The 230,686-nt window shown below is 57.0% G+C and carries 192 protein-coding genes, 1 other RNA gene and 2 pseudogenes (2 of these 195 only partly in view); 85 read left to right on the plus strand and 110 right to left on the minus strand.

What is annotated here, in order from left to right; translation table 11 throughout:
• Positions 1-683: the 3' portion of a toll/interleukin-1 receptor domain-containing protein gene (locus AC0V61_RS01165; RefSeq protein ID WP_486155427.1), read on the plus strand. Its footprint begins 355 nt before the window's first position; only the last 683 of its 1,038 coding nucleotides appear in the window; the start codon falls outside the window, past its left edge; it ends in the stop codon at positions 681-683.
• Between the two features lie 12 nt (positions 684-695).
• Here AC0V61_RS01165 and AC0V61_RS01170 read toward each other — a convergent pair whose 3' ends face one another.
• The 4 genes from AC0V61_RS01170 to AC0V61_RS01185 form a co-directional block, all read right to left on the minus strand.
• Positions 696-968: a hypothetical protein gene (locus AC0V61_RS01170; RefSeq protein WP_486155428.1), complete on the minus strand. Its 273-nt coding sequence runs from the start codon at positions 966-968 to the stop codon at positions 696-698.
• A gap of 3 nt (positions 969-971) precedes the next feature.
• Positions 972-2,810: a cobaltochelatase subunit CobT gene (cobT, locus tag AC0V61_RS01175; protein WP_486155429.1), complete on the minus strand. Its 1,839-nt coding sequence runs from the start codon at positions 2,808-2,810 to the stop codon at positions 972-974.
• A gap of 99 nt (positions 2,811-2,909) precedes the next feature.
• Positions 2,910-3,563: a fructose-6-phosphate aldolase gene (gene fsa / locus AC0V61_RS01180; RefSeq protein WP_486155430.1), complete on the minus strand. Its 654-nt coding sequence runs from the start codon at positions 3,561-3,563 to the stop codon at positions 2,910-2,912.
• A 98-nt stretch (positions 3,564-3,661) separates the two neighbouring features.
• Positions 3,662-4,357: a DUF4197 domain-containing protein gene (locus tag AC0V61_RS01185; protein ID WP_486155431.1), complete on the minus strand. Its 696-nt coding sequence runs from the start codon at positions 4,355-4,357 to the stop codon at positions 3,662-3,664.
• A 55-nt stretch (positions 4,358-4,412) separates the two neighbouring features.
• Between AC0V61_RS01185 and AC0V61_RS01190 the strand changes: the two genes are divergently transcribed.
• The 4 genes from AC0V61_RS01190 (at position 4,413) to AC0V61_RS01205 (ending at position 10,471) form a co-directional block, all read left to right on the plus strand.
• Positions 4,413-6,581 (plus strand): primosomal protein N', encoded by a 2,169-nt coding sequence (locus AC0V61_RS01190; protein WP_486159417.1) that lies wholly within the window; start codon positions 4,413-4,415, stop codon positions 6,579-6,581.
• A gap of 70 nt (positions 6,582-6,651) precedes the next feature.
• A complete protein-coding gene (locus AC0V61_RS01195) occupies positions 6,652-8,211 on the plus strand; it encodes a tetratricopeptide repeat protein (RefSeq protein ID WP_486155432.1) in 1,560 nt (519 codons plus the stop codon).
• Positions 8,212-8,275: 64 nt separating this feature from the next.
• Positions 8,276-8,857 carry a hypothetical protein gene (locus tag AC0V61_RS01200; RefSeq protein ID WP_486155433.1) on the plus strand — a complete coding sequence of 194 codons (582 nt, stop codon included), beginning with the start codon at positions 8,276-8,278 and terminating at the stop codon, positions 8,855-8,857.
• Between the two features lie 36 nt (positions 8,858-8,893).
• A complete protein-coding gene (locus AC0V61_RS01205; protein ID WP_486155434.1) occupies positions 8,894-10,471 on the plus strand; it encodes a cryptochrome/photolyase family protein in 1,578 nt (525 codons plus the stop codon).
• Here the strand turns inward: AC0V61_RS01205 and AC0V61_RS01210 are convergent.
• Positions 10,468-10,842 (minus strand): nuclear transport factor 2 family protein, encoded by a 375-nt coding sequence (locus AC0V61_RS01210; protein WP_486155435.1) that lies wholly within the window; start codon positions 10,840-10,842, stop codon positions 10,468-10,470. The two genes, AC0V61_RS01205 and AC0V61_RS01210, sit on opposite strands and share 4 nt — an antisense overlap.
• Before the next feature lie 63 nt (positions 10,843-10,905).
• The gene (locus AC0V61_RS01215) at positions 10,906-11,667 is read right to left on the minus strand and encodes a siderophore-interacting protein (protein WP_486155436.1); all 762 of its coding nucleotides are present in this window, start codon (positions 11,665-11,667) and stop codon (positions 10,906-10,908) included.
• Positions 11,668-11,784: 117 nt separating this feature from the next.
• On the opposite strand from AC0V61_RS01215, the gene AC0V61_RS01220 reads away from it, so the two are divergent.
• The gene (locus AC0V61_RS01220; RefSeq protein WP_486155437.1) at positions 11,785-12,417 is read left to right on the plus strand and encodes a glutathione S-transferase family protein; all 633 of its coding nucleotides are present in this window, start codon (positions 11,785-11,787) and stop codon (positions 12,415-12,417) included.
• Between the two features lie 12 nt (positions 12,418-12,429).
• Positions 12,430-13,215, plus strand: a complete 786-nt coding sequence (locus AC0V61_RS01225) for an SDR family NAD(P)-dependent oxidoreductase (RefSeq protein ID WP_486155438.1) — start codon at positions 12,430-12,432, stop codon at positions 13,213-13,215.
• A 19-nt stretch (positions 13,216-13,234) separates the two neighbouring features.
• Here the strand turns inward: AC0V61_RS01225 and AC0V61_RS01230 are convergent, their stop codons facing one another.
• From AC0V61_RS01230 to AC0V61_RS01250, 5 genes are all read right to left on the minus strand, one after another.
• Positions 13,235-13,522 (minus strand): hypothetical protein, encoded by a 288-nt coding sequence (locus AC0V61_RS01230; protein WP_486155439.1) that lies wholly within the window; start codon positions 13,520-13,522, stop codon positions 13,235-13,237.
• A 78-nt stretch (positions 13,523-13,600) separates the two neighbouring features.
• The gene (locus AC0V61_RS01235; protein ID WP_486155440.1) at positions 13,601-14,398 is read right to left on the minus strand and encodes a thioesterase family protein; all 798 of its coding nucleotides are present in this window, start codon (positions 14,396-14,398) and stop codon (positions 13,601-13,603) included.
• Positions 14,399-14,497: 99 nt separating this feature from the next.
• A complete protein-coding gene (locus AC0V61_RS01240) occupies positions 14,498-15,244 on the minus strand; it encodes an isocitrate lyase/PEP mutase family protein (RefSeq protein WP_486155441.1) in 747 nt (248 codons plus the stop codon).
• Positions 15,241-16,305, minus strand: coding sequence for a bifunctional transcriptional activator/DNA repair enzyme AdaA (locus AC0V61_RS01245; RefSeq protein WP_486155442.1), 1,065 nt, complete (start codon positions 16,303-16,305; stop codon positions 15,241-15,243). The genes AC0V61_RS01240 and AC0V61_RS01245 overlap by 4 nt, the downstream gene beginning before the upstream one ends.
• 49 nt (positions 16,306-16,354) lie before the next feature.
• Positions 16,355-16,762, minus strand: coding sequence for an SRPBCC family protein (locus AC0V61_RS01250; protein WP_486155443.1), 408 nt, complete (start codon positions 16,760-16,762; stop codon positions 16,355-16,357).
• 99 nt (positions 16,763-16,861) lie between these two features.
• Here AC0V61_RS01250 and AC0V61_RS01255 point away from each other — a divergent pair, with 99 nt between their 5' ends.
• Positions 16,862-18,496 carry a trypsin-like peptidase domain-containing protein gene (locus tag AC0V61_RS01255; RefSeq protein ID WP_486155444.1) on the plus strand — a complete coding sequence of 545 codons (1,635 nt, stop codon included), beginning with the start codon at positions 16,862-16,864 and terminating at the stop codon, positions 18,494-18,496.
• A gap of 127 nt (positions 18,497-18,623) precedes the next feature.
• Here the strand turns inward: AC0V61_RS01255 and AC0V61_RS01260 are convergent, their stop codons facing one another.
• On the minus strand, positions 18,624-19,451 hold the full coding sequence (locus tag AC0V61_RS01260; RefSeq protein ID WP_486155445.1) for a TauD/TfdA dioxygenase family protein: 828 nt from the start codon (positions 19,449-19,451) through the stop codon (positions 18,624-18,626).
• Between the two features lie 226 nt (positions 19,452-19,677).
• Between AC0V61_RS01260 and AC0V61_RS01265 the strand changes: the two genes are divergently transcribed.
• From AC0V61_RS01265 to AC0V61_RS01290, 6 genes are all read left to right on the plus strand, one after another.
• Positions 19,678-20,232 carry a F0F1 ATP synthase subunit delta gene (locus AC0V61_RS01265; protein ID WP_486155446.1) on the plus strand — a complete coding sequence of 185 codons (555 nt, stop codon included), beginning with the start codon at positions 19,678-19,680 and terminating at the stop codon, positions 20,230-20,232.
• Positions 20,233-20,245: 13 nt separating this feature from the next.
• Positions 20,246-21,772 (plus strand): F0F1 ATP synthase subunit alpha, encoded by a 1,527-nt coding sequence (gene atpA / locus AC0V61_RS01270; RefSeq protein WP_486155447.1) that lies wholly within the window; start codon positions 20,246-20,248, stop codon positions 21,770-21,772.
• A gap of 12 nt (positions 21,773-21,784) precedes the next feature.
• Positions 21,785-22,654, plus strand: a complete 870-nt coding sequence (locus AC0V61_RS01275) for a F0F1 ATP synthase subunit gamma (RefSeq protein WP_486155448.1) — start codon at positions 21,785-21,787, stop codon at positions 22,652-22,654.
• 20 nt (positions 22,655-22,674) lie between these two features.
• The gene (gene atpD, locus AC0V61_RS01280) at positions 22,675-24,132 is read left to right on the plus strand and encodes a F0F1 ATP synthase subunit beta (RefSeq protein ID WP_298303943.1); all 1,458 of its coding nucleotides are present in this window, start codon (positions 22,675-22,677) and stop codon (positions 24,130-24,132) included.
• 194 nt (positions 24,133-24,326) lie between these two features.
• Positions 24,327-24,584: an ATP synthase F1 subunit epsilon gene (locus AC0V61_RS01285; protein ID WP_486155449.1), complete on the plus strand. Its 258-nt coding sequence runs from the start codon at positions 24,327-24,329 to the stop codon at positions 24,582-24,584.
• A 139-nt stretch (positions 24,585-24,723) separates the two neighbouring features.
• Positions 24,724-25,740 carry a hypothetical protein gene (locus AC0V61_RS01290; RefSeq protein ID WP_486155450.1) on the plus strand — a complete coding sequence of 339 codons (1,017 nt, stop codon included), beginning with the start codon at positions 24,724-24,726 and terminating at the stop codon, positions 25,738-25,740.
• Between the two features lie 4 nt (positions 25,741-25,744).
• On the opposite strand, the gene AC0V61_RS01295 is transcribed toward AC0V61_RS01290, so the two are convergent.
• Positions 25,745-26,233, minus strand: a complete 489-nt coding sequence (locus AC0V61_RS01295) for an RrF2 family transcriptional regulator (protein ID WP_486155451.1) — start codon at positions 26,231-26,233, stop codon at positions 25,745-25,747.
• Positions 26,234-26,296: 63 nt separating this feature from the next.
• Between AC0V61_RS01295 and AC0V61_RS01300 the strand changes: the two genes are divergently transcribed.
• From AC0V61_RS01300 to AC0V61_RS01310, 3 genes are all read left to right on the plus strand, one after another.
• A complete protein-coding gene (locus AC0V61_RS01300; protein ID WP_486155452.1) occupies positions 26,297-26,926 on the plus strand; it encodes a hypothetical protein in 630 nt (209 codons plus the stop codon).
• A 70-nt stretch (positions 26,927-26,996) separates the two neighbouring features.
• Positions 26,997-29,129, plus strand: coding sequence for a prolyl oligopeptidase family serine peptidase (locus tag AC0V61_RS01305; RefSeq protein WP_486155453.1), 2,133 nt, complete (start codon positions 26,997-26,999; stop codon positions 29,127-29,129).
• Between the two features lie 229 nt (positions 29,130-29,358).
• Positions 29,359-29,604, plus strand: coding sequence for a DUF1153 domain-containing protein (locus tag AC0V61_RS01310; RefSeq protein ID WP_486155454.1), 246 nt, complete (start codon positions 29,359-29,361; stop codon positions 29,602-29,604).
• A 73-nt stretch (positions 29,605-29,677) separates the two neighbouring features.
• Here AC0V61_RS01310 and AC0V61_RS01315 read toward each other — a convergent pair whose 3' ends face one another.
• The 4 genes from AC0V61_RS01315 to glmU all read right to left on the minus strand — a co-directional run bounded on the left by AC0V61_RS01315 (position 29,678) and on the right by glmU (position 32,423).
• Positions 29,678-30,325 carry an SOUL family heme-binding protein gene (locus AC0V61_RS01315; protein ID WP_486155455.1) on the minus strand — a complete coding sequence of 216 codons (648 nt, stop codon included), beginning with the start codon at positions 30,323-30,325 and terminating at the stop codon, positions 29,678-29,680.
• Between the two features lie 68 nt (positions 30,326-30,393).
• Positions 30,394-30,705 (minus strand): HNH endonuclease, encoded by a 312-nt coding sequence (locus tag AC0V61_RS01320; RefSeq protein WP_486155456.1) that lies wholly within the window; start codon positions 30,703-30,705, stop codon positions 30,394-30,396.
• Positions 30,663-31,064, minus strand: a complete 402-nt coding sequence (locus AC0V61_RS01325) for a hypothetical protein (protein WP_486155457.1) — start codon at positions 31,062-31,064, stop codon at positions 30,663-30,665. Before AC0V61_RS01325 ends, AC0V61_RS01320 begins: the two co-directional genes overlap by 43 nt.
• Positions 31,065-31,067: 3 nt before the next feature.
• On the minus strand, positions 31,068-32,423 hold the full coding sequence (glmU, locus tag AC0V61_RS01330; protein ID WP_486155458.1) for a bifunctional UDP-N-acetylglucosamine diphosphorylase/glucosamine-1-phosphate N-acetyltransferase GlmU: 1,356 nt from the start codon (positions 32,421-32,423) through the stop codon (positions 31,068-31,070).
• A gap of 95 nt (positions 32,424-32,518) precedes the next feature.
• Between glmU and AC0V61_RS01335 the strand changes: the two genes are divergently transcribed.
• The 3 genes from AC0V61_RS01335 to AC0V61_RS01345 all read left to right on the plus strand — a co-directional run bounded on the left by AC0V61_RS01335 (position 32,519) and on the right by AC0V61_RS01345 (position 35,056).
• Positions 32,519-33,202 carry an HAD family hydrolase gene (locus AC0V61_RS01335; RefSeq protein WP_486155459.1) on the plus strand — a complete coding sequence of 228 codons (684 nt, stop codon included), beginning with the start codon at positions 32,519-32,521 and terminating at the stop codon, positions 33,200-33,202.
• A gap of 156 nt (positions 33,203-33,358) precedes the next feature.
• Positions 33,359-34,288: an SDR family NAD(P)-dependent oxidoreductase gene (locus AC0V61_RS01340; RefSeq protein ID WP_486155461.1), complete on the plus strand. Its 930-nt coding sequence runs from the start codon at positions 33,359-33,361 to the stop codon at positions 34,286-34,288.
• A gap of 126 nt (positions 34,289-34,414) precedes the next feature.
• Entirely contained in the window at positions 34,415-35,056 is a 642-nt protein-coding gene (locus tag AC0V61_RS01345) for a DUF4328 domain-containing protein (RefSeq protein WP_486155462.1), read from the plus strand.
• 43 nt (positions 35,057-35,099) lie between these two features.
• On the opposite strand, the gene AC0V61_RS01350 is transcribed toward AC0V61_RS01345, so the two are convergent.
• The 5 genes from AC0V61_RS01350 to AC0V61_RS01370 are packed head-to-tail and all read right to left on the minus strand — an operon-like array spanning position 35,100 to position 38,216.
• On the minus strand, positions 35,100-35,468 hold the full coding sequence (locus AC0V61_RS01350; protein ID WP_486155463.1) for a DUF2794 domain-containing protein: 369 nt from the start codon (positions 35,466-35,468) through the stop codon (positions 35,100-35,102).
• A complete protein-coding gene (gene epsC / locus AC0V61_RS01355) occupies positions 35,468-36,205 on the minus strand; it encodes a serine O-acetyltransferase EpsC (protein WP_486155464.1) in 738 nt (245 codons plus the stop codon). Before epsC ends, AC0V61_RS01350 begins: the two co-directional genes overlap by 1 nt.
• A 56-nt stretch (positions 36,206-36,261) precedes the next feature.
• Positions 36,262-36,903, minus strand: coding sequence for an ATPase (locus AC0V61_RS01360; RefSeq protein WP_486155465.1), 642 nt, complete (start codon positions 36,901-36,903; stop codon positions 36,262-36,264).
• Positions 36,904-36,919: 16 nt separating this feature from the next.
• Entirely contained in the window at positions 36,920-37,627 is a 708-nt protein-coding gene (locus AC0V61_RS01365) for a hypothetical protein (RefSeq protein ID WP_486155466.1), read from the minus strand.
• Entirely contained in the window at positions 37,530-38,216 is a 687-nt protein-coding gene (locus AC0V61_RS01370; protein ID WP_486155467.1) for a hypothetical protein, read from the minus strand. The genes AC0V61_RS01365 and AC0V61_RS01370 overlap by 98 nt, the downstream gene beginning before the upstream one ends.
• A 70-nt stretch (positions 38,217-38,286) precedes the next feature.
• Here AC0V61_RS01370 and purM point away from each other — a divergent pair, with 70 nt between their 5' ends.
• From purM to AC0V61_RS01390, 4 genes are read left to right on the plus strand one after another with little or no spacing between them, the layout of a single operon-like run.
• Positions 38,287-39,384 (plus strand): phosphoribosylformylglycinamidine cyclo-ligase, encoded by a 1,098-nt coding sequence (gene purM / locus AC0V61_RS01375; protein WP_486155468.1) that lies wholly within the window; start codon positions 38,287-38,289, stop codon positions 39,382-39,384.
• The gene (gene purN / locus AC0V61_RS01380) at positions 39,377-40,348 is read left to right on the plus strand and encodes a phosphoribosylglycinamide formyltransferase (protein WP_486155469.1); all 972 of its coding nucleotides are present in this window, start codon (positions 39,377-39,379) and stop codon (positions 40,346-40,348) included. The genes purM and purN overlap by 8 nt, the downstream gene beginning before the upstream one ends.
• On the plus strand, positions 40,348-41,028 hold the full coding sequence (locus AC0V61_RS01385) for a sulfotransferase (RefSeq protein ID WP_486155470.1): 681 nt from the start codon (positions 40,348-40,350) through the stop codon (positions 41,026-41,028). The genes purN and AC0V61_RS01385 overlap by 1 nt, the downstream gene beginning before the upstream one ends.
• Entirely contained in the window at positions 40,919-41,554 is a 636-nt protein-coding gene (locus AC0V61_RS01390) for a sulfotransferase (RefSeq protein ID WP_486159419.1), read from the plus strand. Before AC0V61_RS01385 ends, AC0V61_RS01390 begins: the two co-directional genes overlap by 110 nt.
• 73 nt (positions 41,555-41,627) lie before the next feature.
• Here AC0V61_RS01390 and ndk read toward each other — a convergent pair whose 3' ends face one another.
• The 5 genes from ndk to AC0V61_RS01415 form a co-directional block, all read right to left on the minus strand.
• Positions 41,628-42,050 carry a nucleoside-diphosphate kinase gene (gene ndk, locus AC0V61_RS01395; RefSeq protein WP_486155471.1) on the minus strand — a complete coding sequence of 141 codons (423 nt, stop codon included), beginning with the start codon at positions 42,048-42,050 and terminating at the stop codon, positions 41,628-41,630.
• 123 nt (positions 42,051-42,173) lie between these two features.
• Positions 42,174-42,680: a hypothetical protein gene (locus AC0V61_RS01400; protein WP_486155472.1), complete on the minus strand. Its 507-nt coding sequence runs from the start codon at positions 42,678-42,680 to the stop codon at positions 42,174-42,176.
• A 36-nt stretch (positions 42,681-42,716) separates the two neighbouring features.
• The gene (locus tag AC0V61_RS01405; RefSeq protein WP_486155473.1) at positions 42,717-43,151 is read right to left on the minus strand and encodes a DNA polymerase III subunit chi; all 435 of its coding nucleotides are present in this window, start codon (positions 43,149-43,151) and stop codon (positions 42,717-42,719) included.
• A complete protein-coding gene (locus AC0V61_RS01410; RefSeq protein ID WP_486155474.1) occupies positions 43,148-43,300 on the minus strand; it encodes a DUF2256 domain-containing protein in 153 nt (50 codons plus the stop codon). The genes AC0V61_RS01405 and AC0V61_RS01410 overlap by 4 nt, the downstream gene beginning before the upstream one ends.
• Before the next feature lie 8 nt (positions 43,301-43,308).
• Positions 43,309-44,766: a leucyl aminopeptidase gene (locus AC0V61_RS01415; protein WP_486155475.1), complete on the minus strand. Its 1,458-nt coding sequence runs from the start codon at positions 44,764-44,766 to the stop codon at positions 43,309-43,311.
• Between the two features lie 221 nt (positions 44,767-44,987).
• Between AC0V61_RS01415 and AC0V61_RS01420 the strand changes: the two genes are divergently transcribed.
• The 5 genes from AC0V61_RS01420 (at position 44,988) to AC0V61_RS01440 (ending at position 51,301) form a co-directional block, all read left to right on the plus strand.
• On the plus strand, positions 44,988-47,276 hold the full coding sequence (locus tag AC0V61_RS01420) for an LPS-assembly protein LptD (protein ID WP_486155476.1): 2,289 nt from the start codon (positions 44,988-44,990) through the stop codon (positions 47,274-47,276).
• Positions 47,277-47,523: 247 nt separating this feature from the next.
• Positions 47,524-48,945, plus strand: coding sequence for a peptidylprolyl isomerase (locus tag AC0V61_RS01425; RefSeq protein WP_486155477.1), 1,422 nt, complete (start codon positions 47,524-47,526; stop codon positions 48,943-48,945).
• 18 nt (positions 48,946-48,963) lie between these two features.
• Positions 48,964-49,980, plus strand: coding sequence for a 4-hydroxythreonine-4-phosphate dehydrogenase PdxA (gene pdxA / locus AC0V61_RS01430; protein ID WP_486155478.1), 1,017 nt, complete (start codon positions 48,964-48,966; stop codon positions 49,978-49,980).
• Positions 49,977-50,798 (plus strand): 16S rRNA (adenine(1518)-N(6)/adenine(1519)-N(6))-dimethyltransferase RsmA, encoded by an 822-nt coding sequence (gene rsmA, locus AC0V61_RS01435; protein WP_486159421.1) that lies wholly within the window; start codon positions 49,977-49,979, stop codon positions 50,796-50,798. The genes pdxA and rsmA overlap by 4 nt, the downstream gene beginning before the upstream one ends.
• A 77-nt stretch (positions 50,799-50,875) precedes the next feature.
• Positions 50,876-51,301 carry a PilZ domain-containing protein gene (locus tag AC0V61_RS01440; protein WP_486155479.1) on the plus strand — a complete coding sequence of 142 codons (426 nt, stop codon included), beginning with the start codon at positions 50,876-50,878 and terminating at the stop codon, positions 51,299-51,301.
• A gap of 178 nt (positions 51,302-51,479) precedes the next feature.
• Here AC0V61_RS01440 and AC0V61_RS01445 read toward each other — a convergent pair whose 3' ends face one another.
• Both AC0V61_RS01445 and AC0V61_RS01450 read right to left on the minus strand, forming a co-directional pair.
• The gene (locus AC0V61_RS01445) at positions 51,480-51,977 is read right to left on the minus strand and encodes a hypothetical protein (protein WP_486155480.1); all 498 of its coding nucleotides are present in this window, start codon (positions 51,975-51,977) and stop codon (positions 51,480-51,482) included.
• 103 nt (positions 51,978-52,080) lie between these two features.
• On the minus strand, positions 52,081-54,177 hold the full coding sequence (locus AC0V61_RS01450) for a malate synthase G (protein ID WP_486155481.1): 2,097 nt from the start codon (positions 54,175-54,177) through the stop codon (positions 52,081-52,083).
• Positions 54,178-54,333: 156 nt separating this feature from the next.
• Here AC0V61_RS01450 and AC0V61_RS01455 point away from each other — a divergent pair, with 156 nt between their 5' ends.
• The gene (locus AC0V61_RS01455) at positions 54,334-55,527 is read left to right on the plus strand and encodes a hydrolase (RefSeq protein WP_486155482.1); all 1,194 of its coding nucleotides are present in this window, start codon (positions 54,334-54,336) and stop codon (positions 55,525-55,527) included.
• The gene (locus AC0V61_RS01460; RefSeq protein ID WP_486155483.1) at positions 55,524-56,540 is read left to right on the plus strand and encodes an arginine N-succinyltransferase; all 1,017 of its coding nucleotides are present in this window, start codon (positions 55,524-55,526) and stop codon (positions 56,538-56,540) included. Before AC0V61_RS01455 ends, AC0V61_RS01460 begins: the two co-directional genes overlap by 4 nt.
• On the opposite strand, the gene AC0V61_RS01465 is transcribed toward AC0V61_RS01460, so the two are convergent.
• A complete protein-coding gene (locus AC0V61_RS01465; protein ID WP_486155484.1) occupies positions 56,537-57,367 on the minus strand; it encodes a class I SAM-dependent methyltransferase in 831 nt (276 codons plus the stop codon). The genes AC0V61_RS01460 and AC0V61_RS01465 overlap by 4 nt on opposite strands.
• A gap of 95 nt (positions 57,368-57,462) precedes the next feature.
• On the opposite strand from AC0V61_RS01465, the gene AC0V61_RS01470 reads away from it, so the two are divergent.
• Positions 57,463-58,737 carry an N-succinylarginine dihydrolase gene (locus AC0V61_RS01470; protein ID WP_486155485.1) on the plus strand — a complete coding sequence of 425 codons (1,275 nt, stop codon included), beginning with the start codon at positions 57,463-57,465 and terminating at the stop codon, positions 58,735-58,737.
• Positions 58,738-58,764: 27 nt separating this feature from the next.
• Positions 58,765-59,046 (plus strand): hypothetical protein, encoded by a 282-nt coding sequence (locus AC0V61_RS01475; protein ID WP_486155486.1) that lies wholly within the window; start codon positions 58,765-58,767, stop codon positions 59,044-59,046.
• Between the two features lie 112 nt (positions 59,047-59,158).
• Here the strand turns inward: AC0V61_RS01475 and AC0V61_RS01480 are convergent, their stop codons facing one another.
• From AC0V61_RS01480 to mscL, 3 genes are all read right to left on the minus strand, one after another.
• A complete protein-coding gene (locus tag AC0V61_RS01480) occupies positions 59,159-59,878 on the minus strand; it encodes a hypothetical protein (RefSeq protein WP_486155487.1) in 720 nt (239 codons plus the stop codon).
• Between the two features lie 159 nt (positions 59,879-60,037).
• Positions 60,038-60,381: a transfer-messenger RNA gene (gene ssrA, locus AC0V61_RS01485) on the minus strand.
• A 16-nt stretch (positions 60,382-60,397) separates the two neighbouring features.
• The gene (mscL, locus tag AC0V61_RS01490) at positions 60,398-60,853 is read right to left on the minus strand and encodes a large conductance mechanosensitive channel protein MscL (protein ID WP_486155488.1); all 456 of its coding nucleotides are present in this window, start codon (positions 60,851-60,853) and stop codon (positions 60,398-60,400) included.
• Positions 60,854-61,045: 192 nt separating this feature from the next.
• On the opposite strand from mscL, the gene AC0V61_RS01495 reads away from it, so the two are divergent.
• Genes AC0V61_RS01495 through AC0V61_RS01515 form a run of 5 tightly spaced genes read left to right on the plus strand, consistent with a single transcriptional unit; the run spans position 61,046 to position 64,606 of the window.
• Positions 61,046-61,660, plus strand: a complete 615-nt coding sequence (locus tag AC0V61_RS01495; protein WP_486155489.1) for a LemA family protein — start codon at positions 61,046-61,048, stop codon at positions 61,658-61,660.
• A 13-nt stretch (positions 61,661-61,673) separates the two neighbouring features.
• Positions 61,674-62,555 carry a TPM domain-containing protein gene (locus AC0V61_RS01500; RefSeq protein WP_486155490.1) on the plus strand — a complete coding sequence of 294 codons (882 nt, stop codon included), beginning with the start codon at positions 61,674-61,676 and terminating at the stop codon, positions 62,553-62,555.
• Between the two features lie 3 nt (positions 62,556-62,558).
• Positions 62,559-63,233, plus strand: a complete 675-nt coding sequence (locus tag AC0V61_RS01505) for a TPM domain-containing protein (protein WP_486155491.1) — start codon at positions 62,559-62,561, stop codon at positions 63,231-63,233.
• A 12-nt stretch (positions 63,234-63,245) separates the two neighbouring features.
• Positions 63,246-63,827, plus strand: a complete 582-nt coding sequence (locus AC0V61_RS01510; RefSeq protein ID WP_486155492.1) for an NUDIX hydrolase — start codon at positions 63,246-63,248, stop codon at positions 63,825-63,827.
• A complete protein-coding gene (locus AC0V61_RS01515; RefSeq protein ID WP_486155493.1) occupies positions 63,824-64,606 on the plus strand; it encodes an SDR family oxidoreductase in 783 nt (260 codons plus the stop codon). Before AC0V61_RS01510 ends, AC0V61_RS01515 begins: the two co-directional genes overlap by 4 nt.
• Before the next feature lie 95 nt (positions 64,607-64,701).
• Here the strand turns inward: AC0V61_RS01515 and AC0V61_RS01520 are convergent, their stop codons facing one another.
• Genes AC0V61_RS01520 through AC0V61_RS01535 form a run of 4 tightly spaced genes read right to left on the minus strand, consistent with a single transcriptional unit; the run spans position 64,702 to position 65,379 of the window.
• Positions 64,702-64,926, minus strand: a complete 225-nt coding sequence (locus AC0V61_RS01520) for a PspC domain-containing protein (protein ID WP_486155494.1) — start codon at positions 64,924-64,926, stop codon at positions 64,702-64,704.
• Positions 64,923-65,084: a hypothetical protein gene (locus AC0V61_RS01525; RefSeq protein ID WP_486155495.1), complete on the minus strand. Its 162-nt coding sequence runs from the start codon at positions 65,082-65,084 to the stop codon at positions 64,923-64,925. The genes AC0V61_RS01520 and AC0V61_RS01525 overlap by 4 nt, the downstream gene beginning before the upstream one ends.
• Positions 65,085-65,129: 45 nt before the next feature.
• Positions 65,130-65,240, minus strand: coding sequence for an enoyl-CoA hydratase (locus tag AC0V61_RS01530; RefSeq protein WP_486155497.1), 111 nt, complete (start codon positions 65,238-65,240; stop codon positions 65,130-65,132).
• 28 nt (positions 65,241-65,268) lie between these two features.
• Complete coding sequence (locus AC0V61_RS01535; RefSeq protein WP_486155498.1) at positions 65,269-65,379, minus strand: enoyl-CoA hydratase; 111 nt, start codon at positions 65,377-65,379, stop codon at positions 65,269-65,271.
• A 245-nt stretch (positions 65,380-65,624) separates the two neighbouring features.
• On the opposite strand from AC0V61_RS01535, the gene recF reads away from it, so the two are divergent.
• The gene (recF, locus tag AC0V61_RS01540) at positions 65,625-66,725 is read left to right on the plus strand and encodes a DNA replication/repair protein RecF (RefSeq protein WP_486155499.1); all 1,101 of its coding nucleotides are present in this window, start codon (positions 65,625-65,627) and stop codon (positions 66,723-66,725) included.
• On the opposite strand, the gene AC0V61_RS01545 is transcribed toward recF, so the two are convergent.
• A complete protein-coding gene (locus tag AC0V61_RS01545; protein ID WP_486155500.1) occupies positions 66,722-67,438 on the minus strand; it encodes an arylesterase in 717 nt (238 codons plus the stop codon). The genes recF and AC0V61_RS01545 overlap by 4 nt on opposite strands.
• Before the next feature lie 94 nt (positions 67,439-67,532).
• Between AC0V61_RS01545 and AC0V61_RS01550 the strand changes: the two genes are divergently transcribed.
• Both AC0V61_RS01550 and AC0V61_RS01555 read left to right on the plus strand, forming a co-directional pair.
• Positions 67,533-68,285 carry an ABC transporter ATP-binding protein gene (locus tag AC0V61_RS01550; protein ID WP_486155502.1) on the plus strand — a complete coding sequence of 251 codons (753 nt, stop codon included), beginning with the start codon at positions 67,533-67,535 and terminating at the stop codon, positions 68,283-68,285.
• A complete protein-coding gene (locus tag AC0V61_RS01555; protein WP_486155503.1) occupies positions 68,282-70,852 on the plus strand; it encodes an ABC transporter permease in 2,571 nt (856 codons plus the stop codon). The genes AC0V61_RS01550 and AC0V61_RS01555 overlap by 4 nt, the downstream gene beginning before the upstream one ends.
• A 22-nt stretch (positions 70,853-70,874) precedes the next feature.
• On the opposite strand, the gene AC0V61_RS01560 is transcribed toward AC0V61_RS01555, so the two are convergent.
• Positions 70,875-71,762 carry a hypothetical protein gene (locus AC0V61_RS01560; protein ID WP_486155504.1) on the minus strand — a complete coding sequence of 296 codons (888 nt, stop codon included), beginning with the start codon at positions 71,760-71,762 and terminating at the stop codon, positions 70,875-70,877.
• A 176-nt stretch (positions 71,763-71,938) separates the two neighbouring features.
• Positions 71,939-74,587, minus strand: a complete 2,649-nt coding sequence (locus tag AC0V61_RS01565; protein ID WP_486155505.1) for a TonB-dependent receptor — start codon at positions 74,585-74,587, stop codon at positions 71,939-71,941.
• Positions 74,588-74,970: 383 nt separating this feature from the next.
• Here AC0V61_RS01565 and typA point away from each other — a divergent pair.
• Positions 74,971-76,804, plus strand: a pseudogene (typA, locus tag AC0V61_RS01570) (translational GTPase TypA).
• Here the strand turns inward: typA and AC0V61_RS01575 are convergent.
• Positions 76,801-77,685: a LysR family transcriptional regulator gene (locus AC0V61_RS01575; protein ID WP_486155506.1), complete on the minus strand. Its 885-nt coding sequence runs from the start codon at positions 77,683-77,685 to the stop codon at positions 76,801-76,803. The pseudogene typA and the gene AC0V61_RS01575 overlap by 4 nt on opposite strands.
• Positions 77,686-77,786: 101 nt before the next feature.
• Here AC0V61_RS01575 and AC0V61_RS01580 point away from each other — a divergent pair, with 101 nt between their 5' ends.
• The gene (locus AC0V61_RS01580) at positions 77,787-78,560 is read left to right on the plus strand and encodes a DUF1330 domain-containing protein (protein ID WP_486155507.1); all 774 of its coding nucleotides are present in this window, start codon (positions 77,787-77,789) and stop codon (positions 78,558-78,560) included.
• 56 nt (positions 78,561-78,616) lie between these two features.
• Here the strand turns inward: AC0V61_RS01580 and budC are convergent, their stop codons facing one another.
• On the minus strand, positions 78,617-79,414 hold the full coding sequence (gene budC / locus AC0V61_RS01585) for a meso-2,3-butanediol dehydrogenase (RefSeq protein WP_486155508.1): 798 nt from the start codon (positions 79,412-79,414) through the stop codon (positions 78,617-78,619).
• 82 nt (positions 79,415-79,496) lie between these two features.
• The gene (locus AC0V61_RS01590) at positions 79,497-82,037 is read right to left on the minus strand and encodes a DNA/RNA non-specific endonuclease (protein ID WP_486155509.1); all 2,541 of its coding nucleotides are present in this window, start codon (positions 82,035-82,037) and stop codon (positions 79,497-79,499) included.
• A gap of 344 nt (positions 82,038-82,381) precedes the next feature.
• On the opposite strand from AC0V61_RS01590, the gene AC0V61_RS01595 reads away from it, so the two are divergent.
• From AC0V61_RS01595 to AC0V61_RS01605, 3 genes are read left to right on the plus strand one after another with little or no spacing between them, the layout of a single operon-like run.
• The gene (locus AC0V61_RS01595) at positions 82,382-82,783 is read left to right on the plus strand and encodes a thioredoxin family protein (RefSeq protein WP_486155511.1); all 402 of its coding nucleotides are present in this window, start codon (positions 82,382-82,384) and stop codon (positions 82,781-82,783) included.
• A gap of 29 nt (positions 82,784-82,812) precedes the next feature.
• Positions 82,813-83,532, plus strand: a complete 720-nt coding sequence (locus AC0V61_RS01600) for a cytochrome c biogenesis CcdA family protein (RefSeq protein WP_486155512.1) — start codon at positions 82,813-82,815, stop codon at positions 83,530-83,532.
• Positions 83,533-83,592: 60 nt separating this feature from the next.
• Positions 83,593-83,997, plus strand: coding sequence for a VOC family protein (locus AC0V61_RS01605; RefSeq protein WP_486155513.1), 405 nt, complete (start codon positions 83,593-83,595; stop codon positions 83,995-83,997).
• A gap of 234 nt (positions 83,998-84,231) precedes the next feature.
• Here the strand turns inward: AC0V61_RS01605 and AC0V61_RS01610 are convergent, their stop codons facing one another.
• The 7 genes from AC0V61_RS01610 to AC0V61_RS01640 all read right to left on the minus strand — a co-directional run bounded on the left by AC0V61_RS01610 (position 84,232) and on the right by AC0V61_RS01640 (position 90,663).
• Positions 84,232-84,864, minus strand: a complete 633-nt coding sequence (locus AC0V61_RS01610; RefSeq protein ID WP_486155514.1) for a response regulator transcription factor — start codon at positions 84,862-84,864, stop codon at positions 84,232-84,234.
• A 184-nt stretch (positions 84,865-85,048) separates the two neighbouring features.
• Complete coding sequence (locus AC0V61_RS01615; protein WP_486155515.1) at positions 85,049-85,786, minus strand: proteasome-type protease; 738 nt, start codon at positions 85,784-85,786, stop codon at positions 85,049-85,051.
• Positions 85,787-85,902: 116 nt separating this feature from the next.
• A complete protein-coding gene (locus tag AC0V61_RS01620; RefSeq protein ID WP_486155516.1) occupies positions 85,903-86,712 on the minus strand; it encodes a transglutaminase family protein in 810 nt (269 codons plus the stop codon).
• A 25-nt stretch (positions 86,713-86,737) separates the two neighbouring features.
• Positions 86,738-87,682, minus strand: coding sequence for an alpha-E domain-containing protein (locus AC0V61_RS01625; protein WP_486155517.1), 945 nt, complete (start codon positions 87,680-87,682; stop codon positions 86,738-86,740).
• A 31-nt stretch (positions 87,683-87,713) separates the two neighbouring features.
• The gene (locus AC0V61_RS01630) at positions 87,714-89,165 is read right to left on the minus strand and encodes a circularly permuted type 2 ATP-grasp protein (RefSeq protein WP_486155518.1); all 1,452 of its coding nucleotides are present in this window, start codon (positions 89,163-89,165) and stop codon (positions 87,714-87,716) included.
• An 87-nt stretch (positions 89,166-89,252) separates the two neighbouring features.
• A complete protein-coding gene (locus AC0V61_RS01635) occupies positions 89,253-90,035 on the minus strand; it encodes an esterase/lipase family protein (RefSeq protein WP_486155519.1) in 783 nt (260 codons plus the stop codon).
• Between the two features lie 70 nt (positions 90,036-90,105).
• Complete coding sequence (locus AC0V61_RS01640; protein ID WP_486155520.1) at positions 90,106-90,663, minus strand: DUF3617 domain-containing protein; 558 nt, start codon at positions 90,661-90,663, stop codon at positions 90,106-90,108.
• A gap of 90 nt (positions 90,664-90,753) precedes the next feature.
• Here AC0V61_RS01640 and uvrB point away from each other — a divergent pair, with 90 nt between their 5' ends.
• Together uvrB and AC0V61_RS01650 are read left to right on the plus strand one after the other, a co-directional pair.
• Complete coding sequence (gene uvrB / locus AC0V61_RS01645; RefSeq protein WP_486155521.1) at positions 90,754-92,949, plus strand: excinuclease ABC subunit UvrB; 2,196 nt, start codon at positions 90,754-90,756, stop codon at positions 92,947-92,949.
• Positions 92,946-93,581 carry a hypothetical protein gene (locus AC0V61_RS01650; protein ID WP_486155522.1) on the plus strand — a complete coding sequence of 212 codons (636 nt, stop codon included), beginning with the start codon at positions 92,946-92,948 and terminating at the stop codon, positions 93,579-93,581. The genes uvrB and AC0V61_RS01650 overlap by 4 nt, the downstream gene beginning before the upstream one ends.
• On the opposite strand, the gene AC0V61_RS01655 is transcribed toward AC0V61_RS01650, so the two are convergent.
• Positions 93,578-95,683, minus strand: coding sequence for a protein-disulfide reductase DsbD family protein (locus AC0V61_RS01655; protein WP_486155523.1), 2,106 nt, complete (start codon positions 95,681-95,683; stop codon positions 93,578-93,580). The two genes, AC0V61_RS01650 and AC0V61_RS01655, sit on opposite strands and share 4 nt — an antisense overlap.
• Before the next feature lie 98 nt (positions 95,684-95,781).
• Here AC0V61_RS01655 and AC0V61_RS01660 point away from each other — a divergent pair, with 98 nt between their 5' ends.
• Positions 95,782-97,011: an FAD-dependent monooxygenase gene (locus AC0V61_RS01660; RefSeq protein WP_486155524.1), complete on the plus strand. Its 1,230-nt coding sequence runs from the start codon at positions 95,782-95,784 to the stop codon at positions 97,009-97,011.
• Here the strand turns inward: AC0V61_RS01660 and AC0V61_RS01665 are convergent.
• From AC0V61_RS01665 to hemC, 4 genes are all read right to left on the minus strand, one after another.
• Positions 97,008-97,667, minus strand: coding sequence for a hypothetical protein (locus AC0V61_RS01665; RefSeq protein WP_486155525.1), 660 nt, complete (start codon positions 97,665-97,667; stop codon positions 97,008-97,010). The genes AC0V61_RS01660 and AC0V61_RS01665 overlap by 4 nt on opposite strands.
• A complete protein-coding gene (locus AC0V61_RS01670; RefSeq protein ID WP_486155526.1) occupies positions 97,606-97,959 on the minus strand; it encodes a hypothetical protein in 354 nt (117 codons plus the stop codon). The genes AC0V61_RS01665 and AC0V61_RS01670 overlap by 62 nt, the downstream gene beginning before the upstream one ends.
• Before the next feature lie 85 nt (positions 97,960-98,044).
• Positions 98,045-98,722 carry a uroporphyrinogen-III synthase gene (locus tag AC0V61_RS01675; protein WP_486155528.1) on the minus strand — a complete coding sequence of 226 codons (678 nt, stop codon included), beginning with the start codon at positions 98,720-98,722 and terminating at the stop codon, positions 98,045-98,047.
• A 9-nt stretch (positions 98,723-98,731) separates the two neighbouring features.
• Positions 98,732-99,643 (minus strand): hydroxymethylbilane synthase, encoded by a 912-nt coding sequence (gene hemC, locus AC0V61_RS01680; RefSeq protein ID WP_486159423.1) that lies wholly within the window; start codon positions 99,641-99,643, stop codon positions 98,732-98,734.
• Between the two features lie 87 nt (positions 99,644-99,730).
• On the opposite strand from hemC, the gene tsaD reads away from it, so the two are divergent.
• The 9 genes from tsaD to AC0V61_RS01725 all read left to right on the plus strand — a co-directional run bounded on the left by tsaD (position 99,731) and on the right by AC0V61_RS01725 (position 109,252).
• Positions 99,731-100,786, plus strand: coding sequence for a tRNA (adenosine(37)-N6)-threonylcarbamoyltransferase complex transferase subunit TsaD (gene tsaD / locus AC0V61_RS01685; RefSeq protein WP_486155530.1), 1,056 nt, complete (start codon positions 99,731-99,733; stop codon positions 100,784-100,786).
• A complete protein-coding gene (locus tag AC0V61_RS01690; protein ID WP_486155531.1) occupies positions 100,783-101,784 on the plus strand; it encodes an NAD(P)H-dependent glycerol-3-phosphate dehydrogenase in 1,002 nt (333 codons plus the stop codon). The genes tsaD and AC0V61_RS01690 overlap by 4 nt, the downstream gene beginning before the upstream one ends.
• Positions 101,785-101,855: 71 nt before the next feature.
• Positions 101,856-103,361, plus strand: coding sequence for a lipopolysaccharide biosynthesis protein (locus tag AC0V61_RS01695; RefSeq protein WP_486159425.1), 1,506 nt, complete (start codon positions 101,856-101,858; stop codon positions 103,359-103,361).
• Positions 103,362-103,586: 225 nt separating this feature from the next.
• Entirely contained in the window at positions 103,587-105,404 is a 1,818-nt protein-coding gene (locus AC0V61_RS01700; protein WP_486155533.1) for a vWA domain-containing protein, read from the plus strand.
• Positions 105,405-105,574: 170 nt separating this feature from the next.
• Entirely contained in the window at positions 105,575-106,171 is a 597-nt protein-coding gene (locus AC0V61_RS01705; RefSeq protein WP_486155534.1) for a helix-hairpin-helix domain-containing protein, read from the plus strand.
• A gap of 92 nt (positions 106,172-106,263) precedes the next feature.
• On the plus strand, positions 106,264-106,620 hold the full coding sequence (locus AC0V61_RS01710) for a response regulator (RefSeq protein ID WP_486155535.1): 357 nt from the start codon (positions 106,264-106,266) through the stop codon (positions 106,618-106,620).
• 264 nt (positions 106,621-106,884) lie between these two features.
• The gene (gene maiA, locus AC0V61_RS01715) at positions 106,885-107,532 is read left to right on the plus strand and encodes a maleylacetoacetate isomerase (protein WP_486155536.1); all 648 of its coding nucleotides are present in this window, start codon (positions 106,885-106,887) and stop codon (positions 107,530-107,532) included.
• Positions 107,533-107,558: 26 nt separating this feature from the next.
• The gene (locus AC0V61_RS01720) at positions 107,559-108,569 is read left to right on the plus strand and encodes a fumarylacetoacetate hydrolase family protein (RefSeq protein WP_486155537.1); all 1,011 of its coding nucleotides are present in this window, start codon (positions 107,559-107,561) and stop codon (positions 108,567-108,569) included.
• Between the two features lie 32 nt (positions 108,570-108,601).
• Complete coding sequence (locus tag AC0V61_RS01725) at positions 108,602-109,252, plus strand: hypothetical protein (protein ID WP_486155538.1); 651 nt, start codon at positions 108,602-108,604, stop codon at positions 109,250-109,252.
• On the opposite strand, the gene AC0V61_RS01730 is transcribed toward AC0V61_RS01725, so the two are convergent.
• The 4 genes from AC0V61_RS01730 to AC0V61_RS01745 all read right to left on the minus strand — a co-directional run bounded on the left by AC0V61_RS01730 (position 109,249) and on the right by AC0V61_RS01745 (position 111,947).
• Positions 109,249-109,755, minus strand: coding sequence for a prolyl-tRNA synthetase associated domain-containing protein (locus AC0V61_RS01730; protein ID WP_486155539.1), 507 nt, complete (start codon positions 109,753-109,755; stop codon positions 109,249-109,251). The two genes, AC0V61_RS01725 and AC0V61_RS01730, sit on opposite strands and share 4 nt — an antisense overlap.
• A gap of 2 nt (positions 109,756-109,757) precedes the next feature.
• Entirely contained in the window at positions 109,758-110,114 is a 357-nt protein-coding gene (locus AC0V61_RS01735) for a cupin domain-containing protein (RefSeq protein ID WP_486155540.1), read from the minus strand.
• On the minus strand, positions 110,114-111,220 hold the full coding sequence (locus AC0V61_RS01740) for an S-(hydroxymethyl)glutathione dehydrogenase/class III alcohol dehydrogenase (RefSeq protein WP_486155541.1): 1,107 nt from the start codon (positions 111,218-111,220) through the stop codon (positions 110,114-110,116). The genes AC0V61_RS01735 and AC0V61_RS01740 overlap by 1 nt, the downstream gene beginning before the upstream one ends.
• A 64-nt stretch (positions 111,221-111,284) precedes the next feature.
• The gene (locus tag AC0V61_RS01745; protein ID WP_486155542.1) at positions 111,285-111,947 is read right to left on the minus strand and encodes an alternative oxidase; all 663 of its coding nucleotides are present in this window, start codon (positions 111,945-111,947) and stop codon (positions 111,285-111,287) included.
• 326 nt (positions 111,948-112,273) lie between these two features.
• Between AC0V61_RS01745 and AC0V61_RS01750 the strand changes: the two genes are divergently transcribed.
• Positions 112,274-113,725 carry an NAD-dependent succinate-semialdehyde dehydrogenase gene (locus AC0V61_RS01750; RefSeq protein ID WP_486155543.1) on the plus strand — a complete coding sequence of 484 codons (1,452 nt, stop codon included), beginning with the start codon at positions 112,274-112,276 and terminating at the stop codon, positions 113,723-113,725.
• 65 nt (positions 113,726-113,790) lie between these two features.
• Here AC0V61_RS01750 and AC0V61_RS01755 read toward each other — a convergent pair whose 3' ends face one another.
• The 8 genes from AC0V61_RS01755 to AC0V61_RS01790 form a co-directional block, all read right to left on the minus strand.
• Positions 113,791-113,946 (minus strand): hypothetical protein, encoded by a 156-nt coding sequence (locus AC0V61_RS01755; RefSeq protein WP_486155544.1) that lies wholly within the window; start codon positions 113,944-113,946, stop codon positions 113,791-113,793.
• 168 nt (positions 113,947-114,114) lie between these two features.
• Positions 114,115-115,284 (minus strand): alpha-hydroxy-acid oxidizing protein, encoded by a 1,170-nt coding sequence (locus AC0V61_RS01760; protein WP_486155545.1) that lies wholly within the window; start codon positions 115,282-115,284, stop codon positions 114,115-114,117.
• Positions 115,285-115,364: 80 nt separating this feature from the next.
• A complete protein-coding gene (locus AC0V61_RS01765; protein WP_486159427.1) occupies positions 115,365-115,727 on the minus strand; it encodes a thiol-disulfide oxidoreductase DCC family protein in 363 nt (120 codons plus the stop codon).
• 63 nt (positions 115,728-115,790) lie between these two features.
• Positions 115,791-118,232 carry a TonB-dependent receptor gene (locus AC0V61_RS01770; RefSeq protein ID WP_486155546.1) on the minus strand — a complete coding sequence of 814 codons (2,442 nt, stop codon included), beginning with the start codon at positions 118,230-118,232 and terminating at the stop codon, positions 115,791-115,793.
• A 63-nt stretch (positions 118,233-118,295) separates the two neighbouring features.
• The gene (locus tag AC0V61_RS01775) at positions 118,296-119,258 is read right to left on the minus strand and encodes a FecR family protein (protein ID WP_486155547.1); all 963 of its coding nucleotides are present in this window, start codon (positions 119,256-119,258) and stop codon (positions 118,296-118,298) included.
• Between the two features lie 92 nt (positions 119,259-119,350).
• Positions 119,351-119,890: an RNA polymerase sigma factor gene (locus tag AC0V61_RS01780; protein ID WP_486155548.1), complete on the minus strand. Its 540-nt coding sequence runs from the start codon at positions 119,888-119,890 to the stop codon at positions 119,351-119,353.
• A gap of 62 nt (positions 119,891-119,952) precedes the next feature.
• Entirely contained in the window at positions 119,953-120,699 is a 747-nt protein-coding gene (locus AC0V61_RS01785) for a hypothetical protein (RefSeq protein ID WP_486155549.1), read from the minus strand.
• A complete protein-coding gene (locus tag AC0V61_RS01790) occupies positions 120,686-122,794 on the minus strand; it encodes a CHASE2 domain-containing protein (RefSeq protein WP_486155550.1) in 2,109 nt (702 codons plus the stop codon). The genes AC0V61_RS01785 and AC0V61_RS01790 overlap by 14 nt, the downstream gene beginning before the upstream one ends.
• A gap of 478 nt (positions 122,795-123,272) precedes the next feature.
• Between AC0V61_RS01790 and AC0V61_RS01795 the strand changes: the two genes are divergently transcribed.
• From AC0V61_RS01795 to AC0V61_RS01805, 3 genes are read left to right on the plus strand one after another with little or no spacing between them, the layout of a single operon-like run.
• On the plus strand, positions 123,273-123,617 hold the full coding sequence (locus AC0V61_RS01795; protein WP_486155551.1) for an STAS domain-containing protein: 345 nt from the start codon (positions 123,273-123,275) through the stop codon (positions 123,615-123,617).
• 19 nt (positions 123,618-123,636) lie between these two features.
• Positions 123,637-124,602, plus strand: coding sequence for an MBL fold metallo-hydrolase (locus AC0V61_RS01800; protein ID WP_486155552.1), 966 nt, complete (start codon positions 123,637-123,639; stop codon positions 124,600-124,602).
• A 21-nt stretch (positions 124,603-124,623) separates the two neighbouring features.
• The gene (locus AC0V61_RS01805) at positions 124,624-126,657 is read left to right on the plus strand and encodes a CHASE2 domain-containing protein (protein WP_486155553.1); all 2,034 of its coding nucleotides are present in this window, start codon (positions 124,624-124,626) and stop codon (positions 126,655-126,657) included.
• Positions 126,658-126,711: 54 nt separating this feature from the next.
• Here the strand turns inward: AC0V61_RS01805 and AC0V61_RS01810 are convergent, their stop codons facing one another.
• Together AC0V61_RS01810 and AC0V61_RS01815 are read right to left on the minus strand one after the other, a co-directional pair.
• Positions 126,712-127,344, minus strand: a complete 633-nt coding sequence (locus tag AC0V61_RS01810; protein ID WP_486155554.1) for an OmpA family protein — start codon at positions 127,342-127,344, stop codon at positions 126,712-126,714.
• Positions 127,341-127,775 carry a FecR domain-containing protein gene (locus tag AC0V61_RS01815; RefSeq protein WP_486155555.1) on the minus strand — a complete coding sequence of 145 codons (435 nt, stop codon included), beginning with the start codon at positions 127,773-127,775 and terminating at the stop codon, positions 127,341-127,343. The genes AC0V61_RS01810 and AC0V61_RS01815 overlap by 4 nt, the downstream gene beginning before the upstream one ends.
• Positions 127,776-127,812: 37 nt before the next feature.
• Between AC0V61_RS01815 and AC0V61_RS01820 the strand changes: the two genes are divergently transcribed.
• Positions 127,813-128,226: an ATP-binding protein gene (locus AC0V61_RS01820; protein ID WP_486155556.1), complete on the plus strand. Its 414-nt coding sequence runs from the start codon at positions 127,813-127,815 to the stop codon at positions 128,224-128,226.
• Between the two features lie 304 nt (positions 128,227-128,530).
• Here AC0V61_RS01820 and AC0V61_RS01825 read toward each other — a convergent pair whose 3' ends face one another.
• From AC0V61_RS01825 to AC0V61_RS01860, 8 genes are all read right to left on the minus strand, one after another.
• Complete coding sequence (locus AC0V61_RS01825) at positions 128,531-130,981, minus strand: glycosyltransferase family 2 protein (protein WP_486155557.1); 2,451 nt, start codon at positions 130,979-130,981, stop codon at positions 128,531-128,533.
• The gene (locus AC0V61_RS01830) at positions 130,978-131,379 is read right to left on the minus strand and encodes a GtrA family protein (protein WP_486155558.1); all 402 of its coding nucleotides are present in this window, start codon (positions 131,377-131,379) and stop codon (positions 130,978-130,980) included. Before AC0V61_RS01830 ends, AC0V61_RS01825 begins: the two co-directional genes overlap by 4 nt.
• Positions 131,376-133,478: a hypothetical protein gene (locus tag AC0V61_RS01835; RefSeq protein WP_486155559.1), complete on the minus strand. Its 2,103-nt coding sequence runs from the start codon at positions 133,476-133,478 to the stop codon at positions 131,376-131,378. Before AC0V61_RS01835 ends, AC0V61_RS01830 begins: the two co-directional genes overlap by 4 nt.
• Positions 133,471-134,631: an NAD(P)/FAD-dependent oxidoreductase gene (locus tag AC0V61_RS01840; RefSeq protein WP_486155560.1), complete on the minus strand. Its 1,161-nt coding sequence runs from the start codon at positions 134,629-134,631 to the stop codon at positions 133,471-133,473. The genes AC0V61_RS01835 and AC0V61_RS01840 overlap by 8 nt, the downstream gene beginning before the upstream one ends.
• Positions 134,628-135,668, minus strand: a complete 1,041-nt coding sequence (locus AC0V61_RS01845) for a hypothetical protein (RefSeq protein WP_486155561.1) — start codon at positions 135,666-135,668, stop codon at positions 134,628-134,630. The genes AC0V61_RS01840 and AC0V61_RS01845 overlap by 4 nt, the downstream gene beginning before the upstream one ends.
• A complete protein-coding gene (locus AC0V61_RS01850) occupies positions 135,661-136,518 on the minus strand; it encodes a sugar phosphate isomerase/epimerase family protein (protein ID WP_486155562.1) in 858 nt (285 codons plus the stop codon). Before AC0V61_RS01850 ends, AC0V61_RS01845 begins: the two co-directional genes overlap by 8 nt.
• Positions 136,515-137,495, minus strand: a complete 981-nt coding sequence (locus AC0V61_RS01855; protein ID WP_486155563.1) for a Rossmann-fold NAD(P)-binding domain-containing protein — start codon at positions 137,493-137,495, stop codon at positions 136,515-136,517. Before AC0V61_RS01855 ends, AC0V61_RS01850 begins: the two co-directional genes overlap by 4 nt.
• A gap of 146 nt (positions 137,496-137,641) precedes the next feature.
• Positions 137,642-138,988: a cytochrome P450 gene (locus AC0V61_RS01860; protein ID WP_486155564.1), complete on the minus strand. Its 1,347-nt coding sequence runs from the start codon at positions 138,986-138,988 to the stop codon at positions 137,642-137,644.
• 133 nt (positions 138,989-139,121) lie between these two features.
• Here AC0V61_RS01860 and eda point away from each other — a divergent pair, with 133 nt between their 5' ends.
• A complete protein-coding gene (gene eda / locus AC0V61_RS01865; protein WP_486155565.1) occupies positions 139,122-139,757 on the plus strand; it encodes a bifunctional 4-hydroxy-2-oxoglutarate aldolase/2-dehydro-3-deoxy-phosphogluconate aldolase in 636 nt (211 codons plus the stop codon).
• A 2-nt stretch (positions 139,758-139,759) separates the two neighbouring features.
• Here the strand turns inward: eda and AC0V61_RS01870 are convergent, their stop codons facing one another.
• Genes AC0V61_RS01870 through AC0V61_RS01885 form a run of 4 tightly spaced genes read right to left on the minus strand, consistent with a single transcriptional unit; the run spans position 139,760 to position 143,915 of the window.
• Positions 139,760-140,200, minus strand: coding sequence for a response regulator (locus AC0V61_RS01870; RefSeq protein WP_486155566.1), 441 nt, complete (start codon positions 140,198-140,200; stop codon positions 139,760-139,762).
• A gap of 10 nt (positions 140,201-140,210) precedes the next feature.
• Positions 140,211-142,139: a sensor histidine kinase gene (locus tag AC0V61_RS01875; RefSeq protein WP_486155568.1), complete on the minus strand. Its 1,929-nt coding sequence runs from the start codon at positions 142,137-142,139 to the stop codon at positions 140,211-140,213.
• Positions 142,140-142,150: 11 nt separating this feature from the next.
• Positions 142,151-142,816, minus strand: coding sequence for a response regulator (locus AC0V61_RS01880; protein ID WP_486155569.1), 666 nt, complete (start codon positions 142,814-142,816; stop codon positions 142,151-142,153).
• 10 nt (positions 142,817-142,826) lie between these two features.
• Positions 142,827-143,915: a sensor histidine kinase gene (locus AC0V61_RS01885; RefSeq protein ID WP_486155570.1), complete on the minus strand. Its 1,089-nt coding sequence runs from the start codon at positions 143,913-143,915 to the stop codon at positions 142,827-142,829.
• Positions 143,916-144,285: 370 nt separating this feature from the next.
• Between AC0V61_RS01885 and AC0V61_RS01890 the strand changes: the two genes are divergently transcribed.
• Positions 144,286-144,966, plus strand: coding sequence for a DUF2490 domain-containing protein (locus AC0V61_RS01890; RefSeq protein ID WP_486155571.1), 681 nt, complete (start codon positions 144,286-144,288; stop codon positions 144,964-144,966).
• 24 nt (positions 144,967-144,990) lie between these two features.
• Here the strand turns inward: AC0V61_RS01890 and AC0V61_RS01895 are convergent, their stop codons facing one another.
• Genes AC0V61_RS01895 through AC0V61_RS01915 form a run of 5 tightly spaced genes read right to left on the minus strand, consistent with a single transcriptional unit; the run spans position 144,991 to position 151,763 of the window.
• On the minus strand, positions 144,991-146,190 hold the full coding sequence (locus AC0V61_RS01895) for a CaiB/BaiF CoA transferase family protein (RefSeq protein ID WP_486155572.1): 1,200 nt from the start codon (positions 146,188-146,190) through the stop codon (positions 144,991-144,993).
• The gene (locus AC0V61_RS01900; RefSeq protein ID WP_486155573.1) at positions 146,183-148,066 is read right to left on the minus strand and encodes a hydantoinase B/oxoprolinase family protein; all 1,884 of its coding nucleotides are present in this window, start codon (positions 148,064-148,066) and stop codon (positions 146,183-146,185) included. Before AC0V61_RS01900 ends, AC0V61_RS01895 begins: the two co-directional genes overlap by 8 nt.
• Positions 148,067-148,069: 3 nt before the next feature.
• The gene (locus AC0V61_RS01905; protein WP_486155574.1) at positions 148,070-150,133 is read right to left on the minus strand and encodes a hydantoinase/oxoprolinase family protein; all 2,064 of its coding nucleotides are present in this window, start codon (positions 150,131-150,133) and stop codon (positions 148,070-148,072) included.
• On the minus strand, positions 150,133-151,062 hold the full coding sequence (locus AC0V61_RS01910; protein WP_486155575.1) for a hydroxymethylglutaryl-CoA lyase: 930 nt from the start codon (positions 151,060-151,062) through the stop codon (positions 150,133-150,135). The genes AC0V61_RS01905 and AC0V61_RS01910 overlap by 1 nt, the downstream gene beginning before the upstream one ends.
• Positions 151,063-151,082: 20 nt before the next feature.
• Positions 151,083-151,763, minus strand: coding sequence for a GntR family transcriptional regulator (locus AC0V61_RS01915; RefSeq protein ID WP_486155576.1), 681 nt, complete (start codon positions 151,761-151,763; stop codon positions 151,083-151,085).
• 254 nt (positions 151,764-152,017) lie between these two features.
• On the opposite strand from AC0V61_RS01915, the gene AC0V61_RS01920 reads away from it, so the two are divergent.
• Positions 152,018-154,534, plus strand: coding sequence for a TonB-dependent receptor (locus AC0V61_RS01920; protein ID WP_486155577.1), 2,517 nt, complete (start codon positions 152,018-152,020; stop codon positions 154,532-154,534).
• 184 nt (positions 154,535-154,718) lie between these two features.
• Positions 154,719-156,317 (plus strand): alkaline phosphatase D family protein, encoded by a 1,599-nt coding sequence (locus tag AC0V61_RS01925; protein WP_486155578.1) that lies wholly within the window; start codon positions 154,719-154,721, stop codon positions 156,315-156,317.
• Positions 156,318-156,393: 76 nt separating this feature from the next.
• Here AC0V61_RS01925 and AC0V61_RS01930 read toward each other — a convergent pair whose 3' ends face one another.
• Positions 156,394-159,684 carry a glycosyl hydrolase gene (locus AC0V61_RS01930; protein WP_486155579.1) on the minus strand — a complete coding sequence of 1,097 codons (3,291 nt, stop codon included), beginning with the start codon at positions 159,682-159,684 and terminating at the stop codon, positions 156,394-156,396.
• A gap of 193 nt (positions 159,685-159,877) precedes the next feature.
• On the opposite strand from AC0V61_RS01930, the gene AC0V61_RS01935 reads away from it, so the two are divergent.
• From AC0V61_RS01935 to AC0V61_RS01950, 4 genes are all read left to right on the plus strand, one after another.
• On the plus strand, positions 159,878-160,510 hold the full coding sequence (locus tag AC0V61_RS01935; RefSeq protein ID WP_486155580.1) for an isochorismatase family protein: 633 nt from the start codon (positions 159,878-159,880) through the stop codon (positions 160,508-160,510).
• Positions 160,511-160,631: 121 nt separating this feature from the next.
• Positions 160,632-160,817 (plus strand): hypothetical protein, encoded by a 186-nt coding sequence (locus AC0V61_RS01940; RefSeq protein ID WP_486155581.1) that lies wholly within the window; start codon positions 160,632-160,634, stop codon positions 160,815-160,817.
• A 270-nt stretch (positions 160,818-161,087) separates the two neighbouring features.
• Positions 161,088-161,786, plus strand: a complete 699-nt coding sequence (locus AC0V61_RS01945) for a response regulator transcription factor (RefSeq protein ID WP_486155582.1) — start codon at positions 161,088-161,090, stop codon at positions 161,784-161,786.
• A gap of 63 nt (positions 161,787-161,849) precedes the next feature.
• Positions 161,850-162,371, plus strand: a complete 522-nt coding sequence (locus tag AC0V61_RS01950) for a hypothetical protein (RefSeq protein ID WP_486155583.1) — start codon at positions 161,850-161,852, stop codon at positions 162,369-162,371.
• On the opposite strand, the gene AC0V61_RS01955 is transcribed toward AC0V61_RS01950, so the two are convergent.
• The 4 genes from AC0V61_RS01955 to AC0V61_RS01970 all read right to left on the minus strand — a co-directional run bounded on the left by AC0V61_RS01955 (position 162,372) and on the right by AC0V61_RS01970 (position 168,533).
• Positions 162,372-164,573: a CHASE2 domain-containing protein gene (locus AC0V61_RS01955; protein WP_486155584.1), complete on the minus strand. Its 2,202-nt coding sequence runs from the start codon at positions 164,571-164,573 to the stop codon at positions 162,372-162,374.
• 35 nt (positions 164,574-164,608) lie between these two features.
• Positions 164,609-165,934 carry a FecR family protein gene (locus tag AC0V61_RS01960; protein ID WP_486155585.1) on the minus strand — a complete coding sequence of 442 codons (1,326 nt, stop codon included), beginning with the start codon at positions 165,932-165,934 and terminating at the stop codon, positions 164,609-164,611.
• A gap of 169 nt (positions 165,935-166,103) precedes the next feature.
• A complete protein-coding gene (locus tag AC0V61_RS01965) occupies positions 166,104-167,147 on the minus strand; it encodes a hypothetical protein (protein WP_486155586.1) in 1,044 nt (347 codons plus the stop codon).
• A gap of 3 nt (positions 167,148-167,150) precedes the next feature.
• Complete coding sequence (locus AC0V61_RS01970; protein ID WP_486155587.1) at positions 167,151-168,533, minus strand: hypothetical protein; 1,383 nt, start codon at positions 168,531-168,533, stop codon at positions 167,151-167,153.
• A 288-nt stretch (positions 168,534-168,821) separates the two neighbouring features.
• Between AC0V61_RS01970 and AC0V61_RS01975 the strand changes: the two are divergent.
• Positions 168,822-169,957, plus strand: a pseudogene (locus tag AC0V61_RS01975) (acyl-CoA dehydrogenase family protein).
• A 33-nt stretch (positions 169,958-169,990) separates the two neighbouring features.
• Positions 169,991-170,791 carry an SDR family oxidoreductase gene (locus AC0V61_RS01980; RefSeq protein WP_486155588.1) on the plus strand — a complete coding sequence of 267 codons (801 nt, stop codon included), beginning with the start codon at positions 169,991-169,993 and terminating at the stop codon, positions 170,789-170,791.
• A 219-nt stretch (positions 170,792-171,010) separates the two neighbouring features.
• Here the strand turns inward: AC0V61_RS01980 and AC0V61_RS01985 are convergent, their stop codons facing one another.
• The 4 genes from AC0V61_RS01985 to AC0V61_RS02000 all read right to left on the minus strand — a co-directional run bounded on the left by AC0V61_RS01985 (position 171,011) and on the right by AC0V61_RS02000 (position 189,727).
• Positions 171,011-182,116: a hypothetical protein gene (locus AC0V61_RS01985; protein WP_486155589.1), complete on the minus strand. Its 11,106-nt coding sequence runs from the start codon at positions 182,114-182,116 to the stop codon at positions 171,011-171,013.
• A gap of 16 nt (positions 182,117-182,132) precedes the next feature.
• The gene (locus AC0V61_RS01990; RefSeq protein ID WP_486155590.1) at positions 182,133-183,926 is read right to left on the minus strand and encodes a ShlB/FhaC/HecB family hemolysin secretion/activation protein; all 1,794 of its coding nucleotides are present in this window, start codon (positions 183,924-183,926) and stop codon (positions 182,133-182,135) included.
• Positions 183,926-187,018 (minus strand): CHAT domain-containing protein, encoded by a 3,093-nt coding sequence (locus AC0V61_RS01995; protein WP_486155591.1) that lies wholly within the window; start codon positions 187,016-187,018, stop codon positions 183,926-183,928. Before AC0V61_RS01995 ends, AC0V61_RS01990 begins: the two co-directional genes overlap by 1 nt.
• A gap of 429 nt (positions 187,019-187,447) precedes the next feature.
• Positions 187,448-189,727 (minus strand): TonB-dependent receptor, encoded by a 2,280-nt coding sequence (locus AC0V61_RS02000; protein ID WP_486155592.1) that lies wholly within the window; start codon positions 189,725-189,727, stop codon positions 187,448-187,450.
• A 429-nt stretch (positions 189,728-190,156) separates the two neighbouring features.
• On the opposite strand from AC0V61_RS02000, the gene AC0V61_RS02005 reads away from it, so the two are divergent.
• Positions 190,157-191,926 (plus strand): methyl-accepting chemotaxis protein, encoded by a 1,770-nt coding sequence (locus AC0V61_RS02005; protein WP_486155593.1) that lies wholly within the window; start codon positions 190,157-190,159, stop codon positions 191,924-191,926.
• 10 nt (positions 191,927-191,936) lie between these two features.
• Here AC0V61_RS02005 and ald read toward each other — a convergent pair whose 3' ends face one another.
• Positions 191,937-193,055 carry an alanine dehydrogenase gene (gene ald, locus AC0V61_RS02010; protein ID WP_486155595.1) on the minus strand — a complete coding sequence of 373 codons (1,119 nt, stop codon included), beginning with the start codon at positions 193,053-193,055 and terminating at the stop codon, positions 191,937-191,939.
• A 126-nt stretch (positions 193,056-193,181) separates the two neighbouring features.
• Here ald and AC0V61_RS02015 point away from each other — a divergent pair, with 126 nt between their 5' ends.
• Positions 193,182-193,643 carry an Lrp/AsnC family transcriptional regulator gene (locus AC0V61_RS02015; protein ID WP_486155596.1) on the plus strand — a complete coding sequence of 154 codons (462 nt, stop codon included), beginning with the start codon at positions 193,182-193,184 and terminating at the stop codon, positions 193,641-193,643.
• A gap of 274 nt (positions 193,644-193,917) precedes the next feature.
• On the opposite strand, the gene AC0V61_RS02020 is transcribed toward AC0V61_RS02015, so the two are convergent.
• From AC0V61_RS02020 to phhA, 5 genes are all read right to left on the minus strand, one after another.
• The gene (locus AC0V61_RS02020; RefSeq protein ID WP_486155597.1) at positions 193,918-194,589 is read right to left on the minus strand and encodes an SDR family oxidoreductase; all 672 of its coding nucleotides are present in this window, start codon (positions 194,587-194,589) and stop codon (positions 193,918-193,920) included.
• A gap of 230 nt (positions 194,590-194,819) precedes the next feature.
• Positions 194,820-196,049, minus strand: a complete 1,230-nt coding sequence (gene kynU / locus AC0V61_RS02025; RefSeq protein ID WP_486155598.1) for a kynureninase — start codon at positions 196,047-196,049, stop codon at positions 194,820-194,822.
• Entirely contained in the window at positions 196,046-196,681 is a 636-nt protein-coding gene (gene kynB, locus AC0V61_RS02030) for an arylformamidase (RefSeq protein ID WP_486155599.1), read from the minus strand. The genes kynU and kynB overlap by 4 nt, the downstream gene beginning before the upstream one ends.
• The gene (locus tag AC0V61_RS02035; RefSeq protein ID WP_486155600.1) at positions 196,671-197,591 is read right to left on the minus strand and encodes a tryptophan 2,3-dioxygenase; all 921 of its coding nucleotides are present in this window, start codon (positions 197,589-197,591) and stop codon (positions 196,671-196,673) included. Before AC0V61_RS02035 ends, kynB begins: the two co-directional genes overlap by 11 nt.
• Positions 197,588-198,430, minus strand: a complete 843-nt coding sequence (gene phhA, locus AC0V61_RS02040; protein ID WP_486155601.1) for a phenylalanine 4-monooxygenase — start codon at positions 198,428-198,430, stop codon at positions 197,588-197,590. Before phhA ends, AC0V61_RS02035 begins: the two co-directional genes overlap by 4 nt.
• Before the next feature lie 174 nt (positions 198,431-198,604).
• Here phhA and AC0V61_RS02045 point away from each other — a divergent pair, with 174 nt between their 5' ends.
• Complete coding sequence (locus AC0V61_RS02045) at positions 198,605-200,509, plus strand: autotransporter domain-containing protein (RefSeq protein WP_486155602.1); 1,905 nt, start codon at positions 198,605-198,607, stop codon at positions 200,507-200,509.
• Here AC0V61_RS02045 and AC0V61_RS02050 read toward each other — a convergent pair.
• The 8 genes from AC0V61_RS02050 to AC0V61_RS02085 all read right to left on the minus strand — a co-directional run bounded on the left by AC0V61_RS02050 (position 200,506) and on the right by AC0V61_RS02085 (position 215,294).
• Positions 200,506-204,336 (minus strand): GMC family oxidoreductase N-terminal domain-containing protein, encoded by a 3,831-nt coding sequence (locus AC0V61_RS02050; protein ID WP_486155603.1) that lies wholly within the window; start codon positions 204,334-204,336, stop codon positions 200,506-200,508. The two genes, AC0V61_RS02045 and AC0V61_RS02050, sit on opposite strands and share 4 nt — an antisense overlap.
• Entirely contained in the window at positions 204,333-205,766 is a 1,434-nt protein-coding gene (locus AC0V61_RS02055) for a metallophosphoesterase (RefSeq protein ID WP_486155604.1), read from the minus strand. Before AC0V61_RS02055 ends, AC0V61_RS02050 begins: the two co-directional genes overlap by 4 nt.
• The gene (locus AC0V61_RS02060; RefSeq protein ID WP_486155605.1) at positions 205,763-207,013 is read right to left on the minus strand and encodes a serine hydrolase domain-containing protein; all 1,251 of its coding nucleotides are present in this window, start codon (positions 207,011-207,013) and stop codon (positions 205,763-205,765) included. The genes AC0V61_RS02055 and AC0V61_RS02060 overlap by 4 nt, the downstream gene beginning before the upstream one ends.
• Positions 207,014-207,213: 200 nt before the next feature.
• On the minus strand, positions 207,214-208,287 hold the full coding sequence (locus AC0V61_RS02065) for an NAD(P)-dependent oxidoreductase (RefSeq protein WP_486155606.1): 1,074 nt from the start codon (positions 208,285-208,287) through the stop codon (positions 207,214-207,216).
• Positions 208,284-209,546 carry an adenosylhomocysteinase gene (locus tag AC0V61_RS02070; RefSeq protein WP_486155607.1) on the minus strand — a complete coding sequence of 421 codons (1,263 nt, stop codon included), beginning with the start codon at positions 209,544-209,546 and terminating at the stop codon, positions 208,284-208,286. Before AC0V61_RS02070 ends, AC0V61_RS02065 begins: the two co-directional genes overlap by 4 nt.
• Positions 209,546-212,305, minus strand: coding sequence for a bifunctional aconitate hydratase 2/2-methylisocitrate dehydratase (locus AC0V61_RS02075; RefSeq protein ID WP_486155608.1), 2,760 nt, complete (start codon positions 212,303-212,305; stop codon positions 209,546-209,548). Before AC0V61_RS02075 ends, AC0V61_RS02070 begins: the two co-directional genes overlap by 1 nt.
• A 202-nt stretch (positions 212,306-212,507) precedes the next feature.
• Positions 212,508-213,656: a hypothetical protein gene (locus tag AC0V61_RS02080; protein ID WP_486155609.1), complete on the minus strand. Its 1,149-nt coding sequence runs from the start codon at positions 213,654-213,656 to the stop codon at positions 212,508-212,510.
• A 111-nt stretch (positions 213,657-213,767) separates the two neighbouring features.
• Positions 213,768-215,294: a tryptophan halogenase family protein gene (locus AC0V61_RS02085; protein ID WP_486155610.1), complete on the minus strand. Its 1,527-nt coding sequence runs from the start codon at positions 215,292-215,294 to the stop codon at positions 213,768-213,770.
• 199 nt (positions 215,295-215,493) lie between these two features.
• Between AC0V61_RS02085 and AC0V61_RS02090 the strand changes: the two genes are divergently transcribed.
• From AC0V61_RS02090 to AC0V61_RS02125, 8 genes are all read left to right on the plus strand, one after another.
• Positions 215,494-218,763 carry a TonB-dependent receptor gene (locus AC0V61_RS02090; RefSeq protein ID WP_486155611.1) on the plus strand — a complete coding sequence of 1,090 codons (3,270 nt, stop codon included), beginning with the start codon at positions 215,494-215,496 and terminating at the stop codon, positions 218,761-218,763.
• Positions 218,764-218,889: 126 nt separating this feature from the next.
• Positions 218,890-219,885 (plus strand): glycoside hydrolase family 16 protein, encoded by a 996-nt coding sequence (locus tag AC0V61_RS02095; protein WP_486155612.1) that lies wholly within the window; start codon positions 218,890-218,892, stop codon positions 219,883-219,885.
• Positions 219,886-219,924: 39 nt separating this feature from the next.
• Entirely contained in the window at positions 219,925-220,983 is a 1,059-nt protein-coding gene (locus tag AC0V61_RS02100; RefSeq protein WP_486155613.1) for a LacI family DNA-binding transcriptional regulator, read from the plus strand.
• Positions 220,980-222,182: an MFS transporter gene (locus AC0V61_RS02105; RefSeq protein WP_486155614.1), complete on the plus strand. Its 1,203-nt coding sequence runs from the start codon at positions 220,980-220,982 to the stop codon at positions 222,180-222,182. The genes AC0V61_RS02100 and AC0V61_RS02105 overlap by 4 nt, the downstream gene beginning before the upstream one ends.
• A gap of 100 nt (positions 222,183-222,282) precedes the next feature.
• Positions 222,283-224,706, plus strand: coding sequence for a glycoside hydrolase family 3 protein (locus tag AC0V61_RS02110; RefSeq protein ID WP_486155615.1), 2,424 nt, complete (start codon positions 222,283-222,285; stop codon positions 224,704-224,706).
• Positions 224,707-224,754: 48 nt separating this feature from the next.
• A complete protein-coding gene (locus AC0V61_RS02115; RefSeq protein WP_486155616.1) occupies positions 224,755-226,338 on the plus strand; it encodes a sodium/sugar symporter in 1,584 nt (527 codons plus the stop codon).
• A 32-nt stretch (positions 226,339-226,370) separates the two neighbouring features.
• Positions 226,371-227,168 carry an alpha/beta hydrolase gene (locus tag AC0V61_RS02120; protein ID WP_486155617.1) on the plus strand — a complete coding sequence of 266 codons (798 nt, stop codon included), beginning with the start codon at positions 226,371-226,373 and terminating at the stop codon, positions 227,166-227,168.
• Between the two features lie 7 nt (positions 227,169-227,175).
• Entirely contained in the window at positions 227,176-227,298 is a 123-nt protein-coding gene (locus tag AC0V61_RS02125) for a hypothetical protein (RefSeq protein WP_486155618.1), read from the plus strand.
• 14 nt (positions 227,299-227,312) lie between these two features.
• Here the strand turns inward: AC0V61_RS02125 and AC0V61_RS02130 are convergent, their stop codons facing one another.
• On the minus strand, positions 227,313-229,367 hold the full coding sequence (locus tag AC0V61_RS02130) for a glycoside hydrolase family 97 protein (RefSeq protein ID WP_486155619.1): 2,055 nt from the start codon (positions 229,365-229,367) through the stop codon (positions 227,313-227,315).
• A gap of 189 nt (positions 229,368-229,556) precedes the next feature.
• Between AC0V61_RS02130 and AC0V61_RS02135 the strand changes: the two genes are divergently transcribed.
• Positions 229,557-230,686: the 5' portion of a CRTAC1 family protein gene (locus AC0V61_RS02135; RefSeq protein ID WP_486155620.1), read on the plus strand. The gene runs 565 nt beyond the window's last position; 1,130 of the gene's 1,695 nt are visible here — the first part of the coding sequence; the start codon lies at positions 229,557-229,559; its stop codon lies off the right edge, out of view.

The following is a 230,686-nucleotide window of genomic DNA, read 5'->3' on the forward strand; positions in this document are numbered from 1 at the left end:
AGGTTCTGGCGAGTCTCAAAGATTTGTGCGGAGAGCGCGCTGGGGCGGCTGTTGCCGGAGCAGCGACAGCGGCAAGTGTTGCCCCACCACCTTCACCCCCGCCTCCTCCTCCACCCGAGCCGGTCGCTGAGGCCTCCACCCCATCGAAGTGGCCGCTGTTTGCAGGGATTGGGATTGCCACGCTCGCGATTGTGGGTGTTGGCGCGTTTATGCTGGGTTCCTCTGGCGGCGAGACACCTTCTGGCGAAACCCCGCCGCTTGTTGCTTCCGAAGAACCCGAAGCCCAAGCGAGTGAGACACCGGACGCCGCGCCAACCGAGGTGGTAGCTGAACCAGAGCCCGAACTCGCCCCACCGCCAAGCGTTTCCGCAGCACCGCGCGGTGGTCAATCGGGCGGCCAATCAGGCGGACGCAGGGTCGCATGCTATTTCAGCACGCCGGTGGGCGAATATGACGGGGCATGCGCCTTTAGGGCCAAATCAGGCGGAGACTTTGTCACCACCAGCCTCGACGGGCCTTATCTAGAGAACATCAACCAAATTGGTCTTGATGTAACCGGCGAAGGGATCGGCGTTCTGGAAATCTACGGCGACGCCTTTGTTACCGAGCGCTTCGACGTGCGTCGCAGCACTCGGGACCGCGCGTGTTGGGAAGGCGAAATGGTAGTGTTTTGCGCGCGATGAATTTGACCAAATTTAGGCCAGTCCAGCGAATATTGCCGCCGTACCTAACACTACCGCTAAAGCCCCCAATCGCCGAATGGTCTTATGGCTAAGATCAAATCTGGGCTGATAGGCTTCGAGTTCGCGTCTCTCTTCAAAATAGGCCTCTGGCGCACCCTCATCGAGTTCCTTTAAGCGCCGAGCATGATTGCGCTTCGATTCTGTGATGAGCGTCTGTGGAGCGATCACCGCACCCACGCCCATAACAACCATAGCGGCACCCAAACCGATGATTCCAATTGCCATGACCTAACGCCGCCTCACACCCTTCTCATCCTCAAAGAGCTCTGCAAGCTGCTCCATGATCGTACCGCCAAGTTGCTCGACGTCCATGATCGTCACTGCGCGGCGGTAGTAGCGGGTTACGTCGTGGCCGATGCCGATGGCGACGAGTTGCACAGGGCTGACATTCTCGATCCAGTCGATCACGCCGCGAAGGTGGCTTTCCAGATAGCCGGCTGAGTTCACGCTGAGCGTCGAATCGTCCACCGGTGCGCCGTCGGAAATCACCATCAGTATGCGACGTTCTTCGGGGCGATAGACCAGCCGCGAGTGCGCCCACAAAAGCGCTTCGCCGTCGATGTTCTCTTTGAGCAGCCCTTCGCGCATCATCAGGCCGAGATTGCGGCGCGCGCGGCGCCATGGCTCGTCGGCCTGCTTGTAAATGATGTGGCGAAGATCGTTGAGGCGGCCCGGACCCTGCGGCTTGCCATCGGCAAGCCACGCCTCACGGCTCTGCCCACCTTTCCACGCCTTGGTCGTAAAGCCGAGGATTTCGGTCTTCACGCCGCAGCGCTCCAACGTGCGCGCAAGGATATCGGCGCTGATCGCGGCAATCGAAATCGGCCGCCCGCGCATCGAGCCCGAATTGTCGATCAGCAAGGTCACAATCGTGTCCTTGAACTCAACATCGCGCTCGACCTTGTAAGACAGCGCGGTACCAGGCGAGACGATCACGCGGGACAGGCGCGCTGCGTCCAGAACGCCCTCTTCTTGGTCAAAGTCCCAGCTGCGGTTTTGCTGCGCCATCAGGCGGCGTTGGAGGCGGTTTGCGAGCCTTGTCACCACGCCCTGAAGCCCGGTTAGCTGGCTATCGAGATAGGCGCGCAGGCGGTCCAGTTCCTCGGCATCACAAAGCTCTGGCGCTTCGATCTCCTCGTCGAATTTCTCAGTGAAGGCCTTGTAGTCGAGACCTTCGGGAATGTCGGCTTGGGGGCGATTGGGGCGTGTGGGCGCGTTGGAGGCATCGCCATCTTCGCCGGGTTCCCCTTCCTCAAAGTCCTCATCGCCCTGCATCTCGGCCTCGGTGTCACCGTCAGCCTCGCCCTCTTGCATTTCGCCTGCAACATCGGCGGCGTCGGGTTCGGCCTCGCCCTCTTGCTGCTCGTCGCCAGCGTCCTCTTCGTCCTGACCATCGTCCTCGTCGGAATCGTCCTCGTCGGTTTCGTCAGGCGTTTCGGTAGGGCGCGTCAGATCGAGGTCGCGCAGCATATCGAGCGCGAGTTTCTGGAAGGCTTCTTGGTCTCCAAGGCTATCTGCAAGCGCGGACAAATCGCCACCCACCGCCTTCTCAATTGCCTCGCGCACAAGGCTGAGGCCCGTCACAGCGCGGTCTGGGATGGCCTCTCCGGTGAGCTCCTCACGCACCATCAGGGCTAGCGCGGTTTGCAGCGGCACTTCGGAGGCGTTTTGCGCGCGGGTGATGCCGTCGGAATTGAGGCGCATCTCGGTTGCGTCGTCGAGGTTTGCCTTGATCCCGTCGAAGCGGTTTGCGCCCAGCGCCTCGTAGCGCACCTGCTCAATCGCATCGAAGCATGCGCGCGCGACCGGCTCAGGTGGTGCGTTCACGGCGTGGAGCCCTGCATCATGGTGGCGCAGTTTCAGCGCGAAGCTATCGGCAAAGCCGCGCGCTTCACTTACTTGCTCAGACGGCAAATCGCGGCCTGGCAATGGCACTCTAAAACGGTTGCCAGACGCGCCGGGCACATCGGCGCTCCACGCAACTTCGACCTCTGCGTCTTGAGCGATGGCGCGGGAGGCTCCGGTGAGCGCTTGTTTGAATTTATCGAGGGGAGTTTCTTCAGACATCGCGTGGGTCATTAGCAACTTGTGATCTCCTGCGAAAGCAGGAGTCCATCATCGAAGCTTCAGGAGTTGGACTCCTGCTTTCGCAGGAGATCACGGAGGTCAAATAATCGACTGCCCCGTTGCTTCCCAATCCTTGAGGAAGCCTTCGATGCCTTTGTCGGTGAGCACATGGTTGAACAATGCATGGATCACCTTGGGCGGCGCGGTCATGACGTCTGCGCCGATCTTCGCGCTTTCGAGCACGTGGGTGACGTGGCGAACGCTGGCGACAAGGATTTCGGTCTCAAAGCCATAGTTGTCGTAGATCAAGCGGATATCTTCGATAAGGTCCATGCCATCAAAGCCATTGTCATCGTGACGGCCCACGAAAGGCGAGATGAACGTTGCGCCCGCTTTCGCCGCAAGCAGCGCTTGGTTCGCTGAGAAGCACAGGGTCACATTGACCATCGTGCCCTCGCCCGTCAGCGCCTTGCAGGTCTTGAGGCCGTCAACAGTCAGCGGCACTTTGATGCAGACATTGTGGGCGATTTTGCGAAGGACCTCGGCCTCTTTCATCATCGTTTCGTGATCGAGCGCCACGACTTCGGCGCTCACCGGGCCATCGGTGATGCCGCAGATCTCTTTGGTCACTTCCATAAAGTCGCGGCCCGATTTGTGGATCAGCGAAGGGTTGGTCGTGACCCCATCCAAAAGGCCCGTTGCAGCGAGGTCCTTGATCGCATCAATCTCAGCGGTGTCGGCGAAGAATTTCATCAGCTCGGCCTTTCTCAAATGTGTTTCGGTGTCCGCTTGCCCATCTCACAAAAGATTCGCAACTGAAGGAGCAAAGAGGCTCGGGGAATTCTTATCCGCTATAGAGAGCGGCCTAACCCAAACACACCGATCAGAAGCGGGTCATTGGTGGCTTGGGGGTTCGAGCGGATGAGCGCCTCCTCATAGCCAATCTCGTTCCAGATGGCATCGTCGATATTGCCCGCAAAGCCTTGGACAATGCCGCTGATATCGGCCCCGCTCACCTCGCGCAGCAGTTGCGAAACCGCAGGGTTCGACGCAATCCGAAGAGCATCGCCAAGCTCTGGCACCATCTGTTCGACCAAGCGCCCGCCAAGCTCACCGCGCAGCGCGCTCGTTGCCGCTTTAGGCCCGCCGCGCACCAATTCTACAGCGTTAGCAAAACCGATAGTGCGCACAGCCTCGGTCACGATTGGAGCGGCTTTAAAGGATGCATCGACGGCAAAGTCGGCAAAAGCGTCTTCCAATTGGTCCTTTACCAAAGTCGAGGTGAGAATGCGGGTCAGAACGCTACCGCGCGATCCCAACATATCGCCAAGGCCAAGCTGTGCGACTTGGCTATCCCAGAACCCGCCTTGCGCCGTCAGCCGAGCAAACGCATTTTCACTAGAAAGCAGGAGCAATCGGCGCACCGCCTCGGTTAGGCTAAGGCCAGGAACACTGGCGCACGCTGGCAGAGTGAGCGCGGCTGAAAGCACGAGCCCGCCGCTCAGGAATTGACGCCTTCCAAACGGACTTTGATGTTCTTTGTGCATATCTGCCTCTCCTCAAGCTGGCATATCCATCGCGCGCGGCATAGTTATGTTTGCGATGCAACGCGTTCGCCTTCTTGTCCTTAATGCAGCACTTGGGGCCCTTGATTACAAGTTGGCCAATGGAATGACTGTGGAAGCAGGCAGCGTGGTTGTCGCTCCGCTAGGCCCGCGCACGGTGACGGGGGTCGTGTGGGATGAGGGGCGATTGCCGGGCGCTGAGGTGGATGCGTCCAAGCTTCGCGCGCTTCGCGAAGTGGTGCCGGTTCCGCCGATCTCCGCCCCGCTTCGCCGCCTGATCGAGTGGACGGCTGAGTATTACTGCGCGCCTTTGGCAAGCGTTGCCCGGATGGTATTGTCGAGCGGAGGCGCCTTGGGTGGCCCGACAACGACCACCGAATATCGGCTGGTCGAAGGCGCAGTGCCTGAACGTATGACGCCCCAACGCGAGGCGGCGATTGAGCTTCTTCAAGGCGAACAAGGCATTTTGCGCGAACTTGCCGACATTTCAGGAGTGTCCACCGGGGTCTTGCGGGGCCTTGTAAACCAAGGGGTGATTGAGCCAGTGACAGTGGCGATTGATCGGCCTCATGAACCAAGCGATCCAGACTTTCATCAACCCGCCCTGTCCGACGATCAAATGCGCGTTGCCAAGACCCTCGTGCAAGCGGTTGAAAAACGAGCGTTTGAACCCTTCTTGCTCGATGGCGTCACTGGGTCGGGCAAAACCGAAACCTACTTTGAACCGGTGGCCGAGGCGCTGCGCATGGGGCGTCAGGTCTTGGTGTTGCTCCCCGAAATTGCGCTGACCGAAAACTTCCTCACCCGGTTTGAGCAGCGCTTTGGCACGCCGCCGGTGCAGTGGCACTCCTCCCTTAAGTCAACCGAACGTCGCCGCGCATGGCGCGCGATCAGCGAGGGCTCTGCGCAGGTCATCGTTGGGGCGCGGTCCGCGCTATTCCTCCCCTATGCAAACCTTGGCCTTATCGTCGTCGATGAGGCGCATGAGATCAGCTTCAAGCAGGATGACGGCGTGCGCTACAATGCCCGCGATGTCTCGGTCATGCGCGCGCGGTTTGAGAAAATCCCTGTGGTTCTGGCGAGCGCAACACCAGCGCTTGAGAGCCTCCACATGGCCAACAGCGGGACATACACCAAGCTGGAGCTCCCCAGCCGATTTGGCGGCGCGACGCTCCCCGAGATCAAACTCATCGACCTCACCGAGTATAAACCCGGCGCAGGGTGCTGGCTGGCAGAGCCGCTTGTGGAGGCGCTGCAAAAACGGCTGGAGGCAGGCGAACAATCGCTCTTGTTCCTCAACCGCCGTGGCTACGCACCGCTCACGCTTTGCCGCAATTGCGGGCACCGGTTCCAATGCCCCAATTGCAGCGCTTGGTTGGTCGAACATCGCCTGTCCCGCCGCCTCTCTTGCCACCATTGCGGGCTTGAGGGACCGGTGCCTGAGCAATGCCCCGAATGCGGTGAAAGCGATTGCCTAGTCGCCTGCGGTCCCGGTGTAGAACGCATCGCGGATGAGGTCGCAGAACGCTTCCCCGATGCGCGGGTTGCTGTCGCAACCTCCGACACCCTCGGCTCCCCCGAACGCGCCGCCGAATTCATCGCCAAGGCCGAAGCCAAAGCTATCGACGTCATCGTTGGCACGCAGCTCGTCACTAAAGGCTTCCACTTCCCAGAACTCACCCTTGTGGGTGTGGTGGACGCTGATCTAGGCCTCGAAGGCGGAGACCTGCGAGCTGCCGAACGCACGTACCAACAGGTCGCACAGGTCGCAGGGCGCGCAGGCCGGGGCTCAAAACCGGGCGAAGTCCTGATCCAAACGCGTCACCCCGAGGCAACGGTTATCGCCGCCCTAGCCGATGGCGACCGCGATGGGTTTTACGAGGCCGAAACCGAGGCGCGCCGCGAGGCAGGGGCCCCGCCCTTTGGCCGGTGGGCCGCGATCATCCTGTCAAGCGAAGACGAGCGCGAAGTGCGCGATAGCGCGACGCGCATGGGCCACGCGCGCCCTCATCTTGACGATGTGATGATTTTAGGCCCCGCGCCCGCCCCCATGGCGCTTTTGCGGAACCGCTACCGCTATCGCTTTCTCATCAATGCGCGGCGCAGCGCTAACCTTCAAGCAGCGCTCAGAGACTGGCTCGCCGCCCAAGAATTCCCGCCCGGAGTGCGCGTGGGTGTCGATATAGACCCCTACAGTTTCGTGTAAGAACACCCTTGTTTACATTGGAAGTTGTTGGCATCCTCTTCCTCCAAGATTTACTTTGGGGGCTGACGAAATGACTGCGTTTTTCCGCATGGCTTTGCCTGCGCTGCTTTTGTTGTTCTTTGTGGCAGACGCGGCTCATGCGCAAAGATGGTCGCGCGCAGATACCAAGCACTTTACCGTCTACAGCAATGGCCCCACCAAAAACCTAGAGAAAGCAGCGACTGACTTGGAGCGGCTCGATGCGCTTATGCGCCGCTTGCTTCGCATCCCGCGCGAGGACCATCCGCACAAGATCGACATCTACATCGTCGGAAGCCAAAATCAGGTCGCAGCCCTTGCTTCAAGCGATGGTGTCGCCGGTTTCTACAACCGCAACATCGATGGCTCTTACATTGTCGCCCACCGCGAACGCTCCGGGTCTAGCCGGATGGCAGGCCAAGTGGTGCTGTTCCATGAATACACCCACCATTTGATGTACCGGTATTTTCCTTCCTCTTACCCGGCATGGTACCGGGAGGGGATTGCCGAGTATCTTTCCACCACCGATTTCGATGATGACAGCTTTACCGTGGGCAGACCTGCAAACCACCGGTCCTATTCGGTCCTCAATGGCAATTATCTTCCGCTCACAGAGATCCTTGAGCCCACGGAAAGGTCACGGACAAGGGACGGTCAGTACATGTTTTATGCCCAATCGTGGGCGCTCACCCACTATTTGATATCCGATCCACAGCGAAACCGGTCGATGGTGCGATATCTTGCGATGCTGTCGAGAGGCGAGGATGCGATTGAGGCTGCAGAAGAAGCGTTTGGGGATCTTAAAGCGCTTGAAAAAGCGGTTGAGCGATATGGGCGCGGGAAAATGGTATATCGCCGGTCTCCTGAGCCCATTGCGATTGATGGAGCAATATCGGTGCGAAAGCTCGACGCGCTTGAAAGCGAGTTGGTGCAGGCGCGTTTATACAATCGTCGCCAGTATAAGCTCCAAGACGCTCGTAACGATTTGATCGGGCTTACTGCGAAACACCCGGGCAACGCGGATATTTATGTCGCGATTGCAAACACGGAGCGCAATCTCGCGCATGAGAATGAGACGCTCGATTTCACAGCTGCGATGACGGCAATCGACAAAGCGCTCGAACTCGATCCAGAGCACGAGGAGGGCCACATCCTCAAGGCGCATTTGATGCTTGAGCCTGATGATCATCCTGAAATCGCGCAAGGGGAGCTCGATTGGGAAGCGATAAGGGCCCATGCGATCAAAGCGAACACGATCAACCCGGATAACCCCCGCGCGCTGTTTACCTATATCGAGAGCTTCGCGCGTGAAGGCGGCCCAATGCCAGAGGTCGCAATCCCAGCGTTGGAGCAAGTGTTCGGCACCATCCCTGAGGTGACGAATGTGCGCGTTATGCTGGCGCAGCTTCACGCAAGATCCGGCAATTTTGACCGCGCTTTGTCCCTGGTGAGCCACCTTGTCGCCGATCCACACAACTCCGAATACGGTCGCCGAATGGTGGCGCGCATTGAAGCGATGCGCGGTGGGGACGATGCATCAACCGGCGCAATAGCTGACGATGCCGATGAAGACGCTGAATTGGTGCATTTGGGAACTGTGCACGAGCATTAAAACTTTCCTCACCCACCTCTGGCATTAGGCAAGAATACGTGTCCAAACCTTGCCAGAGGAACCAATGTTCAAGTCCGCGTCCGCCGTTTTCGCCTTAGCGCTCGCTGCATCCGCTGCGCCTGTGATTGCGCAAGAACGATCGTCCGAAGAGACCGCCAGTTGGTCATGGGATCAGGCCGATAGCCAACGCCCACGCGATTGGTATGTGATGATTGCAGTTGAACAGGCCGTCGGGCCATCAGGTTGCGACACTTATCGTTACAAAGTGAGCTCGGTGCAGCCGATCAAGATCAAAGGTCCGCCGGAAATTCGCGCCGCTCATGCAGATGAAATCGCCTCGTGGTGGATGATGTATGTGCAAAGGCGCGCTCCTCTACCTTATCGCTGGCTGACCACGTCGGCCGGGCACAATCCGCCCGAAGTGTATTTCCGCGAGACAAAGGAGGCGGTGATCGAGGCCTTCCGCGCGGATGGCCACCTTCGCAACAATCGCAGCTGTTCAGGCTCAAAGCTTGTGGGACTGCGCACTGCAAACTTTGAGTTTGTCGCGCCCCCCGGTTTCACAACGAGTGATTTCGGATTTGAGCCAACGCCCCAGAACGTCACCGTCTCGCGTAGCCTTTCACCTGTTCCGGGCAAGAAATAAGCGGCACAAATCAGGCTCGCGCGCGTTAGCGTGCACATGACTTCATGCCGAACCCTTATTCCCGTCCTTGGTGATCAACTGTCCAGCACGCTCGCGTCCCTAACAGGAGCCGCCAAAAAGGACAGCGTTGTCCTGATGATGGAGGTCTGGGACGAGGCGACTTACGTTAAGCACCACAAACAGAAGATCGCGCTGATCTTCTCCGCCATGCGTCATTTTGCAGCAGAATTGCGCGCAGATGGCTGGCAGGTCGATTACGTAAAGCTTGATGATGACGACAATTCAGGCGACTTCACTGGCGAGGTCGCGCGCGCGATTGAGCAGTATGATCCTAAGCAAATCCGCGTCGTTGAGCCGGGCGAGTGGCGAGTTAAGGAGGCCATGGACCAGTGGCCCGACAAATTCGCCTGTGACGTGGATATCCTGACCGACGACCGCTTTATCTGCGCAATACCGGAATTTCGCGACTGGGCAGAAGGGCGCAAAGCCCTCACCATGGAACACTTCTATCGCGAAATGCGCAAGAAGACCGGGCTTTTGATGGACGAGGACAACAAACCTGTCGGCGGCAAATGGAACTATGACGCGGAAAACCGCGAACCTTTGGATGGCGATGACCTGTTCCTCCCAAAAGTGCCCAAGTTTAAGCCTGATGATATCACCCGCGAGGTATTAGAGCTGGTCGAAGAGCGTTTTGGCGATCACTTCGGCAAGCTGGAACCCTTCGAATGGCCCGTTACCTCTGCCGAGGCCGAGAAGGCCGCCGATGCATTCTTTAAGGAGCGGATTGAAAACTACGGCCCCTATCAAGACGCGATGGTGTACGGGTCCGATGACCTTTACCACTCGATGCTTTCAACCAGCATCAATTGCGGGCTGCTCGATCCGATCAAGCTGTGTGAACGCGCCGAAAAAGCGTACCACGATGGCAAAGCGCCTTTGAATTCCGTTGAGGGGTTTATCCGCCAAATCATCGGCTGGCGCGAATATGTACGCGGGTTTTACTGGCACTTTATGCCGGGGCTCAAAACCGACAATGAAATGGACGCGCACCGCCCTCTTCCAGAGTTTTTCTGGACCGGGAAAACCGATATGCGGTGCCTCTCGGACTGCATCCGCTCCACCCACAACAACGCCCACGCCCACCATATTCAGCGGCTGATGGTGCTCGGCAATTTCTGCCTGCTTGCAGGGATCAACCCGGCTGATGTTCAGGACTGGTATTTGGCCGTTTACGCCGATGCCTTTGAGTGGGTGGAACTGCCCAATGTTGCTGGCATGATCCTTTATGCCGATGGCGGAAAACTGGCGACCAAGCCGTATGCAGCGTCTGGCAATTACATCAACAAAATGTCGGATTACTGCAAAGAGTGCCGGTATAAGGTGAGCCAGAAGACCGGGCCGGATGCCTGTCCATTCAACCCGCTCTATTGGCACTTTATGGACCGCCACCGCGAACGCCTTTCAAGCAATCACCGTATCGGCCGTATCTACGCAACATGGGACCGGATGGGCGATGATAAGAAGCGCGAGTACCTCGATACGGCGGACGCGTTTTTGGAAGGGCTAGAGCCTGCAAAACCCGGTTGGGCACGCGAGCCTGAGGAGGGTTAATCGGGCCGCAGCGCCTTTAACAGACCAGCAGCCGCGCCCGTATCCACATATTCGCGAAGGCGGGTGATCTTGCCGTCTGCAACCTCGCCTACAACACACAGAACCAGCTTAAACGTCGATCCATCCGGAAGCGTGCCGCACACATCATGCTCTTCAACAAAACCGCTTTGCGTTTGCCAGCGCACCGCGTTTTCATAACGGAAATCAGGCACAATCGAATGCACCGCGCCTGTGAACTGCATCAAGGTTGACTTGTCCATCGCAGGTCCGCCATTTTGGCTGCCCTCAAACGTATCAGCACACAAGGCTGACGCGCTTTCGAGGTCATTGGCTTGCAAAGCAGTGAAGAACCGGCGAGCGATTTCGATCATATCCATAGGAAGCGAGGCTAATGCGCGAATGGGTGATTGGAAAGCCCACTCTGCCGCATCGCCTTATTGGATCGGCACTTCATGCGCTTCGGCATCCTCGCGCTTCACCAACTTGTGCTGCGTTTCCGTCAGGCCGAGTTTCCAGTAGCTGGAGGTGTAGAGGTTGTGAGGGGCAACGCCCGCCTCCTCGCGAAGGAAAGAGCGCAAAAGCTTCATCCCCTCAAACTCACACGCCGCCCATCCGGCAAGCTCGCAATCCGGTAGCTCAACCTTGCGTAAAGCGTCCGCAAGAAGCGAGGGATGCAGGCCCGGTTCTGGGTTCAAAATCCAACACAATTCCATGCCCTCAGGCGCATCAATAGCAATCGCATCTTCTTCATGCTGCACCTCCAGAACCGCTACACCTGTCACATCGCGCGGCATGGCTTCTAAGTTCGCCGTAATTGCAGGAAGCGCCGACATGTCGCCGGCGATAAGGTAAAATCCGCAGGTCTCGGGCGAAGGCTTAGCAGGCCCCGGCCCGCGAATGGTCATGGGATCGCCAACTTGCGCGCCCAAAGCCCAACTTGTCGCTGGCCCCGCCGCATGCCCGCCGTGGAGCGCGAAAAGCACATCAATCTCAGTCTCACGCTGACGGCGGATGGTATAAGTGCGCATCAACGCCTTTTTGCCCTCACTACCAGGTTCAAGGATCAGCTTAAAATAGCCGCCATCCTGTCCCTTGGGAAAGTCACGCAGGGCCTCACCGCCAAGGGTGATTTGATGCATGGAAGGGGTGACACGCTTGGTCGCTGTTACGGTGAGATTATATAATGCTTGAGCCATGCGAGATCACTTAATGAGAATAATTCTCAATTCAATAGGTGCGGCACAATTTCACTCGACACAGCGTCCCCCTTCCCTCAATCAGTAAGACAAATCAGGAAAAGGACGTAAGCCCCCATGCTCACTATTCACCACCTTCGTATTTCGCAATCTGAGCGCATCGTCTGGCTGTGTGAGGAGCTTGGGATTGAGTACGACTTGAAGCTCTACAACCGCGATTCTGAGACGCGGCTGGCCCCGCCTGAATTGAAAGCATTGCACCCAATGGAGATCGCGCCCGTCATCACCGATGGCGACCTTGTGCTAGGCGAAAGCGGCGCGATCATGGACTATATCGTTGGTAAATATGCACCCGATACCAACCTTGTACCAGGGGCTGACAACCCCGATTTTGCTCGGCACTTATATTGGTATCACTTCGCCAATGCGACGCTGATGACCAATGGAATGATGAGCATTGCGGTGAATGCTGTGGGCGCACAGATGCCCCCGCCCCTCGCCAAGCGCATAACCAACGCATGGGCGCATATTGAGAAGGCTCTGGGCGAAGCGGATTACTTTGGCGGTACGAATTTCACGACCGCTGACATCATGCTCGGCTTCTCGCTAACCACCGCGCGCGCCTTCAACGATATGAGCATTGAGGGCATGCCTAACCTTCAAGCCTATTTGAAACGGATCGGCGCGCGGCCTGCGTACCAAGCGGCAATGGCAAAGGCAGAACCCGGCTTCCCGCCGAAGTTGGACTGAGGGACAGACCTAATGGAACCCTACAAACCGCTAAGCCGTTCTATCGCGGGCCACAAAGCCATCATCACCGGTGCGGCAAGTGGTATGGGCCGAGCCACTGCACATCTCTTCGCCTCGGAAGGCGCGCAGGTTGCGGTGACTGACCTTGATCAGTCCAAATGTGAGACGGTCGCAAAAGAGATCAACGAGGCAGGCTATCCTGGCACGGCCTTTCCGCTTGCAATCGATGTTAGCGATGATGCTGCGATTAAGGTCGGGGTCGCCGAGATCGCCGGGAAATTCGGCGGTGTCGATATCGTCATAAACAACGCGGGCTTTGCGAGGCACGCATTGATCGAAGATGAGCATTATCCAGGCGTTTGGGATGCGAGTGTGGCCGCTATGCTCACCGCTCACCAGCGCATCATCCGCTGCACCATGCCGCATTTGCGCGACAGCAAGTGCCCGCGCATCGTCAATATTGCCTCGACCGAGGGGCTAGGCGCGACGCCGGGCAACTCGCCTTATGTGGCGGCAAAACATGGGGTCATCGGGCTCACGCGGGGCCTCGCAGTCGATCTTGGGCGCGATGGAATCACCGTGAACTGCATCTGTCCAGGTCCCATTCGCACAGGGATCACCGAGGCTATCCCGGATGAGCACAAGGAAATCTACGCCAAGCGGCGCGTGCCACTTCGCCGATACGGTATTCCGGAAGAGGTCGCGCATATGACGCTGTCACTTGTGCTCCCCTCGGCGAGTTTCCTCACTGGGGTGGCAATCCCCGTGGATGGCGGGCTTACGATCAAGAACGCCTGAGCGAACTTATTGTACCCGTTTATTGGGGCGGATCTTCGCGCTTTTCGGGATCGTCAATTTCGTTGACTTCGATGTTTTCTTCATCGCCTAAGTCAGCAGTATTCGGTGTGTCGCCCTCTGCATCGACCGCTTCAACCCCGGGGACCGCTTCCTCGATCTCCTCATCGGTGGACGAAGCACCCGTATCGGTCTCTTCAGCGGTCATCGCCTCGTCATCTTGGGGAGCCTCGGCACCGCAAGCGGCAAGGGCGAGCACCAACACAGGGGCACTTGCCAGAAACAGCGTGTTTGAGAACGATTTACGCATTGCATTCCTCCTTTGAGATTTCCCCCTAAACCCATAAGAGGCGCTCAAGGTTCCAAATCTTATGGGAAACGCAAGGGTCTAGTAAAAAGCAATCTGGTTCGAAATCGCGAGGAGCTTTCGTGCAGGCGACCAAATGCGTGTTGTCTGTGAGAACCTGCCGCTGAAGACACGATCGGCGGTTGCCTCGATCAGAAGAAAATCTCCGCCTACTTCATCCAGATCAGCCTGCGTGCAAAAAACGTGCAGGTCGTACTGCACCGTTGCTCCAAAACGCGGAGCTGTGTCCAAGAAGAATGTGCGCGGCATTGGTGTGTCGGATACCGCAAGCAGCGCTTTGGCGTCCCATGGGCGATCCTGTGCATCCTTCACCCATAGAGCGGAATGCGGGCGCTCTTGTGCGGAGAAGGGCTCGCCCAAAGCAACGCGCTGCTCATAGCGGCTGAGGAACTTGGGTCCAGGTGAACCCGGCAGAATGTCTGAGTCCTGCGGAGCCTTCGCATCAGGAAAATCGCAGGCGTAATCGAGCGGCTTTTCCTTCATGTCTGAAAACACGTAGTTGGCAGTAAAGACGGGCTCCGCTGGCGCATCTTCGCTGGTGAATTCCGTTCGCAGGAAGGAAGTGCGTCGGCCATCACGAAGGGTGCGCACATCAATATCAATCGCCGATTGTGGCAAGGGTTTGAGGAACGACGCCGTCGTGCTCGCCAACATCGCGCCTTGCGGCTGTGCCTCTTGAATGGCGCAATAGCCCAAAGCCAAGGCCCAACCGCCAAAGGCCGATTGAAAATTCCAATAGACCTCTCCGCCGCTGGAGCGGACGCGTGTATCGGAAACGCTGGTGAGCTCAGTTGCGGTATCGAGAGCGTATTGGGTCATAGAAATGCGTCCATTTGTGCGCGCCGCGCGTCGGCAATTGCAAATAGTGAACGCATGAGTTCATTTTTGTTCCAGTGGTGACCGAAAAAAGGTGTGGACCTAGCTTGCGAAAGCTTCCTTTGCCGCCGCTTCAACACCTTCCATCGCCGCACGCCAACTGCCAGGACCGTAGCTGACCCGCGCAACGCCTAGCGCCGCAAGCTCTGTATTGCTGGCCATTCCAGGCAAGCGCATCACGTTAACGGGGCAATCGAGCGCCTGCACTATCTGTGCAATCATCTCTGGGTCGCTTAGCCCCGGAATGAAAACGCATCCTGCCCCAGCCTCGGCATAGGCCTTGCCCCGCTCAATCGCGGCCTCGACAAATTGAGGCGTGTTCGGATTGTCACCCGCCATTAGCGGCCCGAGAAAAATGTCAGTCCGGGCGTTCACAAACAAACCCGCCTTAGCGATTGCGGCGATCCGCGCGCATTGCTCGGCGGTGTCGAGCAGCCCCTCGCCACCAATAATGCGATCTTCGAAGTTACAACCAACAGCGCCCGCGTCCTTCAAAGCCGAAGCGTTTTCGGCGACGCCTTCAGCATCCCCCGCAAAGCCCGCCTCGAAATCGACAGACAGCGGCACTTCAATGGCTCCGGCGATCTGGCGTGTGGTGGTCAGCAGCGCCTCGAACGGAATGTCCTGACCATCGTCATAGCCTTGCGCACCCGCAAGCGACGCGCTGCCCGTGGCGATGGCCTTGGCACCGGCTTTCGCCACAGCCATTGCGCTGCCAGCGTCCCATACGTTGTAAAGGATCAGCGGGTCACCAGCGAAGTGCAGTTTTGCGAATGTGTCGATGCTCATGAAAACAACTCCTCTTGCGCGTCCCTGCTGTCAACGCCCTCACGCTTCAGCAATTCGGCTTTAATCTCTGGGCCATAGGCATAGCCGCCCACCCCTCCGCTTGCTGGCACCACACGATGGCATGGGATCAGCACGGCGATATTGTTCGCACCATTGGCACTCCCCACAGCGCGGCTGGCCTTGGGATTGCCAAGCATCGCGGCCTGTTCGCCATAGCTGCGGGTTTCGCCAGCCGGGATTTTGCGCAAGGCCTCCCAGCAACGCTGCTGAAACGCCGTGCCCTTCACGTCCAATGGTATGTGCGAGCTGTCTGAACCGGGCTCTTCCACAGCTGCCACGACTTGGTCGAAGAGGGCTTTAAATTCGTCGCCAGCAGCGACAATCTCTGCCTTTGGGAAACGGGCGCGCAGGTCCTCTTCGCCCTCATTAAACGACAAGCAGCACACGCCTATTTCGGTTGCCGCGACCAACATTGCGCCAAAAGATGTATCGATAACGCTCCAATGCACCCGGCGGCCTTCGCCACCGCTCGCCCAATCGCTTGCCTGCATTCCTAGCCGTCCTTTTGTATCCGCGTAAAAGCGCGATGGCGCAGAATAGCCTGCCTCGTAAAGCGCCTCGGTGACGCTAGCGCCCATTCCTAGAGCATCGCGCACCTTCTCCTCACGCAGCGCTCTTGCAAATGCAGCGGGAGACAGACCCACTGTACGTTTAAAGAGCCGCTGAAAATGCGTGGGAGAATAACCGGTGAGTTCGGAAAGCTGATCCAAAGTCATCGCACCCTGACTTCTAATTGCGGCGATAGCTGCAAGCACACAGGCTTCTTCTGCGCTTTGTGTGTTTGGTGAACACCTTTTGCACGCACGCAGCCCGGCGCTTTGCGCATCGTAGGAATTGGCGAAGAACTCCACATTTTTGCGCAAGGGCAGCCGCGCAGGGCACGACGGGCGGCAATAAATGCCGGTGGAATGGACGCCTGTCACAAACGCACCATCGAAGCGGCGGTCCTTTGCGCTTATGATTTGCCAGCGCTGGTCATCGTTGAGATCGGTTTTGGTCATGCCGCTCTTGTAAAGGCGTCAGAACGCAAGAGCATCCCGAGCCTTGCGCTCAATGTCCTGTGTCTTTTTCAAGCGTTTCTTTCAAAGCGCCCAATCCTGCCTGCACGATACCGCGAATGGTGGGCTCTTCACTATCGGGCAGGACATCTGCGATCCATTGGACCTTACAAGTGTCACCTTCGCCAGCGAAGACTTGCATCGAGGCATTGTGGTGGTCCCATGTCCCGCCCTGCGCTGTCCACGCGATCAGCATTGTCTCGTTATCATGAGCAATGATGGGCTCGATCAGGGTTACGTCATTGGTGAAGGTCACCGTCCTGATGTTCGCCTCAGCATCGTATTCACAGCGAGCAACCAATTGCGGAACGCTGGTTTCCAGACCGCCAATATCGCCAACCGCCGCCCAAACTTGCCCAGCTCCCCGCGCAATCGAAATCGTCTCTATAATTCGGGCCATTGTTTCTCTCTCGCTCAGCGGCTTTAAAGGGTTTCGTCGCTAAGCTATGCGAACATGGCCTTGTGGCCAAGCGCTACGGTCCTTTAAGGACGAGGTCCAATGCAGATGATCTTACGATTCTTGTGTGGCGCATTGTTGGCGCTGACCTTACCGATCCATGCGCTGAGCGCTGATCCCGGCGATATCGATGCAGCCGCGCGCGGCGTGGTGCGCGTGGTGTTGATCGATGAAAGCGGCGGGGATGCAGAACCGATCACCCACGGCAGCGGCTTTGCAGTGTCACCGCGCATGATTGTCACCAACGCACACGTCATTCGTGAGGCATTATTAGATGACACTCTGAAAATTGGCATTGTCCCAAGCGAAGGGGATGCGGGCACTTTTGCAAAGCCGGTCGCTGTTAGCCCGCGCAATGACTTGGCCTTGCTTGAAATCACCGATGGCAATTTGCGTTTGCCCCCGCTTACGCTGTCTGGCGGCGTGAGCGGAGACATGGGCGAGGTTTCGGCAGTCGGATATCCGATGAATGTGGACTTAGCCCAAGGGTTAGAGATCAAAGACATTTTCCGCGCTCAGCCTCCCGTTAAATCTCGCGGGTTTCTTTCAGGCGAACGTCCCAGCCGCCAATTCGACACTATCCTCCACACAGCCCCTATTGCGCGGGGCAATTCTGGTGGGCCGCTGCTTGATGGGTGTGGGCGGGTTTTGGGCGTCAACAGTTTTGGCGCTGATTCAGATGGCTCTGATGCAGAATTCTATTTTGCGGTTTCATTGCGCGAGCTTTTGCCGTTCCTGCGCGATAACAACCTTGAGCCTTCGGTGAATGCGCTTCCCTGCACCTCGATTGATGATCTCAACCAGGCTGAACGCGCGCGGTTCGAACAACAACGCGCAGAGGCCGAGGCACGGCTTGAGGCGCGCGAGGCGGAATTGCGTGAGAAGCGCGGCACTGCGCAGCTGCAGGCTCAAATTGAAATTCTTGATGCACGCGACAATGCGATGGCTCTGGCGATGATCTTGCTGCTGATCGGGATCGGTGCAGGCTATACCGCCGGGCAATTGCGCGCCTCGATGGCGGACAAGCCAGAGGACGGACAGCGGGCGCAAAAACAAGCGATGATCGCTGCAGGCGTTGCCGGAGCGGCCTTGATCGGAGCCATGCTCGTTTGGATTACCCGGCCTAGCTATGGCGATATCGAAGAGCGGGTCGCGGTTCTCATGGGCGAGATCGAAGACCCTGATGCCCCAGCGCCTGATGGAGAGCCCGCTGCCGACGGCACACTCATCTGTACGCTTGATATCGAGCGCAGTCGCGTCACCGGGGCACGCACCGATGACGTAGAATTCGATTGGCAGGCAAATGGCTGCGTCAATGAGCGCACGCAATATGGCATGACCGGCGGGGAATGGACCCGTGTGTTGGTGCCCTCCTCTGAGGCGGCTGTTTCAGTCAGCACCTATGATCCTGAGACCCGCACCTATCGCACTGACCGCTATTTGTTGGGCCAAGCCGCAATGGAAGCAGCGCGCGAGGCACGCGGTCAATATGACCCACCTGGTTGCGGCGTCACCGATGGAGCCCGCGTTCTGGGTGAGCAGCAGTCGGCGCTTATTGCGATGCTGCCCGACCGCCCGAACGAGCGGCTCGTTTACACGTGTGAGACGAAGAAAGCGGGCGGTGTTGGCGGCGCGCTAGGCGCAGCGTTTGATGAAGAGTTTGGGGCGGGTGAGTAGGCCCTAAACGTGATTGCGAGGAGCCAAAACGGACCGTCTTAGCGGTCCGCAAGGCCGACGGGCCGTCGCGGCTAATGCCGCGCCCCCTTGGAGCGGATGGCGTCAGCCATCCTGCCGTGAGAGAAAACTACGCCGCGAGCGCCTCGCCCGATAACGTAATCCGGTGCATTTCGCGGTAGTGACCTTGGTAGTCGTTGATCGCATTGTGCCAGGTCGTGCGGTTGTCCCAGATCGCAATGGTGCCGGGCTTCCATTGCAAGCGGCACTGGTTCGTTTCGGTTAGTGCAACTTCGAGGAGCTTGGTCAAAAGCGGCAGGCTTTCCTCACGGGTCTGCCCCACGAAATGGATCGTGAAGCCGCTATTTACATAGAGCATCTTGCGGCCCGTTTGAGGGTGACGGATGACCACAGGGTGGATCGCGCCGGTTTTCAGATTCTGTCCGCGAAGGTTCTTACCCATATCGGTCTGGGCATAAAGGCCGCCTTCTTCATAGACGTGGTCGGCGGTGTGATACGCCTCAAGGCCCTCGATTTGCTCTTTGAGTTCATCTGAGAGCGAATCGTAAGCCGCGCCCATATGCGCCCACATCGTGTCGCCGCCTGAAGGTGGAAGGTGCCGCGCCACCAATACCGAGCCCATCGCCGGAATTTGATCGTAGGAATGGTCAGTGTGCCAAGCGCCGCCGATATTGGTCTGTTGATCGGGCTCTTTTTTGACGATGGCAATCTCGTTGAACTCTTCCTGCAGCGGGAAATAGTTGTTCACATCGATCCCGCCCCAGCGGCGGCCGAACTTGATGTGGTCTTCGGGTGAGAACTCTTGGTCGCGAAAAACCGCGACGCCGTGCTCGTATATCGCCTGACGGATCGCTTCCATTTGGCCGTCTGTGCAGCCCGCCAGAGACACGCCAGAAACCTCAACGCCGCATTGGGGCGCCATTGGTGTGAATTCCATTTTCCCTCTCCTTATCGAGGCGTTTTCGCCTTCGTGTGGAAGCAATCTTACTCAAGACGCGCCGCCTGTCCAGACAAGTGTCCAGAGAATCCCTCTCACACCGCTTGCATCCATAAGACCCCTTTGCTAGGCGCGCGGCGACTTCGGCAGATGGGATTGGGATGTCCTTGCATCCTCGCACCTGCCGACACAACTTTTCTCATTCCTCAAAGAGGACAATCAACGCGTGGAAACTTCCGCCGGTATTCAGTCTAGCCTTCAAGGGCGTTACGCCTCGGCTCTTTTCGATCTCGCCAGCGAGGACGGGACCGTGACTGCGGTCGAAAAAGACCTTGAGACTTTGGGCGCAGCATTGAGCGAATCGGCTGATCTCGCCGCCGCCACCACCAACCCGCAATTGACCCGCGCTGAGCAAGGCGCGGCCGTGGCGGCTGTGGCCAAGAAATTGAAGCTGTCCGAGCTCACCACCAATTTCCTCGGCGTTCTCGCAGGCAATCGCCGCCTGTCGAAGCTGCCAGAGATGATTGCGGCCTTCAAAGCCATCGCAGCGAACCAACGCGGCGAGGTTTCGGCCAATGTCACGAGCGCGCATCCTCTCACCAAGGATCAGGTCAAGACGCTCAAAGACAAGCTCACCGCCCGTGTGGGCCGCACCGTTATGCTTACAACCGATACAGATGCCGATCTTCTCGGCGGTCTGGTCGTTACCATTGGATCAGAGCGCATCGACGCCTCGATCCGCACCCGTTTGAATTCACTATCGCAGGCCATGAAGGCTTAAAGGACTACAACACATGGAAATCCGCGCCGCAGAAATTTCAAAGGTCATCAAAGACCAGATCGCCAATTTCGGTAACGAAGCTGAAGTCAGCGAAGTTGGCACCGTGCTCAGCGTTGGTGACGGCATCGCCCGTATCCACGGCCTCGACAAGGTTCAGGCAGGTGAGATGGTCGAGTTCGCCAACGGCGTTCAGGGCATGGCTCTGAACCTTGAAAGCGACAATGTCGGCGTCGTGATCTTCGGCTCTGACGCTGAGATTAAAGAAGGCGACACGGTTAAGCGGACCGAGACCATTGTGGACGTTCCTGTCGGCAAGGGCCTTTTGGGCCGCGTTGTTGACGCGCTTGGCAACCCTATTGACGGCAAAGGCCCGATCACTGACGTGACCCGCCAGCGTGTTGAAGTGAAAGCGCCGGGCATTATCCCGCGCGAATCTGTGTCAGAGCCAGTGCAAACCGGCCTCAAAGCGGTGGACGCTCTGGTCCCTGTGGGCCGTGGTCAGCGCGAGCTTATCATCGGTGACCGCCAAACCGGTAAAACCGCTGTGGCGATCGACACCTTCATCAACCAGAAGGGCGTCAACGCAGGCGATGATGAGAAGAAAAAGCTCTACTGCGTCTATGTAGCCGTCGGCCAAAAGCGTTCGACCGTTGCGCAAATCGTGAAGCAACTCGAAGAGAACGGCGCGATGGAATACTCCATCGTTATCGCTGCGACCGCTTCTGAGCCTGCTCCGCTGCAATATCTCGCGCCTTACACTGGCTGTGCAATGGGTGAATTCTTCCGCGACAACGGCATGCACGCCGTGATCGTGTATGACGATCTTTCCAAGCAAGCTGTTGCCTATCGTCAAATGTCGCTTCTGCTTCGTCGTCCTCCGGGCCGTGAAGCGTATCCGGGCGACGTTTTCTATCTCCACTCACGCCTGCTTGAGCGTGCTGCGAAGATGAGCGAAAGCGAAGGCCACGGCTCATTGACCGCTCTGCCGATCATTGAAACGCAGGCTGGTGACGTTTCCGCCTACATTCCAACCAACGTGATTTCGATCACCGACGGTCAGATTTTCCTTGAAACGGACCTGTTCTACCAAGGCATCCGTCCTGCGATTAACGTCGGGTTGTCGGTGTCGCGTGTGGGCGGCGCTGCGCAAACGAAAGCGATGAAGAAGGTTTCAGGCTCGATGAAGCTCGACCTTGCGCAATACCGCGAAATGGCGGCGTTTGCTCAGTTCGGTTCGGACCTTGATGCGTCCACGCAAAAGCTGCTTAACCGCGGCGCGCGTTTGACCGAGCTGCTTAAGCAAAAGCAATTCGCGCCAATGCCGTTTGAAGAGCAAACCGTTTCGATCTTCGCTGGCACCAACGGCTATATCGACGATGTCGCTGTTGAGCGTGTGGGCGAATATGAAGAGCAAATGCTCGCTTACTTCCGCAGCGAACACGCTGACGTTCTGAAAACGATCCGCGACAGCGGCAAGTTCGACGACGCCAAAGACGCAACCGTCGCAGCGCTTCAAGCCTTCGCCAAGCAATTCGCATAAGGGAGGCCGTCAGTGCCCTCACTTAAGGAACTAAAGGATCGGATCGGGTCGGTTAAATCGACCCAGAAGATCACCAAGGCCAAGCAAATGGTTGCAGCGGCTAAGCTGCGCCGTGCTCAGGCCTCTGCTGAAGCCGGACGGCCTTATGCTGTGCGTTTGAGCGCCGTTATGGCCTCGCTCGCTGGCAAAGTGTCCGGCGACAGCGCGCCAAAGCTTCTTGCAGGCACCGGTAGCGACCAGCGCAACATTCTGGTTGTGGTCAACACCGATAAAGGCCTGTGCGGCGGTTTGAACTCGAACATCGTCAAGGCTGCCAAAGCAAAGGCGGCCGAGCTTCAAGCGGCTGGCAAGCAGGTCGAGTTTTATCTCGTCGGTAAGAAGGGCCGTGCACCGCTCAAGCGTGAGTTTGAAAAAGCGATCACGGGCGGCTTTGACACCAGCACGGTGAAAACGCCGGGCTTTGAAGAAGCCGACGAGATTTCTGCTGAACTCATCCAAATGTTTGAAGACGGCAAGTTTGACGTGGCGCACCTGATCTATCCGACCTTCCAGTCGGCTCTGGTGCAAAACCCAACGGTCAATCAGCTGATCCCGGTCCCCTCACCGGAAAGCTCGGATGAAGGCGGCGCCGTGGTTGAATATGAGCCGGGCGAAGAGGAAATCCTCGAAGCTCTCCTGCCGCGCTATGTAAAAACGCAAGTGTTCGGCGCTTTGCTTGAGCGTGAGGCATCAGAGCAAGGCGCTTCGATGACCGCGATGGACAATGCGACCCGTAACGCAGGCGACCTCATCAACAAGCTGACCATCCAGTACAACCGCAGCCGTCAGGCCGCGATTACGACTGAACTTATTGAAATTATTGCTGGCGCAGAAGCGCTGTAAACGAAGGCTAAGGAAACACCATGGCTACCGCACCCGCACTTAACCAAACAACCAACGGCACGATCAGTCAGATCATTGGCGCTGTTGTTGACGTGCAGTTCCCCGGCGAACTGCCCGCAATTCTCACCGCGCTCGAAACCAAGAACGACGGCAAAACCCTCGTTCTCGAAGTGGCACAGCACCTTGGCGAGAACACCGTTCGCACCATCGCAATGGACGCGACCGAAGGTCTCGTTCGCGGCGCTGAAGTGATCAACACCGGCGCGCAGATTTCTGTGCCTGTTGGCCCGAAAACGCTCGGCCGCATCATGAACGTCGTTGGTGAGCCAATTGACGAGCTTGGCCCGGTTGGCGCTGATAAAGCCATGCCTATCCACGCAGAAGCGCCTGCCTTCGTGGACCAGTCCACCGAAGCGGCTATTCTCGTGACCGGCATTAAAGTGATCGACCTTCTCGCCCCTTACGCAAAAGGCGGTAAGATTGGTCTGTTCGGCGGTGCCGGCGTTGGTAAAACGGTTCTTATTCAGGAACTCATCAACAACATCGCAAAAGGCCACGGCGGTGTGTCTGTGTTTGCCGGCGTTGGTGAGCGTACCCGTGAAGGTAACGATCTCTACCACGAATTCCTCGACGCAGAGGTGATCAAGAAAGACGACAACGGCGTTGCAACGCCAGAGGGTTCAAAAGTGGCCCTCGTCTTTGGTCAAATGAACGAGCCTCCCGGCGCGCGTGCCCGTGTTGCGCTTTCAGGCCTCACCATGGCGGAATATTTCCGCGACGTTGAAGGTCAGGACGTTCTGTTCTTCGTCGACAACATCTTCCGCTTTACGCAAGCCGGTTCCGAAGTGTCCGCGCTTCTTGGCCGTATTCCTTCGGCGGTGGGCTATCAGCCAACTCTGTCGACCGACATGGGTAACCTGCAAGAGCGCATCACCTCGACCAACAAAGGTTCGATCACTTCGGTGCAAGCCATCTACGTTCCCGCAGATGACTTGACCGACCCTGCGCCTGCAACATCGTTTGCTCACTTGGATGCGACCACCACGCTGAACCGCGCGATTTCAGAGCTTGGTATTTACCCAGCTGTTGACCCGCTCGATTCAACCAGCCGCGTTCTTGAGCCATCGGTTGTTGGCCAAGAGCACTATGACACCGCTCGCCGCGTTCAAGAGACGCTGCAGAAGTACAAGTCGCTGCAAGACATCATCGCCATTCTGGGAATGGACGAGCTTTCGGAAGAAGATAAGCTCACCGTTGCGCGCGCTCGTAAGATCCAGAAGTTCCTTTCGCAGCCATTCCACGTGGCAGAGGTCTTCACCAACATCCCAGGTCTGTTCGTGCAGGTCGAAGACACGGTGGCCTCGTTCAAGGCGGTTGTGGACGGTGAATACGATCACCTTCCAGAAGCAGCCTTCTACATGGTTGGCGGCATCGACATGGTGGTTGAGAAAGCCGCCAAGCTCGCTGAGGAAGGTTAAGGCGACGTGTCGGAATTGCTCGATATCAAGGACTGCGTCAACGAGACCTGTCCTTGGTCGGGCAAGCCGGTTTCGCCGGATAGCTTGACGATGTACCACGGAAAGGTCGTGGGGTTCTGCAACCCGGGCTGCCGCGATAAATTTGAAAACGCTGCGTCCCGTTTTGACGCTTGCACTGATGGATAAACACGAAAATGGCACTCCATTTTGAACTCGTAACCCCTGCTAAGCAGGTCCGCTCTGAGGAAGTCCACATGGTTGTGGTTCCCGGCTCAGAAGGCGAATTCGGCGTTCTCGAGGGCCACGCGCCGTTTATGAGCACGATTCGTGATGGCGCTGTTCAGGTGTTTAAATCAGCCGGCGGTGAGCCTGAGCTCATCAACGTCAAAGGCGGCTTTGCGGAAGTCGGCGAAAACGGCATCACAGTGCTTGCGGAACATGTTGAGGGCTGACTGCTATCAATAATTCGATATCCTATTGAAGGGCGATCAGAAGGTCGCCCTTTTTCATTTGCGCGATGCGCACCCCTTTATTGAATTCAGAATAGTGCTAGCTTTCCTCACCGTTGGTTAATCGACGAGGGGGACACCAGTGACAGAGGAACAAGCACTACCGACAAAAAATCCGGCGGGCGTTGTCAAAGGGGCCATCGAAGCGTGTGGGCGTCATCCCTTCGCGACGGGCTTGTTTGCGCTTCTTGGCTTTTTCGGTCTGATCTTCGCGTTCTACGACTTTAATGTCTCCCAAACACAAGCCGAAGAAAGTTCGGTTGCTCAGGCAGAGATCAAGGACGAGATCAAAGCAGTTGGCGAAGCAGTAGCAGAAGCCACTGTTGCGAATGAGCCTGCCGAAGCAAAGCCGAGATTTGTACCTATCGAAGCAGCATTTAGCGAAACAGATTACACCAGTGACAGAGTTACATTCGACAAGGCGTTTATAAATGATAGCAATCTCGATTTCTCCGGAATGGCCAGCTACGAAACGGCGAACTGGCTGAAGACTAATGACCCCCGCGCCGTGCAGGACTTCTTCGTCGCAGCCTTCTCTGTGACTTCGGCCGCAGACCGCGACTATGTTCAAATAGCCCCGTACATCGTCATTCAAGTCATTGAGGCCAAGCCGTTCGGAGATGATTACGCGTTTATGGATGTCGGAGAGTACGGCGGCGGCGCAAATGTCCGGGAGTTCAACGGGAATGTGAGTCCAGAACAAGGGCTGCAATTCATTCCACTCGTGGACACCTATTCTGGTGAAATTCGCAGGGATATTGACTTTTTCACTCTTGCGCCAAGAGAGCCAGAAGAGTTTGTGCTTTGGTTTTCAACGCGCCCTGGATACCGATATGTCGTTCGTGCAGGCCTTCACTACAAGTTTGACAGCGAACACAGCATTCACTGGGTCTCAAGACCATTCGTCACAGGTTCGCCTGCTGAAAATCACGTGGTGCATCAGTGGGACGGGACCTTTCAAGAACCAACTGACTGGTATTGGGATTCCGTAGCGCTCCAAAAATTTGATCGCGACACCGAAAATCAAGCCAAACTTGCGGAGAGCGGAAAGGTCTTCAGGCCATCGCAAATTCCGGATTCGGCATTACGCCTCGAATAACAAACTAAGCGACCTGCCTCTGCACCCACTGCGCGACGTCAACAAAGTGCTCTGGCTTCCCATTGGCCGCAGCCTCTTGCATGATAATGGCGAGCGTCTTTGAGGCTAAAGCATCGCGGTAGGCGGCTTCCGCCTCGGCAAAGGCGCTAGCGATTTCGCATGGGGCTTTGCAATCGGCGCGTTTTGCGGCGCACGGGCCGTTCTGGCGGATTTCGGTGCACCGGAACGCAGGCGAAGGCCCTTCAATCGCGCGCACGATATCAAGCAGGCTGATGTCGTCAGGGCCGCGCGCCAAGCGGTATCCACCGCCCTTGCCCCGCACGCTTTCCACAATCCCTGCCCGCCGCAGCAGCTGCATTTGTTTGGCGAGATAGGCCGACGGGAGCTCATAAAACTCAGCAAGTGCATCCACGCTTAGCCCCCTACCTGGCGGCAAAATCGCTACAATCGTGCAGATGTGCGTGCACCACTCCACGCCCTTACCCAATTGCATGCTTGACTCCTTAACCGGACATTATTTATCCGGATATAAATTATCTGATTAAAGGGGGATGGCATGGCTCTCACATCTAGGCAAGTTCGCGAGGCCCATGGGCGCGTTGCATTATTGCTGCTGATCTTTATCGCGGTGCATTTCGCGACGCATTTCAGCTCACTTGGCGGGGTGGAGGTTCACACCCAAACACTGGGGTGGGCGCGGCTCCTTTATCAGTTTCCTCTGATCGAGATCGCCCTTGTTACAGCGTTTGGCGCGCAGGTGGTGCTTGGGTTCAAGCTGCTTGGCATGATCCGCCAGCGGAGGACCACAGATCGCTGGCATTGGATGCAGTTTTTGAGCGGGTGCTATCTTGCCTATTTCATCATCCAGCACACGGCAGCTGCGCTGATTACGCGGCTTTATGCAGGGCTCGACACCAATTTCTATTGGGCGGGCGGGACGCTCATAATCGAGCCGATCAAGTATGGCTTTGTGGTATACTACGCGCTGGCGGTGATCGCTGTGGTGTGCCACCTCCTTGCTGCCCTGCACTTCCGAGCGCCCAAGAATTGGCATACCCCGGCCCTTGTCCTTGGCCCAGTGATCGCCGGTGCATTCTTGATTGGATATAGCGGCGTTCTCGCACCCTATGACCTGCCGCAAGAATACCGGGACTATTATACGTTCTTTCCCGGCGTAGAGAGCTAGAATTCCCCCTTCACAAGGCTCCCACAAACCTCCACATACCAAGGCAGCAATCCTGTTTAGGAGAGAAGGTTTGAAACTTGTATCCACTCTTGCTTTGGCGGCTGTCATGACCATCGGCGCTGCAACCACCGCAAATGCCGACGATCACACCGATGATGGCGTCCCCGGCCCCGATCAAGACCCCTACATCTGGCTCGAAGAAGCTCGCAGCGATGAATCGCTCGCCTGGGTCACGAAAGAGAACGAACGCACCCTTGGCGTTCTCGAGGCCGACCCGCGATTTGAGACGCTGAAGGCCGAAGCGCTTGCCATCTTCGATAGCGAAGACCGCATTCCTTTCGTGAGCTTCCGCCCCGATGGCCTCTACAATTTCTGGCAGGATAAGGAGAACCCAAAGGGCCTCCTTCGCCGCACAACGATTGAAAGCTATCAATCCGATGAGCCGGTTTGGGAAACAGTGCTCGACGTCGATGCTCTTGCCGAAGCAGAAGGCAAGGAGTGGGTCTTCAAGGGCTCAACCTGCCTGCCTACAAACATGGAAATGTGCATGGTCGCGTTATCGGATGGGGGCGAGGATGCCACCATCATGCGCGAGTTCAACACCACCACAAAACAGTTCGTCGAAGGCGGCTTTGAGCTACCTGAAAAGAGCCAAGGCGGAATTCAGTGGGTCGATGAAGACACGCTAATGGTGGGGCGCAACTTTGGCGAAGGCACCCTCACCGACAGCGAATACCCCTTCACCACCCGCGTGTGGAAGCGCGGCACTGACATCGCTGATGCGCAAGAAATTTACCGCGGTGAGGCAAGCGATGTTTGGGCAGGCGCGAGCCTTGTGCGCGATGCAGCGGGCACGGTTCACGCGACAACCGCGTTCAGAGGCGTAAGCTTCCATGAAAGCGAATACTTCTGGCTGAGCCCCACAGATGAGTGGGTGATGCTCGATATTCCAAAGAAGGCGTCCCCTTACGGTATCGTCGATGGACACATGCTGGTTTCCACCGATGTGGATTGGGAGACAGATGGTCAGACCTTCCCTGCAGACAGCCTGATTGCCGTTGACCTTGAGGAGTTCAAAAAGGATCCCAACGCGGCGGCCAAAACGCTCGTCTGGGCGCCCGGTGACCGGCAGACCAAACGCGGCGGCGCGATTACGGCTGGTGCGCTCTATGTGGGCCTCCTCGACAACGTCGTTGGCAAAGTCCTGAAGTTCAACTTTGAAGATGGCGCATGGAAGAGCGAAGAGGTCGCCCTGCCCGACAACGCCACGGTAGGCATTGCGGCAAGTTCGAATGAGAGCGAGCAGATCATGTTCACTGTCACCGACTTCCTCAATCCCACAACGCTCTATTACACAGATGGTTCGGGCGATCCTCAGCCGCTCAAGACCTCGCCAGCGCGTTTTGACGCGACCGGCATGGAGGTCGAACAGCACGAGGCGACCAGCGCTGATGGGACGAAAATCCCGTACTTTATCGTCAAGCCTGAAGGCATGGAGATGGACGGCGAGACGGCGATCCTCATGAGCGGCTACGGCGGCTTCCAAATCCCCCGTCTGCCAAGCTACCTTGGCTCAACCGGCAAGATGTGGCTGGAGCGTGGCGGCGCCTATGTGCTCGCAAACCTTCGCGGCGGCGGTGAGTTTGGCCCTGGCTGGCACCAAACCGCTATTCGCGAGAATAAACAGCGCACATGGGATGACTTTATCGCTGTGGGTCAGGATCTTGTGGACCGGGGCTTCACCGCGCCTGAGCACCTTGGCATCCAAGGTGGCTCGCAAGGCGGTCTGCTTGTCGGTACGGCGTTCACGCAGCGCCCTGATCTATTCAATGCCGCCATCGTCGCAATCCCGCTGTTCGACATGCTGCGCTATCACGTCATTGGCCGGGGCGCTTCATGGATCGGCGAATATGGCGATCCGCGCATTCCTGAGCAACGCGCATGGATTGAAGGCTATTCGCCCTATCAGATGATCAAAGAGGGCGTGGATTACCCTACCCCCTTCCTTTGGGCATCAACGGCTGACGACCGCACCCACCCAGCGCATGCGCGCAAGGGGGCCGCTCGCCTCAAAGAGCAAGGTCATGACTACTACTACTTTGAGGATATGACCGGCGGCCACTCAGGCGGCGTCGACAATGAGCAGCGCGCCAAGCTTCAAGCGTTGCAATATATCTATTTGATGCAGCAATTGATGGACTGATTTGAACCTCAATCAAGGGTCCAACGATTCTAGAAAAGGGCGGTTTCCTCGCAGGGAAATCGCCCTTTTTCTTAGAGCCTGTAAGCCAATCCGACACTTTGAACTCCATTCGTCGCAGGGGAAACACGGGAGCTTGCGTCAATGCGAAATTAACCGTCTCTGGCAGGGCCTCGTTAAGTCGAAACTCCAATTCTTGTCATCACTAGGGGCGAGAAAAGGAGTAAATCGAATGGCGTACCCACGTGACATATCCATCGCCCAAGCGATCAAGCAATATGGTCTTCCCAAGAGCCACCGCGCGCATTGGTCCCCGGCGCGCAAGGCTGGTGTTGTGCGCGCTGTGCATGAGCGTGCCATGAGTTTTCACGAGGCGCGCGAGCGGTATCTCCTGTCGCGCAGCGAGTTTGAAGAGTGGGAGCGCGACTATACCGGTGGCACCGCCGCCTTGTCTGGCTCGCGGCTCGAAGACGCTTAACAAGACACCCCCGAGGTCGCCAGCCCGTGGTCTTCGGTGCCCTACCAGCTAAACCTTCCCGCTGGCAGGTATCCTATTGGGCGGCGACCTCAACCATCACTTCATTGCGGCGCAAAGGTCCGGGCACCATTGGAGCATCATAAAAGGCATATTTGACACCACCGATGGCGGTCAGACCTTGAGCAGCAATCCATTGGCGCAGCTCCGCCTCTTTCTCCATCAAATCGCCGTCATCTGCATTGCCAGAAAAGGTTATTGCAGCTGTGCGCCGTGCCGGAACTTCTATCAGATCAATATCAGAAGGCGGGGTTGGCAAGGTCTCCATGGTGTATTTTGACGGCATTACAAACCGCATCCGCCACTCGCCCTCACCCGTCTGATCAGACATAACCGGCGAGGTCATTGCAATAGGCTCACTTTGATCCACCCGGTCTGTCATCACCGGGGAGGTCATCGCAATTTCTTCACCGCCTTCGGGCCGATCATTGGCAAAGATATAGGCAGCAAGCCGCTGAAAGCTTTTGCCGCGAACGCTATTGCGCGATCCGGAGTGGGTGACCTCAGCGACAATCATCGGCTTATAGTCGCGAACCTCAAAGTCGCCATCGGCCATGACGACCGTATAATCTGGCTTTTCAATATCGCGATACTGCGCAAAGGCGACTGCAGCACCGACCGCTGCCAAACCCGCACCTGCCGCGACCCATTTGCCGATAGCCATTGTTTCATCCTTTCAATTGCTTCGTCCCACTAAGCAATTGGCGGGTGCATTGGTTCCTTTGAGAATGTTCATCGCCTGGTTGGCGCGTGGAAATCGGGTTCTTTGCGCTCCACCCATTTAACGAATTTGGCAATCGCTGGATTGGCGCGGATGGTATCCGGATCATCCCCAATGCGGGCAAGCTCGGCATTGGTGAAATTGGTGTGGATCGCCTTGTGACAGATCGGGTGCACAGGCACGGTCGCGCGGCCCTTCTTCGATTTGGGCACAGGGTGATGCCATTGGATGAGTGTCTGGAAGGGACGGCCGCACAGCCAGCAGACGTTTGGCGGCTCGGTCACGAGCCTGGGCCGAGCACCTGATCGCGATAGTCTCGCCATTTGGCCAGGGCCTCTGGGCCAACTGCTTCTTCAAAGAACTTGCTCTCAGCGCTTTCAATCCCGCGCACGCCCAATTCATTCAACAGGCAAGCGATCACAGGGATCGAGCCGCTATCGCCTCGCACATGGAGCGCGAAACTCATACAAGGGTCTTTGTCATTGATATTGAACTCAATCGACCAGCCACCGCCCTCCAAAACGCCCCAATCGGTATCGTCGAAACTGACCTCGGGACAAACCCGGCGGATCGTCTCAATCACATAAGCACGCTGACCAATTGGCTGAGGTTGGAAGGTATCTGGTATGTCATCCACGCTGGCATAGTCGCCAAAGTCCTGAACAAATATATCCCAGCTCATGGCTCACCGATCCTTCTTCGCCGCCGCCTTCTTTTTCTTCATCGTGTCATGAAAGCGATCGGCCCAGCCCGGCTTCACGCTTTGCTCTGCGCGTACCATGCGAAGGTCGCCAGCACCCACATCGCGGCTCACCGCTGAGCCTGCGGCAACGATTGCATCATCACCGATAGTGACGGGCGCGATGAGGGCAGAGTTTGAACCGATAAAGGCACGCTCGCCGATAGTGGTCTGATATTTGAAATAGCCATCGTAATTACAGGTGATCGTACCCGCGCCGATGTTCGCGTCTTTGCCGACGGTTGCATCGCCGATGTAAGAAAGGTGGCTGGCTTTGGCGCCGGGACCAAGGGTTGCCTTCTTCATTTCGACGAAATTGCCGACAAAGCTGTTTTCTTCCATCACCGCGCCGGGGCGAAGCCGAGCGAAGGGGCCTGCCTGCGCGCCGGTTGCGAGGGTCGCGCCTTCTAGGTGGGTGTAGGCCTTGATGTAGACACCGTCTGCAACGCTTACGCCGGGCCCGAACACCACATGCGGGTCGATGGTCACATCGCGGCCAATCTTGGTGTCGTGACTGAAAAACACAGTGTCAGGAGCTTTTAGCGTCGCGCCTTCTGCCATCGCCTTTTGCCGGCGAGCGGCCTGCCAACGCTGTTCGGCTTCGGCGAGTTCGGCGCGGGAGTTGATCCCGGCAACTTCGTCCGCATCGCATTCAATCACCACGACCTTATCGCCGCGCGCAATTGCTCCGGTGGCTACATCGGGGAGGTAGTATTCGCCTTGCGCGTTATCATTGTCGACCGCGTCAAGCAGAGGCCACATATCGTCCGAATGTGCGACAATGAGCCCGGAATTGCACAAGTTCACGGCGCGCTCTTCTTCGCTCGCATCCTTGAATTCGACCATCTTGGACACCGTGCCATCGGTATCAGCAATGATCCGGCCATAGGCGAGCGCGTCGTCAGGACGAAAGCCCAGCACCGCAACCTTTGCCCCGCTTGTCAGAGCGCCCAGCAGCCGCTGAACCGTTGCAGCGCTAACCATCGGCACATCGCCAAAGGTAACCATCACATGGCCGCTAAAGCCCGAGAGTGCCTCCTTCGCCTGAAGCGCCGCATGCGCCGTCCCGTGCTGCGGGTCTTGCAGCGCCGTTTCCACCGCGCGCCCCTCAATCGCGCCATCGATCTGCTCGCGGCGGTCACCCACAACCACCACGGTCTTCTTGGGGCTAAGCGTCTCAAACTCATCGAGGATGTGCATCAGCATGGGCTTACCCGCGATCGGGTGAAGCACTTTGTGCATATCGCTTTTCATGCGAGTGCCCTTGCCCGCGGCAAGGATAATGGCGGCGAAATCTGTCATGGTTTGACCCTATACCACGGAAATTCTCAAATTCCGGTTCGCTTGCCAGCAATTGCTTGCAGTTTGAAGTCCGTTCCTTCACCCACGCCCCCGATATGAGCGATTTTCCCTTTTCAGCCGTCGGTTTTGACCTTGATGGCACTCTTGTCGACAGCTTCCGCGATCTGGGCGAAGCGGTGAACCACGCGCTTGGACATGGCGGGTTTGACCGTGTTTCGGTGGAAAGCTCTAAGGACCTCATCGGTGGCGGGGCAAAAATCATGCTGAGCCAAGCTGTCGACGCGCAAGGCGGCTTGCCTGCCGATGAGTTCAAAGTCCTCTACAAGAAAATGCTGGCGTTCTACTCTGAGAACAACGCCGTACACACCCGCCCTTACCCGTACGCACGCGAAGTGGTCGCTAAACTCAAAGAGCGCGGCGTGAAGGTCATTGTCGTCACCAACAAGTTCGAAGAGTTTGCCCGCAATATTCTGACCCAGATCGACTTTATCGATCCGTTCGAGGGCGTAATCGGCGGCAACTCGCTGGGCAAAGGCCCGGATGGGCAATATCTCGCCAAGCCCCACCCCGACCCCATTATCAAGGCGCGCGAGATCTGCGGTGGCGGCAGTTTCGCCTTTGTCGGGGACAGCACCTACGACGTGAACGCTGCCAAAGCCGCCGGCGTGCCAGTGATCGGCGCGGCTTATGGATATTGCGACAAACCTCCCCACGAGCTTGGCGCAGATGCTGTGATTGATTCGCTCGATGGCCTTATTCCCGCCCTTGAATCGCTGTAAGTCATCCATCTGACGCTACGGCAGCGCCTCTGCACAAAACCCCCTGTTGCAACGCAGCGAAAATCCTGCCACCCAGCGCCCCACAACAAGTTTACGCGCGCGTAAAGCTCGCCTCAAACCGATAAGAGAATTTTGGACGGAAAGGATACCACCCCCATGAGCATCGATTTCAAAGATAAGGTCGCCATCGTCACTGGCGCAGGCGGCGGTCTGGGCCGCGAATACGCTCTCGAACTCGCCCGTCGCGGCGCAAAAGTTGTCGTCAACGACCTTGGCGGCTCGCGCGATGGCACTGGTCACTCTGACATGGCTCTTCAAGTCGTAAAAGAGATCGAAGAAATGGGCGGCGAAGCCATATCGAACGGCGGCTCTGTCACCGAATACGACCAAATGGAAAAAATGGTCGCCGATGCCAAAGCAAAATGGGGCCGCGTCGACATCCTCATCAACAACGCTGGCGTTCTTCGCGATAAGACCTTCGCCAAAATGACGCCTGATGATTTTGAGTTCGTCCTCAAAGTCCACCTGACGGGTTCGGCCTTCGTCACCAAGGCATGCTGGGAAACCTTCCGCGAGCAAGGGTATGGCCGCATCCTGATGACCGCGTCATCCACCGGCCTGTTCGGTAACTTCGGGCAAGCCAATTACGGCGCGGCGAAACTCGGCCTTGCTGGCCTTACCAAGACGCTGCAACTCGAAGGCGCGAAATACAACATCCGCGTGAACTCACTCTCACCAGTGGCCGGTACGCGCATGACCGAAGACCTCTTCCCCGAAGAAGCTTTCAAGCTTTTCGACCCAGTGAATGTCGTCCCAGCCGCGCTCTACCTTGTGAGCGAAGATGCCCCCACCAACGCCATCGTTGGCGCTGGCGCTGGCGGTTTCCACTCCTCATGGGTTGTCATGAACGATGCAGTTTGGCTTCCCGATGGCGAGCGCACTGTGGAGGGCTTCGCGGATCGTTGGAGCGATATCAGCGATTTCTCTAACCTCATTGCTCCGCAATCGGGTTCTGAGCAATCTGGCGCTATTCTCAAGGCGATGCAGAAAGTCACCGGCACTGGCCCAGACAGCGCTCGCGGATAAATCCGCAGGCTAAGCCACACCAAGGCTTGCATTTTTTCGGCTCCCGCGCAGAAATGTGCGGGAGCCGTTTGCTTTAAGAGCATTGCCGCAGGCAATCATACGGCGATCAACAAGGGGGACCATTGGGTGCAAGCCGAAAATCTGCGCACGCCTGCGCTTATTGCAACAATTTCAGCCTGGGTGGTGTTGGGCTTTTCTGCCCTTTCGGCCCTTGCTCACGCAGCTTGGCTGCTCGCCTATTTCCAGTTTGAGACCTACGCGGGCCAGATGCTCGCTGTTCAACTGCTAGACTTGTTTGGCAACCTTGCCTTTTTATTGTCTGTCATCGCGGTTCTGGTGTGGACCTTTACCGCACACAGCAATCTCCACCGCGCGGGGCTTACCGGGCTTAACTACTCGCCAGCTTGGGCAACCTTCAGCTTTCTCGTACCGTTCGCCAATCTCATCGTGCCCATGCGCGCCATGCGCGAGCTCGCTAACCGGAGCGCAGGAGAGCCTGAGGAGTTTTCCGAAGCGGAAGTCAACGAGGTGCAGGCCTGGTGGTCGCCATGGCTGGGATCGATATTCCTTGGGCTCTTCGTCACCTACACACAGCTCGTCGACCTTATCCCATTCGTTTTTGTGACCACGCCATTTTGGGCGACCGAGGGCCTTATCATTTTGACCAATGTGTTCTTGGCGACTTCGGCCTTCTTCCTCATCAAAGTGGTCGAATTGGTTACCCAAAACCAATTGAGCGGGATAAATCCTGCCTCAACATTTGAATGAACGCATTCTGGGGGAACCCGATCTGAGCAAAAACGACGAAGGCTTAGTCGTCCACCGCTTTCATGAGCCGTCGCTCCATCGGTGCCAGAACGTTGGCGAGGTCTGAACCCCGCTTCAAGACCTGTCCATGTTCACCAAAAAGCGTGTACATACCCTGTTTATTGCGAAGCGAGGGCCGCTTTTCGATACGCGCGTTCGGGCGCTCAGCGGCTCTGCGGAAGGCTGAAAAGGTGGCGGCACGCGGGTCGAAGTCCATGGCGTAATCGCGCCATTCCCCTGCGGCGACCATTCGGCCATAGAGGTCTAAGATGCGCTGAAGTTCGTCGCGTTCAAAGCCGATCTGACCTTGAGCGGACTTGCCGGGGAACCTTACAATTTGGCCAGTCCTGACCTGACCGCTGCCAGACTTCATCAATCAGCAGTCCCGCTTTTCTTGTCCAATTCAAAGCTCGCCTGAATAGGTTCAGACGCGGCTGACGAGCTGGCTGCCTTTAAAGCGGCTAATTCTGCCTTCATCTGGCCTAGTTCGCTTTCAAGCTTTTCGATGCAGTCGACCTTATTGCCGTCCGCGTCCTCGCACTCCATCGCCAATGGGGTGCCATAGGGAATAAAGTCCTTGAGCCATTCCTCTGCGGGCACAAGCGTCGAGCGCGCTTTCATCGCAACCATGGTCGCGCCCGCTGGCACTTCTTCCATCACCACAGCATTTGCCCCGATCCGCGAACGCTCACCCACAACGATGGGACCGATGACCTGCGCGCCTGATCCGATGATGACATTGTCCTCAATCGTCGGGTGACGCTTTCCACCTTTGCCATTGGTAGGGTTGGTGCCGCCCAGAGTAACACACTGATAGATGGTGACATTGTCGCCAATATCGGCGGTCTCTCCAATCACCGTGAACCCGTGGTCGATGAAGAAATTCTTTCCAATCTTTGCGCCTGGATGAATATCGATCGCTGTCAAAAGTCGGCTTAGATGGTTCACGAAACGGGCAAGGAAAAACAACTTAGCATTGAAAAGCCAATGAGCCACGCGGTGAAGACCAAGCGCCAAAACGCCGGGATAAAGCAGCACCTCCCAACGCGAACGCGGCGCAGGATCGCGCTCCTTTACAGAGTCCAGATAGGCTTTGAGCTTTGTGAACATGACCAGATTCTCTCACCAAAGGTGCACAAATGCAAATTTTTTGCAGCTGTTCCGCCTTACAACAACTTTGCCTGCGAAGGCCCATGCAAAGCTTCCAGCGCAGCGCGCCACACTGACATGGTGGCAGGAACGGCGCGTTCAAGACTAATGCGATCAATGGTGGCGACCAGTGTTTCTATATCAGCAAAGCTTCGCCGTGTGCGCGGCACCAGATAATCGGTGGCACCTTCTGCCAAAGACAAAGAGCGCGCCTGTGCATGCGCGTTGATCAGCTCGGCTGCCATGTCGTCATCTGGTTCGCCAATGACTAGCTGAAGGGAGCCTCCGAGGCGCGATTTGAGATCGGGAAGAACCACCTCCCACGGCGTATCATTTGCGATAAGAAGCAAGGGTTGGCCTGCGTTTGAGCCACCGTCTTGAACAGAGTTCCAACGGTGGAAGACAAGAGCCTCCTCGATAACATCAGCGCCATCGAGAACATCAATCCCTTGCGCCAAGGCCCAACGCCCAAGCAGCGATTTGCCGGAGCGCTCAGGCCCCGTCAAAACGGCGGTGCGAAAGGGCCAACTTGCCGGGTTGCGAAGGGCCTCGACCACCCTTGCATTGGCGTTGCCTATCACAATGCGCTGAGGCTCGCCGCTAGACCCAATTGTAAGCGGCAGGGCAATTTGCGACGGGATATCCTTCACCTCAGCCATACACAATAATCCGAATTTATCGGCTTATGGCAAGCGCGCCTGCCCCTTCGCGAACCGCAAAACCGCGCGAGCGAAGGGCAGCGGCAAGCGCGGACAGCTCACCGGCGTAGCTTACCTGCATGACAGACGTGCCACCCATGGCCGTGCTGGTCACAGACACTGCGCGTATTCCGGAAACTTGGCGCACGCTGGAAAGGCTCGCATCAAACGCCATTGCATCAGGCGTTGCGAACTGGATCGTGATGTTCTGAACCGAAGCCTGGGCAGGCGCCGGCGTATTAGGTGTCGCGATGACTGTTTCTGGCGATATGTTCGCAGCAGCTGTTGCCTCTTCTTGCGCTTTGTTACGCGCCTCGATCGCCCGCCCAATTTGGATCAGACGCGCGATGGCAGGGTCAACTTGACCCGAGCTGCCAAGACGCAAAGTGGGATCTGGTTGCAGCTTACCTTCAACAAGTGCCTGCTCATAAATCCGGTCAATACGGTCCACAGCCTCCCCCAACATCTCAGGCAGAGCGCCCGGACCATCGGCCTCGAGGGTAAAGCTCTCGAGCAAGACGCTATCAGGCCCATAACGCGCTGTGAACGTCCCGGTGATCGGGCCGCCGGGGAATTGGTGATCCAATTTAGCGATGGGGACCAGCGCATCGGCGGCGCCATATTGGTCGAGGGTCAAACGCCACCATGCACGACTGCGACGGCCTGCTTGCCCATAATTGAGCAACAGCGAGATCGCCACCTGCGCCCGATGGCCGGACATAGTCGATCCGGCTCGTACCAGGATTGAATTCCGCCCAAGCGCGCTGCCATGGATTGCGGACCTCGAACGCTGTGTAACTTCCACCGCTTACCACCACCGGGATGAGGAGCATCGGCGCAGAAGACCGCTTGGCCGCAGCACCGCCCAAGAAGCGCCCTGCACGCTGACGATCGAAACTTACGCCAAGAGTTGCAACATAGCGTTTTGGGCCCAAGCGCTCGCGCTGAATGACGATTGCAGCCACCAAATTGTCGAGTTGGCTATCAGAAACCGCTGGGCCTCCGGCCTGTGCCCAGGCTTTTCGCGCAGCTTGTTTCCACGCTTTCGTGCGCGCGTCATTGGCATTGTCGCCGCGTACATCGACTTCGATCCCGCGCACTTCGATATCTGCGCTCGATGCCGTGGGTGCGATGCCGCGCTCACCAGAAACTTGTGCCAAGACAAAGGCGTATCCGCCAGCCAGAAACACAATCGCCAACAGGCTCGCGGCCACCCAGCGGGCGCTAAACGCGGCTCTCACAAACGGGCCAGAAGGGTGTGCTATTGCCGCCATCGGGGAAATCTCACCCGTCTTTGCCCAAACACGCGTGGAATTCCAAGCCTATTTGGGTAAAGCCCACAAAATGGACGGTAAAAACTCACCTTACACTTACGCCGATGCAGGCGTGTCGATCGAAGCGGGCAATGCTCTAGTCAAAGCCATCGCACCCTTAGCCAAGGCAACAGCACGTCCCGGCGCGACGAGCGAGCTTGGCGGATTTGGCGGATTCTTTGATCCCAAAGCGGCCGGGTATAAAGACCCTCTGCTGGTTGCTGCGAACGACGGTGTGGGCACCAAACTTAAGCTCGCGATTGAGTTCGACAAGCATGACACGGTGGGCATCGACCTTGTGGCCATGTGCGTAAACGATCTCATCGTTCAGGGCGCAGAGCCTCTGTTTTTCCTCGACTATTTTGCAACTGGCAAGCTGGAAAATGGGATCCCTGAGCGCGTAGTCGCTGGCATTGCCGATGGCTGTAAGCAGGCTGGCTGCGCGCTGATCGGCGGAGAGACCGCCGAGATGCCAGGCATGTACGGTGATGGCGACTATGACCTTGCAGGCTTTTGCGTTGGCGCGGTGGAACGCGGCGAACAGCTGACCGGAGACAGGGTCGGCGAAGGCGACGTTCTGATCGGACTTGCAAGCTCCGGCGTGCACTCAAACGGATATTCTCTGGTGCGGCGACTCGCTGAAGATAAGGCGTGGAAACTGGACCGCCCTGCCCTGTTTGATCCTGAGCGTTTGTTGATCGATGCTCTGATTGAGCCGACGAAAATCTATGTGGCGAGCCTTCTGCCACTCATTCGCGAGGGGTGGGTGCATGGCCTTGCACATATCACTGGCGGCGGGCTCTTGGAGAATATCCCGCGCATTCTGCCTGACGGCGCGCACGCTCAGGTGAACACAGACCTTTGGGAGCAACCGCGCTTGATGGCCTTCTTGCAAGCCCAAGGCGCGATTGAGCCTCAAGAAATGGCGCGCACCTTCAACTGCGGGGTCGGCATGGTGCTCGCCGTGGCGCAGGATCAGGTCGACGCGGTCACCTCGCGCCTTGAGGCTGCGGGCGAAACCGTTGTCCAAGTGGGCCGGATCGAAGCAGGCGATAAAGGCTGCACCGTTCGCGGTTCGCAAGGCACTTGGGGCGGAATGGAGGACTGGGAGGCCACACACCTTGGCTAACCGCCCGCGCGCCAAGATTGCCGTTTTTATCTCGGGCAGCGGCACCAATATGGCGGCCCTGCTTTACGCTAGCCGTTTGGAGAGTGCGCCGTTTGAAATCGTACTGGTTGCTAGCAATGTCGAAGGCGCCGCAGGGCTAGCTCTCGCTGAAACCGAAGGCGTCTCCACATTCACTCACTCGCACAAGGGCCACTCGCGCGAAGCACAAGACGCCGCAATGGAAGCCGCAGTTCTGGATGCAGGCGCGGACTACATCGTGCTGGCAGGTTATATGCGCATCCTCTCCAAAGAGTTTGTCGAGCGCTGGGAAGGCCGGATGCTCAATATCCACCCCTCGCTTTTGCCGAAATACAAGGGGTTAGACACTTTCGCACGCGCTATCGAAGCAGGCGACAGCCACGCAGGGTCAAGCGTGCATATCGTCACGCATGAACTCGATGCGGGCGAGGTGTTGGCGCAGGTTAAAGTCGCGATTGCTGCGGATGATACGCCCGAAACCCTCGCAAGCCGCGTCAAGATCGCCGAGCATCAACTCTACCCGCGCGCAGTTGCGGAATATGTGAGCCGGGGGAATGATCCCGACTATCTCTACGCCAAGGTCAGTGAGCTTGCTCTGGCGCTGCCGGAAACATACGAGAAGACCAGCCATGGCTCGCCGGGCTTCCGGGTTGGCACCGAAAAATCGGGCAAGTTCTTTGCCCATTTCAGCCAACAACACCACGGCTCGCAGCATATTGCTCTTTTGGTCAAAACCAGCGGGATGGATGAGCTGCTATCCCTCGCCGAGACGCAGCCTGAGGTCTATTACAAGCCCGACTATTACGGCGCGAGCGGATGGGTTGGACTGATCCTCAACCGCCCAAATGTCGATTGGGGTCATGTAAACGAGTGGCTTGAGCGCAGTTGGCGGACATGTGCGCCAGCGCGGCTCACCAAACTCATTGATGCAAGCGATATGTTCTGATGGCCAAACGGACACGCGAACATCTGCTTTCGCGTGGGCCTTTGGCCGACCGCGCTAACGCGTTTCTCAAGCGGGCTTGGGAGCGGGGATGGTTGCCGACGCCCTCGTTATCCCCCCAAGCGCTTTGGGATACGGTTGCACAAGGCTTCTCAAATGCGCAAGTTTGCGAGAATGGCGGGCGCACCAGCGAGGATGCCCAAGACTTCAGGCTCAGGCTCGAACGGCTTTGTTCTGCAATCAATGAGGAAGCACAGCTCAATTCCCTCGGCCAAGCGATGGCCTACGGTCAGCTTAGCCGCGTCATCCGAAACCGCCTCGCTTTCGGCTTGCTGTGGCATGGACGACCGCAGATATTAGAGACAAAGCTCGCTCCGCCGATCATTGTCATCGGCCACATGCGCAGCGGCACGACGCGCATTCATAAGCTCCTGGCCGCAGACCCTGCGCACTCGCACACGCGCTATCAGGATGCGTATCACCCCGTGCCAGCCAAGCTTGGGATGAACCGGGTGAAGTCGGCCTTTGACTTGGCGATGCTGGGCGCGCTCAATCCTTGGCTTCAGTCGATTCATCCAATGGCGGCGACAGAAGTGGAGGAGGAGCTCGCGTGGATATCAGCCGCGCTCCACCACTCGATCTACAGAATCGCAATGGCATATCCCGGCCTACAGCGCCTTTAGCGAGGCACGCGATCCCGCTCCGATTTACCGCGAGTTTGCGAGGATCCTGCGCACCGATGCGGCAACGCGCAGGAATGCGGACAAGCCAAGGGTGATGAAAGTCCCTGCCTTTGCCGAGGACCTGCCTGCCCTGCTCGCCCAGTTCCCCGACGCGCGGCTTGTGATCGCCACCCGCAACCGCGAGGCAGTTCTACGCAGCGCAGTTTCGCTGTGTGCGAACCAGATGGCCGTGCAATCAGATGCCTGCGATCTCGCCCGGATTGAGGCGCTTTGGGAGCACAAGATCACCTTGCGCGATGAGCGCATGGCCGAGGCACTCAATGGATGGAAAGGCCCAATCGCGCAGGCACATTTCGATGAGCTCAACAGCGATTGGGAAAGCGCAATCAAGCGCTGCTACGCCGACCTGGATTTGCCTCTTAGTATCGAGGCCCACAAGGCGATGCGCAAAGCCATGGCTGATAGCTCAAAAGGGACGCATCACGGGCACTCGGCTCAGCTAAAACGCTTTGCAGCCGAGGGTTAAAACGAAAAAGGGCCGCCCCAAAGGACGACCCATCTCGTTTACACGCAAGCCAAAAACACCTGCATGGTAAATGCTAGCCGACGATTTCGTCGTCGTTGAAGAAGTATGCGATTTCGATCGCAGCGTTCTCTTCGCTGTCTGAACCGTGAACCGAGTTTTCGCCGATAGAAAGCGCAAATTCCTTACGGATCGTGCCTTCGTCAGCGTCCGCCGGGTTGGTTGCGCCCATAACGTCGCGGTTGCGCTTCACAGCGTCTTCGCCTTCGAGAACTTGGACAACCACAGGCTCGCTCATCATGAACTCGACGAGTTCACCAAAGAAAGGGCGCTCTTTGTGGACGGCGTAAAAGCCCTCGGCTTGCTCTTGGCTCATGTGAATGCGCTTTGATGCAACAACGCGAAGGCCAGCTTCTTCTAGCTTGGCAGTGACAGCGCCGGTGAGGTTGCGCTTTGTGGCGTCGGGCTTGATGATCGAAAAGGTGCGGGTAACCGCCATTGGATAAGTTCCTTGTCTTGACAGAGAGGAGCGCGTGAAACCCACACGCCAAAATTCGTTGGCGCGCCCCTACCGCCGAGCGATCATAAGTTCAAGCTTTGCGTTAGAGCAGCGTTTGAGGCGTCAACCGGGGTCTTCGCTGATGGTGAGTTGGCCTGTAACTCCCCCATCATCATCTGGCGACACGCTGACAGAGAAGGTTGTGCCGTTGGCCTCGTTCTCTCCCCCTATCATCTTACTGCCGTTCATATCGGTTTCGATCTGGATCGTGATCCCAGCGTTTTGGGCTTCGGCGCGGTAATATTCGATGATTTCATCCGGGTTCATGTCCGTTTGAAAACTGATGAGCCCCCCTTTGGTGCCGCCTTGATCAACAATAGTGCTGTTCACAACTGTCGCGCCGCTAATCATGGTAAAGCCTGCTGGCAATTCATCGGGTAGCGTTTTGCCTTGGCGGAAACTCACTGGACCATCTTCGGTCTCAACGGTCATAGAGGCCTCGCCGCTATCGATGTCGATTGTGTATTCGCCCGTTTCGCCGTCCTCGGTGGTGAATTCACCCGAGGTCTCCGATCCGCAGGCGGCAAGTGCAAGCGCGCAGGATGCTGTCAAAATGTGTGAAACTCGCATGGTGTCTTCCCCCGTCTTGTTGACCGCGTATGGTTTCTAAGCGACCCTTACCCATTTGCCGCCGTCTTGGCGAAAAAATGCCCGCTCGAGCGCTTCGACGCCGTCCAAACTGCGCCAAGTCGCCCGGGCGGCGTCGACCGTACCATCATCGAATAACAGAAAGCTGCGCGCAAACCTGTCCTTGTTGCGGTACTCGCCATCGGCAAAGATCACATGGCTGGCAGAATTGGCGGGCACGGGTGCATCAGACAGCAGGATAGGTTGGTTCTGTGCACCCGACGCGCCTGCGTCACCATTGGCGAGAAAACTCTCAGGCCCTGCTTTCCAAAGTTCACGGCTGATGGCTTGGCGTTGCTCGGGCGATTTGCTCACCACGAGCAAACGCTCGCCTGCCTCCAGCACACGGCCCGCGATAAGAGCGACGACCTTTTCAACCGGGTCGCGTGAGAGTTGCCAGAAATCGACTTTCATGTGCCGCTGTTCTTAGAACGCTTACACCGCTCTGAACAATACTTCACATTGTCCCAATCGCGCTCCCATTTCTTGCGCCAGGTGAATGGGAGACCGCAGGTGAGACAGGTTTTGGAGGGAAGGTCCGACTTTTTGCGCATCCGCGCCATGAGAAACGCTACTCCGCGTTATCGGCGACAAACTGATCGATCAGCCTTGCGCCATAACCGGTCGCACCCTTCTCGTGGGTCGCACCCGGCTTATCCGACCACACCATGCCCGCGATATCACAGTGCGCCCACGGGGTGCCTTTCTTGATAAAGCGATGGAGGAATTGAGCAGCGGTAATCGAACCTGCCCAGCGCCCGCCGATGTTCTTCATATCGGCGATCGGTGAGTTGATGAGCTTATCGTAGGCAGGACCGATTGGCATGCGCCACAGTTTGTCATCAGTGGCTTTACCCGCTGCAATCATCTGATCAGCAAGCGCGTCATCATTGGCAAAGATCCCGCCATGCTCATTGCCAAGCGCAACGATCATTGCGCCCGTGAGCGTGGCAAAATCGACAATGTGCGCCGGGTCAAACTGTTCCTGTGCCCAGTGGAGCGCGTCGCACAGGACAAGGCGGCCTTCGGCATCGGTGTTGAGCACTTCGACCGTCTGGCCGCTCATCGTGGTGAGCACATCGCCGGGACGGATTGCGTTACCGTCGGGCATGTTCTCAACCAACCCCATGACGCCAATCACATTGGCTTTGGCCTTGCGCGAGACGAGCGCGAGCATTCCGCCAGCCACCGCGCCAGCGCCGCCCATGTCCCACTTCATATCTTCCATGCCGGGAGCCGGTTTGATTGAGATACCGCCAGTGTCGAACGTCACGCCCTTGCCAACGAAGACAGAAGGCTTGTCGCCCGGGTTGCCGCCATTCCACTTGATCGCAAGCAGCTGCGATTCGCGGCGCGAACCTTGCCCAACGCCCAGCAACGCGCCCATGCCAAGCTCAGTCATCTCCGCTTCGCCAAGCACAATCAGCTCAGCTCCGGTGCCTGCGAACGCTTCCTTGCATAGCGCGACGAAGCTTTCAGGATAAACGATGTTCGCAGGTTCAGTGACCAGCTTCTTCGTAAATTCGACCCCGCGCGCAATAGCAGCACCGCGTTCCCAATCAGCTTCACTGCCCTCAGGCGCGCCAATCACATGGATGGCTTCGAGGGAAATCTTCTTATCGGCGGTCAATTTGGTGCGATATTCGTCATGCGCCCAGCTGCGCAGTTTCGCGCCCAAAAGCACAGCGCCTGCATCATCGGCAGAAAGGCCCGCCTCGCCAAGGTCCAAAACAAGAGAGGTTTCGCCAGAGCGCAGATATTTGGCAATCACTGCCCCGCCAGCGCGCTCCAAATTGTGGCGACGATTGTCAGCGCTTGCCTCTCCTGCCCCGACCAATGCGGTGCGGGTGGCTTTGCCGTCCACGCTCACAAACCCCTCAAAAACCTGTCCTGCCGAACCCTTGAAGCGCGACGCGTTGGCACCTTCGGCAAGCACCGGGTCAAATCCGGCAGGCGTACTGCCTTGATTGACAAGCGTTACCAGAACGCGTGTTTCGGCAGGCGGGGTGGCGGAAAAATGGAATTGCATGAGTGCTCCAACGAGTGGGCCCAGCAGATGAGCCTAAAAAATGAACGCTTGGACCAAGCTTCTAGAACACTTGATTGTGCGCAAGGGTTCTTATGCTTGGAAACGCGATTGCGATTAGGCGCGAGCGGTGCAATAGGCAAGCCATGTCGGGAGTTTTCGGGGTCATCTTGGAGGGACTTGAGCACAGCTCTATGCGTTGTCTAAGCAGTCCGCTCGCATTCATGAGCGCCGCTTTGTTGTCGAGTGTTGCCTATACACCGGCTGCATTTGCGCAAGAAATCACCTCTGAAAAGCAATCACAATCCCCGGTCAGTGAGACAGATCGCTCGGCTGAGGCAGAATTGTCTGGCAAACAAGGGGTGGGCGAACAAGAGGCGGGCGATCAAGACGCTGGCAAACAAGAAGCACGCGAGCCAATCTCGTTCGAAGCGGACGAGGTCGCCTATGACGCGCAAGGCGAAACGGTCATCGCTCAAGGCGATGTCATCTTGCGCAACAGCCAAGCGTCGGTGCGAGCCGACACGGTCGTGTGGGACCGAAACTCCGGGATCATCACAGCAAGCGGCGCGGTGCGCTTTGTCGATAAGTCCGGCAACCAGGTTTTCACTGAGACGGTAGAACTCAACGACGCATTCGAAGCAGGTGCGATGGATGAGTTGCTGCTTGCGCTGAGGACCGGTGGCAGACTTGCCGCGCGATCAGCGGAGCGGGGAGAGGACGGCATCGTCATGCTGACCGATGCCGCGTACTCAGCCTGCCCTGTGACCACCGAAGACGGCTGTGCCAAAGACCCAAGCTGGCGCATCACAGCGAACCGCGTGAGCTTTGACCCTGAAGAAAGTCGCATCCGCTTTGACGGTGCGATGTTAGAAATTTTTGGCGCTCGCATTTTGCCGTTGCCGGGTCTTGCGTTGCGCACCGATGGAAGCGCGGAAAGCGGGTTTCTTGTCCCTAAAATCCGCGTCGATCAGGTGAATGGGCTTGAACTGTCGGGCGAATATTATTGGCGGCTTGCTGATAATAAAGATTTGACGCTGGGAACGCATGTTTTCACAAATGCCCCTCCGATGGCGCGCGCACAGTTTCGGCATTTTACAGAAAAAGGCGCGTATCAAATCACCGGCTATGCAACCAACAGCAGCCGGGTCGCCAATTTCGGAGTTGCTCCTACCACCACCAACGAGCCGCGCGGGCATGTGTTTGCCAATGGTCGGTTTATCTTCTCACCCGAATGGAGCCTAACGGGCTCTGTGCGCATCGCCTCTGACCGCACCTTCCTTCGCCGGTACGACATCAGCCGCGATGACCGTCTGCGCTCAACCATCAACCTTGAGCGTATTGATGACAATTCTTACCTGAGCGTTGCGGGCTGGGCGACACAGACACTTCGCGTCGCCGCTGATCAAGGACAGGTCCCGCTTGCCGTGCCCGCGATTGATTACCGGCACATTGTGGGCCGCGATATCTTGGGCGGGCAATTGCAGGTTCAGGCCAACACGCTGAGCCTTATCCGTGATGAAGGACAAGATACACAGCGCGCCTTTGCAGGGGCGCGTTGGGATTTGCGCAGGCTCACGCCGCTTGGGCAATTGGTGACGGTCACAGGGCTTGTGCGCGGCGACGTTTACAACACGAATGACACACTCTCCACTCTCACAGCCGTTTATCGCGGCAATGAGGGATGGACCGGACGCGGCGTTGCAACCGCGGCGGTGGATGTGGAATGGCCCTTTGTCGGCGAAGCGTTTGGCGGCACGCAAGTCTTCACCCCAAGGGTCCAATTCGTTGCAAGCCCCCCTATCCGCAATCTGGCCGTCCCCAACGAAGACGCGCGGGCGATTGACCTTGAGGATTCCAACCTCTTCGCGCTCAACCGCTTTTCGGGCTATGACCGTGTCGAAGACGGTGCCCGCATGACTTATGGCATGGATTGGGAACTCAACCGGCCCGGCTGGCGGGTCAAAAGCAACATCGGCCAATCCTATCGCCTTTCCAATGAGGAAGAGATTTTTCCAGACGGCACAGGGCTTTCTGACCGCTTTTCAGATTTCGTCGGGCGCACAGAAGTGCGCTATCGCAATTTTGTGTCCTTCACCCACCGCTTTCGCCTCGACAAAGACAATTTTGCAGTGCGCCGTAACGAGATCGATGCAACCGTCGGCTCACAGCGTAATTATGTCGAGCTGGGATATCTAAGGCTCGACCGGAATATTCAAACGGTTGAGGATTTGGCCGACCGCGAGGAAGTCCGCGCCGCTGCTCGTTTCACGATTGGTCGCAATTGGTCGGTCTTTGGCTCAGGCGTCTTCAACCTGACAGACGAGGAAGAAGATCCCGTCTTCACGCCGGATGGCTTTGAACCAATCCGCACTAGGCTTGGGATTGCCTATCGCGATGATTGCATCGAATTTGGCGCCACCTGGCGGCGCGACTTTATTACATTTGGCGACGCAGAAGAGGGCAACAGTTTTCAGGTCTTCTTTGCTTTGCGCAATCTTGGCTTTCGATAAAACCCATCCGACAAAATCGATTGCGTTGCATCGCGCCGGATTAAGCCCCGGCCAATGCACTCACGCGCGTTGGCACGATTGTAAAAACGAGCTAAGGGGCGCGAAGACGCGTCCACGGTGCACTCAGCCTGCGTTAAGAAGGCTGAATTTAGTGGGGGATGTCATTTGGTTGATACTCGATCACCAAAAGGCGGTTAGAGGATGCCAGTGGCAGCCGTTAAACGCTTAAAACAAAAACGATTGAACGATGCGAGAAACCGGGATCAAAACTGTGACCTTGAAGGCTTTTACCACTTTGCGCACATCATTTTCAGCCATTGGCGCTTTGGCTTTGGCAGGATCGGTGGCCGCGTTGGCGCCAGCCTCGGCGCAAACCCAGCCAACCCCAGCCCAGCCAACCCCAGCCCAGCCGACAATTGCCCCTGCAAACCCTTTGGGTCTGCCAAGTGATGTCGAACTGCCAAGCGCGGCCAATCCCAACAACCGCAGCGCGACTGCAAAGGTGAACGGCTATGTCATCACCGGCACCGATATTTCCCACCGCGTCGCTCTCGTCACCAATGCCTCGCAGGTCGAAGTACCCGAAGAGGAATTGGAAAGGCTGCGCGCGCAAGTGCTGCGCAATCTCATCGATGAGACTCTCAAAATTCAGGCCGCTGAAGCTCAGGAAATCGGTGTTCAGAAAGAACAGGTCGAGCAGACTTACGGTCAGCTTGCGGTCCAAAACTTTGGTCAAGAAGCCAAGGCGATGGATGTCTACCTTAAGTCAATTAACTCTTCTGCCGGCGCTCTAAAGCGTCAGATTGAAGGCGAGCTTGCTTGGGAAAACCTGATCCGCCGCAATATCAGCCCGTTTGTGAATGTCTCTGCCGAGGAAGTGAACGCTGTTCTCAAACGGCTCGAAGCGGACCGCGGTAAGGAAGAGTACCGCCTCGGCGAGATTTACATGAGCGCAACGGACGAGAACCGCGAGGCGGTGTTGGCCAACATGCAGCGTATTGTTGACCAACTTCAACAAGGCGGCAGCTTCGTTGCTTATGCGCGCCAATTCTCCGAAGCTTCAACCGCTATTCAAGGCGGCGACACCGGATTTTTGCGTCTTGGTACATTGCCTCAACCAATGGCGGAGGCCGCGCGCCAGATGCAGCCAGGGCAATTGGTCGGGCCGCTTGCAATTCCGGGCGGCTTCACAGTCATGTATCTGATCGACAAGCGCCAGGTTTTGACCGCTGATCCTCGCGATGCAGTGCTTAGCCTAAAGCAGATTTCGATCGACCTTCCCGCCGGTCTTAGTGAGGCGCAAGCGAGTGCCAAATATCAAGAGTTCGGCACCTATGTGCAAAGCTTGCAAGGCTGCGCGCAGGCTGAGAATGCAATCGAAGCGATTGGGGCATCAGTCGTCTCAAACCCTCAGATCCAGGTGCGACAGCTGCCAGAGCAATTGCAGAGCATCCTTTTGGGGCTGCAAGTCGGGCAAGCCACTCAGCCATTTGGCACACCCAATGAGGGTTTTCGTGTACTGATGCTTTGTGGACGCGATGATCCCAAAGATGCAAACGCTCCAACATTCCAATCGATCATGAATGAGATTGAGGAGGAACGCATTAACAAGCGGGCTCAGCGTTATCTGCGCGATCTTCGCAACGATGCTTACATCGAGTACAATTAGGCTTTGTTGACATAAGTGGTGTCTGATCTGCCGCCCCAAAACCCACCAATCGCTGTATCCTTGGGCGATCCTGCGGGAATTGGGCCTGAGATCATCCTCAATGCCTATGTGCAGCTTCGACAAACGGACCTGCCTTTTTTTGTAGTCGGCGGCTTTGATGTTCTTCGCGCTTGCGGCAAGACATGGGAAGACGCTTGCCGGGTCATCGCAATTGCCGACGCCAGCGAAGCGCATGAGGCATTTGAACGAGGCCTCCCGGTTCTTGCTGGCGCTGATGCCGCCTACACTCCGGGTGACCCAAGCGATGAAGGCGCAGCGCTTGCCCTTACCTCTCTTGCCGAAGCGGTGCGCACCGTTCTTACCGGTCAAGCAAGCGCGGTTGTCACAGCGCCTGTGAGCAAAGCGCAGCTGGGAAAAGTTGGGTTTGACTATCCAGGGCAGACCGAGTTTCTGGCGAGCGTTTGCGGCCTTGCGCCAGAAGACGCGGTAATGATGCTGGCAGGGCCAACTTTACGCACAGTGCCCTTAACTGTGCATGTGGCTCTTGCTGAAGTGCCGCGACTGATTTCACCAGAACTGATCCAACACAAGGCTGCGATTGTTGATGCAGCCCTTAAGCGAGATTTCGGGATCACCGCGCCGCGCCTCGCCATATCCGGGCTTAACCCGCATTCGGGCGAAGATGGCCAGTTTGGCGATGAAGAGACACGCGTGATTGAACCGGCTATCGAAGCGCTCAGGGCAGATGGCGTTAAGGCATTTGGTCCGGTGCCAGGTGATGCGCTTTTCACCCCGCTCATCCGCCCGAGCTTTGATGCAGCTCTTTGCATGTATCACGATCAAGCCCTTATCCCGATCAAGGCGCTGGAATTTGACCAAGGTGTCAATGTCACCTTGGGCCTGCCTATCATCCGGACATCGCCGGATCACGGGACCGCGTTTGATATCGCTGGCACAAGAAAGGCCGATGCAAACGCCATGATCGCCGCGCTCAAGATGGCGGCAAAGATGGCTCGCGCGCGGTCGGGTGCCTGAGTGAGCGACCTTCCCCCATCCGCGAAACTATCGCCAGGCACCGTCTCTCGGCAAGCAAAGCGCTAGGTCAAAACTTCCTACTTGATGAACAATTGCTGGGTCGGATCGCGGCGCTTCCCGGCGATCTTTCGGGTGCCAATGTCCTTGAAGTGGGGCCAGGCCCAGGCGGCCTCACGCGCGCACTTCTAAGAGCTGGCGCCAATGTGACAGCGATCGAAATGGACGCGCGCTGCTTGCCCGCTCTTGAGGAACTGGGCGATGCATTTGCGGGCCAGCTTACGGTAATTCAAGGCGATGCGATGAAGCTCGACCACGCAGACGTCATGGGTGCCAAGCCATTTCACGTGCTCTCCAACCTACCCTACAATGTCGGCACGGCCTTGTTCGTACGGTGGTTGTCAGGAGAGGCTTGGCCGCCCCTATGGCAATCGCTTACCCTGATGTTTCAACGCGAAGTGGCAGAGCGCATTGTCGCTCAAACAGGGACCAGCGCTTATGGACGCCTCGCGGTGCTTGCCCAATGGCGCGCTGAGGCGAAGCTAGCCATGAAAGTGCACCGCAGCGCCTTCACACCGCCGCCCAAGGTGATGAGCGCGATTGTCCATCTGACCCCAGCCCAAGCACCAGAAGGCGTAGACGCCAAAACCCTTGAGCGCCTCACCGAAGCCGCCTTTGGACAGCGCCGCAAAATGCTCCGCCAGAGCCTTAAGTCCGTGCCCGGCGCGCTTGACGTGTTGGATGAGGTCGGCATTGATCCGACGCGCCGCGCCGAAACGGTCAGCGTTGCGCAGTGGGTGAAACTGGCAAGCGCATTATGAACAACCAAGAAGGTAAACGCGGCGCTAAGCATATTTTCTAGGCAAAGCCGTAAGCCGGTATGGCTAATACTGCCTAAATGACGCAAATCGCTGAGCAATATCCAACAAAGGCAGGACCGGTTGCTCCGGCTCAGCCAATTGCACAAGCCCAGCGCCGTATGGTCAAGCGCGTCACTGTCGATTTTCCCGCAGCTCTGCACACCGTCTTGTGCAAGATCGAAGGCAAGATTGCGGACATCACCCCGAGGGGCGCAAAGCTAAACGTCGGCGCGCCGGTAGAGGTTGCGGGTTCTGCGCGGCTGCTTATCGAGGGCCAAGAGGTGTTTTGTGACGTCATCTGGAGCGACGGCAAAGCCTGCGGCGTTCGGTTTGAGCGGGAGCTGTCAGAAGACCTGTTGGCCACAATCATGAAAGACGCCGTGGAGCGTTTCTCGCCCGTTGCTTGCGCCGATTGGATCCCTATGGGCACCAAACGCGGCGGGAGATTGGTGTGCGAGGGGTGAGCGGTTAGCGCGTAGGCAGCGCTCTGTAGCACAAGTGCATGACGATGGGCGCTGTGCCCGCACTTGCGGCAGCACTTACAAGTCTGTGAGCTTTACCTGGTTCTTCTTTCTCCCCTTCCACTGCGGTTTGATAAAGCCACACAAGCGCGACCAGCGCGGATCATGTGTATATCCGCCATTACGCGCCCTCCAATTCTCGAACCATTTCAGCGCGTTGAAGCATCAGACCGAGAACCTCTGATCGCTTAGCCGCCCATTCTAAGATGTTCGAGAACATGAGGATTTCGATGCCTTCCACACCTTCCATGCGGATACCATACTCTTTGCTCAGCGTGTTCCACTGTGCTGGCTCAACGTTCATTTTGGAAAACGGCAGAAAGAGATCGCGGCAACCATATTTGAACGGCGGCGCAATCGAGAGGGTCAACCCGTCCTCATGCACCCCAACCGTAACCGGCGGATGGCGGTGGGATTTGAGGTCGCCTGAAAGGTGCCCCCAGCGAAAACCGGGCTGAGAAATGCGGACCATGCCCGTCAGCTTCTTTGCAATCGGTGCGCGCGGCTCAATGACGGCGTAGAGCCGTTCAAAGTCGCGCCAACGCGAGTTGCTAGCGTGGATGATATAAAACGCTATTCCACCGACAATGGCGAGACTGACCATACTGACGAACGCCATGTACGCTTGTTCTATAATGTCTCCCATCGTGCATGCTCCGGTTGCACTTGCGATCATCGACCGCGACTATGCGAAGCTTAGAGCAAACCGGTGGAAACTTCGTTTATCCCGCTTTCTTAACCTGACGCCAGCTGTGGAGCAGCGGTTCGGTGTAGCCTGAGGGTTGTTCCACGCCTTTGAAAATCAGGTCTTTGGCCGCCTGGAAGGCTGGTGCGTCCTCATTGCCGATGAGCGGCTGGTACGTCGGGTCATTGGCGTTCTGCGCATCGACCTTGGCCGCCATGCGGGTGAGACTATCCATGATCTGATCTTCAGTCACAACGCCGTGAAGCAGCCAGTTTGCAAGGTGCTGTGACGAAATGCGAAGGGTTGCGCGGTCTTCCATCAATCCCACATCGTTAATGTCGGGCACTTTGGAGCAGCCAACCCCTGCATCGACCCAGCGCACCACGTAGCCAAGCAGACCTTGGCAATTGTTGTCGAGCTCTTGGGTGAGTTCTTCATCCGACCAATTGGTGCCTTCAGCAAGCGGGATCGATAGCAGCGCATCAAGCCCAGCGGGCTCGGGAAGGTTCTTTTGAATATCGAACACATTTTCGGCGTGATAGTGCAGCGCGTGGAGCGTTGCAGCGGTGGGGGACGGCACCCAAGCGGTGTTGGCCCCTGCGCGAAGGTGGCCGATTTTCTCCACCATCATCTGACCCATAAGGTCGGGCGCTGCCCACATGCCCTTGCCGATTTGTGCTTTGCCAGAGAGGCCGTGTTTGAGGCCGATGGCGACATTGCGCGCTTCGTAAGAACCGAGCCAAGCCGCCCCCTTCATCTCGCCTTTGCGCATCATGGGGCCCGCACGCATTGAGGTGTGGATTTCATCGCCGGTACGGTCGAGGAAGCCTGTGTTGATGAAGACGATCCGGTCTTTCACCGCCTCGATACACGCGCCAAGGTTGGCAGACGTGCGGCGCTCTTCGTCCATTACACCAACTTTAATCGTGTGGCGTTTGAGGTCCAACAGGTCCTCCACCGCATCGAACAGATCGTTGGTGAAAGCGCATTCCTCGGGCCCGTGCATCTTGGGCTTCACAATATAGATGCTTCCGTGTTTCGAGTTGCCATACTCGGCATGGCCCTCAACATCCAAAGTACTGATCGCGCTGGTGAAAACGGCGTCCATAATGCCTTCGGGGATCTCGCTTCCGTCAGGGAGCAGGATCGCGGGGTTGGTCATCAAATGCCCGACATTGCGCACAAACATAAGGCTACGACCCGAGAGTGCGTGCTCGTTGCCAGAGCCGTCCTTATAAGTTTTGTCGGCGCTGAGCTTACGGGTGAGCGTCTTGCCGCCCTTGTTGAAGCTTTCTTCCAAATCGCCGCGAATAATGCCCAGCCAATTGGTGTAGGCGAGCAGCTTGTCCTCGCCGTCGACCGCCGCGACAGAGTCCTCGCAATCGGCAATTGTGGTGAGAGCGGCTTCGAGGTTGATATCGGCAATGCCAGCCTTGTCGGTCTTGCCAATGGGGCTCTCGCGGTCGAAGACAACTTCGATGTGCAGGCCGTTGTTTCGGAACAACAATCCTTTGTCGGTAAAGCCCACCCACTGACTTTCGTCCTGAAGCTTGCCATCCTTCTCGTCTTTCAGATCCGCCCAGCTCTGATCCACCAGTGGCAATGTTTCGTCCAAAAATTTACGCCCGCGCGCGATCACTGCTGCGCCGCGTTCCTCGTCATAGCCACCGGGGCGAGCCGGTGGCGCGTCCAGAGCATCAGTCCCGTAAAACGCATCATAAAGGCTCCCCCAGCGCGCATTGGCAGCGTTCAAAAGGAAACGCGCATTTAGGATTGGCACCACCAGCTGCGGCCCCGCCATGGTCGCGATCTCAGCATCGACATTCTGCGTGCCAATCTGAAAGTCAGCAGGCTCTGGCACAAGATAGCCAATCTCACGCAGGAACGCCTCGTATTCGGCTGCGTCATGCGGCTTGCCAGCGCGGTCTGTGTGATAGGCGTCGATCTTTGCCTGCAAATCTTCGCGCTTGGCCAGAAGCTGCGCGTTGCGCGGCGCTTTATCAGAAAGAAGCTCAGCGAAACCTTGCCAAAAGGCGTCCACATCGCGGCCTAGAGGAGCCAGAACCTGTGTTTCCAAAAGCTCTGCCAGTCGGGAATCGACGGAAAGGCCTGCGCGCGGAGTATAATTGTGCATATGTGTCCTCAGATGCCATATTCGGTTGGTATCCTGGGGAGGAGGACGATTGGCCTATGGCCAAGCTGCGCGCACAATGCAATCCTGCCCTTACGTAACCATCTTAAACACGGCTAGCCTTGATAGTTTAAGCGCCGCCGTTAAGACCAGTTTCCGATGAAACCAACCAGTCTAACCGATTTCGACGCTGACACTATGCTTGCTCAGGTGCAAGAATGGTGCGCCATTAACACGGGCACCGCTAATCTAAACGGGTTAGCGCGCCAAGCAGATGTCTTGGCCCAAGCGTTTTCGGCGCTTCCCGGCGAAGTCGAACTGATTGAGCCTGCACCGGTCACAGTTATTGATGCCGATGGTAATGAGGTCGAAAAAGCCCACGGCAAACACTTGGTCGTGCGCGTGCGCCCAACCGCCAATCGCCGCATCCTGTTGACCGGCCATATGGATACCGTCTTTCCCAAGGATTACCATTTCCAAGACGTCACTTGGCTTGAAGAGGGTGTTTTGGGCGGGCCCGGCGTTGCCGATATGAAGGGCGGGATTGCGGTTATGCTCCATGCGCTGATGGCGTTTGAGGAAGGGGCTGGCGCAGGGTCGCTTGGCTATGATGTGCTGCTCAATTCCGATGAGGAAACGGGCTCGCTTGCCAGCAATGAACTCATCGCCGAAATGGCGCGGGGCAAGCTCGCAGCGCTCACCTATGAGCCAGCCGCGCTTCCCGATGGCACCCTTGCCCATGCACGCGGGGGTAGCGGCAATTATTCGGTTATCATCACCGGCAAATCCGCTCACGCAGGGCGCAACCCGGATGATGGGCGCAACGCTATTGTTGCGGCGGCTGATTTAGCGGTGCGATTGAAGGCGATGCACTGCCCCGATATCTCAGTGAACCCGGCCAAGATCGAAGGCGGTGGAGCGAACAATGTCGTCCCCGATCACGCAATCTTGCGCTTCAACATCCGCCCGCAATCAACCGAAGCTGGGACAAAATTTGAACATGATCTCAGAAGCCTGCTGACAACGATTGAGACGGTACACGAAATCTCCACCCACCTCCACGGAGGTGTCAGCCGGCCGCCAAAGCCGGTGGATGAAAAGGCGCAAAAGCTGTTCGACCTGGTGCGCGAATGCGGGGCAGAACTGGGCCAAGACATAAAATGGAAGTCGACAGGCGGCGTGTGCGATGGCAACAATATCGCTGCTTGCGGTATTCCGGTCGTGGACACCATGGGCGTGCGCGGAGGGTCAATTCACTCCCCGCAAGAATTTTTGATCACCGATAGCTTGGCCGAAAGAGCCGCGTTGTCAGCACGGGTGATCCAGAGATTGGATGAAGGGGCACTTTCTTGAGTTTTCGTCTACGGGCCGCGCGCCTCTCCGATCTCGAACAGCTTTATCAAATGGCAAAGCTCACAGGTGGTGGTTTTACCAATCTGCCTGCTGATCGAAAGGCGCTCACGTCCAAACTGGAGCGCGCCACATCCGCTTTTGAGAATACGCAAGATGAGCTTGTCGATGAGCAATTCGTGCTCGTCCTCGAAGACCCCAAGTCAAGCGCGGTTCGGGGAACGTGCCAGCTGATGACTAAGGTGGGTCAGCAATGGCCGTTCTACTCCTACCGTCTCAATACGCTTACCCAATACAGCCAGGAGCTTGACCGGACGGTGCGCACCGAGATGCTCAATCTCGTCACCGACTTGGAAGGATCAAGCGAAGTGGGCGGGCTCTTCCTCCATCCCAATGAACGCGCTGGCGGCCATGGCCTCTTGCTCGCGCGCAGCCGCTATCTTTTCATCGCCATCCACCGAAAGCGTTTTGCAGACCGCATTCTCGCAGAGCTTCGCGGGATCATAGATGAGCGCGGGGATTCGCCTTTCTGGGACAATGTCGCAGGCCGGTTCTTCGGCATGAGCTTTAACGAGGCGGACTATTTCAACGCGATCAACGGCAACCAATTCATTGCCGATTTGATGCCCAAACACCCTGTCTATGTCGCCATGCTTGATGCTGAAGCGCGCAAAGTGATCGGCGTCCCTCATCTTTCTGGAAGAGCCGCCATGCGCATGCTCGAAAACGAAGGCTTCGCCTATGAAGGCTATGTCGATATTTTCGACGGTGGGCCCTCAATGACGGCACGCACGGATCAGGTCACAAGCGTCAAGAACAGTGTGGATGCGAAAGTCACTGCGATGGACATCGAAGAAGGCGAACGCGCGATTTTGGCGACCGGCAAGCTTTCCGATTTCCGCTCATGCTACGGTGCAAGGGTGCTTGATGGTGACGGCGGGATTGCCATCGATTCAGCAGCAGCAGATGCCCTTGATGTGTCGGTAGGTGACACTGTGTGGAGCGTTGCGCGTTAAGCGGGCTTTTCGAGCGCGATAACTGTGTAGCTGGTCGCATATTCACCAAGCACGGGAAGCGCCATAAGCGTGTTTCCAATCGCTTTTTTAGCGCCCGAATGTCCAAAGCCGGACTTGTCCAGCCGCTCAATCCTCAGACCAACCTTAGCCACCATCCGGCGAAAATCGGCAATATCAAGGCCGTTGACATAGCCCTGCTCAGCAAAGCTCTTCCACTGCGTCCATTTGTTGGGTTTCTTTGAGCCGTCGGGGTTCAAGTCCCAATGGCGCGGGACAAACGCTGGATCATCGTAAATCGCGGCTGCGGCCTCAAACATCGCTTTTTCGCCAAAGACCACATGCGCCCAAGGAAGCGGGATCAGCGCCTCCATATGCGGTCCCCACGGTCCCTTAAACGGGAACCACTCGATCAACACGCGGCCCCCAGGCCGCAGCACACGCATCCAATCAGAAAGAATGCTCTCAGGGTCCATGACATGCTCGAGGCAGTCAAAAGCGGTGATAAGGTCGATACTACTGTCCGATACTGGCAGACCTTCAACCGAACCTTCTACGAATTTGAGCGTTCCAGATAGTTCGGGATGAGTGTCCAAGGTCGCCTGAGCACGGGCCAACGCGGCTGTATCGATATCAACCCCGGTGATCGACTTCGCGAGCCCTTTGGCGGCAAGGAACACACTCAGCTGCCCTGCCCCACACCCAAAATCCAGAACGTCTCTTCCCGCAATCTCAGCGTCTGAAAAATGCCGCCAGCTTTGGGTCAAAGACGCATCGCGCCAATCGGCATATTCCGAGACATCCGCCATCTTCGTGTCTGGCGGGGTCATAAAGCGTCTCGAAAGCGCGGCGCAGGCTCTAGTTCTCAGGTCCATCGCGCGCGATAATAGTGGACTTGTCCTAATGCTCATTTAAGGCTCGGCTGATGGGAACAAATTATGCTGGCGCAGGCGCGCTTAAAGAGATCAATTTCGATGGGATCGTTGGTCCCAGCCACAACTATGCAGGGCTGAGCCTGGGCAATATTGCCAGCGCAAGCCACAAGGGTGATCCATCATTCCCGCGCGCCGCAGCCCTTCAGGGGATGGCCAAGATGCGGCGCAATTTGGGGGCGATTGGCGTGCAAGGGTTTTTGCTCCCGCTGCCGCGCCCCAATGCCGCTTTGCGCGATGCGCTCAACCTTGATGGCAGCGAGGCCCCTGCCTTGCGCGCAGCGCCTTGGTCAGCTTCCAGCATGTGGACCGCCAACGCCGCCACCGTCTCGCCTGCTCCCGACACCGCTGATGGCAAATGCCACCTGACGCCAGCGAACCTCATCACCATGCTTCACCGCGCTCAGGAATGGGGGGACACCAAGGCTCAATTGGACATTGCGTTCGGCGATAAAGAGCACTTCACGGTGCACGACGCCGTACCGCCAACCTTTGGCGATGAGGGCGCTGCGAACCATGGCCGCTTTTGCGAAGGTCATGGCGCACCAGGGGTCGAGTTATTCGTTTACGGCAGGCCCGGCGGCAAATTCCCCGCACGCCAACATGAACAAGCCAGCCGCCTGGTCGCGCGCTCCCACGCACTAGACCCGGACAAATGCGTCTTCATCGAACAAAATCCCGCTGCAATCGAAGCGGGTGCGTTTCACAATGACGTGGTGAGCGTTGTGAACGAGCGCGTGCTCTTTACGCACCAAGAAGCCTTTGCCGACCAGCAAAGCGCATATGAAGCGATCCGCGCCAAGTTTCCCGCATTGGAAGTGGTCGAGGTGCCCTCCAGCGCGGTCAGCATGGAAGAGGCCATCCGCACCTATTTGTTCAACGCGCAGCTTATCACTCTGCCCAACGGAACCATGAACCTCATCGTGCCAGAAGAATGCCGCGAAAGTGCCAGCGTGTGGGCGTATTGCGAGGCAATGATGGCCTCCAACGGCCCTATCCGCGAAGTCGTGCCTGTTGATGTGCGCCAATCCATGGCCAATGGCGGCGGCCCGGCTTGTCTTCGCCTTCGCGTGGTGTGCGATCCTGCGACCGTGGACCCGCGCTTTATGCTGGATGAGGCCAAGGCAGATATGATGGAAGGCATTATCGCAAAAACCTGGCCCGAGCAGATCGACCCGGCAGATTTGGGCAGTGATACACTCACCAATTGCGTGGTCAAAGCGCGTCTTGCACTGCTCGAAGCATTGGAACTTCAAAGCCTTGCTTAAGGCTCATGGCACATAGGGTTAACGCGTTTGCAAGGAATCGTCGGAAGCGTTTACACTTGGCTCAGCGTTAACCTTTTAGAGCCGCAGCAAACCGTTCTTGGCACGCTGCTTGCTCTGATAGACACGGACCAAGGAGTAACTATGCTGCGCAAGATCGGGCGTCTTTTCGTAATCAAGAACCGCTTTGAAGCGTTCGCGATTATCTATGCTCTTGCCCTTGGTGCGACGAACCGCGGTCTTGCTTATCTCAACACCTTCCCCCCTATTGGGGTGAAGCGCTGTTTCTTGCAGCCTGCTTGGCAGTGCTGATGGCGGGCGCAGCGATTTTGGACTCGCTGAAAACAAAGAACGAGCTTGCAGAATTGAAAGCAGAGCTTGCAGCCTATCGCGGCGGGCAAGCACCTTAACATCGCGCGCGAGGTTAGTCGGCTAATGGATCGATAATCTCAGGATTGCCATCGCTATCATATTCCGGAAGCAAGGCGATATCATCGGGATTGTCCACGGCCAAAGTGACCTGCTTACGCCGCCGATCAAGCCGTGCACCCACCCAGACAGGCGTGAGACGCGGCTCCCCTCGAACCACGATACGGCGATTGCGAAAGTAAGAGCGCAACCTTGAAAGCGTTGGCTTGAGCACCTCGCGGGTTGCATCACCCTCAACAATAATCGCGTCCTCGCCCTCTTGGTGCTCAAATTGCGGGGCAAGCATTGCGGTGGTGTTGATCATGTCGGCAAAAGTTTGCTCATCGATTTCGATGATGATGACGTTGGGATTGCGTCCACCGCGCCGGTTTGTGGTTAGACCACCAACACCGGTGCTAGAGCTGGTGTCGATACCGGCTGAGCCCAGCAATTCGCGCTCAAGCAATGCTGAACCTTCTATGCGAATGTTGTGCAGTTCGAACTTATCGCCCACTTTGTAAACTTCGGCCACATCCATGATAATCGCCATGTCGTCTTGTGCGCTGGCGCCGCGTTTGCGCGCGGCCACCTTGAATTGGCGGGGCTGGAGACAATCTGCAGAACAAATGTCGCGCAAGCGATCCAGATACTCCGGATAAGTCTCAGCAGACACCGAGGATGGGACAACCATCGTGACCGCGAGGCTTGCAAGCAATGGCGCAATGGCGCTTTTCATCGACCAATCCTTCCATCAACTGGTGGGGGTTTCTGTTGCTAGCTACCCACAATGCTGTTTTGGGGAGAGGAGAACCGTTACCCCTATGGCAAAGGTGGCCCTTCCAATCAAAACAAGAAAAGTAGGGAGATTCTGTTGCTAGCCTCTCCCCGGGGCCCCGGAATCCGCTTCTGTTGCCCGGTGGGTCCAACCGCGCATAGGCTTTGTAAGATCAGGCCGTTAGGCCGTCAGATTACGCAGCGATTGCGAGTGCTTCGTTATCGTTTGCACTTATAAAAATGAACAGTTTTACGGGGTTTTCAGCCCGGGCAAAAACTACGCTTTTCAGTCCACGTCGATCCTAGTTCGGCCCCGTCAAAATCCTCTGAGATCAGAGGGTTATGGTGGAGCCGCCGGGTACTGCCCCCGGGTCCGTTGTACCTATTGCACGCAGCAATTTATCGCCATAGCCCGCAAAAAACGGGCAAGACCTATATAGGCCTCGCCCGCTTAATGTGAAGTGTATTGAAGACAGAGCGCTTAAAAGCGCTGTGTCTTATTTTTTAAAGCGTCGCGGATTTCGATCAAAAGATCGATTTCGCTTGGACCAGCTGGCTCTTCGGCTGCTGCTTCGGCCTCTTTCTTTTCGGTCGCCTCTTTAATCTTATTGGCATAGCGCACGAGCAAGAAGATGATGAAGGCAAGGATGATGAAGTTGATGATCGTCGTGATCAGCGCGCCATATCCGATCATCGCTGCGCCTGCTTCTTTCAAAGCGGCATAATCAGTCATCGAGCCTTCATAGCCTTCTGGCGCCGATAACAGGATAAACTGCGATGAGAAATCCGCACCGCCAAAGACATAACCGACGATTGGCATGATGACATCGCCGGTAAGCGACGCGACGATAGTGCCGAAAGCGCCTGCGATAATGACCGCGACGGCCAGCTCCATGACATTGCCCTTGGCAATGAATTCCTTGAATTCGTTTAGCATAGTGATCCCCAACTTATCGTTTTGATTACGCTGTGTTTAGAGATGCATGCGCGCCTTGCCAAGCGCTCTGGTCAAAGGTTTACACGCCTTGAAAACGCGGCATGGTGCCCTATATTGGCAACACACACGGAATTTGCTGCGCCTGATAGCTTTCGAGCTGAATCATTGCCGCAGCCCAAAGGAGGGAAATCCATGAATCTTCGCAATTTCGGGCCCAAAATGATTAAGGGTGTCGTCGTCGCTGCCGTTTCATTGACGCTGGCCGCTTGCGGCATCAACTCGGTCCCGACGGCTGAGGAAGAAGCCAAGGCGAAATGGGCCGATGTCGAGGCGCAATTCCAACGCCGCGCCAACCTAATCCCGAACCTTGCCGAAGTCGCGCAAGGGGCAGCGGAAAACGAGCGCGGTATCCTTACCGAAGTGACCGAAGCGCGCGCACGGGCAACCTCGATCAATGTAACCGCCGATGACCTTGGTGACACAGCGAAGATGGAAGAATTTGCAGCTGCTCAAGGGCAGTTGGGTCAAGGGCTCGGACGTTTGCTCGCAAGCTTCGAAGCTTACCCGCAAATCCAATCGAACCAGAACTTCTTGGCGTTGCAAAGTCAGCTTGAGGGCACGGAAAACCGCATTGCGGTGGCGATCCGCGACTACAATGAGGCGGTGCGCAAATACAACACTACGATCCGCACCTTCCCTGACACAATTGGTGCAAACATCATCCACGGCGCAGAGCCGCTCGCGCCCTACAGCGCGGTGACCGAAGGCGCAGAGACTGCTCCGACGCTTGATCTGACATCCGACTAATCGAGGGGCACACATGCGCCTCTTGCGTAATCTTCTTCTAATCCTGGCTGGTGTGGGGGCGATCCTTGCGTCTCCCGCCTATGCTCAGCCTGAGTTCCCCGCGCTCACCGGGCGCGTGGTGGACACAGCCGATATCATCCCCGCCGATGTTGAGGCGCAGCTCACCGCCAAGCTCGAAGCTTTAGAGACCCAGTCTCAGCGTCAGCTTGTCGTGACCACTGTGCCCGATCTTCAAGGGTATGATATCTCCGACTATGGCTATCAGCTGGGCCGCGCATGGGGACTTGGCGATGCGGAGAGGAATGATGGCGCTCTGCTGATCGTTGCGCCCAACGACCGCAAAGTGCGCATCGAAGTGGGTTACGGTCTTGAAGGCTATTTGACCGATGCGCTCTCATCGATCATCATCCAGAACGACATTCTCCCAGCTTTTCGCAATGGCGATATGCCGGGCGGGATCGTTGCGGGGACCGACGCGATGATTGCGCAATTGCAACTGCCCCCGGACGAGGCGGCGCGCGTTGCGCAAGAGGCGACCGAGACGCGGTCAAGCGACGGAGGGTTCCCCTTCGGCTTCCTCATCTGGATCGGCTTCATGTTCTTCTTCTTCGTGCTCCCGATTATTCGCGGCAGCCGCAGAAGACGCAAGTACCGCTCCAAGGGCAAAGGGCCATGGGGAAAACGCAAGCGTGACGATGATGATTGGGACGATGACGACGATGGGTTCGGCAGTGCGGTTGGCAACATCATCCTGTGGGAAATTGGCACAGCTATCGCACGCGGCGCCATGTCTGGCGGCGGTGGTGGCGGCGGCAGCTCCGGCTGGGGCGGCGGCGGCGGATTCTCGGGTGGTGGCGGCTCATTTGGAGGCGGCGGCGCCTCGGGGGGATGGTGAGCCATGAGCTACCTTAACGAAGAACAGCACAAAATCGTCTCAACCGCCGTTAAAGAGGCGGAACTCACGACCTCTGGCGAGATCGTCACCGTTTTGGCGGACCGCTCGGATGGTTATACCGATGTGGCGCTATGGTGGGCCTTGGGCCTTAGCTTCACCGCGATGAGCCTGTTTGCCTTTATCCCTGCGCCATTCCTCGACCTTTGGGATGCGCTGATTGGTGGGTGGAGCCACGAATGGACTACGGGCGAGCTTGCCAGCATGACCATCGGCCTGGGGCTGCTGACGTTCCTCATCGCATTGGGCGCTCAGCAATGGCAGCCGCTCAAATTCTTCCTCATCCCCGGCCCCGTCAAAGCCGCGCGTGCCCATGATCAAGCGATCAAGCATTTCAAGGTCGGCGCAGAACGCCGCACCGTAGGGGCGACCGGCGTCCTCATCTACCTTTCGATGCAGGAACACCGCGCAGAAATCGTCGCGGACGACAGCATCGCCGAAAAGGTCGAGGCCGAAGTCTGGGGCGAAGCGATGGGCGATATGCTTGTGCGCATTCGCAAAGGTCTGATCGCTGAAGGTATGGCCGCAGGCGTGCGCGATGTGGGCTTTGTGCTCTCCCAGCACTTCCCTCGCGGCGAAGATGACGAAAACGAGTTGCCCGACCGCTTGATTGAGGTCTAAGCCAGCGCTCACATGAGCCATTCCAATTACACCAAAGATGCCGACGCCAATCTCCCAGAAGAAACTCGGTGGGAGGGCAAATTCATCGTCGCCAAAACGCGTGGACGATGGGAATATGTGGGACGCTCTCGCGGCATTCGCGCAGCTGCCATCATTGCAATTGACGAGGACGCTGACGGCACCCGCCACGTTATCCTAGTGAGCCAATACCGCGTGCCTTTGGGCCGTTTCTGCCTCGAAATTCCCGCCGGCCTTGTCGGCGACGATGACGGCGCAGAGGGCGAACAGGCCTCCGATGCCGCCTCACGCGAGCTCGAAGAAGAAACCGGCTACAAGGCGGAGCGTATGGAAGTGCTGGGCGAGTTTTACTCGTCACCCGGCATGGTCTCCGAATGCTTTACCCTGCTGCGCGCGACGGGCCTGACGAAGGTCAGCGAAGGCGGCGGATTGCCGGGCGAAAACATCACCGTACACCGCGTCGCTTTGAGCGATCTGTCTGATTTCGTGGCCGAATGGCGCGAGGCAGGTCACGGCGTGGACGTGCGCATAGCCATGCTACTGACACCCGAATACCTTGGAGAGGAAATCAAATGACTAAACGCTGCGAAGGCAAATTGGCCCTCGTCACCGGCGGCGCACAAGGCCTTGGCCGCGCGCATTGCATCCGCTTGGCGCAGGAAGGCGCGCGCGTGCTTGCGACCGATATCAACGGCGAAGGTGCTGCGGAAACGGCCGAAATTGTCAACGCCCAAATGGGCGCTGGCACTGCGTTTAGCATTCAGCACGACGTCACCGACCCCGCCGCATGGGAAGCCGCCGTCGATGCGGCGCGCGAGCAGATGGGTGGATTGAATGTGCTGGTCAACAACGCTGGCATCGGCGTTCCCGGCAATATTGAGCAATGCGACTTTGGCGATTGGCAGCGGTGCTTTTCGATCAATGTCGATAGCATCTTCCACGGCTGTCAAAAGGCCCTGCCCCTGATGCGCGAACACGCGCCGGGTTCGATCGTGAACATTTCCAGCATCGCCGGCCTTATCGCGAGCGACACCATGCCCGCCTACAATGCGTCGAAGTCAGCGGTTTGGATGCTCTCCAAATCGATCGCCCTGCACTGCGCGAAGAAGAACATGCAGATCCGGTGTAATTCGGTGCACCCGACTTTTGTCGACACGCCGATCCTTGATGGCACTGCAAAAGCTGCCCAACTCGACAAAGATGTTCTCCTCGACAAACTCGCGCGGCAAATCCCGCTGAAGTTCGTGGGTGAGCCCAATGATATCGCGAATGCTGTGGTTTATCTCGCGAGCGATGAAAGCCGCTTTATGACGGGCGCTGAGATCAAGCTCGATGGTGGGATCAGCGCGATGTAGGCGAAACAAAAGGGGCCTAACGCGAGGCCCCTTTACCGGTTTTCAATTGTGTCGCCGGAGACCGCTGGCGGTTTGAAAACTGGCTCTGCAGGTCTTCAGTCTGCGATCAATGCAATCGCGAGGTAGATCAGGATCGGGAAACCGACGCCCAGAATGACTGCGCCGACAAATCCGATGCGCCAGATCAGCGCGTCAACACCGGACCAATTGGCAAGGCCTGAGCAGACGCCGAACAGCTTGCCGCTCTGCTTGTCGAGGCGGAATCCGCTGCCCTGACCATTATGGGGCGGACGGCTGTTGTTTTGGGTCAAATTGCTCATGCGAGAACTCCAGTGGTCAAAAGTACGGTGTCGGGTGTGGCGGGAGTGATGGCGGCATTAAGGCTTCCGGCCATCAAAATAACGGTGATGATTAGCGCTCCAGTGGCTGCCATAACGCGGGCCGCTTTTGTGCTGGAAAGGTCGAAGAAAGAGTACATTATCCTATCCTGTTGGTGGGAAGTGCGAGGGTTCAATCAATCGGCTCAAGCGATAACGGGTGAGCCAGGGACGATTGCGTAGGCGAAGACACCGGCGGTCACGACAACTGAGAAAGCAGCTGCGAAAAAGCGGTTGGCGGTTTCACTATTGAACATTGGGTTAGTCCTTTCGAATGGGGTTGATTTAAGCAAGAGCAGGGGTTGCTGGGACGATTGCGTAAGCGAACATGGCGGCTGATACGACAACTGAGAGAGCAGCAGCGAAAAAGCGGTTTGCGGTGCTGGTGGCAGTCATTGTTGGTCTCCTAATTCTTAGTCTTGGTTTGTTTTCCCGACTTATCCGGGGGACACCAAAGACAATGCAGGGGCCGTGCCAAACTTGAAAAACCTGAGAATTCTGCGGTTTACGCGATGTTACAAGCTTTACCGTTTGTTCAGCATTCCGAAAGGTTGGTGATTTTTACCAATAGTTGGTATTGGTGATTTTCGGTTTCCAAAGGCTGTGCTTTTGCCCCGCCCCTGCTAGGCGAATGGACGACCATGGCGCTCGCAAAGATCACCCTTCAAAACTTCCGCAACCATGCGAGCAGCGAGCTGACTGAAACCGCGCATTTTAACCTGCTTGTGGGAGAGAACGGTGCGGGCAAGACCAATGTGCTTGAAGCGATCTCGCTGCTTTCGCCGGGCCGGGGCCTAAGGCGCGCAAACCTTGCAGACTTTGCGCGTAAGCAAACTGGCGGCGCACAGCCGGGCGCTTTTGCCATTGGTGCAAGCCTGATCGAGCAAGGCCAAACGAGCGCGCGTATCGGCACCTATACTGAGGCAGAGCGCCCCACCCGTCGTCTGGTTCGCATCAATGGGGCCGATGCAAAGTCATCCTCCTTAAGCGAGTGGCACGCGGTCTCATGGCTCACCCCTTCGATGGATGGCCTGTTTACAGACAGCGCAGGCGCGCGGCGGCGCTTTGTCGACCGGATGGCCCTGGCGATTGAACCGGGACATGCAAAGGCTGTGAACCAGTTGGAGACGGCACTGCGTGAACGCAACCGCCTGCTCGAAGACCGCGGCGATGCGCGCTGGCTTGATGCGATTGAAGCGCAGGCCGCGCAGCATGGCAGCATAGTCGCGCAGGCGCGTGCGACATTGGTGGCGCGATTGTCGGATGAACTCTCCGCCCTTCCCGCAGAGCCTTTTGCGCGGCCGATCCTCACCTACCGCCCCGGCGGTCCCGTAACACCAGAGGAATTGCTTGCCGAGTTCGCGCGCAACCGCCCACGGGACCGCGCCGCTGGCCGCGCGCTCACCGGACCGCATCGTGATGAGCTGGAAGTGGTGATGGCGCAAAAGGATCGCTCCCCCGGCCCTCCCGCTGCGTCTTGCTCAACAGGCGAGCAAAAGGCGATGCTGATCGCGATCACTCTTGCTCACGGTGTTCTTGCAGCCACGGGGCGTCCCAGTGTGCTTCTCTTGGACGAGGTCGCTGCGCACCTTGATCCCGTGCGGCGCACCGCCTTGTTTGACCGCCTGCGAGCAGGCAAAGCCCAAATCTGGATGACCGGAACCGAGCTTGCCCCCTTTGCCGACATTCAGGAAGAAGCGGCCATCTGGCAGGTTAGCGGCGGGGCGCTAGAGCGGCTCTAACCCTCATCAGAGGGAAGCGCTGCTGCTACATCATCAATCGTGGACGCCACAAGCGCCTCAATTCCCTCAGCCGTCGGGTGAATGCGGTCGTCTTGGAACAATTGCGGTTGCTGATAGATATCTTCGAGCCAAAACGGGATGAGCGCTGTGTTATACTTCGCCGCCATATCGGGATAAATGGCATCAAAAGCAGCCGTATATTCAGGTCCATAATTGGGCGGGCTGCGCATCCCCATAAGGAGCACGGGTATTTCCGCTGACGAAATCATCGTCAGCATAGCGTCAAAATTGGCGCGTGTTTGTTCAGGCGATAGGCCGCGAAGAAGGTCATTCCCGCCAAGTTCAAGGATGAACAAGTCGGGTTTCTCTTCTTGCGCCTCAAGCACAAATTCGAGCCGGTCGAGCCCGGCCGCGCTCGTATCTCCGGGGACGCCTGCATCAATCACCTTTGCGTTGATCCCGCGCGCGCGCATCGCCACCTCAAGCCGTTCTGGATAGCCTTCGGGCTCTTTCAGATTGTAGCCTGCAAAAAGGCTGTCCCCAAAAGCAAGAACCCGCACCTCTTCGCCCATGACAGGGATAGCCGCCTCACCCTCTTTAAACGCGCCGTCTGCGGTGCCTGCAACAGGCTCGTTTGTCGTCGCTTCCGGCACTGCCTCTGCCCCGCACGCCGCCAGGCTAAGCGCCAAGACGGAACCGAGGAGAGCCTTCATACGTAGTGGCTTTATCTGCAAGCTGCGCATAGCGTTCTGCGAACCTTTCAATTGGTACTTGTTTGAAACTCGTCCCTATCCCATCTGGAGCCATGTGACAAAGCTCTCTTCCGCCTCAGGCACTTCCGCCCCATCCGGCCCCCTCGCCATTAGTGCGCGCGGCCTCACACTCACGCTTGGCAGCGGCGATGCGCCCGTCGACATCCTTCGCGGGATTGATCTTGATATTGCGGAAGGCGAAGTCGTAGCGCTGCTGGGACCTTCGGGTTCGGGCAAAAGCTCACTCATGGCAGTGCTGTCAGGATTGGAGCGCGCGACGGGCGGATCGCTCACCGTGGCGGGACAAGACTTCGCATCGCTCAATGAAGATGGCCTTGCCGCTGCACGCCGGGGGCGGATCGGCATTGTGCTTCAAGCCTTCCACCTGCTGCCGACTATGACCGCGACCGAGAATGTGGCGACCCCGATGGAGCTTGCGGGCAGCAAGGACGCATCACCGCGCGCTCAGGCTGAACTTGAAGCGGTTGGTCTTGGCCACCGGATTGGCCACTATCCCACACAGCTTTCTGGTGGTGAGCAACAGCGGGTTGCCATCGCCCGCGCAACTGCGCCGCGCCCCACCCTCATCTTCGCAGATGAACCCACCGGCAACCTTGATGCCTCGACCGGTGAGGAAATCGTCGATCTCCTCTTCACCCGGCGTGAAGAGACAGGTGCAACTTTGCTGATCATCACCCATGACGCCTCACTTGCTGAGAAATGCGAGCGGGTGCTGACCATGGCAGACGGCGTCATTGTTTCGGACCGCCGCACGGGCGCTCAAGCGAGCGCTGAGGCTGCAGAATGAGTGCTGCGAGCACTGTAAATGCGGCCGGAAATGCGGCCAGTACAGGTCTCACGTGGGGCGATGCATGGCAGATTGCCCGGCGCGATCTCAATGCCCGGTTTAAGGGGTTAAGGCTCCTTCTTATCTGCATCTTCCTTGGCACCGCCGCGTTGGCCGCCATCGGCACTCTTACCGCTTCGATTGAGCGCGAGTTGCAATCCTCGGGCCAAGAATTGCTTGGCGGCGATATCGAGGTCGAGGTGTGGCAACGTGATCTGAATGAGGACGAAAAGCTTGCGCTCGCCGAATATGGGGAGGTTTCCGGTGGTTATCGGATGCAGGCGATGGCCAACACGGACGACGCCGCAGCGCCGGTTGAATTAAAGGCGGTGGAGGACAATTGGCCGCTTTATGGCAGCTTCACCCTTGTCGATGGCCGCGCGCCCGGAGCGCCAAGCTCAACCGATGCATACCTTGCGCAAGGCGCGCTGGACCGGCTGGATATCGAGGTGGGCGACACTTTCCGCCTTGGCACACTGACTATGCGCGCAGCTGGCGTCATCGAAAACGAGCCTGACCGCTTGTCCGAAGGGTTCCAGCTTGGTCCAACGGTGCTCGTTGCTCGCGATATTCCTGTGAACGCAGGGCTTTTGCAGCCCGGATCGCTTTATCAAAGCAAGTACCGCATCGCGTTTGCCGATAGCGGCGCGGACCCTGAACCGGTTGAGGAGGCTCTCACCGAAGCATTTCCTAATGCAGGCTTCGATTTTCGCACACGCGACCGTGCATCGCCCGGCGCTGACCGCTTTGTTAGCCGGATGAGTGACTTTCTGACCCTAGTGGGCCTTGCTGCATTGGTTATCGCCGGGATTGGGATTGCAGGCGGCGTCTCGTCTTATCTTGACCAACGCCGCGCTAGCATTGCGACGCTCAAAGTGCTGGGCGCATCTTCTCGTGACATTGTGCGCATTTACGCCCTGCAAATCGCAGTGGCGGCCTTTTTGGGAAGCGCGCTTGGGCTTGCCACGGGCGTTTTGGTGACCCCGCTTTTGGGCATGGCTCTTCAAGGGCTCCTCCCTGTCGAAGGCGGCTTTGTGATAGAGCCTGCCCGGCTTATTCTGGCCGGTACATATGGCGTCCTGGTTGCATTCGCCTTTGCCTCTGCACCTTTGCTGCGCGCGCGTTCTTTCCCGGCGATGGCTCTTATGCGCAGCCGTATAACGCCGCTGGGCCGCGACCGCCGTGCATTGATGGCAACCGCTGCGGGCCTTGTCGCAATTTGCGCGCTTGCCCTTTTCACCACCGGACAAGCATGGCTCACTGCAAGCTTCCTAATCGGGGCAGGCCTTGCTTTGATAGCGCTCGCAGCGCTCGGCCTTGGCCTCCAATACGTCGCACGCAAATTGCCGCGTCCCTCGAACCCGCTCTTGCGCTCAGCCCTCTCCAATATCCACCGCCCCGGTGCACCCACCAGCGCTCTTGTGACAGCTCTTGGTTTTGGTCTTGCCGCCTTTGTGCTGCTTGCCGCAATCCAAAGCGCAATTGACGGCAATATCCAAAGCCGCGTCCCCCAAGAGGCGCCCGACTATTTTGTGATCGACGTACCGCCAGAGGGTGAAGAACGCTTCTTCGAGCTTATTCAAACCCCCTTCCCCGAAGCGCAAGTGCGCACCGTCCCAAGCCTTCGCGGCTCAGTCCTTGCTTTTGGCCCGGAAGGCGACATGCAGCGCACCGCTGACCTTGAGGAAATCCCCGAGGGCGCTTGGGCGCTTCGCGGGGAGCGCGGGATCACATATTCAGACAGAGCCCCCGTTGGGAGCCGCGTGGTCGAAGGCCAATGGTGGAGCCCTGTGCATACCGGCGAGCCGCTGGTCTCAATCGACAAAGAGTTTGCTGACGCTGCAGGGCTTGGCGTGGGCGATATGCTCACGATCGGCATCCTTGGCCAAGAACGCGATGTGCGCATTGCAAACCTTCGCGAGATTGATTGGGAAACGATGGGTTTCAACTTCACCATGGTCTTCTCGCGCAATGCCATCGCCGATGCGCCGCACAAGCTTGCCTCAACTATTGAGCTGCCTGATGATGCCGGAACCGAGGACCGCGCACAGCTCCTTCGGGCAATGGTGCAGGAATTCCCATCAAGCTCTGTCATCGAAGTGGGCGAAGTGTTGGTGCAGGCGCGCACTTTGCTTGAACAAGTTGGTTTAGCCACGCTCGCTGCGGCGGCGGTTGCCGTTCTGGCGGGTCTTGCTGTGCTGATGGGAGCTATCGCGGCTGCACGCGCCGCGCGTACCTATGACACGGTCGTGCTGCGCGTCATGGGCGCATCACGGCGGCAAATTCTTGGCCTTCAACTGGCAGAATACGGCCTCATTGCAGGCGCGCTTGCCCTTGTCGCGCTTGGCCTTGGTTCAGGGCTTGCTTGGGTCATCATCACCCAGCTCTTCGAATTCGACTGGCTGCCTGATTGGGGCGTGGTCCTCGCGGTCCTTGGGACCGGCCTTGCGATTGTGCTCGCCTTTGCGCTGGGCGGATCGCTCCCCTTGTTGAGAGCAAAACCCGCCCAAGCGCTAAGAGAGCTCTAGTCCGAACTCCTTCGCCTCGTTCTTAAGCGAAGGTATCTTCCAGTGCCTCTGTGTCGTGGTCGGTAAGCTCTGCGTGAAGGCACGCATTCATGACCACGCTGACGATCGAATAGATAATGAAGAGCGGGAAGAAGAGCAGCAATACAACAAAGCCCGCTCCCAAAGCCGCCAACCCCGCCTCAGGGCTAGCGCCGCCGCCTGCCACATCAAGCGCCCCAAACATCCCGCCGATCAGTCCAAGCGGTAGAAGGATCATCACCAGACCAAGCGCCAGCACCGCAATCGTCACGAGAAAAATGCCCAGTACATTGCCGGAGGTCACCGCCCATGTGCGGGTGATCGCAGTGATCGGATTAAAGACGCGCTCAACCGCAACAACAGACAAAAGGATCGAGAGGCGAAGCGCCAGATAGATAATCACCGGCAGGAACACTATCGCCGCGATAATTCCAACCACCTCGGCCAAAGAGGCCAAAAGACCGATCACCAGCGCAAATCCTGCGCCGATAACGATATAGGCAATCATCATCAGCACCGTGACCCCCAAAAGGGTAAGCGACGACTTGAAACCGGTGCCCAAAGCTTCGCCAAAATTGCCGTCTTCTATGGGCGAACTCAAGGCCGCGGTGGCCGCTTGGCTGGCGAAAAGGAGTACGAAGTAGCCGATGTAAAACAGCAGCATGAAAATGATAAATCCAGCACCCATTCCGCCAAGCGCAGCCTCAGGACTATCAAGGCCCGCCCCAAGACCACCCAAGGCCATCATTGAGCCACCAAAGAAGGCCGTTAAGACGACATAAAAGACCATCTGAATGCCGAAAAAGACAGCCCACATGCCAATCAACAGCCAAAAGCGTCGCTTGGTCATTTCCCAAGTGCTGGAAAGCACACGGCCAACATCAAGTTTCATGAAATTTTGATCCCCTAACTGGTTATCCAGCAAGCGACCACAATTGCTAACAAGTTTCAAGGACTTCTGGCAAAGCTTGAGGGGAAAAGGCGCAGCAATCGCGCCCAATCAAAGAAAAAGGGCCCCGCGCGGTAATCCGCACGGGGCCCTTTTTACAAAGGTATGGTCGCAAAGACTTAGAACTTAAAGCGCACAGTACCGCCATAAGTGCGTGGCTGGTTTGGATAACCCGAAACTGTGCCAGACTGTGCAACACCATCGAAGACAGTGAGGATGTATTCATTGTCGAGCAGGTTACGCGCCCACACCCCGGCTTCAAATCCGCTTGGGAATGCCAAGGTGATCGAACCGTTCACATTGTTCACTTCGCGCTCGAAGATCTCAGTGTTGCCGTTTGCGGTGTTAAATGTTGGCAGGCCGTTGTTGATATCAACTTCGCTTTCGAACTGATAATCAAGACGGGTGATCAAACGGTGACCGCTGTCCCACTCATGTGTGTGCGTCGCAGAAGTCGACACCGCCCATGATGGGATACCCGCAGGGCGTTGGCCGGTGAGATCGCCGACGACCGAGCCGGGGAAATCATCAAACAGCGGATCGAGGTGCGTCACCGCGAAGGTGAAGACGAAGCCGTCAATTGCAGTGACCGTGGTGTCGAATTCGAAACCGCGAACCGACTGCTCACCTGCGTTACGAAGCGCAAAGCCTGTGCCGGTGAAGGCAAAGCTTTGGAAGCCCTCAATCGATTGGTCGAAGACAGCCAGATTAAAGCCGAAGCCATCGAATTGACCTTTGACGCCAACTTCCCAAACTTCCGCTTCTTCAGCGCCGGCAAAACGCGTTCCTGAAACAAGGTTTGGAACCGCAAGACCTGCATCGAGAATTGGCGATGAAGGCGCAGCGAACGTCGAGTTGCCCGTGCCCGGCGTTACCGCAAAGTCAGTGCCCAGCGGACGGCTGTCACGCGAGAGGTTCACTGAGCTTGCTTTAAAACCAGTGGCGTAGCTGAGGTATGTGTTGATCTCAGGCGTTACCTCATAGGAAATACGCGCAAGATACGTCAGCTTATCATCAGCAGTTTCACCAGGCTCAACCGAGTTCGGGATCGTCAGGAACGGCGGCTGGAACTGGAACGGAGCCAGTGGCAGCAGCGTGTTGACGGTCGGATCGGTCGCTGCCGCGAGCAGACCTTGCTGAACAGCGGCAGGAAGCGCTTGGAACGTTGCGCGATCAGTGATCAACGGCAAGTTTGGATCGGCGGCACTCGCGCCTGTGATGAAGGCATCAACCAGATTGATGTTTGCAAGCGGATCAAAGCTTTGCTGTGCAAGCGCGAACGATTTGCTGTCATCGGTGTAGTTGGCACCCACAGTCAGTACGAGGCCATCAGTTGGCTCGAAATCAACCGTACCGTAAATGGAGAACGCCTCGTTATCCATGCTGAACTGTTCGGCAGTCAGCAGCGGAGTGTTGAAGATCGTCTCTTGGGTCAGACCAAGACCGGCTTCAACCGCGTTGAACACACTTGGTGCGCCGGTGAGAACATCGGCTGGGTTGCCGCCTGCAAGGATCTCGAAGAAGTCGCGAATTTGGCGACCGTTTTCGATTTGGCTTTCCTGAGTAATCGTCTCATCGAAGTAGAAACCACCAAGCAGGAAGTTGATCGGGCCGTCGAAATCGGACGCGATACGGAATTCCTGAGTGAAGGTCTCAACCGCTTGGTCGCGCTGCTCGGTCGCGATGTCCGCGCCGGTGTAGTCGATGTCAGAGCGGAAGAAGTTATCAAGCTCACGGTATGACGTGATCGATGTGAATGACAACGCGCCAGCGGTATAGTCCATTTGGACCGAGCCGCCGTAGTTCTCAACCTGGTTGATCGGAACCGTATTGAGGCTGGCTGTGCGATCAAAGAAGGTGTCGAAGGTCTGAACATTACCGCCAAGCAGGTTCAGTGCCGGAGCGGTTGGGCCTGCAACAACGGTCCCGACTTGGCAGCACACCTCGTCAATGCTCGAATAATCAGCAATCGCGCGGATACGAAAATCCGACGAAGGCTCAATCAAGAGCTGACCACGAACCGAGTAACGATCGCGGTCGTTTTGATCGATGCCTTGAGCGCCAAGGTTGACGATTTGCGATGTACCATCACGCTTTTGAAGTGATCCATCGATCGAGAACGCAACGCTGTCCGTGATCGGGCCGGTGATGTCGCCTTTCAGGAAGACGTTGTTGAAGTTACCGTAAGAAAACTCAGCCGAACCGCCGAACTCAAATTGAGGCTCACGGGTGACGATGTTGATCACACCAGCAGATGCATTCTTACCAAAGAGCGTCGATTGCGGGCCGTTAAGGACCTCAATGCGCTGAACGTTTGGAAGGTCGGACAGGGCGCCTGCAGAGCGTGAGCGGAAAACACCGTCGATGAACACACCAACCGATGGTTCAACACCGAAGTTGTTATCGCCGTTACCAAAACCGCGAATGATGAAAGTCGATGCAGATGAGGTCTGCAGCTGGCTTACACGCAGCGAGGGAGTGACCGACTGAAGGTCGAGCACGTCGCGGATGTTCGCTTGCTCGATAGTCTCAGCGCTGGTCACAGACACAGCAATCGGGGTTTCTTGAAGCGTTTGCTCACGCTTCGAAGCGGTCACGATGATGACATTGCTGTCATCTTCATCACCAAGAGCTTCCGCAGCCGCAGCGGCATCGTCATCCGCATCTTGTGCAAAAGCAGCCGTTGGTGCGGTGAGTGCAAAACCGGCAGCGCCTGCAAGCAGTGCAAACCGAAGCGACCCGGGGGTTCCGGAATTAATTGAACGCATGGATATCCTTCTCCTCGTATCCCATCACAAACGCCCGGCCGATTATAAATGCATCCCCAGATGCGCGGCAGTGTCATTTGTGATCTGCATCACGTGTTAGGCCAGTGCTTACACGGCTACAAGCGCAGAACGCACGTAAGAGTGGGCGCAGCCGCTGGTCTGTTGCGAAGGAGTCACACCCGCGATTCCCCCTGTTTGCAGTGCAGCAAGCCCTCAGAAAAAGTACCGATTAACAACTTACGCTGCGTCAAGCTGAGCTGCGTCGTATGTGTTGCCAATTTGGCGCGGGGTGCCCTGGTGTGAATTACGCCCTTGTTGCGCCGCAGCACAGCGTCTAGGGGGCGGGCAAATTCCCAAACTTCTTTTCCAAAATGAGAACGCTTATGTCTCGCGACCTGCGCAATATCGCGATTATCGCTCACGTTGACCATGGTAAGACCACTCTGGTTGACCAGCTTTTCCGCCAATCGGGCACTTTCCGTGAAAACCAACGCGTGGAAGAGCGCGCGATGGATTCCGGCGATCTGGAAAAAGAGCGCGGGATCACCATCCTTGCCAAATGCACCAGCGTTGAGTGGGAGCATGACGGCACAACGACACGCATCAACATCGTCGACACGCCCGGCCACGCTGACTTTGGCGCCGAGGTTGAGCGTATTCTGAGCATGGTCGATGGCGTTATCCTGCTGGTCGACAGCGCAGAAGGCGCGATGCCTCAAACCAAATTCGTGACCGGTAAGGCGCTTGCCCTTGGCCTGCGCCCGATTGTGGTCGTCAACAAGATCGACCGTCCTGATGGCCGCCCGCAAGAAGTGCTCGACGAGGTATTCGACCTTTTTGCGTCGCTCGATGCCAATGACGATCAGCTCGACTTCCCATCGCTCTTCGCCTCTGGCCGCGATGGCTATGCCAGCGATGATGAAAGCGCGCGTGAAGGCACGCTTGATCCGCTGTTCAAGCTGATCACGCAGCACGTCCCCTCCCCCGGCCTCGATGAAAGCGGCCCGTTCAGCTTCTTGGCGACGCTGCTCGACCGTGACAATTTCATGGGCCGTATCCTGACCGGCCGCGTCCAATCGGGTACGCTGAAGGTCAACGATCCGATCCACGCCATCGACGCAGATGGCAATGTGGTTGAAGCAGGCCGCGCGACCAAAGTGCTCTCTTTTGACGGGCTCGACCGGGTTCCGGTTCAAAGCGCACAGGCAGGCGATATCATCGCGCTTGCCGGCCTTGAGAAGGCAACGGTTTCTAACACCATCTGCGACCCCTCTGTGAAAGAGGCGATCGAAGCCCAGCCGATTGATCCGCCAACGCTTGCCATGCGCTTTGCGGTTAACGACAGCCCGCTCGCCGGGCGCGAAGGCGACAAAGTCACCAGCCGGATGATCCGCGACCGCCTCTTCCGCGAGGCCGAAACCAACGTCGCTATCCGCATCACCGAAAGCGCCGACAAGGATTCTTTCGAGGTTGCAGGCCGCGGCGAATTGCAGCTTGGCGTCCTTATTGAAACCATGCGCCGCGAAGGCTTTGAACTTGGCATCAGCCGTCCCAAAGTGCTCCTACGCGAAGAAGACGGCCAGAAAATGGAGCCATATGAGACCGTCGTCATCGACGTGGATGATGAACACTCAGGCACCGTGGTTGAGAAGATGCAGCGCCGCAAGGCTGACCTCACCGAGATGAAGCCCTCAGGTCAGGGCAAGACCCGCATCACCTTCTCCGCGCCCTCACGCGGGCTTATCGGCTATCACGGCGAATTCCTCTCCGACACGCGCGGCACCGGCATTATGAACCGCCTGTTCGAGAAATACGGCCCCTACAAAGGCCCGATTGAAGGGCGCAATAACGGCGTTCTCATCTCCAATGGCGACGGCGAGATCCAACGCCTATGCTCTCAACATGCTTGAAGAGCGCGGCGAGCTTTTTGTCGGGCCTTCGATGAAGCTTTATGAGGGCATGATCATCGGCGAGAATGCCAAGCCCGATGACCTTGAGGTTAACCCGATGAAGGCAAAGCAGCTCACCAACATCCGCTCCTCGGGCAAGGATGACAGCATCCGTCTCACCCCGCCGCGCCGGATGACGTTGGAGCAGTCAATCGCCTATATCGATGACGATGAAATGGTCGAGGTGACCCCGCAAAGCATCCGACTGCGCAAAACCGCTCTCGACCCGCATGAGAGGAAGCGGGCGAAACGCAGCAAAGCGAGCTAGGTCAAAGTCGGAGCCGGGCATAGACCTGTCACCAACTCTTCCTTCTCTTTCATAGCGCGAGTTATGAAATCCATGACAGCGCGAATGCGCGGTGTTTGGCGCAAATCAGGATGCGTCAGCACCCAAAAATCATGCAGAGGCGTCGGCGCTGCATCGGTTAAACGCACGAGATTGGGTTGAGGGTCAGCCATATAGCAAGCACCGCGCGCTATCCCAAAACCCTCAACCACCGCGTTGTGCCGCGTGACAATATCATCGATCATAAGCCCCACCGGCGCGTCGGGATAAGGTGACTGCGAAAGCCAATCAGGCGAGCGCCCCGCCTGCGTTGGGACAATCCACTGAAGCTCATCTGGCGGCGTGTTTGAAAGATAGTCTCGGTCACCGTAAAAGCTCAAGACATTTGCAAATAGTCGGCGCCCCACCAGGTGGTCCGGCGGCTGGCTGGTCCCTCGCACGACGATATCGGCCTCGGATCGATCAAGATCCACAAGCCGTACGCTGATATTGATGCGAAACTCAATCTGGGGAAAGATTTTTGGCAGCTCGCACAATTCTTTGAGCAACAAGAATTGCGCGACAGGCTCAGGTATCGAAAGCGTCACTACGCCGGTAAGATCCTGCTCCACGGCACGCTCATAGCGCGCGGCAGAATGGGTGAGGTTCTCCATCCCCTGTGCCACATCAACAAGCGATTCTCCCAAGCGGGTCGGGCTGTATCCGCCCGCTCGCTTTTCAAAAAGCTTGCCGCGCCGATCTTCGACAACAGCGAGACGGCGCGAAACAGTCGTGTGCGTTAGGCCCAGATGACCGGCAGCTGCACGAAGCGTTCCCGCACGCGCAATCGCCAGGATCAGCCGATAGTCATCCCAGTCGTTCATTGGCACGATTTCGCACCAATGAAGCAAGAAATCTAGCCGATACTTCTCTCAACCACTGATCCATGGTGCATTTATCAACCATGGATCAACGGGAGTCAGGCATGTCCAATCTCAGACGAAACGCACCACTCATAGCAATCAGCTGCACCGCGCTCATTGCTCTATGCGGCACGGCCTTCACCTCGCATGCGCAAGATGCACAAGAGGCACCCGCCCCTGCAAGACAGGGGTTTACTCTGAAAGCTGACAAAGGCCAGGTCATTCAAGTGATCGCTCCGGACGCACGCGAAGGTGCTCAGGCGGCGCGCCAGACCTATTACGATAGCACCGGCCCACTTACTCGCCCGCTGGGTTTCACACGCATCGGCCAACTCAATGTCAGCCGCAAGATCATCAGCGATTATGATCCAGGAGCGTTCATTTTCTTCTCATGGCCCGACGAGGCATCCTATCAGGAAATTCAGAAGGACCCGCGCTGGCCCGCAATCTCCGCAACGCGATCCGATGGATGGGACGAACTCAGGATTTACAGCCTGACTTTAGACGAAGACCTGGCCCTCACGTTTGATCCGGCAAAACAGTACACGGTCGTGGTCGCGTGGCTCGAAGATGCGGAAGACTATGACCGCTATCTCGACGGGATCGAACCGGCGATGGAGCGGGCAGGAGGCCGCTTTGTCTATAAGATGCGCGGGACCACAATGGAGGCTCATAACTCGCCACCAGGAGCGCCCGGGCAGATAACCTTTGTCGAATGGGATGATGAGGAAGGTTTTGCCCAAGTCCAGCAATCAGCCGAGTACAAAGCCCATCAGCAGTTCTTCCGAACAGGAGTGACACGGTTCGAATTTTACTGGCTCAAGACCCGAAACTGATAGGAGGGCTCACTGGGCGAAGGCGGCAGACCAAGGGTGGCAAAAACCTTTTTGGTTCACCCCTTCGCCGCCATCGCCAGCGCGAGGAAGTTAGGCTGCCCATTGCTCGCTGTCACGCCGCCATCGACGGGCAAATTCACACCGGTTACAAAGCTTGCATCTTCGCTTGCCAGGAATGCCGCTGCTGCTGCGATATCTTCAGGCTCGCCAATCCGGCCCAAGGCAACGCGCTGCATAAACGCGCCCACCATCATGTCATTGCCGGTAATGTCATCAACCATATCCGAACGCGTGATCGAGGGGTTGATTGCGTTCACCCGAATGCCCATCCCGCCCACTTGCAATGCCAGCCCGCGTGTGAAGTTGCTCACTGCGCCCTTGGAGGCATTGTACACGGGAAGCATGGAATCTCCGCCCATGCCCGACACGCTGGAGATATTGATGATCGAGCCTTTAGTGGCTTTCAGGTGAGGGATCGCGGCGCGGCTCACATAGATGACGCCCTTGACGTTGATATCGATGATCCGGTCGATTTCCTCATCAGACGTCTTGTGCACCATGGAACCGCCGCCAACGCCGGCGTTGTTGACCATCACATCAAGGCCGCCAAATTTCTCGACACAGGCCGCAACGATCTCATTGGCAAAGGCGCTTTTGCTTACATCACCGGGCACCACGAGCGTGCGCGCAGGATCGAGATTCTCCGCCATTTTCGCGCATTTCTCAGCGTTGCGCGCATTGATTACAACATTTGCACCTTCATCATGGAAACGCCGCGCAATACCCTCTCCGATACCAGTGGATGAGCCGGTGATGATTACCGATTTGCCAGCGAAGCGTTGCGTGATTGTCATACTGATTTCCTCTGATAGAGCGGCGACTGGACTCCGCCCTATCAAGGCTCAGAAAATGCGCAAGTCAGGAGCCCTCAGGCGATCAACGCAGGATAATATCTTGGAAGCTGTCTATCGAGCCATCCTCACGGAACCCGCCAGAATTGGCCCGCAATATGGACTCGCTCGCATCCAAAGTTTGAACGCCCTTTCGCCTGCGGAAAGCAGGTTTCGCTAGCTCTTCGGCGAACGGATCTATCTCGGCCAAGCTTTTACCTTCGCCTTTTCCGAAGCGGAATTTCAGCTTGGTCAGTTCTTCGATTTCTTCGATCGGTCGCTGATAACTCTTCCATTCACTAAACAATTGGTCTCGCGCAGGCGCGCTTTCCCGGTAATCGAACTTGTCGGGGTCAATATAGCGCTCGTGGCTGAGCAAAAACGCGGTGGCGAACAACTTATTCTCAGCGTCAACCGCCACAATGACTTTCCAGAACTCAATCGGCAAGTTCACGCCCTTATAAGGGGGGTCGAATTCATTGAAGATCGGGCCGCTCATAACTTGAACCCTGAAGTTGTATTCCCGCGCGGTTCGCTCAAGGATATACTGCTCCAGCCCCTGCCATAACAGAACGCTCTTCTTATCAGTTGTCTGATTACGGTTGAACGTCTCAAACTGCGGCACAGCATTAGTCAGTACATTCGTCGCGTTTGCACGAAGTGTCGCGTCATAAGGGTTTTTACCCCATTCAAGCGCTTCGCGCCTTGATAGATGACCGATGTCGAAATAATTCTTGTAATAGAAGTCCTTGGGTAACTGATCCTCGGTCGAGATACGTCGATCATTGAGCCATTTGTCTTTGGGACGCCCAAGCCCCCAGTTTATGCCGCCATCAACATTAGCGGCGCTGTAGTAGGCCATGCGGCGTTCGGAGTTCATTGCGACGGTGACGTTTCGATAGTGAAGCCGCCCATGCTCGATGTCACCCGCCAATGGTAACTTCCCATAAGCATCTGGGGCGATTTGATCGGCAGATTGCTCTTTTCCGTCAGCAGCCCTCAACTTCGCCAGTGGGCCCATTCCTTGTTTCAGCCATGCGCGCTGCGCCCGCTTAGATGCTCTGTCCTCGGCCTCCCAGTCCGGGTGCTCTAAAACGGGCAGATGCACCCGCTTGGCCTCTTTGTCGTCTTTTTTATCTGTATCTTCATCAAAGAGAAAATACTCGTCAAATGGCTTGTTCCAATGGTCTTCGGGGTAGACCGGCGCATGTGGCGGCTCCTTGTTTTTCTTGCTTTCAAGCACCCCAGAGGCATCCATCGACTCAGCTGCATCCTGCTCGACGACCTCAACCTGACCATTCTCCACCGCCAGCGTTACCCGGATCAATTTGCGTTCCATAGTGTTGTCCTTTGCGCTTGTGAGGTGAAGTGAGTGGTTCGAAGTGACTTGATTTTGCGTATCATGCGATTGCGGCGCTGTTAGAGGCGGCGCAGTCGGTGGCGAATTGGGCGGTGGCGAATTGGGCGGCGGCGGATTCGGCGGCGGCGCGGCGCTCGGCTTCATATAATCTGCAACCGACACAGCTCGCGCGATTTGGACCAAGCTATCGGGCAGCCTCCCTCCTCGAAACATCACCGGTAGGCGGCTTGAGATATCGCGCACACCAACATTGAGCATGGGCGCAATCAGCGGGTGCGTCGCAATTTCCAAATCGGTGCGCAAAAGCTCAATAATCTTGGAGATGCGAATGCCTTCGTTCGCGATCCAATCAATGTCGGCATCGGTATGTATGCTGGGATCATAATCGTTCCCATCCACCGTCTTCCAGGCGCCACCTTCGATGCGCGGCACGCCCGAATGATGGAGCGCCACCACCAGCCAATCGTTTGTAAAAACGGGAGCCCCTGAGGAACCGCCCAGAGTGTCGGTTGAATACCACAGCACGTCTTCGCTTCGCGCCAAGAACTGATTATCGCGCGCGCACACCTGTTTGCGCTCGCCATTGGGGTGTTGGATGATGGTGAGCCATTCACCCTCCATCACCTTGCCAAGCTCTGCGATCAGAGGAAGCCAGCCAGCCTCTTCGAGGGTCGCCATGCCGCCGACAGATTGCTCATCCACCGCGACAATGGTGAAATCGAGCGGTTCATTGGTGTAGAACAATTTATCGGGATCGAGCCGAAAGCGAAGCGGCGTGCGATCCTGCCCCAGCAAATCGCGCTCATAAAACATCTGGATCTCGCTGTTTTGGGCAAGCTCAAAATTTTTGAGGACGTGGTTGTTGGTCATCAACACGCCGTCGCCCACGAAAAAGCCCGAACCAAATCCAAGCCTGCGCCCGCGTGCGTTGATGATTTCCACCCGAACGACCGAGCGCGCAACCAAGGCGCCGCGAGGCAGATAATTGGCATCTTGAAGTTCGTTCCCGCCGATGATCCGCTCAAACGCCTCTTTCGCCTCGCGTTCTTCGGAATAGAGATTTTCGAGCATCCGACGGCGCTGCTGCTTTTGATGTTCGCTCGCAACTTGTTCAGGTGAGCCCATGCGGATTTCGCGGCTTAGCCGTTCAATATCGGTCCCACTCTCAGCAATACGCGCCGCCGCCTTATTCGCGGCTTCAAAGAAATTTGGAGTTGAAACAGCCATTTTGTCCCCCCGAACACGCACGCCATTTTCCAGTGTATGGGCACAAGCTTAGCACAAAATGGCAACTATTTGGCACTTGCATTGGAGCAACGATGTGACAGTTGACACATTGGCGGTACGAGATTGCAATTTTCACCTTCAAAACAGAGTCTTAGAACAACGCGAGAGAGTAAGTATTCACCCCCTCCAAGAGTTTCATCGCGCCCAACACAGATGGGCCCATTCCGGCGACTTAAAAAATCGCCCGATTTTTATTTCCACGTGTAACCAGCCCGCCCACGCGCGCGAACACCAGACAAACCGCGGCGCTCTTTTGCGCCCATACCCTTCTGGAGATCACGATAATGACCCGCCTTTTTCTGATCATCGCCGCCATTGGTGCCATCGTCGTTGGCGCGACGCAGCTCACCGCTCAGGCCAATGCCGCGAATTGGACCACCTATGACGAAGCCGAATTTATGATGGCTCAAAAAAAGGGCAAGACGATCGTGGTTGATGTCTATGCCGACTGGTGCCCGACATGCCGGGCGCAGGCCCCGATCCTTGATGAGCTGCGCACCCAAAAACAGTCGAGCGATGTGCTTTTCGTCAAAGTGAATTTCGACGATGAAAAGGCCTTCCTTCGTGCCAACCGCGTGCCGCGTCAGTCGACCGTTCTCGTGTTCAAAGGCATGGACGAGGTCGCCCGCTCTATTGCTGAGACCAATCGCACCCGTCTTCGCAAAGTGGTGCTGGACGCGCTTTAAGGGCGCGCCATCAGGTAAGGCTTAACATCATGTTTGGCAGCGCATTCCTGTCCTTTATCGCGGGGCTGGTCACAATCCTGAACCCTTGCGTCCTGCCGCTTGTGCCGATCTTGGTGGCATCAGCGCTGGGCAAGAGCAGGTTTGGCCCGCTCGCGCTTGCCGCCGGGCTTGTAACCAGTTTCACCGCTTTTGGCTTTACCGTGATCGCCTTTGGCTATTCGCTTGGCATCAATGAGCAATTTGTGCGACTATTCGCAGGCGGATTGCTGGCGGTTGCAGGGCTCGTGCTGTTGGTGCCTCAGGCGCAAGCAGCGCTCAGCGCGGCGGCTGCGCCCATCTCAAACTTCGGCAATCAACGCCTGTCATCGCTTAGCGGTGACGGGTGGTATGGCCAATTTGCGGTCGGCTTGCTGCTGGGCGTTGTGTGGGCACCGTGTGTGGGTCCAACCCTTGGCGTTGCGATTGCGGCAGCCAGTCAGGGGCAGGACCTACTCGCAAGCTTTTTCATATTCCTGATCTTCGGGATTGGCGTTGCGACAAGCGTGCTTGCCTTTGCCTATGGCTCGCGCAAGGCCATAGGGGAGCGCCGTCAGACCCTTGCCGTGCTCGCCAAATACGGCAAACCCCTGTTTGGAGCAGCGCTTTTGGTGGTGGGCCTGATGGTGGTTAGCGGCTTTGATAAGGTCATCGAAATCGCGCTTCTCGATGCGTTGCCTCCTTCGGTGATCGAGTTCACAACCCGGTTCTGAACCAAGCACCTTTGCTTAGTGCTCGATGGCGCTGTAAGCTGGTTTCAGGAGGACGGGCACATGAATGAGACAACACAACCCCGCAGCACCGGACCACGCGTCACTGGTTTAGGCGGCGTATTCTATGTGGCGGCTGATCCCGAAGCCACACGGGCTTGGTATCGCGATAAGCTGGGAGTGGACGGCGAATATGGGCCGCAGTTTGCTTGGTCTGATGAACCCAAGAAAAAGCCATACTCCCTCATCAGCCACTTCAAAGATGATGAGTATATTCAGCCGGGCCAAGGCGGGTTCATGATCAACCTTCGCGTCGCTGATCTCGACGGATTTGTTGAGCTCCTAAAATCGCGCGATGTCGACGTGCTGGACACAGCGGACGAGGGATATGGCAAGTTTGCCTGGATCCTTGATCCCAATGGCGTCAAAATCGAGCTGTGGGAGCAGATGGTGGACGATACGCCTTAGATAGGTACGCCTTAGGTAGTTACGCCTTAGGACAAACCGCCGTGCAGCTTGCTGGGCTGCGGTGGGCCGCGTTCATCGTACATCCGCAGCACCTTGAGAAATTAGAACGGCCCCAACGTCGGGGGAAGACGTTGAGGCCGTTCGGGTACCAAGGGCGGGGTGGCTTTACGCTCCTCAAAGAGGCGCCCTTCGCAGGATGGACACTGGCGATAGACCAGCATTTCTTAAGTGGATTTAATAGGAGACTTGGGGTTCAATCTGAGGTTCCAATTTAGCCTCAAGTTTGAGGCGGACGGCTTCGGCGGCGTGGCGCGCGCCAAGTTTGTGCATCATGTTGGCACGGTGGATTTCGACAGTGCGCGGGCTGATATCGAGCTCACGGGCGATGACTTTATTGCTGGATCCTTGGGCCAGCCATTCCAATACTTCACGTTCACGGGTTGACAGACTTGCGATCCGGTCGCGCGCCTCGATCATACGGCGGCGAGCTGCCCCGAAGACTTCGGCCTCTTTCTCAATCCGAGAAAGACAGCGTTCGAACCGATCCGGATCAAGTGGAAGAGAGAGATAATCAAGCGCCCCCGCTTTGATTGCCTCTACAATTCGGCCCGGACGCGGCTCTGCCTCGACCGCGATCAGGGGCAACCAGATGCCCAATCGGCTGAGCCGATCGAGAATCATCGAGACGCCGCCCTGATCAGGCAGATCGCGGGCGATAATGATCCCTTCGCGCGGTGGGTGAATGGATAATTCCGAAATGTCGCCATACACTTCTGAATGGTGGCCCAGGGAAAACCCTATGCGTGCCAATTCAGCGCGATGACGGCTGTTGGAATCGATGAAATGGAGGGTGGCTTTGCGTGACATGCTTATCTTGGTGCGCTCACCAAAATTTTAATTCACGCAGCACTAACCCCGATATGGAGTCATACGGTGAGGGATTCTGCGCAAACGGCTGAATCCTTAGCCCTTAATACCTCCAATATCGACCAAATGTCTGATACAAAATCGGGGTTATTTGCAGTTTAGCCGCTTGCCCTAACTCTGAACCTTATTGCGACTCGAGTGAATAAGCGGGAAGCGATTCGAACGCAGACTTAAGCGCATCACCCCAATTGGAAGAGATAGTGCCGAAGTATTCATCCTCCGGCGTGATGCGGCGTTCATGGGTGGGTGCAAAATCGTCTTTGCCAATCACCATAAGGTCAAGCGGGAGCCCAACAGACAGGTTCGCCTTCAAGGTGGAATCAAACGACACCATGACCAGCTTCACCGCATCCTCAATGCTCATATCCGGCTCATAGCCCCGGATCAGGATCGGGCGGCCGTATTTGGTTTCGCCAATCTGGAAGAAGGGCGTGTCAGAGCTTGCCTCAATGAAGTTGCCTTCCGGGTAAATCATGAACAGACGCGGCTCCATCCCCGCGATCTGGCCGGCAAGGATGATCGAGGCGGTGAAGCGTGACTTTGAATTGTTTGCTTGTTGCACCTCGCTAATTGTCTGGCGCAGCAACCGCCCGATCTCCGTTGCAACGGTGAACATGGTGGGCCCGTTCAAAAGCGTAGTTTCGCGCTCATCGGGCTCTTTGGTGCGTTCCTCAAGCTTACTCACCACAGCCTGCGTTGTCGCCAGATTGCCTGCAGTCATCACCGCGATCATGCGTTCCCCGGGCACCGACCATGAGAACATCTTGCGGAACACAGAGATATTGTCGACGCCCGAATTGGTGCGGGTATCGCTCATCAGGACAAGGCCCTTATCGAGCACCATGCCAACGCAATAGGTCATCAAATTCTCCGGTTGTTTTAATCCGCGCCGCTTAGCGCAGCTTGTCGAGTGAGTCTTTTGTTTTTCGCACGCCCATCCGCGGATTTGTGGGCGCAAATCCAAAACATACAAAAAGCCTACTGCGCTTGCTGCTCGACTTGGAGATCAACGGTAAGCGCTTGGGAGGAAGTGCCAAAGCTGATGCCGGTAACTGGGCTTGCATCGCGGTAGTCGCGGCCTGTTGCCACCCGCACGTAACGCGGATCGGGACTGATCCCATTGGATACGTCAAAACCGACCCAGCCAAGCCCCTTAATATGCGCCTCGGCCCAAGCATGGCTTGCCTCTTGCTCGATGCGGTCGTTCATCATCAAATAGCCCGACACATAGCGCGCAGGGATATCGAAGAAGCGGGCAAGGCCAATGAAGATATGGGTGTGATCCTGACACACACCCTCGCCCGCCGCGACCGCTTCCTCGGCTTTCGTCGTAACACCGGTCACACCCGTTGTGTATGTGACACGCTCAGCGATGGTTGATGAAAGTTCGTGGAGAAACTCGACCCCCGGCTCATCAGGTTTGCCAAGCTCTCTTGCGAGATTGTGCATTTGCAATCCGGGCCTTGTAAGGTCGGTTTGGCCAAGAAAACTCCACAAGGGCAAATGGCCCGAGTGAGTTCCGATTACCCCTGCGACATCGCTGGTCTCGACCTTGCCTTGGCATGTGACTGTGACCTCATGTGCGCCCGGCTCCACGGCGATGAGGGTGACCGTGTTGTAGTTCTGATCCTCGTATTCAAGCTCGCGGTGCGCGTTCTCATAGTGCATATCCCACTCAAGGATACGCTGCCCCTGCGTCTCTTTGGGTGTCAGGCGCAGGCGTTGGAGCGCGTGCACAACCGGCTCTTTAAAGGCGTAGCGCGTGGTGTGGCGGATCGCGAGTTTCATTGCGCCATTGTCCTTATAGAAACCCTCACGCTAGGAACCTGTAGTCTTCGGTGACCGCTTCGCCGATCTCGCCGTTGTGCGCCATGAATTCGGTGAGGAATTCATGCAGACCCTGCTCGAAGATGGCCTCTGCGGTAAGGCTCGAAATGTCGCTTTCTTTCGCCACCAAGAGCGCTGCGCATTTGCCTTCGCGCTCATGTATCTCGGCAAGCCGTTGCAGATGGTTGCGCACTGCATTGCGACAAAAGGCAAGGCTGCGCGGGAAACGCCGGTCGAGGACCAGGAAGTCAACGATAGAACGCGCATCAATAGTGCCGCGATTGATGTTGCTGTAACTGCTCACCCCGGCGACCGAACGCAGGACCTGTTCCCATTGCCCTGTATCAAGGCTGGAGCCCACATAGGAAAGTGAGGGCAGCAGCAAATAGTATTTCATATCGAGAATGCGCGCCGTGCTCATCCCGCGCTCAAGATAGGTGCCAACGCGCGCAAAATGCCGTCCCTCATCGCGAAGGATTGTGCCATCCATCGCCCCATGAACCAGCATCCCGGTGCGCCGCAAACGCTCCAACACATCGCCAAGCGCGGTTTGACTGACAGGGCGCGAAAGCTGTTTGTCGAGAACCATCCAGTTCTCGTTGACCGCTTCCCACACTTCGGCTGAGAGACATGTGCGCGCTGTGCGGGCGTTGCTGCGCACCGCACCCATCATCTCGCGCACATTGGCGGGGTTGTCGCGGTCGCGCAGGACGAAATTCCAAACGCTTGCACCGTCATAGCTATCGTTTGCCTGTTCAAACGCGGTCTTGAGACCCAAGGTCGAAATGACCGAGCGCCATTCATCCTGCGCGGTCTCCACATCGCGGGTGAGCGCCATGCGAAGCCCTGCCTCCATCAGGCGCGCAGTGTTCTCTGCCCGTTCGAGATAACGGAACATCCAGAACAGGCCATTGGCGGTCCGGCCTAGCATGTCGGTTCTCGTGTGATGTTTGGGGCCCCCATCAGTCTTTCAGAACCCAAGTGTCTTTGGTGCCGCCCCCTTGGGAGCTGTTCACCACCAAAGAGCCTTGCTTAAGCGCCACACGGGTGAGCCCGCCCGGCGTAATGTCGATGCCATCTGGCGAAACCAGCACATAAGGCCGCAAATCCACATGGCGAGGCACAAGCCCTTTGCTGGTGAAGATCGGACAGGTGGAAAGCGAAAGCGTAGGCTGTGCAATGTAATTTTCAGGCTTTGCCTCAAGCTTGGCGCGGAAGGCTTTGATCTCCTTCTTCGTCGCGGTCGGCCCGATCAGCATGCCATATCCGCCGGAGCCGTGGACTTCTTTGACCACAAGCTCCTCCAGATTGTCGAGCACATAACCAAGGCTATCCGGATCAGCGCAGCGCCACGTCTGCACATTGGGCAAGAGCGGCTTTTCACCTGTATAGAACTCAACGATTTCGGGCATGAAGGAATAGATCGCCTTGTCGTCCGACACGCCCGTTCCCGGAGCATTGGCGATTGTGACACCGCCTGAACGATACACATCCATAATTCCCGGCACGCCGAGCACGCTATCAGGGTGAAAGGTCAGCGGGTCGAGATATTCGTCGTCCACACGCCGATAAATCACATCCAAAGGCTCAAACCCGCGGGTGGTGCGCATTTGCACGCGGCCATCAATCACGCGAAGGTCCGAGCCCTCGACAAGCTCTGCGCCCATTTGGTCGGCGAGAAACGCGTGCTCAAAATAGGCGGAGTTGTAGATCCCCGGCGTCAGCACCGCGACATTGGGCTTGCGCCCGCCGCTTGCATCAAACTTGGGCGGCGCGCAGGCGGCAAGGCTCCTTGCCAATCGGCGCGGGTAATTCGCAACCGGCTCCACCTTCACCTGAGAAAAGAGGTCCGGGAACATCTCCATCATCGTCTCGCGGTTTTCGAGCATGTAGGAGACACCCGAAGGCGTGCGGGCGTTATCCTCCAACACAAACCACTCATCCGGCCCCGTGCGCACCAGATCGATGCCGACGATATGGGTGTAAACCCCGCCCGGCGGCGTCATGCCCACCATATGCGGGAGCCATGCGTCATTGTTTCTCAGCAGCCTTTCGGGAAGACGGCCCGAACGGATAATCTCTTGGCGGTGGTAAAGGTCATAGAGGAAAGCATTCAGCGCCCGAACCCTCTGCTCAATACCCTTAGTGAGCCTGCGCCATTCGCCAGCGGTGATAATGCGCGGCACCATGTCAAACGGGATCAGACGCTCTTCCGCCTCATCCTCGCCATAGACGTTAAAGGTAATGCCAGTGCGGCGAAAACTTTCATCTGCCTCACGGTTCTTGCGCTTGAGGAATGCAGGGTCTTGCGCGTCATACCATTCGCCATAGGCAGCGTAAGCGGGCCGCGTGGTCCCGGCCCCGTGGGTCATTTCATCAAAGTTGTCGGGTGTCCCCGAAGCGCTGCAAGCCATCTATCCCCGCAAGTTTGCTGCAAGTGCGAAAGCATACTCTAACGCGCCGTTCTCAAAAGGAAAGCCGCTTATGATCGGCCATCTGGCCTATGCAGGCGCCTTGTCGAGCTCTTGTAACACCGCAAGGATTGCCTTTGGGTCATAGGTAAAGCCTGAGTGCGTGCAGCGAAGGACAATCGCCCGGTCGCGTTCACCCGGCTTACCCGCCGCACTGCGCGGGCCAATCGCGCCATCATTGGGGCTCCAAAACGCCACCGTTTCCACCTCGGGTTTCACCGTGGTGTCTGTGTCAATCCCCGGCTCATCCACGCTCTCTCCGGTGATCACCGAATAAAGCCGCCAGATGTTGTTGTTGCGCCGCGAGCCCGAAAAGGGCGACCCCATCGTGATAACCTTAGTGATAAGATCAGGGCGCAGCTTTGCCAGTTCTCTTGCGTAAAGCCCGCCAAGGCTCCACCCGACCAATGCAACAGGTCCGCGTGAATTCTCGCAAACGTCCAAAAGCCGTGCTTCCAAAGCGTCCAATGTCGCCTCAGCCACTCCCCAATTGCGCCCTTGCCCCCAGTCTTTGACTGTATGGCCTGCCTCCTCCAACCGCTGCGCCATGTACCGCATGCGTGATGGGCCATGACCAAAGCCGGGGAAGAGGATGACCGTTTGCGGGCGGTTTGCCTTTGGCACCTCAAATTTGCGCACCAGCCGGCGGGCAGGTTCGATCAGAAGGTCCGCCTCGCCCATAAACTTAAGAAAGCTGGGCTTCCCAAGCTCCTCTTGCGCATAATCCCCCGAGGCAAGCTGAATGCGGCGCGCCACCTCCGTTTGAGTGAGCGCCGCTTTCGATGAGGCCAAGAAATGTTCAATTTTGGACATCAGCGTCCCTTTTTTGGTGCATCGCCTAAAGACGGTTCATCACATGAAGGAACGCTGAAACCCATTGGTTCTAACCGTCGCAATCGCCAAGGCGTTCTTGCACCATGTTCATTTCAATATCGGCCTCGCCCATCTCCGCGAGAGTGCCTTTGGTTTTGACCGCGATATCTGTGCGAGTGGGGCTGACCGTGCCGGTCATGGTCATTTTCATTTCGCCTTCATCAGGTGCAGAACAGCTCATCGCCATGTCGACGTCGGTGCCGGTCAAAGCGAACTTATCAATCTTGCAATTTTCGCCCTGCCCCTCGGTCAGCGATTCCTCAAAGCCTTTCTCGGCGTCTTCTTGCGTCAGACAATATTCAAAATTGTTGTTCATCATCCCGCCCATCATCTCGAGCATCTCTGGTGGCGCTCCGGGGATCTCAATCTTCACCAGTTCTAGATTGACAGAATATTTGCCCGGCTCAGGACGAAGGTCTGATACAACTTCGCCAACCTCTGCGGCCGTCACTGTGCCGTCACCATCACTGTCTGCATCCACAGTGCTTTCGCTGCACCCGGCAAGCAGAAGAGCGGATGCAAGAAGCCCCGTAGTCACAGTTTTGGCGGTAAAATTGGCATTGGTCATTTGGAAAAATCCTCCCTCATTGTCGGCAGGGGTGAATAGAGCGCCCTTGGGTGCTTCACAACCGCCTTCTCATGTACCATATCTGTTCCCATGAGCGAGTTAGTCATCAGACGCGGGCTGGAAGAGCCTGAAACCGGTGAAGATTTCACCCCCCACCGTCCCGCGCGGCCTGAAAAGTCGATGCCGGGGAAACCGTTTAAGCTTGTCTCGGACTATGAACCGGCAGGCGATCAACCCACCGCGATTGCTGAGCTTGTGGCGGGTGCGCGCGAGGGGGAGCAGACGCAGACGCTTTTGGGCGTTACCGGGTCAGGCAAAACCTTCACCATGGCGAGCGTCATTCAGGAATTGCAGCGCCCCGCCCTGATCCTTGCGCCCAACAAGATCCTCGCCGCGCAATTGTATGGGGAGATGAAAAGCTTCTTCCCTGAAAACGCGGTCGAGTATTTCGTCAGCTACTACGACTATTATCAGCCAGAAGCCTACGTCCCGCGCTCGGATACCTATATTGAGAAAGAGTCGAGCGTAAACGAGGCCATCGATCGCATGCGCCACTCGGCAACGCGCGCACTGCTCGAACGCGATGATGTGGTGATCGTCGCCTCGGTCTCATGCCTATACGGTATCGGCTCGGTTGAGACCTATTCGGCAATGATCTTCGACATCAAGAAAGATGAAAGCGTCGACCAGCGCGAGTTGATCCGCAAGCTGGTCGCCCTTCAATACAAGCGCAATGATGCCGCCTTCACCCGCGGGTGTTTCCGGGTGCGCGGCGACAATCTGGAACTCTTCCCCTCGCACTATGAAGACATGGCGTGGCGCATTAGCTTTTTTGGCGATGAGATTGAAGAGATTGCCGAATTCGACCCGCTAACCGGCAAGACCGGTGCGAAATTGGACCGCGTGCGGGTTTATGCGAACTCGCACTATGTGACGCCGGGGCCGACCATGAAACAGGCCGCCGAAGCGATTAAGTTTGAGCTGGCGGAGCGTTTGAAAGAGCTGGAGGCCGAAGGGCAGCTTTTGGAGCACCAACGGCTTGAACAGCGCACTCATTTCGACCTTGAGATGATTGCCGCCACCGGGTCTTGCAACGGGATTGAGAACTATTCGCGCTTCCTAACAGGTCGCCTCCCCGGAGAGCCGCCCCCCACCCTGTTCGAGTACCTTCCCGAAAACGCCCTGCTGTTTGTCGATGAAAGCCACCAAACCGTGCCGCAGATTGGCGCCATGGCAAGGGGCGACCACCGCCGCAAAATCACTCTGGCTGAATATGGCTTCCGCTTGCCGTCGTGCATCGACAACCGCCCATTGCGCTTCAACGAATGGGACGCGATGCGCCCGCAGACGGTCGCTGTCTCAGCGACTCCCGGCCCTTGGGAGATGGAGCAAACCGGCGGCGTGTTCGCAGAACAGGTCATCCGCCCGACCGGCCTCATTGACCCGCCGGTTGAAATCCGCCCGGTCGAAGATCAGGTGCAAGATTGCATCCAAGAATGCCTCGCCACTGCCAAAAAAGGCTACCGCACCCTCGTCACAACCTTGACCAAGCGCATGGCCGAAGACCTCACTGAGTTCATGCACGAGGCGGGCGTGCGCGTGCGCTATATGCACTCCGACGTTGAGACGCTGGAGCGCATTGAGCTTATCCGCGACCTTCGCATGGGGGTTTATGACGTGCTGATCGGTATCAACCTGCTGCGTGAGGGGCTCGATATCCCTGAGTGCGGCCTTGTGGCGATTTTGGACGCGGATAAGGAAGGCTTCTTGCGTTCAGAAACAAGCCTCGTCCAAACCATCGGCCGCGCGGCGCGAAACGTTGATGGCCGAGTGATCCTCTACGCTGATCGCATTACCGGCAGCATGGAACGCGCCATGGCCGAAACCGACCGCCGCCGCGAAAAGCAAAAGGCTTATAACGAAGAACACGGCATCACGCCCACCACAATCAAGCGCGACATTGCCGACATTGTGGCACACACTGCATCACAGGACGGGGTCACAGTCGACCTAGAGGACGACGAGACCAACAACCTCGTGGGCCATAACCTACGGGCCTACATCGAAGACCTCGAAAAACGCATGCGCGATGCGGCGGCCAACCTCGAGTTTGAGGAAGCTGGGCGACTTCGCGATGAAATCCGTCGGCTTGAAAATGACGAGCTTGGCCTGCCTGATGAGCAGAAAAAAGCGCCAAGGGTCGGGCGAAGCAACGAGGGCAAGCCGGGGACGCGCAAGACACGTTACGGCAAGGTGAGAGCCAAGCGGATGGGCGGGAAGCCGTGAGGACGCTGACGCTCCTCACTCTCCTTGCCCCCGTAGCTCTGGTGACCGCGTGCAAACCGCCTCCAACGGACGCGGATATGCTGCGCGCGGTGCCAGAAGCATCGCCCACATTTGCCTCATCGCCGCTCCCCTCGCCCGATACCCAAGGGGCGGCATGGGCGCTTAGCGCGCAAAGCGAGGGGCGCTTGATTTATGGAATTCCCGGCCAGTCATCTTTGCTGGCGCTCGATTGCGATGTGGCAGGCGAACCGGCCATCCAGATCACGCGCATTTCCCCGGCCGATGAAGGGGCAGGCGCTTTGCTCGCACTGGTTGGCAATGGCCGCATCGGGCGGATCAAAGTCGATGCAACCAAGGTGCAAGACCAGTTCTTTTGGATCGGCAGCGCCCCGGCGGCAGATGAGGTTTGGGAACCGCTCATGGGCGCTGGCGAACTTATCGCGACAGTTCCTGGTGCCGGAATGGTGACGCTTAATTCCGATCCCCTGCCGGGCCAAATGGTCACATTTTGCCGCGCTGGAGAAACCTTGGATGAGGCGGCTCTGGCCGCGTTGGCTGAAGCGGATGCTGACGAGGAAGGGGCTGAAGAACCCGAGGCAGAGCCAACAAACGCCTCAAGCCCCGCGCGCTAACGGTCTTTTTGGGCCCGCTCGATCAGCATTTCGGGGGTCAGGACTTGGGGCATTTGTTCCGCCTCTTCGCCCGGTTCGTACCACAGATAAAGCGGAACACCTGCCGCGCCTTGCTCGGTTAAGAACTGCGTGATTTCCTCATCGCGCACCGTCCAATCGCCGACAATGGTTATCACGCCCGCCCGTTCAAAAGCGTTTGCCGTCGCCTCGCGCTCAATCGCGACGCTTTCGTTGACCTTGCAGGTGACGCACCAATCGGCGGTGAACCAGACGAACACCGGCTGTCCACTCTCGCGCGCGCTGGCCAAAGCGTCGCGGCTGAAAGCCTCGGGCAAAAGGAGGGACTGCGAAAGGTCGCGAACGGGCGGGGAATAGGCATAAGGCAGCGCGAAGGCGCCAAAGATCAGGAAGGGTGCCGCGACCAGTCCAAAGGCGGGCCATGCCATTTTGCCTGCGCGCTGAAGTCGCCCAACGATAAAGAGCGCAAGCACAATCCCAAACAGCATCACCAGCGCCGACAAGCCAAACCCGCGCCCGCCAAGCTGCACCGTAAGCCAGATAAGGGCAATGGCGGTCAGACCCATAGGAAACGCCATCGCGCGGCGGAAAGTGTCCATCCATGCGCCCGGCTTGGGGAGCATCTTGCGAAGCGCGGGCACGAAACCGATCAAAAGAAACGGCAACGCCAGCCCAAGGCCAAGCATTGCGAATAGCAGCAGTGCGAGCGGTGTCGGGAGAAGCAGCGCTGCACCCAAGGCGGCCGCCATAAACGGCCCTGTGCAAGGCGTTGCGGCCACCGCGGCGAGAAGCCCGGTTGCAAAAGCGCTGCGCCCTTGCCCGCCCCCTGTGTCGACGCTGGGAAGCTCAAAAATACCTGCAAAGTTGAGGGTGATGACGGTGGCGAGCACCAGAAGCGCAATCACAACGCTGGGAGATTGCAGTTGAAACGCCCAGCCCACTTGCTCACCTGCTGCACGCAGGGCCAGCATGATCCCGCCCAGAGCAACGCAAGCGATCACCACTCCTGCGGTGTAAGCAACGCCTTCCGCTCGCGCCTCCGCCTCGCTTCCACCAGCTCGCGCCAAGCTCAACGCTTTGAGGCTAAGGATTGGGAAGACGCACGGCATGATGTTGAGGATCAGCCCGCCCACCAGTGCGCCCAATATCAGTGACCACAAAGGCGGGGTAACGCCCTTTGCGCTGTTCATCGTGACCATGCGCTCACCGCCCGGTGTCACTTCGCCAGCATCGGCCACAAAGCGCACACCGGTCTGGCCACCAAAGGACAAGATACCCCTCACCGTATCGGCCTCACCTGTGCCAAATTCGCTTAAAGCAATCTCGACGATGAGCCTGTCACCATCGCGCCAAAAGGATTGGGAGGGGGTGTAGTTCACCAGCTGTGTGTTCGCGATAAACACATGCGGGTCAGATAGCTCAACACTGGCAGGAAGCGGAATGCCAAGGCGCAAAACCTCGCCTTCAATGGCGAAGGTGGCAGCAGCATCGAGCATTGGCGCAACCTCGGCGCGCCAGCGGGCAAAGTCGCCGCCAGATGCGCTTGGCTGCCCTGCCATAAGAACCGCGTCCTGCGGCACGCAAACCTCATCGGTGCAGGCGAGATATTGGACATATCCACCGACCTGCAAAACCCCTTGCGTGTCGGCCCCTTGCGGTACTCGCACTGGCACCAGAACACTGTAAGCGCCTTTGTAGATGTGGTTCATCAAAGCGGTGCCACCGGGCAAGGGCTGCAACAAAGTTTGCGGCACGGGGTAAAGCGCCTCACCAACCTCCCACCCCTCAGGCAGATCAAGGCGCAAATCCATGCCAAGCCCAGCATCCCCCGGGTTCGACCAATAGCCGTGCCATTCCTCGCCAGACGGCGTAAAGCGCAGCGCAAGTGTCCACTCTTCGCCAGCCTTGGGCGCGCCATCTGCGATCAGCTGGACCGCGATATTATCGTCCCCAAAACGCGCCTCTTGGGGGATATCGCTGTCTTGCGCGAACGCAATCGCCGGTAACGCTAAAAACGCCGCAATCGCGAGCATAAGAACCTTGATCCATGCGTTACGCACAAAAGGAGATGCAGCGAATGTCACGTACTTTGGCTTGCCTCGGTTCGGGTGGAAGACCATCTATGGCCCTAACGCGCTAATTAGTCTTCGCAAAGAGAACTTGAAGAGTTACACAGATTACCATGACCACTTCAGCTGAAACCCAAACCCGCGACCTCTTGATTTTAGGCGGAGGCCTTGTGGGTATGGCGCTTGCCTTAGCAGCGGCAAAACAGGGCATTTCCAGCCATGTCATCGACCGCGCAGACCCGGCAGACCTTACCAGAGAAGGCTTTGACGACCGCGCGACCGCTATTTCAACCGCGAGCTGGCATCTGTTTGAAAACATCGGGATTGCCGATTATCTCGAACCGTTCGCCTGCGATATCGCCAGCATTGCAGTGACCGATCAGAATAAGCCGGGGCGCTTGGACTTCACCCCTGAACCACACGAGGGCACGCTGGGCCGGATGTTTCCGAACCGGCGTTTGCGCTTGGCTTTGTTTGAAGCGGCGGCACAGGAGCCACTGATCCACTGGGCGTCAAAGGCCGAGATTGTAGAGCGCGAGCGAAGCGAATTTGGCGTTGCGGCTGTCTTAGCGGATGGGCGCAAGCTCAAAGGCCGCTTGATGATTGCCGCTGAAGGGCGTCAATCGCCAACCCGCGATGGTGCGGGCATCTCAATCGCAAAATGGGATTATAAACACCGCGCGATCATCGCAGGGCTTACGCACTCCAAACCCCACGACAATGTCGCTTGGGAAATCTTCTATCCAGCAGGGCCCTTCGCCCTCCTCCCGATGAAGGATGATGCAGACGGCACTCACCGCTCAAGCCTTGTTTGGACGGTCTCCGAAGAGGACGGCAAGGGCGTTACCAAGCTTGGCGACCGGGCGTTTATGGCTGAGGTGCAAAAGCGTATGGGCGATATCCTGGGCGAAGTTACAAGCGTGGGTGCGCGCTCTAGCTGGCCTTTGGGTTTCCACCACACGGCCAAGATTACAGGCGAGCGCCTCGCTCTTATCGGCGATTCAGCACACGGTATCCACCCAATCGCAGGCCAAGGATTGAACCTTGGGCTTCGTGATGTGGGCGCTTTGGTTCAGGTGTTGGTTGAAGGCGCGCGTATCGGGCTTGATCCGGGCGATCCGGAACTCCTTAAGCGATATGAGACATGGCGTGGGCTCGACAGCTTTATGGTGGCGCTGGCCACCGACGGCCTGACACGTCTGTTCGGGGTGCCAACCGGGGCCGCCAGCGCGGTGCGGCGTCTGGGCATGGCGGCGGTCCAGCGCACGCCATTGCTCAAGACCTTCTTTATGGACGAGGCGCGCGGTGTCTCTGGCGATTTGCCTGAACTCCTACGTGCTTAATTATCGCCATCAAGCGGACTAGGCTGACTTACAACATTGCCTGCCCCATCGCGAAGTCCGCTTTGGTCAAGCACCGCTGCAGTCTCGATCACTTCAAGCGCTTCCATCGCGGCCTTGAAACGCTCAGCATCGGCGATCCATGCCTCAGCCTGCGCCGCGCCGGGCATGCCTTTGATCTCATCAATCGCGTTCTGGTAGCGCCCTTGTTCCAAAGCGGTGCGCGCTCTTTCAAGCCGCAATTGCGGCTGCGGCGAAGGCGTGCTTTCACGGCGCACGACAAACAGCTCACCAAACTCGCGTTGAATGCGTGCCCAGCTCATGCCCTCTTCCTGACTGACCAATTGAGGACCAAGCCCATCAAGGCGCGCTGTCAAATTGTCGACGCGCAACGGATCGCGCGAAAAGCTGATGATTGTGGTGACGGCATTGGGCCATTGGTCAGAGAAACGCAGGCGCAATTGGTCCGCCAAATAACCAAGCTCTGCCCCGCGTTCGACCGCGCGCCTGGTCGCAAAGGCGATCAGAAGACCCTCTGCGCGTGCCGCATTTCCGGCAGCAGCTTGGGCTTGCAAGTCTAACCGCGCGAGGCGTTGTTCAGCGGCGGCAAGACGGAGAATCGATGCCGCCTTGTTGATCGACGACACCGCGCACAACATCGGCTGCACCCTCGGTATCACCATCTTCGAGTGCGGCAGCAGCCTCTGCCAATGGCGTGGGCGCAGCGGTGGTGGTCCCTGTTGGGCTGGGAAGCGTTTCGCCTTCGACAGGGGCAGCAGCTGGCAATGCAGGCGGGCTGTCCGCCGCTGCAATAACCGCTTCATCTGGCTGCATATTGTACCATACGACATAGCCGACAAGCGCGCCGCCTACGCCAAAAGAGGCAAGCGCAGCGGCAAGAAACCGCCCCGTTGAGGCTGGTTTTCTGCGGCTGCCGAATTTTGAGTCCATATCGGGTTACCTTCACGTGCCCGTTCTTGTGATTGCCCCGGCGCAATTTGTGTTTTCTGCCGAGGCAAATGCAGGCTTGTTACATCTATATGGACGCTTGGGCCGCCAATTCCAACATCGCGGCATCATTTGGTGCCTCACAAACGTGGATATCCGCCCATCCCTTGCCCGCAGCGGACGCCACGCGTGGTCCAATCGTGATCAGCGAAATGCGCCCCCGGTGCAGTGCCATGCGCCGCGCCTCGCAATCGAATTGACGCGCTGCGGCCGCTGAATGCAGGAGCACGGTGAGCCCCAATTCCTGAAGCGCGCGCAATGGTTCGGGGAGCTCTAACGCGGCGGCTTCGTAAACAATGCGAGTATCAACGGTGACACCTTGCGGAGCCTCAAGCGGCACATGTTCAGCGCCCGCAAGCCGAAGGAGCTTAGTTCCAGCGGGCACCTCATTGAGGACATTTTGCAATCCGCCCGCACCAACCGACGCGATGGTGAACCCTGCGTCTTGCGCAGCCTCGGCAGTCGCCTTGCCAACGGCGTGGATAGGTTTGCCGGTGAACCCGTGCAAAGCCTCCCCGCCGTGCCGAATTGCATTGGCGCTTCCGATAAGGAGTGCATCAACATCGGCTGGATCGGGGCATTGCCAGCCCACCGGGCGTATCTCAAACAGCGGATATCCTATGGCGTTGAGCCCCATCCGCTTGGCTGCACCAAGCGTTGCGGTGAGACCGGGTTCGGGTCGCACAACAAGGAGCATCCCCGCCATCAACCGCGCTCAGGCCGGCCCGCCGAAATGTTCTGCAATTGCTGGAGTTGCCTTTGTGAGGAGGTCCTTGGCCAGCGCCTTTACGGGAGCCAAATCCAGCGCATCGAACACGGCCTCACCCTCCACTCGCTCGCTGCCATCGGGGCTGAAAAGTGCCGCGCGCATCGTCAGCCCCTCGCCGCCGGGCTGGCACAAGACGGCAATTGGCGAATGGCAGGTCCCGCCAAGCTGCGCCAAAAGCGCGCGTTCCGCTTCAAGCTCGACGCGGGTGCCACGGTCATCAATCGCTGCAAGCGCTGCTTTGGTGGTGTCATCACCTGCACGGCATTCCAGCACAATCGCACCTTGAGCTGCTGCCGGTATCCATTCATCCACCTCAAGCGGTGAACCCACTGCGCTTTCGCCCAAACGCTCAAGACCAGCCGCTGCAAGGAAAGTCACATCCGCCTCGCCCGCCTCAAGTTTGCCAAGCCTTGTCGCCACATTGCCGCGGAAGGTCACAACCTTGCAGTCAGGGCGAAGGTTCAAAAGCTGCGACGCGCGGCGCGGGGCAGACGTGCCCACAACCGCACCTTGAGGAATATCAGCAATGCTTTTTGCGCCCACCAGACTGTCGCGCCGGTCAGCGCGCGGCAGCACAGCGCCAAACCCGAACTCATCAGGCCGGATCGTCTCCACATCCTTGGCCGAGTGCACAGACACATCAATGCGTCCCTCACCCAGCCACACATCGAGCTCTTTGGTCCAAAGCGCTTTCCCGCCGATTTCCGCCAGTGGCCGGTCGAGAACTCTGTCCCCGCTCGCCAATACAGGAACTAGCTCAACCTGCGCTTCATCCCAGCCATGCGCTGCACACAAACGCTCGCGCGTCTCATAAGCTTGCGCCATGGCAAGCGGCGAATTGCGCGTTCCAAGCCGCAGCTTCACCGCTGTGTCAGTGTCCTCATTCACCAATCAAGTCTCCCGTCGCGCTTGCTCTAGCGGGCACAGCCACTAGATGGAAGCGGCATGGGATCAAAACCACACATAGTTTTGGGCATTGAATCGAGCTGCGATGAGACGGCGGTGGCGATTGTCACGTCGGATCGGCGCATTCTGGCAGAACGCATTGCGAGCCAAGAGGAAGAGCACGCGCCTTATGGCGGTGTCGTGCCCGAGATTGCCGCACGCGCCCATGCTGAGCGTTTGGCACCGATGCTTGAAGTGGTTCTGGCGGATGCCGGCATGGCGCTTGGCGAAGTGGATGCCATCGCTGCAACCGCTGGTCCAGGGCTGATTGGGGGCGTAATGGTGGGCCTTGTCAGCGGTAAGGCGCTGGCGATGGCCTCGGGCAAGCCGCTCATTGCGGTGAACCATTTGGAAGGCCATGCGCTTTCGCCTCGGCTTGCTGATGAGGGGCTGGAGTTTCCCTATCTCTTGCTGCTTGTGTCCGGCGGACACTGCCAGATTTTGAGCGTTGAGGGCGTTGGCCAATATCGCCGCCTTGCCACGACCATCGACGATGCTTTGGGCGAGGCTTTCGACAAGACTGCCAAGATATTGGGCCTCGGCTATCCGGGCGGTCCAGCGGTTGAGAAACTGGCATTGCAAGGCGATGCGAAGGCTGTGCCCCTTCCCCGGCCTCTTAAAGGATCGAAAGAACCGCATTTCTCCTTTGCTGGCCTGAAAAGCGCGGTTCTGCGTGCTTTCGAAAGCGGCAAATACGAACCCGCCGACCTTGCCGCTAGCTTCCAGCAGGCCGCCGTTGATTGCCTGATTGACCGCCTTGAAATGGCGCTAGGCAAGGCTGGCTCTCACCCTGCCCTCGTGGTTGCAGGCGGTGTGGCTGCAAACCAAACGATCCGCAGCGCTCTGGAGGCGTTGGCAAGCCGCCACGCGATGCAATTCGTCGCCCCGCCGCTCAAACTGTGCACCGATAATGCGGCAATGATCGCTTGGGCGGGATGCGAGCGGCTTATCACTGACCCAGAATTTGCAGGCGATCCGTTGGACCTTAAAGCAAGGCCGCGCTGGCCACTTGACCCGGATGCTGAAACGGTGCGCGGTGCAGGAGTGAAGGCATGACGATTGGCGTTATCGGAGCAGGGGCATGGGGTACAGCGCTTGCCCAAATGCTAGCGAGCGACGGGCGAGACGTCCTGTTGTGGGCGTTCGAACCCGAAGTGGTTGAAGCAATCAACACAGACCACCGCAACCCGCAATATCTACCCAGCGCAAAGCTTGCACCAAACATCCGCGCAACCGGCGACCTCAACGAATTTGCTGCAATCGATATCGCGCTTGCGGTCACCCCGGCTCAGGTCTTGGGCCGCGTGCTTGAGGGTCTGGCCAAGCCGCCGCGCGACCTCGTTCTATGCTCCAAGGGCATCGAAGCGGGCACTGGTAGGCTGATGAACGATGTGGCCCGCGCCGCTTCTCCGGGAAGCGAAATCGCGGTGCTATCAGGCCCCACATTCGCACATGAAGTCGCAGATGGCCTCCCCACAGCGGTTACCCTCGCCTGCGAAGGCGGACGCGATCAATGGGACCGGCTTTCACCAGCCATCGCACGGCCCACTTTTCGCCCGTACTACTCAGACGATGTGACGGGCGCTGAAATTGGCGGCTCGATCAAGAATGTGCTCGCGATAGCTTGCGGTGTTGTCGACGGGCTTGGCCTTGGCCAGAACGCGCGCGCCTCGCTGATCTCACGCGGATTTGCCGAGATGCTTCGGTTTGGCGAGGTCTTGGGCGCGCAAAGCGAGACGCTGTCCGGCCTATGCGGGCTTGGCGATCTGGTGCTGACCTGTTCCTCCACCTCCAGCCGCAACTTCTCGCTGGGCAAAGCGCTTGGCGAAGGCAAGACGGCAGCGGAATTGATGGCGGACCGCACCACAGTGGCGGAAGGCGCACACACAGCGCCTGTGCTGGCTGGCCTTGCCAAGGACCGCCAAATTCCGATGCCGATTGTGACCGCCGTAAACGCCATCCTCGAAGGCGAAGCGCCGCGTGATGTGGTGGCAGGGCTGCTAGCCCGCCCCCTCACCGCTGAACAAGCAGGCGATCAGGCGGATATCGATTGAGCGAACCTGCACGCCCCTCTGCTGGCGCCTCGCCCACCGATTTGCCGCCCGCCGATAAGGGCGGCGATGATATGGCGACGCTTGCCAAGGGTGGGCGCACAAATACGCTAGGGTTTATCCTGCGCCTTCTCGGCGGCTTGCCGTTCCTTTTTGTAGGTTTCCGCTTTTACGGCGTTGAGGAAATGGGCAAATTCGCCGCCGCTTTTGTGGTGATCGAAATCTTTGCTCTTGTGTGCGCTCTTGGAGAGAAACGCGGGCTTGCACAACGCCTTACACAAGGCATTGAAAGCCACGAAGACACCGCCGCCAACCTCGTGTTCGATGCGATGCTGGTCTCGCTCATTTTCTCAGGTCTCGCGTGCCTTTTGCTGATCGTCTTCCCGGTAATCATCTTCCCAAGCGGCACGGGCAGCCAGTTCGATATGTGGATGATCGCGGCAATCCCGGCCTTTGCGCTGACTGAGATATTGCTCGCAGCCCAGGCGTATAGATATGACATAGCGACCACCGTGAGGGCCCGCGCGCTGGTCGAGCCTTGGGTCAAATCGATCCTCGTCGCTGGCTTGTTTTTCGTGCCCGCGCTTGCTGCGGGCGGAATTGCCTTGGCATTCCTTGGGGCAATTTATGCCGCGTTCTTCACTGCGCTCTATTCCTTCCTAAAGACCTATGGATTGCCCAAAGGATGGCGCCCCCGCCCGCGGTATCTGAGCAAAATGACCTCGCGCGCGGTGCCATTGATTGGCGCAGATGTGATTGAACGCGGCACGAGGCTTCTCGACGTATTCTTGCTCGGGCAGTTCACGTCAGCTGGCACAGTGGGCATTTACTGGTTCGCAAAGGAAGTCGTCAGCCTGCCGCAGAAACTCAAAACCAGTTTCGAGCCGATCCTTGCGCCCGTCATCACCAAAAATCTCAAAACCGGCAATATGGCCGCCATCGCCTCGCAAGTGCGCCAAGTTGGATTTTGGATCATCGCGCTTCAGGCGGGCATTGCTTTGACGCTCGCGATACCGGGCGAAGCGGTGATGGGACTTGGTGGGCCCGATATCGTTGGCGGGACCGGCGCTCTGGCGATCCTGTTGGCCGCCGAAGTCATCGCCTCGATGGCAGTCGTTTCCGAAAGCGTGCTGGTCTACATCGCAAGAAAGCGCAATCTCGCGATTTCGGTCGGCGTGATCACCTTGCAAGGGGTGCTGACGGTTGGTTTTATCCTGCTCATTCAACATTGGGGTTACCCAGAGGGCTTCCAAGCAGCGGGCGCGGCAGCGGCGCTGTTCGTGGCGTTGAGCGTTGCCAGCTTGGTCAAATCCATGGTCCTCAAAACGCTTTTGAAAGCGCCGGTTTCCAATTGGCGCTGGGCTCTCATCTGGGCGGCGGGCCCGGCGGTACTTGTCGGCTTTCTCTTCACCGAATTCACGCCTGAGTGGGTGGAGATCATTATCGGCGGCCCTGCCATATTTGCTGCCTATTTCTGGGTCATCTGGAAGCGGGGTTTTGACGAGTCGGATAAAGTCCTCTTCCGCAAAAATGTGGTCCCGGTGCAAGATTCTGACGAGGCTGAAAAGGCCGCCAAATAGCCAATACTGCGAGGGAAAACCCCAAGCTGAATGCCCCTATTCATCGCGGCTCATGCACCATTCATCTTTGTAATGAGAGGTCTATTGGCGGGGCTAACAGGGATTTGACTTCTCGTCGGAGAAGGGCCGAATGCTGAAGGGTAAGGGCCGCGGGGCAATTCAAGTCTCACGAGCCAAGTAAGGCATTCAGACCAAGCTCCACTGGTGGGAATGGAGGACTGACAAATGCCACTTCAAACGATCGGAACACGGGTCTCTCAAGGCAGAGCCAGAGGCAAAAGAGCGACCATTTTGGGCGCGGCTATCGTTGCCAATATCGCCTTGCTTGCCGCGTGCAGCACCACTTCAGAGGACATCGCCAGCACAAGCAGCGCGCCTAGTGAGGTTGCGATTGCGCCGCCACCGCCACCTCCTCCTCCGCCGCCTCCACCTCCTCCAGCGGTGGCCGAAACAGATCAATCGATTGTCGTCACGGGCTCGCGCCGCCCTCCCCAGTCTACGCAGGATTCAGCGGTCGCCGTTATGTCGGTTACGACTGCTGAGAGCTCCACTCGAGCAGGCGCTGTGCGAGGCGGTCTGGCTGAACGCAAAGCCATTTACGCGCCGCCTGTGGTCGTTCCCGTCGATCCGGGCCGCGAGCAGTATGATGGCGAGGAAGTCTCGCCCGTCAAACTCACCAGCGCAGAACCTGTCAGCACTTTCAGTGTCGACGTCGACACCGGCGCCTATGCCAACACGCGGCGTTTCCTTCGACAAGGCGCAATGCCGCCGCGCGACAGCGTGCGGACCGAGGAAATGATCAATTATTTCCGCTATGATTACGACCGCCCCACAGGCAAATCAACGCCCTTCACGACCAATATCGATGTCGCCAAGACGCCTTGGAATGACGACACATACCTCATGCGCGTTGGCCTTCGCGGTTATGACATTGCGCGTGATGAGCGTCCCGCCTCAAACCTTGTGTTCCTGATGGATGTATCGGGTTCGATGGGCCGTCCGGACAAGCTACCCCTCGTCAAAACCGCATTGTCAGGCCTTGCTGGGGAACTGGGCGAGAACGACAAGGTTTCCATCGTCGTTTACGCAGGCGCTGCCGGCCTCGTGCTGGAGCCCACCAACAACACCGCCCAAATCCGCAGAGCTTTGAACCAGCTCAATGCAGGCGGCTCAACCGCTGGCGGGGCTGGGATTGAGCTTGCTTATAACATTGCCGAAGACAATTTCATCAAAGGCGGCGTCAACCGCGTGATTTTGGCCACCGATGGCGACTTTAATGTCGGTGTCTCCGACCGCGATGCTCTGGTGGAGATGGTCGAGAAGAACCGCGACCGGGGGATTACACTCACGACGCTTGGCTTTGGCACGGGCAATTACAACGAAGCCTTGATGGAGCAAATCGCCAACCACGGTAACGGCAATTACGCCTATATCGACAGCGCTCTGGAAGCCAAAAAGGTGCTAGGCGATGAGATGAGCTCGACGCTCTTCACCATTGCCAAAGACGTTAAAATCCAGGTTGAGTTCAACCCCGCTGTCATCAGTCAATACCGCCTCGTCGGCTATGAAAACCGCGCGCTTCGCGAGGAGGATTTCGACAATGACGCGGTGGATGCAGGCGATATTGGTGCAGGCCACCAGGTGACGGCAATTTACGAGGTGGTTCCTACCGGCAAAAAGGGCTGGATTGCACCGCGCCGTTATGAAGACCAACCAGCGCGTGCCGCCACCGACCGGATCGCTGAGGCTGCTCACGTGAAGCTGCGGTATAAATTGCCCAATGGCTCACGCTCGCGCCTTCTCGAAAATGTCGTCATGAGCGACGCCTTCACAACGGCGCGCGCACCGCGCGGAGACTTCGCCTTTGCCGCAGCCGTTGCCGCCTATGGTCAGCTTCTTCGCGGCGATGATATGATGATGGGCTTCACCCATGAAGATATCGGCACGCTTGCCGGGCGGCAGAACAATTTCTGGCGTCAGGAATTCCTTGAATTGAACTCGCTCGCAGGGTCAGTGAACCCGGTTCAGCGCGGCGGGGGCTAAAGCGCTTTAACCCTTCTGGCTTCGGGCCAATGGCAACCGGGTCTTGCGCCGCTTACCTTCGCAAAGGCCCGGTTGCTGCGTTTCTGGCGGTGACTTAAAAAAAGGTGGTGCGCCGTGCCCGCAGTAGCTGCTAAAGGCTGGGGCCGAACTCCAATCAGTTTAGAGACGATATGCCTGAAAACAGTCAACAGATACTGCCGTTCATCCTACTTGGAATTGCGTTTTTGGTGGCGCTCTGGGTGCTGGTCAGGGCATCGCGCAAAACCACCATTGTCGATAAGGAAGAGGGCGATGTTCTTGATGAAGGAGCAAGCCCTGCTGCGCGCAATCAGGCATTGATCGATGCACCGCAATCGGTGGAGCTCAACACCGGGATCGTGTCGGCCAACGCCAATGCAGACACAATTGCAGCGGCTTCGGCCACCGCCGATGCAGAGGCAGGCCCGCCGATCACACCGACAACCTCTACACCTGAACCGCTCAAGCCTGAACCGCTCAAGACACCTAGCGCTCCCGATACAGGTAATGGAGATGACCTTAAGCGGATCAAAGGCCTTGGCCCCAAACTCGTCACAATCCTGGCCGAGCAAGGCATCACAAGCTTTGCGCAAATCGCGGCATGGAGCGATGAAGACGTCGCGCGCATTGATGCAGGGCTCGGACGGTTCAGCGGCCGCATCACCCGCGACAAATGGGTCGAACAGGCCAAGCTCCTTGCCGCAGACGACGAGGCAGGTTTCAGCAAGACCTTTGGAAACAATGGGTAAGAGCGCGTAGGTAAGATTAAAAAATAGGTGAAGTGTCAAAAGTCTGTTACACTCTGCATCGTCGGGATCAGAATCGTAGGGAGGGGCATGATATGAGCAGCAGAATTTTGATCGCCGAAGACGAGATGATCGTCGCCTATGACCTTTGCGAAACCGTCGAAGAAGCAGGCTTTCACGTTGAAGGCCCCCACTCCGGTATTTCCTCTGCCATGCTCGCCTTTCAAAAGGAAAAGCCGGACGCTGCCATCCTCGATGTGGAGCTTGCCGATGGCAATGTTTTCAACTTCGCACGCACGCTGGAAGCGGAGAACATTCCGGTAATCTTCCACTCCGGCAGCCTGTCCCAGCGCGAGATCAGAGACAAGTTTCCGCAGGCCATCGTGCGGATGAAACCATGCCCGCCTGCGCGCATGCTGGACGCGGTCGATAAGGCCTGCGCCCACAATTAAGCCCTTGCTCATGGTTCCCATAGCTGCTTAAACAAGTTTCAAACGAAACTATATGCCACAGCTCGCTTGGTCGCTGTCGCAGAGTCCGAAGCGGCGGCTGATGCGGCGGCTGTCCTACAATTGGCAAAGGGGTTAAAGAGTGCGCATGACCAATTCTCGGCTCTTTTCGCTGGCGGATGATGCCCCTATGCAAAAGGCGCAGTTTTTCGGCTCAGGACAGTGTGCCAAGTGTGCCAAACTTTGCCCGAAAACCGGGGTAACGCGATGAAACTCCACGCATACTTCCGAAGTTCGACTTCCTACAGATTGCGCATCGCCTTGGAGCTTAAGGGCCTCGATTATGAGGTGGTGCCGGTTGACCTTCGCACCGCGCAGCAAAGCAGCGAAGACTTCACCAGCCGCAACCCCTTTGGCTCCGTTCCGATGCTCGAAGCCAATGGGCGGGATCGCGTGCAGTCAATGGCAATGCTGGAATGGCTGGATGAGGCCTATCCAGAGTACGGCCTGCTGCCAGCCGATATCGAAGAACGCTACACCGTGCGCGAGCTTGCCTATGCGATTGCGACGGAGATCCACGCGCTCAACAACCTGCAAGTGCTCAAATATCTGCGCGCGCCTCTGGGGCATGGCGATGAAGAGGTGAACGCTTGGTATCACCACTGGCTTGCGCGCACGCTTGACCCGGTGGAGGTGCGTTGTGCCCAAATTGGCACCGGTGACTTTGTGTTCGAGCGACCCGGCCTGTTCGAAACCGTCCTGCTTCCGCAGCTGTACAACGCGCGCAAGCTAGAATTTGACCTTGCCCCCTACCCCCATTTGACGCGGATCGAGAAGGCGTGCCTTGCATTGCCCGAGTTCCAGCGCGCATACCCTGACAACCAACCTGATAGCCCCGATTATAAGGGCGTATAAAAGCACACGACCTGGGAGGGTCACATATGAAACTCGCAACGCTCAATGATGGAACCCGCGACGGCAAGCTGGTCGTGGTGTCCAAAGACCTCGCCCGCTGCTGTGCCGCCGGATACATAGCGCCGACCATGCAAGCAGCGCTCGACAATTGGGAACGGGTGAAGCCTGAGCTTGAGCTGCTCGCCACCGATGTCGAGCATGAGGCGGTGCCATGCGAACGCTTCCACGAACGCCAGGCGCACTCGCCCCTGCCGCGCGCCTATCAATGGGCCGATGGCAGCGCATACATCAACCACGTGGAACTGGTTCGCAAAGCGCGCGGCGCAGAAGTGCCAGAGAGCTTTTACCACGATCCGCTGATGTATCAGGGCGGCTCGGACAGCTTCCTGCCACCGCGCGCAGACATCCCCTTGGGTGACACCGCGTGGGGCTGCGATATGGAAGGCGAGATTGCGGTTGTGGTCGATGATGTGCCGATGGGCGTGTCGGTCGAAGATGCAGCCGATCACATCAAGCTCATCATGCTGGTCAACGATGTGTCCTTGCGCGGCCTTATCCCGGGTGAGCTTGCGAAGGGCTTTGGGTTCTTCCAGTCCAAGCCCTCCAGCGCGTTTAGTCCGGTCGCAGTTACACCGGAGGAGCTGGGCGATGCGTGGAAGGACAGCCTCATCCACTTGCCGCTGATGGTGGACTATAAAGGCGAACCCTTTGGCCGGGCTGAAGTGGGCGTTGATGCGACCTTCAACATGGCACAGCTCGTGGCGCATGCAGCGAAAACCCGGCCCCTTTGTGCAGGCACTATCATCGGCTCTGGCACAATCTCGAACAAGGGCAGCGATGGCGGTCCGGGCAAGCCTGTCTCAGAGGGCGGGCTAGGTTACTCCTGCATCGCTGAAATCCGGATGATCGAAACGATTGCCGAAGGCGAGGCAAAAACGCCCTTCATGGCTCCGGGTGACACGGTGAAGATCGAAATGCGCGATGCTGAGAACCACTCGATTTTCGGCTCAATCGAACAGACGGTGGTGCAGGGTTAGTGTGACATCCATCTCATCTCGGGAGCGAATGCATGATAAAGCCATATCCTCTAACCACGGCGCTTTGTGTCCTGCTCACGCTTTCGGCGTGCGCAAGTGGCGAGAGCAACGAGACAGGCAGCAATCCTCAAGAGGGTGCGCAAGTCGAAGCGATAAAACCAAAGATATTAAGCGTTGAACCCCTAGGCGGCGCTAAATGGAACCTAGCCACCCTTGGGCTTCGCAGCGAAGAGGCTGGATATCTGTCGAAGGGCCCGAAGGTTACTGTCACTGACCTTTGGCTGATTGAGCGGGCAAGCGGTGAGACCTTTTCGCTCCTGCCCGATAGGCCGGGCGAAGTGTCGCAGTCCCATTTTATTTCCAACGAGGTTGGCCCTCTTCGCGATACCGCGATGTACAGCAGCTACGATCGTGCGCGCGCTACGTCGGATGAGGGTGAGTTCATATATTATCTAATCACCATTCGAGAAGATGATGACAAAGTGACGCTTTATGGTGGCGCAATCGCCGATAAGGAAACGGCCAAGCTCACCAACCCATATGATGCGATTATGCATTTAGAGATGCTCGCGAACAGCGAACTTGCGGTTTATGGACGCAGAGGACGTAATACTTTTCGAACGCTAATCGACCTGCGAACGCTCAGCCAAGTGGATGAAAAAATTGTCCAAGCGAGCAACTAAAGTTTCGGTAGGTCAACCACTTGCGGTTCATGCCGCCAATGGCGGGCGAGCCTGAGGATATCGGTGCCAGCGAGCGTAACTGTCGCCGTGTTGCGCAAGGGGTGGACGCCGACCGGTTGCTCTACCGCGAGCGCCTCATCCAATACCAATTTGATCACGCCTGGTGCTGCATTGATCATGGCGAGAGGGGTGACGGAGCCGGGGCTCACGCCGATCAAGTCTTCCATTGCTTCGGGCTTGCCAAAACTTAGGCGGCGGCAATGAAGGAGGGGGTGAACGCGCTTCAAGTCAATCCGCGCCTCGGCTGGCACAGTTAGCAGGAAGAACGCGCCGCCAGCATCCTTCAGAAACAGGTTCTTGGTGTGCAGGCACACCATGTCGGTCTTGACTGTGCGGCTCTCTTCGACGGTGAACACCGCTGGATGCTCAAACACTTGATGGGCAATCGCAAGACCGCCAAGGTCAGCGATAAGGCCCGCTTCGCCCGGCCTGGAAAGGGACACGGTCAGACCTCAACAGGCTTGTAAGCGGTCGCCTCATCGCCTGTGTTGGGCGTGCCTTGTGCATCCATAATCAGGAGCTTTGCCTCGCCTTTGCGGGCACACGGTCGGTGCTCGGTTCCCTTGGGCACCACGATCAAATCACCTTGGGCGAGGACCTCGGTGCGATCTCGAAACTCCATATCCAGCTCACCTTCGACCACAAGGAACAGCTCGTCTGTGTCGGGATGCGAATGCCAATGAAACTCGCCCTCCACCTTGGCAAGACGCACCTCGTTGCCGTTGTAATGCGCAGCCAAACGCGGAGCCCAATGCTCATCGAAGAGAGCAAACTTGTCAGAAAGAGTAACCTTTGACGCCATCAGAACACCACCACACTTCGAATGCTCTCGCCAGCATGCATAAGGTCAAAACCCTTGTTGATTTCCTCAAGGGTCAGGCGGTGAGTGATCATCGGGTCGATCTCAATCTTGCCGTTCATATACCAATCGACGATCTCAGGCACATCGGTGCGCCCCTTTGCCCCGCCAAAGGCCGTGCCGCGCCAATTGCGGCCCGTCACCAGCTGAAAGGGGCGCGTGGAAATCTCTTTGCCCGCTTCCGCAACGCCGATGATGATCGAAGTGCCCCAACCCTTGTGACAGCACTCCAACGCGTCGCGCATCACATCGGTATTGCCCGTGCAATCGAAGGAATAATCCGCGCCGCCATCGAGCATCTCGACAAGGTGCGCGACCACATCTGCGGTCTCCTTAGGGTTTACAAAGTCGGTCATCCCAAACTTCTCGCCCCACTCTCGTTTGGAAGGGTTGATATCAACGCCCACAATCCGGTTCGCGCCCGCCAACTTAGCCCCTTGGATGACGTTGAGGCCAATCCCGCCAAGCCCAAAAACGACGACATTGTCACCCGGCTGTACGTTGGCAGTCTTCGTCACCGCGCCCACCCCCGTCGTGACCCCGCAGCCAACATAACAGGTGGTATCAAACGGCGCATCGGTACGGATCTTCGCCACCGCAATCTCGGGCAGAACGATGAAGTTTGAGAAGGTCGAACACCCCATATAATGGAAGATGGTCTCACCCTTATAGCTCATGCGGCTGGTCCCATCAGGCATCAGCCCCTGCCCCTGCGTCACCCTGATCGCTTGGCACAAATTGGTCTTGCCCGAGAGGCAGAACTTACACTCCCCACATTCAGGCGTGTAGAGCGGGATCACATGATCATCGGGCGCGACTGAGGTGACACCGGGGCCAATTTCACGCACCACGCCGCAGCCTTCATGGCCCAGAACACTTGGGAAGATGCCTTCGCTATCAAGACCATCCAGCGTGTAGGCATCGGTGTGGCAAATGCCCGTTGCCTTAAGCTCCACCAGAACCTCGCCCGCCTTTGGGCCTTCCAAATCAAGCTCGACGATCTCAAGCGGTCTCTTGGCTTCGAAAGCGACGGCGGCTCTGGTTTTCATTGCATTCTTCTCCTGCTGCCGGACCATCCTGACAGCAGGAGAGAATTTTGGTCAAGCCGCGATGTCAGGCGCGCTTGGCGTCGATCGCTTCGACAAAGCTGTGGTTCACATCGCGGTGCTCTGCCTCATCGGCGCGAACAGCGATAATGACCTCGCGAAGGCGCGCGTCTTGGGGAAGTTGCCAATAGTCGATGGCAATCTGAGGCGCGGCCACATTCTCATGGCGGCCTGCATCCACTTCGGCGAGGTAGCCGGTGTAGCTGATCACCGCTTCCTCCTCGAAATAGGCGACCACACGGTGCGCGGTGCGCGGGGCAAAGAGGTAGAGGAAGAAGTAGAAATTGTAGAAGATGAGCTGCACCGCAACGATCAGCGCGCGCTCAAACCGGTTGGGTTGAGCGATCTCGATAAAGGTCATGAGGTGCATCCGCTCATTCTCTGCCTCATCGAGGAGAGTGCGGATCCAACCTTCATCATCGCGCATATAGCGCAGCGCTTTTAGGTGCTGCCAAAGCCCGCCGACCATGCCGGGAACGGCTGCGACGGTTTCGAGCACGACGGCGCGGTGGCCATAACGCTGAGCAAAGAAGGTGTCGGCAAAAAAGCGCAGCAGCTTCACGAAAGCAAAGGCGACCTTGTCGCTCTTGGTTTGCGGCGCGACATGGCTGTCAATTACAGCGTCATAATTGACTTGGCGCACGAGCGGGCGAGGATCGACATTTTGCATAGCGGTCTCTCAAAGTACGGCCCACACCCGGTGATTTTTAGGCCAATTTTTGGGCCCATGGTCACCACGGCGCGAACCTGACGTTTCCGATGAGTTGTATATAGGTTTTTGTGGTCCCGATTGCTGTCATAACGCTCGCAATGGCTGTTCGGTTCCATGCAACTAAAACCGGGCGGCGGGCGAAAACACTGCGAAAATCACAACTGTGTGTTTTCCCTTGGGTTCTCCCAGAAAGGCTTCTTATGATCATTGAAAAGCGGGAGGCTTCTGCTAACTGGTTTCTTCTGCAACTAAAGTAGCAACCAAGCGCGTAAAGAGGAGCCGCTATGACCACCTATCCAACAGTCAAAATGCTGATAGGCAATGAATGGATGGAAAGCGGCGGTGATGGGTCGATGGCCATCATCAACCCTGCCACTGAACAGGAAATCGCGCGCGCGCCAAAGGCATCCAAAGAACAATTGGACGCGGCACTGGCAGCGGCGGATGAGGCGTTTGCAGTCTGGTCGAAGACCCCTGCGATTGAGCGTTATCGGATCATCCGAAAAGCAGCTGATTTGCTGCGTGATCGCGCCGAGACCATTGGGCGTGTCATGACACTCGAAATGGGCAAACCCCATGCACAGGCCGTGGGCGAGACGGCGGGCGCGGCGGACCTTATCGATTTCCTCGCCGAAGAAGCCAAGCGTCAAGGTGGACGTCTTGTGCCAGTGCGCAGCGCGAACCTTCTTGAACAACGGGTGACGCAGGAGCCTATTGGCCCGGCCATGCTGTTCACGCCGTGGAACTTCCCGATCAATCTGCCTGCCAAGAAAATTGCAGGCGCGCTTTCGGCTGGGTGCAGCGCCATCCTAAAGCCTGCCGAGACGACGCCGGCAACCGCGCAAATGCTGGTTGAGTGTTTTGTCGATGCGGGCCTTCCTTCGGGCGTTCTCAATGTGGTCTACGGCGATCCCGCCATGATCTCAGAGCATTTGATCACCGCCGACATCACCCGCAAGGTGAGCTTTACTGGTTCGACCGCGGTGGGCCGCCAATTGGGCGCGCTCGCAGCGCAAGGGCTTAAACGATACACCTCGGAGCTTGGCGGACACGCGCCTGTGGTGATTGGTGAAAGCGCTGATTTTGAGCGCACTGTTGCGGCCTGTGCCGCGACCAAGTTCCGCAATGCGGGTCAGGTTTGCGTATCGCCCACGCGCTTTCTTGTTGCGCGCGGGATTTACGACAAATTCGTCGCCGAATTCGCTGCGCGCTCACAAAAGCTCAAGATTGGCGATGCAAGCCAGGATGACAGCGTCGAGATGGGCCCTCTTGCCCACAAAGGACGGCTTGAGGCGATGGAAGGCCTCATGGCGTCCATGGGCGGCGCGCAAGGCGAAATCGTAAGCGGCGGCACCGCGCTTGAACGCCCCGGATATTTCTTCGAGCCCACGATCATTGCAGGGCCTTCTGCGACCAGCCGGATGATGACCGAAGAGCCTTTCGGCCCGGTTGCCGGGATCGTGCCTTACGACACCATCGAGGAAGCGGTGGGCATTGCCAATTCACTGCGATACGGGCTGGCGGCCTACGCTTTCACCGGCTCACTTGATGAAAGCCACTATTTGGGAAGCTCTCTCAAAGCAGGAATGGTGGCGATCAACCACTTTGCCGTTGGGTCGCCAGAGACACCGTTCGGGGGGACAGGTGACAGCGGCTTTGGTTCGGAAAGCGGGGTTGAGGGGTATCTTGGTTATACCGAGACGAAATTGGTCACGGTCGCCAAGTCGGCGCCGTGAGGACTAACCCATTCAGTTTCGAAAGGACTAAGTAAGCTGATCTAGGCGGTTTTTGACGCTTGGTGTTAGCTGAACAAGCCTGAGACAAGCCGCGAGAGCGTGCCCTTCTTAGGCATCGGACGAATGCGTCCGTACCGTGCCCGGCGCGAGCTTTCATCGCCAAAGCACACGGTGCGGCCCATTGCATCTGGGCCAGATGAGATGATGGTTGGTCGTTCCATTGGTGTCGCGTCCCCGATCTCGCGTTTTTTATTGTGCGTAAGCTAACACCATCAATGTGGAAAACTGAGTCGAAAATTGACGTCAGCCGTGACTTTTTACAACTTTTGTCAAGCGTGACAGCACTTAGGGATGCTACTTATCCAACATTCGGCAACAATCGTGCTCAATCAAGCACAATCTGTGCGCTGAGCCCCGGCTTCCCGGACCGCTGCCAAATCGGGATAGCCATTAACCGCCATCAAGAGGTCAGCTTCGGCAAGCATGCTGCGAAGGACCCAGGCGGCGCCCGCTGCACCGCCGATGGCAAGGCCGTAAGTGTATGGCCGCCCTACCCCGACAGCCGTGGCGCCAAGCGCCAATGCTTTCACCGCATCGCTGCCCGAACGCACGCCGCTGTCAAACAAGACGGGTGTGTCGCCAGAGGCGGCAACGACGTCGCCAAGCAGGTCAATCGTCGCAATCCCGCCATTGGCCTGGCGCCCGCCATGGTTCGAGCAGTACACCGCGTCTGCCCCGTGATCGACCGCCTTGCGCGCATCGTCGGGGTGGCAAATGCCTTTGAGAACAATCGGCAAGTCAGTGACGGACTTGAACCACTCCATATCCTTCCAAGTGAGCACCTGGCCAAAGATTGCAGCGAACAGCATGATCGCAGCGCGCGGGTCTTCCTCTGGAGGCTTTTCAAGCATTCCTCGGAAGACCGGATCAGAGAAATAGTTCTGCATGACTTTGCCGCGCAGCTGCGGGAAGTTGGACGCGTTCAAGTCTCGTGGACGCCACCCGGTAAGCCATGTGTCGAGCGTCACCACAATCGCCTTTGCGCCCGAAGCCTCAGCCCGCTTGATCAGGCTTGTCGCAAGTTCCCGGTTGCGCGGGGTGTAGAGCTGGAAGAAAGCAGGGGTGTCACCGCAAGCTTCAAACACATCCTCCATCGGATCATTACCAAGCGTCGAGACGCAAAATGGCACGCCCACTTCAGCAGAAGCCCGCGCCGCTGCCATATCGCCATGGCGGTCCTGCGTGGCCTCACCGTTAAGACCAATCGGTGCCATAAACAGCGGGCTTTTGAGCTTCATTCCAAACAGGTCGATCGACAAATCCCGCTCGGTACAATCGACCATCATGCGCGGGATCATGCCCCAGTGATGGAACGCGCCTGAATTGCTTTCCTGGGTATGTTCATCGCCGCAGCCGCCCGCGACATAATTGGTGAGCATTTCGCCAAGAGCTTTTTGCCCGCGCGCCTCTAGCGTTGCGAAATCGACCGGGTAATCAGGCAAAGTCCCCTGAAGCCCGGCGTTGTATATCTCGTTTTGCATCCCACCGAAATTTTCCATCGCGGCTCTCTCCCAAATTTTCGTTTGGCAGATGTTGAGCGCAGGCGGCTTGCGGCGGCAAGTCTTTTCGAAATTGAACCTTAGCGCAAAAACCTCTGCATGCGCGGCCGCACCCGGAGGAATGCAACATAAAGCCGCTCGAGCACCGCCAAAACGATCCTGTTCTTCGCAATAATCCCAAGCGGCCTTAGCAAGGGGATCGCGCGCCACATCGCCGCAAAAGCCTCAGCGCCGCTTACCACTTTGCCGTCTTCCTCGGCATGAAAGCGGGCTAGCAATTGCGCTTGATCAATCGGGCAGCTTGGATCGCCCTCACCCGACACATCGACAAAATCGATCGCCCCCTCGCGGTCGAGCCGGCGCATCATACTTATCTCGCGAATGCACAAGGGGCACGCACCATCAAACCAGACTTTAAGACGAGGCGCGCGGGCAGCTTCCATAGGGGGCACATGTGGAGCCCATCAGCGCAATTCAAGGGGCAGCCCCGCTTAAAAGCCCCTGGCTTAGCGCTTAAAACTGATCTGTGCTCTTACGGTAAAAGGCCTCAAGGGCGTGCGTTGATCTTCCACGCGGGCGGTGAAGGGATTGCCAAAAGCGAAGCGGTTGCCTTTGGTGTCAGTCAGGTTGAGCGCCTCCACGCGCACTTCAAAATCACCATTTCCCCACCACGCAGCGGCGTCAAATGAGCCAAAGTCGCCCTGCTCCTCGCGCACCTGTGGGTCGATATCGATAAATGATCTGCCAGTGTAGCGCGCGGTGAGGGCTGCTCCGGCTTGGCTATTCTCACCCCAGTCCCACTCGCGCGCAAGGCGGACGTTGGCCGAAAAGTCTGGCACATTGGGAATGCTTGCAGCGATCACCCTTGCCCCCGTCCCATCATTGCTCGGCGCGAGCCGGTCGACATCGGTCGCATTGTAAGCAGCCGCTAAATCAAGCCGCCAACCAGAACCTGTCTTGAAGCCGACATTGGCATCAACCCCGGTCACATGCCCATTGCCGATATTGCGCGTGACGGGAAAGCCATTGGCGTCGATGAGATCGGCCTGAATGTCATCCCAATTGGACCGATGAAAGACGGCCCCATAATCCACGCGAAGTGTGCCTGTGGTAGAGCCTCTTACGCCCAGTTCAAACGAGCGGATTTTATCAGGGTCAAACCGGGCCGTGTCAGGATCATTGTTCTCACCGCGTTCAATCGTCACGCCGCCTGTGCGAAACCCTTGCTGTGCCCTTGCGTATGCGATCATGCCGGAAAGCGGTTTCCACGATAGCGCAAACGCGGGCAGCACACGGATCGGGCCCTTGCGCGGTTCCACCACGTCATTGGGCCCGAAGGACCGCTCCCCTGTGCTCCACGTATAGAGCACGCGCGCGCCAGCCGTGGCAAACAGATCGGTCGCAATGGGATGGCTGCCTTCTCCAAACAGGGCGATTTCATCAAGCTCAAAACTTTGCCGCGCAAAAGGCGGCGGGTCATTCACAGTATCGTGGATATTTTCGACCAGCTGCGTCACATTGTCTCGGTTTCGAAGCGCGCCCACTCCGACCAACCAGTTGAACCCATCCTGATCACCGCCAGAGGCGCGTGTTTCATGGGTTAAAAGGCGTATCTCGCGCGTTTCTATAAACGCTTGCTGGGCATTGGGGCGCATCGTCAGAACGCTGGAATCGAACTGCGTCACAAGGCGGTTATCGACAAAGCCGGTGGCAGACACGATCTCGGCGTCACCCAAATACCCGCGCGCGGTGAACGCTCCTCCATAAATCCTTGCGCCAAACGGCTGCGCCACGCGGTCATCGCGAGATAGGTCTGGCAAGCGTCCGTCGATATATTGGCCATCATCGCTATCAAGCTGCTGACCAAAGCCGGACAATAAGACGCTCCAATCGGACCCAATATCGAGCGAGAAAGCCGCCCTTGCGCCATAGACCTGTGCTTGGTTGATATCCTCAAGCCCGCGGCGCGTGTCATCGATATAGCCGCCCTCTTGTGCGCCATAACCAACAATACGCAACGCTGCGTTGTCAGAGACAGGCAGGTTTAAGACACCGCCCATATCCCAGCTTTCCTGAGCGCCCGGCGTAATCGCGCCGCCAATCCATCCCTCGCCTTCAAAGGCAGAAGGGTCAGGTGCCACAGGGTTCACTCGCAAAAGCCCTGCCAAAGTGCCCGCCCCGTAAAGCGAACCTTGCGGGCCTTCGAGTAGCTCAACCGTTTCAACATCGACGAGGCGAAGGTCAGGATTGGGGGCGCTGAAGATCAGCCTTTGGTCGCCCAGATAAAGGCCGATGGTGGCCTGTGTTGGACCATTGAAACTGCTGTCTGCAATCCCGCGAAGGAATATCTTGTTACGCCCGGGCCCAAGCGCTGTGCCGTTTACCGAGGGTACTGCGCCAAGCAGTTCATCAAGACCGGCGGCATTGGGCACAAGTCCCGGCGTATCAATATCCAGCACTTTGAGCCCGCCAGCATAATCGATGGAAGCCGCAGCCCGCTTGCTCGCCTCGACAATGATCGGGGGAGGAGGTGGTGGTGGTGGCGGCGGTAGTGGCTCAGCTGCGCGCGGGGGGCGGCTCGGCTGAGCTTTGCGCGCGGGCGGCGGGCGTTTTTCGATGCGAAAGCCGCCTCCCCTGACGCTCACAGCGCGGTATGGCGTGCCTTGGAGGAGCTGTCGCAGCGCTTCACCGGCGCTCAAATTCCCCCTTACAGCGCGCGACCTGATGCTGCGAACACCGCGGTCAGAGCTGGCGATGCTTACACGGGTTTGGCGCGATAAGGTGCGGATGGCGCTCGACAATCGCCCTGCCGGGACGTTGACCTCAGCGCGGGCCTGAGCGCTGAGGGGGGCAGGCTGAACACCCATCATGACAGGCACGCCAAATACCAATGTCGCCTTTGCAAGCGTAAGCCGTGCCCAATGCTTACCCGATTGCCTGATCCTCATGGTGGTTCGCATTATGGAATTCGAGGGCCCGTCACAAGCACGCCTGCGCCAATGCTCACCGGTTTAACGCACGTCCCAGACCACACCAACGCCCTGTATTCGCCCCTGCCGTGCACGCGCGCCAAGGAATTGCGCAAATTGAGCAACACTCTCACCATCGTTGTCGGACAAGATGAGAGTGCCTGTGAGCGTCTCTTCCTTAAGCGCCTCAGCCAGATTAACCCGCCCATCAATGCTGCGCTCCAGCATGGCGATGGCCTCGGGGGCAGGTGTATTGTCAAACTCAAGGCGGCCTTGCGACCACGTGCCCACCGTTTCCGGGTCGACCTCGCTTCGCATCAGAGCGCCGCCTGCATGGGTTTGCGTAACCTTTTCTCCCGCGTTCACCGCAATGCTTTGTGCATCAGGATTGATACCGACGATGCCTTCGGCAACCGCAACGCTTACCGATCCATCGCTGAGTACGACGTTGAAGACAGTGCCATAATCGGTGAGCACAAGGTCAGCGACTTCGACACGCAGCGGTGATGGCTCATCTGATGCGATCTCAAAAGCCACCTCGCCTCGCGCGATCTGGACACGGGTTTCCTCCTCGATCAGAGTAACTTGGCTGCCGCCGTTCAAAGTCATTGTGATATCATCTGAGACAGCAACGATCTGCGTCTCGCCCGGCTCAGTGGTGATCAACAAGGGTGTGGGCGCAGCGCTTGGCCACAAGGCGAACACTGCAACAGCTGCTGCGACCAATCCGGCAAAAGGCAAAAAGCGTTTTAGCGGATTGTCATTGGCCGCAAGGGGCAGCGTATCAGCCACCGTATGATCAGCATCTTGCGATAAAACAGGTGCAAGATCAGCGGCGTTCTCGCGCGCCCAATCATCGGCCGCTTCAGCTTCATCAAGCAGGGCGGCATTTTCAGGCGACTGTTCAAGCCAATCGGTAAACGCATCCCACTCGCCTGCGTCCATCTCCCCTGCCCGCACGCGCAGCATCCAATCGATCGCCTGTTCTTTAGGGTCGTTTGCCATAGCCAATGCTTACCTGTTGCCCCCCACCAGCGCGAGTGCCGGTGAGCATGATCCGCGCATTTCGCGGGTTCTTAAGGGAATAGACGGAAGGCTCATTCCAAACCCGCATCAAGTTTCTTGCGAATGGTGATGACGGCCTTGTAGGCGCGCTGGAGATGTTTTTCGACTGCGCTCAAAGACAGTTCACATTCGCTGGCGATTTGTTTCTGACTTTTGCCTTCTACGCGGTAGGCGAGGAAAATCGCCCGCGTGCGCTCCGGCAGTTCACTCAGCGCCTCCATGGTTTTGGCAAGCATATCGCGCGCAGCTGCATTGTGTTCCGGGGTCATATGATCCGCGCGCTCCGGCTCTAGCCCCTGACCGCGGTCGCCCCAATCGCGGCCACGCTGTGCACGCGCGCGCTCTGACCGGCGGTGATCCTCGACCAGATTGGCAAGCATTTGGAAGATATAGGGAACAGGATTGCTGACAGGCTTTGCGCCATCAGCGGCAAGCAATTTTGCCCGCGCATCTTGGAACAGGTCCTGTGCAAGATCGGGGTCGCGCGTCCTTGCGATAAGGAAACGCATAAAGCGGGCCTGCTCACCCTCTAGGACGCCAGAAAGGCCAGCTGTGCCCTTAATGTCGCCCAATTGGCTGCGCCTTTGAATAAAGTGAGCGCCGGGCGAGGAAACGCCCGGCGCTCAAAATCAAATCAGGATGCTTCCGCCTCGGCGATGTCGCCAAGCGCGGCAAGCTGACCCATGCAACCGTTTTCGGCCAAAGCAGACGCGAGCGCATCTGGCTGACGATATGTTTCCGTGAGCGCGACGATCTTCACATCCACCGATGCTGCTGGCACTTCTTCCGAAGCGGGACCGGTGATCGTGTAAGTGCTTCCATCCGCAAGTTTCAGACCTTCCGGGTCAAGCGTGCGCATGCTCTCTTTCTCGACGAAATTAACGTCAAGCGTCATATCGCTGCCCTGCTGCGCAATCGTGTACGTCTGCCCCTCGGTCGCACCAGGACGCCAGAGGCGGACATTATCAAGGTCATACAGGCAGGTTGTGCCAGAGGCTGCGACATTGACAAGCCACAGGTTGGGCATGGATGTCGAGCCACCCTTGCCGCCCCGCACTGCCCCGGTGCGAGCCCGGTTGGATGCGCCTTGGCGGGTCAGACGGGCAAACCTCGCGCGGGTGCGGGTTGCCCCTTCGCCCACGCGAAATGTGCCGGGCCCTTGCATGACCTTTGTGCCGCCATTGACGAGCACGGTGATCTTGTCGCCTGCACGAAGAGTAATCGTCGAGCTATCCGCGACCTTCTTACCCACGGGATATGTTCCCGCCGAAGGTCCGGTTGATTTTACCACAACGCCAGCAGCTGCTGCACCAGAAACTGACATTGCCGCGCCTGCAAGCGCGAGACCCACTGCGCGGGCCTTAAATTTATCCGAGAACATATGCTCCCCCATCATTCAAATTGCGAATTCGGTGCGCGTAGTTTTCTAGCGCCAAATCCTTGGGATGACCAGCGACCACCTGGTCGATAAGCTGCACTGATAGTTCATGATTGCTATCTGAAACCTGAACAGCTTCTTCGAGTTTGCGCCGATCTTCTACAGGAAGGTCCGGCATAGGTTGGTAAATATCGACCGGCTGCGCCCTTCCGCGAAGGACGATGCGGCCCATAGGAACCCACCAATCTGGATTGGATTTTTCGATCAATTCACGGCTTGCAGAAACGCTCGATTGAAGCGGCTTGTTCGCCGCCTCAAGCCGCGCGGCCGTGTTCATGGAATCGCCAAGAGCGGTGTATTGGATGCGGGTCTCCCCGCCAAAATTGCCGACAACCGCCTCGCCATAATGAAGCCCTACGCGCGTTTTGCCGATCTTGGGCAGGTTGGGGTCCATTGCCGCAACTTCTGCGCGGAACTCCTCGCCCGCTTTCCAAATAGCATATCCCGCGTTCAGCGCCCGCTCTGCATCATCTTCGCGGGCAATGGGCGCGCCCCAGAAGGCCACAACCGCATCACCCACATATTTGTCGATCACCCCGCCATGGTCGAGGACCACTTTGCTGAGCATCTCCAAATAGCGGTTGAGCAATTTCGCGACCATTTCTGGTTCGATTGCGTGGCTCATCTTGGTGAAGCCCTCAAGGTCTGAGAACATCACGTATATCTCGCGCTTCTGACCACCCAAAGAGAGCAGATCAGGTTCATCAATGATGGCCTCGGCAATATCGCGCGGGATGTATTTGCCAAGCGCGCCTTGCGCGAAAGACCGCTGTGCCGCCCCCGCAGACCGCGCCGCCGCTGTCACCACGGTAAACGTGATAATCCAGGCGACGATCCACCCCACGGCAGGCAAGCCGTATGTATCAACCTCATTGAAATGCAGCACGAAAGGCAACCCGATGTATATCGCGCCCAGCCCGATCATCAGCGGCACCAGCTTTGGCGCGGACCATTCGAGCAGGGCCACGACCACCGCGCTGCCGACGACGACAAAGGCCATCACCCAAATGCTCCACACCGGAATTTGCGTAAGACGCTTTCCATCCAGCATTTGCGCGATCAGTTCGCCGTGGACAGAAAGCCCCGAAGGCTCATCACCTGTCCACGAGGTGAAGGAGGTCACCACCCGGTCATAATCAAGGATATCGCCGCCGATCAAAACATGCTTGCCAGCGATTTCTTGGGCGACAAATTCAGCAACTGCCGGATCAAGATCAAGAAACAGCTCGATAGAGAGCGTCAGAAAGAGCGGTTCTTCAACAGCCGCTTGCGCATCAGGATCAGCCTCAGGATCATCCGCAAAATCGGCTTTCAGCGCGCGCCGGTACTCAATCGAACCCTCGTATCCTTCAAACTCCTCATAAGGTCCGCCAGCATCAGCGAGCATGGAACGCCCAAGGAGCGGGGGCAGGTCAGGAACAATATCAGGCCACACACGCGTTGCCCCAAAGTCATCATCCAGCCGGATGCTTGCGCGCTTGGCATTGGTGTCGCCTTCCTCAATCGCAGCCATGAATTCATCAAGAAACTCTTGCTGCTGGAACATGATGTCATCGGCATTGGTCGCGACCGTCGCATAGGCAACCGAGGTTGGTGTCTCCATCGCCCTTAGCGTCTCAACCAAATCGAGATCTTCGGCTTGCGGTTGGTCGAACAAAATATCGATGCCGATCGATTTTGCGCCCATGCCATCAAGGTTCCGCAAGGCTTCTGCCAAAGCGCCGCGCGGCAAAGGAGATCGTTTTTCGAGGTTAATCAGCGTTTGGTCATCGAACACGACTAGGACAATCCGGCTATCTTGTTCAACCAGATCGGCGGCAAGATAGGCCCGCGTGTCATACAAGGCGCGTTCTGCATCGCTGGTGATCGCGGTCGGCTCTTGTCCGCCGGGCAGGGCCCAGCTGTAGCGCGCGATAAACAACGAAAACAGCACGAAGATGACCAAGCCGACAAGCTGCAATGTGCCCGCCTCGCGAAGGCCGCGGACATTGCGCGAAAACGTGCTGATCCGTTTTTTTGTGGCCGTTTCACCAGTCATCGACGATCCCCCGTAAGCCCTGCAGCTTACCACACACAGTCAGGCGGCAAGGCGCATGGGCCAGAAAGCAGGTTTGACACGGGCGGGCAAGCGCTAAGGCCCACCATAAGGACTAATCCCCAGCGCCGTTATGGGTCCAATATCGAAAGGCGCAAAAATGTCTGTGACCTGCATCACGTTGCCCGCTCCATAATAAATGGCCGATTATCGTAAAACTTGGGTTCGGGTCAGAACGAGCGCCCTGCTCGTCAATCATGAGGAGTGCACGAATAGCAAAAAATTCACACTCTCCTGCTCTGTTCAAGGATCAACACAGCAAGGCAACGGGCCGGTTATGCAAGACTTATCTCAAATCGCACCGATACTCGGGCCGCTATTGGGCGCTTATGACCGGGTTAGTGCACCGCGACTTGCATACCATTCAACGCTTAACGCTAGATCAGTTGGCAATCGCAGTAAGTCGCGCTATGCAACACGCATGTCGACACAAGCTTTGCAATGGACAAGCGAGACACGCGGGGGAGCTTTAGTGCTTTCACCCAGCGGGCGGGTCGATGAAACCAGCGCCGATGCCTTCAAAGACCACTTGGTGGAAAGCGTTCAATCTGAACATGCCACCGCCATCGTCAATTTGTCGGGCATTGAATATATGTCATCGCGCGGACTTCGCGGTTTGACGCTTGCACAGCGCGCCGCAAATGAAAGCGATACGACCATCGTTCTTGCCTGCCCGAATGAGACCATGCGCGAAATTCTTGCCATCAGCCGCTATGATATGGTTTTTAGGGTGGCAGACACGATTGAGGACGCAATCGGGCATTAGCACACGCTAAGGGGGGACTATGCAGATCCGGTTTTGGGGGACCCGAGGCTCACTGCCCGTGGCGCCGCACGCATCGACCATTAGCGATAAGGTCGCCGATGCGCTTTTGAAAGCGGGCGGCAAGACTTTTTCCGACAAGCAAGAAGCGCTGGATTTCACCAGAACTAAGCTCGATTTTGCCGTGGGTCAGGGATATGGCGGGGCGACCAGCTGCGTTGAGGTTGACGTTGGCAAAGGCGCATTTGTCGTGTGCGATATGGGCTCTGGCCTGCGCGAACTTGGGCTCAATACGCTCAAACGCCTTTCAGAAGGTCATCGCCCCAAGGAATGGCATTTCTTCCTGTCGCACCTGCACTGGGACCACATCATGGGCTTCCCATTCTTCGTGCCCGCCTTTGTTGAGGGCGCGAAGGTTATCATCCACGCAGGCCACTCAGACGCAGAGACCGCGCTTCGCCGTCAGCAAGAAGAAATCTCATTTCCAGTGCCCTTCCACTGGCTCAAAGCCGACATTGAATTTCGCACTTTGGAAACCGGCAAAGAATACCAAATCGGCGAGCTCACCGTCTCACTCATCAAGCAAGAGCACAGTCACGACAGCTATGGCTATCGCTTCACGAGCGCTGAGGGACGCACTGCGATTTATTCCACCGATGCCGAGTATAAGATCGACAAGATGGAGGCCGAAGATGACATGGCCGAGTTCATGTCGGGGGCTGATCTTGTGATTGCCGACACGATGTATTCGCTTGCGGATAGCGTTTCGATGAAGGAGGATTGGGGCCATTCCTCTAACATTGTCGCGGTCGATCTGTGCCATCAGGCGGGGGCCAAACGGCTTGCGCTGTTCCACCATGAGCCGACTTATAGCGATGCCGATATCGCCCGGATGCATGGGGAGACCATCCGCTATGAGGAGTTGGTGCGCGAGGGTGAGCCGCTGGAAGTGATGTGTTCTTACGACGGGCTGTGCGTTGAGCTTTAGGCCGCGCGTGATCTGGGTCTGATGCAGTCCAAGCACAAGCGAATAATCACCGCCGCGATCCTTGCAGGCGCGCTGATCGGCGTCATCATAAGCGCGTTTGGCGGCGAATTTCAGCGCCGCCTTGTGTTTGACAGCTGGCAGCAATGGGCCCCCAGAAGCGCCACGAGCGAGAACGTTGTTGTCGTGATGATCGACGATGCCAGTGTTGCGGAAAAAGGCGAATGGCCCTGGCGCCGCACCGATGTGGGCGCGCTTATAGAAAACATCGCTTTTGCACAGCCCGCCGCCATTGGCATCGACATATTCTTCGTCGAACCCGATCGTCTTAGCCCTGCCAACTTCATCGATATGTACAATGACGATGCGCTTGATGAGGCGACCAAGCAGCGCATTCTTGCCCTACCTGAAGGCGACCAATATCTGGCAGACGTGATCAAGCGAGCGCCCACCGTTCTGGCGCGCGTCACAACGCAGGAAGGCGGGCGCTCGCTTGGCGAACTCACTTTTGAAACTGTTGGCGGGACACCCCCTCAAGGGATTTTGAAAACTGAGCGGCTGCTCACCAGCATCAAGCTTCTCGATGATGCAGCGCCCGGCAGAGGCATTGTCGATGGCTCGCCCGACCCCGATGGCATCGTGCGCAGAGTGCCGCTTGGCGTTATGGCAGGCGACACTGCGATCCCCGGTTTTGCCGCCAAGATGGCCAATATCGTGGCAGGCGATGAGATGATGGAATGGACCCGCGATGGTCTTAAGGTTGGCGAGCGGACGGTGCCGGCTGACCAATTTGCCAATATGGAGTTTAAGATGAGCCCGGATTGGGACGAAAATGTCCTCACCGCGCTTGATGTTCTAAACGGCAAATTCAACGTGGAAGAAATGCGCGGCAAAGCGGTGCTCGTCGGGTTTGGGGCAACCGGTACGTCCGATATCACAGCGACCCCTGTGGCTAGCCGGATGCAAGGCACAGTGGTTCAAGCGCAGGCGATTGACGCCATTTTGGGCGGGCATTGGCTCTCCCGGCCCGCCTTTGCAAAGGCCATGGAAATCGCCTTTGCGATAGCGCTCGTTGTCATGCTGATCGTGGCTGGCATTGGCCTTGCGAAGTGGATGGTGATCCCTGCCGCGGTGCTTGGTGCCGCTCTCCCGATTGGCTCGTTCATCGCCTATGATAGCGCAGGGCTGCTGATCGATCCGGCGCGCCCTTTGATCATCGCTCTTTGCGCTGCCATCGCTCTGGTGCTGGTGCGCTATGCCCTCACCTTTGCAGAACTCGTCGAACAGCGGATTGTCACCGCGGAACAAGAGAAGGAAAACGAAAGCGCGCGCAAATTGCAGCTCACCATGGTGCCATCGGCTGCGCGGCTTGCAAAACTTGGCACGCGCACAGAAATCGGAGCCGTGCTTGAGCCTGCCAAGTCGGTGGGCGGCGATTTCTACGACGCGATGGAGCTTGAGGGCAATCGCCTCGCTTTCCTTGTTGGCGATGTCAGTGGCAAAGGGCTTCGCGCAGCTCTTTTCATGGCGCTTTCCAAGTCAGTGTCGAAAAACAATCTCCTGCGGTCCAGCGGCGACCTCGAAGCAGCGGTTCAGCAAATGAACGCAGAGCTTATGGCGGAGGAGGATCAGGAAATGGACCTCACGCTTCTCGTGGGCGTGATTGATTGCGCAACAGGGCATATCGAGATGGTCAATGCCGGGCACGAGGACCCGATGGTGGTGCGCGCCAATGGCAGCGTGGACGTCTTCAAAATGCGCGGCGGCCTGCGGCTTCGCACGCTCGATGGTTTTCCGTACGCAGCTGAGACACTCACGCTTTCGCCCGGCGAAACTCTGGTCATCATCACCGATGGCGCGACAGATGCGATGAACACCGATGAAGATCGGTTCGGCCTTGACCGGGTGCTCGCAACCCTTGGCGAAGGTGCAAATATCTCTGCGCCAGAACGCGCCAAAGGGATAGCTGCCAAAGTCCGCAGTTTTGAGCGCGGCATGGACCCTGCCGATGATCTTACAATTCTGGCGCTTCGCTATCTTGGGCAGGAGAGCCGGTAAAGACCCCCGGTAAGGGCCCCCGGTAAGGGCCCTACCCTCTTTTATCGGCCCATTTTACCGGACTGTCACAGAGACAACGCGAAAGCTCTCCGCATTATACTGAGCCGGTGTGCGCGCCAATGTATCGCGCGCCCAATGCCACGAACTTGCGACCACATCGATATCATCGCGCTTAACCTCAATCTGGCCCGCCTCGATCCTTTCCAGAACCTGAGCCAGAACCGCGTTGGCACGCTCTTGTGAAAGCTTGTCATTGACCACTTCGCTACCGGCTGCATCGGTGTGAGCAGCGATTTCGATGTGAAGACCGGGACGATCCTTGATATTGGCCGACAGCCATTTTTGCAGAGCGTTGAGTTGATCAGGCGCAAGCGTCCCCTCGCCAAAGGCAAAGGAAAAGTCCCGGCGCGCGGCAAGCGTGGGCAATTGCGCCATCAAATCGCTGTAGAAGGGATCGACCTTATCAAGCTGTTTGAACTTTGGCGCCTTTTCCCCGCGAAGCTTGGCCTGCTGATTAACATTGCCCAGATACGCCTCAGAGCCGTTGTCATATTCGATCACGACCCCGCCAATGTCTTTGCCGGTTTGGGCCGGTGTCAAAAGCGTGACGCGTTCTTTCGAAGTCGCACATCCTGCCAATGCGAAAGCGCTCGCAAGCGCTAGAATTCCAAGAGACTTTAGCATCATTCATCCACCTCAATCACAAAAGTGGTGCCCCGAACGCCAAGTGTCGAAGTCGGCGTCCTGAATTTCATCCGGCCTGATCGCGCAAGCTCACCAGAATCAACGCCCACCGCGCCGCGTTCAATGCGCATTCGCGATTCGCCTGTTCTGCGGGCCCGGTCAAAGCGATAGCGCGAGATGATCATCCGGCTTCCCGGTGCCACCACCATGCGCGTGTTGTCGACAAAGGTGATGCCTGCCCGCTGACCTGCGCGGGTCACAACAATGTCCCCTTCGCGCAAACGGAACCCTGAGATGCCTTTGAGCTTTCCGCCATCGCGTACAACCTCAATCCCACCTTGGGTGACATTCTTGATCCGGCCGATCTCCTGCGCCAACGCAGGCTGAGCTGCCAACGCAAGCGGCGCTGCCAAAAGTAAAAAGAGTTTTCGCATGTATCCTCCCCGGTCAATCTTGTGTTAACACACAATCATGGGCCGCAGGAGACAGTTTTCAGCTTTTGTTACAAAAGATAGCAATTGCGCGGCTGCAATCCGTCATGCCTTGCGATTTGCCCGTGAGTTTCTGGCCGATCATGACTTCGATCCGCGACTTCAGATAAAACTTGCTATTCTAGTCGAAGAATTGGTGGCCAACTCGCTGCGTCACGCAGGAAGGGCGCAGGATATTTGCCTGACGCTTGCGGTTGACGCCGAAGACGACGCCATCAGACTTGAAATCGAGGACGATGGCCCCGCCTTCAATCCCTTAACGGTTCCCCCCATCACCGGCCCTGATCCAGAAACGGGAGGCGGCATTGGCATTGCGATTGTGCAGGCTTGGGGGGAGGAGCCCAGCTATAGACAAACGCCCACGGGTAACGCGTTAAGCCTGCTCTTGCGCTGACCGGGGCGCGGCCTGTGAGCCAAACCCAGATGTGAGCCAAACCCAGATGTGAGCCAAACCCAGATGTGACCCAAACCCACACAAGGGCTGACACCCGCGCGTAAAAAGCGTTTTCCTACTCACGGTGCGCGCGTCATGATGGCTGCGGCTCTTTCACAAGCAAATCCTGACACGAATTCCAAAAGCAAAGTGTCACTTTCGCTGCAACGATCAAAGCGTTGAAATTGATCAGTTTGTAGGAAAAAAGTGTAGGAATAAGGTGACACATGTGTCACCTTGCGTTTCTTGCAAGTCCCAGCGCAACCTAGTGTGAGGTTCGTTTAAAGACACTGAGATCGCATGTGGAAACAGGTGCGAACCCTTCAATTTGAGACGCATCACCAGCCCTGCTTTGATCGCGCACACTTTGATAGCGCATGAGGAGGTAATCGACCTCCCACAGATCGATAAACGCCGCTTGGCCCTCTGCGGAAAGGCGGCCTTCAGCCATATTGCGCGGCTCCATCATAGTGCGAAGCGAGCCAAGTGCTCCTGCTTTGGCGGCGAATGTGTCATCGCCCATGACAAGGATGCGCGCGTCTTTGTCATCGCCAATGCACTTGGAAAGCGTGGCAACATCGCCCGCGCTATCAAACGCGGACCATTGCTGGCTGTCAAAGCGTCCAGAATTTGCAGCTGACAACAGCTGAACGGCGACGAAGCCGGTCACCCAAAGGCCCATGACGCCAGCAAACATCAGTGCGTAGGTTTGACGCTGGCGAACGGTGCGCCCGAGGGAAATTTGCCAGATGACAAAGACCAAGAACACCGCCCAGAAAAAGGCTGAATAATAACGATATTCAAGATATCCCGTGATGATCTGGGGCAGCATGGAGACCGCTAGGAAACACGCAAAAACAAAAGGCAGCGCGCCTTTAAATGCAGCCCCTTGAACACCGCTCATTGGAATGGGTGCCCTTGCCCCAAGGGCTTGAAACGCGCCAAGCACCGCTGCACCCGACGCAATCGATATCCCAAGCGGTGTGGTGAGCAATGCAAGCCCATTTACAATCCACTGCCCTGTATTGGCGAAGACTTTTGCAGCCCATGCAGCTGGATCATCTGCGAGGCTAGCTTGGGCTTCGGGCCACCAATCTGTGACAAAAGCACGGCTATCAAGCGAGGTTGCAATTGCGGAATTGTCGGTCGCAAACACCTCCCCAAACGTGTGGAGCGAATAGGCAATCCAAGGTGATACAGCGATCACAGTGGCGGCAAACGCGGCGATTGCGCGCGCCGGGCTACGCGTGAGAAATGCAATGGCAATGACAGTGAACACCGGCAAAAACGCTGCATCGAACCGGTTCATAACCGCAAGACCTGCGACAAACCCAATCCCGACAGCACGAAGGAGGCTCATCGAACGCCCGGCCATCAAGCCATACAAAACAAGCGCATAGAGCAGCAATTGCAGAGCAATTGTGCGCCCCCCGATCAATTCATCCCACACCATGCTTGGCCCAAGCAAAAGGCTGAAAGCCACAGCGCCCCCCGCCCAAGGCGTATCGATTATCCTTTGTCCAATGCGTTCAGAGACAAGCACAAAAGCAAAGTAGCTCAAAAATGCGAGGTAAAGTCCGGTGCGCGCACCAGTGTTCAATAAACCGTCGACCAAGGCGATGAGACTTGGCCAAAGCGGTGCGAAGGCGCTCGAATAGTCCGATATGCTGGCATAGCTTCGGAAATGGCTAAAGCGGTAAAAGTCGGCAAACACCGTCTTTGAAAGCTCATAGAAAGCCCAGCTGTCAGGCGAATAATCTGGTGCGGCCACCACGCTGGCAAGCAGGGGCAAAAGTACGAAAGCTGCAAGGAGCGACGGCCATATCAGTGAATAGGTTTTGCGCGCCGCCTGCTGCGCTGCCTCCCGCGGTGTGTGCCCGCCGGTTGCAGCCTGCACCGTCTCCCCCAAAAGCGCGAGCTTAGAGGAAAACCCGCCGATCTTTGTCGGCACCTTGCCGCTTTGAGGATAACGCCGGATGACGGGAACATGATCGACTTTGAGGCCAAGCTGCCCGGCCCTGACAGTGAGGTAAAACAGGAGGTTGTACACCTCAAACTCGCTGCGGAATGGGCGCACACCGGGATGGGTGAGATAGCGCGCGGAATAGGCTCTGAAACCGTTGGTGGTATCTGTGAACCAATGCCGGCCTGCGATACTAAGAAGCGGTGCGTGGATAAAACGGTTGGCGATGGTGCGCTCAAGCGGAGTGTTCTCCGCCTCGCCGCCCGGCAGATAGCGCGAGCCTTGGACATAGTCGCAGCCCTGATCAAGCTTGGCGACGAACTGAGCGACCGCCTCCACCCCATCTTTGCCATTGCCATCGATGGTGACAATGCCCTGATATCCCTCACGAAGACACCACGCATAGGCCATGCGCAATTGTGCAGAAAGCTTGCCCGGACCCGTCTTGGTCAGCACAGCGCGAACGCCGATGGGCTCTACAAATTCAGCATCCAGAGAGCCGTCGGTTGAGCCTCCATCTGCAACGATGACGTCGACTTTAAGATTGGCGTTCTTGATCCGGGTAAGCTGTCCCTGAATACGCTCGCCCTCGTTTATGACCGGAATGACAAGCGCGTACTTGTGCCTTTTTGCGCAATAGCTTGCCACGTCATGAGAAGGCACCTCCCACTCGGTATCCTCTGGCGCACTCGAACCTGGCGCGGTGATGCCGGGCATATTGGTGCCGGGGATATTGGCGTCAGGCGCGCTCACGATGCGTTCTCCTGCTCGGGCGAGCCTGCAAAAACGAAGAGCTTGCTCAAGGTGAAGTTCACGAAGAACGATACCCCTGCCCCGCAAATGAGGATCGCCAGCGCGTATTCGCCAGCCAGATAAGCATTGAGCGCTGCCACAACGCAAACACGCACCAAAAGCGTCAGCCCTGCGACCAGCCCGTACTTAGCCCCGCGGGCAAAAGACAATTCGCGCACGCCTTCGCGAAAGCTCCACAGTTGATGCAGCACATAGTTCGCGCAAGCAGCGCACACAAAGCCGATGACCGCCGCAAGCTCCAAGCGCACACCGCCAAGCTCGTGCAGGCCAAATGCGATAGCAATATCAAGAAGCACACCCATCACGGTGACCGCAAAGAAGCGCAGCATCTCGCTCATTTGCTTATCTCCGCGATCAGATCATCGACACCGTCCGAAAGGCTTGGCAAAGCGCCGTAATCGATAGGCGCATAAACCCGCGCAAAGCACTCACCCCAACCGATGGAAGAACCGTTCATGACCTCAAACGTGAGCTTGGTGACCTCGCCAGATGCAACGGGTGTGGAGACTTCGATCATCCTTGCATTCGGGATGCCATAGCGCGGGAAATCGCTCCATTGGGCCTCGGCCGAAGCCCGGGTGAAAGGCGAGTCCTCAGTGACAGTGAGCGCTGCGCCGCGTGTGCTTGCATCAAAGCCCTCGCGCTCAATAAAGAGCGATGCGACGCCAGTTTCGCTCGCCTCCACGGACACTACAAAGCGGCCATATGTCCAATCCGTAATCTCGCATTTCGCCTCTTGAGGACGCGGCGTTGTGTTTGTTCTAATCCACAATATGTGCTGATCACTGCGGCCGATGGGCCTGTAAAGATCGCGCAAATTCTTGAAGAAAGACCAGTTGGCGCGCGTGTTCCAACCTGCCCAGCCGGAGTAATCGGGCGCTATTGTAGTGACTGCAACGGTCTTGCCGAACAGCAGCTCGTTAAAGTCAATCCGCCCCTGCTCACCCAGCGCATGGATCAGTGAACCCACAGGCGCAGGGCTTTTTGTGCCAGCAGCGATGTCCAATGCCGAGGTGTAGACAGAAAGCAAACGCCGGTTCTGAGCAAAACCGCCCTCACCAAGGAAATCTGAGAGGCGTTCCATCGCCGCAAGGTCTTCGGCAGTTTGCGGATTAACGTAAAACCCAAGCTTTGCGGAGTAGACGGTGCGCTCGGTCTGAGCTGATGTGCTCACGAAATTGGCACCGTCCAATGCGACCATGGTGAGCGCTGAGACAGATGCTAAAGCAGGAACCACAAAGGCTGGCGCCTTGCTCCAAAGCGATTTCACGAGCGAGAAGAGCGGCTTTTGAAAGAGTATCAAGGGCGAACAGACACCCAGCACAAATGTGATGGCGTTATATTCTGCGCCGATATGTCCACCGATCTGCGGGATCAACGCGGTGCCCACGATACTGGCTGCGACAAATAGGAACGCGGCCAAACGCACTGGTGAACCTTTCCCTCTCATGCGCTTAACACCGGCAAAGATCACGCTTGCTGTGAGCATGATCAGACTCAGTGTTGAAAACCAATGGCCCGAGATAAAAATTCGCGGGATATCGAGAAGCGAAAGCACGCGCGTGTCTTTATCCCACGGGCCAAAATACCAGAATTGGTCTCCTGCAACGTCCGTGAAATTGTATTGCATCCAACCGCCGGGGTCACCGTGGGTAACAAGCATGAGACCTGCAAAAGCGGAAACTGCAATTCCAAGGATGAAGGCAAGCAAACCCTTCACCGCCAAGCCCCAATTGGGCCAAAGCGCTGCGGCAAGCCCTATGGCGCATGCGATCACTAAAGGTATGCCAGCATCGTTGGACCACAACAGCCCCAGCCCTGTGACAAGCCCAAGCCAAATGGCGGGCACCACCAGTTCAGTCGCCAAGATCCGGCGAATTGCCCAGACGAAAACCGGCAGAACAAAAAAGGGCAAAGCCCCGCGTAAAGGCCGCAAGGAGACCCCGGGATCAAAAGTCGCAGGATAAGGTAGTCCCACCAGTCCTGCGGCCAAAGCGCCGACATAGTAGAACACGAAAATCAACCCGATAACCCAAAGCCAGCGCTGTTGACGCGCAATAGGTCGAAGCATCCAAACGATGGCATAGGCACCTGCAAAACTGCCGATCATGACCATTGCGTATGCAGAGAGTGTCGACGCCCACAAGGTCTGACCAAATGCCACAAACCCCGGCAAAAGCGAGAGGATCATGGTCACGCCAAGATAGGATTGGAACTCCTCCCCAATCTTTGCCCCATCGGCAAAGTTATCAAGAGCAAACCACGTCTGCATCGCACCGTCGATGGAATGGAGGCTGTGGTCATACAGGAGGGTTGCGCCTCTAAGCGCTACCAAAAGTGCCAAGAAAAGCACCAGCAATACTCTTGGCAAAAGCCGTCCGCGCCGCTGATCTACAACTTCAGCGACCGGGCCAGAACGCCCCAAAGCCTCAGGCATATTGCACCCCAAGGACAAAACCAGAATGCAGCTTTGAAAATTCAGGAGCGGTGCTTTGGACGGCTTCGAACAGGTCGTAAATGTTGTCGATCTTGCCGCCTAGGATCGAGATCACCCGGCCGGCACCTGGCGATTGATGATACAGGATGGGTCGCCCGTCATCCTGCTCATTTTTCACCAGCACCGTTTTCACATCATAGATCGAGCGGTGATATTTCGAGCCTTTTAAACACGGCAGATATCGCTGTGCGTCACGCAGCATGAAGGCATAGCGGGTCGCGTATTCACTGCTTGCAAAATGGCGATAGGGATCGCGTGTCGCCCGCTCATCGCTCCAACTTTCATGCGGAGTGTAACGCACATGCGTCAGCGAATAGAGCCCGGCAGATGGATATGGCATGGTCGAGAAAAACGGCCCATCCATCACCGTAATCCCGCGCGCGCTGAGCTCTTGCGGTGGCTCGATCAGGGCAAGTTCTGCGACCTCGTATTTGAGCCGCGCTTTAGGAAGCTTTGCCATCTCCAGCACGGAATTGATCTGCGCATAGGTGATGTTGAATGCGTATCTTGCGGTGATCTCGCTCCCGTCTGAAAGCCCTGCGCTAACGCTATCGTCGCTTGCATCGAGCGCCTCAACCTTGGTCGAAAGACGCAATTCAATCCCCGCTTCATCCAATCGCTTTGCCATGGCATTGGCAAGGATCGAATAGTCGAAAGCGGTCTCAAAACACGCAAAGACCTCTTCCACCAGATCGGCGTCAAACAACGCGCGGTCATTGGGTGAGGCCACTTCAATCGGCGCACCCATGTCGCCAAACATTCGGTGGAATTTCTTAGCGGTCACTTTGGAGCGACGTTTGGCGATCGCATAGAGCATTTGAAATTCATCGACGATCGCTTCGGGAAAATCCTCGAGGAATTTGCGGTGAAGCAGCATGGATTTGACCGCTGTGACAGCCGAGCGCGGGTAATGAAACCCGGTGTGGACGCGCGCCTGATTGACGCGGCTTGCCCGTGTCATCAAAGCGTCCGAGGCTTCCACCAAAAGGACTTTGTCAGAGATTGAGCGCAGATAAAGCGCCAAACAGCAGCCATAAAAGCCGCCGCCGATCACGACATAATCATATGGGGTGGGATGCGTTTTCACAGTCACTCACCACCGCGAACCGCTTTGGGACCGTTGGTGCGCGACCAGTTCTCACTTTCGAGCTCGACATTCAGGTCAACGGCCACCTTGCCAAACAGATCGATCCGGTTGACTTCTTCCGACACACGCTCGCCCTTTTCGCGGGCTTGTTGACGCAAAAGGTGCTGCAATCCAAGGCTAAGACCAAGGGTCGAGACCCCCATAAAGACTGCGCTCACCGCGAGCATCGTATTGGTGGTGAGCCAACCGGGTGCAAGGGTGTCCAACATAATGACAGCGCCAATGATCCAAGCCGAATAGGCCAAGCCGACAAGCGTCAAGATGGTCGAAGAGATCGCTACGACCGAAAGAATGATCGGCGTCAGATAGACCAGCAAGGTTTGGAGCAACTGCATCCGCCGTCCGACGTCCTTGAAAGCGCTGCGAGAAGAGACCTCCTTGGACGTCTTAAATGACGCAAGGGGCAGGCGCGGATCACGTGGAGGATAACGCAAGGCCAAGCGCGGTTCGTCGTGCGCAAGAATATGATTGAGCAGCGTTCGTGGCATCGCAATCGACTGAAAATCGCTTGGGTAAACGGCAAAGCCAGCAAGGCGGCCAAGCGCGATGAAGGGGTAGCTTAAAAGCGTCTTGAACGGGCGGCTCTTCCCGCAATTGGCAAGCGCAATCGCATTGGATTTCTCGGCATGATCGAGGAAAGCGCGCACATCCATATGGGCAGCTTCATCTTCCTGCGCGATCAGAACCAGATCACCGATGGCCTCTTCTGCGGCAATCACGCGGCGTTCGTAATATTCGGTGCCTTTGCGCACGACGAACAGCCGCACATCACTCACCTCTTCGACAAGAGGAAGGAATGCATCCTTCTCATGTGCTTCGACCACCAGGATGAGCTCACGGAAACGGTAAACCTGGTCGAGATCATCGGCGATTTTGCGGATCGTATCGAAGGTCTGCGCCTTTGCAGGAGGTGTTGCGAAACAAACGGATACAACGACATCTTCACGCTGCTTGGCAAAGCTCTTGGCCTGAGGTTCATGCATGAGCGACCTCCCCCATTACACCGGCAGCAATGGAGGCCTGCACAAGTGCAGCGATGGAACTTCTCACACCTATGATTGCGTTATCAGGTCTGCGCATTTCAATGGAAACCGCCTTCGAGTAACCATGCTCAGCAAGTGCGCCGAGGATCGGTGTCAAACGCTCTGGTGCGGCCGGCGCAGGAGCAAGCTCAGGCTCGCTTACGTGGACATGATTAAGGGTGGGGGTGAGAGTTTGGAGATGCTCCGGCACTGCATCGAAGCTCTCATTCATATGCATTGCGCCCAAATCAAGGATCGCAGCGATCGCCGGGTGATCAACTTGCTCAACAAAAGCGCGTGCCTGTTCGAGAGTGTTTAGGAAGTTTGTGCCGTAAGCTGCTGGATTGGCCTCAACAGTTATACAAGTGCCAACGCTTTGTGCCCTATCGCCAAGCTCGCGGAACAGATCGGCGGCCTGATCAAGCGCTGCGTCCATTGCCATTTCGGCAGGTACTTTGCGCTGTTGAGGTGATCCAAATACGAGGTTCGGGATGCCAAATCGGCCCGCAAGATCAATTGCACGGTGCATGCCTCCAACCAAGGCCGCGCGAGCATCTTTGCCATCGAAAAGACCGGCACCTTGAACACCGAAAAGCAGCGACTGCATCGATACAAATGAAAGTCCATGATCCGCTATTTCCAAAAGCGCTTCGGTGGCCTCTGCCTTGCTAGGCACAAAAGGATCATCGCTTGCATGAAAGAACAAACCGGGCGCAATTTCAAGGCCGGTGAAACCCGCGTCCGCCATGGCAAAATAGGCTTCCATTCGCTCTTCAGGAGCCCAAGCGATATTGGACATAGCAAGCTTCATGGCTTGCCCCTTTCGCTCTGATAAAACTCACTCAGCCGCTCAAGCGTATCGTTTGCGCCAAAAAGATAAGGCCCATTTGTGCCCCACAAAACGCCATGTGCCGAATGCATGTCCTCACTGTGCAGGCGCGCCGATGTCTCGGGCATATCGAGACCGGTCAGCCGCTTGTGGATCACTTCAGCTTTAATCGGCTCAGATGCGCAATGCAGATGGCTTAGCCCTGCATCACTTGCTATCGCGATATCGCGCCACAAACGCTCGATCTGGTAATATTGGTATGTCGTCGCGCGGTTGTGAAACTGCGTTGCGGAAAGGCCAAGTTCACCGACAGCCCTATCCAAAGCGGGCCGGCGTCCATCGCTGTTCAAGGAAGGACGATCCAGCTTCAACAGGCCCGTCGCAGCGTCGGGAGTATATAACTCATCGACCCAATCAGCGAGATCCGCAGCAAGCCCATCACGCAAAATGCCAAGCTTCTCAGCCGTCAACATAGAGGGCACAGGGTTCATCAAATCGAAGATGAAATTCTTGCGAAGGCCCTGGCCAAACAAAGCTGGCAAACGCACCACAAGGCTGTTTGCAAAATGCTCCTCTACGAAGACCTCAAGCTCGCGGCGATGGCGACCATAGGCAAGCTCTTTCTGGAAATCCTTCGTGCTTTCAACGTGCTGTCCTGCGAAGTTGGAAAGAACGGCAATTGAAGAGATAAGGATAAAGCTTTCGGCATGCACCTTGGCGAGGCGATCAATCAGGCCGTGTATCTGAGCCCGGTCCCGCTCTGGCGCGGTGTTCGCCTCGAGCATTGATCCCGGAGCCGCAGCGCAAACGACACTGGCGAATGCGTGTCCCTCAATCTCGCCGATATTTCGGCTGTTGAAGCAGGCGTCAAAGGAGGTCTGACGCCGAAGCGCTGTCCCGACAAAACCGGTCGCACCAACAAGGGCTGTGCGCTGTGGGGCGTTTGCTGACCCTGTCATCAAGTGGTCCGTTTGCTGTCCTGTCCACGTGAACTCAAAATTTCACGGTCAGCCATAACTCGGATTGATAAGGAATCTGTTAATCACGCCCACGCTTGATTGACGCTGGGTTCGCGCATTTTCTCAGCCGCTGCGCGGCGCACAAATTAACCGCATTCCCCCTCGGGCCGAAGAGTGATCCGGGACTTGGGATAAGGCGTAAAGCCATGGACCGGCGCAACCTTAGCCCTTCGCACAAGGTGAGCAAGGATTGTGACCGCTTCCATCATCGCAAAACGCATACCGATGCAAATGCGCGGACCGCCAGAAAATGGGATGAACTGATACCGATGGTGATCACCCGAGCGCTCCGGCGAAAAGCGTTCAGGATCAAAGTGATCTGGCGCATCCCACAGCTTGGTGTGGCGATGCATTGGATAGATCGCCAGTACAATCTGATCACGTTTTTTGACCGAAAGATTGGTTAGCTCCACATCTGCATTGGCCACCCGCACCATAGTAGGGGCCGGCGGGTACAGCCGCATGGCTTCTTTGATCACCCATTCATGCACTCGAAGCTCACCCAAATGCTGCGCCTTCACGTCCCCCTCCCCGCAAACCTCACGCGCCTCTCGCGCGAGGTGCTCCTGCCATTCAGGAGCATTGGCGAGCAGGTAAAGCGCCCATGTAAGCGCCAAAGAGGTGGTCTCGTGCCCTGCACCAATAAAGGTGATAATATTGTCGCGCAGCTCAACATCGCTAAGGCCATCGCCCGTTTCCGGGTCGCGCGCATCGATCAGGAGGTTGAGTAGGTCTGCGCGCGCTTGCCCACTCGCCCGGCGTGATTTCACAGCTGTCATCGCATCAACGCGAAGCCGTTCGACAGCCGCCCGGCCTTTGGCACCCCACGGCCGGGGAAGTGATCTCAAAGGCGGCACGAGGTCCAGTAAGTCAATCTTGCCAAGGTGTTCTAGGAAGTAAGCGACATCCGCGGCGATCCTTTCCGGATCAAGCACCTCCTCATCACCTGATAAAAGCGCGCCAGCGATAATCTCAAAGGTCGCATCAATCATGACCGGCAGCACATCACGATCCTGCGAACTGTGCGCGATCCGTGCCGCGGCCTTTCGCGCCGCCACATTCATATCAGGCAGCAGGTCATTCAAACGGTCGTGCCTGAACGCAGGTGCTGCCGCTTTGCGCTGGGTCCGCCAGTCGTGACCTTCAGCCGTCAAAAGCCCATTGCCCGTCGCTCCAGACAAAATGCGATGCTCCACCTCGCCTTTGGGAAAAGCCGACTGGTGCGTCAAAAGAACGTCTTGGAAAGTCTGCGGGTCGCTGGTGTGGACGATATTGCGACCTACAAAGCGGCGCTTGTGGAAATGCTCACGGTAGAGATGGTCTGAATAAACCTCGACCGGATTGCTCAAAAGCTTTCCGATTGCAGCAAAAGTCGACGCATCTTCCGGCAACCGGTTGACCGTTATGGGTTTGAACAATGCAGTGCTTGCCATGGCTTTTCCTCCTCAAGCCGCAGCGCCCGGATACCATCTAAGGGTCCTCTGTTGAATACGAATTCGAAAGCTCCAAATTTCCTCGCGCTTGGCCCGCGCTCGACTTATACTCGCGATGAAAGGGAGACGCCGGATGAGCGACACGACAAATTTCGATCCAAGCGAAATCGAGCGGGTAATGAAAACGGCGCCGGTGATCCCTGTGCTGGTTGTGAAAGACGTGGGCAAAGCGCGCGAACAGGCTGAGGCGTTGGTTGATGGCGGTCTCAAAGTGCTTGAGGTGACGCTGCGCACCCCCGATGCTTTGGAAGCGATCAAGCGGATGAACCTTGTACCCGGAGCCATCGTGGGTGCGGGGACGGTTATCAACCCGCGCCAATTGGACGAAGCGCGCGGCAGCGGGTCGGAATTCATCGTCTCACCGGGCCTCACCCAAAGTTTGGGCAAGGCAGCGATTGCAAGCGGCCTGCCGTTTCTGCCCGGCGTTGCAAATGCAGGCGATATTATGCGCGGCCTTGATATGGGGCTCACACATTTCAAGTTCTTTCCTGCGATGGCGTCCGGCGGCATTCCTGCATTGAAGGCGCTCTCTGGACCCTTTGGTCAGTGCCTCTTTTGTCCCACAGGCGGCATTTCGGCGCAGACCGCGCCCGACTGGCTGGCTCTAAAAAACGTGCTGTGCGTCGGGGGAAGCTGGATTGTCCCAGAGGCTGCAACCCTGGAAGAAATCAACGAACGCGCCAAGGCCGCCGCCGCTTTGGCTTCCTAGGTTTACGCGGAGGTGCGCAGGCGCTCGTAAAGAAGGCGCGTTTCGAGAAGGTTCGAGATACGAAGACCCACTTCGATCACGTCAAAGGGCTTTGCGACGAAATCCTTCGCGCCCAGTGAAAGTGCCTTTCGCCGTGCTTGGATAGTGGTGTCCGCTGTAAGAACCAGAACGGGGCGAAACTCATCAACGGCATCATGGCGCGAGAACGCCTCGAGCAACTGAAAACCATCGATCTCAGGCATCATCAAATCAAGCAGCACCAGATCAGGCTGCAAATCCATGTATGACTGTAGCCCCTTGCTTGAATCGGTGAGGCAATGAACGTCGGTATATCCTTCTCTTTGCAAAAGGTTCTGCAAGAGGAGTACGTTGGCTTCTTCGTCGTCAATTACCAGTATTCGACGAGCGAGAATTTCCTTGGGGTCAATCAATTGGGTTGGCATGGCCGTGCACCTATTCCGCAGCCTGCTGCGCGTCCAGAGTGTGAGAATTGCGGGTTAACGAAAACCAGAACCGTGCGCCTGGATTAAGCGGCGCATAGTCGATTGTGCCCCCCATCGATTCCACCAGACTTTTCGACAGCGCAAGGCCAAGGCCTGTGCCCTCGCTATGAGAGCGTTTGTGTTGGCCAAGGCGGTCGAACGCGGTGAACAAGCGTGAGAGGTTTTCAGGGTCTACACCGGGCCCGTCATCCTCCACAAAAACGGTGACATCATCGCCCTCACCAACAGCGCCCAATCGCACAAACGACCCATCCACATTGTATTTTGCGGCATTGCTGACAAGGTTGAGGATCACTTGAGTTGTTCGGCGCTTGTCGGCTTGTACGATGGCCGGGTTTGCAGGCAGGTCGATCTCGAAACGAAGGCCCGCCGCTGTCACGATCGGATGGGCAAGGTCACGCACCTCTTCAAGCAACTGTGCGATATCGACCGCTTCAATCTCGACCTCTTCGGCACCGGCCTCAATACTCGAAATGTTAAGCAGGTCGTTGATGAGAGCAAGAAGGTGGCGGCCCGCCTTCGCGATCTGATGAATGGCATCGCGGTGCGGTTTGGCGAAGCTTTCCTCGTCAATCTCAAGAAGCTGACCAAAGCCGAGGATTGCGTTTAGGGGCGTGCGAAGCTCGTGACTGGTGCGAGAGAGGAACTCGCTTTTGGCAAGATTTGCCGCGACTGCCTCCTCTTGCGCCGCACGCAAATCTTCCTCGCTGCGCCGTCGTTCTGTCATGTCCCGGGTGACTTTGGCAAAGCCTTGAAGCTCGCCACTTTCTCCACGCAGCGCAGTGATGACAACATTGGCCCAGAAACGCGTACCGTCTTTGCGGATACGCCACCCTTCATCCTCAGCCGTGCCCTTTTTGCGCGCAGCATCAAGCATTTCGTCGGGAAGATACTCGCGTGTGTCCGAGGGGTAGAAACGGCTAAAGTGCTTGCCAACGATTTCTTCTGTCTGCCAACCTTTGATCCGCTCAGCTCCAAGGTTCCAACTGGTCACGATCCCCTGTGGGTCGAGCGCGAAAATGCCATAATCGCTGACTTGCTCGATCACGAGCCGGAAGCGCTCTTCGCTTGCCTTTAGATCATCTTCGCGTTTTCGCAGCAGCGCGCTTGCACGCGCCAACCTTTGTGCAAGGCGGCCAAGTTCATCGGCTTCTTCGGGAGGCGCTTCGAGGCGTTCACCGCGCGCCAATAGCTCGGCATCGCCTTCAAGCTTGCTCACGCGGCGGACAATTCCGGTTGAAAACAGATAGACGGCCGCAAAACTGCCCAAAAGTCCGATGATTGCACTGACCGCGGTAAGTGTCAGAAAGCGCGTGCGCACATCGTCCACAAGCGCGCGCCTGCGATCAAGAACGACACCCTCAAGCCGCTGAATGTTATCAATCTCAGCGCGCACAGCATCGAGCGCCAACTTGTTTGCAACGAGCGCTTCTTCGATCTGATCAAGGCTTGGTTGAGTGGCGGATTGCGTAAGAGCAATTGTTGCGCGCAGACCATCGCGCTTGGTCTGTGTGACCTGCAAAAGCTCGATAAAACGTGGCCGAACGGTCTCGTCTTCAATCGCCGCTTCAAGCCTTTGCAAAGTGACAGGCAGATCCTGTTCTGCTGTGTAATAGGGAGCAAGAAAGCGGTCTTCGCGTGTCAGCGCGTAACCGCGAACGCCTGCCGCCGCCTCGGCGAGCAGAGCGTGCACCTGATAAACGTCGCGCTGAATGGCAAATGCACGGCGCACGTCATCCTCCGCTTCGCTCTCTGCGTTCGAGGCAAGATAAAGCGAAACGAGTGCCCCAAGCAGCACCGCCAAAGGCAAGGCCACGACCACAAGGCCTTTGAAGGCAAGTGGACGATCAGTCCAAAAGTGCCGAGAGCCTTTGATCATCCCGCCAACCTTCAAGCCCTTCCAGCTTGCGCCGACTTGAGCTTGGTTGCGAGCACGGCAGCCTGCGTGCGATCAGCAACGCCCAGCTTTGCAATCAAACGTTCCACATGGACTTTGACCGTTGCAGGGCTGATCTCCAATTCGCGGGCGATTTCTTTATTGGTTTGCCCCTCTGCCACGAGAGCCACAACCTCTTGTTCGCGCCCGGTCAAAATCTCGCTCAAGTCTCCCTTTGCACTCGTCATAGACTCGCTGCTCATAGCGGCGTTGACAAGGTCAAGCGGTATAGCAGAACGGCCATCCATCACCTGCTCAATCGCACTTCGCAGATCGCCTATCTCAGTGTCTTTGAGCACATATCCAGCCGCCCCCGCCGAAAGCGCGGTGCGCACATAGCCGGGCATATCATGAAGTGTGAGCATGATTACCTTTGTGGTAAGCCCCAGTGCCGCAATCCGACGCGTGGCCTCTAAACCATCGATCCCATCACCAAGGCGCACATCCATCAAAACAATGTCAGGGATAAGCTCGCGGACTTTGTCGATAGCTTCCTCGCCTGTGCTGGCAAGGTGGATGGTTTCAAAGTCACCGCCCGAAAGAACAGCACGAAGGCCCTCGCGGGCCAGTTGATGATCATCAACGATTAAGATGCTGGGTGAAATCGTGGCTTGTGACATAATGAATTCCTTACGCCTTTGCGGGGAATTGCACTTCGACGAAAACTCCGCGTTTGTCGCCTGCGCCCCATTTTAATGAACCACCGATTGCCGCCATTCGTTCCTTCATGACCTCGATACCGACATTGTTACCGGGCGTCATGCCTGCTTGTTTGGTCTTTTCAGAGGGGCCAATCCCTTCATCCTCGATCCTGAGCACTGCTGGCTGGGTATCGAAACGGGCGGTCACTTTTACCTTGCATGGCCCGCCTGCATGCTTGCGAATATTGGTCACCGCTTCTTGCGCAATGCGGAACACCGCCGTCTCGATCAATGGCGATAAACGCACATGACCTTCATCAACGCACTGTTCCACCGCAAAACCATCCTCCTCGAGCGCGTCAAACAAGGCTTGAAGAGCTGGCAACAGACCAAGATCATCGAGCAAGGTGGGACGAAGCCCAGCGATCACTCGGCGCAACTCCGATACGAGAGACCGGGCAACTTGCGCAGGGTTCATCGGATTGTCAGACCCATTTTCGCCGTGCGACGGACTTTCTAAAATTCGCACCAAAGCGGTCGCTGTTTGCGCGACCCCATCGTGCAGTTCGTGGCTCACCCGGCGACGCTCTTCCTCTTGCGCTGTAAAAATTTGATCGAGCAATGTCCCAAGCATCTTTTCGCGTTCTTGCAAAGTCGAAAGCAGATTGGTCCGCTCTTGCTCTTTACCAATGCGATCAATCGCAAGACCCAGCAGATCAAGCTCCATGCGGAACGCCTCGCGATCCTCTTCGTCGCGAATTGCCTCCAGCCCGCCAAGCCCTTCGACACATAGCCAAGCCACAACCTCGCCTTGGTCACCCGGTGCATTAATCGGAACTGCGCCTTCGGCATCAGGTCTCTGCATACCCAATGTCACCGCCGCGCCCCTACACCCAACAAAGAACGCAAGTCGCTCCGCACAGCGCCCGACGATTGTTTCCATATTGTCGCTATTGGCGCCTGCTAAGTCGCGGGCTGACACGGAAAGCAATCGCAGGCGTGCAGCACGCGACTCCGCTGCGCGATAGAGTTCGCGCAACTCGGCGATGCTCTCGCCATCAGATGGTAGGACGGACAAAGGGTTCGGCATCCTTTCCATAATAGAGCCGATTGCCAAAACTGCATACGCCATCTGGCTTACGCCGGGAAGCTCGCCAATCGGCTGATTTGGGCGAGCGAGCGTGTGAGTAATAGTTCAAGCCTCGGCGTGTCCGACAAACCAAGAGCGGTGCCTCCTGACCCCACACCCTCCCCCTCCCCAAGATGGGGGCACCGCGATTGGCAAAACGAACCACCGATAACAACCACTTGGGGATCACTCCGTTGCATTGCGTGATGCGCATTAGACGTTTTTGCAAAGCCCATGCCTTAAGCGCCCCAATTACATCGCGTTCCAAACAGACCACCCCAATCAAACGAGGCATAATGTGAGAAAAGCATCCAAGGTCATGAATATATGTGGCCTCGCGCTTCTATCTGGCGCTTTGGCGACCTTCGCCGCTACCCCGGCTAGCGCAACCGAGGATGACTTTAATATCTGGACTGGTCAGTTTGTCACCATTGACCTTGGTGAAGACAAAGACTGGTATGTGCGCGCTGAGGCGCAAGAGCGTTTCACTAACGATGCTGACCGTTTGGGACAGCTATTGCTCCGCTCCTTTGTCGGCTATCGCATAACCGACAAGGTCAATATTGGCGGTGGTTATGCTTACATCTTGACCGATCCCATCGGCCCGGCTGAACTTAATGAACACCGATTTTATCAAGAGCTTAACGTGCGTCTGCTGGAAAAGGATGGCGTGACGCTGGATTCGCGCACGCGTCTTGAACAGCGCACCTTCGAAGAGGCCAATGGCACATCATGGCGCTTTCGCAACTTCGTACAGCTAAAGGTGCCGATCTCTGAAAATAACAAGTTCGTTGCCTACACCGAGCCCTTCATCGAACTGAATGATACCACCGTGCAAAACGGTGGGCTGAGCGTGTGGCGGAATTTTTTCGGTGTTTCGGTGCCGCTTGGCAATGGAGTTGAGGCAGTGCCTGGCTATCTCAACCAAACGGTCTTTCGTGATGGGCGCGAGGACCGGATGGACCACGTTGCCAACGTCAATGTGTTTGTGAAGTTTTAGAGTAGTCCAATAGATGAGCGCGGGTCACATAAACCCGCGCTCTGATTTGTCTGCGACTTCGCTTTCATCCCAGCCAAGGACTTCGCTCATCACCTCAAGATTGTGCTGTCCCGGTGTCACGGGCGCAGTGCGACGCACGCAGCCTTGTGTTTTCGAAAAGCGCGGGAAAGCGTTTTGCATTTTGAGTTTTCCGTGGCCTTCGGTTTCCACTTCAATGATCGCCTCGCGGTCTTGGAAATGCGGGTCGGCGAGCATGTCCTTGGCGGTGTAGACGCGGCCAGCGGGGATTGAATATTCAATCATCAGTGCGTCAAGCTCATCAATGGTCAGCGTTGCGGTCCATTCGTTGATGAGATTGTCGAGTTCCGTTTGATTTTTGCCGCGTGCAAGGTGTGTCGCATAGCGTTCGTCCTCACCAAGTTCCGGACGCCCCATCGCTTGTGCGAACCGCTTGAAAATCGCGTCATTGTTGGCGCCGATCATAAACGGGCCGTCTGAGCAGGAATAGACGTTGCTTGGTGCAATACCGGGGAGGATTGATCCGGAGCGTTCGCGGATGAAGTTGTTTTGGTCATATTCCGGGACCAGCCCTTCCATGACCTGAAGCACGGCCTCGTAGAGCGCAGTGTCGATCACCTGCCCCTCACCCGTTTTCTCGCGGTGGTGGAGCGCCGCCAGCACGCCCATAGTGCCATAGGTTGCGCATAGCGTATCGCCGATGGAGATGCCCATGCGTGCAGGGGGTCGGTCGGGATCGCCCACGATATAGCGCCATCCGCCCATCGCCTCGCCAATGCCGCCAAATCCGGCGCGTGTTGAATACGGGCCTGTCTGGCCATAGCCCGACATACGCGCGATGATCAGGCCGGGATTGGTCTTGTGGAGTTCCTCGGGGCCGAGACCCCATTTCTCCAGCGTTCCGGGCTTGAAATTCTCGATAAGAATGTCAGCTTTCGCGATCAACTGACGAGCAATATCCTGCCCCTCAGGCACGCGAAGGTTGCAAGTGACCGACCGCTTATTGCGCGCGATTACTTCCCATTGGACCTTTTCCTCGCCCTGCCCCCAAACGCGCATGGGGTCGCCCTTACCTGGCGCCTCAATCTTGATGACGTCTGCGCCCATATCGCCAAGCAATTGGCCGCAAAAAGGCCCCGCCAAAAGCTGGCCCATTTCGACTACGCGCAGGCCCTTTAGAGCGCCATTGTTTGCAACATCACCCATGACGTTGTTGATCCCATGAAGGTTGAATTGGCGCGGCAAGGCCGGTTTCTTCCTCGCACGCCTCGCGCAACGCTTCGATGCCGGGGCCATAGTCAAAGAGGGAGAGTTCACCGCGCCCGGATTTCATATCAGCGCGAAGGATATCGGTCGCAGCAAGGTCCACGGCATGATCGTGATCGATGATGACCCCATAATCACGCGCGCCTGCGATGGTGATGAGGCCTTGGCGCACTTCGAGTGCCACCAGCTCAGGATCGCGCTCAAGCGGGTCGCCCCAGCCGCCACCACCCCAGGTGATAAAGTGCAATTGCTCGCCCGCCTTCACCTCGACATCTTCGACCTTGTTGCCGACGATCTCGGTGGTGCCATCGGCGCGCTCGAGAAGCTTGGTCGCGCGTTTGCCGGGGTGACCGCCATTGACGCCCCATGGCGGCACGAACCAACGGTCATCATGGATCGCAATCGCGCCGTCCGCCAAGAAGCGATAGGTCATATGAATGCCATTGCCGCCCCGGTGCAGACCGGCGCCGCCGGAGTCTGGCGAAGTCTCATACCGCTCGATCCGCAGCGGGAAGTAGCGTTCAAGAAACTCGTTGGGCACATTGGTGAAGCCCGGCCAGAGCGAGTGTCCGTCCGGACCATCGCCAAGAGGCCGTCCCGGAATACCGCCAAAGCCGATTTGGAACAGCTGGAACCAGTCCGCCTTCTTGCCTTCTCGGTTGTCCCAGCCCGAGTAAAACAGGTGAGGCGATGAAGAGAAGCCAGCCGCGTTTAAGAACTCAGGCGTGCCCTGCCCCAGCAGACCTCCGAGAATGTCGAAAATCCGGCCCAGAGCGTGGGTGCGGCCTGAAAGCGCTGCGGGGAACTTCGGCTTGAGCAGCGAGCCTTCTGGAATGCGCACTTCGATCAGGTCATAGAACCCATCGTTGAACAGGATCTGCGGGTCAAAGACCATGATCATGTAGATGCCAAAAAACATCTTGAACATGTTCTCATTCAAGTAGAAATTGATCGAGGCCGCGCTTTGAGGATCGGTGCCGTCGAAGTCCAAAATCACCTTATCGCCGTCGCGCCACATGGTGCATTTGATCTTATAGGGACCGTAGCCCTTACCATCGTCGCAGATGAAATCTTCGAAGCTGTTTTTCGCCTCGGGGATCGCCTGACTGATAAGCGCCTTCATAGCGCGGTGGTTGCGCGCGAGCAGTTCCTGCGTTGCGGAATAATAGACATCATCGCCAAAGCGCTCTGCCATTTCGATGAGGCGGTTGGAGGCCACGCGGCAACTGGCGATGAGCGCGTTGAGGTCAGCCTGACACCAATCGGGCTTGCGCGTTTGGTGCATGACAAGCTTCATCAGGTCGTCATTATATTCGCCTTTTTTCCAGATCTTAACGGGCGGAATACGCACGCCTTCTTGGAAAATTGAGGTCGCCTCAATCGGCATGGAGCCGGGCACCATACCGCCAATATCGGACTGGTGCCCGAACATGGCGGTGTAAGCGATGAGCCGGCCGTCCTTGAACACGGGCAGCATGACAAGCCAGTCGTTGGAGTGGCTGATCGCGCCTTCGCATGAGTACGGATCGGAGAGGAAAATCATGTCTCCGTCTTCGATCGTGCCCTCAAAGCTTTTTAGAAATCCGCCGATGAAGCTGCCGAACTGGCCCACGATCATCTTGCCCGATGGGTCTGCGATCAGCGGAAAGGCGTCGCCTTGCTCGCGAATACCGGGGGACATAGCGGTGCGCACAAGCGTCGCGTCCATTTCCGTGCGAGCATTGCGCAGCGCGTTCTCGATAATGTCGAGCGTGACCGGGTCGATGTCGAGTTTTTTGAAGGGCGTTGGATTGGTTTCGATGATTTGTGCTGGCATCGTTTAGCCCTCCATCTTGGTTGGGTTGATGAGGATGTTGCCCACCGCATCAATCGTCGCGGTGCAATCGTGTTCGACGAGGGTGGTCGAATCCATCTCGGTGATGATCGCAGGGCCGGGGATCGTGTCCCCTTGGAGCAGTTTTGCGCGGTCGTAGATAACGGCTGCACGCTCCTCCCCGTCCATCCACAGCGTGTGGTCTTTGATCTTCGCGTTCGTGGGATCGCAATTGCCTTTGGGAAGCTGTTGGGCTTCGAGTTCGAGCGACTCTCCGAGCGCAACTGCACGAAGGTTCACGATCTCGTGAGGTGTATCCATGTTGAAGGTGAAGAGGCGATGGTGCTCTTCATCGAACCTAGCAAGGATGCCTTCAATGCCCTTTTCACGCAAAGTCGCTTGGTCGATTGTAAGCGGAACTTCAAAGGCTTGGCCTGCGTAGCGCACATCGACTTCGAACTCGCTGGTGATGCTATCTGAAGGAATGCCATCGGCCTCCAATTCAGCGCGAGTTTGCGCCGCCATCTCGTCGAGCAATGCGATGAGGTCATTCACATCAGTCTGATCCGCAAGCTTGCTGAAAGAGCGCGCTGTTTCCGTGCGCATCCGCGTTGTCGCATCGCCAAGCGCGCACAGCACACCGGGAGAAACAGGCGAGACCGCAGGCCAAGAGCCCATCAATTTTGCCACCGCATTCACATGCAAAGGCCCTGCTCCGCCAAAGCCCATGAGGGCAAAGTGACGCGGGTCATAGCCTTGCTGAACGCTGATCATTCTCAGAGCGCCGAACATGTTCTCATTGACGATATCAATGATCCCGCGCGCCGCATCCATAAGGCTCACACCCAGCGCATCAGCGATGGTTTGCACCGCTTTTTTCGCGCCCTCACGGTCGAGCTTGAACGATCCGCCCAGCAGGTCTTCGGGCAAGTAGCCAAGCACCACATTGGCATCGGTCACCGTGGGCAATTCGCCGCCCTTGGAATAGGCCACTGGCCCCGGCACAGCGCCCGCGCTCTCGGGACCCACCCGAAGCGCGCCGGTAAGCTCAGGCACGTGAGCAATAGAGCCACCGCCTGCCCCAACCGTCTTCACATCAAGAGCCGAAGCGCGCACCGACAAGTGCCCCACTTCCGTGGTCCGCACCCGGCGCGGTTCAAGGTTTTCGATCAGCGCGACATCGGTTGAGGTTCCGCCCACATCCAGCGTCAGGATGTTCTTGAGCCCCGCGTTCTTCGCCACCCAAACCGCACCCGTCACACCGCCAGCAGGGCCAGACATCAAGATGTTGACGGGATGCTCTTGCGCCTTCTCGCTGCTCATCAAGCCGCCATCGGAACGCAGCAGAGAAAGCTTACCCTTCACCCCTGCCTCGACCAGCTTGTCGCGCAAGTTGGAGATGTAATTGCCCACCACCGGACGCACCGCCGCATTGGCGACGGTGGAGAGCGTGCGCTCATATTCCTGCATTTCGGGAAGCACTTCGTGGGATAGCGAAATCGGTACATCGGGGCCGAAGACTTCCGCTGCAATCGCGCCGATTTGCGCTTCATGCGCGCCGTTTACATAGGCGTTGATGAGGCTGACCGTGATCGCCTCGACGCCTGAGGCTTTGAGCTGTTCCAAAGCCGCCCGCGCGCCCGCTTCGTCGACCGGGCGCACTTCGTTGCCATCGGCGTCCATCCGGCCACCCACGGTGAGCGTGTCCTCAAGCGCCGCCAGAGGCTGAGGCTTGGGCCACACGATCCACGCCGCCAAACCGCCGGGCACAAAACTGCGAGCGATCTGCATGATGTCACGGTAGCCCTCAGTCGTGATGAGCCCGACCCGCGCGCCCTTGTTCTGGAGCACCGCATTGGTTGCGACGGTCGTGCCGTGCAGGAAGAACTCAATATCGCCCGGATCAACACCCGCCTCGGCAGTGATCGCCAGCACGCCGTTGAGGATCCCTTCCGAACTGTCATGCGGGGTCGAGGGCGTCTTGTGCCGCCAGAAAGCCCCAGAATCTTGATCGAACAGCAGCAGGTCGGTGAACGTGCCACCCACATCCACACCCAGACGGTAACGCATCAGGCGGTTTCCTTCTTGTCAGATTGGGCGGTCGGAAAACCGCCAGATTTGGCAACCATCGCCGGAAGCTCTTTGCCCATAATGGGGGAGAGCCATGCGTTGGTTTCAATGAGTTTTGTAAGCGAAACGCCGGTGTCTATCCCGGCCCGCTCCAGCATATATTGCACGTCTTCGGTGGCGACATTGCCCGCAGAACCCGGTGCAAAAGGACATCCGCCCAGCCCGCCGATAGAGGCATCAATGGTCGAGGCCCCCGCCTCAATCGCGGCCCACACATTGGCAAGGCCCGTCCCGCGCGTGTTGTGAAAGTGCATTCGCACGGGCAGGTCCCCCACGACTTCTTTCACGCCCTTGATCAGGCGCGTTACATGCGCAGGGTTTCCAACGCCAATGGTGTCGGCAAGCGCGATCTCAACCGGTCCAGCCTCTGCAACAGCCTTGGCCATTTCAATAACGCGCGCCTCGGCAACTTCGCCTTCAAAGGGGCAGCCGAAACTCGCCGCGATGGTCGCTTGCGCCGTTTTGCCAGCCGCCTTGGCCGACGCAATAATCGCCTTCGCCGCCTCAACCGAGCCGTCAGACGTCTGCCCCTGATTGCGCATTGCAAAGCTATCGGTGGACACACAAACTGCGCCCAGCTGATCAATCCGGCCAGTGGCAAGTGCGCGATCAGCCCCGCGCTGGTTCATCACAAGGCCAATGTAAGTCACATCATCGCGCGCCGGCAGGCCTGCACACACATCGTCGGCATCTGCCATTTGCGGCACCGCGCGCGGGTTGACAAAGCTCGTGACTTCAATCCGCCGTGCACCGGCGTCAATCGCGCGCTCAATAAGGGCAAGCTTATCGGTGGTGGAGACCGCAACTTTTTCGTTCTGGAGCCCATCGCGCGGGCTCACTTCGACGATCTCAACACTTTTTGTATACACTGTTGCCGCCATACTACACCTTATGCCACCCCCTTCTTGAGCTCTTCACGCGCCCCACCAAGGCCCTTATGGGCATCGGCATAAGCATGAAACGCGCGGCGGATGTGCCCTGCCATTATGCTTTTTGCCCATGCCCCATCGCGCCTTTCAAAGGCAACCAAAAGGTCTGCGTGTTCACTGTGCGATGATTTAAAGGCCTCAGGGTCGTAATGTTGGGCCGTGCGCCAAACCACAGGCTGTTCGATAAGCGCTGTGAGAAGCCCCTTAAGACGCGGAGAGCCCGCCGTATCGAGCACAATTGCATGGAATTCCCGGTTGCGCTCCAAGAACGTAACCACATCCGGTTGAGGCTTGGAGACTGCCGCCAAAATCGCTTTATTACATTGCTTTAGCTGAGTAATCACTTCATCCGTCATGCGCTGCGCTGCGCGCTTTGCCGCATGACCTTCAAGCATGGCCCGCAATTCAAACGCATCCGCCACATCATCTAAAGACCAATCAGCGACATAGCTTCTTTGCGACTCGGTCCGACGCACCAAAAGGTCCGCTTCAAGCTGGCGCAAAGCTTCTCTCACCGGTGTTCTGGAAACCCCGCAAGTCTCCGCCAAAGCTTCCTCACGCAAAGCGTCGCCCGACGACAATTCGCCGGACAAGATCATGGCTCTTATCGTTTCATAGGCGCGATCGGACGCTTTGGTCATAGCGGGAATTCTTCGTCCATCAGGCGGGGTTTGCAAAAGGCAATGACAAAGGTTGGAGAACCTTGACTTGCACCAATTGTATACAATAAAGCCTGACACATGCAAGGCGCTCTTCAAAAGCGTCCGAATTGCACGAGTGGCGGGATCCACTTTGATCACCGGGCCAAAGGGGGCCTTTTGATCAGGTGCCAAAAAAACAAACGTGTCAGCAAATTGTTCCAGCACACGCTGGTCAATTGAAGAAGGGAAAACACATGCGTCACCTCCACCTGCTATCTGCAGTATCGTTAGCAAGCCTTGCCGTGGCCGCACCGCTTAGCGCGCAGGAAAACACCGCCTCTCAAGACGCAGCGGAGGAGCAGGACGACAATGCGATCATCGTCACAGCGCGCCGCCAGAATGAGCGGTTGCAGGATGTGCCTGCGTCGGTTTCGGTTTTGACCGCAGACGCGCTGGAGAAAACAGGCGCACAAAACGCAGCGGACTTCTCGCAACTCACCCCAGGCGTCACCATCGTGACCGGTACGGCAGAGGCAGGCGACACACAGATCAACATCCGCGGCATCAACGGTGCGCGCGATGCGGAGAGCTCTGTTGCCCTAGTGGTCGACGGCATCCTTAAGACCAACACCGCTCAGCTAAACCAGAACCAAGGTACACTGCGCCAGGTTGAGATCCTGAAAGGTCCGCAAGGCGCACTTTATGGCCGCAACGCGGCTGCTGGCGCAATTGTCCTCCAAACGATCAAGCCAAGCGACTTTGTCGAAGGAGGCGTGCGCGCTTCTTATGCCAACGAAAACACTTTCGAAGGCACGGCCTTTATCTCCAGCCCTCTGGGCGAAAATATTGGTGTCGTTGCATCAGGCTATTACCGCACGACAGACGGTTTCTTCCGCAATGGCTTCTTGAATGCAGACGTAGTTGATGATCAGGAAGTGTGGTCTGTTGATGGCCGCCTTGTTGCCGATCTGGGGCCTGCGACCGAACTCGACGTGAAAGCGCGCTACTCGCAGCTGCGCGGCGCCTCGATCAACTTCAACTCGTCCTTCCACATCCCGGCATTTGGCGGCACCAACCCGGCCTTCTTTGAAGACGTGAATGAGCATCCCTTCGTTTATAACGGCAATATCCGCCCAACGAACGAACAGGACAGTTTCGATATCTCCGCCAAGATTGAGCATGAGTTTGACAGCATGACGCTCACTGCATGGGCGCTTTATTCCGATGTTGACCAACTGCTCACCGCGGATGGCACTTCCGCCGACTTTGCGCGCTTCATCGGTGCTGCTGATCCAGCAGCACAAGGCGTCGTCGATAGCTGCTTTGCTACCACCGCTCAGCTCACCGGCTTCCCAGTGGCTCAGCCCGGCTTTATCGGGCAAATTCCCGTACCGTTTATCTTCGCGCCCGCTAACGGCTCGACCTTTGGCGCATACAGCCCCACCACCTGTGACGGCACGCAGCTGCAAATTCGCGAGCAATCCGACATCAGCGCTGAAATCCGTCTTGCATCCAACGGCGGTGACGCATTGAGCTGGCAGATTGGGGCATATTTCCTCAACATTGACCGGGAAACCGGCGTGTCTATCGGCGGTGATACAGGCGCTGGGGTCAGCCGTGAGTTGTTCAATGCCCCCGGCAGCTCCAACCCTACAAGCCTTCTTTTGAACGATGAGTTCGACACCACGGTCTATGCTGTATTCGGCAATGCAGAATATGCGTGGGAAGACCTCACCCTTGGCTTGGCGCTTCGTTATGACGTCGAAGATCGTTCCTCGGAAAGTCTCGTGCCTGCGGGCGCACTTGATCCGTTTACTGGCGGGCCAATTAACCCTGGGCTTGCCTTTGGCGCATTCAGCCCTGTGAACGAGACGTTCAAGCAGCTTCAGCCGAAATTGTCCCTAAGCTACCAGCCCAGCCCCGACCTCAACCTTTACGCCAACTGGGGCATCGGGTTTAAGTCGGGCGGCTTTAACAACCAGGGTTCCTCGGCCATTATCGATGCCAACTTTGTCCAGTTCATTGGCGCAGATGTCAGCATCAATGACGTGTACGACAAAGAGGTATCTTCAGCATTTGAAGCAGGGGTCAAAGGCCAGCTTTGGAATGGGCGTGTTACCTTCGATCTTGCCGGGTACTACACCGAAATTGACGACATGCAGTTCTTCGAGTTCTTCGTGGGCTCCTTTGGCCTGTTGCGCGTTGTGTCCAACATTGACGAGGTTGAGGTCTACGGCCTCGAGTTCAATACGAGCTTTGAAGTCGTCGAGGGCTGGAAATTCTTCGGCGCTGTCAACGTGACCGAGAGCGAGATCAAAGCAAACAGCTCCCGTCCTTCAACCGTGGGCAATGAAAGTCCCTACACGGCCGATTACACGATCAACCTTGGTACTGAGATCGACACGCCGATGAGCGATACGGTCGACCTAATTGTGCGCGCAGACTATCGGATCACGGGGCCAACCTGGTTCCACTCCTTCCAGGATCAGACCTCGCCAACACTGTTCTCAGGTTTGCTGCCGGGTTCAGCCCTTGCGCTACCAGCCTTTGTCGGAGATGCGGACTACAGTGTGGCTCAGCGCGAGGCCTTTGGCGTCCTTAACCTTCGCGCTGGCGTAGAGGTAGGTAATTTCACTGCCACCGTGTTCGCAGAAAACGCACTCAACCGCGAGTATTTGAACGAAGTCATCCCTGCCATTGAGTTTGGCGGATCGTTCATTTCGCCGGGTGCACGGCGTCTTATTGGTGTTGAAGTGGGTTATAACTTCTAAGACCAATATAAAGAAGAGCGCTTCGAGCGTCGCGAAAAGGGTGGGCTTTCTAACAAAAGCCTGCCCTTTTTCCTTGGCGGGGCCGAAATTCTTCTGACACTTGGAAAAATTGGTTCGTAAGGCCATCAAGCTGCAATATGGTGCAGCAACATAGCGGCAACCTTACCAAGCAGGATATAGTGGAATGAACGATCAGCGATCAAAGCGGCTGGAACTGAGCCGGCGCCTTGCCCTTAAATCCTTTGGATCGTCGGCAATTGTTGGACTGTCGCTTTTTACAGCCACGGGCGCAATTGCTCAGCCTGTGTTCCGGCAATATCCTTTCCAGCTGGGGATTGCCTCTGGTGAACCGGAGCCCGATGGTTTCGTGATATGGACGCGCCTTGCCCCGCAGCCGTTTGAGCCGGGATACGGCATGCTGCCCGCCCCTGTCGAAGTGCGCTGGGAAGTGGCGAGCGATGAACGGATGCGCAACAAGGTTGCTGAAGGGACCGCAGTCGCGCGGCCAGAGCTTGGCCATGCGGTGCATGTTGAGGTTGCAGGTCTCGAACCTAACCGCCCCTATTTCTATCGCTTCTATTCAGGCCGTGAACGCAGTGGTATTGGCCGCGCGAAAACCACGCCTGCGGTTGGGCAACCCATTGAAGGGCTCCGTTTTGGCGTTGCGGGCTGCCAGAATTACGAGGAAGGCTATTACACCGCGCACCGATATCTGGCGGCGGAAGAGGCAGATTTCATCTTCTGCTATGGCGATTATATCTACGAATACCGCGGCGACCGCATGCGCGCCAAATGGCACGGCGGGGTTGAGGAAAATGTACGGCCACACTTTGGCCAAGAAATCCACACGATTGAGGATTATCGGCGCCGTTATGCCCAATACAAAATGGACCCTGACCTACAGGCAGCCCACGCCTCTGCCCCTTGGTTTGTGACCTGGGACGATCATGAGATCGACAACAACTGGGTCGCGGATATTGATCAGGACGGCACACCCGCGTCGATATTTGCCCTGCGCCAACAAATGGCGATGCAGGCCTATTACGAGCATATGCCGCTGCGCGCCTCCTCTATGCCGCTTGGCAATCGGATGCAGATTTACCGCCAGCAACGCTTTGGCGATTTGCTTGACTTGAACCTTCTCGACACGCGGCAATACCGGACAGATCAGCCGTGCGATGATCGCTGGGCTACAGTGTGTGACGGGGTGGATGACCGCGCGGCACAGGTGCTGGGTAAACAACAAGAGGACTGGCTGTTTGAAAAGCTCGGATCATCCAAGGCTCAGTGGCAGGTTCTGGCGCAGCAGATCATGATGATGGACCTCGACCGTAAGATTGGCGAAGGCGATGGGCGCAATCTCGACAGCTGGGGCGGTTATGAGACACCGCGTGATAGGGTCCTGGCTCAGGTGAAGGAGCTTGGCAAAGACAGTGTAATCGTGCTGACGGGCGACGAGCATCAGAACTATGCAGGCGAGCTTCACTTGGACGGGCAGCGCCCCGGTGCTCGGCCGATAGCGACGGAGTTTGTTTCAACCTCGATCACGTCCAGCGGCGACGGGGAAGACAAACGCGGCGACACCCTTCAAATCCAAAAAGAGAATGAGTGCCTCAAATGGCACAACGCTCAGCGCGGCTATGTCATGTGCGATGTGACGCGCGATCAATGGACGACCGAGTTTAAGACAATGGACTATGTCTCGCGGCGTGGCGGGACGATAAAGACGCGCAAACGCATGGCTGTGGCGGCAGGCGCTCCGGGGTCACTGGCCGAGGCGTAAGGCTCTCCTTAGACAAAAGAAAAGGGGCGGATGAGAACATCTCACCCGCCCCTTTTTCGTGCCGTTTGTCGCCCTTTTATTGCGGGTAATTCGGGACCCCGCTGCCAGCAGTGTAAGGCGCACCGAGGCCCGCAAGCTCATTCTCCAACGCATCCACCCGCAGCTCAATATCGCGAAGCTGAGCAAGCACCGTCTGGAACTCCGATTTAGCGATTTCAAACGCGCTCTTGTCAGAACCTGTCACAGGGGATTGATGGTTCCAACCCCAGCCACGGATTTGCCCGACGCGTTGAGAGATCGAGAATGGCACCGGCTCATTGCGGCTTGCCACCGAACGATCACCGAACAGAGCCATATCGCTTTGATCAAGCAGTGTTTCGATCTGCTGGATCGAAGTTCGTTGAGCGTCATTGGGCTGCGGCAAGCTTTCTACCGCAACCTTCATCAATGCCACCCGATTGCGAAGCTCACGTGAAGCCGCACCAGCTCCGGAAACCGCTTTCGAAAGCTCAGCAGTTTCAGTCTGGAAGGCAAGAACTGCCGCGCGGTCAGTGGCCAGTTCGGGGCTGTTCTCCAGCACTTTGACCGTGAAGCTCTGCGGCGAGCCCAGAGGCGTCACGGCACCGTTAATCCGCTTGCCAAGCTGCACGGTGTATTCACCCGGCAACACAAACGGCCCAACAGGCGCGCTGCTAAAAATGCTGACATTGGGCGGAGTAAGGCTCGCGGGATCAGGCGCAGGATAGCGAAGGTCCCATGCGACCCGGTGCAGGCCTTTGGAACTTGGTCCGGTCATGCGTCGCACAATCTTCCCTGAACTATCGGTGATCGTGAAGACAATAGCGGGCGCATCTTCGCGGTCCTCTTGGCGAAGCGTTTCCCAAGATGGGTAAGGCGTGTCGCCGCCTGTCTTTTCGATCTCGCGCTCGGCCTTGCGGCGCGACTGGGCACGCGTCTCAAGACCATCACGCAGCGTGTAGGTGAAGACTGCTCCAAACGGAGGGTTTTCCGCATACCAGAAGTTGTCGCCATTCGACGCCTGCGCGCCGCCATAGCCGCCCCAAAGGTCACCCTCGATATACATCCACGGGTCTCGCACTTCGAAGAGCATGGCTTCATTGGCAGCGACGCTCGATGCACTGGTGCGCAGCGCTGAATAGTCGTCAAGCACATAGATCCCGCGTCCAAAAGTCCCGATGACGAGGTCATTCTCACGGCGTTGGATCTCAATATCGCGGACATCGACAGTCGGGAAACCGGCCTTCAATTGCTGCCAGTTGCCGCCGCCATTTTGCGAGTAGAATAGGCCAAACTCAGTACCGACAAACAGCAGATTTGGATCAACATGGTCTTCGGCAATTGTGTGGACAGAGCCTTTCGCTGGCAAATTGCCGGCAATCGAGGTCCAACTGCGCCCGCGGTCTGAGGTGCGATAGACATAAGGCGCATCATCGCCGCGTTTGTGGTTGTCGAAGACCGCATAGGCGACGTTCGAATTGTGGTTGGAAGACACGATATCCTCCACCAGCGTCATCTCAGGAATGCCGCGAATTGTAGTGAGGCGACGCCAGTTCGCACCGTTGTTTTCCGTTACCGAGATCACCCCATCGTCTGTGCCAACATAGATGAGCCCCTCGACAAGCGGGCTTTCGCTAAGCGCAATGGCCGCGCCATAAATCGATGTGGAATCATTCTTTGCAATTGCATCGACGCTCCACACCCGGCCCATTACTTCCAAAGCGTTGCGGTCGATCTGGCGGGTCAAATCAGGGCTGATTTTCTCCCAGGAATTACCTCGATCGTTCGATGCAAACAAATACTCAGCCGCGTAGTAAATCCGGTCAGGATTGTGCGGGCTGATCAAAAGTGGCGTGTTCCAGTTCCACTTATACGCAGGCTCGCCGGGTTCAGGCTGAGGGGTCAAAAAGACCCGCTCCTGCGTCCGGCGGTCATAGCGCGCCAAGCCGCCGTATTGATATTGCGTGTACACAAGATTGGGATCGCGCGGGTCGATTTGCGGCTTGTATCCATCGCCGCCCAGCACGATGTGCCAATCGGAATTGGTGATACCGTGCTTCACGGCTGTACGCGATGGACCACACAGCGAGTTGTTGTCCTGCGTCCCACCGCACACATTGTAAAACGGCGCCGCGTTATCGGGCTGAATACGGTAGAACTGTACAATTGGCAGGTTCTGGAAATGCCGCCATTTTTGGCCGCCATCCCATGTCTCATAAACCCCGCCATCGCCGCCAATGATCATGTGGCTCGTGTTGTTCTCATCAATCCAAAGCGCGTGGTCATCCACGTGGCGCGTCGCATTGCTCATATCTTGGAATGTCTTGCCCCCATCGGTCGAACGCTTGGAGAATGTGTCGAGCGAATAGAGCGTATTGGGGTCCTTGGGATCGACCACAATCTCATTGTAGTACTGCGGGCTTGTCGTCATGTGGCTCGAACGCTTTGTCCAGCTTTGGCCAAAGTCGGTTGAGCGATAGACGCCCTTCTCATCGTCCTGTGCCTCAATAATCGCATAGAGAGTATTGGGAGCAGAAGGCGCCATCGCAAGGCCGATGCGGCCCACATCATCCTTACCCGGAAGGCCAGCGGAAACCTTCTTCCAAGTGTCCCCGCCATCACTTGAACGGTGAATGGCAGAACCCGGCCCGCCATTGATAAGCACCCACACATGCCGGCGGCGCTGATAAGAGCTCGCGGTGATGAGGTCATAATTGTCGGGGTGGACAACAAATTCGTTGATGCCAGTGTGCTCGTCAATCTCAAGCACCAAGTCCCAGCTCTCTCCCCCATCGGTGGTCTTATAGAGCCCGCGATCCCCGCCTTCGGACCAAAGCGGTCCTTGCGCTGCAACCAGCACATGGTCGCTATTCTCGGGGTTGATCCAAATTTGGCTGATATGGCCGGACTCCTTCAGCCCCATATTCGTCCAAGATTTGCCGCCATCAGTAGACTTATAAACGCCGTCACCAAAGGCGACCGAACGCTGCGCGTTGTTCTCACCTGTGCCGACCCAAATCGTGCTTTCGTCAGACGGAGCGATTTCAACGACACCGATAGAGTAAGAACCCTCGCGGTCGAAAATCGGGGTCCATGTCGTGCCCGCGTCCTTCGTCACCCAAAGGCCGCCTGAGGCGGTGGCAACGATGTAATGGTGCGAGCCACCACTAAAGAAAGCAAAATCAGAAATGCGCCCTGAGACGTAAGTTGGGCCAATCAACCGCAAGGGAAGCGAAGAAAGCGCACTCTTTTCGTCATCCTGCGCAGTGGCTGGCAGGCTTATCGTCGCGGTCACCGCCATAGCCATGACTGCAAATGCACGCACCACCGATTGGAAAAGATGTCTCATGGCCCTGTGGCCTCCCCGTTTTACGACTCTCTTGATCAGACCTTAGCCAAGATACCAGACTTAGCAACGCGCAACTTTTGTGCGTGCGGGTTTTCAATTCAGCCACGAGTTATCCATCAGGCGAGTGCTTCGCGCTTGACCCTCGCGCCCGGCTCGGCAAACGCGAAGGAAGGCTCCATGGAAAGGCGACGCAATGTCAGATGGATTGGATGAAAATTACGCGAAAGCCTATGGCGGCGTGGCAGGGTTCGGAAAGTCGCCAGCGCTGATCTTAATCGACTTTGTCGAAGGATACTTTGATCCCGAATGCGACCTTTATGCCGATGTCGACGACGCCCTCGCCTCTGCGTTGCGCGTACGCGAGGCGGCACACAAGGCTGGTATCCCGGTAATCCTCACGAACGTTGTCTATCACCCAAAAGCTATCAATGGCGGGCGCTTTTATGAAAAGGCTCGGCCTCTTCGCTATTTCCTTGAAGGAAGCCCCATGGGTGCCTGGCCCAAGGGTTTGGAGCCGACCGAGGATGAACTCATCATCTCCAAACAATACCCCAGCGCTTTCTTCGGCACCTCGCTTGCATCAACCCTCACCAGCCTTGGGGTCGACAATGTCATCCTCACAGGGCTCACCACCAGCGGATGCGTGCGCGCGACCTGTGTTGATGCGATGAGCCATGGGTTCATCACGAGCGTCGTTCGCGAGGCGTGCGGTGATCGACACGAGGGACCGCACGATGCAAATCTTTTCGATATGCAGGCAAAATATGCCGATGTTGTCTCTGAAGACGAGATAGTCGCTCATCTTTCAGCTTTGCCTTCAGACTAAAAGCCATTGATTTTCTTGTAAAACCCCTCCTCGATTTTACAATTTGCATCAGTTTACAACCGGCCTCAATTTTTGTCGCTATATGCCCTCCCAACGAACACAAGGGAGGGGACGACGCGATATGGATCGCCGAGTGGATGACACTACGCCAGATACAAGCACCCTTTGGCTTGCAATCGGCCTAGGCGCCTTCTCGGTTTTCGCCTCGTTCTTCCTTGCGATTTACTGCTCAACCGGCGGCGCCCAACAACACAGCGCCGCAGTCGAAGCGAATAGTTTCGAGACGGTTGAACACGTTGCCGACTAAAGAGCAGCAGCAGTATCATGGACGTGCGGCTGGGCCCTTCGGGTTTTTAGCACACAAGTGCCAAGCCAATCGTTTGAGGCGGGCTCCATCCTAACCCCCCGGAGCCCGCCTCATTCTTTTTGCGCGCGTCTCAAGCATGTGTTTCAGTCGGTAAAAAGATGTAATTTGTAGCCCTTGAATGGCTTCACCGACTGGATTGATCGCCTGAGAAATGTAACACGCAGATGTAACAAACCGTTCATGTTGTACATGTGCCAGAGGAGAGGCCCCATGCGAATTGCCCTAGCAGATGATGACCGTGACATTCGCGAACAGGTCATGGCGCTTGTCAAAAAAGCCGGTCATATTGTTGATGATTTCACCAATGGCCTCGACATGCAAAAGGCCTTGCAGCGTGATACGTATGACGTGGTGTTGCTTGACTGGAATATGCCGGGGCAAACCGGTTTTGAAGTCCTCAATTGGGCGCGAGACAACCTTGAGGCACCACCGCCCTTCATCTTGCTCACCAGTCGTCAGGACAAAAGCGATATTGTCGCCGGCCTTGAAGCGGGCGCTGTCGACTACATCGTCAAGCCTGAAAGCGAAGAGGTCATTCGCGCCCGGATTGAGGCAGCAGCCCGGCGAACAGCGGTCAAAGAGACGCGCGAGTCCGCAGAGTTCGGGCCGTTCGAGGTCAATTACAGCTCGCGCAGCATAAGCCGTGATGGCGAAGTGATCACCCTGACAGCCAAGGAATATGATCTGGCGGTGCTTCTATTTGAAAACATCGACCGGCCATTATCGCGCAGCTATTTGTTCAGCCGGGTCTGGGGCGGAAATATCGACGTCGAAACCCGCACAATTGACATGCATATCTCGCGGCTTCGGTCGAAATTGGGGCTTACGCCTGAATCAGGGCTTGTGATCAGGACCGTTTTTGGCTTTGGTTACCGTATGGATCACTTTGAGGTCGAAGCACTAACCTGATCGGCCTGTCTCCAGTGATCCTATCGAGGGCCCATTGTGGGTTCAACGTGGGAGCTGGTGCAGATGACGATTGAAGGACACGCCCGCACGAAATCGGCCGGGATGTTGGCTGCTGCAACCTTTGGTTTGTCTGCCTGCGCGGTTGGTACGCCTCCCACGATTACGGCGACGCAAACCGATCCGCGTTATGTGACGCAGGTTGAGCTTCTTGGCGAACCGCGCGAAATGGGCCTTCGTTCGCAGTTTCGTTCAGAAGTCACGCGGTCTCTTGCCCAGCACGGCGTCGCGCTGGAAAGTGGAGCGCGCTTTCTTGCCGATTACTCCGTCTCTGAACGTCCCGTCGAACTGGGATTGCAGCCCATCTCGAACGACGCCAGCTCTAAAGACACAGCCGTTGCCAAGGTTGAGGCGGGCCTTTTCGACAAATGCAAACCCAATCGCATAAGCGCTAGCCTTGTGGTGTATTCGCGCGAAGGGGGCAGCATTCAGGCGAAATCCTCAGGCGAATTTCTCGCTTGTCCCGGCGATCTCGCTCAATTGGGCGATCTTGCAGAGCTTTTGGTAAGCCGCACTTTTCGCAAGTAATCAGCCAACCGGCAAGGTGATCACAAACGCAGTGCCCTCACCCGGCGCTGTTCTCACCTCAATCGAACCCTCGTGCAGGTCTACAACCTGTTTGACATAGGCAAGACCAAGCCCCGAACTTGGTCCAGCGCTCGTATCGCGCGCGCCAAAGCGGGCGAAGGGGTCTTCACGCCGCTCTGGCGAAAGACCGGGTCCGGTGTCCGCAACGCTGATCACAAACTTGCGTTGACCATCAGCCTCGAGCCCAAGCGACACCTGCGAGCCTTCGGGCGAAAATTTCACCGCATTGCTGATTAGATTGTCGAGCATGCGCGCAACGGCGAAGGCGTCAAGCCGCGCAAATACAGGCTCATCACCGGCTTCAAAATCCACCCTGATCCGCTTCTTGTGGGCCAATGGAAAGGCACGATCAGCCGCTTCTTGCAGGACAGAATTCATCTCTGTCTCCTCGCGCTCAAGGCCCTCATTGGCAATCCGAGCTATCTGTACGAAGTCTTCGGTGAGTTTAAGCGTGCGGCGAGCCTGATCCTCGATGCGAACAAAGCGGTCTTTTATAGGAAGCCCGTCACTGTCACCATTGGAACTCCTGTGATTGGCAAGGCTAATTATAGCCACCTGAGGCGAACGCATATCGTGGCTCAAAAACTCCAATGTTTCGCGCCTTTGCCGCTCTGCCTCTTTGATCTCAGTGACCTCGCGCAGGGACAAAACCTTGCTTCCCACATCAGGGTCAAGATCAGCCGAAGCAAGCCAGAAGGTGCGCCCATCGCCAAGTGTCAACTCGTCCCGGTCCTCACTAAGCTTACCGCCTGCAACCGCAAGCAGCTCAGGCAGGCCATATCCTAGCACTTCATTCATCGGACCAAACAGGTTTTGCGCCGCAAAGTTACCAAGCGAAAGCCCGCCCTCCCCATCAGTCACAAGCATCGCATCAGGCGAGGCGTTGATCACGTCTTGAATGAGCATCAAATTGCCTGAGACGCCTTTTGTAAGCCGTTTGAGCAGTGCCACTTGTTGCGCGACCACATCAAACCCATCGATTGCTTCGGCCTTGGGTATACTGGCAAGCTCTCGCAGGCTTGCAGCCTCATTTTCCAGAAATCGGCTTACAGACGCCAAACGCCGCCATCCCCAAAGGGGATAAGCGATAACAATCGCCAAAAAGGCAACGCCTACGGGCAGCAAAAGGTTGAACCCGATCAAAGCGATAAAGAAAGCGGCAAACAAAGCGGCGACCAGCGCGATAGCGATGATCAAGGACAAACGCGGCGACATTCGCCAAAAGCTTGCAAACAAAAGGGCGATGACCGCGATCTGAAACGCCAAAGTCCAGCCTATGCCAGCCCGCTCAATCACATTATCGGTAAGAATTGCGCTGGTGAGATGCGCTTGCATTTCGACCCCGGTGAGAATGCCACCAGCATAGGATGGCACCGAATAGCGGTCTTCTAATCCAGGAGCGGTGGCCCCGACAAAGACGATCGCGTCTTCAAAATACTCCGCAGGCACACGTCCCGACAAAACCGCCGTTGCCGGAATATCGCGCAGTCCATTCGGGCCATCGGGATCGCCATATCGAACACTTGCGGTTTGCGGCATTGCACCGCTTTGCCAAGGCTGTTTTCCCGCAACTCTAAGTGTTGCTGCTGCAAAGTGCGCGAACCGGGTGCCTTCGATTTCGCGGTACAGATCAAAGCTTCGGGTTATTCCATCGGCATCCGAGACCAAGGCAACATGGCCAACATCACCTGCGCCATTGTGGAAAGAGGGTAGCGGGAAAACCGGCATATCGCCTTTCTCGCCATTGCTCTTTTCAACAAAACTGTGGGCCAATACAGTTTTTTCGCTCGCGCTGATTGCATCGGCCAATGCCCGGTCGCTCTCAGGGTCAGTAGGCTCCACCAAGAGCACATCATATGCGATCGCGCGCGGGCTATACGAGCTTAAAATCTCGATCATCTCCCCTTGGACACGCCGATCCCAAGGCCAAGCGCCGACGTGTTCAAGCGAGAGCTCATCGATCTTAACAAGGATAAGTGATTGATCGATCTCAGCAGGATTGGCCTGCCCTTCCAGGTCAAGAAGGAAGAGATCAAATCGCTCCATCCAACCGCGCTGCTGCCCCACGATAAGCAGTGCAAGCATAGCTGCAAAAAGCAGCAACCATTCGGCAAGCAGTCGGGATTTGCGGGTTGGAGCCAAGGCTTGTCAAACGGGCCGCAAGGGGCCCTTTATGCCTAGTCGGCCACGTTCAAAGGTTGAGGTTCGTTCCAAATCTTGATGACCTCCCCTTCATCGATCACCGATGTTCCCGTGCGCCACAGATAGGCTCCATTGGGCAGATCAGAGACGTAAAAACCGCCTGAATCAAGCCCGACCTCATCAATAACAAGCGTATCGGGTGCATCTTTGCGCCACATCTGAAACGCGGTGTAGCTGGGGCCTTTGCCTACTGACAACCATGCGAACTTGAAGGCATCGGCAAATGGTGCAGGCTCAACCTGAGCAGAGCCCCCGACACGTTTGCGCCTGAAAGATGGGTCACCCTCTTGCCAAAACCCTTCAAGCCCATTGGCCGCAATCGCCCGTGTGCGCACAGCAAGACGCGCATCATCCACATCGGCAAACGCAACAGTGAGATTGGAAGATACAGCCTCGTCTATCACATCTGTGAAAGTCACATCGCTTGCGATTTGTGTACGATAGGCGGCGGCACCAGATAGCGGAGTGATCGAAAACTCGACCAGCTCTTTTGTCTGAAGCGTGTTTCGATCCGCAACGCTGGGTGCAGGGAGCAAATCTTCAGGCTGACCAAGCCCCGTTGCATCGCTCGCTACGCCCTTACCCGCAGCCGCCGCCGTTGAAGCGCCGTCAATCGAGATATCGACAAGGCCCTCGGTCACTTCGGTCAAAGCAGTGCCGTTTTCCTCGTTATAGGCAACCCGGAAATCTGTTCCGCGAACAGCGGTTACAGCCAAAGGAGTGCCTGTGCGAAACCGTTCTTGATCACGCAATTTGGGCGCCCTGATTTCGCCGCGCCCTTTAAGCACGCGAAGATCCACATCCAGAGCGTTGTTAATGGTATAACGCCTCGCGCGCTTAATCAGAACGCTTGAGTTTGACGGAAGCGAGACGGCAGTGCGACCCTCGCCCGTTATCGAGATAAACGAGCGCGGACCGGTCGTAACAATCGTGTTTTGACGCAGCTGTTGCCCTTGGACAGGGGCCGCAGTCCTGCCGCCCTTTTGAATGCGCACATCCCCGGTGAAATAGGCGACTTGCAACGAAACAGGCTCCCATTTGAGGAGCGAGCGCGGCACGGTGATGACCGCGCCCACCGGGATGCCGCGGTCATTTGCGATGCCGTTGAGGCGCTGAACGCGAAGGGCTGCATTTTCTGAAACGAAATAGTCGCGCGCCAGGCCGTAAAGCGTATCACCTTCTTCAAAGGTGTATTGGACCGCGTCATCTTTTGAGCTGCGGTCTTGCGCTGCAACCGGGGCTGCCAAAGCCACGCTACCAGCCACGCCAAAGATGAGAAATTTGCCAAAACTTTTGAACATTTTAGGCTTCCCGCCAAGTGTTAGACCCTGTCGGGGACACTGATAACGCATTCGCGTCGCCAAGCCAAAAAATGTGCGCAAAATCTGGCGGAAATTTACAAATGTTTGCGCGAGCAAGGCGGCCATCACATCGCCCAATACAGCAAGCCGCTTTGCACCTGCAGCGTTGCTAAAAGCTGTACCGTGCTGATGCCACTGCTGACACTTGGTCGGTTTCTACAACCTGAACGCCGTCCGAGACGATGCGAGCATCCTGTGCGTTAACGCCAAGATTTAACGAGAAGCCGCGCGCGATATCATATCCGGCCCCAACACTGGCTGCGAATTCGGACTGACCAGCGGCCTGTCCGTAATGGAGCTCGCTCGAAAGTCTGAGGCCGCCCAATTGTTTTTGCGCACCGGCAGACACGAACCAGCGATCAAAGTCTGTTATAACTCCGTCCACATTCTCATAGCCCAGCCCAAGATCATAGATCGTGCTGCCATAGACAAGCTCGCCAACAGCGCCCGCGCCGATGGTGTCAAACTCGTCCGTGCCATCAGCCGATGTGAAGGCCGCGCGCCTGACCCGGCCTGTGAAGCGCAGGTCGCGCTGGCGTATGGGGCGTTGCAGGGCAGTGCCGACTTCAAAGTCGCCATTCTCGTCAACGGCAACGCCAATCTGGCTCGCTCCAAAACGGCCAACATAGGCCCCTCCCCAGCGTGACAGCTGGCCGTAGAAATCATCGAATGCGAGAAAGCCATTGCCAACACCGCGTTGACGCCGGGTGAGTTCGCGCACCTGATTGCCCGTGTTGCCGCCTATGAAGGTGCCAAAGCTGGTGCGCACAAAGCCTGCGACATTGTCGTTGTAATCGTCCTGCCCCATCGGCCCGCCAAGGAAAAGACTGCCGGGATCGGTCGAATATTGGCCAAAATAGGTAACGCCCACTTCCCAACGATTGGCGAGCTGCGTTTCGGCGGCGACTTGGAAGTTTCCAACGAATTCAACGTCAATCGTCGGCTGATCACCACCCGTTACGTTGTCGTATTGGGCAAGCACAGGGACATCGGCCACACCGCTGAGTTCGACAGTTATCCCTGCAAACTCATAAGCAATCGGCTCTTCGAGGGAGGAAAGACGATCATAATTGAGGTCGACAACCTGTGCGTAGGCTGGAGTTGCCAAAAGGCTGATCGCAAAGGCACCGCAAAGAAGGCTAAGCTTGGTCATCGATCACGCCCGCTTTGGGAACATAGTGTCGAAGGCGTGGCGGGCGATCTTATTGCCTGCATCATCGGCCGCATTGTGATCCGACATCCAGTGCACTCCGCCGTAAATGCGGCTCATGCCGTTCTCCCAACGCGCTCGATCAAGCGAGGTGAAGTAACGCGTTTTGCCGGTAAGCGTTGGCCATAGGACTTGATCAGGAGACTCGTGACTGAACTTAACAGCGTCCGTGCCAAGGATGAGCTTGGTCATCTCAATGCCAGCCGCACCAAACGTCGAGTGGCCCGACGTGTAGGCGGGAAAGTTTGGCGTTGGGATATAGCTTTCCCACTTACGGTCCTTTTGAACGCGTGGGTCAGTTGCACCCAACTGATCAGCGCGCAGGCAAATCGCGGTTTCAGGCCGCAAAATGTCGTGGTGATACTTGCTATCCCATGCATTGATCGAAGCATCCGCCTGTGTCGCGCCCAAAAGCGCAAAATTGCGCGCCATATCGAGGAAATCATAGCCGCGATCCTGCATCACCTGCGCAGCGATATAGAGGAAGTGTCCAGGCGGCGTGATCCCCCAGGGGCCATCTTCCCAGAACAAAGCAATCTGCGCCTGATCCTCAGTGCGTGAGCGGCTGTTCTTGCCGCCCAATTCCCAAACCTGCTCAAATTCCTGAGCAAACTCAGGACTGCGCACATCGGGGAAATCGGCAACGCGGAATTGGTCCGAACTCTTCATCGTCCAAGGTTTGATCTTGCCATGCCCTGGGAAAAGCCCGCGCTCATACGCACCGACCGCAGGGCCGGGGCGCGCCGCATAGGCAGGACCGGTTGGAGTCCATTTGAGAGTGTCCTCACGGCGCGGATAGCGGCCATGGTAGAAGTTCACACTGTGCGGCTCGGAACCATCGTGGGTGCGCATTTTGTTGATCGCAATGCCCACGCGGCGTCCCCATTCGATGCCAAGCGATTTCGCTTCGCTATCGGGGAACTTGTCTTTGAACGCGCTACGCTCCCACAGAAACGGTTGACCAAAACACTGAGAGGCAGCGGTTGCAAAGGCGACCCCGTAAGCAACCTCAGGGTGAGCACCGCGCGGCCCGTCACCCAAACCATATTGGTCGGCATAGCGGCGCATAATGCCATTGGCGGCGACAAAACCTGCCACCATGGGCGCTGCGAAATTGTACGCGGCACGAGGTGGAGCCACGCGCTGATCGCGGGTCTGCTGCAAAACGATATCGACCCAGTGATAAACCGTGTTGAAGTTCTGTGGATGAACGATGTGAGTCAGATAGCTCGACTGCGAACCAAACCGCGCTGTTGAACAGCCAGCAACCCCCAGCGCACCAGCGCTCGCCAAACTGCCTGCAAGAAACTTTCTGCGTGAGAGATCCATAACCCTAGCCACAATCGAATTCGCCGTTGGGTGACCGCGCTAGTCCATTAAGGTGACTTTATCGTAAATACGCCCGTAACCAAGCGAGGGGGACACCCCTTAGGGTCCAGTTGCAGTGGCTAGGCTCCAAGTTTCTCACAATCTCTCTTGCGTTGCATAATGAAACTCAGGCACGGAGGCGTGCAAAGACACACAAGGGTTTATCGAAATGTTCTCACCCCCGAAGAACGCACAGCGCGCGAAGGCGTCCAAGGTTATATGACCGAGGAACGCCGGATGATGCAGCAAATGGCGCGCGAATTTGCCCGCGATGAAGTGCTGCCGGTCGCGAATAGGCTCGATCCTGTCCAAGGCGATATCCCGCAAGAGCTGATCGATAAGATGGGTGAGCTTGGGTTCTTCGGCATTATGATCCCTGAAGAGCTTGGTGGGCTTGGTCTGGGCTGCTTTGAATATTGCCTCGCTGCCGAAGAACTTGCCGGCGCATGGATGAGCGTTTCCTCGCTTCTGGCGCGCGCCAACACGTTCTACAAATCTGTGCCTGGCGCTACTGAAGAAGAGCGCAACGAGCGGATCGCTATGATGGCGAAGGGCCAGTATATGGGTGCGGTTGCCTTGTCCGAACCCGGCGCTGGATCAGACGCCGCAGCCGTTGCTTTGAAAGCGGTGCGCGAGGGTGATGAGTGGGTTCTCACAGGCTCCAAATATTGGTGCACCTTTGCTGACCGGGCTGATTTCATCCAAGTGGTCGCGCGCACTGGCGCCGAAGAAGGCGCGCCTCGCCATGCTGGCATGACCCTTATTCCGGTCGAGAAACCGCGCGGCGAATTCATGGAGGGGCTTTCGGGCTCGCCCATTCCAAAAATCGGATACTTCGGCTGGAAAACCTATGAGCTTGCCTTCGATAGGGTACGCGTGCCGGTGTATGAGCGCGACCTCAAAAACGAGGGCCGCGGCTTTTACGGCGTTGTCTCAGGCCTAGAGATCGCCCGAGCGCACACCGCCGCGCGCTCGATTGGCCTCGCACAAATGGCTCTCGACACGGCCATCGCCTACGCCAAGGAACGCGAGCAATTCGGCCAGCCGATCAGCAATTTCCAAGCCATCCGCTTCAAAGTCGCCACCATGGCCACCGAAGTCGAAGCCGCGCGCCAGCTGATGTATCACGTGTGCACCGAGATTGATTCAGGCCGCCGCTGCGATCAAGAGGCTTCTATGGTCAAATACTACGCCGCCGAAATGGCAGAGCGGGTGACGAGTGAGGCGCTGCAAATTCTGGGGGTGCGGGATACACAACACATTACCCGGTGGAACGATGCTGGCGCGATGCGCGTTTGACTAAAATCTTCGAAGGGTCATCCGAAATCCAACAGCGCATCATCTCCGATGGTATCTTTGGAAAGCCGGTGGAGCCTAGGTTTTAGGCCAAAATTCTGAACGCGAGAGGGGCATCAAATATGAGCGAGCATGCAGGCAAAACCGTATTCATCACAGGCGGCACCAGCGGGATAAACCTAGGGATTGCCAAAGGCTTCGCGCGTGAAGGCGCAAAAGTCGCGGTGATTGGCCGTGACGCGGACCGTGCGGCGAATGCAGAAGCTGAAATTATGGCCGAGTGCAGCGCAGACGGCGATGCGATGGGCTTCTCATGCGATGTGCGCGACTATGATGCGGTGGAGGCGGCTTTGAAGAAGGTCGCAGATGCCTATGGCACAATCGACGTGCTTGTTGCAGGTGCAGCGGGCAATTTCTACGCGCCGCTCTTGGGGATGAGCCCCAATGCTTTCCGCACAGTCGTCGATATCGACCTGTTCGGCACCTTCAATGCGTTTCGGGCAAGCTATCCCTACCTCACCAAGCCCGGAGCCTCGTTAATCGCCATTTCCGCTGGCCAAGCCGACCGGGCAAGCGCAATGCAGGCCCATGCTTGCGCTGCCAAGGCGGGCGTGAACCAGCTCACCAAAGTGTGCGCGGTCGAATGGGGCCCTGCAGGCGTTCGCGCCAACATCATCTCTCCAGGAGGGATCGCGGACACTGTAGGCGTCCAATTCCTGAGCAAAGATCCTGCAAGTTTTGACGAGGCCATCAACCGCATCCCTGGCAAGCGCCTTGGTACAGTTGATGAGATTGCCGATGCGGCAAAGTTCCTAAGTTCAGACGCGGCGCGCTATATCAATGGCCAAGTGATTTATGTCGATGGCGGGCTTTACGCTGGCGATGCGAGCACAGACTGCCTAAACCCTCCCCCACGAAAATAGCGCATTAATTCAGCCTTCTAAAGCGAATTTCCTACATCTCGCGGCTTTGCTAAGTCGCGGGAGATGGCCCTCTTGCACCCACACAACTCTGATCGATGCATCCGATTACAACGTGCATCAGTAATCGATTGGATTTTCACCCCTGAACAGTGTGCCAAGTGTGCCAAACTTCCTACAACTGAAGGAAGATCGGCCAAAATGGCGAGGAAAACAGCCCGGTTACGAGCTGCAATCCTCTCCCTCTTCACACTCCTCACTGTCATCGACCCAGAAGTCCTCATTACCAGCACCCGTCACAGGGTCATCGATGAGAGGATCATCCTCAAATTCTGAGTCCGGAGTGAGGTCGATAAGTCCACCTTGGAGCGGCCCCTCTGGACGCACATCTGGCGGCACAAGACCATCATCAATGAGGTCGCGCGTCTCCACTTCCGAAGCTTCCGAACTCGGCTCCTGCGAAGGAGGCGGCGGTGGCGGTGGCGGCGGCGGCGGCGGCGGTGGCGGCGGTGGCGGCGGTGGCGGCGGCGGTGGCGGTGGCGGTGGCGGTGGCGGCGGTGGTGGCGGCGGTGGCGGCGGCGGCGGCGGCGGTGGCGGCGTCACGGTAGTTGAACATGACGCGGGGTTGGCAATGACGCAGCCGTTAATGGTTGAACCCACAGCAGGAGTACTGCCGATGGTCGTAACAGCAATCGCAGCGATCCCGGTCTGCCCCCCAACCACACCGTTGATTACGATTGGCTGGGCGGTCGAACCACCGGTCGAGATAGAAAGCGAGTTAACCTCAAACCCGCGGCGATCATCAAAGTCAGTTCCCGTGGCGGTGTTCTGGATGAACACATCGCTTGCCGTGGTCTGGATCGTCAGATCACCTGCCCTGATCACTCCATCAGTGCGCACAACCCCATCGTTATTGGCAAGCCGCGCATCAATCTCAGCAACGCTAAGCCCATCAATATCAACGAAAGCCTGGTCGGTTACAGCAAGGAAGTCGGTCGCGAAGATCGACAGATCGCCCGCAAGACCATTGTTCGCATCTAGGACGAAGACACCGCCATTGGCTGTGTCAATCCTCACGAGGTTGGCAGCATCGAAGGATACAGTGGTGTCCGCGATCGCATTGGCGACATTCACATCGCCCAGAACCTCAATATCGCCTTCAGCGGTGAAGGTGAGACTGCTGGATTGTCCAAAGCTCTGGCCGAACCTATTCGCGCCGTCACCGGCGGTAAAGTCAGAAGCCCCAAGCGAAAGCAGGGCATCAAACCCGCTGCCATTGGAGCGAGCGGTAAAGTTTAAACCGCCCCCTGAAGTGATCTGCGCCAGTTCGGCGTTATCAATTTGGTATGGGTTGTCGTCATCATTAAGACCACCGATGACCATATCGCCAACCGTCTCAAACTCGATGAAGAATGTGCGGTCTGTGGCCCCGATAATGCTGTCATCGCCAAGGGCTACGTCACCCGAAACGACACTGATGGCTTCACCAAGAGCTGTCCCGTTGATCGCGTCAAATGTTCCGCCAGCGTTAACTTCAAGGAAAGTGCCAGCATCGGCCGATCCCTCAATCGTAACGCCGCTCGCCGCTGCAAGGCTGATGTTGTTGCCCGATGCATCGTTGACGATGAGATCGCTGTTCACGCTGCTCAAATTCACATCGCGCGCCGCCTCAGCGATAACCGCAGTCAATGTGTCATCGGCGGTGATATTCACGTCACCATCATCGGCGATCGCTTGTGTATTGAGGCTGGTGCTTGAGGTCACATCAATCGACGAACCGCGCGCGACGAGCACCCCGGCAATGATGGCGTCTGCAACAGTCACCGGACCGCCAAGAGCGCGAAGATTGGCGTTGGGCGCGGTCAAAGCGCCAAGGTCAATTTCGCCGGGTTGCGCAATGACAACCGGCCCACCTGCACTACCGCCGGCACCTCCGTCAGAGCCTGCACGCACATCAACTTGCCCTCCTCCGGTGAGGCTTGCGCCCCGCACAAAGGTCTCAGCCACAAGGTTGGTGGTGGAGCCAGCTGAGAGCGTATCGAACTCAATCTGAGACGCGCCAATGTTCACAAAGGTATCTGCGCTCGATGTGCCAAGGTCAGCTGCGCCGGCTAGACTTGCGAAAATGCCGCCACCAGTTGCGATATTGGCTGTGAGCCCGGCATCGCCATCTGCGGAGAAGTTACCCGCCGCCTCAACATTGGCGAGGTCGATCTCGTCAGCGGAATTGATATCCACATTTCCGCCAGAGGAAGTGTCCCCAACACTCACACCCCCGGTGGTCGAGGTCAGGTCCACGTCTCCGCCAGCATCAACCGTGCTAATCGAGATAAGGCTGCCGGTGATGGACGTGTCACCGCCGCTGATAGCGCTTTGGAGGTTAGGCGAACCTGCCGCGTTGATTGTGATATTGTTGGTGGCCTCGACAACGCCAAAGCTCGCATCACCGGTGGTCGCATCTACCGTGATGGAGCCCGCCGAGGTCACATCGCCAATCGCGATATCAAACGCCTCAAGCGTCACATCGCCGTCGCTGGAAATGTCCGCATCACCGCCATTGTCGGCGATAGAGCCGTTGAACGCATCAAGGTTGATGGCGTTGAAAGAGCTTAAGCTATCGAAGAGAATGTCCGAGCCGCTTTGCAAGAAAATATCGTCGGCCGACACGTTTCCAACCGCGATAAAGTCAGCGCTTACCGAAACTTGGTTGCCTGCATCGATGTCTCTTACATCGACAAAACTTCCATCAATACTGACGCTGTCGCCAGCAAAGATATCGCCACCATTGACTGACCCAGGCGCACTGATTGTGACCTCGGCCCCATCGAGGAAGCCATAGTCCACATTGCCGCCATCCAAACTGATAACGCCCAGCACGCTTGCTGTACCCAAGGACACATCACCAGGCGCAGACAGGATCACATCGTTAGGCGAAACCGCTTCACCGATCGTAATCGAACCGCCAGTGCGGATATTGATATCTGCCCCGCCCTGACTGAAAAAGCCTACACTCAAATCGCCTGGTACAAAGAAAGTCTCGGGCGGATTGCCGGTGTCGAGCAGGGTTGAGAAGAGTTGTCCGTCGGTGACAATAGAACCCAGAATGATCGAATCCCCGACGACCACTTGAACGTCATTCGGGCTCGACAAGCTGCCTGTCCCGATAACGCTTCCCGCAGCCTGAATGAAGATCGAATTGGCACCAATTGATGTGTCGTTCAGCTCCACATTACCCGTGGTGCTTTCTGCGGAGAAGCGGTTGGTTGCATTAAGCTCAGTATCGATCCCGTTCGTGCCCATGACGATGTCATTGCGGGTTTCAATCGAGATATTGGCTGCTTCAATCACCGCTTGTTCAATGAACAGTTGGATCGTGTCATTGTTGCTATCAAGACCGATCTCAATGGAGTTATCGGCATCCATATTGCCAAGGCAAATGATGCCTTCGATGCACGGTCCGGTGAGCAGACCATCGTCATCGCCCAGGAACGCGACATTACTAGGCGCATCGCGCACATCGGCTTTGATCGAGCCTGCGATGAGGTCGCTATCAAGAGCTTCAATCGCGTTACCCTCAAGAATGATAGCCGCATCATTGGCATTGAGCGTGCCGTCGATGACAAGCGAGGCAATTGGGGTAAGCCCGATAGACAGCAAGTTCGTTTCGCCGCCCGCGTTAAGCGTCAAATTGGGTCCGCTGGCAAATGGTGCCCCGGCAATGATCGCATCTGTCGGATTGTTTGCAGCCGACAAGTTAGCGCCCGTTTCAACGATAATATCATCGCCGCTATTGGCTATCAGAGCGTTGTCCGCAGCAACGCTAGATCCTTGCGCGAACACGATGTTGCTGCCGGCCGTGATGTCGATGTCGGCATAGCTCGTGACGGTTCCTGTTATCGTCGCATCAACAAAATCGAATGCAGAGCCGCCACCGCCAAAGTCGAAGACGCCCGCTTCAAGGACGATCCCTCTTAGATTGCTCGATGGGTCTTCCATAGACGCGCTGGCATTGTTGAGGACGATATCTCCACCAGACTGCAAGAAAATCCCCGGGCCTGCCCGCAGATCATTGGCCGAAATGTTGCCAGCAACATCGAAGATCATTTCGCCAGCAGTATTCAGGATCGAACCTGCGCCCGATCTAAACGAACCGCCGATGTTGACATTGATCGATTGGCCTGCATCGACCGATAGGGTGTCCGCCGTGTTATTGATGTGGGTCACATTCATATCGCCGGTGGCATTGAAGGTCGCCCCTTCCGCCACAAGCAATTGCTGTGTCCCGTCAAAGTTGAGGTTGATGTCGCCTGCCTGCGCATCGAGCAACAGAGTACCGCCGACATCGCCGACATCAAGTGTAACCGCCGCACCAGTGATGATTACATCACCTGCACTGCTGACGCTTTCGACAATCGGATTGGCTTTGGCGGTGATTTCAATCGTTGCACCAGCATCAAGTGCACCAAAGCTGGCATCTCCCCCGCTCGCATTTGCCGTTATCGCGCCATCGCTAAGGATATCGCCCATATCGATGGCTTCGGCTGTCAGATCGACGTCGCCGCCGCTTTCGATATCGCCTTCGCCAGGAGTCGTCGCACCGATAATGCCAGCCGCTGAAAGCGTGATTGCAGCTGGCGAGATAAGCCCATTGAAGCGCAAGTCCGCACCGCTTGTGAGAGAGATTACGCCAGCTTCAAGCGTGCCAATCGCGATGTTGCCCGCAGCATCGAATGTCGCCGTATTGCCGACAGTGATAGAACCCAGCCCGGTAATATCGCCGGTGGTGGCTGTCACATTGAGGCTGCGTGTAAGGGCTCCGTTGTCGAGATTAACCGATGATCCGTTCACATTGGAGGTGAAGTTGGCCACCAGATTGCCAACGGAAACCGCACCGAGTGCATCCACACTCACGGCTTGATTGGTCGATTGGACAAGACCCACATCCACGCTTCCTGCGTCAATGGTCACCAGGCTATTCGTTCCTTGGCCAAGGAAATCCCCGCCGGTCAATGCACCTCCAATGTTGAGATCAAGCAGGCCATTGGTTGTGCCGCTGGCGATGTCAGCATCACCATCAACATTCACAGTCAGTCCGGGGCTCGTGGTTCCGGCGAACATATTACCCGCCGTAAGATCACCGCCAATCGTCAAACCAACAGCGCTGCCAGCGGTAACATCGCCAACCACAAGATCGCCGGCAGTGATGACACTTGCTGATGCCGACGCATCGATGCCTACCACATCAGCTCCGCCGCCAGAAGTTACGATTACGCCGCCTTGGGCAGCGTTCAATTGTCCAGCTGTGATGTCACCGACGTCGGTGGTCAATTCGATAAAGGCGCTACCGGTCGTCGACACATCGCCAAGAGCAATTGAATTATCGGCTTCGGCGTCAACTGACGCTACGGCGGTTATATCGCCTCCCGAAATGTCGGTCCCGCGCAGTGTCACCAGTCTGTTCGAGTTAATGTTACCAACATTTGCTGTTTGGCCAGCATTGACGAGGACATCGCCAAAAGTACCGGTGGTGGAGATGCCATCAGCGTCAAAATCAGTCGTCGCAAGCCCGCTAAAGTTGCCCGCTACAACCGTACCAATGTCAATCGCTCCTGCTGAATCCAAGGCGAGCGTGCTTGCGACGGTTGCATCGCCCAATGCTAAATCGCCAACCGTAGATGTCAGATTGACGATGCCGTTCGCATCGAGCGTTCCGATATCGATTGAGCCACCCTGGGCGATAACTTGTCCAATACCGGACCCGGCGCGGCTCGTATCGACCACATCAACGGTGATCGCCCCGCCCGTGTTAAACTCTATGCGTTCAATCCCATCAGCGGTTCCGCCAATTATGTCGCCGCCTGCATCGACGTCGATGAAGCCATCGGTGTCGGCGAACAGAGTTCCAAAAGTCACGTCCTGCGTCGCATTCAGCGTGATGGCATCAATAACACTCGAGCCGGTAATCGTGCCGTCTGCTGTGCCGGTGATCGAACCATTGGTCGCGGTCAGAGACACTGCGCGCGGGGTCGTGATCGTGTTATAAGCGATCTCTTCAGCGGTGACGGTTGCGCCGGTGCCAGCCGTAATAACCGCGTTGGATGAGCTGTCGAAGGAACCCTCGGTCACATTGGCAACAAAGGTTGTACCAGCGTCAATTGTGCTTACGCCGTCCGTCCGATCCGCGTGACTGATCGTGATGTTCTGCGTTGCATCAAGTGTGGTGTTGAAGATCACGCTGCCGGTTGGATTGACGACCAATTGGCCGTCGTTTTGCATCGCGATCACAATGTCGCCGGTCACATCAAGATCGAGGCTCTCATTGACCGTGATCGGGCCGCTATCTGATGAGATAGAGATAAGGCCGGTATCAGTCCCATTATCGCCTGTCGCATCAACGGTCAGGCTGTCAAAAGCGATCAGGCCATCGATGGATGGCGACATATCGCTTATGGTGACGATGCCACCAGAGCTCGCGAGCTGGAAAACACCGCCGCCGCCTGTGCCAGTTGCGACGATGTTCACATCGCCCAAATTGATAATGCCCGGGCTGCCTTCAATAACTTCGATTGAAGGGCTTCCACCAACGCCAGCCCCGCTCGCACCGGGAACTGTATCGAGAGGGTTGTTCACATTTTGACCAGAAGCGCCGCCACTTCCGCCCTGACCGGCTGCTTGCAAGTCAACATCACCGATATTGATCGTGCCGCCCACCGCGCTCAAAGTCGGAGAGCCCCCGCTCCCTGTGCCGCCAACCCCGCCGCTGCCGACAAATTTGTTGTCCGTTGCATCTCCACCTGCGCCGCCAGCACCGCCGGTGCCTGAACTCGACAGCAGGAATGGATCAGAGGTTGGCGCGGTGATGGTAACCTCACCGCCATTTGCCGCGGTTATTGCAACAACTCCGCCGGTGGCCTGACCACCAAGGCCGCCTGAACCTGCTTGAAGGCCAAGAAGCTGATCCTGACCATCTGCGCCGGCACCGCCAAGGCTGTCTGTATTAAGCGTAAAGTCGGCCGCACTAATGGTAATGAGAGCATCGTCTTCAACCGCAATGGTTGCAGAACCGCCTGTCGCATCGCCACCTGAACCGCCGCTGCCGCTTGGATCGATGTCATTGATGCTGCGTGAGCCAAGACCGCCGGCTGCACCTGTTGCCCCTGCGATAATGGAAACACTAGAGTTCGCTTGGAAGTCGGCGTTAGGTCCGCTGACGAGCAAGCGCGCATTCCCGCCCGTTGCATCACCGCCATTGCCGCCGTCAGTCACTTGACTATCGCTCACAACACCGGGGAGCCCGCCGGTTGCTGTGGAATCGATTGTGAGCGCATCGAAGACGACGGTCACATCATTAACCGCAAGCTCTGCCGATCCACCGGTGCCATCGCCGCCTTCACCTGCAAATCCGCCGTCACCACCAGCGCCGCCAATGCCTTGGGAGAGAACTGAATAGGTCTTGGGCGCGGTATCGGACTGATTAAGCGAGATAAGCGCGCTGCCGCCTGTGCCGTTACCAGCATCGCCGCCCGGACCTTGTGCAGGAACGCCGCTAAAGCCGCCGGAACTGCGTCCGCCATCACCGCCGCTGCCGCTGGAATTAACGGTAAGCGTGCCGAATGTAAGGTTCCCAGCGATATCGTTGAAGACCGCGGTTCCGCCAAGCGCGTCACCCCCTGCTCCGCCGCCTTGGTCGGGATCGGTCGGGGAATCGGCCAGACTAAGACCACCACCACCACCAGAGGCCTCCGTCGAGACAACGACAGCAGCTGCGTTTACCGTGGCACTTCCATCTAGGTTGAAAGTCGCATTTCCACCCGTCGCATCACCGCCATCTGCGCCAAGCGTAGCCCGCGATTGACCGCCTCCGCCGCCAGTAGCTCCGGAAGAAACGGTCAGCGTATCTGTAACCGTAAGGCTTCCCGAAATGGCGTTGAATGTCGCTGAACCGCCTGTTGCATTGCCCCCATTTCCTGCATTGGTGGTATCTGTACTGTTGCCGAAGCGAGATGGAATTCCGCCCGATGCACCAAAGCCACCAACGCCGTCTGCGGCAACGTTCAGATTTGTTACGGTTGCATTGCCACCATTGAGGTTGAACACGACTTCACCGCCGGTGGCATCGCCGCCTTCGCCTGTGTTCTGAAACCCATTGATTGGATTGACGCTGCCATTGGCAAATTCACCACCCGGGCCACCAAACCCACTGGAAGAAACAGTGATCTCGTTAGCGGTTAGCGTTCCGCCGAGCACATTAAACTCAGTACGCCCGCCACTGCCTGTGCTGCCATCGCCATCAAAATTCGTCTGCAACACCTCGCCATCAAATACGAAAGTGCCGTCAGTGCCTGCGCTCAATTCGTCGAAGCTAAGGCCGCCGTTATTGCCTTGCACGGTGATGGTGACAGTTCCGCCTACACCCTCACCTGCTTGATCGCCAGCGCCCGCATCTGGCGTCGCAAAGCCATTAGCATCGACGGAAAGGAAGTCATCGAATGCGACTATCCCGTTGTCTGCAAGAATGCTGACATTGCCCCCAAGACCGATCCCTGAATTGGGATTATCGGGATCAGGGATTCCTGTTCCGTTTGCATCAATTAGACTAAATCCAAAGACGTTTATGTTGCCGTTGGTGCGCGATGTGATGGAGATATCGCCGCCAAGGAACCGGTCACTGGCCTCACCACTACCACCTGCACGATTTCCAGCATTTGCATTGAGAAACAGATTGTTTGCAATCAGGTTGCTGCCATCTGCCAAAAGGCTGATGCTGCCTGCCTGGGTCAGATCACCTGGCGCACCTGATACGGCGCTTGTATCAATCTCAAGCGAACCAAAGACATCAAGGCCGGTTGTAAGGCTAAAACCGGTATTAGACGCGCTGATCGAAACAGTGTCACCCGATGGAGCCGCAACAGAACCCGTCGTGGTCGCATCAATTCGAAGCGACCCGGCTGTGACCAAAGTATCAAAGCCAGAGATGTTTATCGCAACAGTACCGCGTTCAGCAGCCCCGCCAAATTCATCAGATCCTGAGCCGTCAAACGAGTCTGCCACGCGTGAGGACACATCGATAAAGGCAGAATCGAAATTGTGGCCACCTTCATTGAAGTTGAGCGTTACATTGCCACCAGTTGCATCATTAGACTGCGCAATGTTCGCATCATCACCTTCGCTTGCCTGAGCGCTGGCTCTAATCGTAAGCCCTGTGGCGGTCAGTCCGCCGCCGCCGATATCAAACGTAACGTCGCCTGCACGAGAGCTGCTGCCTTGCGCGCTGTCGAGAGGGACGCCTCCGGCGGTGCCTGCACTTTGCGCTGATGTATCAGCGATAAGGCTTCCCTGCACGCCGATGCCACCATCATCAAGGGAAAGCGAAACGCTCCCTCCTTGCGCAGCACCATCGCGCACTTCGCCAGTGCCGCCATTAGCCGAGGCATCAAGGATTAGATCCCCGCCAACGCTGAGCCCCGCAAACTGCCCCACGCTGACGCTGATATTGCCGCCAGTTCCATCTCCGCCAATGCCTTGGCCGCCATTGTTCCTGATATTGCCTGCATCATCGAGACCACGCCCGGATGCATCCAGTGTCAGGCTGTTGCCAACAGAAAGTGTCCCGCCGTCAGGGGTGCTAAAACCATCCTCGAAATCAACTGACAGGTTAATGTTGCCGCCGTTGCCGACACCATTACCCGCCGTTACATCGAGTGAACCGCTTACATCGATCAGACCAACCTGATCGACCGAGATATTCACCTCTTGGCCTGCGATAAGCGTGAGGTCAGCTTCGTTTGTACCGCTGCCAACGATAATGTCGCTGTCGTTAAAGTTGCTGTCGGTAAACGCGCGAAGATCGAGTGTTCCCTCGGCAAAAGCTGTTGTATCGGATGTCAGGTTTAAACCAGCGAGGTCGATGCTTCCTGTGGCGCCGCCATCAATCGATGTGTCGACAGTGTTTGAGGAAACCTCAACGTCCATGAAGTTGATGCGTGCGATACGCTCCTGACGTTCAACGCGGTTACCAGTGGTGAGAATTATGTTGCCATTAACAATATCAGCTGCGCCGGCTTGGGCATAACCAATCTGACCGCCAAGCAGCATGGTCAGGGCATTGTTCTTTGGCACAGCAACAAAATACATCGCCTGCTCATCGCTTAAGCCGAGCGACGAAGGGCCTGTGGTCGTCCCTCTGTGAACGATGCCCTCACCGTCCTCAGTGCCCACTTCGACTGTGATATCGAAAAGGTTGTTTTGAATGGTCAAAGTGGCTTCTTCGGCTGCCACATAAGCAACCGAACCATTCACGTTGACCGTGCCGTTTTGAACGATACGCGGCGCAACGAGTGCCACGTAGGAATCGTTATTGACCGCGTTGATGGTCGCCCCGGTCCGGATTTCGACAGCCGAAGCCGGATCAGACGTTCTCCTAAAGTCGATAGAAGACGCACCCGCGATCACGTCATTGGAATTGATCTCGCTGCTTGTGAGAAGCAGGCTTCCGATGTTGAACGAGGCATTTGACCCAATTATCAAACCGCCTGGGCTCGAAAACCAAATATTGCCGCCTTGCGATGCACCACCATTGACGGTCGATGAAACGTTGCCGTCAATGACAACGGGGCTGTCAAACCCGGTAAAGAAGGTCGTCGTTATCCTATTGAGGACGGTGTAATCGCTCGCGTCTCCCGTGAAGAAGAGATTATTGCCGGCACTCAGGAAGCTGATCGGAGTCCCATTTCCGATATCGAATGTCGCCCAATCGATGATTGCTGATGTACCCAAAATTTCAACAGTATCGCCCGAGACAGATGGCGTAAAACGCACTTCTGCATCATCGAACATCGCAGTCGCCCTGACCGAAATCCCGTCAGTGCTCGCCGAGGAGCGAGCCGACGCAGTGGACGGCACGTTTGCTGTGGTTTTTGTCGCGGTAGGCGCTGGGGTGATGTTGACTGGAGGCGGTGGAGGCACTGTTGCTGTTGGTGTCGGTGTGACGTTCACCTGTGTCCGGACATTGGGCGCCACCGCATTGTGCCTAATGGCAGGCGCACCGGCCGGTACAGGTATGGCCCGGGTATTGACCGTATTCGTCGGAACTGTCCGAGCATTTGTAATGCGAACGGGCGGTTGATTTGGCACACGCAGATCGGCTGCACTTGGAGTCCGGAGAACATGCGGGGTCGTCGCACTATGCGCCCCAATTCCGGGATTAACTTGCGCAAAGGCTGGCGCGCCGCTTGCAACCATCGCTGAGGCGGCGGCAAGGATCGAGGCGCTTCGAAGCCATTTCAAACGAAGGGGCTTGCGGTCAGATGGATTGCTTGTGTGTGTCATATCATCCTCCACCGGCTCAATTGAACCAGGGCTTCAATTGCACAGTTAATGTGCCAAGAATTCGTACATCGCCTCTGCTCGCAGCAAGGTCGGGCCGCTCGAGCGGGACAGCTGCGAACAGGTCGAACAGGGCCTGACGACCAATGGCCATGCGAAGGCCACCGCCAACCGAGGTGATGCTATCGGCATCGTCGGCCACATTGTTCACTGAGACTTTGGCATAATCGGCGAATGCGAAGGGTTGCAGGGCGATCCCATCGGGTGTCTCGGGAATTAGCGAGCCATAAAAGGCTTCCAGCTGAAAACCTGCGCCCTCATCGCCAATTATTGCGCCTGGATCATACCCTCGTCCAACGGTGAAGTTACCGCCAGAGTATTGCTCATATCCAAGCAAGGCATCGGGCGACCACTGAAAGCGAGACCTTGCGGTAAACCCGAATTCTGGCGCCGCTCTATAAGTAACACTCGCATCACCACGAACAGCAAACCCGCTTGCATCACCGTCCAGCCGGCTTGGCGGGACAACGCCTGGTGCAAGACAAGCGGCAAAACCCACTCCGCAGTCAGGTGACGCACCGAAAATATCGAGGCCCTGACGCAATTCCAAAGTCGCTTGGTAGGAAATCTGGGGCTCGAACACGGTGAAACCGTTCCGGCCATTAATGCTGTCCTCGTCGGCGCCTGACATATCAAGGCGGGCAAAGGCCACACGAAGTTCATCGCGGCTGAAGTCAAGGTCGGTGAAGTCAACACTCTGGTTGATGAAGTCACCGCCTATCGTAAGGTTGAGGTTCTGTTTTTGAGAACGGATTATAGGATACCGGGCGTAAGCGGAAAGCGCGAGCGTGTCGGTATCAAATACGTTGGGGCCCGGAACGTCAGGCTGTGACCATGCCCGTGTCCCGGAAAGGCCAAACGTCAGACCCTCAGAACCCACTTTGAACTCATGAAATGCCGAGGCGACGATTTGCTCATCGAAATCCTGCGTTGCGTAGGCGCTGATCATTGTCTCATCGCCAAGTCCGGTCAGGCCATTCAGGCGAATTCTGGCAAGACCGCCAAAACGCCCAATAGCTTTGGAACCAAAGTTTTGAATATTGGCGTCGATCAACAACGGCGTATTCACAACGTCGAAAACACCTACGACATCACCAGGTGCCCCGCCCTGCTCTGCCGTCAGGGGCTGCAAGGTAAGCCTAACGTCCAATCCGGGTACATCGCGCGCAAGCAGCAGATACCTCTCCGCCTGATTGGCGTTGAAAATTTCTTGTGATGCCAATTTATCGAGGATCGGCTGAAGCGCTCCTGATTGGTTGCCCGCGTCACCGCGAACCTGAACCGCCTTCATCTTAGCGAGCAATACATCGAATTTGACGGTGCCCTGCCCGATGGTCTGCACAGGCACTTGAACTGCGGCAAGATAGCCATTGGCGCGCAGGATTGTGGCTGCCCGATCCCGAATATCGCAGATCGTGGCAACAGGTATCTCCTGCCCGATGTAATCGTCATATGCAGTGCTCAATAGGCTCGGATCAATTGGCCCAAGGCCCGAAAATTCAGGCGCACTGAAAGTGAATTTAAGGTCTGCGAACCGATCGGCAGCCAAGGGACAAGGCGCACGCTCAATCTCGCCCTCCACAGATACCGGATTTGTCTCTCCGCGCAGCTCCGCTTCCAGCCCGCGCCGATCAATCTCCTCCCTCGTCGGAGCAATCTGGCCCTGAGCCAAAGCGGCAACCGGTGCCAGCGCTGCCAAACAGATGGATGCCACGCCAGCAATTCTAAGCGTCTGTGATGCAAGAGCGCCCATTATTCAGCACTCCCCGCTTGAGCCGCCATCGCAATATCAAGCGAGCGATCTGGACCAGCACCCGTCAACAGCGGACGAGTTGCATCGCCAATCACTGCAAAAGCGGACCAATAAAACGGATGAGACGTCGCCGCCTGGTCCATCAAAAGCGCGCGCGATTGGCCAAGAGCATCACCAATGGTCTGGTTCTCGCCCCTTCGGAACATTTCGATCATTAATCGCTCGGTGGAATCAAAATCGTCAGGCACCGGCCAGTGGCTCGCCATGACCGCACGGCCGCCTGCACCGATAAAGGCGCGAACAAGGCCTTCCAGCTCGCTGCCACCACCCGACTGAATACCAGCAGCCAATGTCGCCTCGACGCTCGCCGCGCCAGCCGTATCACAGGCCGAAAGGATGATGAGGTCGGCATCAAGGTTAAGCTCAAAAATCTCTTCAAAGCTGAGCAGACCATCTGAACCCGCGCCCCCGAATGAGGTCACAAGCGCTGGTTTGGCTGGGCAATTGGGGTTTGGCGGTGTGACTAATCCGTGCGTTGCAAAGTGCAGGACACGAAACTCATCCAAATCTCCGCGCGACTTGATGTGATCATCGGTGAAGCCATCTTTGGTGACCACTTGGGCAAGATCACTTCCGATAAGACCCGCAGCGGTGTTTAGCTCGGTTGAGCTGATGGGATCGTTCCATTGATTTGCAGGCCAAAAACAATCGAGCGGAAATTGTGCAGGGTCGCTCGTAAAGCTTGCAGGGAAAGTGTCGCCAATCGAGGCATTCTCGCCAAAGCCAACGTATTCACGCTTGGCCTTGGAATTTAAAGAACGCCGCGACTGGACAAACGCGTCAGCGGAAACGGCCGTGCTGATCGTGCGCCCACGCGCCAGCCAATTCACATCGGTAAAATCATAATCATCCGCCTCCGGTCCCTGAAGTCGGTCCATGTAGCGCGTCACTGACGCATCATCGGTCACCAAGAGGTCAATCGGGAGGCGCAGCATCGCCCCATCCGGTTCAAAAATGATATGTTCTGCCCCTTCAAGCGAACCAGCGATTGGCCCAAACAAGGTCGCATAAAGGTCGCGCGCCATGGAAATCTCGAACGGGAATGTGATGAGCTGTCCGGCCTCGTAAACCGCAATCGATTCGCGAATGGTATCAACCTGGCTTTCAAGCTCATCAGCTGAGATATCGGCGCGGTAAGCCATTGCGTTTTCGCTATCGGTGAAGAACACATAGACATCATCGCTGACCAGTGCGACGCGGGCATAGACTTCGCCCGGTTTTAGAGCCGCGCGAAATTCGTCCAGTTCTAGCGAGGATTGCGCCAAAACCTTGTATTTTGGATACGCATTAAGCTGAACCTGCGTCTGGATTTGCGCATTTTCCAGCCTATCAATTTGAGCGGCCAACTTATTGGCGCGGGCCCTCGTCTCGGCGGTTTCAGGTTGCGCGCTTAGCGCCTCAAAGCGAATGCGTGAGCGTTCGATCTCGCGGCCAAGGTTCGTCGATTGCCGGAATAAACGAGATGCCTCATCCGACTTTGAGCTAAGCCGCCGCGCAAGCACGGCCTGCGTTTCAGCAACGCCAGGGCGGATGAGGACTTGGGTGGCCTTAAAGAAGTCATTGGCGGCCGAAGGGTCACTTGCGACCCGGTCTGCTAGCAGGCCGTAATAAGGGTTGAGCTGGTTCGCAAAGCCAATGATTGCATTGCGCTTGCCTAAGGCGCGATCAATGACGGAACCGTACAAATCAAGCGCTTCATCCTCTCTGCTTTCACGAAGCAAGAAGGAGGCAAGGCGTGCCTCAGATGCACTCACAGCACGCCTTTCCGGAAATTGCGCACGCACCAGCGCGAGGCCATTGCGAAGATAGGCTTCTGCAAATGCAGGATTGCCCTGCCGCTCAGCAATCAGGGCAAGATCGCCCAGAATTTGGCTTCGAAAACGCGTGATCGAAGTCACCCGGCCATCGCGAACGGCCAAGGCTTGCTCATAGGCGGTAATCAAATCTTCGCGAGCGCCATCAAGATCGCCGCCGAGGCGTTTTGCTGTACCGCGAATTTGTAGCGCCTGCGCATCCACGATCTGAGCGCGCTCTTCCGTTGTAAGGCTAAGCTCATCAACAATCCCGAACAGATATCCGCTGCGCTGCTCACGGTTAAGGCGCTCCGAAATCGGAACGGTGATTGAAATCTCGCTATCGTCCCTGCTTACACCCACGGCGCTTGCGGGAAGAGTTTGAGTGAGCCGCTCAATAGCTGCATCGCCAAAACCCTGATTGAGAAGATGGATCGCCTCAAAATTGCGCAAAAGCCGCGCGGTTATCTGATCATCATTGCCGAACTCACGGGCCCGCTCAAACAGGCTGCTCGCAACCGCAAACTCGCCCAAATTGCTCTTTTGCAAAGCCCTGTTGACGAAAAACTCACCTGGATTGATCGCGGCATCGCCATCTCCTTGAAGCCGCTTCTGCAGGGTTTCAAAGTAAGCAGCGGCTTCAGCATATTCACCTGCCAGATTTCGGCGATATCCTTCGGCCAAAGCCTGCTCTGGCTTAAGCGTGTCCGCTTGCACCCTGGCAAAAGAGAGCGGGTCTGCGACGCTGGTCGACGCCACATCGATTGTGCCTTGCGCGATGGCATCATCCAAAATCGAACGCAGCGCGAGCGAGGTCGCATCGTCGTAAGCGCTAAACCCTTCCGCGTAATAGGTAAGCCCGTCAGCCTCGAGCGTCACCTCGCTCCAATCAAGTTGAGAGCCTTCGACTTTACAGATTTTCTTTGATGAGCCTGTAACAGGCCCAGCACCGCCTCGCGCACTGACTGGACATGCAACCCCAAAACGGCGCATCGCGCGCAAAGCGTTTTTGGCCTCGGCATCAAATTCTTCAAACGCATAGACCTCGGCGATTGGCCTTGGGCTGTCGCGGCACACGATGGCCCATCGCCGGTCGAACATGGATTGTTTTGCAGGATTGCTCAGGCTTCGGTCCTGAACCTGGCACAAGATGCCGTTGCTATCACCGATTGGGAAACTATCAGCGGTCAATACCGAGCCCGTTTGCGCGGAGGCGCCGCTAAAAACGGCCCCTGCCATGGTAGCAGCCAGCACTGCGCAGACAGCCGAAACCCTTGTGGAAATTCGCCCCACTTCTTCCCCCTTTTCGCGCTCTTTTCCTCCCCAAACCCTCTGCTGATCAACCAGCCAAGAGGAGGTAAGCGCACTCACATTGCATATTCGCACCTTAGAGGCACAATGCGCGCCTCAATAGTAAGAACCCGACATGTACAAAGACTCGAGGGGTTCTTTCACGATCGGGTTATACCGTGTTTCGCGTTCACAGACGAATCCGGCGCAGCGACTGGTTCAATTGGGCACAATTCTAAAGGAGCGATAGAAGGCGTGCAGTGATACAAATCACTTTTCCGCTAACAATCCTAGAATTCGCAAAAACCCAACGAAAAAGGGCACCAACAGCGCATCTCAGCGCCATTGGTGCCCCATCATATGAGCCGGTTAAGAGGCTTAGAAGTTGCCGCGGAAACTCACGCCGTAAATACGAGGCTGGTTCACAAACCCGGTGTTGTTGTTGAAGTCGATCGCACCAATGAGGTTTTCTTCATCAGTCGCGTTGCGAGCAAATGCGCCCACTTCGTACTGACCGTCACCAAAGATGTAGCCGACCCGAAGACCCAGCTCATGATTGCCTGAATGGTTGAATTCAAGACTTTCATAAAGGAAGATGTTCGTTCGGCCTTGAATGAACCAATCTGCATTGAAATACAGCTCATTATCACCAACCGGCACAGTGAACTGGGCTTCAATGTTGAAGTTGAGCTCTGGCGCTTGAGGCAGCGGGTTGCCGTCAATAAGCGCCAAGCCATTCGCATTCAGCGGATCGGTCACTGTACATGCAAAACACACAGCAACCGCAAGGTCATCGTCCTTGATCTCAGTGTTCACGTAAGCGAGGCCTGCGCGTACGAAGAAGTAGTCGCTGGGGTTCCAGTCGAAGTCGAGTTCGAAACCCTTTGCGTCCGCATTCTCCGCGTTAATCAGCGAGATAAAGTTTCCAGCGCCGCCCACAGCCGTCAGCTGAATGTCGCTCACCCGGTAATAGAAAAGCGAACCATTGAAGCGAACTGTATCATCAGCGGTGCTGACCTTAAAACCGGTCTCATAAGAGATCACGGTCTCCGACTGGGCTTGGGATGTCGGCACACCAAAGGCGATGCTGCGCCCTTGGATCGATGGTCCCCTAAACCCGCGCGCAACCTTGGCGTAGAGGTTGACCTCGTCAGACGCCTCAAAAGTTGCGGCCACATCCCAGCTGAACTGATCGTCATCGATGCTGGTCATCAATGTGCCGTTGTTGAGTGTGAACCCAGCGTTTGGCACTTGAAGCACTTCAAACGTCTTTTCATCGTCGGTGTAACGAAGGCCGCCGGTTACATTGAAGCTTTCGCTCAACTCAACGTCAACTTGTCCAAAGACTGCCCAGCTTTCAGCATCCGATTGCCACGTTGTGGCCGGTGTTGGCGCTCCGCCAAGAAATGTTGAATCGGTCAGGCTATTTTCAAAGTAGAAGAACCCAACCTGCCAATCGATCATGCCAGATGCGTCGCTGGCAAGGCGCAGTTCCTGAGTGAACTGATCACTGTCCGAACGACCGCCGGTATCCGATGGGAATGGGATGTTACCGGGGAACGAGAAGGTGCCGCCGGTGAATGCGCTGGTCCCACCAGAGAAAGGTGGAGGCGCAACGCCGCCAAAGGCACCTGCAAAATCAATCGCACCGCCATCAATATCACCGCGCCCCGAGCGATTAAGATCGCTGTAGCTGGTGATTGAGGTCAAAGTGATTGTATCCGACACATCAAGGCTCATGCGAAGCGAAGACAAGAAAATGTCGCGATCGGCAGGATTTCCGCCACCACCATCATAGGCAACAACATCGCGGTCAAAGTTGTTGTTCAGCTGGTTGCTGCCAGCGGTGAGAACGTTTGCCCGGAAGAATGTCGCTGATGCGCTTGAATCGGCATAGCTGACCATCGCAAGCGCATTGAAACCGGATGTGTCGAGCTCAAGCTGCAAACGGGCAGCTGCATCATAGAAGCCGCCAGAGAAATTCTCTTCGCCAGTGAACGCATTGTCCACCCAATCGTCCTGACGCTGATAAAGGCCAGACACGCGGAAGTTCAACACGTCTTCAATCAACGGACCGCCAATGGCAGCCTCTGCATTGACGGTGTTAAAGCGGCCGTAATTGAGATTGACCGAACCTTCGAGGACGTCTGATGGCTTTTTGGTGTCGAATTTGACGATGCCGGCAGGCGTGTTACGACCAAACAAGGTTCCTTGTGGGCCGCGAAGCACCTCAACTTGCTCAACATCGAAAATCGGGAAGCCTTTGAGGATCACGTTTTCAAGAACAACATCATCCAAAACAACAGACACCGGCTGAGATGCGGCGGTGTCGAAGTCTGTGTTGCCAAGGCCGCGGATGTAAAAGCGCGGCGACTGACGACCGTTAGAGCTTTCGACATTAAGGCCCGGCACACGGCCGTTAAGACCAAGAACGTCTTCAACGCCAGAAAGCGCGTTTTCAAGAGAGGCGCTGGACAAAACGCCAATCGATGCAGGTACGTCTTGCAAGTCTTGCTCGCGTCGCTGAGCGGTAACGATGATCGTGTTACGCGCACCATCATCTGCGCTTTCTTGATCGGAACTCTGCGCAAAGGCCGGATTGGCGCACGCAGCTGCAGCGACTGCTGCTGAGCTTAAAAGTATACTTTTCTTGACCACAGCGTTCAAACTCCCCTGTTGGTTACGACACAAAACCTTCCCCAAGCACGCAAGCGCAGCCGACCCTAAAGAGCCGATGCCTCGCGAACCTGCCAATCCCAATGAACGTATTATTTCTTTTTTAGAATTTTGACGCGCTAAGGTGAATTTTGAGAGGAGTCAAACGACCCTCTCCCAAAATCCGCAGGTACGGCTTACGTCTTGTAATCATGAGAGAATATCACCGCTTACCTATAAGCGTAGAACGCTCACTCAAGATTAAAGTGTCGTGTTGGCAACAGGTGCTTTGAGCCGACTCCTCATCTTGGTCCCAGTTTCCCAATTCGCATCCAATCTTTCAGAAACTCACAACAGGGCAAATGCCCAAACCATAGTTAACAGCGCCTCAAGGCCTTGGTCCCTATTCCTTTGGTCACGGGTGGACAGATTATGAATGCGATATCTCAAGGGCCGCAAGTCAAGAACGCAGTGCCAAGCGACGCGCTTTGCTTGGACGGGCCGCTCGCACAGACCGCTATCAGCCCCACCGGCAGCAAGGCCGGCGGCCAAACCGAAACTCACACCCAAGGCCCGGCCCCGCAGCCTCCAGCCACAACGCACACGGCAACGGTTCGGCGGCTATTTGGGATACGATCTTACGATCCCAGGTGGGAAGATGTCCAAAGAGAATATCAGAACAAGACCGTTGTTGCCTATATCGTCCAAAACAGCTGGGCGAGCGCAGCTTTTATGGCGTTCGTTGCGTTCTTTTCGGGTATCGGCGAAAAAACCTGGTTGATGCACGTAGCGTTCGCGATCAACGCCTGCGCCGTTGCCTTAAGCTTTTTCTTTTTGCCCGGGGTCGCAACCTGCAAAGTGCGATACAGCACCCCAAGACTTGCATCCTATCCGACCACTTTAACCCTGCTGTTCCTTGCTCTTGGCTGGGTCTGTTTCGGCTACACGGCCATGGTTTATCTCCCTTCTCAATGGCATGGCATAGCAACCGCCACGATTACAGGAGTGATCGCGCTTGGCGGTATTGGTGGCTCTGCTTACCCATTGGTTTCGCTCACTTTTATGGTCCTTGTATGTGGGGGAGCATGTGTTGGCTTAGTCGCGGCGGATAAACCGCTTGCATTGAGTTATCTTGGCTCTTGGTGCTTGCTGATTATCCTTCTTTACAGGCTATATCTCACCCGCTCTAACGCTGCGTTGAAGTCGGTTCGTGACGCTGCCGAACTCGAGGCTAGCGAAGGGGAAAAGCGCGCGGCTATCGAATCCCAACATAAAGCTGAACGTGAATTGCTGCACGCCCAGGACGAAGAACGCCGCCGTAACGAGGCAGACCGTATCCGGAAGGGCGAACGTAGGAAACAAGAATTGATCGAGCTCGCTGCCCAATTCGAAACCACCATCGGTGATGTGTCAGGCAAAGTAACCGCGGCCGCCCGCAAATTCACTGTCACTGCCAAGACGATGTCTGAGCAAGCCTCGGAAGCTTTCGATCAGATCGAACAGATAGCAGAGGCAATGCAGCAAGTTGCCCAAGGAAGCACGGCTGCCGCTGCTGCATCTGATGAGTTTGCTATCTCTATCGACAACGTCACCGCACAAGCGGCCAGTGCTGCAGAACTCGCGCGATCCACCAATGAGACCGCAACGCAAACCGATGCAACATTCGCGCTCCTCACCAACCGTGCCGACAGCATTGGAGAGATCGTCAACCTCATTAACACTATCGCGGGCCGCACCCGCCTTTTGGCGGTCAACGCATCCATCGAAGCGGCGCGTGGCGGCAACGCGGGGCGCGGTTTCGCTGTTGTTGCGCAAGAGGTTAAAGACCTGGCAAGTCAGACCAGCGAGGCAACGGGAGACGTATCGAGCAGCATTCACCAGATGCAGCAGCGCTCGCGCGCAAGTGCCTCTGAACTCAGCGCAATTCGCAAACAGATCGGCGAACTCGAGGCTGCTGCGGTTACCATTGCGACCTCCATGGACCAGCAGTCTCACGCAAGTAAGAACCTTGCAGAAAGCATCGATATGGCCGCGTCTGGTGCGGGCGAGGTCTCTGCCTCCACACAAGAGCTGCGCAATGCTGCAAGCGCGGTGGGTGCTGCCTCGCACGAACTCTTGGCCGCATCAGATGAGTTGGACACCCAGTCCGAACTGCTCAAAGCCAAGGTCGCGCATTTCCTCGACCAGATCCGCAAAGATTGACGCGTTCTGCTCAAGCAGCAAGCGCCTCCATAACCGGCTTGTGTGCATAACCCAACTCGTCCGCTACCGCTTTGTAAGTGACAGCTCCAGCGTGCACATTCAGGCCTTCCGCCAAGTGAGCATCACGCAAAAGCGCCTCTTTCCAGCCGAGATCCGCAATCCGCAGAGCATGCGGCAAGGTCACATTGTTGAGCGCATAGGTGCTCGTGCGCGCGACCGCACCCGGCATGTTAGCGACGCAGTAATGCACCACATCATCGACCACGTAGGTCGGCTCTGCGTGCGTTGTCGCCTTCGACGTTTCGAAGCATCCACCCTGATCAATCGCCACATCAACCAGCACAGCGCCAGCCTGCATCGAGCTCAGCATATCGCGCGAGACGAGCTTAGGCGCTGCAGCACCAGGGATCAGCACCGCGCCAATCACAAGGTCAGCCTCGCCCACGCAATCTTGCAAGTTCGCAAGGTTTGAGAACCGGGTCTTCGCACGCGATTCAAAGTGGATCGCCAGCTTCTCAAGCACCTCAGGATTGCGGTCGAGGATCGTCACATCAGCGCCCAGCCCCGCCGCCATTTGAGCAGCGTTGAAGCCCACAACACCGCCACCAATGACCGTGACTTTCGCCGGCAGAACACCCGGTACACCGCCAAGCAGCACTCCGCGCCCACCATGCGCCTTCTCCAAAGCGCTCGCGCCTGCCTGCACGCTCATCCGGCCTGCCACTTGGCTCATCGGTTTGAGCAAGGGAAGCGAGCCTTCCGCACCTGTCACCGTCTCATAGGCGATGGCAGTTACGCCAGACTTCACAAGGTCAGCCGTTTGCTCAGGGTCGGGGGCCAGATGCAGGTAGGTATAAAGCACTTGCCCTTCGCGAAGTTTCGCACGCTCAACTGCTTGGGGTTCCTTTACCTTCACCACCATCTCGCATTCGGCGAAGATGGGGTCTGGGCCGTCAGTGATCTTTGCACCAGCTTCGATATAGCTTTCGTCCGATGCGCCGATGCCAAGGCCTGCACCGCTTTCAATCCAGACCTCATGGCCATGGGTTGCAAGTTCGCGGGCACTCTCTGGCGTGAGGCCGACACGGTATTCGTGGTTCTTGATCTCTTTGGGGCAACCGACGCGCATTTGGATATCTCCTCTCAAACAGGTGTGGAGGATACCACCGATCAATCGGGAAATTCGCCCTATCATACCGATCACTTTCGCACTATTGGGAGGATACTTCACAATAGCCCATGAAAGAGGGATTTTATGCCAACGCCCGAAACCCGCCTTCTTCGCGAGCTTCAAGGCGATTCCAGCCGCTCGATCGCCGAGCTTGCCGAGTGTGTCGGCATGTCGAGCTCGGCTGCCCATCGCAAGATGCGGAGCCTTGAGGAGGATGGCACAATCCAAGGCTATGCCGCGCGCCTTTCTCCGCGAAAGCTGGGTCTTCGAATGCAGGCCTTTGTCGAGATCAGGCTTGCCAACCAAGGCCAAGAAGCGATGGACCGGTTTGAGGAGGCGGCGCTTGGCTTTGAGGAAATCCTCTCGTGTCACCTCTTGTCGGGCGAGGCTGATTACATGCTGCGCATTGCGGCGCGCGACCTTGATCATTTTGACCGCATCCACCGCAAGTCTCTTGCCAAGCTCCCCGGTGTTGCCACGATGAAAAGCAGCTTTTCGATCCGCGAGGTCAAGCCATGGCGCGGCTATCCCGTGCCTCAGGATTAGGGTCAGGATGCATCTATCACGCGGGCCTGGCGTCAAAATGACGAAGATATCGGGCGAAGCTGCCTGCCGGGAAGGCTGACATGCCTTTCCAAAGGTGGCTTTGTTCGAGATCGAAGTCATTTTGCCGTCCCTTCGGGATTTGACCAATTGGCCCTCTTGCTACGTCTCTTGAGCTTGAAAGTGCGCGGCACTTCCTACGCTCGCGTTTCTTGCAACAGGGCCAATTGCTTCAAACCACGCTCCACGTGATAGATGCAACCTGACCCTGGGGTGATCAAACCCCGCCACGGATCCGCACATTCTCCCCGTTTATCGCCGCTGATGCATCGGACAGAAGGAACGCCGCCAGCTCCGCAATCTGCGAAGGGGCCACCCAATCGCTGAAGTCCGCATCAGGCATCTCGTTGCGATTGGTTGGCGTGTCGACAATCGTGGGTGAGATTACATTCACCCGCACGCCTTTGCCGCGCAGTTCTTCGTTCAATGCCTCGCTCAGCTTGATCACCGCCGATTTGGACGCGGTGTAGGCACCCATGCCCAGCCCGGCTTTGTCCGCAGCCGCCGCGCCGATGTTGACCACACTCGATGGGTTCGCAAGAAGCGGCGCGAAGGCGCGGGCCGAATTGAGCGTCGTCATCACGTTCATTTGGAACATGCGGTTCCATGTATCGGCAGGTCCGCTGAGCATCTCTTCCCACACAAAGCCGCCTGCAATGTTGACCAAACCGCTGAGCGTGACGCCTTCCGATTTGAGCGCATCGGCGATCGCCTGAACCTCGTCTTCGCTGGTGATATCTACGCCGCCGTGCAGGGTCACACCTTCATCTTCAAACGGCAGACTATCCGCCATATCGACGCCGATCACTCGCATGCCTGACGCCGTTAGGCCTTGAGCAACCGCTGAACCGACGATCCCGCAAACTCCGGTGACGAGTACTGTCTTCATTGGTCAAATTCCCTTTGTTTTCAGTGCAAATCGGCTTGTCGAGCCACGAATTGCCACTTTAGGTGTGTTATATGAGTAAAGCAGTTTGGCACACTTGGCACACTGTCCTGGGGCCAAAGTCCACTCGATCAATTCCCCGCCCTTTAATCGGATAAAGCGATTAATCGCGGCAGGTCTGCGTTGTTTCATCCAGCCCAAATAGCAATGCAATACCCGGTAGGAAATTGGCCTCAAGTGACGGCTGCCCGTGTACGATATTCCTCGCGGTCCCATTCGCGTGTTTCACAGATGGCTCGGAGCCGATCCACCGCGTCAGCAATATCGGCAAAGCGCAGATAAAGCGGCGTGATGCCAAAGCGCATGATGTTTGGCGCGCGGAAATCGCCGATAACCTCGCGCGCCTTGAGCGCTTGCATTATGGCGTAGGCCTCGGGGTGCGCAAAGGCGACTTGGCTGCCGCGTTCATCGGGTTTTTTCGGGCACGCAAATTCAAAGCCATATTCGCCGCAGCGCTCCTCCGTCAGGTCCACAAACAGCTCGGACAGCGCGATGCTCTTTTGCCGTAGAGCGCTCATATCGGCTTCAAGCATCAGGTCCACGCCCTCTTCCAAAGCGCTCATCCCCAGAACCGGCGGCGTGCCACATTGGAAACGGTCGATGCCTTGAGCAGGTTCAAACTCACTATCAAAGTCAAAGGGCCGCGCGTGCCCGAACCAGCCGGAGAGCACAGGGTCCGCGCCGTGATGACGTTTGGCGGCGTATAGGTAAGCGGGCGCACCCGGGCCGCCGTTCATGAATTTATACCCGCAACCGACCGCAAAATCCGCTTTGGCGGCGGTGAGATCGACTTCAATCGCACCGGCCGAATGGCTAAGGTCCCACACAACCAGCACGCCTTTTTCATGGGCGCGTCGCGTGACCTCAGCCATGTTTCGGACGCGCGCGGTCTTGTAATGCACCTGTGTGAGCAGCAGCACGGCGACGCTCTCATCCAGCGCGTCCAAAACGTTGTTAGGTGGGACTTCGCGGCATTCCAGATCGCCAAAGCGCGCAAGGCCCTGCATCATGTAATTGTCGGTTGGAAAATTGGTGGTCTCGGTTAGGATAACCCGCCGATCCTTTTGCAAGGACAGCGCGGCAGTCAGCGCCTTGAAGATGTTGATCGAGGTGCTTTCGCCTGCGATCACTTCGCCTGCTTGCGCGCCCAGAAGCTTGCCGATTTTATCGCCAATGCGGGTGGGCGAATTCACCCAGTCCGCAGCCAGCCAACTGGTGATGAGGCCCTCTGCCCACTCTTCCGTCACAGCGCGCTGCATCCGGGCAACGGTCCGCTTAGGCAGCACGCCCAACGAATTGCCGTCGAGGTAAACAAGGCCATCGCGGATGTGGAATTGATCGCGAAAGTGGGCAAGCGGATCAGCCGCGTCCATCTGCGCGATGTGTTCAGCGGTGATGGTCATTGCGGGAGTTCTCTCAAAATAGCGCGCACAGGGCTAGCATCTGCACCCTCGAGAGGGAGCGGTAGTGCGATAAGCTCATATTCGCCCGGCGGCACATCATCGAGGACCAGCCCTTCAAGGATACGCATATCGCCTGCGAGTACCTCGTGGTGGGCGTCCATGGTCTTGCTCGTTTGCGGGTCGAGTGAGGGCGTGTCGACGCCGATAAGTAGCGCCCCACCCTCACGAAGCCGTGCCACAACCTCAGGTGCAATCGCTTTGAAATTCTCGTACCAAGCGGCGTGTGGGAAGGTCTGGTAGGTGCGAAAGAGGACGCGCTGTGCCGAACCAATCGCCTGCCAATCGCAATCTGATACTTCCACTCGCTCGCCTGCGTGACGCACATCCACGACCACACACTTGCCGATATAAGCATCAAGCGAAGATCCCGCGCTATCCACGCCCTCGTTAGAATAATGCAGCGGCGCATCGGCATGCGTGCCAGCGTGCAAGGGCGCGGTGACCTGTCCGATATTGACGGGGCAATCGGGGCCCAAATCCACATTGCGTTGAACCACCAGATCGGGCTCACCCGGCCACAAAGGCGTGCGCGCACCCAGCTTCTGAGTGATATCCCAAATCCTAGTGGCCATAGGGACAGCTTTCATCATCGGCGTAGTTCCCACCCTCTTTGGGGGCCGTCATCCGTGTGCGCATGGCCCAGAGTTCAGGGAAGAACGGCAGCTCCAACGCCTTCACCAGATAGTTCACACCCGAAGACCCGCCCGTGCCGGTTTTGTGGCCAATCACGCGGCTGACGGTTTTCATGTGTTTGAAGCGCCATTCCTGAAAGTAATACTCCACCGAAGTCACCTTCTCGGCGAGCGTGTACAGGTCCCAATGATCCTCAGGCTTGGTGTAAATCGCCAGCCAAGCGTCTTCGACCGCGTCGCTTGGCTCATATTTTTGCGAAAAGTTGCGCTCCAATTTGTCCGCCGGAATATCAAACCCGCGCCGCGCTAGCAGCCGCAACAGCTCATCATAAAGCGAGGGCGCGTGGAGCACTTTTTCCAATTCCGCCCGCTTCTCAGCATCATCATTGTGCACGAGAACAAGGTCTGCGCGCTTTAACCCAAGGCAAAATTCAAGCGCGCGGTATTGGTGCGACTGAAAGCCCGATGCCTTGCGAAGGAACCCCCGGAAGGTCAGGAAATCATGCGGAGAAAGCGTTGCGAGCACCTCCCATGAATGGATCATATGGCGAAGGATCGTCGCTATCCGGTCCAGCGTTTTCTCCGCCTTACCAAGCTCATCAGCGCGCAGGGCCTCCATCGCTTGGGTACCCTCATGGATGCAAAGCTTGATCCAAAGCTCCATCGTTTGATGCATGATGATGAAAAGCATTTCATCAGGCTTATCCGACACCGGAACCTGCGCGTTCAGCAGGCTTTCGGTCTGCAAATGGCGGGCGTAAGAAAGGCCGCGGTCCCATTGAATGGTCTCGCCGTCTATCTCTGCTTCAAAGGTCTCCACCCCGTCGACAATGGTCTTCTTTATGCTCACGCCTGTGCCCCTTGATACTCACGATCACCCGGCAAAGCCTCACCAATTGGGATCAGCGGCAGGTCAGCGACCTCAGCATAAACCTGTTTGAGGCTGGTCGTCTCCATCTCTTCGAGCAGCGCATCGAAGCTCTCAATGACGAAATAGGTCGGCTGAAACTCATCAAAGGGCCACTGCGTACGCATCAACCGAGGCAGATCAAAATGCAGACGGCGCGGTTTATTGCTGCGAAGCGCATGGACGGTTTCGGCGTAGCTCGACATGAGGCCTGCGCCATAGGCACGAAGCTCACCGCCATCCTGGATCAACCCAAACTCAACCGTGTGCAGGTAAAGCCGTCCCAGCCAATCGGAAAAGCCTTGTCTTTCCGCACGAAGCCCTGCTCGCCCATATGCGCTCATAAACTCACCGAACGTGGGATCGAGAAACATCGGCATATGGCCAAAGACATCGTGAAACATATCGGGCTCGTCGCTGTATTCAAACGATGGCCCTTGGCGAAGGAAGTTGGAGACGGGAAAGCGCCGCTCGGATAGCATTTTGAAGAAGGGTTCATTGGGGATGACGCCTGGGACCGCAACCACTTCCCACCCCGTCACATCGCGCAAACGCTCGTTCCAGTGCTCGAATTCGGGGACGCCCAAAGTGTCCAGTTCAAGCGCGCGCACACCCTCAAGAAAGGTCGCCGAGGCAAGGCCGTCCAGCGCCTTGGTCTGTTTGGCCGCGAACTCGCTCCACCGCTGGTGATCGGCATCGGAGAATTGCTCCCAATTCTGGGGCATGCTCCAATCATCACCCACACCATCGGGCGGCGTTTCAAACACATGGGTCGCGCCCATTCTTGCTGGCTCCTTCATCGGCGAGTGTGGCGCATATGGGGCCTTAAGCGTGCCAAGGCAAACCGTGGGTGACACGTGGTGGCGGACATATGTGACGCATATCACCGAACGCTGAGAGGATGCCCGCTAGAAGCGCCGCAGATTAGATCGGTGCAATGATCTTTAGGGGGAAATATGATCCGTATATCGACGCTCGTCAGCGTTTCGCTGGCCTCTCTCACCGCGTGTATACCGCAGGGCGCGATGGCACAAAGCTATGGCTCTTTCGGCGACAATATCGCTGATCCGGGGAACATTCCTGAGATTATTGAGGCTGGCAATGAGGCAAATGGGACCAATGATGATCCCAACTTCCCGCCCTCGCCCCCCGGATTTGGCAACCGTTTTTCCAACGGGCGCACGGCTGCGGAAATCCTGCCTGAGCTCCTCGATTTCAACCTGACTGACATAAGTAATGAAGCTGTCGGCAATGCGTTTTCAGACAAGCTCCCGGTTAGCCTTGCAGGCGGCATTTTGCTTGGCAATGGCAGCTCTATTCCCGGCCCCATCGGGCGCGGTCTTACGTCTTTGAACGACACAGATATTGCGACACAGGTCGACAATTATCTGGCGCGCGTGGGCGACCTTAGCGAGGGCGATGTGATGCTTCTCTATGCGTCCGGCAACGATGCAGCACTGGCTTTGAACACCGCAGCTCTCACCATGGCGCCCCCTGATCAAGCCGCTCAGCTTGCGATTTCTGGAGCGCAGGTCAACGCGGTGAACACTGCAGCGTCGGCCCAGAAATTGCTCGACGCAGGCGCTGGGACGGTGCTGGTTTCGAACTTGCCCAACATTGGTCAGACCCCCGCTGCACGCGCTGGTGGATTGTCGGGAGTGCAGCTTGCAACGCTGTTTTCGACCACCACCAACCAAGGGCTTGTAACCTCGCTTTCAGGCCTCAACACCGGCGATGGGACACTGCTTCTCGCGGATACATTCACCCTCACCAACGACATCTCTGCGAACCCTGGAAAGTATGGCTTTAGCGACGTCACAAACCCGTGCTCGCTCGTGCCAACATGCGTGAACGCAGACCGCTCTGTGCAGGACCAGTTCCTGTTCTGGGACGCGTTCTTCCCAACTGCGCGGGGCCATGAGATTTCGGCGGCCTTCCTCGCCGACACAATCAACGCCCCGCGCACTTTGCCAGCGCTCACCGAAGTCAGCCGCTTTGCCACTGAAGAGCAAGCCCGCTCGCTTTTGAGGCTTGAGGGCGATGGTCTGTGGGTCGCAGGACGCGTGGGCTACAACCGCATGCGCCGCACCCGCGATACCTATGCAGTTGGCTATGAGGCGGATGGTCCAGGCGCACAGATTGCGCTTGGCTACACCCTGCTCGACAGCTTCACCGTGGGTGTGGCTCTGGGCTACTCCGACACTGATGTGGATTTCGATTTCGTTGGCGGAGGGTTCGACAAACGCTCCCTGCACATCAGCGGCTTTGCCACCGTCGAGACGCCTTTCGTCGACCTATCAGCCGCCATCAGCTACGGCTCTGACGATATTGAGAACCTTGCGCGCGTCACCAATGTGGCGGGGCAAACGTCGGTCGGAGAGACCGAAAGTGACAGCATGGCTGTGGTGTTCGAAGCCTCGCGCTCCATCGCCCCAACCCCTGTGATCACAATCCGCCCAACGTTACGCGTGGGCTATTCGGAAAGCGATGTGGATGGCTTTACAGAAAGCGGCGCAACGGGCCTTTCGCAAGTGGTCTCCGATCTCACTCTCGACAAAACCTTCGCGGAATTGGGCGCAAGGGCGCAAGTAGAGCTTGCCGGGATCGACGCCCATCTCTCCGGTTTCTACCATGTTCGCCTTGATGGTGGATCGCAGGAGATAGCTTCCGCGCTTGTCACCATCCCGGACTTCACCCGCACCGCCACCGCGCGTGCAGGCGACCGCAATTACGGCCGCGTCGAGGGTGGGCTGTCCAAGACCTTTGGCAAGTTGCGAGTTGGCGTGAACGGCACAGCGACCTTTGCCGACAGCGAGTTCAGTCACATTGGCGGGAATGCCAATGTGACTGTCTCATTTTAGGCCGAGCGGCGGCCTTTGTTCTGCGCCATATTGTCCACCACGCTCCCGGTCTTTTGGTCGAGCTTTTCAAGCTCTTCCAGCAGGATCGGCGTCACCTCTGTGCTCGCATTGCGCCCGATAAACAGGTCCATATGACCGTAATCGGGAATGATGCGCTGCGAATAGAGGTCTTTGCCATTATGTTGCGAGAGCCAAACCCGCGTCCGCTGCCCGCTTTCGGGATAGAAGATTTGGTTGGTCGCCCCTGACAGGAAGGTGATCGGCAAAGCCAGACGCCGCGCCGCATCTTCGCTGGTGTAAACAGCATCGCCATCTTTGTTCACGGCAAGGCCTGCGCGCATAATATCCTGCAAATGCTCGAATGGTGAAAGCGACACGCGGCTGAACATAGAACCCAGTGCCAAATAGGTGTCATGCCCCAGCTGCCGGATGTCCCAGCTTGGCCCGAACACGCCGAACACACGGCGCACCGTTGGGCTTTTGCACTCCTGCCCATCTGGCATTGGCACCTGATACATCACCGCATCAATCTGATTGTCAGCATCGGTCCCTTGGCTGACGAAATCCATATGCCCGTCGAGCAAGGAAACCTCGCCCAAGGCCCCGGCTATGCCAAGGTCTGACTTCATGTAATTGAGCCAATCGGTCACCGGATGAAGCGTCAATTGCGAGCTGATGAGAGAGCGCACATCGCTTACCCAGCCAGCGCCAATCCCCATCAGAAGGCTCATCGAACCCACGCAATGAGCAAGCACTTGAACGCTGTCTGCGCCTGTCACTGATCGCACTTTGCCGATGGCTGCGGGCCAGTCGTAGCGTGCAATGTCGTCGATATTGAACTCTGGCGGTTTGACGGTGTCATTGCCGGAGTCCGCACTTGCCCGGTAATCGAACAGCCAGACATCGTAGCCTTCTTCGACAAGGCTCTCTGTGAGGTTTTTCTCAACCGTCGGCGTCGCAAAGCTGGAGGCTTTGACCGAGAAACCGGGGGCCAGCATGATCGGCCCGCGTGAGCCTCCACGATAGCGGGTGAGCCCCACGTTCACGCCATCTTCGGTCGGCACCGTGTAGCTTTCAGCCTTGGGCAAATGGAGCTCGCGCAGCACGAGGTTTTCCGCATCCTTGGTCGGGAAATCATTGAGCGTCGCCAGCATCCCGCCGTAAGCGCGGAACACATTCATCGCGAAGAAGCCTGCGTATTTCGCCATGAAATAGGCCTCGATGGCTTTCTTCGCTTTGGGGATCAGGTTGACCACATGGCCCACAAGAGTGTCACTGTCGTGGACGGTAATTGTGGTGAGCTGGCGCATGAATTCATCAATGCCAAGCTTGAGAACACCGCGCCCGATAAGCTCGCCGTCTTCATCGCCATCGCGCACGGTCACGAAGAGCGTCGTGAGGTCTGTCCACGGGTCAGATTTGCCTCGCTGTTCCAGCGTCTTGTGACCATGGAAATGGATCGGTCCATCAGGTCCGTCGAGCACCATGGTGTAATTCATGGTCCAACTTTCGGCCTTGTCCGGATTGGTGACCAGCAGCTGGAACTCACCCTCACGAACCTTCAGCGGTTCGGGTGAAATATCTGTAATCAACACGTCGCCGGTGATGCGAGACCTATGGTGCTTATCCTCAATCATCCGGTGGAGATTGTCAGTCGCAACGGTCAGTTTGAAGGAACACAGGCTCTTTTCAGACTGCCCCCATGCCGCACCGTTCTCATAGTCATCGCGGATGCGTTCTGCATGACCACAAGGGCGGTGATGGCTTGCCGTGGCCGAGATATAGCCCGCCATCGTCTCGGTGAAGTCCATGCCCGGGCTCATCGCTTCGGGATGTTCTTTCACCAGCTTGCGAATAGCCGTCTTGCCCTCTTCGATTGCTCCCGATTTGAAGTGCTCGGCCACATTGATCACACTGTCGGCGACAGGACCAATGGCATGGCCTGCCACCCATTTGGCGATGCCGAGTTTGAGGTGATCCTTATGCGGAACCTCCTGCGTTTCCTCAGCAATCTCATCATCCAGAACAAGCTCTGGAAGCGGACCTTCGGCTTGGAATGAGTAGTCGATCACCCAACCTTCACGTTGAGCGAGTTTCTCAATGGCTCGCTCAGACACGGCGGTGATGGTGAGAAGCGGGTTCACACCCACCGCGCCCGGAATGACCGAGCCATCACAGACATACAGACCTTCGTGGGTCTCAGTGCCCGAAGTGCCTGCAAACACACGGCAAGTGTCATCGACAACGCCGGTTTCAGCATCATCGCCCATCGCGCAGCCGCCAATTGGGTGCACGGTGATGAGCTTTTTGCCCATCGGCTCTGACCACAAGGGATCGGAGAAGTATTGCGCTTGGATCGCCTCTGCGGCCTCACGCATTTTGTCGTCATCGCGGCGGAAGGTGCGCTGTTCGCCAGCGTGCTTCCACTCGATTTTAAGCCGATCGTCTTCGAGTTTGAGCTGACCACCAGAATCATCAACGCTCATCACTAGGTAAGTGAGCGTGCGCGCCATGGGGCCTTTATAGGCAAGGTCAGCGATGGACGCAGGGTCAGTTTGCACCGCCTCGCCCATGGCCTTGGCGTCCATCAGGCGCGGTTTGACTTGGTCGAAACCAAAGCGGGTGAAGCCGTCTGCCAGTGCCTCTCCAAAGAAGAATGCTGGGCCGAGACCAGCGGCGAGAATGCCGGGGGCAACGCCCTCTTCGATGACGAGGCCCTTGGTCACATCCTCAGTGCCCCGCATGTCGATCACGCCGGTTATGCAAGGGCCGGGATAGGCCTCTTTCGCGACGTCATTCGCGCCTACACCAATGGCGTAGAAGGGTTTTGCGTGTACCTCGTCGTCGACCTTTTCGGACTTGAAATAGCTGTCGTAAGCAAAGCCCAACGCATCACCATTGCCAGAGAAACTCGAGCCCAGGCGGCCAGAGAGCGCAAGGCCCTTCTCACGCGAACGCAGCAGGATTTCGGTCGAACCCAAAGTGCCCGCACCCAGAACCACATGGTCTGCAGTGATGACAACTGGAGCGCGATCCTCGCCGCCATCATTGTGCGCGACATGGACGTGCCATTTGTCGCCAACGCGCTCTACATGGCTCACTTTGGCCTGCGTAAATATCTCCGCATCATGGTTCGCCGCATCGGGCAAGTAGTTCATAAGCGTGGTGTTTTTCGCGCCCACATTGCAGCCAGACGTACAATCGCCGCAATTGTTGCAGGCAGGTTGAGGCACGCCAAACTTGTTGGTTTTATCCTCGAAATTGACGTTGATTGGTGTCTTGTAGAAACGCTCACCCATCGCCTTGGCTGAGTGCTCCAGCGCCTCCAGCTTGCCCAATGTTGGATGAGTATCGGGGTAAACATCGGGGCTGAGCATCTCTCGCGCACGCTCGTAATATGCGTCGACCATATGCGGATCGTCGCGGAACGCTTGGGGCCAATGAGCCTGGTCAAGCAGACGCTTGTCGAGTTCCAAGGAGACGTTTGCGTTGATCAGCGAAGTCCCGCCTAGACCACAGCCCACCAGCGCATATTGGTCGTCATTCACATGCACTTCGAACATCGCGTCGGGCGCGCCAATGCGGCCACCCTTGACGTTGAATTGCATGGCGTCTTGCGCATCGGCGATCTTGTTAGGATACTCACCCGGCAACATCTCTTTGCCGCGCTCAAGGACGCAAACGTCCTTTCCAGCACGCGCCAAACGCGATGCGGCAACACCTGCGCCATAGCCTGAGCCAACGACTAGAACGGTGTAGTGAGATTTCGCATGATCTAGCGATTTGGCGATGCGTTTTTGCCCAAATGGGGTCTGCTGAATGCTCATTCTGCTGCCTCCCGCAGAGATTCTTCTGACTGTTCGAGGAGCTTCGCGACGCGCTTGTCGGCCTCCTCGATGATGCGCTGGTGGACGATTTGTGAGAACTCGGCCCACTCGGCGCTCGCTGCCTCAACTGCGGTAATTGTCTCATCCACCAGCTTGGCTTTGCGCCCGCTTCCTTCGACCCGGACTGGCGCCATAGTGCCATCGGTCGGGTCGTTAAAGAGGCGCAAGGAGGCGACTTCCAACTCGTCAGACACGAGCATCGCCGCGCAACCTTGCACCGGCATCAGTGTCGGCTCATCAAGCACCCAGCCGCCGGTGTTGAACACACCCACAGGCAAGTCGAACCCGTCGACCATCAGCTCGTCTTGGAACGGCTTATGCGTGTGGCCGAAGATGAAGTTTACTTCGCGGGGTTTGAAGCCCAGCTCCTCCTCTATCTCAAGCGCCACAGGGCCGCCGAGATACCAGCCGAGATCATCAACCTCGTCCGCCCCAAGCACAGCCCCGTGCCCATCGCGCTGACGCTCTGCTGCGCGCCCTGCGGTCAAGTCCACCCCTGCCTTAATCAGATTGTCGAGGGTGATGCCGTATTTCAGCTCCATCTTGGGATTGATGCCCAGTTTGGAGTTCAATCCGCCCGTGATCCGGCGGCCAAGGCTTTCAGCAAAATCGTGGCTGGCACCAGCGCTCAGCATGGTTTCATACAGCGAGCCCACCTCATTGCCGACTTCGCCAGCGCTGCCGAGGTCTGACCACAGGAAGTCAATCCAAGGGCCATTCTCTTGCTCCAATTGTTGCATGGTCGCAGGACGAGACTCTGTGCCCTCCAAAAACCCGCGCATGTTGGACAAAGCGCGGTACATTCCATCGAGGTAATGCCCGTGGTGCATCACCACAGCGCGGTTCAGCTCTTTGTCGGCAATACCCCAATTCGGATAAGCAATGCGCACGCTGGCATCTGATAGATGCGGACGGTGACGCAGCAGGCTCTCCATCAAACGGCAACGGCGCGAGGGCGTGCCAAAGATGCGGCTTGTGCAGGCAAGGTCTCCGGGAATATCGCCAGCCTCAACAGCGTCCAAGAACCCTTGATCCTGCGCGATACGCCACAAATGGTGGTCGTGATTGCCAGCGATATAGATGATTTCGCGCGCGAAAATGTCCTCACCATCCGCGAGGTAAAACGCATCAAGCAGCTGCAAAAAGCTCTTCGACACATCGCCAAAAGGTGACAAGCCGAGATCAAGCGCATCACCTAAGAGAACAAGCTGCGGCTTGGTCCCATCCAAAGTCGCGCGCATACCTTGGGCAAAGGCGCTCATCACTTCGGACGGGCCGTCCACGATCTCTTCGTAATTGCCCAAATGCGTCATTATGCTGTCGCGCGCGCCGAGGTGAATATCGGATAGGACTACGTGAGCGATACTCATGAGCAGTTCTCCAAGCAGGTGTAAAAGGCATCGCGCACCATTTTCTCGCGTGGGTCATCCCACTTGCCGGTGCCAAGTTGGTTGGTGATCCAGGCGTAGGAAACGCCATCTTCGGGGTCGCAAAAGGCGAGGCTTCCGCCGACGGCAAAGCTTCCAAAAGCGCTTCTGGTGCGCGCGAACTCCCACAAGCTAAACGGCTTTTCGAAACCGTAGGAATAATACATGTCAGCGGAAAGGACTTGGTCCTTGAGCCCTTTATTGGGGTAAGCGTGCCCTTTCATGAGGGTCGCCATCACTTGCGGCGTCACACCCAGCTTTTCGCCGCCGCGCGCAAAGGCATTGTAAGCATGTGCTAACCCGCGCGCAGACGCCATGCCACCAGCAGCCCCCTGCCCCACTTTCCAGAAATTCTCGTTGTCGAGAGCACCCGGTCCCTTGAGAACAAGCGGATTGTTCAAAGTGCGGAAGGCCAAAGTCCCCGGCAAGCACATCTCAATTGTCAGCGCCCATGGCATTGTTGTGTGATGGATAAACAGGTCTTGGAGGCCAAACCCCTTGATCCGCGCAATGCGTGAGCGGTCGAAATTTGCAGGGAGCCCAACAAACACATCGAGCCCAAGCGGGCCTGCAATCTCTTCAGCGAAGAATTGCGGCAAACGGCGGCCATTGGGATCGCGGCGGTGGATCAGTTCACTTGCGATCCAGCCCAGCGTATAAGCGTGGTTGCCCGATTGATCGCCCGGCTTCCAATTGGGCTTTTGCGCCGCGATGGCTGCGCAAATCGCTTCTTCATCGCCTATGTTTTCTACCGTCAGCTTGTAGTCGATTGCGGCAAGCCCAGCTTGCTCTGACAACGCCTCGCCAACGGTCACATCGCCTTTGCCATGAGCTGCGAACTCAGGCCAAATGTCGGCGACTTTCTCATCATAGGAAAAAAGGCCGCGCGATACTGCGACGGCCCCTGCCATGCCCGTGAGGCCCTTGGTCAGCGAATAGACAAGGGTGATATCATCCTCAGCCCAGCCTTGCGTGGCGGCCTTGTCTCTCCAACCTCCATATAGGTCCACCAAGACCTCATCATTATGGATAATCGTGCAAGCCGCGCCCAGTGCCTCGCCTGAGAGAACACTTACTGCAAAAGCATGAGCGACCGGCTCAAAACCTTTTGCCACAAAACCATTTGCGCCGTCGCACACTTGGGCTTGCGACACGCATTCGAGTGACGGCGATCTTCTGTTAAACTGCATTGTAAAACCCCGTTCGCACACTGGAGATTAAGCCAGACGGGCCACCACCCAAGTGCTTCGTGAACAGGGTTAGGAAAGATTGGTTAACAGCAGGTTAGGTACGCACCCTTATATTTTACTTGGAAAGAGAAGCTGAGAGCATTTTTCGAACAATAAACTTCGCACACAAGCAATATTCACTAGAACTCAGTCAACTGTTCTTAGTCCAGCATTGCCTTGGCTATTGCGTTCTCAATACCGGCAGTAAGTGGATGTAAGCCGTTCTTATAGGTGCAGTCTGGATCGCAAAGCCGTGCAATAGAGTTCAAGTGTGCAGCGACTAAAACATCTGCATATTCAAGCGGCAGCCCGCCTCCTGTCTCAATATGGAGAGGCCGCCCCTCGCAGATGACTTTTACTCTCTTGCCAGAAGGCAGCGCGTAGCTGGTCACGTGATCGCGGATCTTCGTTCCTTGGGACTGCCCCCAGAATTCGGCGATTGGTTGCTTCGCGTTCGAAGCCTCGGCACAGCAGATGAACGAGCCTTCTGGCAAAAGCTCAAGCTCATCAGGGCTAGGCCGCGCCAATTGGCTTGAGGCGGCAAACAACACCTCGGCTTCGGGCAAGGCCTGTTCGAGAGAACCTGCTTGGTGTCCGTCGAGAATTGCTTGGACAGCCTTCACGCGGTTGTCTTCGACCACGATAACCCGCGCGCCATAGGCCTTCGCCATCTTGGCGATGCCCCGGCCAATCGCGTTATAGCCCAGAACCACCGCGCAGCGCCCGGCGATCTGAAGATTGGTAATGTCGAGGAAGCCGGAAACGCAAGCCTGCCCGATGCCGTTTTCGAATACGCAAGCCCTTATCAGTTGGCTAGCGCCCAGATGGATCACGGGCACTGGTAAAGTCTGAGCGGTTTTATGCACCTTTTCGGCAACAATGATGCTGCCCTTAAGCCGTGCAAAATCGAGCCCGAGGCAATCTCCATCATAGTCAAGCAGGAGGTCAATATCGCGGCCAGAGAAAGCGGCGCGATCGGTGCAAATCACCGCGCCTGCTTGCCGGGCTGCGGCTAACAAATCTGCGTTATGGCCCTTGGAGTTTTCATCAAAAATGCTGACGGCAAACCCGGCCTCGATAAGCCAAAGCGCTAGGCTGGCATGCGCCGCGTCAATCGGAAGAGCGAGCCCTATATGGCAGGGTGTCGTCTGTTCCAGAACGTTCAGCGCCGCCTTGCTTACAGGCATTGATCTGCGCGCCCATGCGATGCGTTCAAGACCGGTCGCGGCGCTCACAATTTGATCCTTTGCACCCAACCGGCCACGTCGTCCGCTTGCTCTTCTCGAGCCTCGACTAGGCCAATGCCGAGCGACGATAGTTTTGCAGCAGCGATAGAATCGTCGACTGACTTAGGCAGGATATGAACGCCGGGCTGCATCGGGGTATTGATCAAATGATGCGCTCCGAGCCCTTGAACCGCAAAGGTCAGGTCCATGATCTCAACCGGGTGCCCGCTCCCACCAGCTATGTTCACAAGAGCGCCGCGTGAGAAGACATGGATGTCACGCTCGCTCAGTTTGAAGGTGTGTATCTCATGGCCTGAGAGAACCTCATGATCCGCGTTTGCGGCTAGCCAATCGACATCAATTTCCAGGTCGTGGTGCCCTGCGTTGGCGAGCACGACATCGCGCCGAAGGTGTGCAAATTCAGGTTCGCCAAGCGCGCGCATTCCGCCAGTCGCCGTCACAACAAACTGCGCATCGGGGAGCACAGCTTCGGCGGTGCCCACTCGCATGCCGTCCATGTGTGCCTCAAGCGCCCGGACCGGGTCCATTTCGATGACGCTTACCTGCGCATTCATTGCATGCGCATATTCCGCAATTCCGCGCCCGACATAGCCATATCCCACCACGACCACCCTCGCGCCTGCGACTTTGCGGCCCGTGAGCGCCAACAGCGCCTGCATCGTGGTCTGCCCAGTGCCATAACGGTTGTCGAACAGATGCTTGCACCTCGCATCATTGGCGGTGAGCGCGGGGAATGGAAGCTTACCCGCCTCGTGCAAAGCATGCAGGCGCGCGGTGCCGGTTGTGGTTTCTTCTGAGACACCTTTCAGGCGTTTGTAGAGATCTGGTCGGTGCAGCGCGATGCGCATGGTGAGCTCCGCGCCGTCATCGATGATGTATTCAGGCTCAAGGTCGGCGGCGGCGAGAAGTTCCTTCTCCCAGCTTTCGTGATCGCCGCCTGCATCGGAAACGACACGAATGCCACGATCACGCAAAGCTGCCACTACTGAACCATGTGTCGTCGAAGGATTGCTTCCCGCCGCGATCACCTCGGCGCCCGCCTCGGCGAGCAACAACGCTAGGTAGGCGGTCTTCGCCTCTAGGTGGACGACAACGGCAATGCGCTTGCCCTTGAGAGAACCGTCGCTAAGCCGATCCCGGACCATCCCGCGCATGACGGGGGAGTGCTGCTCCACCCAGTCAATGCGCGCGTTGCCATCGTCGACGATGGCTTGGTGATCCGGTCCGTTGTCGCCCGGATTTGCCACTAGGCAGCGACAGGAGGTGCGTATTTGGTGAGGTTGATGCCTTCAACGGCGGCGGTGTATTCCTCAATCGTTGGCGTGCGGCCAAGGATCGTTGAAAGCACAACAACCGGCGTCGATGACAGAAGGCTTTCACCCTTCTTATCGGAAGCATCTTCCACCACGCGGCCTTGGAACAGGCGTGTCGATGTTGCCATCACCGTGTCACCCTTGGCCGCTTTCTCTTGGTTGCCCATGCACAAGTTACAGCCGGGACGCTCAAGATAGAGCATGTTTTCATAATCGGTGCGCGCGGCGTTTTTGGGGTTCGTGTCGTCGAACTGGAAGCCTGCGTATTTCGCCAGAAGCTCCCAATCGCCTTCCGCCTTCAGCTCATCAACGATGTTGTAAGTCGGGGGCGCGACCACGAGAGGCGCTTTGAACTCAACCTTGCCGTTTTGCTTCTCAAGGTTTTGGAGCATTTCGGACAGGATTTTCATATCGCCCTTGTGCACCATGCATGATCCGATAAAGCCCAGATCGACCTTCTTCTCGCCACCATAATATGAGATCGGGCGAATGGTGTCATGGGTGTAACGCTTTGAAATATCGTTATTGTTGACATCCGGGTCAGCGATCATGGGTTCTGCAATAATGTCGAGGTCAACCACCACTTCGGCGGCATACTTCGCATCAGCATCAGGACGCAGAGCAGGCACTTCGCCAGAGCGGATTTCGGCAATGCGAGCGTCAGCCTTCGCAATCAGACCAGCCAGCACGCCTTTGGCATTGTCCATGCCTTTGTCGATCATGATCTGAATGCGCGACTTGGCAATTTCGAGCGATTTAATCAGCGTCTCGTCTTCGGATATACAGATCGAAGCCTTCGCTTTCATCTCTGCGGTCCAGTCGGTGAAGGTGAACGCCTGATCGGACAGGAGCGTGCCGATGTGCACTTCGATCACGCGGCCTTGGAAGACGTTATCGCCAAACTGCTTGAGCATTTGAGCCTGCGTCGCGTGGACCACATCACGGAAATCCATGTGGTCTTTGAGTGTCCCTTTGAAGGTCACTTTGACGCTTTCAGGGATCGGCATGGTTGCCTCGCCCGTTGCCAGCGCCAGAGCCACAGTGCCAGAATCTGCACCAAACGCGACGCCTTTGGACATGCGCGTGTGGCTATCCCCGCCCACGATAACCGCACGGTCGTCAATGGTGAGGTCATTCAGCACCTTGTGGATCACATCGGTCATCGCCGGGTATTCACCCTCTGGATCGCGCGCCGTAATAAGGCCAAACTTATTCATGAAATTCATGAGTTTGGGGATGTTGGTCTGCGCCTTTTTGTCCCACACCGATGCCGTGTGACAGCCGGACTGATACGCGCCGTCCACGGTTGGCGAGATCACGGTCGCGGCCATCGCTTCCAATTCTTGGCTGGTCATCAGGCCGGTGGTGTCCTGCGAACCCACGATGTTGACGCCTACGCGCACATCAGAGCCAGCGTGAAGCGTTTGGCCGTCCGCTACGCCCACAGCATTGCGGTTGAAGATTTTCTCAACTGCGGTGAGACCTTGGCCCTCATGGCTAATCTCACGATTGGGCGCATAGGAAGATTTGAGTGGCAGGCCCAAGGTGATTTGCGCAAATGACTGAATCTTCTTGCCGAAGACAACAGCGTAAGAGCCGCCCGCCTTCATAAACTCCATCTTTTGCGCGGTGAAAGCGCTCGAGATATCTGCGAGCTCTTCGTCGCCCTCGTAGAGTTTCTTGGTCTTTGTGTTGATGGTCAGCACCTTGCCGGTTTCCACCGAATAGGCCTGCTCAAGGATTGGATCGCCGTATCCATCTTTCACAACCTCGCCGTTTTCGTCGGTCTTCTTGACCCAATTCTTAAGGTCGAGACCAATGCCGCCGGTTACGCCAACGGTAGTGAGGAAGATTGGCGAAATGCCATTGGTGCCCGCCACAACCGGAGCGATGTTGACGAACGGTACATAGGGGCTCGCCTGCTTACCCGCCCAAAGCGCGACGTTGTTGACGCCGGACATGCGGCTGGAGCCAACACCCATTGTGCCTTTTTCCGCGATCAGCATAACACGCGCATCGGGGTGCTTTTCCTTAAGCGCTGTGATTTCTGCCTGCGCTTCCGGTGTGATCAGGCATTTGCCGTGCAGCTCGCGGTCAGAGCGCGAGTGTGCCTGATTGCCGGGAGACAGAAGATCAGTCGAAATATCGCCTTCGCCAGCGATATAGGTGACGACTTTAATCTCATCGTCCATCTCAGGCAGCTTGGTGAAGAACTCTGCCTTGGCGTAACTTTCGAGGATATCGGTCGCGACGGCGTTTCCGCTATTGTGAGCTGCGGCGAGACGATCAGTGTCCGCCTCGTAGAGGAAAACTTGCGTTTTCAGGACCGCTGCTGCCTTGGTCGCATTCGCTGCGTCATCGCCAAGCGCAAGATCGAGCAGAACCTCAATCGAGGGGCCACCCTTCATGTGAGAAAGCAGCTCGAATGCGAATTCAGGCGTAATCTCGGCAACGCTCGCTGAGCCAAGGATGATCTTTTTCAAAAACGCCGCTTTAACGCCCGCCGCGCTCGTGGTGCCCGGAAGCGTGTTGTAGATCAAAAACTCTAGCGAATCCGCCCGGTGCTCGTTGCCCTCATCTTTGATTTGCGCAATCAGCTCAGCGACCAGCGCGCCATCATCGATTGGCTTTGGCGCGAGGCCTTGGATTTTGCGGGTTTCAATCTCGTCGAGGTATGATGCGTAAAGGCTCATGGCAGATCCCAGGTTTTGTGTGTGAGCGCGCGTCGTCGCAAATTGCGATGTCAGGCGTGCGCATTCGTCCTGCTGCGCCGGGTATTCAAGACTTGGCCCCCGCGCAAGGGGTTTCAGCGCGCACTAGCCACAAGTATGAGGCTCAGGCAAAGACCCAAGGCGCATGGACACCAAGCGGCCCTAAGGGAAAGGCAAGCGGTGTTTATTTTTTGCTATCGACCCTGAAAAGATAGACTGGGCCCAGATCGACTTGCTGCTCGGTTCCGCCGAAATAAAGCTCAAGCTCTGCCCCGCCTGGATCGTAGGCACGCGGCGCACGCGTTTCAATCCTGATCAGCTGCCACTTGGGACCTATCCGGAAACGGTTGGATGCAAAGCTCTCAAATGGGGGGCTTGTACCTTGTATGCGTGAGGCCGCGACCGCTTTGCCGTCGGGCGTATTGGCGCTTAGCGTGCGCGCGGCGATGGCGACCATAAGTTGATCGCCCTCGGCAATAGCCTGATTGATAGGGATGGTGGCCGCCAGATCCGTAAGGTTCGAAGTCCCGTCTTCGACGTCAAAACGGGTCGCCTTCATCATCCAGATTTCGCGCTCGTCACGGTTTTCATAGGTGCCAACCGAACCGCCAAACTTCCAGAACGTCTGGCTTGGGTTGTTGATAAGCGTGCCTGCGTCTTTGAGCCCCTCGGGCATCTCCAGCTCTGGCACAGCAAAGGTCGCCGCCGCGACGGTTACCGGCCCTTCTTCAGCAATAGTGTCAACTCCGCTCACCACGATGGCCTGACCAATTTCGAGGATTTGCCGCGTACGGCCAAATTGAATTGCGACAATGCCGTCGCTGGAACGAAGGCGCTGTTCGGCCTGAGCGGTGACTTCATACCACGCCCAATCCTTGCCGATTGACAGGGTCTTTTCACCAAAACCCGGATACGGTTCGACATTGCGTTGAAAGCGCACACGCAGCACGCCATTGCCGTCATCCGTTTCAGCCGAAACAGTCCGCGCATAAAAGCCGACAGTGACAGCCTCACCGCGCGCCACCGGCTTGGTAAAAGGCACATTTGTCCCGGCAGTATAGATGAACTCGGCCGCGCGCTTGATCTCGAACCGGCGCGCTGCCCCTCCTCCAGGGATGCTGTCATCAACCACCGCAGAAGCGGCAAGATCAGCGCCGTAGCTTTGCCAATCGATGCGCGATGGATCATTTACAAGATCGCCGGGAAGCTGTGCGTCGAGCTGCTCGAGTGCTGCATCGTCTTTCCCAGAATCCTTTGCGCTTGCCGAAGCAGCCAGCCCCAAGCCCGCAAACGACAACCCGAATGCCGCGAGCAAACCAACTGTAAACTTCACTTTCCCTCTCCCATAGTTCGCAGTGCTTGACACACTGCATTTTTCCGTGATTTTGATAACGTTACCAACATCATGCCAGACGATCTCAAGCCGTCCTTAGCGCTGGTTTTCTTAAGCCGCTTTGGCTGGACAGTAATGAGCCAGATAATCGCTGTGCGATGGCATATTCTGGACCAGGAAGCGGATGGACTGCTCCATCTCGTCGACCTCTTTGCGGGTCTCGGACTGATCTAGCGAATCCGCCATCGCGTTGTGCCCCTGCATGGTGACCCCCTGCCCCATCATGACCGCGGCCCAGCTGGTCTCTGTGAAAAGCTCATCCTCTTCGCGGAAGATTTGGCCATTGGCTTTGAACAGCTCCACTTTCTGCGTGAGCGTCTCAGGCACATCCATGGTGCGCACGTAATTCCAGAAATCGGAATCATCGCGCGTGGTCGCGTTGTAATGGAGGACCAGAAAATCTCTGATGCGGGCATATTCATTGCCGGTCAGGCGGTTGAATGTGTCCTCTTGCGCCTGCGTAATCCCTTCCATCGACATAAGCGAAATCAGCTTGTCGATGCCGGTGTTGACCAGATGGATTGAGGTGGATTCAAGCGGCTCCATAAAGCCTGCTGCCAACCCCAATGCCACAACATTCTTGTTCCAGAATTTCTTGCGGCGTCCGGTGGTGAAACGCAGGAAATTGGGATCAGCCTGCGGCTTGCCAGCAATATTTCCAAGAAGAATATCAAGCGCTTCCTGATCTTCCATATAGCTGCTGCAATAGACATGACCATTACCATTGCGATGCTGCAACGGGACCTGCCATTGCCATCCTGCCGAATGCGCGGTGGCTTTGGTAAATGGAGGAGGCGGGCTTCCATCATCGCGCCCACACGGCAATGCAACCGCGCGGTTGCACGGGAGCCAATGGCTCCAATCCTCATAACCGGTTTTGAGTGTCTGTTCGATCAAAAGCCCGCGAAAGCCGGAGCAATCGATGAACATATCTCCTGCGATTTCCCGGCCATCCTCAAGCTTGACGCTGGTTACAAAACCACTTTGCGCATCAAGCGCAACATCGCCCACTTTGCCCTCTTGGCGCACCACACCTCGCCCTTCGGCAAGCTTGCGCAAGAAAGCGGCGTACTTGCCTGCATCAAGGTGGTAAGCGTAATTGATAGGAGGCAGATCATCGCGCTGCTTTTGATAGTCCTCTGATCGCATGAACTTGCCGAAATAGGCAGCCATCGTCTCGACATTGAAGACCTGAATAGGACGGTTATCCCCGTCGCCTGCAAATTTGTGCCAAATGTGATGGAACGAGATCCCGCCCATGGAATAACCGTAGGCACCAAAGGGGTGAATGTAGCTATCGCCGCGCTTTCCCCAATTCTCAAACTGAATGCCAAGCTTGAACGTGCCCTGGATGCTTGCGAGCAGCTCACTCTCTTTGATGCCAATAAGGTCGTTAAAGCCAACAAACGGGGGGATGGTGGCCTCTCCCACACCCACGGTGCCGATTTGCTCGGATTCCACCAGAGTGATGTTGAGCGTACGCCCGCTCTTGAGCCGAGACAGCGCAGCAGCTGCCATCCACCCGGCGGTACCGCCGCCAACAATCACGATATTCTCAATTGGCTTAGACTTGCTCAAGATCGTTCCTCTTTCCCAATTCGATCACGCGGATCTGTTCTAACGCATTAATCGCATGCCCGCTGTGTCTTAGAAGACACAATGCAACATGAAGCGAAAATTGCAAGTCTTGTTAACGTTCACAAGATCAGTTAGGCCTAAGGCAATCGAGAAATCACAAACAAGTGAACTTGGGGAACCTCGGGAGGGGATACACTAAATGAATACGAAACGAATCGCGTCTTCGAGGCGCACTTTTGCGCTCAGCACAGCTTCGGGTCTCGCAATCGCGATGGCAGCCGCAGGGCCTGTTTCTGCACAAGAAACGAATGAGCAAGGCCAAGAAGAAGCCGTGGCCGAAGAGCCGGAAGGCGATGTAATCATCGTCTCGGGTTTCCGTGCATCGCTTGAAAACGCTCAGAATATCAAACGCGATTCCGACACATTCGTGGACGCTGTGACCGCCGAAGACATCGGCGCGCTCCCAGACCGTTCGGTTGCAGAGACATTGCAACGTATCCCGGGCGTCAACATCGGCCGGTTTGAAAAAACCTCCGACCCGGACCGCTTCTCGGTCGAGGGCACCGGGGTTATCGTTCGCGGCCTTCCTTTTGTACGCTCTGAACTCAACGGTCGCGACATTTTCTCCGCAAACGGTGGCCGTGTGCTGAGCTTTAACGACGTCTCACCAGAGCTTTTGGGCCGGGTGGAAGTCTTTAAAAACGTGACCGCCGATATGGTCGAGGGCGGGATTGCTGGTACAGTCAACCTCGTGACCCGCAAGCCGCTCGATAATCCGGGTACGCACATCGCAGGATCGATCGAAGGCAATATTGGTGATCTTGCAGAAGAATGGTCAGGCGGCTTTTCTGTTCTGGGTTCTCAGACATTTGAAACCGACAATGCAGGCTCGCTTGGCGTCCAGTTTGGCTACACCAAGAACGAGCTCGTCAGCCGTACTGACGCATCGCAGATCACTGACCCTTGCTTTCGCGCCGATACGCTGGACGGGCCGTGCTTCCGCACCAATTCAGTAGGCTCAGCAGGGATCGGTGATGCAACCGGTCTTAACGAAAGCAATTTCCCGCCAGCAGGAAGCGTTGTGGTCCCCAAAGGTGCAGGCGTTCGCACCACCGAGCTTGAGCGTGACCGCGAGGCGTTTAACGCTGTTGTTCAGTATGAAAGCCCCAACCGGGACTTTTTGGTGACCTTTGAATGGCTGCGTTCAGAGACGACATTCTCAACCGACGAGGCGGCGATCCTTGCTCTGGTCAACGATGATGCTCTGTTCCCTGTTCAAGCCGCAGGCAGCACATGGCAGTTTGATGACAATGGCGTGTTCCAAAGCGGCGTTTTGAGCCAGCGCATTGGCGATGCCTATGCCAACCCGTTTGGGCGCGGCGGTATTCCGACAGAATTCCTTCGTTTCCAACGTCAAACCGACGCCACTACGCAGGATTTCTCAATCGACATTGACTGGGAAGTGTCTGACCGTTTGCGGTTCAACTTTGAGGCGCAAACGATCTCCTCAGAACTCGACAGCAACGCTGTCATTGGCACTATGTCCAGCTGGTCCAACATCGACCTCGACCTGACCGGCAGCACCCCGCAGGTTCAGTTCCTTGCGCCTCCGGGGGCAGAGACAGACTATTTCGCTAACGGGCTGAACTCCTATTACTGGTTCCTGCTCGACAGCATTGCCCGCAATGAAGGTGACCTTGATACAGCGCGCTTTGATGTCGAATATGACATCAGCGACGATGGCTTCTTCAAGAGCGCGCGTTTTGGTGCCCGTTGGTCTGACCGTGAGCGTATCACGCGTGACACCAACTTTAGCACCTGGGGTAACCTTTCTGCTGTATGGGCAGGCCGTGCTGGTTGTGCGCCATGGAACGCAGGTCCAGGTTGTGCAGCAACCGGCGGCTTCCAACCGGGCCGTTACTTTACCGGTCTTCCAGGCCAAGAGTTTGCGATTGCAGGCGGTGTGTTCACCGACGAATATCCAGAAGCCTCGCAGCTGCGCAACGTCTTTTCAGAAGGGTTCCAGCGCGGCAACGCTCCTGCACCTTTGGGCGGTCAAGGCGCCTTCTTCTTTGGCGGTGATGATTTCCTAGGCGAATATTTGGCCGGTACATCCGCGCGTCAGGCAGGCGAGATCAACACCCTATCGCAAACACCAAACCCATTCTTTGGTGTTCAAGGCCGGGCCGGATGTGATCCATTCTGTGATGCCGAAATCAACATCCAGGTTGAGACAACCAAGGCGCTGTATGGCCGTGTTGATTTTGGCCACGATTTTGCCAGTGGCTGGGTCTTGGAAGGTAACTTTGGCCTTCGTTATGTTGAAACCTCATACGAGACCGAAGGCCTTGTTGGGTTCCCACGCGTTGATGGTATTGACAATGGCCCGGCGGGCAATGGCGACGGCGTTCTCACGGTCGATGAGCTGCAAGCCTCGTGTGGCTTCATTCCCCCAGGTCAGGCGGCACCGGGTTTTTGTAACGCAGCCTTCCCTGCCACGCGTTTGGCAGAGTTCGTAAACGGGTTTAGCAATGCTGCGATCGACGTCAGCGACGATGTCGTGTTTGAAAACTGGCTCCCCAGCTTTAACGTCAAGCTCGATGTGGGTGATGGTTTGCTGTTCCGAGGCGCGGTCTCAAAAGGCATTTCGCGTCCTGATCCGAGCCTCTATCGCTCTGGTGGCGGCATCTTTGATAACACCGCAAACCTTATTGCAGAAGGAACAGCTGACACCGGCCCGCTCTTTGCTTTGAGCACAGGTAACAGAGGCCTTCGTCCAACCCAAAGCTGGAACTACGACCTTTCGGTTGAGTGGTACTTTGCAGATGTGGGCTCGCTCACTGTGTCTGGATTTGTGAAAGACATCTCGGGGATTGTGAATACAGGCCTGCCAATCGTCACCTTCACCGCGCCAGATGGTGCAACAGCTGAAACCGAAGTGCGCCGTCCTGAAAACAACACAGGCGGCACCCTCAAAGGGGTCGAATTGGGTTACCAGCAAACCTATGACTTCCTTCCAGGTTTCCTTGACGGGCTCGGGTTTGCAGGGACTTACACCTATGTCGATGGTGGCTCTTTCGAGAACACCAACCTTGATCTGAACCAAGGGCCGTTCTCTGCTTTGCAGCCGCTTGCCGGGATTTCAAAGCATACGATCAACGCGACAGTGTTCTATGAAAAAGGGCCCTTTGCGGCGCGTGCCGCGTACAATTGGCGCTCAGACTTCCTGATCACACCGCGTGATGACATCTTCCCATTCTCGCCGATTTATCAAGAATCGACCGGGCAATTGGATGCATCGATCTTTTATGCGCTCACTGACAACATCAAGCTGGGCGTCCAGGGTGTGAACCTGCTCGACGAAGTCACTGAGACCAGCCAGGTCATCGACTTTGACGGCACACGGATCACACGGTCCGCGTTCCGGAATGATCGCCGCTTCACCTTCCTTGCTCGCTTCGACTTCTAAGAGGGATCAAAGTCGACGCTTGAACCAAGCAAGCTGAAGGAGACGAGGGGGCTTTGTTTGAGGAAACAAGGCCCCCTTTCCAATGTGGGATGTAAGATGTTTTCTTTCACGGATGGGAGATCGACAGTGCACAAGACTGGATCATTTGTGCTGACGGCATTGGGCATTGGTGCCGCTGCGTGCACTCAACCAACCATAGCAGACACGCCTCAAACTGGCACTGTCCAGCCAGCTACCGCCCCTCTTGACGCGGCAGGCTGGGAGCTGGTCTGGTCAGATGAGTTTGACGGCAATGCGCTTGATCGAACAAAGTGGACGCCAGAGGTGTCGTGTTGGGGCGGCGGCAATCAGGAAAAGCAATGCTATACCGACCGCCCTGAAAACATCTCGGTCGAAGACGGACTTCTCGTTCTGAAAGCGCGCAAGGAGCGCTGGACAGGACCAGCGCGCCCACCCGAGATCGCCGAAGATCCCAACCCTGCCCTCACCCAGCCCTATACATCGGGCAAGGTCCGCACCCGCGGGCTGCACGCTTGGAAATACGGCCGCATCGAAATGCGCGCGAAAGTTCCCGGAGGGCAAGGCATTTGGCCCGCTTTTTGGATGATGCCTAACGAAGATTATTACGGGCGCTGGGCACTCTCAGGCGAAATTGACATTTTCGAAGGGTTCAACCTGGGCGCCAAATGCAAGGAATGCGACACCGGCCGCCAAAACCGGACGGTAAGCGCCCTGCACTTTGGTGGCCTGTGGCCGGACAACCTTTACATAGATCAGTGGGCCCGTTTTCCAGGCGGCGCTTTGCCGACTGAAGATTTCCATGTGTACTCCGCCGAGTGGGGCGAGGGTCTTATCCGTTTTCTCGTTAACGACCGCGTCCATCTGACCGTGGAAGCTGAAGAATGGAGCACTGCGTCCAAACTTGCGCAGGGTAATCCCAACGCACCGTTCGATCAGCCCTTTTATGTGATGATGAACCTTGCCATTGGCGGTGAGAAAATCGAGAACACAAATGAAAAGGGGATTGCCCGAAGCGCAGTTCCGGCGCAATTCGCGATTGATTGGGTGCGGGTCTATCAATGCGCAAGTGACCTTGAGACAGGCCGCGCGTGCATCAAGTGACCTTATACAGGGGGTGGGCAATTAAAATGGACGGGTTCAGTGGCTAGAGGACACAAATCTGTGACCATCCGCGAAGTGGCGGAGGATGCTGGCGTATCCTTGCAGACGGTAAGCCGTGTGATCAACGATGGCCCCAATGTCCGCCCGCAAATGCGCGACAAGGTACAGGCCTCAATTGACCGGTTGGGCTATGTCCCCTCGATTGCTGCTCAACGAATGAGCGGCACGCGTTCGTACATCATCCTTGCAATCAACGACCGCGAACGCACTTTGGCGGATTGGCGTGAGAGGCAAGGGACCGACTGGGTCGACCAAATGCTTTTGGGCGGAATTTTGACATGCTCCAAGCATGGCTACCGGATGATGGTTGAGCTTGTGGACACCCATGATGACCATGTGGAGCGCGAGCTCGACCGGGCGATTTCCGCACTACAGCCCGATGGTGTCATCCTTACCCCGCCCCACTCTGAGAACCTCCTGATTACCCAGCTTTTGGAAAAGCGGGGCATTCCTTTTGCGCGCATTGGTTCCAATGAAGAGAAAGTGGCCGGCATTCCTTTGACCATGGGCGATGAAGAGGCGGCCTACGCCTCGACCAAGCGCCTTATCGAATTGGGTCACACGAAAATCGGGATAATTGCCGGGCCCCAGGCATACAGCCTAAGCGGCTGGCGTGTTGCTGGCTGGGACCGCGCAATGGAAGAACACGCACTGCCAACCGATGGCCTTAATGAACGCGGCGATTTCAGCTACGAATCCGGCACTCAAGCCGCGCGCGCTTTGCTTGATCGCAATCCGGGCCTGACCGCCATTATCGGCAGCAGCGACCAGATGACTTTGGCGGCCTTGGAGGTGGTGCGCGATCGCGGAATGCATGTCCCGCGTGACCTGTCGCTTGTCTCTTTCGACAACACACCCATCGTTCGCTTCTCACAGCCCCCCTTGTCAGCCGTTGACCAACCCATCGCAGAGACGGTCTCAGTCGCAGTTGAAAAGCTCATCACCCTTGGCGGCAAACCCCATAAGGGCGGTGTGATCGATGTGAAAGCGAGCCTTGTTGAACGTGCATCGACCGGTCCTGCTGTGAGAGTGAATTGAACACATCTGCGCAAGGGGCGGCAAAACAACCTCTCTGGTTTTTGGCGCTCTATGGTCTTGCAGCTGGCGGCGGCGCGATTGCCTATGTGCCACTCTTAACCGTCATTCTGCCGCTCAAGATTACAGCACTCATGGGAAGCGAGGATGTCGAGGCGCTTGCCCGCGTTACATTTTTCGGCGCGGTAATCGCCAGCCTTGCAAACATCGCCTTTGGCATGTTGAGCGACCGCAGCCGCAATCGAATTGTGTGGGTTATCACCGGTCTGATCGCCTCTTCATTATTGCTTGTCGCGATGGATTATGCCCGCAATATCAGTGAACTGATCATTCTGGTCATGGCATGGCAAATCGGGCTCAATATGGTGTTGGGACCGCTGGTTGCCTGGGCCGGAGATCTTTTTCCCGATAGCCAAAAAGGTGTGCTTGGCGGCGCGCTTGCTGTGGCCCCTGCATTTGGGGGAATTGCAGGCTCTCTCGTCACGTTCGACACCTTGATTGAGCCCACCTGGCGCTTGCCGATTGTCGCAGGGCTTGTCGTTCTCTTCATCCTCCCCGCTGTCCTTTTTGGCAAAGGCCGAAGTCGGCCCGAATTGATGCGCGCAATATCGCTTGGGGATAGCCAAGATGCCGAAAAATCACACAACCGCTCTATCGTGGTTCGCATGTGGTCTGCGCGGTTTCTTATTCAGATCGCGGAGGCTGGATTGTTTGCCTTCCTCCTGTTCTGGCTACGTTCGCTATCGCCCGGCGTGCACGAGAATTACGCGGCCAATATTTTCAGCCTCGTTCTTATCATTTCCGTTCCGATTGCCTTTGCCTTTGGTCGTTGGTCCGACAAAAACGCAAAGCCCATCGCCCCGCTCACCCTTTGCGCACTCCTCACCGGAGGCGGGCTTGCCGCAATGGCGTTGGCAAATGATCTCAATACCGCGATCTATGGCTATGTGATTTTCAGCATTGCGGCATCGGTGTTCTTGTCGCTTCACACCTCGCAGACTTTGCGAGTGCTTCCAAACCCGCACCACAGAGGGCGGGACATGGGGATTTTCAATCTGACGAATACAGTCCCCTCGCTCGTGATGCCCTGGCTTACCCTCAGCCTGGTGCCCGATTTTGGATTTGCCGCACTGTTTGCGCTTTTTGCCGTCCTAGCCCTTGGCGCAGCGCTGCTTTTAGCCACGCTTCCATTGCGTAAATAAGCGCTTCCTGCTTGCAATTTGCCATGCCTGTCGTAATGTGTTGAGAACGTTCTCAATGGGATCAGAATACCAAAAAGTTCTTGGGAGGGACTTGCTCAAAATGCGTAAGAAATTGCGTCTGGCTGTCGCCAGCGTCGCCTTTGTTAGCGCTCTGTCTGGATGTGGCGCTTCAAGTGACACTGGGCCGCTAAACTCGGCAAGCTCTGCGCCTGCCCCACAAGGCAATGATGAGGCAAACCATAAAGCGGATCACGATGCGCTGGCTGATTTGCTCTCGCGCATGAGCATTGAACGCAAGGTTGCGCAGCTGATCATGCCCGACATTTCAGCGATTACGCCTGCAGATGTTGAGAAATATCGCTTTGGTACGGTCCTTAATGGCGGCAATTCAGGGCCAAACAACAATGACTTGGCCCCTGCCCCTGAATGGTTGGAGTTGGCGGATGCTTACTGGGATGCCTCGGTTAAGCCGCTTGCGGGCGACGAACCCGCGATCCCCGTCCTTTGGGGGACAGATGCAGTACACGGCCATGCGAACATCATTAGTGCGACGGTGTTTCCGCATAACATCGGACTTGGCGCGACGCGCGATCTCGACCTTATCCGAAAGATTGGTCAAGCCACGGCCGTTGAGATCGAAGTCACAGGCATCGATTGGACCTTTGCACCCACCGTCGCGGTTGCCCGCGATGACCGGTGGGGCCGCACTTACGAAAGCTATTCCGAAGACCCCGCACTGGTCTCCGCAATCGGTCAAGCGATGATCGAAGGCCTTCAAGGTAAGCCGGGCAAAGACGACTTCCTTGGCGAAGGACGCGTTGCCGCAACTGCCAAACACTTCTTTGGTGATGGCGGGACGCAGCAGGGCGTTGATCAAGGCGATGTGAACGGCGATTTGGACGAGCTTATGGCTATCCACGCAGCCCCCTACCCCGCTGCGATCGAGGCAGGCGTTGCCAGCATCATGGCAAGCTTCAACTCGATCAATGGCCGCAAAATGCACGGCAACGGCCCGCTATTGAACGATCAGCTTCGCGGCAATCTGGGCTTTGACGGCCTGGTTGTGGGCGATTGGAACGGCCACGGGCAAATCAAAGGCTGCACCAATGACAATTGCCCGCAGGCAATGCTTGCCGGGCTCGATGTTTATATGGTGCCTGAAGACTGGAAAGGCCTGTACGAGAACACGCTCGCACAGGTCAAAGACGGCACGATCCCCATGGCGCGGATTGATGAGGCGGTCACCCGGGTCCTTCGTATGAAGCAGCAGCTGGGTATGCTCGATGGCAGCGCAGATGGCGGCCTTCGCCCATCATCGCGTGAGCATGCAGGCGATTGGGAAAAGCTTAGCGCGCCTGAACACCGCGATGTTGCTCGTAAGGCTGTGGCCAAATCGCTGGTGCTTCTGAAGAATGACGGCGTGCTTCCCTTAAAGGAAGGCGCGAATATCCTTGTTGCTGGGACCGCTGCTGACAACATTCCGCAGCAAGCCGGTGGCTGGTCGGTTACATGGCAAGGAGGCGGTGAGCTTACCGCTGAGCACTTCCCCGGCGCGACATCGATCTACCAAGGCATCGCCGCGCAGGCCGAAACTGCTGGAAGCACAGCCACGCTCGCTGTGGATGGCGCGATACCTGATGGCGGCGCCGATATTGCCATCGTGGTCTTTGGCGAAAAGCCCTACGCCGAGTTCGTAGGCGACCGAAAAGACACCGCCTTCCGCGATGAAGAAGGGCTCGCGCTCCTTAAAAGCTACAAAGAGGCAGGCATCCCAACGGTTGCCGTCTTCCTTTCAGGTCGCCCGCTTTGGATGAACCGCGAAATCAATGCCTCAGACGCGTTTGTCGCCGCATGGCTCCCGGGGAGCGAGGGTGCAGGGGTTGCCGATGTGCTGTTCGGCGCTCGCCCAGCAACCGGCAAACTCTCTTTTAGCTGGCCGATGACTTGCGAAGGCAATCCACTGAATGCTCCTCAAGGTGCCCTCTTCCCATTTGGTTTTGGGCTTAACTATGGCGCGGCGAGTGAGACGGCGAAACTCAGCGAGGAATGCAGTGTCCTCACCGCAGGCGGAGCATCGGACTGGTTCAGCGCTGGACGTCTAGCAGAACGCGTCAAAGCGCTTGCCAAGGGCACTGAGCTTCCCGACCTCCGCGGCCGTGCTGGCGGTATCGTGGCCACCGGCGTCGACCGCAACACGCAAGAAGATGCTCGCCAAATCACCTTTGGGCCGCAGACAGCGCTTGACCTCAGCGGCCCACAAGGTGGCAATGCCTACCGGATCGAGTATCTCGTCACACAGCGCCCCGCTGCGCCTGTGGTCCTCTCCAGCAATGGCAGCCGGCTCGACGTTTCGCAGGAGCTTTTGGTGGCCGAAGGTAAAGGCTGGCGCACTATGGTTTTGACCGAGAAATGTCTTGCAGGATTGAATAATACACTGACAATCGCATCCGAAGCGCCTTTTGCCCTTCAAATTTCAAGTATAGTGCGCGACAACGTTGTCAATGGAATCGAGTGCTCGTTCTAAAGAGGGAAATGAGCGCGCGGATAAGAACATAAAACGGGGAGAGCGGCGGTGACGCTGGAGACAATCGATATCGTGATCATTGCAGGCTATGCGCTTGCGCTTTTGGGGATCGCTCTGTTCGTCAGCCGCGAACCTGCAGGCCACAAAAAGGACACGGAGGATTATTTCCTCGCAGGCCGCGCATTGCCGTGGTGGGCGATTGGTGCCTCCCTGATTGCCTCAAACATTTCCGCCGAACAAATTATCGGCCAATCGGGACAAGGCTTTGCCGTTGGCGTCGCAATTGCGGCCTATGAATGGCAGGCGGCGATCGTCCTTATCATCGTTGCCAAGTTCTTCCTGCCGATTTTCCTCAAGCGCAAAATCTATACCATGCCGCAGTTCTTGGAGCAGCGGTACGGCGATGGCGTCAAAAACCTTATGAGCGTCTTTTGGGTGGCGCTCTACACCGCTGTGAACCTCACCACCGTCCTTTGGCTCGGCGGGCTTGCAGTGCAGTCTCTCACCGGCTGGGGGATCATGTATTGCATGATGGCTCTGGCTGGATTTGCAGCACTCTATTCGCTTTACGGCGGGCTCAAAGCGGTTGCTCTCACAGACATCATCCAGGTCGTCATTCTGGTGATTGGGGGCCTCGCGATCACGTGGTTTGCCCTCGACGCTCTTCCCGCTGACGGTGCGCTTGGTGGCTTTGCTTATCTCATGGGTGAGATGCCGGGTCACTTTGAAATGATCCTTGAGCCTGAGCATCCTGCATACAATGACCTACCCGGTATCTGGACGCTTCTGGGCGGGCTTTGGGTGCTGCACTTTAGCTATTGGGGCTTCAACCAGTACATTATCCAACGTGCCCTTGGTGCAGAGAACCTTGGTGAAGCGCAAAAAGGCCTCGCCTTTGCCGCTTTCCTTAAGATCCTTGTGCCGTTTATCGTGGTGGTGCCCGGTATCGCAGCGGTTATCCTTGCCCAGCAAGGTATGCTTGATGGCGCAGCGCTTGCCGAGAAATCGGACCGTACCTATGGCGAGCTTATGGCCTTTGCGCCTGCTGGTCTTCGCGGGCTCGTGTTTGCAGCATTGATCGCAGCGGTTGTGTCATCGCTTGCCTCGATGATGAACTCGATCTCCACGATCTTCACCATGGACCTTTACAAAGCGGCGCGGCCTGACCGCGATGATCAGCACTATGTGACCGTTGGCCGGATCGCAGCCTTTACCGCGATGGCGATTGCACTTGTGCTTGCCCGTCCTTTCATTGGCGGTTTCGAAAGCGGGTTCCAGACAGTTCAGGAGTACACCGGCTTTATCGCACCTGGGATCGTGGTGGTCTTCCTGCTTGGTTTCTTTGACAAGAAAACCAATGCAGCAGGCGCGCTCACCGCGCTGATTGGATCGCTTTTGGTGAACATTGGGCTCAAATTCGGCATGCCCGATGTGCCCTTCATCATCCGCATCTGGTTTGTGTTCCTCGGCGCTCTGGTGGCCGCAGCGGTCGTGTCTCGCATGACCACCGCACCTAAAGAAGAGCGTACGGTGAAGCTCTCCGACATAGCCTTTGCGACAAGCACGCTGTTCAACACGCTGGCCGCGCTCACAGTGGCGATGCTTGCGGGACTTTACGTCTGGCTGTGGTGACGAATTGCCGGTGATGTATTAGGATCAAACCCATGCAGACCCGGCGTTCCACATTGAAGACCATCGCAGCGACCGGCGTTTTTGCGAGCCTGCCTGTGGGATTGAGCGCCGGCAAAGCGAGTGGGCGGATGCTCGAATATTCCGGTGTCAGAGCGCTCGGCCTGCCAGAGCAGCGGCTCTCGATCTGGCTGCCGCCGGGCTATGACACGAGCACCACGCGTTACCGTGTGCTTTACATGCATGATGCGCAGAACCTGTTTGATCCCGCGCTGTCCAATTTCAACAAGGTGTGGGCCGCGGATAGAGCGATGCTGTCCCATGCGGCCAAAACTGGCGAGGACCCTTGGATCATCGTCGGGATCTGGTCACCGGGCGCGGACCGGTATCGCCAATACATGCCGCAGCCCGCTTATGATGCGGCAAGCCCATTTTTGCGCGCCAGGATGGACGAGTTTGGCAACGGGAAGCCCATCGTCTCACGCGCCTATATCAACTGGATCGCCAGCGTGCTGAAGCCATGGACCGACCGTTACTTACGGACCAAAGCCGGGCCGAATGACACAGCCATCATAGGCTCAAGCATGGGTGGTTTGATAAGCCTTTATGCCTTTCTTGAGTTTCCCAGCATATTTGGCCGCGCCGGATGTGTGAGCACTCATTGGCCGGGGATTGCACCGCAGTCGGTCGAAGGAACAGATATTGAAATGCGCGATATCTGGAAGAAGCTCCTGATCTCGAAAGCTTGGGACACCATTTGGCCGCAAGCTGTGGTTCGACCATGGCACGGCAACGTTGGACGCGTTCTACCCGGCCTATCAAAAAGACATTGACCAGGTGATGAGGCTAAGCAGCTGGAAGCGCGGCACGCATTGGGAAAGCCGCTTTTATCCCGGAGCCGAGCACGAGGAAAACGCTTGGGCGCAGCGTCTTCCCGAAGTGTTCAACTGGGTGCTTGGCTAGATTCTAAAGCTAACTCACTTCGCGACAAAGCGAACCGCAATCCCGCCCGATGAGGCGAGCTTTGCGGTCATCGTTTCACCACCAACCACTTCGATCTCTTCGATGACGATGTCGTAAGGATTGTGGTCCCAGTGAGCGTGCGGGCCATCGCGGTAGACTTGCGCAGTGTAGCTCTTGCCTTCTTCAAGGAAGCTCAGCGGGATCGAGAGCTCGCGCTCATCTTCATCGGTGACAGCGCCAAGGAACCACTCGCCCCCTGCACGGCCCTTTCGAGCAATCGCTACATACTCGCCCACCTCGCCTGCAACAGCGATGCTCTCCTCCCAATCGGCCTCAACGTCTTTGATAAATTGGAAGGCGTCCATGCGCGCTTCGTAATTCTCGGGCAGGTCTGCTGCCATTTGAAGCGGAGAATAAAGCACAACGTAGAGCGCCAATTGCTTAGCCAGCGTTGTCTGCGGGCGGTTATCGGCACCGCCGCGCTGCATATCTTCGCGCAAGGGAGGCTTCTCATTAGGACGCAGGTCAAAGATGCCGGGGGTGAAATCCATCGGACCTGACAGCATGCGCGTGAACGCCAGTATCGAGATATGCTCCGGCGGATTGGGCGGCGTGCCCCATGCGTTGAACTCCATGCCCCGAGCGCCCTCGCGGGTCATCCAATTGGGATAGGTGCGGCGCAAACCTGTATCTTTAACCGGCTCGTGCGCGTTGATCGAAATGCGGTGTTTAGCCGCCTCTTCGAGAACGCGGATATGGTGACCCACCATAAATTGGCTATCATGCCACTCATATTGCTTCACGCCGTTTTCGTCATAGCGGACGATATCGCCGGCGTCCGCCACATAACCGGTCTTCACCTCCCGAATGCCGTTCTCTTGATAGAGCGCAAAACCATCCGCCATCTGAGCCTCATAATTGGCAACATTGCCGCTTGTCTCGTGGTGTCCGATAAGGCGCACGCCCTTGTCCGCTGCATATTGGCTCAGCATTGGAAGGTCGAAGTCGGGATAGGTCTCGGTAAAGCTGAACAGCGCACCATTGTTGAACCAATCGCCATCCCAGCCGGTGTTCCACCCTTCGACGAGCACGCCCTTGAAGCCATGCTTGGCGGCAAAGTCGATATGGCGGATCACATCGGCATTGTTTGCCCCGTGAATGCCATCATTGCCCCAGGTGCGGTCGCGAATGTGCATCTCCCACCACACGCCCACATATTTGCCCGGCTCCACCCAGGATACATCGCCAAGCTTATTGGGTTCATTGAGGTTAAGGATAATGTCGGAATTGATCAGCCCCACCGCATCAGGCGCAATTTGAATGGTGCGCCACGGACTTTTGAAAGGCGCAGTGGTGTGCACTTTGATCCCGTCTGAGCCAGCGCGCAGTTGCGCTTCGAAATCGCCGGGCCGCGCTGCCAAAAGTGACATAGCCGAATAGTCCACCAGCGCCGCCTCGTGGATTGATATGTGAACGCCGTTCTGCCTGCGGAAAGTAACCGGAGTGTGCGCATCATCCACCGTTCCAGCAGGGCCTTTGCGGTAGATATATTCATAGCGGTTGAACTGGCGGCTAGGCGTCCACCACGTGTCAGCATCGGCGCCAATCGCAAACTGGGTCAGCTCATCGGTGATCGCGATTGCGCCTTGGAGCGCGTCCTGCTCAGGCAATTCATAGCGGAAGCCAACGCCTGTATCGAACACGCGAAAGCGGATGATAATTCTGCGCTCAGGGCCTTTTGTAGAGACATAGCCAACCACAAGCTCATTGTGATTATCGCGCACAATGCGGCGCTCACCCCATGGCTGTTCCCAGCGTTCATCGACAGTTTCCCGGCCCGCGACAGGCGCAAATTCGAGGTCGTCTTCAAACCCATGGTGATCACGAAAGAGCATGCCCAAACGCGACGATCGAACCGCCTCTTTGCCATCATAAGTTATCGAATAACTCGCATGGCCACCTTCGTCGCTGACGGTCAAGACGATCCGGCCATCTGGGGAGGTTGTGGTGATTTCTCCAGCTTTAACAGGGATCGCCACGCCCAATGCACCCAATGAAAGGGCGATCATCCCAACCCATCTAACCCAAAGGCCCAGCATAACTCTCTCCCAAAGCAAGGTGTTTCCAACTTGGAAACATATGTATTGCAAATTTTTGCAATCTTAATCCCATATTTCGCGACTATTCCCACTTTTTCGCTTTTCTCCAAGCGAATTTTCTGCAATTTTTTGCAAAACTTCCCAAGGGAGAGGGAAAGCATGACACTTAAGCAAGGCTATCGGCTGGTTAGCGTAACCGCATTAAGCATCGCTTTGGCCGCCTGCGGTGGCGGCGGGGGCAGCGACCCTTCGGCAACCACGCCTGCTGGTGGAACCGCTACGTCGACCCCTACCCCAACCGGAGGCACCCAAACCACTGCAAGTGCGACTATGCCAAGAGGCGCGAACACAAGCTTCGTGAACCGCGCAGGCGCATTCGGATTTGATTTCGGCTTCGGCTTTGGGCCCGGCCTCAACCCTATGGTTGCCCAATTTGCGGGCGGCGCGGCATCGGGCGATATCGACAATGACGGCGATCTCGATGTGTTTGTTACGCGCGGGGACACAGGCGCAAACCTTCTTTTCGTCAACCAAGGCGGCAGCTTTGTTGAAAGCGCGGGCGCGGCTGGCCTCGCATTTACGGCGGGCACCACCAACGGACGCCACAGCGGGCCTACGTTTGGCGATCTAGATGGGGACGGCGACCTTGATCTCATCATGGGCGGCCTCGAGGGCGGTCCGATCAAGCTTTTCGCCAATGACGGTTCCGGCAGCTTTACCGATGCAAGTGCCGGCTCTGGCTTTGACAACGCATCTTCTGACCACACGATCTCAATCGCCCTTGGTGACTATGACGCCGATGGTGACCTTGATGTGCTGATGGCGCATTGGGGCACCCCGCGAAACCCCACAACTCCGGGCGAGACTGAGACACTTTGGCGCAATGACAGCACGCCCGGTGCCATGAGCTTCACGCCGGTCAGCAACACGAGTGGTATCTCAACGCTGCTCGCTTTCGAGCTTCCCCAGGGCGTGCTCGGCCCCAACTACGATTACACGTTCGCCCCTGGCTTTGCGGATATCGATGGCGACCGCGATCTCGACATTCTCATGGTCTCCGACTTTCGCGGCTCCAAAGTGCTCGTCAACAATGGCAATGGCAGCTTCAGCGCCAGCACCTTCAACCCCGATGACGAAAACGGAATGGGCGCGGCGATTGGCGACTATGACAATGACGGCGACCTCGATTGGTTCGTCTCCTCGATCAATGGAAACCGTCTGTTTCAAAACAACGGCGCAGGCGGCTTCACTCGCCAAGGCAGCTCTGGCGTAGAACCCGGCGGTTGGGG

The organism is Erythrobacter sp. JB1-4, assembly GCF_057365025.1.

What these genes read in the sequence shown, in the direction of transcription:
- AC0V61_RS01710 (WP_486155535.1), top strand. Translation starts at nt 106,264, where the DNA reads ATGAGCAGCAGAATTTTGATCGCCGAAGACGAGATGATCGTCGCCTAT.
- AC0V61_RS01920 (WP_486155577.1), top strand. Translation starts at nt 152,018, where the DNA reads ATGCGTCACCTCCACCTGCTATCTGCAGTATCGTTAGCAAGCCTTGCC.
- AC0V61_RS01980 (WP_486155588.1), top strand. Translation starts at nt 169,991, where the DNA reads ATGAGCGAGCATGCAGGCAAAACCGTATTCATCACAGGCGGCACCAGC.
- AC0V61_RS01205 (WP_486155434.1), top strand. Translation starts at nt 8,894, where the DNA reads ATGACTTCATGCCGAACCCTTATTCCCGTCCTTGGTGATCAACTGTCC.
- AC0V61_RS01285 (WP_486155449.1), top strand. Translation starts at nt 24,327, where the DNA reads ATGGCACTCCATTTTGAACTCGTAACCCCTGCTAAGCAGGTCCGCTCT.
- AC0V61_RS01760 (WP_486155545.1), bottom strand. Translation starts at nt 115,284, where the DNA reads ATGGAAAATTTCGGTGGGATGCAAAACGAGATATACAACGCCGGGCTT.
- AC0V61_RS01370 (WP_486155467.1), bottom strand. Translation starts at nt 38,216, where the DNA reads ATGGCGGCAATAGCACACCCTTCTGGCCCGTTTGTGAGAGCCGCGTTT.
- tsaD (WP_486155530.1), top strand. Translation starts at nt 99,731, where the DNA reads ATGGGATCAAAACCACACATAGTTTTGGGCATTGAATCGAGCTGCGAT.
- AC0V61_RS01310 (WP_486155454.1), top strand. Translation starts at nt 29,359, where the DNA reads ATGGCGTACCCACGTGACATATCCATCGCCCAAGCGATCAAGCAATAT.
- AC0V61_RS01635 (WP_486155519.1), bottom strand. Translation starts at nt 90,035, where the DNA reads ATGTCCAAAATTGAACATTTCTTGGCCTCATCGAAAGCGGCGCTCACT.
- AC0V61_RS01590 (WP_486155509.1), bottom strand. Translation starts at nt 82,037, where the DNA reads ATGGCTGTTTCAACTCCAAATTTCTTTGAAGCCGCGAATAAGGCGGCG.
- AC0V61_RS02005 (WP_486155593.1), top strand. Translation starts at nt 190,157, where the DNA reads ATGAATGCGATATCTCAAGGGCCGCAAGTCAAGAACGCAGTGCCAAGC.
- AC0V61_RS01845 (WP_486155561.1), bottom strand. Translation starts at nt 135,668, where the DNA reads ATGCATGAACCTCAGGCCAAGAGCTTTGCCAAGCAGCGTGAAGATGTC.
- AC0V61_RS01755 (WP_486155544.1), bottom strand. Translation starts at nt 113,946, where the DNA reads ATGGAACGACCAACCATCATCTCATCTGGCCCAGATGCAATGGGCCGC.
- fsa (WP_486155430.1), bottom strand. Translation starts at nt 3,563, where the DNA reads ATGAAATTCTTCGCCGACACCGCTGAGATTGATGCGATCAAGGACCTC.
- AC0V61_RS01930 (WP_486155579.1), bottom strand. Translation starts at nt 159,684, where the DNA reads ATGAGACATCTTTTCCAATCGGTGGTGCGTGCATTTGCAGTCATGGCT.
- AC0V61_RS01905 (WP_486155574.1), bottom strand. Translation starts at nt 150,133, where the DNA reads ATGCGTTACCGTCTGGGTGTGGATGTGGGTGGCACGTTCACCGACCTG.
- AC0V61_RS01340 (WP_486155461.1), top strand. Translation starts at nt 33,359, where the DNA reads ATGAGCATCGATTTCAAAGATAAGGTCGCCATCGTCACTGGCGCAGGC.
- AC0V61_RS01190 (WP_486159417.1), top strand. Translation starts at nt 4,413, where the DNA reads ATGCAACGCGTTCGCCTTCTTGTCCTTAATGCAGCACTTGGGGCCCTT.
- AC0V61_RS01515 (WP_486155493.1), top strand. Translation starts at nt 63,824, where the DNA reads ATGACTAAACGCTGCGAAGGCAAATTGGCCCTCGTCACCGGCGGCGCA.
- AC0V61_RS01500 (WP_486155490.1), top strand. Translation starts at nt 61,674, where the DNA reads ATGCGCCTCTTGCGTAATCTTCTTCTAATCCTGGCTGGTGTGGGGGCG.
- AC0V61_RS01420 (WP_486155476.1), top strand. Translation starts at nt 44,988, where the DNA reads ATGAGCGCCGCTTTGTTGTCGAGTGTTGCCTATACACCGGCTGCATTT.
- AC0V61_RS01545 (WP_486155500.1), bottom strand. Translation starts at nt 67,438, where the DNA reads ATGAAGGCTCTCCTCGGTTCCGTCTTGGCGCTTAGCCTGGCGGCGTGC.
- AC0V61_RS02045 (WP_486155602.1), top strand. Translation starts at nt 198,605, where the DNA reads ATGATCCGTATATCGACGCTCGTCAGCGTTTCGCTGGCCTCTCTCACC.
- AC0V61_RS01600 (WP_486155512.1), top strand. Translation starts at nt 82,813, where the DNA reads ATGTTTGGCAGCGCATTCCTGTCCTTTATCGCGGGGCTGGTCACAATC.
- eda (WP_486155565.1), top strand. Translation starts at nt 139,122, where the DNA reads ATGAGCGACACGACAAATTTCGATCCAAGCGAAATCGAGCGGGTAATG.
- AC0V61_RS01815 (WP_486155555.1), bottom strand. Translation starts at nt 127,775, where the DNA reads ATGCGAAAACTCTTTTTACTTTTGGCAGCGCCGCTTGCGTTGGCAGCT.
- AC0V61_RS01230 (WP_486155439.1), bottom strand. Translation starts at nt 13,522, where the DNA reads ATGCGTAAATCGTTCTCAAACACGCTGTTTCTGGCAAGTGCCCCTGTG.
- AC0V61_RS01855 (WP_486155563.1), bottom strand. Translation starts at nt 137,495, where the DNA reads ATGACAGGGTCAGCAAACGCCCCACAGCGCACAGCCCTTGTTGGTGCG.
- AC0V61_RS01630 (WP_486155518.1), bottom strand. Translation starts at nt 89,165, where the DNA reads ATGGCTTGCAGCGCTTCGGGGACACCCGACAACTTTGATGAAATGACC.
- AC0V61_RS01495 (WP_486155489.1), top strand. Translation starts at nt 61,046, where the DNA reads ATGAATCTTCGCAATTTCGGGCCCAAAATGATTAAGGGTGTCGTCGTC.
- AC0V61_RS01415 (WP_486155475.1), bottom strand. Translation starts at nt 44,766, where the DNA reads ATGCAATTCCATTTTTCCGCCACCCCGCCTGCCGAAACACGCGTTCTG.
- AC0V61_RS01445 (WP_486155480.1), bottom strand. Translation starts at nt 51,977, where the DNA reads ATGGCGTTCGTCAGTATGGTCAGTCTCGCCATTGTCGGTGGAATAGCG.
- AC0V61_RS02060 (WP_486155605.1), bottom strand. Translation starts at nt 207,013, where the DNA reads ATGCAGTTTAACAGAAGATCGCCGTCACTCGAATGCGTGTCGCAAGCC.
- AC0V61_RS01255 (WP_486155444.1), top strand. Translation starts at nt 16,862, where the DNA reads ATGCAGATGATCTTACGATTCTTGTGTGGCGCATTGTTGGCGCTGACC.
- AC0V61_RS01565 (WP_486155505.1), bottom strand. Translation starts at nt 74,587, where the DNA reads ATGCGTTCAATTAATTCCGGAACCCCCGGGTCGCTTCGGTTTGCACTG.
- ndk (WP_486155471.1), bottom strand. Translation starts at nt 42,050, where the DNA reads ATGGCGGTTACCCGCACCTTTTCGATCATCAAGCCCGACGCCACAAAG.
- AC0V61_RS01990 (WP_486155590.1), bottom strand. Translation starts at nt 183,926, where the DNA reads ATGGGCGCTCTTGCATCACAGACGCTTAGAATTGCTGGCGTGGCATCC.
- AC0V61_RS02110 (WP_486155615.1), top strand. Translation starts at nt 222,283, where the DNA reads ATGCGTAAGAAATTGCGTCTGGCTGTCGCCAGCGTCGCCTTTGTTAGC.
- AC0V61_RS01915 (WP_486155576.1), bottom strand. Translation starts at nt 151,763, where the DNA reads ATGACCAAAGCGTCCGATCGCGCCTATGAAACGATAAGAGCCATGATC.
- AC0V61_RS01210 (WP_486155435.1), bottom strand. Translation starts at nt 10,842, where the DNA reads ATGATCGAAATCGCTCGCCGGTTCTTCACTGCTTTGCAAGCCAATGAC.
- AC0V61_RS01700 (WP_486155533.1), top strand. Translation starts at nt 103,587, where the DNA reads ATGCCACTTCAAACGATCGGAACACGGGTCTCTCAAGGCAGAGCCAGA.
- AC0V61_RS01450 (WP_486155481.1), bottom strand. Translation starts at nt 54,177, where the DNA reads ATGCACAATTATACTCCGCGCGCAGGCCTTTCCGTCGATTCCCGACTG.
- AC0V61_RS01875 (WP_486155568.1), bottom strand. Translation starts at nt 142,139, where the DNA reads ATGATCAAAGGCTCTCGGCACTTTTGGACTGATCGTCCACTTGCCTTC.
- AC0V61_RS01690 (WP_486155531.1), top strand. Translation starts at nt 100,783, where the DNA reads ATGACGATTGGCGTTATCGGAGCAGGGGCATGGGGTACAGCGCTTGCC.
- AC0V61_RS01935 (WP_486155580.1), top strand. Translation starts at nt 159,878, where the DNA reads ATGTCAGATGGATTGGATGAAAATTACGCGAAAGCCTATGGCGGCGTG.
- cobT (WP_486155429.1), bottom strand. Translation starts at nt 2,810, where the DNA reads ATGTCTGAAGAAACTCCCCTCGATAAATTCAAACAAGCGCTCACCGGA.
- AC0V61_RS01695 (WP_486159425.1), top strand. Translation starts at nt 101,856, where the DNA reads ATGGCGACGCTTGCCAAGGGTGGGCGCACAAATACGCTAGGGTTTATC.
- AC0V61_RS01995 (WP_486155591.1), bottom strand. Translation starts at nt 187,018, where the DNA reads ATGGCAGGGGCCGTTTTTAGCGGCGCCTCCGCGCAAACGGGCTCGGTA.
- AC0V61_RS01960 (WP_486155585.1), bottom strand. Translation starts at nt 165,934, where the DNA reads ATGTTCAAAAGTTTTGGCAAATTTCTCATCTTTGGCGTGGCTGGTAGC.
- AC0V61_RS01890 (WP_486155571.1), top strand. Translation starts at nt 144,286, where the DNA reads ATGAATATATGTGGCCTCGCGCTTCTATCTGGCGCTTTGGCGACCTTC.
- AC0V61_RS01880 (WP_486155569.1), bottom strand. Translation starts at nt 142,816, where the DNA reads ATGTCACAAGCCACGATTTCACCCAGCATCTTAATCGTTGATGATCAT.
- phhA (WP_486155601.1), bottom strand. Translation starts at nt 198,430, where the DNA reads ATGGGCGCGACCCATGTGTTTGAAACGCCGCCCGATGGTGTGGGTGAT.
- kynB (WP_486155599.1), bottom strand. Translation starts at nt 196,681, where the DNA reads ATGGCCACTAGGATTTGGGATATCACTCAGAAGCTGGGTGCGCGCACG.
- atpD (WP_298303943.1), top strand. Translation starts at nt 22,675, where the DNA reads ATGGCTACCGCACCCGCACTTAACCAAACAACCAACGGCACGATCAGT.
- AC0V61_RS01820 (WP_486155556.1), top strand. Translation starts at nt 127,813, where the DNA reads ATGGGCCGCAGGAGACAGTTTTCAGCTTTTGTTACAAAAGATAGCAAT.
- AC0V61_RS01250 (WP_486155443.1), bottom strand. Translation starts at nt 16,762, where the DNA reads ATGGCCCGAATTATAGAGACGATTTCGATTGCGCGGGGAGCTGGGCAA.
- AC0V61_RS01810 (WP_486155554.1), bottom strand. Translation starts at nt 127,344, where the DNA reads ATGATGCTAAAGTCTCTTGGAATTCTAGCGCTTGCGAGCGCTTTCGCA.
- AC0V61_RS01860 (WP_486155564.1), bottom strand. Translation starts at nt 138,988, where the DNA reads ATGGCAAGCACTGCATTGTTCAAACCCATAACGGTCAACCGGTTGCCG.
- AC0V61_RS01525 (WP_486155495.1), bottom strand. Translation starts at nt 65,084, where the DNA reads ATGTACTCTTTCTTCGACCTTTCCAGCACAAAAGCGGCCCGCGTTATG.
- AC0V61_RS01235 (WP_486155440.1), bottom strand. Translation starts at nt 14,398, where the DNA reads ATGACCCAATACGCTCTCGATACCGCAACTGAGCTCACCAGCGTTTCC.
- AC0V61_RS01830 (WP_486155558.1), bottom strand. Translation starts at nt 131,379, where the DNA reads ATGAGCGAGATGCTGCGCTTCTTTGCGGTCACCGTGATGGGTGTGCTT.
- recF (WP_486155499.1), top strand. Translation starts at nt 65,625, where the DNA reads ATGGCGCTCGCAAAGATCACCCTTCAAAACTTCCGCAACCATGCGAGC.
- AC0V61_RS01750 (WP_486155543.1), top strand. Translation starts at nt 112,274, where the DNA reads ATGACCACCTATCCAACAGTCAAAATGCTGATAGGCAATGAATGGATG.
- AC0V61_RS02120 (WP_486155617.1), top strand. Translation starts at nt 226,371, where the DNA reads ATGCAGACCCGGCGTTCCACATTGAAGACCATCGCAGCGACCGGCGTT.
- AC0V61_RS01765 (WP_486159427.1), bottom strand. Translation starts at nt 115,727, where the DNA reads ATGGAAGCTGCCCGCGCGCCTCGTCTTAAAGTCTGGTTTGATGGTGCG.
- purM (WP_486155468.1), top strand. Translation starts at nt 38,287, where the DNA reads ATGGACGGTAAAAACTCACCTTACACTTACGCCGATGCAGGCGTGTCG.
- AC0V61_RS01240 (WP_486155441.1), bottom strand. Translation starts at nt 15,244, where the DNA reads ATGAGCATCGACACATTCGCAAAACTGCACTTCGCTGGTGACCCGCTG.
- AC0V61_RS01245 (WP_486155442.1), bottom strand. Translation starts at nt 16,305, where the DNA reads ATGACCAAAACCGATCTCAACGATGACCAGCGCTGGCAAATCATAAGC.
- AC0V61_RS01410 (WP_486155474.1), bottom strand. Translation starts at nt 43,300, where the DNA reads ATGGCGCGGATGCGCAAAAAGTCGGACCTTCCCTCCAAAACCTGTCTC.
- AC0V61_RS02055 (WP_486155604.1), bottom strand. Translation starts at nt 205,766, where the DNA reads ATGAGTATCGCTCACGTAGTCCTATCCGATATTCACCTCGGCGCGCGC.
- AC0V61_RS01705 (WP_486155534.1), top strand. Translation starts at nt 105,575, where the DNA reads ATGCCTGAAAACAGTCAACAGATACTGCCGTTCATCCTACTTGGAATT.
- AC0V61_RS01440 (WP_486155479.1), top strand. Translation starts at nt 50,876, where the DNA reads ATGACGCAAATCGCTGAGCAATATCCAACAAAGGCAGGACCGGTTGCT.
- AC0V61_RS01470 (WP_486155485.1), top strand. Translation starts at nt 57,463, where the DNA reads ATGGGAACAAATTATGCTGGCGCAGGCGCGCTTAAAGAGATCAATTTC.
- AC0V61_RS01185 (WP_486155431.1), bottom strand. Translation starts at nt 4,357, where the DNA reads ATGCACAAAGAACATCAAAGTCCGTTTGGAAGGCGTCAATTCCTGAGC.
- AC0V61_RS01575 (WP_486155506.1), bottom strand. Translation starts at nt 77,685, where the DNA reads ATGAACGACTGGGATGACTATCGGCTGATCCTGGCGATTGCGCGTGCG.
- AC0V61_RS01385 (WP_486155470.1), top strand. Translation starts at nt 40,348, where the DNA reads ATGGCCAAACGGACACGCGAACATCTGCTTTCGCGTGGGCCTTTGGCC.
- AC0V61_RS01400 (WP_486155472.1), bottom strand. Translation starts at nt 42,680, where the DNA reads ATGCGAGTTTCACACATTTTGACAGCATCCTGCGCGCTTGCACTTGCC.
- AC0V61_RS01640 (WP_486155520.1), bottom strand. Translation starts at nt 90,663, where the DNA reads ATGACCAATGCCAATTTTACCGCCAAAACTGTGACTACGGGGCTTCTT.
- AC0V61_RS01200 (WP_486155433.1), top strand. Translation starts at nt 8,276, where the DNA reads ATGTTCAAGTCCGCGTCCGCCGTTTTCGCCTTAGCGCTCGCTGCATCC.
- AC0V61_RS01480 (WP_486155487.1), bottom strand. Translation starts at nt 59,878, where the DNA reads ATGAAAAGCGCCATTGCGCCATTGCTTGCAAGCCTCGCGGTCACGATG.
- AC0V61_RS01510 (WP_486155492.1), top strand. Translation starts at nt 63,246, where the DNA reads ATGAGCCATTCCAATTACACCAAAGATGCCGACGCCAATCTCCCAGAA.
- AC0V61_RS01895 (WP_486155572.1), bottom strand. Translation starts at nt 146,190, where the DNA reads ATGGGTGATGTTGCAAACAATGGCGCTCTAAAGGGCCTGCGCGTAGTC.
- mscL (WP_486155488.1), bottom strand. Translation starts at nt 60,853, where the DNA reads ATGCTAAACGAATTCAAGGAATTCATTGCCAAGGGCAATGTCATGGAG.
- AC0V61_RS01720 (WP_486155537.1), top strand. Translation starts at nt 107,559, where the DNA reads ATGAAACTCGCAACGCTCAATGATGGAACCCGCGACGGCAAGCTGGTC.
- AC0V61_RS01425 (WP_486155477.1), top strand. Translation starts at nt 47,524, where the DNA reads ATGCGAGAAACCGGGATCAAAACTGTGACCTTGAAGGCTTTTACCACT.
- kynU (WP_486155598.1), bottom strand. Translation starts at nt 196,049, where the DNA reads ATGACCATCACCGCTGAACACATCGCGCAGATGGACGCGGCTGATCCG.
- AC0V61_RS01315 (WP_486155455.1), bottom strand. Translation starts at nt 30,325, where the DNA reads ATGGCTATCGGCAAATGGGTCGCGGCAGGTGCGGGTTTGGCAGCGGTC.
- AC0V61_RS01615 (WP_486155515.1), bottom strand. Translation starts at nt 85,786, where the DNA reads ATGACCTATTGCGTTGGCATGGTGCTCGATAAGGGCCTTGTCCTGATG.
- AC0V61_RS01350 (WP_486155463.1), bottom strand. Translation starts at nt 35,468, where the DNA reads ATGAAGTCTGGCAGCGGTCAGGTCAGGACTGGCCAAATTGTAAGGTTC.
- AC0V61_RS01360 (WP_486155465.1), bottom strand. Translation starts at nt 36,903, where the DNA reads ATGGCTGAGGTGAAGGATATCCCGTCGCAAATTGCCCTGCCGCTTACA.
- AC0V61_RS02125 (WP_486155618.1), top strand. Translation starts at nt 227,176, where the DNA reads ATGAGGCTAAGCAGCTGGAAGCGCGGCACGCATTGGGAAAGCCGCTTT.
- AC0V61_RS01725 (WP_486155538.1), top strand. Translation starts at nt 108,602, where the DNA reads ATGATAAAGCCATATCCTCTAACCACGGCGCTTTGTGTCCTGCTCACG.
- atpA (WP_486155447.1), top strand. Translation starts at nt 20,246, where the DNA reads ATGGAAATCCGCGCCGCAGAAATTTCAAAGGTCATCAAAGACCAGATC.
- AC0V61_RS01745 (WP_486155542.1), bottom strand. Translation starts at nt 111,947, where the DNA reads ATGCAAAATGTCGATCCTCGCCCGCTCGTGCGCCAAGTCAATTATGAC.
- AC0V61_RS01170 (WP_486155428.1), bottom strand. Translation starts at nt 968, where the DNA reads ATGGCAATTGGAATCATCGGTTTGGGTGCCGCTATGGTTGTTATGGGC.
- AC0V61_RS01620 (WP_486155516.1), bottom strand. Translation starts at nt 86,712, where the DNA reads ATGAAACTCGCGATCCGCCACACCACGCGCTACGCCTTTAAAGAGCCG.
- AC0V61_RS01195 (WP_486155432.1), top strand. Translation starts at nt 6,652, where the DNA reads ATGACTGCGTTTTTCCGCATGGCTTTGCCTGCGCTGCTTTTGTTGTTC.
- AC0V61_RS01670 (WP_486155526.1), bottom strand. Translation starts at nt 97,959, where the DNA reads ATGGACTCAAAATTCGGCAGCCGCAGAAAACCAGCCTCAACGGGGCGG.
- AC0V61_RS01295 (WP_486155451.1), bottom strand. Translation starts at nt 26,233, where the DNA reads ATGCAATTGGGTAAGGGCGTGGAGTGGTGCACGCACATCTGCACGATT.
- AC0V61_RS01965 (WP_486155586.1), bottom strand. Translation starts at nt 167,147, where the DNA reads ATGACCAAGCTTAGCCTTCTTTGCGGTGCCTTTGCGATCAGCCTTTTG.
- AC0V61_RS01335 (WP_486155459.1), top strand. Translation starts at nt 32,519, where the DNA reads ATGAGCGATTTTCCCTTTTCAGCCGTCGGTTTTGACCTTGATGGCACT.
- glmU (WP_486155458.1), bottom strand. Translation starts at nt 32,423, where the DNA reads ATGACAGATTTCGCCGCCATTATCCTTGCCGCGGGCAAGGGCACTCGC.
- AC0V61_RS01785 (WP_486155549.1), bottom strand. Translation starts at nt 120,699, where the DNA reads ATGTTCTCGGATAAATTTAAGGCCCGCGCAGTGGGTCTCGCGCTTGCA.
- AC0V61_RS01505 (WP_486155491.1), top strand. Translation starts at nt 62,559, where the DNA reads ATGAGCTACCTTAACGAAGAACAGCACAAAATCGTCTCAACCGCCGTT.
- AC0V61_RS01455 (WP_486155482.1), top strand. Translation starts at nt 54,334, where the DNA reads ATGAAACCAACCAGTCTAACCGATTTCGACGCTGACACTATGCTTGCT.
- epsC (WP_486155464.1), bottom strand. Translation starts at nt 36,205, where the DNA reads ATGTTCACAAAGCTCAAAGCCTATCTGGACTCTGTAAAGGAGCGCGAT.
- AC0V61_RS01900 (WP_486155573.1), bottom strand. Translation starts at nt 148,066, where the DNA reads ATGCCAGCACAAATCATCGAAACCAATCCAACGCCCTTCAAAAAACTC.
- AC0V61_RS01805 (WP_486155553.1), top strand. Translation starts at nt 124,624, where the DNA reads ATGCAGTCCAAGCACAAGCGAATAATCACCGCCGCGATCCTTGCAGGC.
- AC0V61_RS01520 (WP_486155494.1), bottom strand. Translation starts at nt 64,926, where the DNA reads ATGAGCAATTTGACCCAAAACAACAGCCGTCCGCCCCATAATGGTCAG.
- AC0V61_RS01405 (WP_486155473.1), bottom strand. Translation starts at nt 43,151, where the DNA reads ATGAAAGTCGATTTCTGGCAACTCTCACGCGACCCGGTTGAAAAGGTC.
- AC0V61_RS01790 (WP_486155550.1), bottom strand. Translation starts at nt 122,794, where the DNA reads ATGACTGGTGAAACGGCCACAAAAAAACGGATCAGCACGTTTTCGCGC.
- AC0V61_RS01740 (WP_486155541.1), bottom strand. Translation starts at nt 111,220, where the DNA reads ATGAAAACCAGAGCCGCCGTCGCTTTCGAAGCCAAGAGACCGCTTGAG.
- AC0V61_RS01580 (WP_486155507.1), top strand. Translation starts at nt 77,787, where the DNA reads ATGTCCAATCTCAGACGAAACGCACCACTCATAGCAATCAGCTGCACC.
- AC0V61_RS02090 (WP_486155611.1), top strand. Translation starts at nt 215,494, where the DNA reads ATGAATACGAAACGAATCGCGTCTTCGAGGCGCACTTTTGCGCTCAGC.
- AC0V61_RS01595 (WP_486155511.1), top strand. Translation starts at nt 82,382, where the DNA reads ATGACCCGCCTTTTTCTGATCATCGCCGCCATTGGTGCCATCGTCGTT.
- AC0V61_RS02020 (WP_486155597.1), bottom strand. Translation starts at nt 194,589, where the DNA reads ATGAAGACAGTACTCGTCACCGGAGTTTGCGGGATCGTCGGTTCAGCG.
- budC (WP_486155508.1), bottom strand. Translation starts at nt 79,414, where the DNA reads ATGACAATCACGCAACGCTTCGCTGGCAAATCGGTAATCATCACCGGC.
- AC0V61_RS01560 (WP_486155504.1), bottom strand. Translation starts at nt 71,762, where the DNA reads ATGAAACTTGATGTTGGCCGTGTGCTTTCCAGCACTTGGGAAATGACC.
- AC0V61_RS01835 (WP_486155559.1), bottom strand. Translation starts at nt 133,478, where the DNA reads ATGCCTGAGGCTTTGGGGCGTTCTGGCCCGGTCGCTGAAGTTGTAGAT.
- AC0V61_RS01535 (WP_486155498.1), bottom strand. Translation starts at nt 65,379, where the DNA reads ATGACTGCCACCAGCACCGCAAACCGCTTTTTCGCTGCTGCTCTCTCA.
- AC0V61_RS01225 (WP_486155438.1), top strand. Translation starts at nt 12,430, where the DNA reads ATGGAACCCTACAAACCGCTAAGCCGTTCTATCGCGGGCCACAAAGCC.
- AC0V61_RS01870 (WP_486155566.1), bottom strand. Translation starts at nt 140,200, where the DNA reads ATGCCAACCCAATTGATTGACCCCAAGGAAATTCTCGCTCGTCGAATA.
- AC0V61_RS02015 (WP_486155596.1), top strand. Translation starts at nt 193,182, where the DNA reads ATGCCAACGCCCGAAACCCGCCTTCTTCGCGAGCTTCAAGGCGATTCC.
- AC0V61_RS01605 (WP_486155513.1), top strand. Translation starts at nt 83,593, where the DNA reads ATGAATGAGACAACACAACCCCGCAGCACCGGACCACGCGTCACTGGT.
- AC0V61_RS01555 (WP_486155503.1), top strand. Translation starts at nt 68,282, where the DNA reads ATGAGTGCTGCGAGCACTGTAAATGCGGCCGGAAATGCGGCCAGTACA.
- AC0V61_RS01665 (WP_486155525.1), bottom strand. Translation starts at nt 97,667, where the DNA reads ATGTTGTGCGCGGTGTCGTCGATCAACAAGGCGGCATCGATTCTCCGT.
- AC0V61_RS02050 (WP_486155603.1), bottom strand. Translation starts at nt 204,336, where the DNA reads ATGAGCATTCAGCAGACCCCATTTGGGCAAAAACGCATCGCCAAATCG.
- AC0V61_RS01770 (WP_486155546.1), bottom strand. Translation starts at nt 118,232, where the DNA reads ATGAGGATCAGGCAATCGGGTAAGCATTGGGCACGGCTTACGCTTGCA.
- AC0V61_RS01675 (WP_486155528.1), bottom strand. Translation starts at nt 98,722, where the DNA reads ATGGCGGGGATGCTCCTTGTTGTGCGACCCGAACCCGGTCTCACCGCA.
- AC0V61_RS01465 (WP_486155484.1), bottom strand. Translation starts at nt 57,367, where the DNA reads ATGACCCCGCCAGACACGAAGATGGCGGATGTCTCGGAATATGCCGAT.
- AC0V61_RS01945 (WP_486155582.1), top strand. Translation starts at nt 161,088, where the DNA reads ATGCGAATTGCCCTAGCAGATGATGACCGTGACATTCGCGAACAGGTC.
- AC0V61_RS01775 (WP_486155547.1), bottom strand. Translation starts at nt 119,258, where the DNA reads ATGGCAAACGACCCTAAAGAACAGGCGATCGATTGGATGCTGCGCGTG.
- AC0V61_RS01530 (WP_486155497.1), bottom strand. Translation starts at nt 65,240, where the DNA reads ATGTTCAATAGTGAAACCGCCAACCGCTTTTTCGCAGCTGCTTTCTCA.
- AC0V61_RS01800 (WP_486155552.1), top strand. Translation starts at nt 123,637, where the DNA reads ATGCAGATCCGGTTTTGGGGGACCCGAGGCTCACTGCCCGTGGCGCCG.
- maiA (WP_486155536.1), top strand. Translation starts at nt 106,885, where the DNA reads ATGAAACTCCACGCATACTTCCGAAGTTCGACTTCCTACAGATTGCGC.
- ald (WP_486155595.1), bottom strand. Translation starts at nt 193,055, where the DNA reads ATGCGCGTCGGTTGCCCCAAAGAGATCAAGAACCACGAATACCGTGTC.
- AC0V61_RS01625 (WP_486155517.1), bottom strand. Translation starts at nt 87,682, where the DNA reads ATGCTAGGCCGGACCGCCAATGGCCTGTTCTGGATGTTCCGTTATCTC.
- AC0V61_RS01610 (WP_486155514.1), bottom strand. Translation starts at nt 84,864, where the DNA reads ATGTCACGCAAAGCCACCCTCCATTTCATCGATTCCAACAGCCGTCAT.
- AC0V61_RS01215 (WP_486155436.1), bottom strand. Translation starts at nt 11,667, where the DNA reads ATGGCTCAAGCATTATATAATCTCACCGTAACAGCGACCAAGCGTGTC.
- AC0V61_RS01940 (WP_486155581.1), top strand. Translation starts at nt 160,632, where the DNA reads ATGGATCGCCGAGTGGATGACACTACGCCAGATACAAGCACCCTTTGG.
- AC0V61_RS01850 (WP_486155562.1), bottom strand. Translation starts at nt 136,518, where the DNA reads ATGAAGCTTGCTATGTCCAATATCGCTTGGGCTCCTGAAGAGCGAATG.
- AC0V61_RS01320 (WP_486155456.1), bottom strand. Translation starts at nt 30,705, where the DNA reads ATGGCGAGACTATCGCGATCAGGTGCTCGGCCCAGGCTCGTGACCGAG.
- AC0V61_RS01735 (WP_486155540.1), bottom strand. Translation starts at nt 110,114, where the DNA reads ATGGCGTCAAAGGTTACTCTTTCTGACAAGTTTGCTCTCTTCGATGAG.
- AC0V61_RS02130 (WP_486155619.1), bottom strand. Translation starts at nt 229,367, where the DNA reads ATGATCGCCCTTTCATTGGGTGCATTGGGCGTGGCGATCCCTGTTAAA.
- AC0V61_RS01970 (WP_486155587.1), bottom strand. Translation starts at nt 168,533, where the DNA reads ATGGATCTCTCACGCAGAAAGTTTCTTGCAGGCAGTTTGGCGAGCGCT.
- AC0V61_RS02075 (WP_486155608.1), bottom strand. Translation starts at nt 212,305, where the DNA reads ATGAGCCTTTACGCATCATACCTCGACGAGATTGAAACCCGCAAAATC.
- AC0V61_RS01300 (WP_486155452.1), top strand. Translation starts at nt 26,297, where the DNA reads ATGGCTCTCACATCTAGGCAAGTTCGCGAGGCCCATGGGCGCGTTGCA.
- uvrB (WP_486155521.1), top strand. Translation starts at nt 90,754, where the DNA reads ATGAGCGAGTTAGTCATCAGACGCGGGCTGGAAGAGCCTGAAACCGGT.
- AC0V61_RS01795 (WP_486155551.1), top strand. Translation starts at nt 123,273, where the DNA reads ATGTCGACACAAGCTTTGCAATGGACAAGCGAGACACGCGGGGGAGCT.
- AC0V61_RS01260 (WP_486155445.1), bottom strand. Translation starts at nt 19,451, where the DNA reads ATGGAATTCACACCAATGGCGCCCCAATGCGGCGTTGAGGTTTCTGGC.
- AC0V61_RS01220 (WP_486155437.1), top strand. Translation starts at nt 11,785, where the DNA reads ATGCTCACTATTCACCACCTTCGTATTTCGCAATCTGAGCGCATCGTC.
- AC0V61_RS01985 (WP_486155589.1), bottom strand. Translation starts at nt 182,116, where the DNA reads ATGACACACACAAGCAATCCATCTGACCGCAAGCCCCTTCGTTTGAAA.
- AC0V61_RS01660 (WP_486155524.1), top strand. Translation starts at nt 95,782, where the DNA reads ATGACCACTTCAGCTGAAACCCAAACCCGCGACCTCTTGATTTTAGGC.
- AC0V61_RS01325 (WP_486155457.1), bottom strand. Translation starts at nt 31,064, where the DNA reads ATGAGCTGGGATATATTTGTTCAGGACTTTGGCGACTATGCCAGCGTG.
- AC0V61_RS01925 (WP_486155578.1), top strand. Translation starts at nt 154,719, where the DNA reads ATGAACGATCAGCGATCAAAGCGGCTGGAACTGAGCCGGCGCCTTGCC.
- AC0V61_RS01950 (WP_486155583.1), top strand. Translation starts at nt 161,850, where the DNA reads ATGACGATTGAAGGACACGCCCGCACGAAATCGGCCGGGATGTTGGCT.